203 protein-coding genes, 1 tRNA gene, 6 pseudogenes, 2 riboswitches and 1 other annotated feature (2 of these 213 running past the window's edge) are annotated in these 230,686 nt (G+C 47.9%); of the genes and pseudogenes, 105 read left to right on the plus strand and 105 right to left on the minus strand.

Annotation, left to right across the window (positions count from 1 at the left end; translation table 11 throughout):
* The 3 genes from LHUE1_RS04910 to LHUE1_RS04920 form a co-directional block, all read left to right on the plus strand.
* On the plus strand, positions 1-1,082 hold the 3' portion of the coding sequence (locus tag LHUE1_RS04910; RefSeq protein ID WP_277848305.1) for an MFS transporter. Its footprint begins 340 nt before the window's first position; the window shows 1,082 of its 1,422 coding nt (coding positions 341-1,422); the start codon falls outside the window, past its left edge; its stop codon occupies positions 1,080-1,082.
* Between the two features lie 113 nt (positions 1,083-1,195).
* Positions 1,196-2,386 (plus strand): MFS transporter, encoded by a 1,191-nt coding sequence (locus LHUE1_RS04915; protein WP_277848304.1) that lies wholly within the window; start codon positions 1,196-1,198, stop codon positions 2,384-2,386.
* Between the two features lie 111 nt (positions 2,387-2,497).
* On the plus strand, positions 2,498-3,427 hold the full coding sequence (locus LHUE1_RS04920; RefSeq protein WP_049169574.1) for an aldo/keto reductase: 930 nt from the start codon (positions 2,498-2,500) through the stop codon (positions 3,425-3,427).
* Positions 3,428-3,555: 128 nt separating this feature from the next.
* On the opposite strand, the gene LHUE1_RS04925 is transcribed toward LHUE1_RS04920, so the two are convergent.
* From LHUE1_RS04925 to LHUE1_RS04945, 5 genes are all read right to left on the minus strand, one after another.
* Positions 3,556-3,921 carry a DUF956 family protein gene (locus LHUE1_RS04925; protein ID WP_010490477.1) on the minus strand — a complete coding sequence of 122 codons (366 nt, stop codon included), beginning with the start codon at positions 3,919-3,921 and terminating at the stop codon, positions 3,556-3,558.
* Between the two features lie 420 nt (positions 3,922-4,341).
* On the minus strand, positions 4,342-5,253 hold the full coding sequence (locus tag LHUE1_RS04930) for a PTS system mannose/fructose/sorbose family transporter subunit IID (protein ID WP_010490474.1): 912 nt from the start codon (positions 5,251-5,253) through the stop codon (positions 4,342-4,344).
* 17 nt (positions 5,254-5,270) lie between these two features.
* Complete coding sequence (locus LHUE1_RS04935) at positions 5,271-6,089, minus strand: PTS mannose/fructose/sorbose transporter subunit IIC (RefSeq protein ID WP_025013158.1); 819 nt, start codon at positions 6,087-6,089, stop codon at positions 5,271-5,273.
* Between the two features lie 25 nt (positions 6,090-6,114).
* A complete protein-coding gene (locus LHUE1_RS04940) occupies positions 6,115-7,092 on the minus strand; it encodes a mannose/fructose/sorbose PTS transporter subunit IIA (RefSeq protein ID WP_049169395.1) in 978 nt (325 codons plus the stop codon).
* A 234-nt stretch (positions 7,093-7,326) separates the two neighbouring features.
* Positions 7,327-8,598, minus strand: coding sequence for an MFS transporter (locus LHUE1_RS04945; RefSeq protein ID WP_049169394.1), 1,272 nt, complete (start codon positions 8,596-8,598; stop codon positions 7,327-7,329).
* Positions 8,599-8,698: 100 nt separating this feature from the next.
* Here LHUE1_RS04945 and LHUE1_RS04950 point away from each other — a divergent pair, with 100 nt between their 5' ends.
* Positions 8,699-9,718: a helix-turn-helix domain-containing protein gene (locus LHUE1_RS04950; protein ID WP_049169393.1), complete on the plus strand. Its 1,020-nt coding sequence runs from the start codon at positions 8,699-8,701 to the stop codon at positions 9,716-9,718.
* A gap of 156 nt (positions 9,719-9,874) precedes the next feature.
* Here the strand turns inward: LHUE1_RS04950 and LHUE1_RS04955 are convergent, their stop codons facing one another.
* Both LHUE1_RS04955 and LHUE1_RS04960 read right to left on the minus strand, forming a co-directional pair.
* Positions 9,875-10,723 carry a helix-turn-helix domain-containing protein gene (locus tag LHUE1_RS04955; RefSeq protein WP_049169392.1) on the minus strand — a complete coding sequence of 283 codons (849 nt, stop codon included), beginning with the start codon at positions 10,721-10,723 and terminating at the stop codon, positions 9,875-9,877.
* A complete protein-coding gene (locus tag LHUE1_RS04960) occupies positions 10,720-11,595 on the minus strand; it encodes a helix-turn-helix domain-containing protein (protein WP_049169391.1) in 876 nt (291 codons plus the stop codon). Before LHUE1_RS04960 ends, LHUE1_RS04955 begins: the two co-directional genes overlap by 4 nt.
* Positions 11,596-11,826: 231 nt before the next feature.
* Here LHUE1_RS04960 and LHUE1_RS04965 point away from each other — a divergent pair, with 231 nt between their 5' ends.
* The 3 genes from LHUE1_RS04965 (at position 11,827) to LHUE1_RS04975 (ending at position 15,374) form a co-directional block, all read left to right on the plus strand.
* On the plus strand, positions 11,827-12,507 hold the full coding sequence (locus tag LHUE1_RS04965) for a CPBP family intramembrane glutamic endopeptidase (protein WP_049169390.1): 681 nt from the start codon (positions 11,827-11,829) through the stop codon (positions 12,505-12,507).
* A gap of 235 nt (positions 12,508-12,742) precedes the next feature.
* A riboswitch (Lysine riboswitch) is annotated at positions 12,743-12,916 on the plus strand.
* A 106-nt stretch (positions 12,917-13,022) separates the two neighbouring features.
* The gene (locus tag LHUE1_RS04970; protein ID WP_049169389.1) at positions 13,023-14,624 is read left to right on the plus strand and encodes an ABC transporter permease subunit; all 1,602 of its coding nucleotides are present in this window, start codon (positions 13,023-13,025) and stop codon (positions 14,622-14,624) included.
* 3 nt (positions 14,625-14,627) lie between these two features.
* Positions 14,628-15,374 carry an amino acid ABC transporter ATP-binding protein gene (locus LHUE1_RS04975; protein ID WP_049169388.1) on the plus strand — a complete coding sequence of 249 codons (747 nt, stop codon included), beginning with the start codon at positions 14,628-14,630 and terminating at the stop codon, positions 15,372-15,374.
* A 337-nt stretch (positions 15,375-15,711) separates the two neighbouring features.
* Here the strand turns inward: LHUE1_RS04975 and LHUE1_RS04980 are convergent, their stop codons facing one another.
* The 4 genes from LHUE1_RS04980 to LHUE1_RS04995 form a co-directional block, all read right to left on the minus strand.
* Positions 15,712-15,957, minus strand: coding sequence for a hypothetical protein (locus LHUE1_RS04980; RefSeq protein WP_049169387.1), 246 nt, complete (start codon positions 15,955-15,957; stop codon positions 15,712-15,714).
* A gap of 26 nt (positions 15,958-15,983) precedes the next feature.
* Positions 15,984-17,255, minus strand: coding sequence for an ABC transporter substrate-binding protein (locus LHUE1_RS04985; RefSeq protein ID WP_049169386.1), 1,272 nt, complete (start codon positions 17,253-17,255; stop codon positions 15,984-15,986).
* A gap of 179 nt (positions 17,256-17,434) precedes the next feature.
* Complete coding sequence (locus LHUE1_RS04990; RefSeq protein ID WP_049169385.1) at positions 17,435-18,157, minus strand: DUF975 family protein; 723 nt, start codon at positions 18,155-18,157, stop codon at positions 17,435-17,437.
* 71 nt (positions 18,158-18,228) lie between these two features.
* The gene (locus LHUE1_RS04995) at positions 18,229-18,567 is read right to left on the minus strand and encodes an iron-sulfur cluster biosynthesis family protein (protein ID WP_049169384.1); all 339 of its coding nucleotides are present in this window, start codon (positions 18,565-18,567) and stop codon (positions 18,229-18,231) included.
* Positions 18,568-18,718: 151 nt separating this feature from the next.
* On the opposite strand from LHUE1_RS04995, the gene LHUE1_RS05000 reads away from it, so the two are divergent.
* The 5 genes from LHUE1_RS05000 (at position 18,719) to LHUE1_RS05020 (ending at position 23,215) form a co-directional block, all read left to right on the plus strand.
* Positions 18,719-19,042 carry a hypothetical protein gene (locus LHUE1_RS05000; protein WP_010490443.1) on the plus strand — a complete coding sequence of 108 codons (324 nt, stop codon included), beginning with the start codon at positions 18,719-18,721 and terminating at the stop codon, positions 19,040-19,042.
* Positions 19,043-19,404: 362 nt separating this feature from the next.
* Complete coding sequence (locus LHUE1_RS05005; RefSeq protein ID WP_049169383.1) at positions 19,405-19,875, plus strand: PH domain-containing protein; 471 nt, start codon at positions 19,405-19,407, stop codon at positions 19,873-19,875.
* Entirely contained in the window at positions 19,868-21,391 is a 1,524-nt protein-coding gene (locus LHUE1_RS05010; RefSeq protein ID WP_049169382.1) for a PH domain-containing protein, read from the plus strand. Before LHUE1_RS05005 ends, LHUE1_RS05010 begins: the two co-directional genes overlap by 8 nt.
* A gap of 28 nt (positions 21,392-21,419) precedes the next feature.
* Positions 21,420-22,196 carry an AAA family ATPase gene (locus LHUE1_RS05015; protein ID WP_049169381.1) on the plus strand — a complete coding sequence of 259 codons (777 nt, stop codon included), beginning with the start codon at positions 21,420-21,422 and terminating at the stop codon, positions 22,194-22,196.
* Positions 22,197-22,327: 131 nt separating this feature from the next.
* Positions 22,328-23,215 carry a fructosamine kinase family protein gene (locus LHUE1_RS05020; RefSeq protein WP_049169380.1) on the plus strand — a complete coding sequence of 296 codons (888 nt, stop codon included), beginning with the start codon at positions 22,328-22,330 and terminating at the stop codon, positions 23,213-23,215.
* 168 nt (positions 23,216-23,383) lie between these two features.
* On the opposite strand, the pseudogene LHUE1_RS05025 reads toward LHUE1_RS05020, so the two are convergent.
* From LHUE1_RS05025 to LHUE1_RS14350, 4 genes and pseudogenes are all read right to left on the minus strand, one after another.
* A pseudogene (locus tag LHUE1_RS05025) lies at positions 23,384-23,566 on the minus strand (site-specific integrase); the annotation flags it as partial.
* 224 nt (positions 23,567-23,790) lie between these two features.
* On the minus strand, positions 23,791-24,564 hold the full coding sequence (locus LHUE1_RS05030; protein ID WP_049169379.1) for an ABC transporter permease: 774 nt from the start codon (positions 24,562-24,564) through the stop codon (positions 23,791-23,793).
* Positions 24,557-25,417: an ATP-binding cassette domain-containing protein gene (locus LHUE1_RS05035; protein WP_277848303.1), complete on the minus strand. Its 861-nt coding sequence runs from the start codon at positions 25,415-25,417 to the stop codon at positions 24,557-24,559. Before LHUE1_RS05035 ends, LHUE1_RS05030 begins: the two co-directional genes overlap by 8 nt.
* The gene (locus LHUE1_RS14350) at positions 25,414-25,596 is read right to left on the minus strand and encodes a CPBP family intramembrane glutamic endopeptidase (RefSeq protein WP_356948113.1); all 183 of its coding nucleotides are present in this window, start codon (positions 25,594-25,596) and stop codon (positions 25,414-25,416) included. The genes LHUE1_RS05035 and LHUE1_RS14350 overlap by 4 nt, the downstream gene beginning before the upstream one ends.
* A gap of 125 nt (positions 25,597-25,721) precedes the next feature.
* Between LHUE1_RS14350 and LHUE1_RS05040 the strand changes: the two genes are divergently transcribed.
* The gene (locus LHUE1_RS05040; RefSeq protein WP_277848313.1) at positions 25,722-26,066 is read left to right on the plus strand and encodes a helix-turn-helix domain-containing protein; all 345 of its coding nucleotides are present in this window, start codon (positions 25,722-25,724) and stop codon (positions 26,064-26,066) included.
* 359 nt (positions 26,067-26,425) lie between these two features.
* Here LHUE1_RS05040 and LHUE1_RS05045 read toward each other — a convergent pair whose 3' ends face one another.
* Positions 26,426-27,538 (minus strand): IS110 family RNA-guided transposase, encoded by a 1,113-nt coding sequence (locus LHUE1_RS05045; RefSeq protein ID WP_138132191.1) that lies wholly within the window; start codon positions 27,536-27,538, stop codon positions 26,426-26,428.
* A gap of 328 nt (positions 27,539-27,866) precedes the next feature.
* On the opposite strand from LHUE1_RS05045, the gene LHUE1_RS14355 reads away from it, so the two are divergent.
* Positions 27,867-28,130, plus strand: coding sequence for a hypothetical protein (locus LHUE1_RS14355; protein ID WP_342633171.1), 264 nt, complete (start codon positions 27,867-27,869; stop codon positions 28,128-28,130).
* 517 nt (positions 28,131-28,647) lie between these two features.
* On the opposite strand, the gene LHUE1_RS05050 is transcribed toward LHUE1_RS14355, so the two are convergent.
* The 3 genes from LHUE1_RS05050 to LHUE1_RS05060 all read right to left on the minus strand — a co-directional run bounded on the left by LHUE1_RS05050 (position 28,648) and on the right by LHUE1_RS05060 (position 32,578).
* The gene (locus tag LHUE1_RS05050) at positions 28,648-29,388 is read right to left on the minus strand and encodes an amino acid ABC transporter ATP-binding protein (RefSeq protein ID WP_049169377.1); all 741 of its coding nucleotides are present in this window, start codon (positions 29,386-29,388) and stop codon (positions 28,648-28,650) included.
* The gene (locus tag LHUE1_RS05055; protein WP_191978400.1) at positions 29,385-30,794 is read right to left on the minus strand and encodes an amino acid ABC transporter substrate-binding protein/permease; all 1,410 of its coding nucleotides are present in this window, start codon (positions 30,792-30,794) and stop codon (positions 29,385-29,387) included. The genes LHUE1_RS05050 and LHUE1_RS05055 overlap by 4 nt, the downstream gene beginning before the upstream one ends.
* A 323-nt stretch (positions 30,795-31,117) precedes the next feature.
* The gene (locus tag LHUE1_RS05060; protein WP_049169375.1) at positions 31,118-32,578 is read right to left on the minus strand and encodes an amino acid ABC transporter substrate-binding protein/permease; all 1,461 of its coding nucleotides are present in this window, start codon (positions 32,576-32,578) and stop codon (positions 31,118-31,120) included.
* 205 nt (positions 32,579-32,783) lie between these two features.
* On the opposite strand from LHUE1_RS05060, the gene LHUE1_RS05065 reads away from it, so the two are divergent.
* Complete coding sequence (locus LHUE1_RS05065; RefSeq protein WP_010490427.1) at positions 32,784-33,332, plus strand: GNAT family N-acetyltransferase; 549 nt, start codon at positions 32,784-32,786, stop codon at positions 33,330-33,332.
* A 453-nt stretch (positions 33,333-33,785) separates the two neighbouring features.
* Here the strand turns inward: LHUE1_RS05065 and LHUE1_RS05070 are convergent, their stop codons facing one another.
* A complete protein-coding gene (locus tag LHUE1_RS05070; protein ID WP_049169374.1) occupies positions 33,786-34,409 on the minus strand; it encodes a stage II sporulation protein M in 624 nt (207 codons plus the stop codon).
* A gap of 239 nt (positions 34,410-34,648) precedes the next feature.
* On the opposite strand from LHUE1_RS05070, the gene LHUE1_RS05075 reads away from it, so the two are divergent.
* The 4 genes from LHUE1_RS05075 (at position 34,649) to LHUE1_RS05090 (ending at position 40,374) form a co-directional block, all read left to right on the plus strand.
* Positions 34,649-35,584, plus strand: a complete 936-nt coding sequence (locus tag LHUE1_RS05075) for an AAA family ATPase (RefSeq protein WP_049169373.1) — start codon at positions 34,649-34,651, stop codon at positions 35,582-35,584.
* A 6-nt stretch (positions 35,585-35,590) separates the two neighbouring features.
* Positions 35,591-36,583, plus strand: coding sequence for a DUF58 domain-containing protein (locus LHUE1_RS05080; RefSeq protein WP_217774459.1), 993 nt, complete (start codon positions 35,591-35,593; stop codon positions 36,581-36,583).
* Positions 36,576-38,735 (plus strand): transglutaminase family protein, encoded by a 2,160-nt coding sequence (locus LHUE1_RS05085; RefSeq protein ID WP_049169371.1) that lies wholly within the window; start codon positions 36,576-36,578, stop codon positions 38,733-38,735. The genes LHUE1_RS05080 and LHUE1_RS05085 overlap by 8 nt, the downstream gene beginning before the upstream one ends.
* Before the next feature lie 529 nt (positions 38,736-39,264).
* The gene (locus LHUE1_RS05090) at positions 39,265-40,374 is read left to right on the plus strand and encodes a glycosyltransferase family 4 protein (protein WP_049169370.1); all 1,110 of its coding nucleotides are present in this window, start codon (positions 39,265-39,267) and stop codon (positions 40,372-40,374) included.
* Positions 40,375-40,589: 215 nt separating this feature from the next.
* Here LHUE1_RS05090 and LHUE1_RS05095 read toward each other — a convergent pair whose 3' ends face one another.
* The 5 genes from LHUE1_RS05095 to LHUE1_RS05115 all read right to left on the minus strand — a co-directional run bounded on the left by LHUE1_RS05095 (position 40,590) and on the right by LHUE1_RS05115 (position 46,049).
* A complete protein-coding gene (locus LHUE1_RS05095; RefSeq protein ID WP_277848360.1) occupies positions 40,590-41,984 on the minus strand; it encodes an aspartate ammonia-lyase in 1,395 nt (464 codons plus the stop codon).
* A 140-nt stretch (positions 41,985-42,124) separates the two neighbouring features.
* Positions 42,125-42,715, minus strand: coding sequence for a YdeI/OmpD-associated family protein (locus LHUE1_RS05100; RefSeq protein WP_049169369.1), 591 nt, complete (start codon positions 42,713-42,715; stop codon positions 42,125-42,127).
* A gap of 104 nt (positions 42,716-42,819) precedes the next feature.
* Complete coding sequence (locus tag LHUE1_RS05105) at positions 42,820-43,239, minus strand: YjdF family protein (protein WP_049169368.1); 420 nt, start codon at positions 43,237-43,239, stop codon at positions 42,820-42,822.
* Between the two features lie 296 nt (positions 43,240-43,535).
* Positions 43,536-44,714 (minus strand): NAD(P)-dependent malic enzyme, encoded by a 1,179-nt coding sequence (locus LHUE1_RS05110; RefSeq protein WP_049169367.1) that lies wholly within the window; start codon positions 44,712-44,714, stop codon positions 43,536-43,538.
* 36 nt (positions 44,715-44,750) lie between these two features.
* The gene (locus tag LHUE1_RS05115; RefSeq protein WP_241484803.1) at positions 44,751-46,049 is read right to left on the minus strand and encodes a 2-hydroxycarboxylate transporter family protein; all 1,299 of its coding nucleotides are present in this window, start codon (positions 46,047-46,049) and stop codon (positions 44,751-44,753) included.
* Positions 46,050-46,230: 181 nt separating this feature from the next.
* Here LHUE1_RS05115 and LHUE1_RS05120 point away from each other — a divergent pair, with 181 nt between their 5' ends.
* The 5 genes from LHUE1_RS05120 (at position 46,231) to LHUE1_RS05140 (ending at position 51,558) form a co-directional block, all read left to right on the plus strand.
* Positions 46,231-47,781 carry a Spo0B domain-containing protein gene (locus LHUE1_RS05120; protein ID WP_049169365.1) on the plus strand — a complete coding sequence of 517 codons (1,551 nt, stop codon included), beginning with the start codon at positions 46,231-46,233 and terminating at the stop codon, positions 47,779-47,781.
* A complete protein-coding gene (locus LHUE1_RS05125) occupies positions 47,778-48,461 on the plus strand; it encodes a response regulator (RefSeq protein ID WP_049169364.1) in 684 nt (227 codons plus the stop codon). The genes LHUE1_RS05120 and LHUE1_RS05125 overlap by 4 nt, the downstream gene beginning before the upstream one ends.
* A 201-nt stretch (positions 48,462-48,662) precedes the next feature.
* Positions 48,663-49,499: a sce7726 family protein gene (locus LHUE1_RS05130; RefSeq protein ID WP_049169363.1), complete on the plus strand. Its 837-nt coding sequence runs from the start codon at positions 48,663-48,665 to the stop codon at positions 49,497-49,499.
* Positions 49,500-49,513: 14 nt separating this feature from the next.
* Entirely contained in the window at positions 49,514-50,437 is a 924-nt protein-coding gene (locus LHUE1_RS05135) for a sce7725 family protein (RefSeq protein ID WP_049169362.1), read from the plus strand.
* A 77-nt stretch (positions 50,438-50,514) separates the two neighbouring features.
* On the plus strand, positions 50,515-51,558 hold the full coding sequence (locus LHUE1_RS05140; RefSeq protein WP_049169361.1) for an RES family NAD+ phosphorylase: 1,044 nt from the start codon (positions 50,515-50,517) through the stop codon (positions 51,556-51,558).
* 430 nt (positions 51,559-51,988) lie between these two features.
* On the opposite strand, the gene LHUE1_RS05145 is transcribed toward LHUE1_RS05140, so the two are convergent.
* The gene (locus LHUE1_RS05145; RefSeq protein ID WP_049169396.1) at positions 51,989-52,540 is read right to left on the minus strand and encodes a hypothetical protein; all 552 of its coding nucleotides are present in this window, start codon (positions 52,538-52,540) and stop codon (positions 51,989-51,991) included.
* A 293-nt stretch (positions 52,541-52,833) separates the two neighbouring features.
* Between LHUE1_RS05145 and LHUE1_RS05150 the strand changes: the two genes are divergently transcribed.
* The 3 genes from LHUE1_RS05150 to LHUE1_RS05160 all read left to right on the plus strand — a co-directional run bounded on the left by LHUE1_RS05150 (position 52,834) and on the right by LHUE1_RS05160 (position 55,534).
* Positions 52,834-53,796, plus strand: coding sequence for a D-2-hydroxyacid dehydrogenase (locus tag LHUE1_RS05150; RefSeq protein WP_049169360.1), 963 nt, complete (start codon positions 52,834-52,836; stop codon positions 53,794-53,796).
* Positions 53,797-53,966: 170 nt separating this feature from the next.
* The gene (locus LHUE1_RS05155) at positions 53,967-54,644 is read left to right on the plus strand and encodes a helix-turn-helix domain-containing protein (protein WP_213291479.1); all 678 of its coding nucleotides are present in this window, start codon (positions 53,967-53,969) and stop codon (positions 54,642-54,644) included.
* The gene (locus LHUE1_RS05160) at positions 54,641-55,534 is read left to right on the plus strand and encodes an IS3 family transposase (protein WP_049171184.1); all 894 of its coding nucleotides are present in this window, start codon (positions 54,641-54,643) and stop codon (positions 55,532-55,534) included. Before LHUE1_RS05155 ends, LHUE1_RS05160 begins: the two co-directional genes overlap by 4 nt.
* Positions 55,535-55,619: 85 nt before the next feature.
* On the opposite strand, the gene LHUE1_RS05165 is transcribed toward LHUE1_RS05160, so the two are convergent.
* The 13 genes from LHUE1_RS05165 to LHUE1_RS05225 form a co-directional block, all read right to left on the minus strand.
* Positions 55,620-56,477 (minus strand): NAD(P)-dependent oxidoreductase, encoded by an 858-nt coding sequence (locus LHUE1_RS05165; RefSeq protein ID WP_049172771.1) that lies wholly within the window; start codon positions 56,475-56,477, stop codon positions 55,620-55,622.
* A gap of 239 nt (positions 56,478-56,716) precedes the next feature.
* Entirely contained in the window at positions 56,717-57,115 is a 399-nt protein-coding gene (locus LHUE1_RS05170) for a hypothetical protein (RefSeq protein ID WP_049172769.1), read from the minus strand.
* Between the two features lie 212 nt (positions 57,116-57,327).
* Positions 57,328-58,257, minus strand: coding sequence for a DUF7916 family protein (locus tag LHUE1_RS05175; protein WP_277848289.1), 930 nt, complete (start codon positions 58,255-58,257; stop codon positions 57,328-57,330).
* Positions 58,258-58,317: 60 nt separating this feature from the next.
* The gene (locus tag LHUE1_RS05180) at positions 58,318-59,754 is read right to left on the minus strand and encodes a PTS transporter subunit EIIC (RefSeq protein ID WP_277848290.1); all 1,437 of its coding nucleotides are present in this window, start codon (positions 59,752-59,754) and stop codon (positions 58,318-58,320) included.
* 111 nt (positions 59,755-59,865) lie between these two features.
* A complete protein-coding gene (locus LHUE1_RS05185; RefSeq protein WP_049172763.1) occupies positions 59,866-60,720 on the minus strand; it encodes a PRD domain-containing protein in 855 nt (284 codons plus the stop codon).
* A gap of 421 nt (positions 60,721-61,141) precedes the next feature.
* A complete protein-coding gene (locus LHUE1_RS05190) occupies positions 61,142-61,312 on the minus strand; it encodes a hypothetical protein (protein ID WP_160312081.1) in 171 nt (56 codons plus the stop codon).
* 296 nt (positions 61,313-61,608) lie between these two features.
* Positions 61,609-61,681, minus strand: a tRNA-Lys gene (locus LHUE1_RS05195).
* 625 nt (positions 61,682-62,306) lie between these two features.
* Entirely contained in the window at positions 62,307-64,247 is a 1,941-nt protein-coding gene (locus LHUE1_RS05200) for a helix-turn-helix domain-containing protein (RefSeq protein WP_241484834.1), read from the minus strand.
* A gap of 131 nt (positions 64,248-64,378) precedes the next feature.
* Complete coding sequence (locus LHUE1_RS05205) at positions 64,379-65,551, minus strand: PrsW family glutamic-type intramembrane protease (protein WP_049172723.1); 1,173 nt, start codon at positions 65,549-65,551, stop codon at positions 64,379-64,381.
* Between the two features lie 86 nt (positions 65,552-65,637).
* Positions 65,638-66,381 carry a zinc-ribbon domain-containing protein gene (locus LHUE1_RS05210; protein WP_049172721.1) on the minus strand — a complete coding sequence of 248 codons (744 nt, stop codon included), beginning with the start codon at positions 66,379-66,381 and terminating at the stop codon, positions 65,638-65,640.
* Positions 66,378-67,421, minus strand: coding sequence for a hypothetical protein (locus LHUE1_RS05215; RefSeq protein ID WP_049172720.1), 1,044 nt, complete (start codon positions 67,419-67,421; stop codon positions 66,378-66,380). The genes LHUE1_RS05210 and LHUE1_RS05215 overlap by 4 nt, the downstream gene beginning before the upstream one ends.
* Before the next feature lie 25 nt (positions 67,422-67,446).
* Positions 67,447-68,634, minus strand: a complete 1,188-nt coding sequence (locus tag LHUE1_RS05220) for a hypothetical protein (RefSeq protein WP_277848291.1) — start codon at positions 68,632-68,634, stop codon at positions 67,447-67,449.
* 114 nt (positions 68,635-68,748) lie between these two features.
* Positions 68,749-71,631 carry an LPXTG cell wall anchor domain-containing protein gene (locus LHUE1_RS05225; protein WP_049172716.1) on the minus strand — a complete coding sequence of 961 codons (2,883 nt, stop codon included), beginning with the start codon at positions 71,629-71,631 and terminating at the stop codon, positions 68,749-68,751.
* 302 nt (positions 71,632-71,933) lie between these two features.
* Here LHUE1_RS05225 and LHUE1_RS05230 point away from each other — a divergent pair, with 302 nt between their 5' ends.
* Positions 71,934-73,745 carry a helix-turn-helix transcriptional regulator gene (locus LHUE1_RS05230; RefSeq protein ID WP_277848292.1) on the plus strand — a complete coding sequence of 604 codons (1,812 nt, stop codon included), beginning with the start codon at positions 71,934-71,936 and terminating at the stop codon, positions 73,743-73,745.
* A 137-nt stretch (positions 73,746-73,882) separates the two neighbouring features.
* Here LHUE1_RS05230 and LHUE1_RS05235 read toward each other — a convergent pair whose 3' ends face one another.
* Positions 73,883-74,803: a ribose-phosphate diphosphokinase gene (locus LHUE1_RS05235; RefSeq protein ID WP_047106768.1), complete on the minus strand. Its 921-nt coding sequence runs from the start codon at positions 74,801-74,803 to the stop codon at positions 73,883-73,885.
* A 200-nt stretch (positions 74,804-75,003) separates the two neighbouring features.
* On the opposite strand from LHUE1_RS05235, the gene LHUE1_RS05240 reads away from it, so the two are divergent.
* Positions 75,004-75,933, plus strand: coding sequence for an alpha/beta hydrolase (locus LHUE1_RS05240; RefSeq protein WP_010490385.1), 930 nt, complete (start codon positions 75,004-75,006; stop codon positions 75,931-75,933).
* A gap of 116 nt (positions 75,934-76,049) precedes the next feature.
* Here LHUE1_RS05240 and LHUE1_RS05245 read toward each other — a convergent pair whose 3' ends face one another.
* The 5 genes from LHUE1_RS05245 to LHUE1_RS05265 all read right to left on the minus strand — a co-directional run bounded on the left by LHUE1_RS05245 (position 76,050) and on the right by LHUE1_RS05265 (position 82,643).
* Positions 76,050-77,003, minus strand: a complete 954-nt coding sequence (locus tag LHUE1_RS05245; RefSeq protein ID WP_049172714.1) for an alpha/beta hydrolase — start codon at positions 77,001-77,003, stop codon at positions 76,050-76,052.
* 120 nt (positions 77,004-77,123) lie between these two features.
* Positions 77,124-78,278, minus strand: coding sequence for a mannitol-1-phosphate 5-dehydrogenase (locus LHUE1_RS05250; RefSeq protein ID WP_080978161.1), 1,155 nt, complete (start codon positions 78,276-78,278; stop codon positions 77,124-77,126).
* 3 nt (positions 78,279-78,281) lie between these two features.
* Positions 78,282-78,725: a PTS sugar transporter subunit IIA gene (locus LHUE1_RS05255; RefSeq protein ID WP_047106766.1), complete on the minus strand. Its 444-nt coding sequence runs from the start codon at positions 78,723-78,725 to the stop codon at positions 78,282-78,284.
* A 4-nt stretch (positions 78,726-78,729) separates the two neighbouring features.
* Positions 78,730-80,787 carry a BglG family transcription antiterminator gene (locus LHUE1_RS05260; protein WP_277848293.1) on the minus strand — a complete coding sequence of 686 codons (2,058 nt, stop codon included), beginning with the start codon at positions 80,785-80,787 and terminating at the stop codon, positions 78,730-78,732.
* A gap of 35 nt (positions 80,788-80,822) precedes the next feature.
* Positions 80,823-82,643, minus strand: a complete 1,821-nt coding sequence (locus LHUE1_RS05265; protein WP_049172710.1) for a PTS mannitol transporter subunit IICBA — start codon at positions 82,641-82,643, stop codon at positions 80,823-80,825.
* Positions 82,644-83,027: 384 nt separating this feature from the next.
* Here LHUE1_RS05265 and nagB point away from each other — a divergent pair, with 384 nt between their 5' ends.
* From nagB to LHUE1_RS05310, 9 genes are all read left to right on the plus strand, one after another.
* The gene (gene nagB / locus LHUE1_RS05270) at positions 83,028-83,738 is read left to right on the plus strand and encodes a glucosamine-6-phosphate deaminase (protein ID WP_049172708.1); all 711 of its coding nucleotides are present in this window, start codon (positions 83,028-83,030) and stop codon (positions 83,736-83,738) included.
* Between the two features lie 192 nt (positions 83,739-83,930).
* Positions 83,931-84,716: a Cof-type HAD-IIB family hydrolase gene (locus tag LHUE1_RS05275; protein WP_049172706.1), complete on the plus strand. Its 786-nt coding sequence runs from the start codon at positions 83,931-83,933 to the stop codon at positions 84,714-84,716.
* Positions 84,717-85,040: 324 nt separating this feature from the next.
* Entirely contained in the window at positions 85,041-85,301 is a 261-nt protein-coding gene (locus tag LHUE1_RS05280; RefSeq protein WP_010490365.1) for a hypothetical protein, read from the plus strand.
* A gap of 10 nt (positions 85,302-85,311) precedes the next feature.
* Positions 85,312-85,488 carry a hypothetical protein gene (locus LHUE1_RS05285; RefSeq protein ID WP_047106760.1) on the plus strand — a complete coding sequence of 59 codons (177 nt, stop codon included), beginning with the start codon at positions 85,312-85,314 and terminating at the stop codon, positions 85,486-85,488.
* Between the two features lie 310 nt (positions 85,489-85,798).
* Entirely contained in the window at positions 85,799-86,566 is a 768-nt protein-coding gene (locus tag LHUE1_RS05290; RefSeq protein ID WP_049172703.1) for a spr1630 family ClpXP-sensitive toxin, read from the plus strand.
* A 12-nt stretch (positions 86,567-86,578) separates the two neighbouring features.
* Entirely contained in the window at positions 86,579-87,751 is a 1,173-nt protein-coding gene (locus LHUE1_RS05295) for a spr1629 family repressor/antitoxin (protein WP_049172701.1), read from the plus strand.
* Between the two features lie 902 nt (positions 87,752-88,653).
* Complete coding sequence (locus LHUE1_RS05300; RefSeq protein WP_390882704.1) at positions 88,654-89,679, plus strand: efflux RND transporter periplasmic adaptor subunit; 1,026 nt, start codon at positions 88,654-88,656, stop codon at positions 89,677-89,679.
* Positions 89,672-90,361 carry an ABC transporter ATP-binding protein gene (locus tag LHUE1_RS05305; protein WP_010490356.1) on the plus strand — a complete coding sequence of 230 codons (690 nt, stop codon included), beginning with the start codon at positions 89,672-89,674 and terminating at the stop codon, positions 90,359-90,361. The genes LHUE1_RS05300 and LHUE1_RS05305 overlap by 8 nt, the downstream gene beginning before the upstream one ends.
* Positions 90,348-91,541 carry an ABC transporter permease gene (locus LHUE1_RS05310; RefSeq protein WP_049172696.1) on the plus strand — a complete coding sequence of 398 codons (1,194 nt, stop codon included), beginning with the start codon at positions 90,348-90,350 and terminating at the stop codon, positions 91,539-91,541. The genes LHUE1_RS05305 and LHUE1_RS05310 overlap by 14 nt, the downstream gene beginning before the upstream one ends.
* Positions 91,542-91,650: 109 nt before the next feature.
* Here LHUE1_RS05310 and LHUE1_RS05315 read toward each other — a convergent pair whose 3' ends face one another.
* From LHUE1_RS05315 to LHUE1_RS05325, 3 genes are read right to left on the minus strand one after another with little or no spacing between them, the layout of a single operon-like run.
* A complete protein-coding gene (locus LHUE1_RS05315; RefSeq protein WP_049172694.1) occupies positions 91,651-92,820 on the minus strand; it encodes a pyridoxal phosphate-dependent aminotransferase in 1,170 nt (389 codons plus the stop codon).
* A gap of 52 nt (positions 92,821-92,872) precedes the next feature.
* Positions 92,873-93,655, minus strand: coding sequence for a carbon-nitrogen family hydrolase (locus LHUE1_RS05320; RefSeq protein WP_277848294.1), 783 nt, complete (start codon positions 93,653-93,655; stop codon positions 92,873-92,875).
* Between the two features lie 36 nt (positions 93,656-93,691).
* Positions 93,692-94,531, minus strand: coding sequence for a MetQ/NlpA family ABC transporter substrate-binding protein (locus LHUE1_RS05325; protein ID WP_049172691.1), 840 nt, complete (start codon positions 94,529-94,531; stop codon positions 93,692-93,694).
* 153 nt (positions 94,532-94,684) lie between these two features.
* Positions 94,685-94,903 (minus strand) — a binding site (T-box leader).
* 222 nt (positions 94,904-95,125) lie between these two features.
* On the opposite strand from LHUE1_RS05325, the gene LHUE1_RS05330 reads away from it, so the two are divergent.
* Positions 95,126-96,211 carry an iron-containing alcohol dehydrogenase family protein gene (locus LHUE1_RS05330; RefSeq protein WP_049172689.1) on the plus strand — a complete coding sequence of 362 codons (1,086 nt, stop codon included), beginning with the start codon at positions 95,126-95,128 and terminating at the stop codon, positions 96,209-96,211.
* 71 nt (positions 96,212-96,282) lie between these two features.
* Here LHUE1_RS05330 and LHUE1_RS05335 read toward each other — a convergent pair whose 3' ends face one another.
* From LHUE1_RS05335 to rpmH, 10 genes are all read right to left on the minus strand, one after another.
* Complete coding sequence (locus LHUE1_RS05335) at positions 96,283-96,771, minus strand: threonine/serine exporter family protein (protein WP_010490344.1); 489 nt, start codon at positions 96,769-96,771, stop codon at positions 96,283-96,285.
* 1 nt (position 96,772) lies between these two features.
* Positions 96,773-97,537: a threonine/serine exporter family protein gene (locus tag LHUE1_RS05340; protein WP_049172687.1), complete on the minus strand. Its 765-nt coding sequence runs from the start codon at positions 97,535-97,537 to the stop codon at positions 96,773-96,775.
* Between the two features lie 210 nt (positions 97,538-97,747).
* The gene (locus LHUE1_RS05345; RefSeq protein WP_049172685.1) at positions 97,748-97,954 is read right to left on the minus strand and encodes a hypothetical protein; all 207 of its coding nucleotides are present in this window, start codon (positions 97,952-97,954) and stop codon (positions 97,748-97,750) included.
* 126 nt (positions 97,955-98,080) lie between these two features.
* Positions 98,081-98,302, minus strand: coding sequence for a hypothetical protein (locus tag LHUE1_RS05350; protein WP_049172683.1), 222 nt, complete (start codon positions 98,300-98,302; stop codon positions 98,081-98,083).
* A gap of 231 nt (positions 98,303-98,533) precedes the next feature.
* Positions 98,534-100,435, minus strand: coding sequence for a tRNA uridine-5-carboxymethylaminomethyl(34) synthesis enzyme MnmG (gene mnmG, locus LHUE1_RS05355; protein ID WP_049172681.1), 1,902 nt, complete (start codon positions 100,433-100,435; stop codon positions 98,534-98,536).
* 40 nt (positions 100,436-100,475) lie between these two features.
* Positions 100,476-101,864, minus strand: a complete 1,389-nt coding sequence (mnmE, locus tag LHUE1_RS05360; RefSeq protein ID WP_049172679.1) for a tRNA uridine-5-carboxymethylaminomethyl(34) synthesis GTPase MnmE — start codon at positions 101,862-101,864, stop codon at positions 100,476-100,478.
* Positions 101,865-102,339: 475 nt separating this feature from the next.
* The gene (gene jag / locus LHUE1_RS05365; RefSeq protein WP_049172673.1) at positions 102,340-103,107 is read right to left on the minus strand and encodes an RNA-binding cell elongation regulator Jag/EloR; all 768 of its coding nucleotides are present in this window, start codon (positions 103,105-103,107) and stop codon (positions 102,340-102,342) included.
* 17 nt (positions 103,108-103,124) lie between these two features.
* The gene (gene yidC / locus LHUE1_RS05370) at positions 103,125-103,961 is read right to left on the minus strand and encodes a membrane protein insertase YidC (protein WP_010490329.1); all 837 of its coding nucleotides are present in this window, start codon (positions 103,959-103,961) and stop codon (positions 103,125-103,127) included.
* Between the two features lie 29 nt (positions 103,962-103,990).
* Complete coding sequence (gene rnpA / locus LHUE1_RS05375; RefSeq protein ID WP_010490327.1) at positions 103,991-104,347, minus strand: ribonuclease P protein component; 357 nt, start codon at positions 104,345-104,347, stop codon at positions 103,991-103,993.
* A gap of 452 nt (positions 104,348-104,799) precedes the next feature.
* Positions 104,800-104,940, minus strand: a complete 141-nt coding sequence (gene rpmH / locus LHUE1_RS05380; protein ID WP_003568442.1) for a 50S ribosomal protein L34 — start codon at positions 104,938-104,940, stop codon at positions 104,800-104,802.
* 761 nt (positions 104,941-105,701) lie between these two features.
* On the opposite strand from rpmH, the gene dnaA reads away from it, so the two are divergent.
* The 10 genes from dnaA (at position 105,702) to rpsR (ending at position 117,094) form a co-directional block, all read left to right on the plus strand.
* Positions 105,702-107,051, plus strand: coding sequence for a chromosomal replication initiator protein DnaA (gene dnaA / locus LHUE1_RS05385; protein ID WP_049172401.1), 1,350 nt, complete (start codon positions 105,702-105,704; stop codon positions 107,049-107,051).
* Positions 107,052-107,223: 172 nt separating this feature from the next.
* Positions 107,224-108,363: a DNA polymerase III subunit beta gene (gene dnaN, locus LHUE1_RS05390; RefSeq protein ID WP_049172403.1), complete on the plus strand. Its 1,140-nt coding sequence runs from the start codon at positions 107,224-107,226 to the stop codon at positions 108,361-108,363.
* Positions 108,364-109,083: 720 nt separating this feature from the next.
* Positions 109,084-109,296: a S4 domain-containing protein YaaA gene (gene yaaA / locus LHUE1_RS05395; protein WP_047106738.1), complete on the plus strand. Its 213-nt coding sequence runs from the start codon at positions 109,084-109,086 to the stop codon at positions 109,294-109,296.
* Positions 109,293-110,411 (plus strand): DNA replication/repair protein RecF, encoded by a 1,119-nt coding sequence (gene recF, locus LHUE1_RS05400; protein WP_049171969.1) that lies wholly within the window; start codon positions 109,293-109,295, stop codon positions 110,409-110,411. The genes yaaA and recF overlap by 4 nt, the downstream gene beginning before the upstream one ends.
* Before the next feature lie 41 nt (positions 110,412-110,452).
* Positions 110,453-112,414, plus strand: coding sequence for a DNA topoisomerase (ATP-hydrolyzing) subunit B (gyrB, locus tag LHUE1_RS05405; RefSeq protein ID WP_049171971.1), 1,962 nt, complete (start codon positions 110,453-110,455; stop codon positions 112,412-112,414).
* Between the two features lie 65 nt (positions 112,415-112,479).
* A complete protein-coding gene (gene gyrA, locus LHUE1_RS05410; protein ID WP_049171973.1) occupies positions 112,480-115,110 on the plus strand; it encodes a DNA gyrase subunit A in 2,631 nt (876 codons plus the stop codon).
* Positions 115,111-115,290: 180 nt separating this feature from the next.
* Positions 115,291-115,722 carry a single-stranded DNA-binding protein gene (gene ssb, locus LHUE1_RS05415; protein WP_049171976.1) on the plus strand — a complete coding sequence of 144 codons (432 nt, stop codon included), beginning with the start codon at positions 115,291-115,293 and terminating at the stop codon, positions 115,720-115,722.
* Positions 115,723-115,848: 126 nt separating this feature from the next.
* Positions 115,849-116,145, plus strand: coding sequence for a 30S ribosomal protein S6 (gene rpsF, locus LHUE1_RS05420; RefSeq protein WP_010490297.1), 297 nt, complete (start codon positions 115,849-115,851; stop codon positions 116,143-116,145).
* Between the two features lie 29 nt (positions 116,146-116,174).
* Entirely contained in the window at positions 116,175-116,768 is a 594-nt protein-coding gene (gene ssb / locus LHUE1_RS05425) for a single-stranded DNA-binding protein (RefSeq protein ID WP_049171979.1), read from the plus strand.
* 89 nt (positions 116,769-116,857) lie between these two features.
* Positions 116,858-117,094 carry a 30S ribosomal protein S18 gene (gene rpsR / locus LHUE1_RS05430; RefSeq protein WP_003568467.1) on the plus strand — a complete coding sequence of 79 codons (237 nt, stop codon included), beginning with the start codon at positions 116,858-116,860 and terminating at the stop codon, positions 117,092-117,094.
* A 79-nt stretch (positions 117,095-117,173) separates the two neighbouring features.
* Here the strand turns inward: rpsR and LHUE1_RS05435 are convergent, their stop codons facing one another.
* Entirely contained in the window at positions 117,174-117,680 is a 507-nt protein-coding gene (locus LHUE1_RS05435) for a type 1 glutamine amidotransferase domain-containing protein (protein ID WP_025013654.1), read from the minus strand.
* Between the two features lie 357 nt (positions 117,681-118,037).
* Between LHUE1_RS05435 and LHUE1_RS05440 the strand changes: the two genes are divergently transcribed.
* From LHUE1_RS05440 to LHUE1_RS05495, 12 genes and pseudogenes are all read left to right on the plus strand, one after another.
* Positions 118,038-119,516 (plus strand): cytochrome ubiquinol oxidase subunit I, encoded by a 1,479-nt coding sequence (locus tag LHUE1_RS05440; RefSeq protein ID WP_070651037.1) that lies wholly within the window; start codon positions 118,038-118,040, stop codon positions 119,514-119,516.
* Complete coding sequence (cydB, locus tag LHUE1_RS05445; RefSeq protein WP_010490252.1) at positions 119,509-120,528, plus strand: cytochrome d ubiquinol oxidase subunit II; 1,020 nt, start codon at positions 119,509-119,511, stop codon at positions 120,526-120,528. The genes LHUE1_RS05440 and cydB overlap by 8 nt, the downstream gene beginning before the upstream one ends.
* A 237-nt stretch (positions 120,529-120,765) precedes the next feature.
* Positions 120,766-120,960, plus strand: coding sequence for a hypothetical protein (locus LHUE1_RS05450; protein WP_010490250.1), 195 nt, complete (start codon positions 120,766-120,768; stop codon positions 120,958-120,960).
* Positions 120,961-121,404: 444 nt separating this feature from the next.
* Entirely contained in the window at positions 121,405-121,623 is a 219-nt protein-coding gene (locus LHUE1_RS05455; protein ID WP_049171984.1) for a Blp family class II bacteriocin, read from the plus strand.
* Between the two features lie 182 nt (positions 121,624-121,805).
* A complete protein-coding gene (locus tag LHUE1_RS05460) occupies positions 121,806-122,021 on the plus strand; it encodes a Blp family class II bacteriocin (protein ID WP_049171988.1) in 216 nt (71 codons plus the stop codon).
* Positions 122,022-123,507: 1,486 nt separating this feature from the next.
* Positions 123,508-123,717 (plus strand): leucocin A/sakacin P family class II bacteriocin, encoded by a 210-nt coding sequence (locus LHUE1_RS05465; protein ID WP_053091158.1) that lies wholly within the window; start codon positions 123,508-123,510, stop codon positions 123,715-123,717.
* A gap of 99 nt (positions 123,718-123,816) precedes the next feature.
* Positions 123,817-124,113: a bacteriocin immunity protein gene (locus LHUE1_RS05470; protein WP_049171990.1), complete on the plus strand. Its 297-nt coding sequence runs from the start codon at positions 123,817-123,819 to the stop codon at positions 124,111-124,113.
* A gap of 187 nt (positions 124,114-124,300) precedes the next feature.
* Positions 124,301-124,504 (plus strand): hypothetical protein, encoded by a 204-nt coding sequence (locus LHUE1_RS05475; RefSeq protein WP_049171992.1) that lies wholly within the window; start codon positions 124,301-124,303, stop codon positions 124,502-124,504.
* A gap of 415 nt (positions 124,505-124,919) precedes the next feature.
* Positions 124,920-125,606 carry a rhomboid family intramembrane serine protease gene (locus tag LHUE1_RS05480; RefSeq protein WP_277848295.1) on the plus strand — a complete coding sequence of 229 codons (687 nt, stop codon included), beginning with the start codon at positions 124,920-124,922 and terminating at the stop codon, positions 125,604-125,606.
* 39 nt (positions 125,607-125,645) lie between these two features.
* A pseudogene (locus tag LHUE1_RS05485) lies at positions 125,646-125,897 on the plus strand (cysteine peptidase family C39 domain-containing protein); the annotation flags it as partial.
* Positions 125,898-126,192: 295 nt separating this feature from the next.
* Positions 126,193-127,266, plus strand: coding sequence for an ammonium transporter family protein (locus LHUE1_RS05490; protein WP_049172000.1), 1,074 nt, complete (start codon positions 126,193-126,195; stop codon positions 127,264-127,266).
* A 19-nt stretch (positions 127,267-127,285) separates the two neighbouring features.
* Positions 127,286-128,395: pseudogene (locus LHUE1_RS05495) on the plus strand (NAD(P)/FAD-dependent oxidoreductase).
* A gap of 196 nt (positions 128,396-128,591) precedes the next feature.
* On the opposite strand, the gene LHUE1_RS05500 reads toward LHUE1_RS05495, so the two are convergent.
* The 3 genes from LHUE1_RS05500 to LHUE1_RS05510 all read right to left on the minus strand — a co-directional run bounded on the left by LHUE1_RS05500 (position 128,592) and on the right by LHUE1_RS05510 (position 133,335).
* Positions 128,592-129,848: a cell wall hydrolase P40 gene (locus LHUE1_RS05500; RefSeq protein WP_277848296.1), complete on the minus strand. Its 1,257-nt coding sequence runs from the start codon at positions 129,846-129,848 to the stop codon at positions 128,592-128,594.
* Between the two features lie 202 nt (positions 129,849-130,050).
* Positions 130,051-132,624 (minus strand): ABC transporter permease, encoded by a 2,574-nt coding sequence (locus tag LHUE1_RS05505; RefSeq protein WP_049172016.1) that lies wholly within the window; start codon positions 132,622-132,624, stop codon positions 130,051-130,053.
* 9 nt (positions 132,625-132,633) lie between these two features.
* Positions 132,634-133,335: an ABC transporter ATP-binding protein gene (locus tag LHUE1_RS05510; RefSeq protein WP_049172007.1), complete on the minus strand. Its 702-nt coding sequence runs from the start codon at positions 133,333-133,335 to the stop codon at positions 132,634-132,636.
* Between the two features lie 185 nt (positions 133,336-133,520).
* Between LHUE1_RS05510 and LHUE1_RS05515 the strand changes: the two genes are divergently transcribed.
* The 3 genes from LHUE1_RS05515 to LHUE1_RS05525 are packed head-to-tail and all read left to right on the plus strand — an operon-like array spanning position 133,521 to position 135,232.
* Positions 133,521-134,072: a TetR/AcrR family transcriptional regulator gene (locus tag LHUE1_RS05515; RefSeq protein ID WP_049172009.1), complete on the plus strand. Its 552-nt coding sequence runs from the start codon at positions 133,521-133,523 to the stop codon at positions 134,070-134,072.
* Between the two features lie 24 nt (positions 134,073-134,096).
* Positions 134,097-134,903: an HAD family hydrolase gene (locus tag LHUE1_RS05520; protein ID WP_049172011.1), complete on the plus strand. Its 807-nt coding sequence runs from the start codon at positions 134,097-134,099 to the stop codon at positions 134,901-134,903.
* A gap of 8 nt (positions 134,904-134,911) precedes the next feature.
* On the plus strand, positions 134,912-135,232 hold the full coding sequence (locus tag LHUE1_RS05525; RefSeq protein ID WP_010490230.1) for a hypothetical protein: 321 nt from the start codon (positions 134,912-134,914) through the stop codon (positions 135,230-135,232).
* A gap of 423 nt (positions 135,233-135,655) precedes the next feature.
* Here the strand turns inward: LHUE1_RS05525 and LHUE1_RS05530 are convergent, their stop codons facing one another.
* Positions 135,656-136,429, minus strand: a complete 774-nt coding sequence (locus LHUE1_RS05530; RefSeq protein ID WP_049170024.1) for a sulfite exporter TauE/SafE family protein — start codon at positions 136,427-136,429, stop codon at positions 135,656-135,658.
* Between the two features lie 261 nt (positions 136,430-136,690).
* Positions 136,691-137,329, minus strand: a complete 639-nt coding sequence (locus tag LHUE1_RS05535) for a TetR/AcrR family transcriptional regulator (protein ID WP_049170023.1) — start codon at positions 137,327-137,329, stop codon at positions 136,691-136,693.
* 230 nt (positions 137,330-137,559) lie between these two features.
* Between LHUE1_RS05535 and LHUE1_RS05540 the strand changes: the two genes are divergently transcribed.
* The 12 genes from LHUE1_RS05540 to LHUE1_RS05595 all read left to right on the plus strand — a co-directional run bounded on the left by LHUE1_RS05540 (position 137,560) and on the right by LHUE1_RS05595 (position 155,031).
* A complete protein-coding gene (locus tag LHUE1_RS05540; RefSeq protein ID WP_049170022.1) occupies positions 137,560-138,936 on the plus strand; it encodes an Nramp family divalent metal transporter in 1,377 nt (458 codons plus the stop codon).
* A 140-nt stretch (positions 138,937-139,076) separates the two neighbouring features.
* Entirely contained in the window at positions 139,077-139,688 is a 612-nt protein-coding gene (locus tag LHUE1_RS05545; protein ID WP_049170021.1) for a sugar O-acetyltransferase, read from the plus strand.
* Positions 139,689-140,063: a hypothetical protein gene (locus LHUE1_RS05550; protein WP_249443876.1), complete on the plus strand. Its 375-nt coding sequence runs from the start codon at positions 139,689-139,691 to the stop codon at positions 140,061-140,063. It abuts the gene before it with no gap.
* Positions 140,064-140,419: 356 nt separating this feature from the next.
* Entirely contained in the window at positions 140,420-142,210 is a 1,791-nt protein-coding gene (locus LHUE1_RS05555) for an ABC transporter ATP-binding protein (RefSeq protein ID WP_049170019.1), read from the plus strand.
* Positions 142,197-144,038: an ATP-binding cassette domain-containing protein gene (locus tag LHUE1_RS05560; RefSeq protein WP_277848297.1), complete on the plus strand. Its 1,842-nt coding sequence runs from the start codon at positions 142,197-142,199 to the stop codon at positions 144,036-144,038. Before LHUE1_RS05555 ends, LHUE1_RS05560 begins: the two co-directional genes overlap by 14 nt.
* A gap of 67 nt (positions 144,039-144,105) precedes the next feature.
* The gene (locus LHUE1_RS05565; protein WP_277848298.1) at positions 144,106-145,548 is read left to right on the plus strand and encodes a C69 family dipeptidase; all 1,443 of its coding nucleotides are present in this window, start codon (positions 144,106-144,108) and stop codon (positions 145,546-145,548) included.
* Positions 145,549-145,756: 208 nt separating this feature from the next.
* Entirely contained in the window at positions 145,757-146,389 is a 633-nt protein-coding gene (locus LHUE1_RS05570) for a hypothetical protein (RefSeq protein ID WP_277848301.1), read from the plus strand.
* A gap of 34 nt (positions 146,390-146,423) precedes the next feature.
* On the plus strand, positions 146,424-146,687 hold the full coding sequence (locus LHUE1_RS05575) for a bacteriocin immunity protein (RefSeq protein WP_049170016.1): 264 nt from the start codon (positions 146,424-146,426) through the stop codon (positions 146,685-146,687).
* 237 nt (positions 146,688-146,924) lie between these two features.
* Positions 146,925-147,635 (plus strand): AzlC family ABC transporter permease, encoded by a 711-nt coding sequence (locus LHUE1_RS05580; protein WP_049170014.1) that lies wholly within the window; start codon positions 146,925-146,927, stop codon positions 147,633-147,635.
* The gene (locus LHUE1_RS05585) at positions 147,622-147,951 is read left to right on the plus strand and encodes an AzlD domain-containing protein (RefSeq protein WP_049170013.1); all 330 of its coding nucleotides are present in this window, start codon (positions 147,622-147,624) and stop codon (positions 147,949-147,951) included. The genes LHUE1_RS05580 and LHUE1_RS05585 overlap by 14 nt, the downstream gene beginning before the upstream one ends.
* A gap of 479 nt (positions 147,952-148,430) precedes the next feature.
* Positions 148,431-150,242 (plus strand): beta-glucuronidase, encoded by a 1,812-nt coding sequence (gene uidA, locus LHUE1_RS05590; RefSeq protein ID WP_049171848.1) that lies wholly within the window; start codon positions 148,431-148,433, stop codon positions 150,240-150,242.
* Between the two features lie 442 nt (positions 150,243-150,684).
* Positions 150,685-155,031 (plus strand): glycoside hydrolase, encoded by a 4,347-nt coding sequence (locus tag LHUE1_RS05595; protein ID WP_277848299.1) that lies wholly within the window; start codon positions 150,685-150,687, stop codon positions 155,029-155,031.
* A 428-nt stretch (positions 155,032-155,459) separates the two neighbouring features.
* On the opposite strand, the gene LHUE1_RS05600 is transcribed toward LHUE1_RS05595, so the two are convergent.
* From LHUE1_RS05600 to LHUE1_RS05635, 8 genes are all read right to left on the minus strand, one after another.
* The gene (locus LHUE1_RS05600) at positions 155,460-156,110 is read right to left on the minus strand and encodes a bifunctional 4-hydroxy-2-oxoglutarate aldolase/2-dehydro-3-deoxy-phosphogluconate aldolase (protein WP_049171844.1); all 651 of its coding nucleotides are present in this window, start codon (positions 156,108-156,110) and stop codon (positions 155,460-155,462) included.
* A 78-nt stretch (positions 156,111-156,188) separates the two neighbouring features.
* Positions 156,189-157,160 carry a sugar kinase gene (locus LHUE1_RS05605; RefSeq protein ID WP_049171841.1) on the minus strand — a complete coding sequence of 324 codons (972 nt, stop codon included), beginning with the start codon at positions 157,158-157,160 and terminating at the stop codon, positions 156,189-156,191.
* Between the two features lie 24 nt (positions 157,161-157,184).
* Positions 157,185-158,615 carry a glucuronate isomerase gene (gene uxaC, locus LHUE1_RS05610; RefSeq protein WP_047106694.1) on the minus strand — a complete coding sequence of 477 codons (1,431 nt, stop codon included), beginning with the start codon at positions 158,613-158,615 and terminating at the stop codon, positions 157,185-157,187.
* On the minus strand, positions 158,615-159,700 hold the full coding sequence (gene uxuA, locus LHUE1_RS05615; RefSeq protein WP_049171839.1) for a mannonate dehydratase: 1,086 nt from the start codon (positions 159,698-159,700) through the stop codon (positions 158,615-158,617). The genes uxaC and uxuA overlap by 1 nt, the downstream gene beginning before the upstream one ends.
* A 4-nt stretch (positions 159,701-159,704) precedes the next feature.
* Entirely contained in the window at positions 159,705-161,339 is a 1,635-nt protein-coding gene (locus tag LHUE1_RS05620; RefSeq protein ID WP_049171837.1) for a mannitol dehydrogenase family protein, read from the minus strand.
* A gap of 219 nt (positions 161,340-161,558) precedes the next feature.
* Entirely contained in the window at positions 161,559-163,136 is a 1,578-nt protein-coding gene (locus tag LHUE1_RS05625; protein ID WP_049171836.1) for a glycoside hydrolase family 30 protein, read from the minus strand.
* A gap of 50 nt (positions 163,137-163,186) precedes the next feature.
* Positions 163,187-164,482 (minus strand): MFS transporter, encoded by a 1,296-nt coding sequence (locus LHUE1_RS05630; RefSeq protein ID WP_049171834.1) that lies wholly within the window; start codon positions 164,480-164,482, stop codon positions 163,187-163,189.
* Between the two features lie 548 nt (positions 164,483-165,030).
* Complete coding sequence (locus LHUE1_RS05635; protein ID WP_049171832.1) at positions 165,031-165,801, minus strand: GntR family transcriptional regulator; 771 nt, start codon at positions 165,799-165,801, stop codon at positions 165,031-165,033.
* A gap of 675 nt (positions 165,802-166,476) precedes the next feature.
* On the opposite strand from LHUE1_RS05635, the gene LHUE1_RS05640 reads away from it, so the two are divergent.
* The 6 genes from LHUE1_RS05640 to LHUE1_RS05665 all read left to right on the plus strand — a co-directional run bounded on the left by LHUE1_RS05640 (position 166,477) and on the right by LHUE1_RS05665 (position 174,503).
* Positions 166,477-167,502, plus strand: coding sequence for a zinc-binding alcohol dehydrogenase family protein (locus LHUE1_RS05640; RefSeq protein WP_049171830.1), 1,026 nt, complete (start codon positions 166,477-166,479; stop codon positions 167,500-167,502).
* 39 nt (positions 167,503-167,541) lie between these two features.
* Positions 167,542-168,984: an MFS transporter gene (locus tag LHUE1_RS05645; protein WP_080978143.1), complete on the plus strand. Its 1,443-nt coding sequence runs from the start codon at positions 167,542-167,544 to the stop codon at positions 168,982-168,984.
* A 221-nt stretch (positions 168,985-169,205) separates the two neighbouring features.
* Positions 169,206-169,898 (plus strand): GntR family transcriptional regulator, encoded by a 693-nt coding sequence (locus tag LHUE1_RS05650; protein WP_010490168.1) that lies wholly within the window; start codon positions 169,206-169,208, stop codon positions 169,896-169,898.
* Between the two features lie 67 nt (positions 169,899-169,965).
* Positions 169,966-170,985, plus strand: a complete 1,020-nt coding sequence (locus tag LHUE1_RS05655) for a sugar kinase (protein WP_010490166.1) — start codon at positions 169,966-169,968, stop codon at positions 170,983-170,985.
* Positions 170,986-171,014: 29 nt separating this feature from the next.
* Positions 171,015-173,534, plus strand: a complete 2,520-nt coding sequence (locus tag LHUE1_RS05660; protein WP_049171828.1) for a glycoside hydrolase family 30 protein — start codon at positions 171,015-171,017, stop codon at positions 173,532-173,534.
* Positions 173,535-173,585: 51 nt separating this feature from the next.
* Positions 173,586-174,503: a glycoside hydrolase family 43 protein gene (locus LHUE1_RS05665; RefSeq protein WP_049171826.1), complete on the plus strand. Its 918-nt coding sequence runs from the start codon at positions 173,586-173,588 to the stop codon at positions 174,501-174,503.
* A gap of 221 nt (positions 174,504-174,724) precedes the next feature.
* On the opposite strand, the gene LHUE1_RS05670 is transcribed toward LHUE1_RS05665, so the two are convergent.
* Positions 174,725-174,988: an AbrB/MazE/SpoVT family DNA-binding domain-containing protein gene (locus LHUE1_RS05670; protein ID WP_080978142.1), complete on the minus strand. Its 264-nt coding sequence runs from the start codon at positions 174,986-174,988 to the stop codon at positions 174,725-174,727.
* A 230-nt stretch (positions 174,989-175,218) separates the two neighbouring features.
* Between LHUE1_RS05670 and LHUE1_RS05675 the strand changes: the two are divergent.
* Positions 175,219-175,539: pseudogene (locus tag LHUE1_RS05675) on the plus strand (role in replication).
* A 282-nt stretch (positions 175,540-175,821) separates the two neighbouring features.
* On the opposite strand, the gene LHUE1_RS05680 reads toward LHUE1_RS05675, so the two are convergent.
* Entirely contained in the window at positions 175,822-176,988 is a 1,167-nt protein-coding gene (locus LHUE1_RS05680) for an alpha/beta hydrolase fold domain-containing protein (RefSeq protein ID WP_049171824.1), read from the minus strand.
* A 173-nt stretch (positions 176,989-177,161) separates the two neighbouring features.
* On the opposite strand from LHUE1_RS05680, the gene LHUE1_RS05685 reads away from it, so the two are divergent.
* Entirely contained in the window at positions 177,162-177,698 is a 537-nt protein-coding gene (locus tag LHUE1_RS05685) for a TetR/AcrR family transcriptional regulator (protein ID WP_087911258.1), read from the plus strand.
* Between the two features lie 195 nt (positions 177,699-177,893).
* On the opposite strand, the gene LHUE1_RS05690 is transcribed toward LHUE1_RS05685, so the two are convergent.
* The 16 genes from LHUE1_RS05690 to LHUE1_RS05765 all read right to left on the minus strand — a co-directional run bounded on the left by LHUE1_RS05690 (position 177,894) and on the right by LHUE1_RS05765 (position 196,339).
* Positions 177,894-179,276, minus strand: a complete 1,383-nt coding sequence (locus LHUE1_RS05690) for an MFS transporter (protein ID WP_049171820.1) — start codon at positions 179,274-179,276, stop codon at positions 177,894-177,896.
* A gap of 392 nt (positions 179,277-179,668) precedes the next feature.
* Entirely contained in the window at positions 179,669-183,031 is a 3,363-nt protein-coding gene (locus LHUE1_RS05695) for an MMPL/RND family transporter (RefSeq protein WP_049171818.1), read from the minus strand.
* On the minus strand, positions 183,028-183,630 hold the full coding sequence (locus LHUE1_RS05700; RefSeq protein ID WP_010490157.1) for a TetR/AcrR family transcriptional regulator: 603 nt from the start codon (positions 183,628-183,630) through the stop codon (positions 183,028-183,030). The genes LHUE1_RS05695 and LHUE1_RS05700 overlap by 4 nt, the downstream gene beginning before the upstream one ends.
* A 456-nt stretch (positions 183,631-184,086) precedes the next feature.
* Entirely contained in the window at positions 184,087-184,827 is a 741-nt protein-coding gene (locus tag LHUE1_RS05705) for a sulfite exporter TauE/SafE family protein (RefSeq protein ID WP_049169048.1), read from the minus strand.
* Positions 184,791-186,122 (minus strand): amidohydrolase family protein, encoded by a 1,332-nt coding sequence (locus tag LHUE1_RS05710; protein ID WP_049169049.1) that lies wholly within the window; start codon positions 186,120-186,122, stop codon positions 184,791-184,793. Before LHUE1_RS05710 ends, LHUE1_RS05705 begins: the two co-directional genes overlap by 37 nt.
* Positions 186,123-186,569: a hypothetical protein gene (locus LHUE1_RS05715; RefSeq protein ID WP_049169050.1), complete on the minus strand. Its 447-nt coding sequence runs from the start codon at positions 186,567-186,569 to the stop codon at positions 186,123-186,125.
* Positions 186,569-187,411 (minus strand): DUF3100 domain-containing protein, encoded by an 843-nt coding sequence (locus LHUE1_RS05720; protein WP_049169051.1) that lies wholly within the window; start codon positions 187,409-187,411, stop codon positions 186,569-186,571. The genes LHUE1_RS05715 and LHUE1_RS05720 overlap by 1 nt, the downstream gene beginning before the upstream one ends.
* 519 nt (positions 187,412-187,930) lie before the next feature.
* Positions 187,931-188,695, minus strand: a complete 765-nt coding sequence (locus tag LHUE1_RS05725; RefSeq protein ID WP_306387719.1) for a helix-turn-helix transcriptional regulator — start codon at positions 188,693-188,695, stop codon at positions 187,931-187,933.
* Positions 188,680-189,825 carry a trans-sulfuration enzyme family protein gene (locus tag LHUE1_RS05730; protein ID WP_049170087.1) on the minus strand — a complete coding sequence of 382 codons (1,146 nt, stop codon included), beginning with the start codon at positions 189,823-189,825 and terminating at the stop codon, positions 188,680-188,682. The genes LHUE1_RS05725 and LHUE1_RS05730 overlap by 16 nt, the downstream gene beginning before the upstream one ends.
* A 3-nt stretch (positions 189,826-189,828) precedes the next feature.
* On the minus strand, positions 189,829-190,212 hold the full coding sequence (locus tag LHUE1_RS05735) for a RidA family protein (RefSeq protein ID WP_010490145.1): 384 nt from the start codon (positions 190,210-190,212) through the stop codon (positions 189,829-189,831).
* Entirely contained in the window at positions 190,205-191,587 is a 1,383-nt protein-coding gene (locus LHUE1_RS05740) for an APC family permease (protein ID WP_277848300.1), read from the minus strand. Before LHUE1_RS05740 ends, LHUE1_RS05735 begins: the two co-directional genes overlap by 8 nt.
* Entirely contained in the window at positions 191,584-192,336 is a 753-nt protein-coding gene (locus LHUE1_RS05745; RefSeq protein ID WP_053091149.1) for a gamma-glutamyl-gamma-aminobutyrate hydrolase family protein, read from the minus strand. Before LHUE1_RS05745 ends, LHUE1_RS05740 begins: the two co-directional genes overlap by 4 nt.
* Positions 192,337-192,856: 520 nt before the next feature.
* On the minus strand, positions 192,857-193,519 hold the full coding sequence (locus tag LHUE1_RS05750) for an ABC transporter permease (RefSeq protein WP_049172405.1): 663 nt from the start codon (positions 193,517-193,519) through the stop codon (positions 192,857-192,859).
* Positions 193,519-194,448, minus strand: a complete 930-nt coding sequence (locus LHUE1_RS05755; protein WP_049172407.1) for an osmoprotectant ABC transporter substrate-binding protein — start codon at positions 194,446-194,448, stop codon at positions 193,519-193,521. The genes LHUE1_RS05750 and LHUE1_RS05755 overlap by 1 nt, the downstream gene beginning before the upstream one ends.
* Before the next feature lie 11 nt (positions 194,449-194,459).
* Positions 194,460-195,089 (minus strand): ABC transporter permease, encoded by a 630-nt coding sequence (locus LHUE1_RS05760; RefSeq protein ID WP_049172409.1) that lies wholly within the window; start codon positions 195,087-195,089, stop codon positions 194,460-194,462.
* A gap of 2 nt (positions 195,090-195,091) precedes the next feature.
* Positions 195,092-196,339 carry a betaine/proline/choline family ABC transporter ATP-binding protein gene (locus LHUE1_RS05765; protein WP_049172411.1) on the minus strand — a complete coding sequence of 416 codons (1,248 nt, stop codon included), beginning with the start codon at positions 196,337-196,339 and terminating at the stop codon, positions 195,092-195,094.
* A 320-nt stretch (positions 196,340-196,659) separates the two neighbouring features.
* Between LHUE1_RS05765 and LHUE1_RS05770 the strand changes: the two genes are divergently transcribed.
* Positions 196,660-197,313, plus strand: a complete 654-nt coding sequence (locus LHUE1_RS05770) for a CPBP family intramembrane glutamic endopeptidase (protein WP_049172412.1) — start codon at positions 196,660-196,662, stop codon at positions 197,311-197,313.
* Between the two features lie 289 nt (positions 197,314-197,602).
* The gene (locus LHUE1_RS05775; protein ID WP_049172414.1) at positions 197,603-197,917 is read left to right on the plus strand and encodes a Gar-IM; all 315 of its coding nucleotides are present in this window, start codon (positions 197,603-197,605) and stop codon (positions 197,915-197,917) included.
* A gap of 69 nt (positions 197,918-197,986) precedes the next feature.
* Here the strand turns inward: LHUE1_RS05775 and LHUE1_RS05780 are convergent, their stop codons facing one another.
* Both LHUE1_RS05780 and LHUE1_RS05785 read right to left on the minus strand, forming a co-directional pair.
* Positions 197,987-198,745 (minus strand): LytR/AlgR family response regulator transcription factor, encoded by a 759-nt coding sequence (locus LHUE1_RS05780; RefSeq protein WP_241484829.1) that lies wholly within the window; start codon positions 198,743-198,745, stop codon positions 197,987-197,989.
* Between the two features lie 4 nt (positions 198,746-198,749).
* Positions 198,750-200,057: a GHKL domain-containing protein gene (locus LHUE1_RS05785; protein WP_049172418.1), complete on the minus strand. Its 1,308-nt coding sequence runs from the start codon at positions 200,055-200,057 to the stop codon at positions 198,750-198,752.
* 222 nt (positions 200,058-200,279) lie between these two features.
* On the opposite strand from LHUE1_RS05785, the gene LHUE1_RS05790 reads away from it, so the two are divergent.
* The 7 genes from LHUE1_RS05790 to LHUE1_RS05820 all read left to right on the plus strand — a co-directional run bounded on the left by LHUE1_RS05790 (position 200,280) and on the right by LHUE1_RS05820 (position 207,517).
* Positions 200,280-200,891: a CPBP family intramembrane glutamic endopeptidase gene (locus LHUE1_RS05790; protein ID WP_160312077.1), complete on the plus strand. Its 612-nt coding sequence runs from the start codon at positions 200,280-200,282 to the stop codon at positions 200,889-200,891.
* Positions 200,892-201,521: 630 nt separating this feature from the next.
* Positions 201,522-203,222, plus strand: a complete 1,701-nt coding sequence (locus tag LHUE1_RS05795; protein ID WP_049172426.1) for an MFS transporter — start codon at positions 201,522-201,524, stop codon at positions 203,220-203,222.
* A gap of 144 nt (positions 203,223-203,366) precedes the next feature.
* Positions 203,367-203,891, plus strand: coding sequence for a PadR family transcriptional regulator (locus LHUE1_RS05800; protein WP_049172427.1), 525 nt, complete (start codon positions 203,367-203,369; stop codon positions 203,889-203,891).
* 212 nt (positions 203,892-204,103) lie between these two features.
* Positions 204,104-205,960 (plus strand): heavy metal translocating P-type ATPase, encoded by a 1,857-nt coding sequence (locus LHUE1_RS05805; protein ID WP_049172429.1) that lies wholly within the window; start codon positions 204,104-204,106, stop codon positions 205,958-205,960.
* 19 nt (positions 205,961-205,979) lie between these two features.
* Positions 205,980-206,207: a heavy-metal-associated domain-containing protein gene (locus LHUE1_RS05810; RefSeq protein ID WP_049172431.1), complete on the plus strand. Its 228-nt coding sequence runs from the start codon at positions 205,980-205,982 to the stop codon at positions 206,205-206,207.
* An 11-nt stretch (positions 206,208-206,218) separates the two neighbouring features.
* Entirely contained in the window at positions 206,219-206,800 is a 582-nt protein-coding gene (locus tag LHUE1_RS05815; RefSeq protein ID WP_049172433.1) for a ferritin family protein, read from the plus strand.
* A 60-nt stretch (positions 206,801-206,860) separates the two neighbouring features.
* Complete coding sequence (locus LHUE1_RS05820; protein WP_049172435.1) at positions 206,861-207,517, plus strand: Crp/Fnr family transcriptional regulator; 657 nt, start codon at positions 206,861-206,863, stop codon at positions 207,515-207,517.
* 97 nt (positions 207,518-207,614) lie between these two features.
* Here LHUE1_RS05820 and LHUE1_RS05825 read toward each other — a convergent pair whose 3' ends face one another.
* The 3 genes from LHUE1_RS05825 to LHUE1_RS05835 all read right to left on the minus strand — a co-directional run bounded on the left by LHUE1_RS05825 (position 207,615) and on the right by LHUE1_RS05835 (position 210,597).
* Positions 207,615-208,379, minus strand: a complete 765-nt coding sequence (locus LHUE1_RS05825; protein WP_241484830.1) for a CPBP family intramembrane glutamic endopeptidase — start codon at positions 208,377-208,379, stop codon at positions 207,615-207,617.
* Between the two features lie 434 nt (positions 208,380-208,813).
* Complete coding sequence (locus LHUE1_RS05830; protein WP_049172439.1) at positions 208,814-210,004, minus strand: NAD(P)/FAD-dependent oxidoreductase; 1,191 nt, start codon at positions 210,002-210,004, stop codon at positions 208,814-208,816.
* A gap of 281 nt (positions 210,005-210,285) precedes the next feature.
* Positions 210,286-210,597, minus strand: coding sequence for a DUF4260 family protein (locus LHUE1_RS05835; protein ID WP_049172442.1), 312 nt, complete (start codon positions 210,595-210,597; stop codon positions 210,286-210,288).
* A 193-nt stretch (positions 210,598-210,790) separates the two neighbouring features.
* Here LHUE1_RS05835 and LHUE1_RS05840 point away from each other — a divergent pair, with 193 nt between their 5' ends.
* Positions 210,791-211,372, plus strand: a complete 582-nt coding sequence (locus LHUE1_RS05840) for a TetR/AcrR family transcriptional regulator (protein WP_010490096.1) — start codon at positions 210,791-210,793, stop codon at positions 211,370-211,372.
* A gap of 49 nt (positions 211,373-211,421) precedes the next feature.
* On the opposite strand, the gene LHUE1_RS05845 is transcribed toward LHUE1_RS05840, so the two are convergent.
* Positions 211,422-212,144, minus strand: a complete 723-nt coding sequence (locus LHUE1_RS05845) for a hypothetical protein (RefSeq protein WP_049172443.1) — start codon at positions 212,142-212,144, stop codon at positions 211,422-211,424.
* Between the two features lie 278 nt (positions 212,145-212,422).
* Here LHUE1_RS05845 and LHUE1_RS05850 point away from each other — a divergent pair, with 278 nt between their 5' ends.
* Positions 212,423-213,100, plus strand: a complete 678-nt coding sequence (locus LHUE1_RS05850) for a helix-turn-helix domain-containing protein (protein ID WP_049171182.1) — start codon at positions 212,423-212,425, stop codon at positions 213,098-213,100.
* The gene (locus tag LHUE1_RS05855; RefSeq protein WP_049171184.1) at positions 213,097-213,990 is read left to right on the plus strand and encodes an IS3 family transposase; all 894 of its coding nucleotides are present in this window, start codon (positions 213,097-213,099) and stop codon (positions 213,988-213,990) included. Before LHUE1_RS05850 ends, LHUE1_RS05855 begins: the two co-directional genes overlap by 4 nt.
* Before the next feature lie 63 nt (positions 213,991-214,053).
* Here the strand turns inward: LHUE1_RS05855 and LHUE1_RS05860 are convergent, their stop codons facing one another.
* Positions 214,054-214,401, minus strand: a complete 348-nt coding sequence (locus LHUE1_RS05860) for a hypothetical protein (RefSeq protein WP_049169405.1) — start codon at positions 214,399-214,401, stop codon at positions 214,054-214,056.
* A gap of 277 nt (positions 214,402-214,678) precedes the next feature.
* On the opposite strand from LHUE1_RS05860, the gene LHUE1_RS05865 reads away from it, so the two are divergent.
* Positions 214,679-215,206, plus strand: a complete 528-nt coding sequence (locus tag LHUE1_RS05865) for a hypothetical protein (RefSeq protein WP_049169404.1) — start codon at positions 214,679-214,681, stop codon at positions 215,204-215,206.
* A 49-nt stretch (positions 215,207-215,255) separates the two neighbouring features.
* Positions 215,256-215,732: a hypothetical protein gene (locus LHUE1_RS05870; protein ID WP_049169403.1), complete on the plus strand. Its 477-nt coding sequence runs from the start codon at positions 215,256-215,258 to the stop codon at positions 215,730-215,732.
* Positions 215,733-215,820: 88 nt separating this feature from the next.
* Here the strand turns inward: LHUE1_RS05870 and LHUE1_RS05875 are convergent.
* From LHUE1_RS05875 to lysA, 8 genes and pseudogenes are all read right to left on the minus strand, one after another.
* Positions 215,821-217,263, minus strand: a pseudogene (locus LHUE1_RS05875) (glycoside hydrolase domain-containing protein); the annotation flags it as partial.
* Between the two features lie 63 nt (positions 217,264-217,326).
* Entirely contained in the window at positions 217,327-218,820 is a 1,494-nt protein-coding gene (locus LHUE1_RS05880) for an MFS transporter (protein WP_049169402.1), read from the minus strand.
* 242 nt (positions 218,821-219,062) lie between these two features.
* Positions 219,063-219,332 (minus strand): hypothetical protein, encoded by a 270-nt coding sequence (locus tag LHUE1_RS05885; protein WP_049169401.1) that lies wholly within the window; start codon positions 219,330-219,332, stop codon positions 219,063-219,065.
* A gap of 147 nt (positions 219,333-219,479) precedes the next feature.
* Positions 219,480-220,247 carry a 4-hydroxy-tetrahydrodipicolinate reductase gene (dapB, locus tag LHUE1_RS05890; protein WP_049169400.1) on the minus strand — a complete coding sequence of 256 codons (768 nt, stop codon included), beginning with the start codon at positions 220,245-220,247 and terminating at the stop codon, positions 219,480-219,482.
* Positions 220,244-221,149, minus strand: coding sequence for a 4-hydroxy-tetrahydrodipicolinate synthase (gene dapA, locus LHUE1_RS05895; RefSeq protein ID WP_049169399.1), 906 nt, complete (start codon positions 221,147-221,149; stop codon positions 220,244-220,246). Before dapA ends, dapB begins: the two co-directional genes overlap by 4 nt.
* A 378-nt stretch (positions 221,150-221,527) precedes the next feature.
* Positions 221,528-222,679 (minus strand): N-acetyldiaminopimelate deacetylase, encoded by a 1,152-nt coding sequence (locus tag LHUE1_RS05900; RefSeq protein WP_049169115.1) that lies wholly within the window; start codon positions 222,677-222,679, stop codon positions 221,528-221,530.
* A gap of 6 nt (positions 222,680-222,685) precedes the next feature.
* Positions 222,686-223,390 carry a 2,3,4,5-tetrahydropyridine-2,6-dicarboxylate N-acetyltransferase gene (gene dapD, locus LHUE1_RS05905; RefSeq protein ID WP_049169114.1) on the minus strand — a complete coding sequence of 235 codons (705 nt, stop codon included), beginning with the start codon at positions 223,388-223,390 and terminating at the stop codon, positions 222,686-222,688.
* 9 nt (positions 223,391-223,399) lie between these two features.
* The gene (lysA, locus tag LHUE1_RS05910; RefSeq protein ID WP_049169113.1) at positions 223,400-224,749 is read right to left on the minus strand and encodes a diaminopimelate decarboxylase; all 1,350 of its coding nucleotides are present in this window, start codon (positions 224,747-224,749) and stop codon (positions 223,400-223,402) included.
* Positions 224,750-224,885: 136 nt separating this feature from the next.
* Positions 224,886-225,065, minus strand: a riboswitch (Lysine riboswitch).
* Between the two features lie 505 nt (positions 225,066-225,570).
* Here lysA and LHUE1_RS05915 point away from each other — a divergent pair.
* From LHUE1_RS05915 to LHUE1_RS05945, 7 genes and pseudogenes are all read left to right on the plus strand, one after another.
* A complete protein-coding gene (locus tag LHUE1_RS05915; protein ID WP_049172643.1) occupies positions 225,571-226,950 on the plus strand; it encodes an aspartate kinase in 1,380 nt (459 codons plus the stop codon).
* 1 nt (position 226,951) lies between these two features.
* Positions 226,952-227,959 (plus strand): diaminopimelate epimerase, encoded by a 1,008-nt coding sequence (gene dapF, locus LHUE1_RS05920; protein WP_049172645.1) that lies wholly within the window; start codon positions 226,952-226,954, stop codon positions 227,957-227,959.
* Between the two features lie 3 nt (positions 227,960-227,962).
* Positions 227,963-229,021, plus strand: coding sequence for an aspartate-semialdehyde dehydrogenase (locus LHUE1_RS05925; RefSeq protein WP_049172647.1), 1,059 nt, complete (start codon positions 227,963-227,965; stop codon positions 229,019-229,021).
* A 70-nt stretch (positions 229,022-229,091) separates the two neighbouring features.
* Positions 229,092-229,241: pseudogene (locus LHUE1_RS05930) on the plus strand (transposase zinc-binding domain-containing protein); the annotation flags it as partial.
* Positions 229,242-229,404: 163 nt separating this feature from the next.
* Positions 229,405-229,668: a MoaD/ThiS family protein gene (locus tag LHUE1_RS05935; protein ID WP_010490067.1), complete on the plus strand. Its 264-nt coding sequence runs from the start codon at positions 229,405-229,407 to the stop codon at positions 229,666-229,668.
* 83 nt (positions 229,669-229,751) lie between these two features.
* Positions 229,752-230,492 (plus strand): HesA/MoeB/ThiF family protein, encoded by a 741-nt coding sequence (locus tag LHUE1_RS05940; protein ID WP_049172650.1) that lies wholly within the window; start codon positions 229,752-229,754, stop codon positions 230,490-230,492.
* Positions 230,470-230,686: the 5' portion of an MFS transporter gene (locus tag LHUE1_RS05945; RefSeq protein WP_044112649.1), read on the plus strand. 1,010 nt of this gene lie beyond the right edge of the window; 217 of the gene's 1,227 nt are visible here — the first part of the coding sequence; the start codon lies at positions 230,470-230,472; its stop codon lies off the right edge, out of view. The genes LHUE1_RS05940 and LHUE1_RS05945 overlap by 23 nt, the downstream gene beginning before the upstream one ends.

Raw genomic sequence — 230,686 nt, forward strand, 5'->3', positions numbered from 1 at the left:
GTGCGATGACCTTGGCGAACACTTACGGGATTGTGACGTCAACGTTTGCCCTGGCTGAACGCGGCCGCGCTATGGGCGTTGTCAGCACGTTTGTGGCGCTTGGGGGCGTGGCCGGACCTAGTCTCGGCGGTCTCATTTTGGCGCATTTTAGTTGGCCGATGATTTTTTTGATCAATGTACCGATCGGCGTTGTCGCATTGGGGATCTCGCTGTGGTCAATGGATAACGGCGAACCGCAACCCGGCACGTATGACAAGTGGGGGATGCTGCTGCAGGCCACGGCCATCGCCAGCGGTTTCTGGGGACTGAACTTGGCTCAACAAAGCGGCTTCGGCGATCCAGTTGTGCTTGCTACCTTCGCTTTGGCCATCATCAGTCTGGCGGCATTCCTGATCTTTGAAAATCATCAAGAGACGCCGTTACTGCCAATGAGTATCTTTCGAGTCCGCATTTTCACTTTAGGAGTCCTGACCGTCTTCTTCATTTTCATGGTTCAGTTTTTCAGCACCGTTTTAATGCCCTTCTACCTTGAAGATGCACGTGGCCTCACGCCGGGGGCTGCAGGTACCTTACTATCACTCTATCCATTGATGATGGTGTTCTTTGCACCATTCGGCGGCTGGTTGGCTGACAAGTGGCAGGTGCCGGCCGTTGCGTTGCTGGGCAGCCTGCTTATTGCGGCCGGCAGCATTGTCGGCGCATTTTTAAAATTGGATGCACCACTCATGGTTTATATTATCAGCACCCTTTTGATCGGTATCGGCAGTGGGCTGTTTCAATCTCCCATCGGCGACGTGGTCATGTCAGTGGTGCCAAAAGATCAGCTGGGCATCGCCGGCAGTTTCAACGCGCTGGCCCGTAATCTTGGGATGGTCAGCGGTACCGCGGTGGCAACAACGGTTTTGTTTGGAACGATGAGCCAGCTTGCCGGCAGTCGGGTTACCACTTATCCGACGAATCATCCGGAATACTTTATCGCCGGTCTTCAGATCGCCATGCTGGTTGCTGCAGGACTGGCATTGTTGGGTGCCATTGCTATTGGGTTGACGATCAAGCCGTGGCAAGTGCATGAGAAGAATTGATTGTTGAGTTTTTACAACGCGTTTGTCTCCAATTTCTAACTGCGCCAGTTCACGCTCTTTCGGAAAAGTGCTAGCATTAGACTGCTAGTCACTTTTCGAGGAGGACATGACACATGGAGAAGCATCATTCGACCACCTTGCTTACATGGGGCATTCTTTTGGTGGGGGCTAATTTGCGCTTGCCGATTACCATGATTCCACCGCTGTTGCCGACGATTGAGCATACGCTTGGGTTGCCGGCTTCTATGGCTGGTTTATTAACGACGATTCCGCTGCTGATGTTTGCCTTGGCGTCACCTGTTATCGCCAAAATGGGGAATCGCCGCGGTAACGAGTGGAGTTTGCTTGTTGCGCTCGTGATTTTATTACTCGGCAGTTTGTTGCGGATTATTCCTAGTTTGATCGCTTTAATCGTTGGCACGTTGCTGATCGGCTTTGGGATCTCTGGAGGGAACGTTTTACTACCGGCGATTATCAAAGATCAGTTTCCGCAGTCAATCGGCGCGAAAACCAGCCTGTATACCGTGACCATGGGGCTGGTTGCTTCACTGGGGACTGGCTTGGCTGGCCTCTTGAACCAGCAATTCCATATGAAGCTGACCATGGCGGCTTTTTCACTCGTTGGCGTAGCCGGTTTGGTGATCTGGGCATTGGCGTTGCGCACCTTGCCACCCGTCAAAACCTGGCAAGGCAGTGCCCGCAAAAACGTGGCCGTCTCTCATTCGCTGTTGGCTTGGTGGATTGCTTTATTTTTCGGCCTACAGAGCTTTCTCTATTACTCCCTCCTGACCTGGTTGCCGAGTCTGTGGCAGGCTGTTGGCTTCTCGCAACTAACCGCGGGTAATCTGGCTACGATTTTTCAGTTGAGCGGCATGCCGGCGACATTATCCATTCCATTTATTGCCGAACGGCGCCACGGCCTTGCTTACAGCGTCTGGGGCATTATGCTGGGCTTTGCGCTAGGCGCCTTGGGCATTCTTATTCCCGGCGCTAACTTCGGCTTAAACGTGATTTTCTCCCTGCTGATGGGCGTTGCTTCCGGGGCAGCATTTGCGATCTGCATTGTCTTCTTCCAAAAGAAAACGGCCGATGCATACGAAACTGCCAGTTTATCCGGCTTCGCCCAAAGCTTGGGATACTTATTTGCGTCAGTGGGTCCGATGCTTTATGGCTTTATCCAAACACTCACCGGATCATGGAATCTACTTTTGTGGGTCACAGTGGTCTTAACCCTGATCATGTTTGCGGTTGGGCTGGTCATCAACGCCACACCCAGCATTTTTAGTGCATCAGATCGAAAATAGCGTTTGCACATTAGGCTTACTTTTTCTAAACTGGCATTATGTTAGGCTCATATTAACGCGTTCGCTGGTTAGAATCTGGCTCACGCTCACTCAAGACAAGGAGATTGACAAATGGCACTTACAACAACGATCGGAAAAAGCAATGTCGTTACCGGCAAACTCGGGTTGGGCACCAATAAGGTTGGCGGACATAATCTGTTCCCCAACTTACACGATGAAGACGGGCTAGCCGTTGTGAAAACAGCGTTGGATCATGGCATCGACATGCTTGATACTGCTTATATGTATGGCCTTGGCCAATCCGAAACCTTGATTGGTCAGGCGATTCAAGGCTATGACCGTGCAAAAATTGTTCTGGCGACCAAAGCGGCACAAGACCCCCACCAGGATCTCAAACCCAACAACGATCCCAAGTTTTTGACCCAAGCGATTGATGACGCGTTGCTACGCCTGAAAACCGACTACCTCGATATTTTCTATATTCATTTTCCTGATGAAAAAACCGATAAAGCCGAAGCGGTCAATGCCGTCGCGAATGCCCGCAAAGCCGGGAAAGTTCGCGCTATTGGCGTTTCCAATTTTTCACTCGATCAAATTAAAGAAGCGAATCAGGATCAGCAAGTCGATGTTGTAGAAGACAACTATAGCCTCGTGCATCGTGACGCTGAAACGAAGCTGTTCCCTTACCTCCGGGAACAACACATCAGCTTCGTTCCTTACTTCCCGCTTGCTTCTGGCTTATTAACCGGCAAGTATGGTCCGGATGACGCCGAAAAATTCAGCGGCCGTTTTTCCGCTTCCCAGTTCAAGACGATTCTGGCCGCCTTACGCGAAGTTGACGGCATCGCAGACGCGCATCAAGCAACCATTGCCCAAATCATGCTTGCCTGGTATATGAAGAATCCAGATATTGCCGTGGTCATCCCTGGCGCACGCTTGCCGGAACAAGCCGCTAGCAACGCCGAGGCTTTGAAAGTTCAACTGCGCGATCCGGAATATGGTTCTATTAATGAACTGTTTAAAGAATTTCGGCCTAAGTAACGTTAGCGGTCATGACGGTTGTCAATGCCGCGCTACAAATATTAAGAATGCAAAAAGGCAGCTTGCCACTCCGATTTCCGGAAATGGCGAGCTGCCTTTTCTTGACGCCCTCTGATAGAAGACGCCATTTATTTTTTGCGGGTAAACGCCCGTTTCACGACTTGCCAGAAAGTCAGTGACTTGACAATCCGATCGGCAGGAATGTGCTCACGAATGGCGCGCAAGACCTTCTTGGCATCTTTCGCCGCAAACGTATACGTCCCGTTCTTCTTGGTTTTAATGGCAAAACGAGGAATCCATTTGCCCCTGAAGATGACAGATGCAATGACCCAGTTAACTTCATCCCAAGGAATTTGATAAAAGTCATGCACATTTTTTTCGTTGAAAAATTCGAAGCCCTTATCGCCGATCATGATCTTGCCATAGACCGGCATTCCCATAAAGGCAGTGCCTTCCATCACTAATTCTGATTTGGTGTTGATTGATTGAACCATTTTTTGCCATCCTTTTAGACTGATCTTGTGTGTTGTGGGAGTGTGGCTAAGCGCTCTGTGTAAGAGGCTAAAGCTTAAAGCTTACGCGGTTGCCCGAAACGCCACAAACGCGTTCGCTGGCGCAGAAGTCTGCGTGTAAGGACCTCAGGCGCAATGGCCAAGTTCGGGCCATCACGCCTGAGGCCACTTACACTCCGGCTTCTAACCGCGCCAGCTCACGCTCTTCCATAAACGCGTTCGCGTGGCCAGAAACCTGCACATAAGGACCTTGGTCGTAATGGCCAAAGACCAGCCATCACGCCCAAGGCCACTTATGCTCCGGTTTCTAACCGGCCACGCTCACGCTCTTCCATTATAAATCAAAAGCCCAGACTTTGTGTCTGAGCTTTTGGGCGTTTTGTTCGATTTTGGTAATTTGTCTTACATCAAACCGATGACGTGGAAGACAACCCCGACAACGAACAGGCCAAGGATAATGACGATTGGAGAAACCTTCTTCTTCAGTAACCACATGCAGAATAAGGTTAGCAACAAGCCCATTAGGCCTGGAATCAACTGATCCAAGTTATCTTGTAACGTTGTCACTTTATTCTTTGTTAGTGACAGTCCTTGAGATTGCAATTCCAAAGCCTTTTGGATGCCGGCTTTACCGCTTGGCAATGAACTCCAGTCAATGTAGGCACCCTTTTGGTTCGGAACATCAGAAACAACTGGCGTGAACTTGACGGAAACCCATCGATTGACCAGTGATCCCAGAATGAACATACCTAGGATTGTGGCACCCTTTGTAACTTCCTGTAGCAAACCACCGGAAAGGTCTTCGGTAATCTTGCTCCCGGCTTTGTAACCAAATTCCTGAGTGTACCATAGGAACGCCATACGGATCGCATTCCAAAGTACGAAGTAAAGGATTGGTCCCATTAAGTTGCCGGCCATCGCCAGTGATGCGGCTAACGCACCAATAATTGGCTTAACCGTGAACCAGAACACTGGATCGCCGACACCAGCCAGCGGACCCATCATCCCGACTTTGACACCCTGAATGGCTTTGTCATCAATCGGGGCGCCATTGGCACGTTCTTCTTCCAGTGCCATCGTAACACCCAGAATCGGTGATGCCAGATATGGGTGAGTGTTAAAGAATTCTAGATGCCGTTTTAAAGCAGCTGCGCGGTCTTCTTTGGTGTGATACAAACGTTTCAGCGCAGGGATTAAGGTGTAAGCCCAGCCACCGTTCTGCATACGTTCGTAGTTCCAAGAACCTTGAAGGAAGGTTGACCGCCACCAAACCTTAATTCGGTCGCTTTTTGTGATATGAACTTCTTCAGCCATGTTTGTCAACCTCCTTCTCAATAATTGTCAATAATGTCGCCGACAGGATCACCGGCACCACTATTATTTGAGCTGCCGCCGTTACCTGAACCGCCGCCTTGCTTGGACAGTGCCAAGTAAATCAGTGCTAAGGAAATACCAATAGCACCAAGGCCGATTAAGGTAATTTCTTTGACAGTCGCCAGAACAAAACCAATAGCAAAGAATGGCCATACTTCGCGGGTCGCCATCATGTTAATAACCATGGCATACCCAACGGCAACAACCATGCCCCCGCCAATGCCAAGACCTTTAGTGAGCCAATCAGGCATTTGTTCAAGCAATGCCCGCACTGGGCCAGCACCAACGGCAAGGATCAAGCCGGCTGGAATGGCAATCCGCAAGCCCTGCATGCAGATCGCAACCCATTGCCAGAAATCAATTTTACGGAAACTACCTTCTTCAGCAGCGCGGTCCATGATATGAACAATCGCGGTTGCCAAGGTACGAACCAAAGTGGTCAGCAACAAACCGGCAACGGCCAGCGGAACCGCAATCGCAATCGCTGAGCTAATGCCTTTAGTACCCTGACCGCCAAGAACAAGAATAATAGCTGATGCAACTGATGCCAATGCAGCATCGGGTGCGACGGCCGCGCCAATGTTGGCCCAGCCTAAGGCGATCATCTGCAACTGCCCGCCAAGCATCAAGCAAGGGGTCAAGTCGCCTGTCACAAGTCCGATCAACGTGCACGCAATAACTGGCTGATGGAAGTGGAATTCATCCAAAATACCTTCCATACCAGCAAGGAATGACACGATGAGGACCAGGATGATTTGAATAAAATTCAAAGTCATAAGTCTTCTTCCTCCATTTCAAAAATTACTTCTGCGCATTCAGTTCGTCTTGAGCTTTCTTCAAAATCGCGTTCATATCATCCGGATGATCGGATGGCACTTTACGAACGTCGAATTTGACGCCATCTTTGGCCAGTTCGTGGAAGGTGTCGATATCCTTCTGGTCAAAGGCCAGCACTTTATTAGGCTGAACCTTACCAACTGAATGTGACATTGACCCGATATTAAGCTCCTTAATCGGAACACCGCCCTCAATGGCGCGTAATGCGTCTTCAGGGGTTTCAAATAATAGCAATGCGCGTTGACCGCCAAAATGCTTATCATCTTTGGCCAACTTAATCATCTGATCAATCGGAACAACATGTGCCTTGACGCCAGATGGTGCCGCTTCCTTAATCAGGTTCTTCCGCAGCTCATCTTTTGCCACTGTGTCAGAGACAACAATAATCCGCGTCGGGTTCGTGGTCTTAGTCCAAGTGGTTGCAACCTGACCATGTAACAAACGTGAATCAACCCGGGCCAGAACATACTGGAATGATCCCGGTTGGCCAGCATTGGCTGTACTTGGTGCGGCAGCTTGAGCAGCTGGCTTCTTCACCTTGTCCAGTGATTCTGGCTTAATCTTGATACCGTCACGTCCGGCTTCAAGTAAATGTGCGGCAATGTCTTGTGCAGAATCCATTGACAGCCGCGAGCCATAAGCCTCAATCAGCATCGGCAAATTCAGTCCGGTCACAATCGCCCATTTATCCTTGTGTTCCTCATAAATCGTGTTCGCTTGGTTAAATGGTGATCCGCCCCACAAATCGATCAAAAACAAAACTTCATCGTCTGGGTCGAACTTAGCGATCGCATCTTCGAGGTGCTTGTGCAAGTCATCTGGGCCTTCATCGGGCATGAAGGTCACAGCTTCGACTTTTTCTTGCTCACCGAAGATCATTTGACCGGATTGCTTGATGCCAGCAGCGAATTGGCCATGACTAGCAAGAATGATTCCGACCATTATTACGCCTCCTAAAAATTTGTGGTTGCCTCGAAAATAATATCTGCAAAAAACAAAAATAATCAAAAATACAAGGCTTCCCAATAAGTTAGTATGACTTCCTCCGCGCCGCTATGCAAGCATTTTCACTTAAAATGAAATTTAAAAAAAGAAGCGCATACATTCAGTACGCACTTCTAATTGGTATCTATGGAAATTGGTATATTGGTCGATACCAATTAATTCAAAGCCTGACTAGGCCTTTTCTGACTGGCCTTCGGAATCGGTAAAGACTGGGTCGGCAATGCGCGTGCCTACCAATAAAAGCACTAATAATAACACAGCTGACAGCGCCGCCATGAGCATCCAGCTTGCCGCAGCGCTCACGACATTTGCCAATGTGAAGAACACCACTTGACCGACCGGCATACCTAAAAGGGCCACTAGGTTAACAACTCCTGCCGTTGTCCCCATCTGCTGTTCAGGAACAAGCCGCATCATCACCGTCGACACCCGCGGGTTGATTTTTCCCATGAGATAGGACGTCACGAAGCTGAATCCCATGACGGCAGCAAGCGAGCGGAAAAGGAAGAAACTAAAACTGAGCCCGATCATCGCCGCTGTCAAAAGACTCAGCAGTTTGAACGTACTGAGACGCTGCAGGCCATCCTGCGCAAACAGTGCGCCTAAAATCAGCCCTACCGAGAAGACAATGTTTAACAACGCAACTGTCGTACCAAAATCACGCAGCCACATGCCGGGTTGCTGGACCAGCGAAACCGACATTAAGCCGTCCACCGATGAGCCCAGTGTATTGACAAACATTGCGAAAACAATGACTGCCAAAAGAAAACGGTTGGTTGCCAAAAATTTGAGCACCTTGCCAATATCCTTCAGAATCGGCTGATGCGCATGCGTCACGATTGGCGGCTCTGCCTGTTTAAGGCGACTCTTTTCCCGGGTTATAACCCAAGCTGCGAGTAAAAAAGTCACAGCATTAAGCCCGCCAAACAGCGCATAATTGTGGTTGAGCAAGACAATCAGGCTTGCACCGACCGCCTGAAAAACCATTTGAACCGTCGTACCGGTCGCGCTTTGAAAACTGATCGCCGTGTTCAGTTCTTTAGCGGGAATCAGTCGATGCAACAGTGGCAGCACCAGACCATTCCCATATTGCCCCAGGGTATCAGAAAGTATGTTGATGCCCAGCAACAGCAAAAACAATGGCAAGCTGGCAGGCAGCAGGATCATCCCTGCCAACCCTAGGAAAAGTAACGTTTGGCCAATACGCGTAGCCACCATATGACTGGTTTTGGCCTGGGTTCGATCGGCCAGACTGCCAGTCACCAGCGACAGCATCGTCGGCAAAGTGGTTGCCATCGCTGCCAATGTGACGGCCAGACTTTTAAACGGCATCGTGGCCGCGTAAATGATAAACACGATGTTATACAGGCTATCGCCAATCCCGCTTAACAAACTGGCATTTAAAATGGCGCGATAACCCCGATTATTGAAATATTCATGCATGTTGCTACCTCCCTGCAGCCAAGCATGTCATTTTCGATTCCTACTTGGTTTGTACTTTGAGTGTAAGCAGGCTACACTCAAGGCGAGGTGAAATTCCACTATGGTAGAAAAAATCAATCCCACTGACGGCGCCGTCTTCCGCCAACTCCGGCGCAACCACCATCTGACCTTGGCACAGGTGGCCGATGCACATAATTCCATCGCTTTCATTAGTAAGTTCGAACAAGGCCACTCCAATATCAGCTTTGCCCGCCTGAGTCACCTGCTCTTTCGCATCAACATTTCGGTGGAAGAATTCGTCTTCATTCGCGATCTCCAGGCAGGCGCCGTCCCACCCTCGGCTCACACGCGGTTTGTTTACAACACTTTAGTTCACCGCGACTTCGAAGAGGTCATCGCCAATCAGGACCGGCTTGGCTTTGAAAATCCCACGCTAGCCGACTATCAATATTTGTTGAAACAGGAAAAGGCTTGGCAGAAACGGTACGAGCACGACCACAACCGCCAAACCCAATTTGAACTCATCAGCATCCAGATTTTCCGCCTAACCATGATTGATCGCGTCAAGCCCCCTGACCAGCCATCACCATTCAAAAATGTGACCGACGCCATGGCCCAATTGCAGGAACGCGCCAAGCCGCTGGTCAGCTATCTCTACTCGGTCGAAACCTGGAATTACTTTGAGCTTTATTGGTTCCGCCATCTCATGGTCGCCTTACCTGCTGAAACCATTCAAAACTTGTTGCCAATAGCGATGAAGCGTTCGGAAAAATATCGCGCCTTCAATCAAATCGGCAATCTGCGGATTCAGACGCTCTTCTCCGCCTTCACCGTGTTCATCAACACACGCCACTTAACCGATGCCAAAAAAGTCCTCACCACTGCCGAAAAAATTTTACATGACACCAACGACCTTTCAAACTCGGCTCTCCTCTTATTTTTACGCGGCTGGTACCAAGCCGTCATTGGTCAAACCACAGCCGGATACGAGTTATGCCAACAGGCCATCAGTTTAGAGCATATCTTGGACCAACCGACACAAGAACAGTGGCTGCGGTACTTATTGAAGGTCGTCCGAATCAATATCAAGGATCCACAAGGTGGCGCGTACTTTCTTTGACTGCGAACCTATTATCGTGTCAAAAAAACAGTTTTCCTTCTTAACTCACGACGTTTCACGTGGAACACACCAAAAAACGGATCCACAATCAACTTAATTCCGCTGATCGCGAGTCCGTTACAAACTGCTACTATCCGAACTTTCCAAAAAGCAAAGTCAGGCTTCCTTACCACACCGCTTTGCCTCAGCTAACGCCTCCAAAGCCGGCAGCCAACTTGCTGTCCAGTCCGATGCCGCCACCTCATTCAATATTGCCTTCAGTTGAGCAAGCTCTTGCCAACCGCGCGCTGCCCTGCTTTTATCCGGTGAATAAATCATCACTAAACGCTTAGTGCAGGCAATCTGAAACTCAATCCCCATGTCGCCCACTGTGGCCTGCCGAATTAACGCAAGCGTTTCCTGCGCGTTGTCCAGTTGCCCTGCCGCAATATACCGAAGAGAAGCAGTCAAGAACGCGCGATTGGCCAGATTCAAATGATCCTGTGGTGTGTTCGGTGTTTGCACTTGGTTCGCAATGGCCTTGATCAGTCCTTCCAAATCCTTCATCGCGATGATGCCGGTTAATTGAAGCGCGATCAGCCGCAACAACAGTGACCATTCCGTTGTATGCGTCAACAACGACCACGCCTGTTTACGTTCACGGGCCAACACGGAAAAGCGTTCCGGTGCATGGTTATGCAGCGTCAAATGCAACAGCAACCGTTGATTGGTATTCGCCAGCGGCAACTGGCGTAAGATACCTGCCAGCGCCTGAACATCTGCCTGCTGTGCCGCCACCAGATAACGATGCAAAAATGGTAATGGTGCATCCGAGCGTGAAGGCGTGAACGCATCCCAGTCCAGATTCAATCGATCCAGCAATAGGAAAAAGCGATCGGCGGCCAACTGTGAGGTGCCATTTTCAAATTTTGAAAGGCTTGATACCGAAACAATGTCGCCAGCGGCTTCTTTTAACGTCAGCCGCCGTTCTTTACGCAATCGTTTGAATTGTTCACCGATCGTCATTTTGCCTGCGCCTCCTCCTTCAGGAATCGTCGCCAACTTTTCGTCAACAATTGGGCAAAAAACGGCGAGTCCAATAACGCCAGCGTTGCCAGTAAGTTTTTAACCGCCATTTTGGCCGCCCGATGCTGGCCGCGATGATAGGTCAGCAGGTGCTCTTGATAGCGCAACATGATCCGGGCATAGAGATCATCGGCCGGAATGGGTAAGTTCTTGGCGACGTTGAGCAGCCGCACAGCATCCGTAAACTCCCGACGATGAATCAGCAAGGCGATGCTATTCGTCAAAATCGCCCACAGATACTGGTTCCGGGTTGGATGGCCCTTCACATCCGGCCAGTCCAAAACCAGCTCCATGACCAAACTCATCAGTTGCTCATGATCATAGATCACCAAGGTGGCGGCAAAGAGATCAAGCTCATACAATCCCCAGTACCGAATCCGTTTCAAATACTTGATAACGTCGGCTTTCATCTGTGGTGTTGTCTGAAAACTCGGATCCGTATACCCATTGTGGGCCAGAATATTAATCTGATTCAGTCGGTAAAAAATCAGCCCGGTTTGTCGCCACAAGCGATACTGCTTTTGCGCTAACACCTGCAACGCTGACTTACCGGCAACCGTGGCCCGGTTAACCTGTTGGAAAAAATTCTCCGGATTCAATGCCCGATAGCCTTGTTGCATCAATTCAACATCTTGATCAAAGCGCGTTAACAGTTTTAAAACAACGGCTGCACTGAGCTGGGTCTCCCCCCGTTCAAAGCGTGACAAAGTAGCGGCCGTCGTAATCCCCGCCGCAATTTCTTCCAATGAGTCATTTTCCTCAAGACGCAACGCCCGTAAATAGGCCCCGACTTTGACAGGCTCCTCCGCCATCAGCACCCGCCTCTTTTTATGAGAAGTTTATTAGACAAATTTAACACGTTTTGTCATTTTTTCAAAATCGAAATATTTTTCTGCGCTTTGCATTTGTTAATCTGTATGTTTTTATTTTTAGTCTGTGCCTATTTTTAAACTTGTTAACCATTAACGCTAATTGTTACAATGGGCGCGTATTTATGTAGTCCAGTTTTTATAGCATTCAAAAGTCTAAAAAAGGACAGATAATTGGGGAAAATAATATCCATTGGCGGTTCACTGCTAAAGCACTCTCTTCTCCTCACAGGCATCTTACTGCTTGATATCTTAACTGAATTCCATGATTTTTTTACAATCAGCAAATTGCAGCAAGACCAATATGAAGTTCTAGTGATTGAACTAATATTGAAAGGGGCGTTCATTTGGTTTCTTCATTGGCTATATTTCCGGCAATTGAAACGTTTTAATCCAAATGGCTATGGCCTAAAACCACTTTCGAGAAAGAACATACTCATATTTCTCATTGGGGTTGCGTCTCTCTTCGGGTTGCTGTGTGTTGAATCTCTCACGCCTTTCAACGCGGACAATGCCACGAATCAGGTGCTTGTTAACAAATTCATTCGAACTGCGCCATTATTAGCCAGTGTTGACGCTGTATTAGCGGCACCAATTATTGAGGAATTTATATTGCGCGGCATTTTCTTTAACTATTTTTTCAACAAGAACACTATTATGAGCAAAATTTTCGTTGTCTTGGTCTCTGGCTTCGTGTTTGGTTTGCTTCACGAACCTCATTTCACCGTCAATCTTTTGGTTTACTGCACCATGGGATGGCTATTTGGTTCCGTCTACGCGCTGACTGGGGATTTACGCTATAGCATCGCGCTGCACATCCTTAACAATGTCTTAGCCTTTGTTTCTATGTTTTGACAGCGGTTCAAAAATGCTTCTCGTAAGTATGCCTGCTAATATAAACTTCTTCCACCATAACGTGTTCACTGCCGCAGAAGTCTGTATGTATGGACCTCAGACGCAATAGCCAAAAACCGGCCATCACGCCTATGCCACTTACACACCGCCTTCTAACCGCGCCAATTCACGCTCACATCCAATTGACATCCACCTCCCATTCCGCTACACTCGGTTTTGACATTTAAATACACCACCAAGAAATAGAGGTTGCGGTGGGCAACGAAAACTGGGGAGTGCCGGATCATGTTGAACCAGTCGTAAGTGCCGCCGCCGAAATGTCGGGCCGTGTTCGGACGATCCGCATTGGGCCATGAGCGCATAACTCATGGACTGTCGAAGCAGGTTGCTTCGGGGCGCTATGATTCTGGTTTATGACTAAAATCGATGGAATCGACCTTTATTGCTTGTTCAATAAAGGTCGATTTTTTGGTTCCAGCTCTATTTCCCACTACAAGAAGGGAGAATGTCATTTTATGAAAAAACACTGGGTTGCACGTTTGGGTGTGCTGGGGCTCGTATTGAGTCTGCTGCTTGGCGGTTTTGCTGCTAAGCCAGTCAATGCTGCGAGCGATGACAACACATTCAAAGTCGGTATGGAAGCCGGCTATGCACCGTTCAATTGGACGCAGAACACAGATGCCAATAATGCGGTCAAGATTCAAGGCAGTCATGAATACGCTAATGGTTACGATGTTCAGATTGCGCGGAAAGTCGCCAAAGCACTGCACAAGAAAGTCGTCGTGGTCAAAACCTCTTGGGATGGCCTGCCGCCTGCTTTAACTTCCGGCAAAATCGATGCTATTATCGCCGGGATGTCACCAACACCGGATCGGCGCAAAACGATTGATTTTACCAATCCGTACTACATTTCCAATCTGACCATGGTCGTCCGTAAAGACAGCAAATATGCAAAAGCCAAGAGCATTGCTGATTTTAAAGGCGCCAAAGTGACAGCGCAGCTCAGTACGTATCACTATCAGGCCATTAACCAAATCAAAGGGGTCGTCAAGGAACCGGCCATGAACGATTTCCCGGCAATGCGGGTGGCCTTGGAGTCTGGCACCATTGACGGCTACGTTTCCGAAGTTCCTGAAGGGATCACGGCAGAACGCGCCAACCCGAACCTGATGTATATCCATTTTGCCAAGGGTCAGGGATTTAAAACCGATGCCAGCGACACCAACCTGGCAATCGGGTTGCGGAAAAACGATCCCAATAAAGCTAAAATCAATGAACTGCTCGCTACGATTTCCAAAAAAGATCGGGCACGCCTGATGAATGAGGCGGTCGATAATCAGCCTTCGACCGAAAAGAGCGGCAACTGGTTCATGGCCATTATGAAACAGTATGGGCCGATGCTCTTGCGTGGTACCGGTATGACGTTGTTACTGGCCTTGGTCGGCACTCTTGTTGGCTTCATCATCGGCCTGTTAGTCGGGATTATTCGCACCACGCCAAAACCCAAGAAGTTGGGACAGCGCGGTTTGCGGGCAGTTATCAATTGGCTGCTTTCCTTGTATATCGAAGTCTTCCGTGGCACGCCAATGATTGTTCAGGCAGCGGTCTTGTATTATGGCGCCGCCCAAGCCTGGCACCTGAACATGGATCGCACCACCGCAGCGCTTTTGATTGTTTCGATTAACACTGGCGCCTACATTTCTGAAATTATCCGTGGCGGGATTATTTCCGTTGATGAAGGACAGTTCGAAGCAGCAAGTGCGCTGGGCATGACGCATCTACAAACCATGATGAAAGTTATCCTGCCGCAAGCGGTTCGTAACTCCCTGCCAGCGGTCACGAATGAGTTCATTGTGAATATTAAAGATACTTCGGTGCTGTCGGTTATCTCGGTTTCCGAACTGTTCTTCAGCGGCGAAACCATTGCCGGACAAAGCTTCCAGTTCTTCCACACCTATCTGATCGTCAGCGGCATCTATCTCATCATGACCTTCACCATCAGCCGCCTCTTCCGGCTCATCGAAAAACATCTCGACGGACCCAAAGACTACAACGTGATGAACAATCAAATGCAGGTTGAAACGCCGAAAATCGGCACCGCAAAAGAGGGGGACTAGATCATGGCAAACGAACCATTAATCCAAGTTAAAAATCTCAAAAAGAGTTTTGGGAACCACGAAGTCCTGACTGACATCAACTTTAACGTCCAAGCCGGCGAAGTTGTTTCAATCATCGGTCGCAGTGGCTCCGGCAAGTCAACCCTGCTGCGCAACATCAATCTGTTGGAAACCCCAACTGGCGGCGATATTCTTTTTCACGGCAAAAGCATTCTAGGTGAAGACGTAAAGTTAAGCACCTATCGCGCCAAAGTCGGCATGGTGTTTCAGAGCTTCAACTTGTTCAACAACATGACCGTCTTGCAAAATGTGATGGTGCCGCAGCAAACCGTTTTAAAACGCGACGCTGCTGCCGCCAAAACCCACGCGTTGGAACTGTTGAAACAAGTCGGCATGGATCCCTTCATTGCCGCAAAACCGGATCAGCTCTCCGGCGGGCAGGAACAGCGGGTCGCCATTGCCCGCGCCGAAGCAATGGATCCAGAAGTGCTCCTGTTTGATGAACCGACCAGTGCGCTGGATCCGGAAATGGTTGATGATGTCCTGAACACGATGACGGCCCTAGCCCACACTGGCCTGACCATGATCATCGTCACCCACGAAATGGCCTTCGCTCGCGATGTTTCCGATCGCGTCGTCTTCATGAACAACGGCATCATTGCCGAGTCCGGCACACCGGATCAAATCTTCGGCAATCCGCAACAAACAGCGACAAAGGAATTCCTGAAGCGTTACTTGAACCGGGTTTAACTGAATTAGCCTCATAAACAGATAAAAATGAAGCCGGATCATAATTCACGGCCACAATACAAAAGCGGGCATACTCAACAATAACTGGAGTATGTCCGCTTTTAGTTTTCCTAGGAAATTGGTTTGAATTATTAAAACGTCAGTGCCAAAGCGTAGCAATCGGAGGCCAGATGGGGCTCAGTGGTGAAATCATTGTTGGCGGTTTACCGCCTACAATGAGGCCGATCTTTGAGCCTCAGCCGGTTTTGCTGAGGCTCAAAGTCGTGCCCACCACTCTAGCTTCGCGGTCGCCATCCCTCATCTGGCCGGAGATTGCGGAGTTTGGCACGACAATCTATTATTTTGTCTTCCGCTTCTTTTCCCGATGTTCGCGCCATGTGTCCAGACTCACCACGATGAAGAACAGGAAAAAGCCGCCGACCACGGACTCTGCCGTTAGCAAAAGGTAGCGCAAGGCAAGGTAGCCTTTTCCAGCGGTGACGTCTTGATAGCCGACATAGCCAAACGTCATTAGCACCGCTAAGCCCAGTACCAGCACGTTGTAAATAAGGGTTCGTTTTAAAATCCGTTTGAATGTCGTCATGGACGCGCCTGCTTTCTTTTGGTTAATTAACGATTATCTTTCGAAATGGTTTCGGCTTGCTTTTGCAGCGTGGTTAGCACGGTCTTAGGCTCGGCCTTTTTGGAAACGGTCTGGTCAACGGCATCCAACAGGTTGTTGCGGTAAGTGTTATAGCCGATGAATGGTGTTGACGAGAACGCATCATCATAAGCATCGACCGCGGCCTGGTAGTTCGGGTTGGCTTTTAGATAGGCTTGATAGTCACTTGACTTCGTGGCAGTCGACACAACCGGCACGTACCCGCTGGCTTTAGCCCACTGAGTCTGAATCTTGGTGCTCATCAGAAACTTCATGAACTTAACCGCGCCCTTGATTTGCTCCGCAGAGGCACCCTTGAAAACAGAAATCCCATTGTTTCCCAGAACCGAACTGGATTTGCCATCAAAACTCGGCATCACAGCGGTCCCCCAGTGCATGCTCTTAGGTGCCGTTGATGCAATCTGCTGAATCGTGGCGCTAGAGCCGAAGCCGGCAAAAATTTTGCCTTGAACAAATGGTACATTGAAGTAATTATCTAATCCTGCTGTGACAGCTGTCTTATCCTGCAGCATGCTGGTGATCGCCGTCATCGCTTTGATGCTAGCTGGCGTGTCAATCTTCGCCTTGTATTGCGGCGTAATCAGGCGATTGCCGGCATCATACGCTAATGTCTCAAATTCAAAATCATAACTCTTATTAAACGCGACGCCTGTGATGCCATCACCTTTAAGCTGTTGCCCGATTTTGGTCAATTCTTCCCAAGTTTTCGGCACAGTGAGGTGATATTTTTCCAGGATATCCTTGTTATAAAACATCAACCGCGTCCCAGTGGCAAACGGAATCTGATAATAATTGCCCTGATACTTCAGATTCGTGGCAATGCCGGGATAAATCGACTTCAGCTCAGCAGCGGAAAATTGGGATTTTACCTGCTTATCAATGTTGACCAGCATCCCGTCATGGACGTATTCCGGAATAATCGTATCCGTCACCTGCCCAATCGTCGGTAAGGTTTTGGACTTCGCCGATGCCAGGTACTTCTTCTGCAAGTTGTCATACGAACCCTGCGATGTTGCAACGACCTTGTATTGCTTTTGACTACTGTTAAACGTCTTGATATACCCTTCCAACGCCTTGTTGTAATTACCGGTCATCCGGTGCCAAAAAGTAATCGTCACCGGACCCTTAGAGGTTTTCTGCGCCGAACTGCCACTACTGCATGCAGTCAGCAACAAGACCATCAATGCAGTGGCAACACCAAGTAACCAACGTCTCTTCATCACATGTACCCCCATTATTGTCGTAAACGCATCGTGTCGTTGTGGACAAGACCCGCAAACCGCCGATCCCATCCGGCTTTAAAACTATATACAGTATACCAATACTTACCGCAAGCGGTATCTTTTGCTGAAAAAAAAAGAAAGCCGATTTTGCTTTCTTTTTGCATTTTACTGCGGTATTAAGCTTGTTCTTCCGTTAATTTAAGATAGAAATTCGCCAAAGTCATACTGCGGTACGGGATGACCCAGATGGAAGCCAGCCCCATAGTAATCAACTCTAACAGCCACCAACCCAGAAAGCTCAGCAATAACACAAAGTAATCCCACTTATGGCCAAACATCAACTCTCGGCTGCGGGTCACGGCTTCGGTATAGCCGATCGGTTGGCCGCTATCGATCGCATCCCGATAAATCCATTGCGCCTGTGAATACGCCATCGCCTTAACAATCCCCGGGACAATCAGCAAGAACATCCACAGGAAAATCCAGACCCATTGCAACAGACCAATCAACAAACTGCCCAGAAAATATTCGCCCCGTTCAAAAATCTTGAACATCTGCATCCAACTAAACTGATGATCCGACCGGCCGCGAAGACCATCGATCATCGCAAACATGACGCCAATCATCAGTAACACACCCAACAGGCTCAAAAAGATAACAATTGACTGCCACATCTGCCAGTATTCGTTCACGTGGCCGCCTGTGACTGTGAACGATCCGCTCTGCGCCATCATCCGCCATGTATGCCACGTCCCGCGATGTGCTTCATGAACAGCAGGAAACGGCACAAGTGTCGCGAATGCCATCAATAGTAATGCCGGTAAACTAATGCGCAGATAATAGCTAAAGTTGGGATTCAATTCCGCCTTGGCTTGATTCTTTAGTGATGTCCGGTCCACAGACAACTCCCCCTTAACTGTGATTGCCTCATACAGTTGCTGGGAATATCATAACAGAAAAGCCTGTTTTGTTACACAAACTTGAGCGGGACCTTCGGATTGAGTCGTGGCTTCCCGCGCAAAAGTGTAAACTCATCGCCACTTACGGTTAACTCGGTTTTCGAATCGAAAAACCCGGCCGCATAGCTTTTGATTAAAACCGGTCCGACTGGGGAATCAAGGTGCGCATCAAATACATCCGGCACGTTACGGCGTGGCAATATCAGGAGACTGAATTTAGCTTGCGATGTATCATGATACTGCCGCGAGTATGGCCCGATGCCATCATTCAAATCCAAAACCAACACCCGATCTGCGTGTAAAAGCGGCGCCAGTCGGGCTGCTGCCTGTGCAGATATATTAAGCTCCATATTTCACCCCCACAAGTACAATAATCCTTGTCGCCCACATTATGGAACGGATTGCCACAGGATACAACCAGCTTGTAAAAGTTTAACGAAATGCCTAAAATTGGTGTAATGAACCACGATGCTATTCTGTCAGTTAAGACGAGGTGTGCCAATGAATATCTATTCGGCTTTAAAGTTTATCCAGATCGATCATGCACAAGTCAATCACCTGCAGGTTGTCGTCACCGACCAAAGCGGCAAGCCTGATGCCGGCATGACCGATTTATTAATCGACTGCCTCAACAAGATCGATATTTTCGTTGATCTCAGCACCACCGACCGCGTCAGTGATGTCATTGACGATCTCAACTTACTCACGCCGCTGCCATATGATGTTCTCGAAGAATACCAAAAGATTCTTGAGCAGCCCATCAACGGCATCAACGTTGCGATGAAAAAGCAGTTGATCGAATTCATTTATGCGCCGACTGTTTGAACCAACGGCGCCAACTGCTTCTGCTGTTTCATTTTAACAAGCTCGCCTCTCTGCCAGCAATCTTTGCTGCCGCAGATAGGTGGGCTTTTTTAGTGTGAGCGTGAACCAGCGCGCTTAGAAGTCGGAGTGTAAGCGGCCTTGGGCGTGATGGCCCGGGCTTAGGCCATTGCGCCTGAGGTCCTTACACGCAGGTTTCTGGGCTGGCGAACGCGTTATGGTTAAGCGACAGCCATTTCAAAACGCACGCACTCGCTTCAATCTAACTCGTGTGACAAAAGCACCGTGATAAGTTCATTTTTATGACAACAACAGTTTCGTTTGTCGCCATTTTCTGCTATCCTGACGAAAACGGAGGCGAAAAAATGAACGAAACGGGACATGCTTTGCCAGCCAACATCAAATTTGTCTGGCGCGCCGATATATTCATCTGGTCTTTCATTTTTTTTGTTGTCGGCTTACTTTTGCTCATCGCCAGTTCTTTTTGGCATTGGCCTTCATGGCTAGGTTTTGGTGTCATCGGGTTAACGGTGCTGCAATATATTATCCGGCGGGCCCTCGTGCCTTATCGCTATCGATTCCTGCGTTACAACATCACGCCGACCGCAGTTTTCCTTCAAAAAGGGTTCTTCTTCCGTAAAAATGAAGCGATCCCGATTGCTCGCATTCAAAATGTGACGTTGGAACAGGGACCGCTTCTCCGGTGGCAACAACTGCAACAGGTCAACATCGAAACCGCCAGCACGGCCCATGTCATTGACGGGGTAACGGCATCCGTTGCCAATCAGTTGCGGACCCAGATTTTGAAGCTGGCACAGGAGGCGCGCGATGAATGAACAACCGCACCACCTTGCGCCTGTCGCGTTACTGATACTATGGGTCAAAAATGTCGTCGCTTTATGGCCAATATTTGTCGGTGGCTTATTTTCGATGTTCGGTTCCAAAATGAGTTTTAAAGAACTGCTGTTTTGGCTAGCCTTGATTCTTGGGAGCGTCACCTTAATGCTCGGATGGTCAATCCTGCGTTATTTGCGTTTCACCTATTCAGTAGCACCTGATGGCTTAACCATTCAAAGCGGGGTGTTCATCCGCAAGACCAACCATATTCCGTACGACCGGATTCAAACCGTCCAGCGCCAGCAATGGTTTTTCCTGAAGCCACTTAGGCTGGAACAGGTCTCCATCGAAACTGCCGGAAAAGAAACCAGAAAAGCGGAAGGCCAACTGGCAGCTGTGCCGACAGCCGTTGCCGACACCATCAATCGCTATCGCCAAGGAATTAGCGCAGAACCAACAACATCTTCTGCCGCTGAATCGGTTGATGCTGACGCTACCACCCAGACACGCGTCGTCAACACGGAACCGGTTCCGGACGCTGCCTATAAAATCAATTCCCACGACCTTAATCAATATGCGCTCACATCGCTTGGTTTCATCCCCATCATCACCGGGATCCTTTGGGTGTTGGACAAGGCTCAGGAATACCTACCTGATAGCTGGTATCAGCAAGCCGAACACGCCATCACGGGTTTAGCTATTTATCTTCTGATCGGCTTAAGCATTATCGTTTTAGTGCTGGGATTTGCTGTTTCTTATTTGAACATCCTGCAAAAATATTATCGCTTCACGCTCGTTCGAACCGGTAACGAACTGCGCACCAGCCGCGGCTTTTTCCAAACCAACACAGTCAGCGCCCGTCTCTCGCGCGTGCAGGCAGTCCGGTTTAAACAAAGCATTCTCCGCCAATGGTTTCATCTCACCACCGTTCAGGCGTTGCTGGCTTCAGGTGCAGCTGATGACGAGCAAAATAATGATCTGGTTCTAATGCCGGTGATCCGGCAACGCTCGGCCATGACGGACATGCGCAAGTTCATTAGCTGGTTGCCGACAGCAATACCGGAACTGCAACCGATTCCGGTGCGAAATCGCTGGTACTATGTGCGGAATATGGTACTAGGGAATCTCGCTTTTATTGTCGCACCGATTATTTTAACCAGCGTTTTGTGGCTGCACGTCAGCTGGTGGGTCTGGTTGCTACCGATTGGCGGGCTATGGCTGCTCATCATGGCACTCCAAGGCCAATACGCCGCAACAAACGCTGCTATCGCCATTGCGCCGCCAGATCAACTCGTCATCCAAGTCGGCGAAGTCTGGACCCGGCAGCGCTACTATGTCCGGAAAAAAGACATCCAAGCGATGAGCTTAGCGCAATCCATCTGGATGAAACCGCGCGGCGTTGCGCACTTAAACATTCATGTGCGAAAAGGCAATAGCGATCAAACGATTACGTCCCGCTACATGAAAGCTGACTTAGCTAAGCAAATTTTAAGTTGGTATCAGCCGCTGCCATAGTCTAGGTAAATGAAGTTAGGAGCTTGCCATGCTACTGAATAAAATTCAATATACGCCGCCACTTCAGGCAACATCCTATCCATTCAACCTCCCTTGGCAAGCGCATTTCCGTGAACTAAAGCTGACGCAGCCGGTGACCATTTTGACCGGTGATAACGGCAGCGGCAAATCAACGTTGCTAAACGCGATCGCCGCCAACTACAACGCTATCTTGATGAGCGGCGCGTCCCTCGAAGATGATCCTGAATACGACAATAGCCGGGCATTGGCGCACCAGTTAAAATTAACGTGGACTTATCGCACCAAGTCCGGCTTTTTATTCCGCGCCGACGATTTCATTTCATTCATTCGCGCCACCCGCGGCCGCATCAAATATGCCCAGGATCAGCTTGAACACTTGGCGCCCAAAAGTCTGGAACGTCTGCCGTATCTGAATACACTGGCAGAAGTCCGCCACCTTTATAAAGTCGACTTAGACACCCTATCACACGGCCAAGCCTTTCTCGCCTTATTTCGCGCCCGCTTACACGCGAACGCCCTATATTTGCTAGACGAACCCGAATCTCCATTGACCCCGGAAAATCAACTGAGTTTGCTAGCTTTGATTCATGAAGCGGTAACCGGTGGAGCTCAATTCATCATCAGCACCCACTCGCCTATTCTAATGGCCTACCCTGATGCGCAGCTATTGGCCTTGGGTGACACGCTTGCACCCATTCAATACGACCAGATCGAGCACATCACTTTCCTCCGCAGCTTTTTGGATGACCCGCAACGATTCGTTTATCACCTGTTACATGATTGAATCATTGTCATTAGCGGCAAAAATGTTTTAAGGTGACATTAGAGCATCGTCTGGCGTTGAAAGACCCAATGTTTATCGATCTTTTTCCACCGATGACCGTCGGAGATGCCCGTGAGAGGAGAGATACTTGCATGCTTACATCAGCTTGGACCAAGCAATTACCATTAGATCATATCACCTCGATCACCCCGGTTGGCGGAGGTGATGTCAACAAAGCTTATCGGGTTGATACCTCCGAGAAGCCTTACTTTCTGCTCGTTCAACCTGGCTACCCCGCCAGCTTCTATGCCGGGGAAATCGCCGGCTTAAAAGCCTTTGAAGCCGCACAGGTGTTAGCGCCACGCGTTATCGCCAACGGCAGCATCGAAGGCGATGGCTACCTATTATTGAGCTTCTTGACCAGTGGCCATGGCTCGCAACGTGAACTCGGGCGGCTTGTCGCCCACCTGCATCAGCATCACGAACCCGCCGGCCGCTTCGGCTTCGACTATCCATACGCCGGCACGAGCGTATCATTTTCCAATGATTGGACCGATTCGTGGGCGGACTTGTTCATTCACCAACGTCTCGACAAACTAGCCGCTCACATACTGAAAAAAGGCCTGTGGCAGGCCGACGATCAAGCAACGTTTGACCAAGTTCGCACCATTATCAGCAAGACCCTCAGCCAGCATCACAGCGAAGCATCCTTACTCCATGGTGACTTATGGGGTGGCAACTACATGTTCACGGCAGACGGTCAGCCGGCACTCATTGACCCCGCCGCAGTTTATGGTGACCGCGAACTGGATATCGGTGTCACCACTGTCTTTGGCGGATTCAACCAAGAGTTCTACGCCGGCTACCAAGAAACCTATCCACTTGAACCCGGCTACCCATTTCGACTCGACTTTTACCGGTTGTATTACTTAATGGTGCATCTCGACAAATTCGGCATGGCCTATGCCGGCAGCGTGGCAGCAGTCATGGATCGCATTCTCGACCATGGCGTGCCGGAGAATCAGGAACGAAACGATTAGCATGCCAACATGAATGGGAAAACATTTCGACTAAGCACCCATTATTTTCCGGAAACAACGGCACATTCTGCAACCTTCCTGGGGTATCAACGTTTCTAGCACCATCAATTTTACGGTGGCACAGTTTTGACCCTTTTTAAATTATTTTGGCTCATCGGGCACCCCTTTGGAGAATATCCCGTTGAGTTTTTTTGCGACTTCAAAGTTGGCTGTTGGGGTATAGATGACCATATTTGCCGAGCACGTTTCTGTGTCCTTATGCCCCAAACGTTCTTTGATCTGGAGTGGATTTTCATTGAGTCTGATCAACAGCGACACATGCGAGTGACGGAGACCGTGCACGGTAATTCGCTTAACTTCGATGCGTTCGCTGTATGCGTCCACAATGCGTCCACAATATCAATGAATTGCTGGTCAGAGTATGAATCCCATCACGTGAGAATACCCGCAATTACCAATGAATAAGGGCAATTCAGCGGATGGTGCGAGAACTAGGTCGAGCATTTCTTGATGGTTCAAAGAATCTGCATCATCGATTAGCTGTGGTTCTGAAATCTTTCTGTGATTGATAACAGTTATTTTGAGTCCCACTGTATTCTCACCTTTTTCAAAACGATCACCATTAAGACGCTCAATATCAACACATAGACAATGTTATTGCCAATTTTAGATAATTCGAAATCGCCCACCCAAAGGTATTGCATGACTTGGATGCAGTGATACATTGGAAAGACATGTGCAAATTTCTGGACGAATCCGGGTAATGAGTCTGTGGGAATTGCAATGCCAGATGTAAAAATAAAAATCATGAAAATTCCTGAGGTGACTAAACTAGCAGTCCTGGATGATGTGATAAATAGTGAAATCAAATATCCCAGTGAGAAGAAAATCAATGCAGTTAGGAAGTAAAAAAATATAAACAATAGCGTTTGCCCCACATTCATGCGCCATATCGCATGATATATTGCAAAGCTCATCCCTCCAAAAATCGCAGTTGAAATAATGCTAACGACCAGAAATGCGGCAAATAATGATTGAAAATATTGCCAGTAAGTAACTGGGTACGTCATGTACCTCTTAAGTACACCTTGGCCTTTAATGTCTGAAATAGTAATTGAGATTCCCATCAAACCTGTGTTGGCTAAAAGGAAAACAACATTTATCGGAACTACCGTGTCAATTCCTAGGACATTTTTGCCAAAGATAGTCGGGCTATCACCAAAGGTTCCGCCAAAGACAACAGTTAATGCAATAGGAACAATAATCATAAAGAACATTGACGTATGTTCTCGGAAAAGTGCTTTTAATTCGACTTTTAGAAATGGTGTGTATTTATCAATCCTACTCATTTACGTCATCTCCGGTATACATGAGATAACCATCCTCGAATGTAAGACTGTGTATGCTCACATGGTGGTTATTCAAGATATTTGAGGTTCTTACAGAGCTATCTGTATACAAATAAAAGTTTTTACCTGTTGACCTCGAGATATAATCAATTCCTTGTTCTTTCAGATCCCTCTCGATTGGCCGCAATTGATTGACATCAATTGGTGTATAAACGAACTTTCTCAGCTGGCTTTCAAGTTCTGGAATTAAACCAGACTCAACGATTTTCCCAGCGTGTAGCATATATACAAAGTCACAATAATCGGCCGCTTGATTTAGATAGTGGTCCGAAACTATTACAAGGTGGTTTTTACCATATTGCTTAATCAGGTTCCAAATTTCCTTCCGATTAAAAGTATCTAGTCCAGATGCGGGTTCATCTAGAATGACTATGGGAGCCTCTGTCATCAGAGTCATGGCAATTAAAACTCTGCGTTTAGTACCGCCTGATAAATTGGCAGTACGTGTATCTAAAAATTCGGTTAGATGGTATTGATCAGCCACCTGCCGCTCGGAAATGTTTCTTTGATAGAGCTTCAAAACTAGTTGAAATTCTTCGCGAACTGTGTTTAGCTTCCTCAAATTGTTTTCCTGAAACAAGAAGGCAATTTTTGCAGTATTCGGCTCAACAACGATGCTTCCCGAACTTAGCCGTCTCAATCCAACGATTGATTCCAAAAGAGTCGTCTTACCGCTTCCGTTTGGTCCTGCAATCAGATACAGTCCTTTTCCGTTAAACGACATGTTGGCATCGGAAATAGCCGTCCTTTTCTTGTAAACTTTTTTTGCGTGATCTATCCGCAGTAAGGTCATTCAGCATCACTCCTTGATGATTTTTTGTTAATATTGCTAGACAAATAGTTAAAGATTACGTGCATCATAACCGGCACCCACACGGAATGTGTGATCACTAAAGATGCTCCCAACAGCATCCCAAAGAGTGATTTTACAAAGGCTTCATCATCATCGAAAGATGTTACCAAGGCAAACAAGCAAATTTACAATATTTGCGTAAATTAAAATTATTTTACCATAATCGCATCCGTTTGATTATAATAAAATTAGAAAAAGGGTGAGTATATTGAAAGACTGTGAATTGGGACAACTTTTTTAAGAGATTCGCACGGAGCGGGGCCTTCGCATTTCGGATATATCTGAACCTTTAAACATAAGTACGGTTTCGAAGCTTGAAAACGGGCTCACGGAAATTTCTGCTGAAAATCTCTTCAAACTTCTCCGTAATATCTGCGTTGAACCAACAGAATTTTTAGAACTTCTCGAAAAAAGGAACCGATCTCATATTGATGACGCTGATTTACCTCAGCGTGATTTTGACCAGAAAATTCTACAGTTATCTTTGCAAAAAAAGATCGGAGAATTGCAACGACTCAAGCAGAACTTGATCCAGAAGTTCTTAACCACTCGTAACATTTTGTTCAAATTGCGTTCTGTTATGAAGTGACCCCTGTCAACCCCATCTTTATAAGATTTTCGATATTGTCGTTGGCACTAACAAGCTCCAGAATTCCGTTGTCTCTCGACATTTAACCACTCTGTTATACGGGGATTGGCTACCCCAGGTTAATGGTCCCGTCGAAGGCTTTAGAATCTAATCTATAGTCGTGGATCACAAACTCTTTGTCTCTAGATATGGCCATACCCAGGGCGAGCCTGTGCCAAAATAGAACGCTCGTAAATAGCCAGACCGTTGAATTCTGACGCTTGTTGCTACCAGCGACAATATCGTGACGCTTTAGTCCTTGATACTTCTTGCTGTCATCTTTGTTGTTTGAATCTTCGGGCTCAATTGCGCTTTGGTGATCAGTAGTTGATATTGCCAGTTTCCATACCCCAGATAAATCCAGCGAGTTCTCGGGCGACTGCGGCGATTGCCACGTTATATGATTTTCCTTGAGTAAGCATCCGCGTGAATTTGCGATGAAGATGAGCGCCTGCCTTATCGGCATAGCTAATAACGGCTGATTCTTGTCCTGCTTGGCGTGCTTTTAGGGCTCTTGATTTGTACCCAATGCTGCCCTTGACCAATCCCTGTGTGGCTTCAATGATGGTTGTGCGGACGATACTGTTACCTTGCTTCGAAATCCCCCCTTTGATGGTATGATCGCCGCTTGAATGTTCTGACGGATTTAGCCCAACGTAAGACATAAACGCTTTAGCTGTTTTGAAACGTTTGAAGTCCGCAATCTCGATGTGGATGGTCATGGCTGTTGTGGTTTTAAATCCCTTCATACTTGTCAACGCGTGAATGGGCTTGGTGTAACGTTCACTGTTCGCAAACGTCTCGATGGTCTGGTCGTAGCGGGCAATCTTTTCCTCTAATTCAGATTTCTGCAGCGTCATTTCGTCAAGCACTGACCGTAATACCGGAGACAATGGGACTTTCTTTAGCCAATCCATATAGGCCAGCGTCCACTTGGATGCTGAGCACTTCAATCCTTGACGGAGAAGGAACATGCCGATTTGCTGTTTCACTCTAATGAGGTCCTTTTTCATCATTTTACGTAGTCTAATGAATTCTTTTACCTCGTTATCCGCTTCATCAGGGACATAAACGGCACAATACGTATTAGCTGCAAGATTCTTGGCGATCATTCGCGCGTCCATTGAATCATTTTTGACCATTTTGTTCTTAGCGGAACTATACATCGTTGTCGGTGCCAGAATGATACAGTCAATGCCTAAGTTTTTGAGTGAACGATAGAGTGAATATCCTAAAATACCAGCCTCATACCCGGTCACGAATTTTGTGTCTGATTCCAGTTCTTCAGCTAATCCGTTAATAAATTTTTCGACTAATTTTGGCTCTGAAGCGCACTGGGTCTCAGCTAAGAGCGCACCCGTTGCTTTGTCTAACGCGCATAGACTGTAAGTGGCTTTATGGACATCCATCCCGACGTAAACTATACTTTCCATGTGAGTGACCTCCTATTGTCATGGGGTAATGATTGTATGGTTCGTTTTAACACAACACCATTATCAGTCTAAATCCCCGAGTCGACAATCTAGGGGGTCACTTCATATTATCTATTATTGTCACTGCAGTACAAATTGACACCCAAGGCACCTCCGATCATCTTTCAAAAGAAGATTGGGATGTGGTTATAAATTATTTGATGAATCGATCCTTTTGGAGAGCGAATACTTTGAAAAGCCGTACGAGAAATTACTGATAATTCATTTTACATTAAAACATCAAAATGTCCATCAAAATCTTTTTTACCAGGTACTGTATAATACCGCTGTGATGTTTTACTACCAAGAAGACTACGAACGAACTTTGTTGACTTTGACACAATTACAAGGGCATGAACTTCCTGATGATTACTTTTACATACGAATACAAATCGAGCTCTTACAGAAACAGTGTCAAATCAAACTCGGCAACGACTCAAAAAACCAAAACGAGTTAAAACAGCTCTTGGATGTGTTTTTGATTAGCCCAGCTTTTGGGAAAAATGGAAAGAAGCGTTTGAGATTGATCCCTGATCTGATCAACAGGCTCTAGAGCACATTCTTGCGAAATATGTTGTTCATCTGAAGACGTTTATCACGAGTGGCGTTGGTATGAATGAGCTTAACAAAATCCAACACGATTTGGCAGACTATCAGATTAAATCTTATGCGGGCTTGTTGCAGAACATAAACATGTTTCTAGTAACTAGCTTTAAACAATCTAATTGATGTCTAGACGAGAGGACGCAAAAAGCCTAATCTTAGTGCTCATCGTGGTCGGTTCCGATATGAGTACTCAGATTAGGCATTTGCGGATATAATTCTTGAATTTGTACGTTAAGAGCGGCACATCTGTGGCACATTCCATCAGTGTTTTATATTTTGTTGGCGCGGTGAAACCTTCTTAGAGAAGCGTTACGCTGCGATTCTGTAAGCTAGTCTAGCGAGCACATTATTTCCCGGGAAATCCTCAAAAATTGCCAAACAAAAAACGGTTCAGAAGAGACAAGCTTGTCTCACTGAACCGTTTTTGTCGTGTCACCGGCAAAGCCTTGCCATAACACTGACTTTTAAGCATTCAAGACCTTATTCAAGAAGTTCTTGGTTCGCTCTTCTTTTGGATGCTCAAAGATATCTTCAGGCTTGCCTTGTTCAAGGATGGTGCCGTTATCAAAGAAGACCACCCGATCGGCAACTTCCTTGGCGAAGCCCATTTCGTGAGTCACGATCACCATGGTCATCCCTTGCTTGGCAAGCCGCCGCATGACACCCAGAACGTCACCGACCATTTCCGGATCCAACGCACTGGTTGGTTCGTCAAACAACATGATATCCGGATGCATGGCCAACGCCCGCGCAATCGCGACACGCTGCTGCTGCCCGCCGGAAAGCTGCGCCGGCATCGCATCGGCCTTGTCTGTCAGCCCAACCACTTCAAGCATTTCCTTGGCCTGCTTGACAGCTTCGTCTTTGCTGACAATGCCCAGTTCGGTCGGTGCCAAGGTGATGTTGCCCATCACGGACATGTTCGGGAAAAGATTGAAATGCTGGAACACCATGCCGATCTTTTCACGCACTTTGTTGATATCAGTGCCTTTATGGGCAATATCTTCGCCGTCGACAAGGATCTCGCCACTTGTGACGGTTTCCAAACCATTAATCATGCGCAAGACGGTACTTTTACCGGCACCGGAAGCGCCGATCATGACGACGACTTCATTGTTGGCGACATTCAGGTTGACGCCTTTAACCACATCGTTGTCGCCGAAGCTCTTGTGGACATTTTTCATTTCTACTCGATACTGACTCATGCTTTCACCTTCTTCTGAACCCAGTTACTTAGCCAGGTTAATAGCGTAATAATAATTAAGTAAATCAGTGCTACCATGGTCCAGATCTTAAAGCCTTCCATATTCCGGGCAATGATGATCTTCCCGGTTTGGGTCAGCTCTAACAGACCGATGATCGACAGGATGGAGGTATCCTTCAAGGTAATAATAAACTGGTTGATGAAACTTGGGATCATGATCTTAATGCCCTGTGGCAAGATAACCTTGCGCATGGCTTTCCCAAATGGTAGCCCTAAGCTGCGCGCGGCTTCCATTTGCCCGGGATCAACCGCTTGGATGCCACCTTTAACGAAGGCCGCTGTGTAGGCCCCTTCATTAAGCGTCAACGTCACGATGCCGGCGATGAATGCCGGGACTTTTGACCCGATCAGGCTCGGTACCCCAGTGTAGATGAACAAGGCCAGCACCATTAGTGGTAAGCCACGGAAAATGTAAATAAATGTTGTTGCTGTGCCTTGACATAACTTATTTGGAATAACCCCTAAAAGTCCGACCAGAATCCCGACCAATGTTGCAAAGAAGATCGCGACAATCGTCAGTACCATGGTCTCGCGCAAACCACCCATCAAAGTTGACCAGTTGGCCTTCAACAACCCGATGAACGAGCGGTCAGTCGTCTGACTGTTACCGGCAGCAGTTTTTTGTGACTTTGCACTGCCGTTGCCCAAGTAACGTTCGATGATCTTATCGTATTGACCATTGGCCCGCAGTTTCTTAAGACCGGCATTGAACTTGGTCATCAATGCCTGATTGTTCTTAGAAGTCGCAAAACCATAAGCACCTTCACGCGCCGGTTTACCGACAATCTTTAGCGCCATGCCATTATTAATACCATATTGCATGACCGGCTGATCTTCAAAACAGGCCGCCGAGTTACCGGTCGTCACATCTTGATACATGTTATTGGAGTCATCAAAAGTAACTGTTGTAAAGCCGTACTTTTGCTTGACGCTGTTGGCATAATCCGCCGAGTCCGTACCGGTTTTGATAGCAACCCGCTTGCCGCGTAAATCCTTCAATGACTTGATCGTACTTTTCTTCGCCACGGCCATCACAACGCCGGACTTATAATACGGATCGCTCATCAGAAACTTCTGTTTTCGTTCTGGGGTGATTGACATACCGGCAATCACGCCATCAATTTGCTTGGCTTCAAGTGCCTGAACCGCTGCGTTGAATCCCAACGGCTTGACATCGACCTTGAAACCTTCTTCCTTGGCAATTGCCTTGATGAGATCAAGGTCAATCCCCACATACTTATTATCCTGGTTCGCAAACTCAAACGGTGCAAAGGTCACATCCGTCCCTATCGTATACGTCTTCTGTGCTGCCGCCACCGTCTTGCCGGGGAGTAATGCCCCAAGCATTAAAGGCAAGGCGATCAGCAAACTTAGCAGCCACTTTCGCTTCAACCTAAACACCACGCTTTCTAATGATTACAAGCCCATTAGGCCGTTATTGCATGCGCCAGTTGATGATCAACTGGTTGTGCGCTAAGCCCGCGTCTTGTCTGATCGACACGGGTCTGATTCAACCACGTCTTCGTTCAAGTACGCGGCTAAGCGCAGCTCATCTCCTCGCATTTTGGTCGATTTTAAATCTACTGTTTATGCTAGCGGAATGGAATAGCGACTGTCCAGCGTTGATGTTAGCTTTTCTGACATTTGTCACATTATTTTACGCAAGCGGACTAGACCTTCATGCGCCGTTGGACCCAGTTACTGAGCCAGGTCAGGAGTGTGATAATAATCAAGTAAATGAGCGCGACCATGGTCCAGATTTTGAACCCTTCCATGTTACGCGCAATGATGATTTTCCCGGTTTGGGTCAGTTCCAAGATACCGATAATCGACAGAATCGAGGTGTCTTTTAACGTGATAATGAACTGATTAATGAAACTCGGTACCATAATTCTAATTCCTTGCGGCAGAATCACTTTCCGCATGGCTTTGCCAAACGGAAGTCCTAAACTACGCGCCGCTTCCATTTGACCAGCATCGACTGCCTGGATGCCGCCCTTCACGAAGGCCGCCGTGTACGCCCCTTCATTTAATGTCAGCGTAATGATCCCGGCAACGAATGCCGGAATTTTAGAACCGATCAAACTCGGTATGCCTGTGTAAATGAACAATGCCAACACCAGTAGTGGCAAGCCGCGGAAAATATAAATAAACGTCGTAGCAACTCCCCGGGCGAAGCGATTCGGTAAAACGCCCAGAAGTCCGATCAGAATCCCGACAATCGTTGCAAAGATGATGGCCACTAGGGTCACGACCATCGTTTCCCGCAGCCCATTCATTAAGGTTCCCCAGTTTTCCCGTAACAGGCCAAGAAAACTGCGATCCGTATCTTGGGTTTTGGCGCTGGTTTCCTTTTGGGCCGCTTGTGTTCCGTTGCCTAAGTATTTCGCGACAATTTTGGCATAGGTGCCGTCAGCCTTCACTTTTTTCAGTCCGGCATTGAACCGCTGATCCAACTGGTCGCTGCGCCCTTTTTGCGTGGCAAAGCCATAATAGCTCGCCTTGCTTTCGGGACCGGCAAGCTTCAGCTTCAGGCCGGTTGCAATGGCATATTGCAGCACCGGCTTATCATCAAAACAAGCGACCGAGTTCCCCGTAATCACGTCCTGGTACATATTATTGGAATCATCGAAGGTTACGGTATGAAAACCATACTTGTCTTTTAGGCTCATCGCAAAATCTGCCGCGGCTGTCCCGGTCTTTAAAGCCACCCGCTTGCCCCGCAGATCCTTAAGACTTTTGACGCCGCTATTTTTCGCAACGGCCATCGCCACCGCGGTTTTGTAATAAGGATCGCTCATGGCAAACTTCTGCTTGCGCTCCGGCGTAATCTGCATGCCGGCGATGACCCCGTCAATCTGGTGAGCTTCAAGTGCCTGCACCGCGGCATTAAATCCCAGCGGCTTGATATCCACTTTGAAGCCTTCTGCCTTGGCCACTGCTTGCATGAGATCAATATCGATCCCGACGTAGCGGTTGTTCTTGTCTGCAAACTCAAACGGTGCATAGGTGACATCCGTACCGATCACATATGTTTTTTTCGCCGCCTGCGTTGATACCGGCATGGTCAAGCCAATCGCCAATACCAACGCTGCTACCCCGGCGACGCACCACTTCCAAACCCGTCTCATAAAAACACCATCTTTCTCATTCGAATCCTAATGCAACGCTAAACCATTCAATGTGAAGCAGCCATCACGAGCTGTGGGCAAACCAGTTCGCACCGGCAACATTCACAGGTAACAAGTCTACCGATTTTATGAGAGCTTGTCTACGCGCGCCGAATGCAAGATTGTTTTATACTTAGAGAAACTAAAAAGAAAATGGGATGAAATGATGTTTAGCTACTTAATTGACTACGATCTTAAACTCGCACTGCCCCGCCCGGAAATTGACGGCCCGCTTTTATTTGAACAGATCGAAACCAGCCGTGAGACCTTATCAGCCTATCTGACTTGGGTGGACGCGACGCTCACCGCTGACGACGAGATCAACTTTTTAACAACCGAGCTAAAGTCCTTCGGCGAGCAAAAGTCATTAACCTTGGTCATTCATCAAGCCGACGCCCCTGTTGGTCTGATCACCCTAAACACCATTGACCAACTCGTCCACCACAAAGCCGATATCGGGTACTGGTTAACCACACCGGCACGTGGTAAAGGTGTGATGCACAAATCCGTCAAGGCCATTGCAGACATCGCCTTCCACGACTATCACCTGAACAAACTGATTATCAACGCCGCTGTCACCAATGACGCCAGCAACCACGTCGCCGAAAAAGCCGGCTTCCACCTGGACGGCATCCTGCGCCAAGAAGACCCTAACCCTCGCGGCGGATTCTTCGATGTGAATACATACTCGTTGCTACGCTCAGAATGGTCATAATGTTTCACGAGAAACATTTTGTTGGTCAAGTTGGTTCTCCGTAAAACAAGTAGTTGGGGCATAGTTCACTATGGCAATATAAAAACGAACATACTTTAGCAGTAACTGTATGTTCGTTCTTTGTTCTCCAAGAATAATTCGTTAGAAATGTCGAGATATTAGTGCCAAAGCGGAGCAATCGTAGGCCAGATGGGGCTCAGTGGTGAAATCATTGTTGGCGGTTTACCGCTTACAATGAGGCCGAGCTTTGAGACTCTGCGGGCTTTGCAGAGGCTCAAAGTCGTGCCCACCACGTTCCAGCCCCATCTGGCCGGAGATTGCGGAGTTTGGCACGGCATGGAACCTATTGCCAGAACCTTTTCTGAATCATTTGGAATTTATTAAGCTGTTAATTCTCTTATAGAATTATGGCTCATCTTTTTCTTGCTTAAACAAGTGTCAACCGCAAGCAGGTCAATGTACGATCAACCGTAAAAGCACCGGCGTAATGAAGCCTTCGATAATTGCCGCAAAAGCAATCGCTGGTACCACGATGGCGAAATACTGTACCGCAATGGCTTTGGCATCCAGCGGCGACTTTTCATAGTGGGGATTGGCAAAGAATCGTTTGATCGATTGGCGTAACGCCTTGTTGACCTGCGCCGCCAGCGCCACAGCGACGATCATCGCACTCATTTCAAAGATCCCATGTGGCAAAATGCCCAGCACAAACGCACCAAAAGCACCGCTGATACCGAGTTTGGCCGCATAGATACCAAGAACCAGACCGACCGAAGCACACGTGACCACGTACGAAATCCAATATAAGAATGGAATTGGGATCATGCCCACTAACATCATCGTGAAGGTGACCCGCTCATTGTTCAGCAAAATCGCCCAGAAAGCGTGCCAATTATCAGTCGCTCCAGGAAACTTAGCGGACAACCCGGTCATGAGGCCGCGGACAAAATGCGGATTTGACTTCATGACGATATAACTTAACAGGCCCACCAAGATCGTCATCACGATGAAAATCAGCCAACCGATTAATAGATAATGTCCAATCACATTCAGGTGATACTTCAGTCGTTCTTTCATTTGCTTGCCCCCACTCATTGGATGGTTACCGGCTATGGTCACAGTATACCGCAAGCAAAAATGTGTCGCCATTGAGAAGATTCCGGTGCCAAAATGAAGCCCGCAGTACATCTGCTCGTCAACCGCGTACCAATCGGCGCCCGGTCTGCAACCGATATATTCATATTTTTTTACAACACGGCAGGAAACTTGCTGTTTGGTGCTTTTTCCTGAATAATGGCGGCATGGAGGGGATCACGATGGAAATCAATGAAGCGCAATCAATCTTTTCGGCAGCGCAGCAACAAGTCGCGACCATTGTGGTTGGCAAGCCGATGCCGATCAAGCTGGCCTTTACGGCTTTATTAGCCAACGGCCACGTCTTATTTGAAGATATTCCCGGCGTCGGCAAGACTACCTTAGTACAGGCGATCGCCAAAACGCTGGCAATGCCTTTTTCCCGGATCCAATTCACGCCGGATATGTTGCCTAGCGATGTTCTCGGGACGTCCATTTTCAACCGCGCTACGAATGCATTTGAATTTCAGCGCGGTCCGATTTTTACCAGCATCTTACTGGCTGACGAAATCAATCGCGCTACCCCACGCACTCAGGCGGCTTTATTGGAAGCGATGGGTGAACGCCGCGTCACCACCGACGGACACACTTACCCATTGTCGCCTGATTTCTTTGTCATGGCCACGGAAAACCCGACTGACTATGCGGGAACCTATCCCTTGCCTGAAGCGCAGCTGGATCGGTTTATGTTGCGACTGTCGCTTGGCTATCCCGATGCCGCTGCTGAAAAAAGTTTACTTCTAAGCCCGGACCGGCAAACTATGATTGCCGCCTTGAAACCACGACTTGATCCCGCCACTTTAGCAGCGAGCAAAAAGCTTGTCACAACCATCACCGTGACCGATGCGATTGCCAATTATGTTCTTGCGCTTGTCGAAGCGACCCGGACAGACCAACGGATTCGTTTAGGCATTAGCCCGCGTGGCGGCATTGCGCTGGTAAGTGCCGCGAAAGCCTTCGCTATGCTCAACGGCCGCAGTTATGTGACCCCTGAAGATATTCAGACATTAACAATCCCTGTCTTTGGTCACCGCTTGATCATGAAAGATCCAACTTCTTCGTCAACTGAGATTCTAACTGACATTCTGCAACGCATCACCGCACCAGTCCGGGGGTGATACCACATGCATTGGCGCAATTTTTATATAAATAGTGCACTTGTCGTCTTGCTCAGCCTGCTCGTCGGTTTCGGAATGACGTTTAACTCACCGACCAGCTGGTTTGTGAGTGAATTTGCCTTGATGCTCCTCCTGCTGCTCGCACTGCCACTACTTTGGCCGATGCGTGGACATCTGCGCTTCACGCCTAATCAGACAACAATGATCGCCGAGCGCCCGACCATGCGCCATTTGACGCTAACAAAAGGCAGATGGCTGCCCAACTTATTTTTACTAGATGCTGCCAAAACCAGCACCTGGCATCTGCCGGTTGGTCAACGCACCGCCAAAGTTACCTTGCAGTTACCACGGGGCGTTTATGATCAGCTGCCGTTCACCGTGACTGTCACCGACTTTTTCGGGTGGTTCCGCAAAACCCTTCCCATGCAACTCACAACCCCGATAACAGTTGGACCGGTTCGCCAGCCCGAGACTGCTGCCAAAATTGCCACGGATTTTTCACAAAAAATGGCGGCATCCGACGCTGGCCTACCTAGCGACCGGATTAAAAATTTCCGCGAATATTTCCCGGGTGATAATATCCAACAAATCGCGTGGAAAATTAGCGCCCATGCAGATTCACTGATTGTTCATGATGATGAGTATGAAGGCCAAACCGCTTGGACGCTGTTGCTGGTTGTAACGCCTTCGCTGCCTCTTGAATCAGCCTTGACTCTTTTTGCGAGTTTGCTGGATACCGGCATTTTCAGTGGTGACGGCTACTTGCTGGATCAGCGGCTAACCCGTATTCCCCGCGGCCAACAAGATGCGCTACTAGCGGGTTTTCATCCTGAAGGCGTCGCTAATCCCGCGGCTTTAGTCGACTTGGCATCACCACAACATCATCGCGCCTATCTCGTGCTGACGGCGGATTCAGCTACAGCAACACCGTTTTTGCAAGCACTCTCGCCTGCTGCTGCCACTTTGATTTCCTTGTCAGGAGGTGACGAGCATGCCTAAGTGGTTGCAGCGACTCATCATGGTTTTATTGACATGGTGGCTCCTATTTCTTTTTTTGGAGCCATTTGCCGACATCAATCCGATCGGCCACCCGCGTGCACTGGTGGTTTATGTCATCGGCATTAGCCTTATCCTTTATGTCGCCACGTTCTGGCCGCGATGGTGGCCTTTGTGGGGTGCTATGACAGTCGCTGCCATGATCGGCGGGCTTTGGGCCATTGTGCCGTTAAAACAGCCATTTGGCATCTCTTGGTTTTCCGCCTATCTACAGACTTTTTCCGCGGCGACCTCAAAGTTTTTACGTGTCGGCGGTGTCGATGTGCCAACTGTGCTCAGCATGACGCTGATTATTACTTTAGTAGCATTTCTCCTGCTTTTAACAGTTGTCGTCCGGTTTTATCCCGGCGCCATTGCGATTGTGCTCAGCTATTTACTAGCCGTTCATATTTTTAACGGCAATGATCTCACGGCACAATTCATTCAACTCGCGGTACTCACTGGCTTGATGGCGATGCTGCATCTTTATGGCAATCATTGGTGGCCGCTTTTAATTGGCTGCACACTTATCAGCGGGGTCACGCTCGGCTTGGCATGGCTGTCTTCAGCAACCCCCTTGAATGAACAATTAGCCAACATGTCCGTTCCATTTCGTGACCGTTTAAATCAGCGAGGCTTCTACGCAGGCATTCAAACTTACGTCAACGGCCCCGGCCGAACCGGCTATACGGAAAACAGTCGCGTGTTAGGCGGTCCGGTTTATGACGATCCCACGCCCGTTTTTACGGCTACCAGCGCCGAAGCCAGTTACTATCGCGTGGCGGTTGATGCTGCATACACCGGCACCGGTTGGCAACCTGGCGTCGATCAAAGTCAGACCGTGCCGCTGGATGGCGCCATCATGCGCGATCCAAATGCTTCGGTTGACTATGGTCCTGCCCAAAGTACAACCTTGACCTTCAACGGCAGCAAATCATTTTTACCGCTTCCTTATGGGCAACTGACGTTCACAGGCGGTCAACCCGATCCCACGACTGACTTCCTGCTCAATGCTGCCACCCGCCGCGTCAGCACGACAAATCAAGCTCCTTTTCAACGCTTAGACATTCAGGTGCAGGCAAAACAAATCACGGCCGCACAATTAACCGCTGCAACCAGCAGTCGCCAGCAAGTTGGCAGCCGCTACCTACAATTACCATCAACTCTGCCGAAACGTGTGAAGCAACTGGCCGAAAAAATCACGGCTAAAGCACCGACGCCTTATGAAAAAGTGCTCGCGATCCAAAACTATCTCAAATCCGACCCTCGCTTCACTTACTCCAAAACCGATGCGCAGCGGACACCACCCGGTCACGATTATGTCGATTACTTTCTTTTTGATTCCCCAATCGGCTACTGTGATAATTTCTCCTCGGCAATGGTCGTGCTATGTCGCAGCATCGGCTTGCCTGCTCGATGGGCCAAGGGATTTAATACCGGAACTTTTATTGGCGGATCAGGCCAACACAAACAGTATGTGATCCGTAACAGCAACGCTCACTCATGGCCCGAAGTTTTCTTCAACCATTTAGGTTGGCTGCCATTCGAGCCGACGCCCGGCTTTAATGATCCCGCAACGCCAGAAGAAAATATTCCCTCCTCATCCGCTAACAACAGCGTCGCTAATAGCATGCCGTCATCATCAAGCATGAGCTCGTCCGCCTCTATATCGCGTACACCATCAACTGGTTCGCCATCCGCAACGAAAACGCATTCTCGATCGTCTCTCAGCAACGTCACCTGGCTCGGCATCTTGCTCCTTATCGTCATTTTGTTGCTGACTGCACTTGCATTCTGGCAACTCCCGGCGCTTGTCGCCTGGCTCATTGGCATTGGACTTACGGCAACCAACTTCCCGCGCCGCTATCGGCTATTGCTCTGGAGCTTGCGGCGAATTCAACATCGTCCTGTCAGCCAAACCTTAAGTGCGTATGCCAAAATAATTGATAGACGTTTGGGTGAACAAACTAATATGTCCACACTAACCGACGCTTACGAACAAATGATCTTCGGCAAAATGACTGTCGATGTGCGGCCTTTAATCTTGCCTCTGCAGAAGCTTCGCGGTCAACTTGTCGCTTACACGTCTCGCAGGTTTCACGTGAAACATCGTTAATCTCATGAATCTTTTCACTTGTTCCACGTGAAACCAATCAAAACATGCCAACTTTTCAAAGAATTTGATCAAAACAATCCCGTCAGCTGTTTCGACATTTGTAGCTGCATCATTGTGATTGTTTCCAACACGCTCTAGACGGCATATTTTACCTGTTTCCGTTCAAAAGCAATCGACAAAGCCCCTCACTTCACAAAATAAGTTATGCATTGCTTAAGCGCTTCCTTAATGTTGCGCCGATTTTCACGTGAAACAAAACACGAACGATTAATGCAACTCTCATGGTCCCCCTTTTTCGACGAGCACACCTTGCGCTAACCCCTGATGTATCAACCTTGCAGCGAAAAAACTTGCGCTTACTAATAAAAAGCGCGTATGATAATATAAACAGTTTTGAATATCCTTTAAAAAGCTGTTCTGACCCCGCTACTATTTTTAGTAGTCGTGCCACTTCGACTGGACGCTGCAGTCAGTTCGTAACGTACTCAGAAGAAAGGGGGGAGCCGCTGATCGTTAGCGGCGAACACTTATGAAAGTTATGATCGTTCTTGAAAACATCGTGATGGATGGCGTTAAACGCGCTTCAACGGTTTTAGGTAATGATCTCGTTAAACAGTATGACGTCAGTTTCTACACCTTGGCGGATGCACCTGCCTATTTTGACTTGAACGCGCCTTTGATTATTGCCCGGCGCCCAACCGATCCCAAGTTGCTGAACTTTTTTGGCAGTGATCCTTATACTCATTACCAGGATCAAATCGAGGATCTCATCGCTACGATTCGCGACCAGCATTTCCAAACTGTCATCTTGCCTGCAGGTTTGACCACTAGTTTTGCACCGCTGATTAAACGGGCTTTGCCGGACGTGAATCTGATTGGCTGGATGCACAACAACTATGCTACTTACATGGAAGATTACTACGTCCAGATGCAAGCCGAGTTTGAAGGTGGTCTTCAAGCTGTCGACACACTGGTGACCTTGACCGAAAGTGATTTGAACTCATACAAACGCTTCAATCCGCGAACCGTTAAAATCTACAATCCCCTCACCTTAGTGCCAACTGGTGAGGCGGACCTCGATGCCCACCGGATTGCGTTCACCGGCCGCATCGCCATCGCCCACAAAGGTATCGACTTCCTGTTGGAGGCCGCCGCATCTTTACCTGACGATTGGAAAATCGCCATTGCCGGTGGCGGTACCGATGAAGACATGAAAAACTTTTATGATCTGATCGATTACTTCCATGTGAGCGATAAACTCATTTATCAGGGACCGTTAAAGGACCAAGCGCTTCGAGATCACTATCGCGCCGCCTCCATTTTCGTTTCAACCTCACGTTGGGAAGGCATGCCGCTTGTTATTGGTGAAGCCATGGCCTCTGGACTTCCGGTCGTTGCCATGGAAAACACCGGCTCACGTGAGTACCTCGGCAACAATCAATACGGGCTGCTCACCAAAGCCCAGGATGTTCCTGACTTTGTTGCCAATCTCAAAAAAATGATGGCACAACCAGAGCTGCGTCAGCACTACGCTCATCAAAGCCTAGAACGTGCCAGTCACTTTAGTCCGGAAAACATTGTGTCGCAATGGATGCCAATTATTGAACACCAGCCAACCAGAACCAAGGTTGCCGGCTAATATTTGCCAGAAATTGTCGATGACGACATGAAAAAGACGCTTGCGATAAAAATGCCGTAAGCGTCTTTTTGATTTGTCCGGTAACTAACCGCGACCATTAGTGAACCATGTTCCACGTGAAACGCCAATTCTCACACATAAAGTTCCACATGAAACACAACATAATGATTCGACTGTTTCATGTGGAACAACCAGCTCCCCCAGAACCGTCCACCTCAGCGCTTCTCCCCAGCAGCCTCCTTCTGAACCGGCTCTTCATTGGTCATCACGGCCGGTGAAAAAAGATGGGCAATCAACGTATCAGGTAACTGATGCTGCCGTCTAAGCAGTTCCGGAATCGCCACATGCTTTTCAAGACTGGTTTTGACAAGTTTTGTGGTGGCTTCATAGCCTAAGTATGGGCTTAAAATCGTGGCACTAATCGCGGAATGCTCAACATTTTCAGCGCACTGCCGTTGGTTGACTGTTAAGCCAGTCACACAGTTGGTGGTTAGCGTATCGATGCCGCGCGCCAAGTACCGCTCTCCCTGCAACAAATCGCGGAAAATAATCGGTTCAAAGGCATTCAATTCCAGTTGTCCTGCCTCGGCAGCCATGCTGATCGTTAAGTCCTGTCCAATGACCTGAAAAGCGATTTGATTGACCACTTCAGGAATCACCGGATTAACCTTCCCTGGCATAATCGAGGATCCCGCCTGCTTAGCTGGCAGATGGAGCTCGTTCAACGCAGCCTGGGGACCACTGCTCAATAAGCGCAAATCGTTGGCAAACTTCGACAAATCAGTCGCCAAGCCTTTCATCGCACCGGAAAAAGCAACCAAAACATCGCAATTCTGCGTTGCATCAACCAAGTCTTCCGCTTGCTCAAGATTTAAAGTAATCAAACGATTGACTTGCCGAACAATGTGTTCCCGGTAATACGGCGAAGCATTTAAGCCGGTACCTATCGCAGTTCCGCCTAAGTTGACAACCCGCAAATCATCAGCTGCTCGCGTCAATCGCACCTGATCGCGCTGAAACAAATGCGCATATGCCTGGAAGGTATGACCAAATGTTGTCGGAACCGCATCTTGCAACTGAGTACGCCCAACTTTGACAACATCAGCAAATTCATCAGCTTTAACTAGCAATGATTTCACTAAAAATGTCAAAGCCTGTTGCAACGGTGGCAGTGCTTGCAAAGCCGCCATTTTCCCGGCTGTCGGATAAGTGTCGTTCGTCGACTGGCACTGATTGACGTCATCATTAGGATGCACCCGTTCGGTCGTGTGACGGCTCGCCAGATTGGCAATGACCTCGTTCACATTCATATTCACCGATGTCCCTGCGCTCCCCTGAATAGCCGGGGCAACCAACGCATCGTTGTGTTCCCCCATCAGCAGACTATTGCACGCCGCAATAATTGCCTTAGCTTTCGGCGCCGTCAGCGTCCCAGCCGCAGCATTGACTTGCGCCGCGGCCTTTTTGATGATAATCAAACTCTTGAAAAGTAACGGATCGGTCCGTTCATGACTAATCGGAAAATTCGCCAGTGCGCGGGTGGTGTGGATCCCGTACAAGACATCCTCGTCTACTGCCAACTTGCCAATACAATCTTCCTCGATACGCATTGTGAACTCCCTTTCATATACCAATATTTACGTTATCAGTATATGCGTGTCACAACGCGCGTCAACGTTTGGTGTCAGGTAGTCTGACAAAGGCAGTAAAAAGTATACCAATGTTTTAAAAATTACCATAAATTTCATGGTCAAACATCGGACACAGGCAATCTTCCCCCATCATTCCACTGACCGATCATTCGATGTGCCTGACACGCATTGGCAAACTTAGTCAACCGTTGGCGAAACAGCTTTGGCTGATTGCGTTTAATTTGAATGGTGTCACATCTGACACGTTGATATAGTGCCGGACATGATTGAAAATAAGCCCACGCACCAGGCCGCCTCTTAAGAGCACGAACAATGCTAGCATCGATTTTAAAACTATTGGGATCCATATTTGGCAACATTGCATACCCAGCTGGCGTCATCCGCCCCAAATGGATCATGCGCCGACATCGCTCTTTATTTAGCTCCGACCAAATACTCCCAGTTTGTCTAGGAACAAATCTTTGTGAAGCCGGTTGATCCGGAGCCAATTTTTTGTATGTACTATCAATCCATCCAAAACACATAGCTTCTTCAACAGCATCAACATACCAAAATGTGCCATCCGGTTTGGGCACACCACGTTTAACATCCACCCAACATTCAGTCGCATCTTGATAATGAGTCGCTAGCCATTTTCTAAACTGCTGACGATTAGTAACGGTTAAATGATTAACAATCTTTTTTACCAACTTTTCTGCTTCCCATACTGATTTTTTGGCCAGCGTTAATAATAAAAATTCTACGTAAATAAGACAACTTTACGTAGAATCCGGATTTGATTAAGCGTCAACAGTCAATGACCGCGATGCTTCTCCAAACGTTTGGTCTGTTTCTTCAAACGAACTTCACGAGCATGCTGATCTTTTAACCGCTTTCGTCGTTGCTTTTTCAACCGCAAGTTCTGTTTGTGCTCTAACTTCAAAAGTGTTGATGCTCGGCCTTTTCTGGAGTTCCGAACCTCTTTTCGTGCTTGCCGACTGCGCCTCTTCGGGTTCATCGTCAGTGGCACTTCAGAAAGAACGCTTTCTTGGGCCGCTACCCAGTGCAAGCTGCTCCATCGTTGTTGAATCAAACACAACAACTCATTCGTTGTCGGAGCCTGCGTACCAAATGTGACCTTGGCAACACGATACGTGTCCCCCACTACTTGTTCGAATAGCCCCCGATAAAAGGGCTGTTCAAAATAAACTGTTAGCTTGCCTTGATTCGTCAAACTAACACCTCCTTTAAGTTTTTCACGCAATCCGGACATCCAAGGAGGAAGGATACTGACGACCTAAGCCGCGTCTGGACTACCAACCAGACTGTGTTTTTGATAACGCAGTGTTATTGTCTGACTTTGATGGGGTTGTGTCAAATAGAGGTTTTGCTTTTTAATAAACCGACCTGTGCATGTAAAGATGAGATTAACAGATGATACGATGCATGACTTTATTAATTCCGAATTTATTCAAAAACCTCCTGACAGTCTACAACACCAACCCTGTCAGAAGGTTCACAACAAAACCTCTATCCCTCAACCGTTGCCTTAGCCGCATGCCGCACACTTTCGGCCACGACTTCGGCAACATCCCCGTCAAACGCATTAGGAATAATATTCGTTGTCGACAATTCAGTGTCTGGGATTAAACTCGCAATCCCTTTAGCTGCCGCAATCTGCATCTCAATCGTAATTTTACGTGCCCTAGCATCCAAGGCCCCGCGGAAAATGCCCGGAAATGCCAGCACGTTGTTGATTTGATTCGCAAAATCACTACGCCCTGTCCCTACAATATAGGCACCACCGGCCAAGGCCTGATCCGGGAAAATTTCCGGCTCTGGATTAGCCATTGCAAAAATAATCGGTTTATCAGCCATCGTTTTGATCCATTCTGGTTTCAAAACATGCGGTGCCGATACACCAACGAAGACATCAGCACCTTTTAAGGCATCTTCCAAAGTACCGGTACGATTTTCCCGATTCGTAATTTTGGCAATAGCCGCATGATGTGGTGGCAATTGATCGGCATTCTTTTCCGCCAAAATACCGACCTTATCAACGACCATCATGTGCTTAACGCCAGCGGCCAGGAAGCGACGCGCAACGGATAATCCGGCAGAGCCGCCACCGTTAACAACGACTCTGATATCGCCAATGCTTTTACCAGCAACTTTCAGCGCATTGTATAGCGCGGCAAGCACCACAATGGCGGTCCCATGCTGATCATCATGAAAAACCGGAATATTGAGTTCATCAATCAAGCGGGCTTCAATCTCAAAACATCGGGGTGCACTGATGTCCTCCAGATTAATCCCGCCAAAAGTCGGCGCAATGGCTTTGACGGCCGCAATAATTTCTTCGGTATCCTGCGTATCTAACACAATCGGCACCGCATCCACTTTAGCAAAACGCTTAAATAACGCCGCCTTACCTTCCATTACCGGCATCGCTGCCTCAGCCCCGATATTGCCTAAGCCTAAAACCGCTGAGCCATCACTGACGACGGCAACAGTGTTCTTCTTGGTCGTCAAATCATAGACCAGCGACGAATCCTTGGCAATGGCAGAAGATACCGCGCCGACACCAGGGGTATAGGCAATGCTCAAGTCATCCCGCGTCTCAATCGGTACCTTGGGTGTTACACTCAGTTTGCCACCATATTGTTTGGCCTGAGTCAGTGCTAGTTGATTGAAATCCTTCTTAGCCATGTTCGTTCTCCTCCTCAATTCTGAAAAAACGTCTGTCTAAAACACTATCCGCAAAATAGCGGTCATCGTAATCACCGTGATCGCACCGCCTAATCGCGTCGCAACCTGCGCAAACGGCATCAAATTCATGCGATTAGCCGTACTCAGAATTGCCACGTCGCCAGTGCCGCCCATCCCGCTTTGGCATGCCGTTACAATGGCCGTTTCAACCGGATTCATATTCAAAAACCGAGCCACGAAAAATCCGGTCGCAACTACCGTAAACACAACACTGATCACCACAATAAAATATTGCCAGCTCAGCATGCCCACGACGTCTTTTAGCGGAATGTATAAGAGTCCTAGTCCGGCCATCAACGGAAAAGTAAAATTACTGGAAATAAACTTGTAGAGTTGCTTGGCGCCACGCTGCGTCTCTCCCGGAATGACATTGAGATACTTCAGAATCGCCGCGGCCACAATCATCAAAACCGGTCCGGGAAAACCTGTGACCGACTGCAGCAGCATCCCTAAAATGAATAACGTGCAAGCCGTGAGTACGCCAGCGCCCATCATTTTGAGATCAAGTGGGCCGGTATCATCTTTTAAGGCATCGGCGAGATCGTCTTCTGCGCCATTGAGTCGCACCAATTGCCCCTGTCCAGACAACTCTGGTCGCTTTTCTCCTAGCCGATTCAACAAACCTGAACACATGATCGCAAAGAAGTTACCGATAATCGTAGCCGGGATCAGCTGAGCCACAAGCGCGCCGCTGGTCGTCCCGGTGATCGTACTGTATCCTAAAGACAGCGGTAGAATTCCTTCACCAATTCCACCGGCCAAAACCGGCGTCACAATGAAGAAAAGGGTATGCTTCCACTCCAACCCCAACAACACGCCGACCAAAGTGCCGACACCCATCGCAAGGATCATACCCAGCATCATCGGAACGATCATCCGCATTAAGCCTTGGATCAAGATCTTTCGATTCATCCCCAAAATGCTACCGCAGACCAGACACGCGATATAGAAATAAAGAAAATTCGCTTGTTTCATCAGCATATCGGTCGCTTTTAGCACATTGGGATTCATCGCGTTATAAAAGACTAAAATCGATGGCACAAGTAATGATAAAATCGCTGGTCCGCCAAAATTTTTGACGACCGGGATATTGGCACCAATCGTCCCTAGTAACCACCCCAACGTTAAAATAACTGCAAAACCGCCGAGCATGTTCACCGGCAACTGCTGCATCACTCCCGCAAGGACAATAACAGCTGCCATCACAAGATAAACCGGCAGCGGCACCGAACCGACTTTAAAACCCATCCACTTCCCTTGTGTCCCTGACCCCATCTTAGCTGTCGTGGATTTGTTTGCCATTGTTTTCTCCCCCTTCAACTGCTTATTTATTGACAGCTTAATGTAAGCGCTTTATTTAGGGAAGATTATTTAACTTTTTAAAGCATAAAATCATTTCTTTAAGCCTTCAATAACTCGTTCACAAACTATTTCACCACTTAGGAGTATGAAAAACGTGAAGATAAAAGGATGGCGCCTGTGGGGCTGGCTTTCGCTCATTTTCACCTCAACCCTGTTAGTGACGGTTTTCACGGTCTATGGCTTAACCATGCTAGAAAACCGGCAGCAGTTTGAAACCCGCGAAGGCCAACTGTTACTTGCGATTGGTCGCCAATTAGCCCGGGAACCACGGGTCATAGCGGCACTTGAAGCCGATCATGCGGATCAGGCAACCCGCTCCTACGCTAATACGCTGGCGAAAAACTTCAATCTGGACTTCGTGGTCGTGATGAATATGCAAGGCATCCGCCTCACCCATCCTGATCCCAGCCAGATCAATCATCATTTTCAAGGCGGCGACGAAGTAACGGCTTTACGTGGGCATGAACATGTCTCGGTGCGCCGGGGAACGTTAGGCCGATCACTCCGCGGCTTCGTTCCGGTTTATCGAGATGGTAAAGAGATCGGGGTTGTCGCGTTAGGCATCAAAGTGACCGCGCTGCAAACTCTTATCCACCACTCCCAGATCGGCTTTCGTTTGGCATTGCTTGTCGGCCTGGTCATGGGCATCCTGATTGCTTTCTTGGTCGCCTATTATATTAAGAGGCAACTTCACGACTTAGAGCCGCGGGAAATCGCTCGTTTGCTTGAGGAACGAAATGCCATGCTCGAAGAAACAAAAGATCCGGTCATCGTGATTGATCTCAACCAAAAGATTATGTTGGTCAACAAAGCTGCCAGCAAGCTGCAAAACCACCTTATCCCGCAAAGTGCATTTATCGGCCAACCACTAACCGCACTGATTACACATCCCGAACACGTTAAGCTGACGGTCAAAACCGAACAGTTCTACCAACAAGACGGTCAGGACTACCTTTTCTCGGCCGCCCCGATTATGGTTAAAAAGCAAAAAATTGGTTACGTGATCTTTTTGCGAAATGCGACTGAAGCGATTTTCGTTGCCGACCAGCTGGCCAACACCACAAGCTACGCCAACGCCTTACAAAGTCAATCCCATGAATTCATGAACAAACTGCATGTGATTTACGGCTTGGTCGCTATCGAACAATACGACGAACTGGCGATCTATCTGCAAGATCTACTGAAACCGGAACAGGAATTTGCCAACCGCCTCGCCTTACTCGTGAAAAATCCGCTTATTGCCGGCTTTATGATTGGTGAACGGGAAAAATTCTCGGAACGAAAGACCACCCTCGACTACGAAATTTTCCCGGAACTACCCGCCAATCGCAATGTAGCAGAAACGAAAACGCTGCTAACGCTCAGCCGCTACTTGCATTTTGCCCTTCTTCAGCACGATCTGCCTGACAGCATGCTCATTCAACTGGACTATGCAGACAATCGACTAACCATCACCTACCATCTAGGCACCATAACAAATCGTGATGCACTTTTATCATTCGTTCATCAAGCTTACTTCCAGCAATTGCTTTCTGATTTACACGGCACCATAACATTCAACCAAGATGGCCCGCTAGTATTGAAGTTAGTTGTAGACTATCACGGCGACGACCTTATTCTCAACGAAAAGAGGGAAAACACATGACAAGCATTCTGATTGTTGAAGACGATCCGATGGTGCAATTCATTCACCGTAACTATTTGGAAAAGATCGGTACATTTTCGAATATTTACTCTTCAGACACCATTGCTGAAGCCCGGAATTTATTAGCAACTCGATCCATCCAACTCATTCTTTTAGATATTCGGCTCAAGGATGGTAACGGCATTGACCTTCTAACCGAACTGCGACGTACCAAGCAAACCGTTGACGTCATTTTAATCACCGCAGCCAATGAAGTTGAAATCGTCAACGATGCACTACACTTAGGCGTCATCGACTACCTCATCAAACCATTCACGCTGCAACGCTTCGAAAAGAGCATTCACCGTTTTTACGCCAAGAACCGCATGTTTGACAGCGATCAACTCAATCAAAACCAACTCGACGCCTATCTTGAACCACAATCACATGCATCAGCCCCACTCGAACTAGATAAAGGACTAAGCATGGCTACCCTAAAAATCATCCAAGAGGCTATCGCCCAACTCCCACAACCATTCACGGTGCCTCAATTAACCGCCAAAACCGGGCTTTCCCACGTTTCTGTACGTAAATATTTAAATTTTCTGGAAACCCATCGTTTTCTAAAAAGCGACACCATCTATCGCAAAACCGGGCGGCCGTTTAAAACTTACAAGTTACTAACAACTTTGCCGATTTAATTTCCGCTCTTTGGTACTTTACCTCCTGTTAGAAGTTACTAAGGGTAAACGATCGGCTAGATAATCTTTTCTCGGTCTCCGAGCTTCGCTGCAAAGCAAGCCCACTTTCTTCGTTGTATTTTCTTCCCAGGAATGTGCTCGTCAGTTATAATTTAAGTGTCATAGCCATTGGTATATCCAATTGAAAGGAGAGGAGTCAATATGGAAATCAGCAACAGTAAATTGGGACAGCTCTTCTCTCCTTCAACGTTGCGAAAGCTCATCGATGATCCGACGATGCCATTCATCACCCGGTTAAAACAGACACAAAACGCTCCGATACCTAACAAGAAGCTCTTTGATGAAGCATACGCCCTTATGGCAAAGCAATATCGCAATGAATACTTTTTTAAGAATACACTGCTTAATAAAATCTTATTAGGCAGGCATAGTATTCGTACCTCGACAGCGATCAGAGAACTACCCGTTGCAGGGTCCATCTTGGATTTTTTAATTATTAACGGCGTTGGACAAGTCTACGAGATTAAAACAAAGTTGGATAACTTGAAACGCCTTTCATCGCAGTTATCTAGTTACTACAAGGCATTCAAATACGTCTCAGTGGTCACTGATAACAGCCATGCAGAGGTATTGTACGAGCAACTGCAGGGGACAGACGTGGGCTTAGTTGTTCTAACACCACGTCAAACCCTGAGTACTTTGATTGAGCCAAAAGAACACCTAGCGGATCTTAATCAGGCAGTTATGTTCAAAATATTGCGCAAGTCAGAATACGAAACAGCTCTTTTAGATTATTTTCATGTGCTTCCGGATGTTAGTCAATTTGAATACTATCGGACGTGTTTGAAGTGGTTTGAAGAAATTGATGTGGAAATTTGCCATCAATATTTACTGCGAGCGCTAAAAACAAGGAATAATGTTCGTAAGCACGAAAAAGCATTTAACAATGTCCCCACGAGCATTAAAGAACTGGTATACTTTCAAGATTATAGTCAAGCAGAGTACCAGCAACTGTTCACAATGTTGGATCAGGAATAATGGAGGTAGTTTAAATGTATTATCCATACTTACGTGGGAAACAATTCGAGTTAATTGCTCTGCGTGAGATGCTTAACGAGCATACATTGAAATCTCGTGTAGTGCCAATTATTGAACCGATTAAAGCTAGCAGCACACTAAAGAGTTCGCTTCGGAGCTTTAACGATGAAAATCACGACTTAGCGGTGATTCAAAACCCGCAGGTAACGGCCTACAAGCCATTTGTTGATAACAAGGAAGTTACTTCATTAAAGAAAGAGCGCTCTTTTATTCCGGCTGTTATTGGTACAACAGAGCAAGCGGTTGCTACTTTAAGTGAATACGACAACCCAAAGTCAATGATTATACTCCCAAGCAATGCTCATCCGGCATTGAACTGGCAGAGCCTAGTTTGGAAACAGGCAATCAAAGTTATTGCTCCTGATAATCGTTCGTTACGACGGCACGCTAATGGAGAAGTAGCAGTGCTGGAGGATGCGTTTGACAAAGAATCGCGTAACGCAGACTATGCGGATAGAGGCGAGCAGTTCTTTTCGGATACACATATTTATTACAAGCAGGATGGTTACACTGGATTTAGCGACTACTCTGTGATTGGTTCTGAATATGTTGATAAGGGATTTGCTCCGAGAGCCGTTGCAATTCATATCGTGTATTTCCGGAAAGATGAAGAACTTTGGATCCGACATTTTGTTTCAAAAACAAACGATGACATCAATGATGTTCCCGGAAAGTTCGCCGAAGCACTAGAAGCGTTGATGGAATGGTACCATTCTCCCAATTTCGATCATGACCGCAATGATTCACGAGCATTAAAAGAATTTGAAACGATGTCGAAGCTCAAACAATATTCGGGGTTAGGTGTAGTCAAGAAGCTGTCTATTAAACATCATCTTGAAATTATGGGACGTTATTTAGCAGAGAGGGCCGACGCATGAAATGTTGCCTTAATTGCTTCCGCGACATACAGATTCGCAACTGGATTCAGAGGGTTGGTGAAGAGGGCTGTTGCGATGTGAGTAGTCGTCATCGCGCACAGTTGACTAAAACGATTGATCTTGATCTGCTTGAACGCGATGCAAGCTACATGGAAGGTTTTCAATCCGAGTTCATTGAAATATTTGATTTATATATTCCTAGTGAGAGTCATCATATTCATCATGCTCAGAAATTGTCTGCACAGCTCAGAGACCACTGGGGGATTTTTAATTTAGAAACAAATGAGCTTGAGGTGCTTTTAAAATATTTGGCTCCAACCTATTTCCGCGATAATCCGAAAATGTTGCAAGGGTTGGTAATACCCTTGCATGTGACTAGTGAAGAGTACCAACTTGAACTAGGAATCTTCTCGGGGAAAAGTTGGGCGGAGTTTGAAAACATCATTAGACACGAGAACCGTTATCACAGTGGCATCATGGTTACTAAAAACTTAACTTATTTTTTACAGTTCTTGGTAATTTCAATAGCGGCAGATGAAACATACTACTATCGCGCCCGAAAGATTTCAGAAATAGATCTGCCACAGCTTGATGTTCATGACATAGCAACGATTGGACCTGCACCAGTAGTTAAAGCTGGCGCCGGCCGTTTGAATGCACCCGGCTTTTCATATTTGTACTTGGGTAGCAACGAGACAACAAGTTTAGTCGAAATCAAGACTGCAATTCGAGATCTTGTGGCAATTGGTACTTTTAAGGTGACAACACCGTTACAAGTTGTTGACTTAGATGGATTGGTTGAATTAAGTCCGTTTGGTGGCGTTGATAAAATGGCGTATTTAGTTAATCGCCCTATTCTGTTGGATATCGACAAAGCGATGAGGCGTCCAAGTGGCCGTAATCGTTCTGAAGTGGATTATGTGCCGACACAGTTTATTAGCGACCTGATCAAAACAATGGGTGTTGATGGAATGCGCTATGCTAGTTCGGTTGATCCATTGGCATTTGATTTGGTTTTGTTCAGAACTGATAAAATCAGTTTGGCAGGCAACATCAAAATATACGAAATTGATCAACTAACGCCGCATCGAAAACCGGTGGACACTAAGTACCTTTCCTAGTTATCAATGTCCGAGGATGTATGACCGGTAACAGCCATTATCTTAATTCATGCATTACGGGTACTCAAAAGAACAAACAGTTGTAGCCAACATTCGCGCCATTGCGATAGTTTCGTTCTAATCAGTAACATCTTTCATCAGCCTGGTTGTTTTGCGCTAAATTTTGCGTGCACGCAATTCTGCAAACTCTACCCTCAAGAGTTTAAACGTTATGACAATGATTTATCGCGATTCGGTGACAAAGAAATATTGTTTGCGAATGTTTGAGCCCCCTTGAAGAAAGCCCAACTAAAGTCAGAAATTAAAAATCAGCCATAGCAAAAATCCATTAGTGCCAGCCTGCTTCGCTGGTACTAATGGATTTTCTGCATTCGACAGATTACCGCAATGACGAAAAGCGTTGTCGCTTTAGCTACCACTTCAACATCACTTAATGACTAGTCACCATATTAGTAAAAACCCGTGACGTAATCACCCGATTATCCTCGCTTTTAGGAAGCTGCTTGGAAGGGTTCCGCCAGTGGTAGTGGTCCAACGGTTTCACGCGAATTCGACGGGTTTCCGGATATCGACGATGTAACGAGGCCAACTGATGCGCCCACACCCGTTTTCCTGTATGTAAGTTAATCAACGCATAACCCTCACCGCTTACACCGGACTTCAAAAAGTCGTAGTTGTCATCTTCCTTTGCCTTCACAATCATCACCTGACCATGCCACCCAGCGGCTTGAACATGGTAAAGCAGCGTGTTGGCATCAGTCGTTGTCTGTAACTTTTTAGGAATTCGCTCAATCAAAAAAGGGCCAATACCCGACTTAACAATTTCAAAATTCCCAGGCAACTTAATCAAAAAGCCCTTAGCATCAGCGCCAGGATCGCGTTTGTTTTTAGGACCTTGGTGACGAAGACTGACAAAAGTTACAAGCACAAGCGCCAATACACTGACGATCAGGACAAGTGATACTAGGTGTTTTCTTTTCAAAATGACCACCCAACTTTTCTATAAGCTGCATTGTTTGCGGAAAATTCCACTATTTTTAGCATAATTCTTGCATGCACATTCAGGCAGTCTGGACCAAAAAGTTAAGGTAATTTCATGTTTTTAGTGGAATTTCTGACTGATCATAAGTATCGACGTTTGTTTCACGTGAAACGGTCTAAAGTCGTTCAATTTTCTCTCAGTTTAAATCAGCTTCTTCTATAAAAGTCGTATACTGAAGCCAAGCGTCACGCTAACATTGGACTAATGATCAAACTCAGCGAGGTGTTTGAACGATGAAAATTGTCTTACTCGATGGCTACGCCTTAAACCAAGATTTAGACTGGGGCGCCTTATGCAATCTGGGCGAATGCCATTTTTATGATCGCACGCCGAATGACGATGCAAAAATTTTGGCAAGGATTGGCGATGCAGATATCATTTTGACCCACAAGACGCCTTTGACAGCCGAAACGATTCGCACTGCTCCGCGCCTTCGATACATTGGCGTGATGGGCGATGGCTATGATGTCATTGATACTGAGGCGGCTAGTGAACGGCATATTCCGGTGACAAATGTACCGATTTACGCAACGGATGCTGTTGCCCAATTCACCTTTGCCTTGCTCCTAGAAATAACCAGTCATGTCGGCCTCCACAACCGCCTTGTTCATGAAGGCAAGTGGCCGACCAGTCCCAATTTCACTTTTTGGGCAAAGAAGCTGGTGGAACTTAAAGGAAAGACACTGGGACTCATCGGTTATGGCCGAATTGCCCAGAAAGTCGCGACCATTGCGCATGCCTTTTCGATGAAGGTTATGTTTTATAATCATCGGCCCAAGCCGCATGACCCGAACATTAGCCAACAGGTTAGCCTAGATGAGTTGCTGAAGCAGGCCGATATCATTAGCCTGCATGTTCGCCAGGCGCCAGAAACCTTGAATATGATTCGCCACGAGACGATCGAAAAGATGCGTCCGGGAACGATTATTATTAACACGGCTCGTGGCAAACTCATCAATGAGCAGGATTTGGCCGAGGCGTTAAATAACGGAAAAATAGCTGCAGCCGGTCTTGATGTCGCGCAGCAGGAACCGATCAGTCCGGACAGCCCATTGTTAACCGCTAAAAATTGCTATATCACACCGCACATTGCCTGGGCGCCGTTTGAAACCAGAGAACGGCTGCTTGATATCACCGTTGCGAATCTAAAGGCATTTCTTGAGCACCATCCCCAGAATGTTGTCAATGCAAAGTAGCATATGAGAATCATGTAATAAACCAAAATTTCCTTATAAATCTTCTGAGTCAATCTTTTCTACAACTAAAAAATGGATCGATCACAGCCATCATCGCCGTGTGCGATAATCCCTTTATGGTTGTCAGATGAAATATCATAATTCATCTGATGATCATGGAGGGATTTTCTATGCCCAGATCTAAGTACACAGCTCAAGAAAAGTTACACATATTGGAGGAGTTCAGACATTCGAAGACAAGTATCAGTAGTTTCTCTCGTCAACACGGTCTTGGTGATCGTACATTACAACGTTGGCAGACACTCTATGAACGTGATGGGATTAAGGGATTAGAGGAAGCTCGAAAGAATCAACATTATACCAAAGAGCTAAAGCTTGAAGCAGTGCTTGCTTATCTTAGTGGTGAAGGGTCATTAGCCGAAGTTACGATGCAATTTGGTCTGCGTTCATCAACACAACTGCAACGTTGGATAGCCATGTATAATAGGGATCATCAATCTTTGACGGCTTCACCGTCTAGAAAGCAGGTCCCCACCATGAGTCGTACAACCACCTTCGAAGAACGCATTAAAGTCGTTGAATATGTCACTAAGGGTAAGCACTCCTATACTGAAGCGGCAGCCCATTTTGATGTGTCTTATCAACAGGCACGGTCTTGGGTGATCAAGGCTCGCGAAGGCGGTTATGAGGCGCTGGTAGATAACCGTGGTCACCACAAAGACAAGCGTGATCTAACCGAATTAGACAAGGCCAAACTGCGCATTCGTCAACTAGAAGCTGAACTCAAGGACAAAGAGCTAGTGGAGGCCTTTGTAAAAAAATTACTGGAAATCCAGCACAAGGAGTGATCAAACAACGCCGACAAGCTTACCGTGCCATCGAAGAAGTTAGTCAAGGCCACCACGGCGCTGTCACAAAGTTATTGGACGTTATTGGCGTCAGCCGTCAAGCTTATTACAAAGGCTTAAGGCGGGAGAAAACATTGTGGGAGGTCCACGATCGGCAGCTCAAGGAGCGGACCCAATATTGGTTTGACTTTCATCACCAAGGCATTGGCGCCGGGAATCTCCTGATCAACTTACAACAGGATGAGCTAATTGACTTCCCGGTCACGATCAAACAAGTTCGTCGCGTCATGCGCGAGCTTGGCATTCGATGTCAGATTCGCCAAAAACGGCATAGTCGCGTCAAGCAATCTGAACAGTACCTGCAAGACAATGTGCTCAATCAATGTTTCTACGTGGAACGCCCTAATCAAGTCTGGCTAGCCGACTCAACCGAGTTGAAATACGGTATCAACGGCGAGTACAAGATGCGCCTCAGTGGCGTTCTTGACCTCTATGGTCGCAATCTGTTGGCTTACAATCTAAGCGCAACCGAAACAACCGCCGCTGAGATTCAGGTCTTCCAGCGCGCTTTCACTCGCGCCAGCAACGTCCATCCGCTCATTCATACTGATCGTGGCTCCGCCTATACATCTAAGGCATTCAACCGCTACCTTAGCCAGTTTGAAGTGACACGAAGTATGTCGCGACCGGGAACGCCCTATGACAACGCACCGATGGAGCGCTGGTGGAATGAGTTTAAACTGCGGTGGATGGATCGTCACCCAATGGCAAAAACTTATAAGGAGTTCGTCCAGCTCGTTGAAGATGGGATCCACTATTTCAATCACGACAACCGTTCAGGACAAAGAGACGGCCTTACCCCAGAAGAATACTGGAATAAGGCCATCTAAAAGCTACCAAAATTTTATATTATTTCATCTGTCAACTTGACAGGGCCGACCGCAGTGAATCGATCCACTTTTATATTGTGCAACCTCATTTTTTCGAAGTGTCCGGCAAAGCCGTCTTTTTGTTCGTGATATCAATAAACTGCGCCTCGCCGACGACAGAATCAACGGCTTTTTGAAGCCGCCGCATTGCTGCACTGGCGATTGGTAAGTCGACAAAATCCTTGGTCGCATTGTCCAGCTCGACTTCATCAGCTACGGAATCTTTAAGCGGCCGTGGGTTGCTTTCGTCTAAAGCGCGAATGACGACTGGCTTAAGTGGCCCCATTTGTAATAAGTCCAAGGTCGTGGCGTAGTCAATGCCATACGCATCGGCAAGATCCAGCGTTTCGCGAATCCCTGCTTCTGCCGCCATGATCGCGACATTCGTGATCAGTTTAAGCTTGGCACCATTGCCTTGTTCGCCAACATATTTAACGGTGCCGAATGTTTTCAAGACCGGAAGCACCGCGTCAACCGCTTGCTTGTCTCCAGCCGCGATCAGTACCAAGCCGGCTTCACGAGCATATTTCACGCCGCCAATCATTGGCACGTCAAGAAGTTTGGTGTTTGCCGGCATGACCGACTGAATGGCCGTAATCTTACGCGGATCCAACGTGGACGTCACGATAAGTGTGCTGCCGGGCTGCAGATAATGAACAATTCCGGGCTGCTCAGGGGTACCGATATGCAACGCTGGCACATCATCGGACATGACCGACGTGATCACGACTTTCGACGCGGTTACCGCGTCTTCCAACGATTTTGCCGCCGTCACGTGCTCTCCCGTCAAAGCTGCCATTTTGGTTGGCACTTTATCCCAGATCACCACGTCATAACCGGCTTTTGCCAGATGCGGTACCATGTGACTCCCCATATCGCCAACACCAATAAATGTTATTTTCATGTTTCTTCTTCCTTCCCATTACAAAAGCATGCCGTACTGAAAACGGCATATAAAAAACACGGTCGTTTCTGACTAACTCGGACGTCAAAAAGGCTTTTGTCGACTGATCATGATTAAAATCACCATCAATCCGCGCGTACGTCTTAACCTAGCATGATCACAAAATGATTTCAATAACAAAGCTCGCGGTGTTCCTGACGCTCATCTCCGAACGCGCCTGTTATTGATGCACCCAAAAGTCATTCCGGCGCCGTCCCTGCAACGCGTGTCAAGCTGACCGTCAAGACATTATCGGCAGTCGTGTTGTAATCAGCCAGAATACCCTTCACAATCCCTTTAGAAGGGCCATGAGTTCGCGTGGTCTCCTCGTAATTTCGAATCCACGTGCTGACAGCATCAAAGCCAAACTCAAAGCCTTCAAAAACCTGCATGTACGCCGAGGAACGCGGATTGGTGGTCACAATCGTAATCTTGGTCACGCGTCCGTTGGCGATCTGCATCGTCAGCTTAATCAAGCCATCATCAAAAAACTTAACGGTTCCATCTTTAGCCGTTGCCGGCAACCGATAATCAGCCAGACGCATATTGGCATTGTAAACACGCTGAACATATGCATAACTACCCAGATCTTCGTGCATTTTCTCACGGCCTTTCTGTCATCGCGTCACCCCAGCCTTCGCATTGGAGTGGCCGTTTTGCGTTACCTATAGTGTACAATTTAATGACAAAAAGAAGAATCAAACAGCTCGGCCAGCCGGATACTGTCAAAAATGTTGTCTTAATCCACTTTGAACTTCCGGGCACAAAAGGCAGATGTTGCGTTTTTTCATGATAAAAAGATTCGTCAATCCTAACGATTAATCGACCTTGCCATGCGTTGGATCGTATGCCGTTCCCCGCGAATGGCCTTGCTGACGGCGTACAGGTTGTCAACTGGCGACTCAAACCCCCACGCGGAATCACCAACATGTTGCATGTCCACGCCGCAGATTTTATTGCGAATAGCCATCTCCTGAAGCACACGGCTACCGCTGCCTTCCTGACTCGTCCCAATCGCACTCATGACCAAACCGCCAGCGCGATGAACCACTTGCACCTCCGCCTTCAAAGCAGCCTCATCAAATCCCGGAATCGATCCAACGGCCGGCGCCAAAATAACATCAGCACCTGCATCGATAAATCTTTTCGCGGTTTCTTCACTCATCAGCGGTTCATCGACGCCCGAGGCATGCATTTTTCCGGCAATGATTAAGCCGCTGAAGTACGTTTTGGCCAGGGCAATACTGTGGGCGATCTCCGCATTCGTGACGCCGGTGCCCGGATTGCCCGTCAAGACCATAAACTGGAAGCCCATCTCCTCGGCCTTCTTGATAACCGCCTCACTGGCCGTACAACCGGGCAAAATGGAAATTTGATTCTCCATCATATTTGGATGGTCACCAATCGGCTCAACGTTGATGCCAATTGGCCGCCCAACCAGCTTCTGCAGCCGCGCAATGCTCGCCTTACCATCATGCTTAGGCGCGCTATACAAATCGCGTTCACCGGGATAAAGTCCGAAGATTTTCGGATTGTACACATCGAGCCGATTACACAGAATCATATCCGCCCCAAACGCCGCAGCGATCTCGGCAGTGGTAATACTATCCAAATTCTCCTGCGTCACAATATTTTCGCTAACAATAATACGCCCTTCACTCGCTTTAATACTTTCCTTAAGCTCCTGTCCGTTAAATTGCATCACTTCACTGGTACTGGCACTCAAAAGTCGTTTAACCATTTTTCAATAACCTCCTGTTTAATGACTCCAAATTGACGTGAATGTTCTTCTTACTAAGCATTATACTTCGGCGGCAGCTTCGATTTCGTCTTCATCAAACATCGATTCGTCAATCCCCCAGAACCAATTCAGGACAAACGAAACAGCAGTTGTCAGTAACAACCCCACGACAGCCAGCACAAAATTATTGCCGCCTGCAGGATTAATGAATTGCGGCAGGCTGAGAATTGAGACTGTCACGAGTGAGAAGACTTTGACTTGGCACAGGCTGAAGAATAACCCGCCCACACCTGAGGCAATGGTGGAAGGGATAATGGGTTTTTTCATTTTTAACATCAACCCATATACTGCGGGTTCCGTGATACCCGACGCGGCAATTGAAAATGCCGCCGTTGCGGAGAAAGTTTTTACGCTACGTTTTTTGCCTTTTACCAAAATCGCCAACGCCATGCCGAGTTCAGCAAAATTCCAAACCGCAAAGGCCACCCAAAGGAACGGATCGTAGCCCAGTTGCTTGAGGTTAGCAATGGCAACGGGAAAAAACACCCAGTGACTACCCGTAATAATGAAAAAGCCAATTAACAGACTCAACAAGGTAATGCCGACAACCGGCGCTTGATCATAAATCCAAAGTGAGCCATTGGCGATGACACTAGCAACACCCTGTCCAATTGGCCCGGTCACCAACAACGTTAACGGTGCCATGATCAAAAATACCGGAAACATCTTCAACAATCCGAACTTGTTCATCCAAGGACGATCAACCACTTTTTCCAACAATGATTGAACCCACACCGTGACTAGGATCGGAATTAAACTGGTTGAATAATCCACCGCGGCAACCGGAATACCAAACAAATGAATGGCACTGCCCGCGCTGACCATTTTCACAAAATCAGGTTGCATCATAATCCCAGCCAGCATGAGGCTTAGAATCGTATTTGTTTTAAAGTAGCGGGAAGCACCGTAGGCAACTAGGAAAGGCAGGAAGTAAAACAGCGAATTTCCCATCAAATAGAGAAGCCGATACGTCTGGCTACCTTGTGCCACGATATGACTGACCGTTAATAAATTAAGCAGTGCCAAAAATAACCCTGCCATGGCGAGCCCGCCAATCACGGGAGTTAGTGAATTCGAAATAGCATCAAGAACGCCATTCAATAAACGCTTGAGTGTGAAAGGCTTGCGGTTCTTATCGACCACTTCGACCGAACGAACAGCCGATCCAGCTTCAGAGACACGACTTCCACCAATGAACTCAGCATTAATATACTCAAACACTTTATCTAAGTATCCCGGCATGACAATCTGCACCTTGCCCTCAGAGGCGAACGCCTTCACCACCCCCTCGATTTCATTGAGCTTATCTAACTCGACTTTGGCATCATCTTTGATTCTGATCCGCAACCGCGTGTAACAACGCGCAACACTCCCAACATTGGTGAGTCTGCCAACATTTGCAATAATTTCATTGCCAATCCGTTCATGTTTTTCCATTCTTATCCTCCTAAAGACTGGTATAAAAAAACACCCAGGAAAGGTAAAGGAATCGGGTAAAACCAATTCCAATACATCTTCAGGGTGTTGCCAACTTAATGTCACAAGCCACTATTCGATGATATGAATAATGTGAATTAAAAGAAATAGCTGGTTCGAATCATTAAACCGATAACCAACTTTGTCCGCAATAAACGCAACAATTTTGCCCAAACTTTTACCGGCATAAGGGTACTGCTTTTTCAATTGACGCAAAAGTATCGTGTCAGAACTCTCACTAGAGTCGTTATACTTACCTTCCTGGGTTCGCAATAAGAGATAGTAAAGGTGCGTCGCCATTCTTGATACCGCTAAACTGCTCTCGGAAAATTTTGCTCCATAGTCTTCCCCGAGAATTTCGTTGACGCCAGAAAGAATCGCCATCGCTTCCGCAACCGTCTGAACTGGACCATTCGTTTCTACCAACTCATGCTCAATCAGATGCATCGCAATAAAACCTGCTTCGTCATCTGAAAAAGCAACCTGACTATGCGACTGGATCATATCCACAGCTTCCTGCCCGACCTGAAACTCCTTTTGAAAAAGGCGCTGGACATCGAATAGCATTGGATTACTCACCACCATGCCACTTTTGGCCCGCTGAACTGCAAAATAGATATGGTCTGTTAATGGAACCAGCAAATGACCATCAAACGAAACATTCAGTCGACTCTGTGCAAGATCGATAATGCTATCCGTTAGTTCAAAATACGACTGCGGTATCTCGTTGGCCAACTCTTTAAACGTATCTACCCATTGGACATCCCGGGGCGGTACAGCGCGGAAAATATGATCGTCTTCAGTCGGAAAATATGACTCGCCTCGCTTAAGCCGAAACCCTATTCCCTTCCCCCAAACAATCTGCTGCTTGTCATGACCATCCGCTACAAGCAAAACGTTGTTGTTTAAAACCTGCAAGATTTTCAAATTAGACACCTAACAACTGGCACAATTGTAAGTAAGCGCTTACTTATTTTCCCACTTTAAATGAGCAATTCTTATTTGTCAATATATTGATAGTAAGATAACAGATAGCGACGAGCTTAAACCAGCGTTAATAATGGGTTACACTTTAACGATAGAAGCAATTATGTGCGCTTTATATTCTTTGTTAAAACAATTACCATCGTTCGAAAAATATTAATTTTAATCTCATCGCCACAATTTATAAAAATAAGCGCTAGTTCAGTACAGTGTGCATTTAATCCTCGCCAGCTTTTTTGCAACTTATGCTAAAATTTTCACCATAAGTGGCGCGCCCTTCTTTTAGAATTTTATTGACCTAACAAGTCCAACACTACCGATGGATCAGGTTTTTTTGCGGGTCAACCAAGCTTTCGATAACAACTTATATATAACGCATCGTCAGCGTAACTATTCCAGTTCCTTGCGACCTTTTCCCTTTTCTATATCCTTTTGTTTCTCGCGATTTGTGAGCAACACCTTCATTTGTTCCCGCACCATTTAACAAACTAACTTCAACACCTTTAGGCTGAATCACAGCTCTCTTTCGTGGCATCTATTCACTCCTCCATTTTTAAACTGGTCGAAATCGACCAGTTTAGAACCCGAACATTGATTTTTGATCATCTTGAGACTCATGCAGATTTTCTTACTTTATAAACTTCTTTCTACCCCAAAAAAAAAAAAAATTGGGCTTGCTTGAATATTCGTGCCGGTAAATGATCTAACATTTAGCAAGTATCCAAGCATTTGTTCAAGGCTTACGAAAGCCCTTCCAACCTCGAATGTAAAGAAAAACCGCGACCCACAAGCGTTTATCTGTGCTTGTGAATCGCGGTTAAAATCCTAAAATGGGTGGTCAGGGGATCGAACCCTGGACCCACGGATTAAGAGTCCGTTGCTCTGCCAGCTGAGCTAACCACCCATTGACTTATGTCTGTCGCGCTTCACGACTTAAATATAATATCACGTACCTCTTACTGGCGCAAGTGTTTTGAGAATTTTTTTTGAGAGTTAATTCAGCCTAATATTTTGAAGCGTTACAATGCCAAAATGTTTTCAAGAATGCATCACTACCTGCTTCTTCTATGAATACCGCCATGAAGGAGTTTGCTTAGAATCGCTGACTGTTCAGTCTTAAAACTAACAGCTTTTTAGAATGAACTGAGGTACTAAGACCCGCCTTAATCTTTCCACGCAAACTCATTCGCCTTCCTGAACCTTTTAAAAAAAGCGGTGCAATCCATTCCCCAAAAATGAATTGCACCACTTGATAAATTCGATCTTCGCAAATCAGCAACTACAAAACCAGGTCAGATCGCATCCAAAACGCTTCATCCAAACTTCCCCAAAAAGTTGAACGGAGCCTTTGCGAGACACTAGTTTCAAGAGATGCCATTCGCTTCTTCAGTCGCTTTACTAATCCAGCCATCCCCTTATAGCCAACCCAATAATCTAAGCATACTGGGTAAAGGGTGTTCGGAGAAGCATTCTTGCATATCTGCCTATTTTTTATACATCAATCAAATTTTCACACACAAAACCGTCGACTAATGAGAAAACTTACGCACAAAACTATCGAGGAAGTTTGTCGGCAATTCGTCGTGCCACAATACTTTTAATTTATCGATCGCATCAGGGTGCCCGACGCGTAATGACTGGTCAACGTAATGCATGACCGCTTCTTCACTAACAGACGACGGCGCTGTCACATATCTTCCAATTAACCAAGAACCCATCGCCTGCCAACGCATGGGGCTCGGATTCCCAATTGTCAGCAACCACTTGAACTCACTTAGAAACGAACACCCAACATCATGCGGTTGCTCAGTTACTACCTGCAAAATGGCTCGATTCAGACCATCGAAGATATAATTGACCCCCACTGTTGTCCATGGATGTTTGCCGATCACACGTCTGGCTTTTTGGAACAACATCACAAGTTGTGCCGGCTGCAGCCAGCGCACAAGCTCAGCGGATGCGTGGGTTTCAAGTGACCCCCACTCATTCATCGACAACAAATGGCTAAGAATAATTGACGCTTCCTTCTGCATTTCCACACCGGTTGGCGGCGCTAAGTGAGCCGCAGAACGGAGAATAAACTGCTGGGTATCGAGGATGCTCTTTGGCAACTCAGGTAACTGTCCATTAAAGCGTGCAATCACCTTCTCCGCTTCAATGTCATGCGCCGAACCCATTGGAATGTTCGCAACTTGCTTAAATGTCGCCCGCAAACTGATGGACCCAGGTACACGAGAATGCTTGGCGTCCAACTGATTAGGCAATGAAAGGACTTGTGACGGTACTAATGCCAATTCACCACAAAGTCGCACCCAAGTACCAAATGAAAGCTGTGTTTGCCCACTCTCAAAACGCCGCAAAGCCGTGACGCTCAGAATATTCTTCAAGTCAGCACGAGTCAGACCAAGATATTCACGGCGGGTCTTTAAAATTTCTCCTCCCGTCCTGCTCAAGACAATTTTCTTAGGACGATCCTTCAAAGCCGGATTATGATGCACTGATCCAGCTTGCGTACGTGCAAACATTAACTCAAACCAACGAGCATCTGTTTCAACGTTCCGCTCACGCAAATCTGTGATAATCTGCTGTATCCTGGCAACATTCGCGACGGTCGGCGCTTGTAACCACCGTTTAACTGCCAGCCCATATTGCCAGTTCGGATAAAACTCAATTACCTGTGCTGTGTCATGATACTGTTTAATGATCGGTTTCAGATCAGTCTCTATAACTGTTGCTAAAGCCATATCCCGATTCATGAGCGCTCCCAGCCAAAGCATCAACAGCTGCATAAATGATAGTGCTCGCCAGTCACTTTGCACACGCTTGGCTCGCTGTCGCAACAACAGCAATAACTCGTGACTCGCTGGTCCAACAATAGCTTTATACAGCTCAAGGCCCAACAAATCAAATCGCTCCGGCACAGCCATTCGATCAGCAATCATCTGCTCCTCTTCGGCAGTCAAGCGATAATGAGCATCAGGCCACCATTTGCCAGCCTCAAATAAAATACGAGCCAAAGCAGTCATTTCATTCTGATTTGGATGTGCAAGAAAAAATGCTTTTTCGCGCTGATTGAGAATCCTGAAATCACTCATTTGAATCGGTTCCTGCAACGATAACGGAAAATTAATTGGATCCGAGTCATAAAGCGTCAAAAGATCATATTCATCTATCCCGAGGCGTACCATCAGAGCCAGTGCCTTCCCCGTGCTAATATCCAATTCACCGCGTTCAAATCGCGATATCGTGGCCTCAGACAAGTTGCCACTGACATCCTTCAAGGTCAGGCCACGCCCCACACGGCGATTACGAAAATACTGGCCCAATCTCTTCAGCAACTGCTGATGACTGATCGTCTTCTCGACCATGATTTCTCCCCCAATAACTAACTTTCTCAGCCAGCTTATCGAAGGAAGTAAAACGAAGTAAGGATTCTTGCATATATGCCCCATTAGCATAATAAATAGCAATAATCAGCATTACATATGCGGCTGTCTTAGAAACTAAGTGGTTAAACCAAAACAAGGCACAGGAAATGATTTTCCCGTACCTTGTTTGCATCAATCTATCTGTCCACTGGCCGTTGATATTAGTTCGTTAATCAGCTTTTCTCATCCGGCGCCGTCACCGACGCTTCGTTCACATCCAAAGATTGTTGTAATTTCTTCACTTCTCGCAATCCAGCATGTATCATAACAAAAACGGTCACCCAAGTGATGATGGCGAGGATGATATAGCGAAGGATGCTAATCGTATCGAATGCTGACCAATCCCAGCACATGTGGATCAAGATCACTAAACCAAAAAAGCGCAGAAATTTATAATCCCAAAAAGTGGCGCTTCGCAGGGGTTGATTTCCTTTTGCCAAAACTAGGGCTGCTGTGGCAATCGCACACCATTCAGTGTGGTCAGAAATTGAAGTCGCCGTTCGGAACAGTGCAGCCTCCATGCTAACCAACTGGTTGCTATCTGTGATCATGAATTGAATATTTTCAAAAGCGGCAAACCCAGTTCCCACTGCTGCACCAAGCAATAATCCGTTAAACACATGCGAAATGTTAAGCTTACGAACGAAGTAGGAGGCAACCAACACTTTGGAGGTTTCCTCAACAATTCCTGTAACAAGTACTCCAAATAAGTCAAGCGAAGCTACGGGAAATAGCTTGTCCAAGACCAACACCACAATGAGCGCTAAGGCGCCACCTAAGATTGCAATCTTGGTCACCTGATAAAAGCTGATATTTTTAAAAACATTAGCTTCAAAAAACAGCACCAATGCAGAGGCAGGAACTGCGACTGAAAGCACAACGTCCATCGCAACCTGGTCTCCCATCTTACCATTTAAGCTATTAACCACCGCTAAAAGTAATCCAGCCGCGAGCGTAAATAATAGTACCCGCGAAAATAGCCACGGCTGAACTTGATCGCTCACAACTTTTGCCAAGGATGGTGTGGTTTTTTTCGTGCCGACAATAAAAATTTCTTCTGCCTCCTCGGTGGTGTGTCGTTGAAAGACCTGGCCAAAAAACTGATTCAAACTAACTTTGACTGCGCCTTTTCCGCCGGTCCATTCATTGAGATGCGATGTGGCGGAATCAATGACACCATTAGACTTATTTTTCAAACTCTGCTTGACACCATCGCCAACTGTTGCACTCCCACTCACATCTGCTGTAACAGCAAGCGGTTGGCCACATTTAATACAGAACTTTGATGTTGCATCATTTTTTGCACCACAGTGGGTACAAAAGATAAACGATTGCGTTTCTGTCATATTTTCTCCCTTACCCCCATTTCTTAAATAGTCTCACGGTCGGTAAAGATTGCTTTTGCAGTCTACTCGGTAATGATTTCACCGACCTATCGAGAAAGTACCCAGCCTAAAATGCCACCGAAAATTGCCCCGCCAATGGCTGAGTCAGCATTCGATTGGGCTTGATCTTCATCAGCAGCCTGTTTTTCTTTAGCATCGTAAGCATCTTTTGCTGCTCGAAAATCATCCGTGTCTTGATAGCGCATTGTCTCCTTGGTGCCTGTAAACTCCCATAAATCAATCGGTGTCTTTTGATCTTTCTTCATTGTCACTTCTTTAATATGCCACTGACCGATCACCTTACCTGACAGATCATTTGCAGCTTTAGCCATCTGCTTCTCTTGGTTAATCGGATAAGTCGAGAAGCCACCTGACATAAACGCACCTGAGATATTCGAGAGTTGGTCGCTACCTACCTGTATGGTTACCGTTCTTTTTAGCGCATTAATTTGAACGGAATAGCCGCGCTCTCCAGTAAATCCGTTGCTCAAGACAGCTTGCTTAGCCATGTTTGGTGCATAAACAAAGACATACCCGCACACCACAACTACTAATGCAATCAACACACCAATAATGACGGAACGATGTGACTTCTGGAGTTTAGCTGGTTTTACAATTTTTTCTGTCTCGGCCGGAGCAGCAGATTCTTCGGCTTTTTGGTAACCAGCCGTCTGAGCTTTCAACTTAGCATTTAACGGTTGACCACAGTTCGGGCAGAAATCTGCTTCTTCCGGCACTTTCGCCCCACAATTAGGACAAAACATGATTGCTACATCTCCTTCTGTTTTCATGATGCAACCTTCTGAACGATCCAGCTGCCTTGGGAGGTATCCAATGCTGTATGAGATTGAGTGCTGCTATCAACATGCGTCAACTGCCACTTATTGTCGTCAACCAATGTATATTCCAAATCAAACGCATCAATTTCTGTCTGTGTTTCGCCATATGATGGCGTCAATCCATTGACTCGTGGCATATCTGGATTGACATCGGTTGTTTTAACTTTAGCAAAAATGGTTATTCCCAAAGTCGTCTTATCAATATCATTTGTGCCGTCTTTTTTCACTCTAAGGTACATTTGATTAGACTTACCATTTTGCGTGGTATCAGCGCCTTCTTTGTTATAATACATTTCCTCAAGTTGATACTTAGTTCTGATTTCGTTGTTGGAATTCTGTCCCCTGAACGAATCAAGCAGTTCTGAAGACTGGTTTGGCAACTTAGATTTATCATTGGTACTGATCGCATCCAAAAGCATTGGCAAATCGGTGAATACCTGTTTGCTAATCGCTTTATGGTCAGCCTTCTTCAAGTCATTAAAATCAAGTGAGCCAATAGTATCACCCGTATTAAAATTCGCTCCTGCTGGTGCTATTCCTCGCTTGAATGATGATTCTTCATCAAGCGTCGCCTCCCGTGAGTTTGGCCCAACTTGCCATTCGTTGGATTTAACGATGCCAAGCCAAGGTAATGTTCCCCCCAGCTGGAATGATGCGTATTCTTGCAGTTTCACCGTGTTAACCTTATTAGGATCTAAGTGCACATCAGTATCCTTACCATTTGAGTAAACTTTTAACCAACTTGGCCCTTTAGGCAGCCCATACGTTGCTGTATCACCAAGCGCTTTAGACGACGCCGAAGCTGCTGCTTTCGATGCCTCTTTCGATGCCGACTTTCTTTTTGCTGCCTTGCTTGCCGATTCTGATGGCGTCATTTTAGATGACTTAGAACTGCTTGTAACGGTCGTGTTGCCTATTCCATAGCAACCGGTGGCAAATAGACTAAAGCTGGATAAAATGATCGCTGTGGTAAGAAGTTTTTTCTTTTTCATTTTTCTCTCCTGTTAAGAAGCGTGGCTATTTACTAAGCACCGCTTTTTGCCCTTTAACCTGTGATTTTGTGAGAAGAAAGTCAAATACATTACTGTTACCGCTATTGTCCAGAATATAACCAATGTATTGCGTCTGATAGATTTGCTGGCTGATCGGGAGCTTTAACGTTAACGCTTTTGTCCAAGGAAAATAGCCAAACATTCCTTTTGTCGCTGCTTCAAAGACTTGAGGCGTGAAAACTTTTTTCACATCTTCGGGTGTTACTTGACCCTTTTCAAAGTAATCACTATTAAATCTCTTAGTGACAAGACTCGCCAATGCTTGCTTATCGGGAATGGCTTTATATAACCGCTCATTAAATGAATCTGCGTTAAAGTAGTCAATATTTTTAAAAGAGAATGTTTGTGATATAATTTTATTACCGGAATTATCTGTCTTTTCTTTATATCGAGTAATTCTTTGTTCAATTGGTTTTCGATACTTGGTTTTCTCAATGTTATTTATTAAAGAGTCCCCTATCATTTTCTTTTCAGTTAAATAAGTATTCCCAGATTTTTCGTCTGTTATTAACAAGTGCTTAACGTCTTCCGACAGAATTTCTTTAGAATTATCTGATTTACCCTGTCCGTTTTCTTTCTCTTTTCTTTGTTTTTCGAATGAAGCTTCCGAGACAATCTTGACATCATGAATTGGAGTCTTGTCCTCTTCTCCTCCCAAGCAGGTGTAATATATTGAGCCTCCCCCATCCACGATCTGTCGGACATAAGTAATCCAAAAATCGTTTTGTTGGCCAATTTGATCTTTTTTATGCATGTAATTCCGCACCTCATCAGCGGATACCTTGAAATATTTTTTATCTTGTGCTTTTGCCAAAGCGATCGTATCAGCATCATTCATCTTGCTTAGCTTTCCAAGTGTGATGTTGTTGTCCTGAATTTGATAAGCGGTCAGTTTACCATGACTCAAAACATAGATAGCGTTAACAATGCTGCTTTTAGCTGGTCTATAACCAATTGCTCCGTCAGCCTCAGTTTTTATCCAAATATAAGTACCACTACTTTTAGCTTCTTTTACAAATGAAACTGTTTTCGATGTGTTTCTGGTGGTACTGGCGTTTGTTGAACATCCCGTCAAGGTCAGTGCGACCATGACAATCCCCACTAGACAAAGAGCTGCTGTTTGCCAAAAACCTACTTTTCTAAGATGAACCATTTCTTATCTCCTCCAAAAAAAGATTCCAACTGTCATCGTTTGGCATGTTGGAATCCTAATCTCTTTCAATGACCTAATACTGATATTGATTTATTGACGCCAGATACCCTTAAGTTAGGCATGTCGACCGCGGCGTGCTAATCCGAAGAGTCCCATTATTGAGACGACGGCCAATCCAACCGCACTCAACAAAGTTTCATTGTCGTCACCCGTTTGTGGCATCGTGGTTGTTCCGTGGCGCAATGCCATGCGACTGCCGACTAGCGGCTGCGCTGGCGTAAAGTTTGTCTGCGATTGGATCACCTTTTTGCTGCCAGCTGCTGGTGTCGTGATGACGTTACCGAACGAATCAACCATCTTGCCGTTGACAACCTTCCAACCATTGACCAGATGTCCTGCCTGATCAACGACGGTGTTTCCGCTGATGTGATAACCATTTGTTTGCGCGGCTTTTTCAGCGTCAAGCCGATGCTGTTCGCGAGCAACTTTTTCAGCTAACGTTTCGGCATCTTGAGCGCTCTTTAACGTTGCTTTCGCTGTGGCCAACTGTGCCTTGGCATTGTTGAGGTTCGTGTTTGTTTGCTTTAGAAGCGCCTGGGCATCAGCAGTCGCTTGCTTGTCTTCAGCTAAAACATCTTGACACTTTGCCAATGAAGCAACGGCTTGATCATACGCAGCCTGAGTTGTCTTCAAGTTTGCCTGAGCATCTGCGAGCGCTTGCTTTGCTGCGGCAAGTTTGGCAGGCGCATTAACCAAGTCAGCTAGTGCATCTTTAGCAGCTGTAACTGCGTCCGTCGCCTTTTTTAAACCATCCTGTGCAGTTTTCAGAGCTGCTTCATCTTTAGCTAACTGCGTCTGAGTCGTCGTCAACTTAGCCTTAGCAGCGGCCAAAACGTCATTAGCGGCACTTGCGGCTTTGTTAGCATTAGTGAGCGCTGCTTGTGCTTTTGCCAATGCTGCCAACTTAGCTGTCCGGTTCTGCAAACTGGCTTCATAAACTTTTTGCGCTTCAGCAAGTTGCGTTTGGGCGTCTGCGAGTGTGCTCTTGGCAGCCGTCAGCGTCTTAGTCGCAGCGGCCACGGTTGTAGCAGCTTGAGTCTGAGTCTTAAGCGCATTGTTAAGTTGCGTTTGGGCTGCTGTAACTGCTGCTGCCGCTTGATCGTACGCAGCTTGTTTAGCAGCTTGCGAGGTCTTTGCAGATGCAAGGGCTGTTTGTGCTGTGGTGAGCGAAGCTTTTGCTTGATTAAGGGCTGTCTCAAGGTTCTTGACGTTCGCACTGGTGTTGATGGTGGCGTCATTATCTAGTGCATTCCCTAATACAGCAACATCAATCTTGATGCCTAACGTATCGTGAACAGCTGGAAAACTAACAGTGTACGCCAATGGTCTATGAGAAATAAACTTGTAGCTGAATCCCAGTAACACCTGCATGGTCCGGTCAGCCTCACTACTTGGAGTGACGGTAATATTGGGATCACTGCTGCCTACGCTTCTTTGAAGAAAGCCATGATTAATTAGTTCATCTTTTAACAGTGCCATTGAATACTCTTTTTGAGGTGCTATACCACGTGTGGTTTGAGATTCTATAGTACCCCACGAAACAGTACCATCAGCATTTTTATAAGCCACTAATATAAGACCGAATCCCATTGATCCATCATCCAAATCATTAGACGTTACATCGCCGATCTCCTGAGTCTCACCTGATACAACGTCACTTTTGACAACGCTAGGCAATCCAAGTTGTGTCCGAATAGAATTTAAAATAGCAATGTATAAGTCACCGAAATGCTCTCTTTGTGCATCCGACAATGCTTTAAAGACGTCATCATATTCTTGATTTGTAACAGCGCCGAACCATCGATTCGATTTATTATCAACCAGGATTTGATTCCAATCAGCGTCAGTCGGTTTATAGTCAATGGTAGTTCCCAAAATAACAGCGTCTAGCATATTTGTCAGGTCTGTCGAATTAGTATTTGTTTTAGCTAAATATTTCTGAACAGCTGTCTTCGCAGCATCGTTTACCGAAACCGTAATCCCTTCAGCCGCCAGATTAACATTGCTAGTGTTCTGCGCGGCATCCAAAGCCCTCTGCGCAGCATCAACTTTAGTTTGTGCCGCACTAGCGTTATTCTGCGCGGTTTTGACCGCGTCATTGGCTTGATCAAGCACTGTCTTGTTAGCGGTGAGTTCCTTGTTGGCATTGTCGAGCGCTGTTTGTGCAGCCTCAACAGCGCTGTCTGCTTGACTCTTGTCAGTTTGTGCCTTGTCAGCATTGGTTTGAGCTGTCTTTACACTGTCATTAGCTGCGTCTGTTTTGGCTTGGGCCTCTTCAACTGCCTTTTTGGCCGCCGCCGTATCCAATGCTTTTTGGGCATCATCTACAGTTTTTTGAGCCTTATCGACAGCTGCTTTAGCGGCATCAGCTTTGGCCTGCGCATCATTGACCGTATTGGTGGCGCCACTCACGTTTGACTGGTCGCTGGCCACGGTTGTCTTAGCGGTATCAACTTTGGTTTGCGCTGCAGCCTGATCGGTCGTTGCTTTATTAATATTGTCCTTAGCTTTATCAATGGCGGCAGGTGTGGCAGCATCAACGGCAGTTTGCGCTTTTTGGACGTCGGTTGACGCCTGCGAGACCGTGTTAGCCGCAGAATCATGATTTGCTTTGGCACTATCAACTGCTTTTTGACCGTTGCCGACGTCTTGCTGCGCCTTTTTCTGGGCAGCAGCCGCAGCGTCGGCTTTGGCCTGCGCATCATCCTGTGCTTTCTGGGCTGCTGTTTCGTTCGCAGTAGCATCGTTGACATTCGCCTGTGCATCTTCAACCGGTGTCTTGGTTGCTGTCGTTGTCTTGACGGTTGCTACTGGCCCTTGCGTTTTCGTTTCTGGCTCGGCCGTTGCCGCATGAACCTGACTCGCACCGACACCGGTTGTGGCCAAAGCAGCGGCTGCTGCGGTGGTTACGATTGTTATTTTCGCGTTCTTTTTCATGGATCGAATACCCCCTCTTAGATTCTCCTAAATCGTCATCGGTTGACCCCACCAACTGATGGACACCGTTAGTGTAAAATGGCTTTTTATTGGGAGGAAGCGTTTTTGCATATTTGCCTCTTATTTTTTAAAAATATATTTACCAGCCTGACTGAGCGCTCAAGTTTTGCTTCTAGAGCAACGTTGTCGTTTTAAGTCCAAACTTAGCGGATGACTTCACAATCGGATATAATGAAATTGAAATGTTTTCAAATTACCTAAGCTAAGATGTTTGGACAAAAAATAACGGAGGAGACTTAAAAATGCGGGGGGGGGGAGAAAAACATAACGAACTAAAAAAATTAGGTCAGTTTTTCCACGATTTCCGAATTGGGCGTGAGTTAACCTTAGAAGAAGCCGCGGGTAATTGGTCGGCACCCACCTTGTCAAGATTTGAGAGTGGCCGTATTGACGTGAGCACGCAAAAGGCTGTTGGGTTAATTCATCGAATCGGTATGGAGCCCCAAGACTTTTTGTTATTTCCTGAGGCACCTGGTGACTTCCCGATGCGCTTGCAACCTCTAATCGAAACAAATAACGTTGAGGCCTTGGCTAAGCGTAAACAAAACTTCTTTGCAGCTAATACCAAAGAAAACAGTATGACACGTCTGGCTGCTGTTCTTTTTGCCGCGGGAATTCACTGGCCAGAAAGCGACTATCGTTTTTCCGTAGCAGAGGAACAGATCTTGGCTGACCGTTTGACAATTCCTGAGAACTTAACGCCTTTTGAGTGGGAACTTCAGAGTGCATTGATCGCGCCAGCCAGTCACGAATTGCTCATGCTTCTTTGGCAACGAACAGAGCGAATGAAGCACAACATGCGTAAATTTTATCGAGGAACCATCGGCATGAAGCTTTGGCTCGGCGCATTAATGGATCGGGACTTCGAGTTTTTGAATGCTATTCGTGACGATTTGAATCTGGAACTTAAGCAATACGGGCAATTGCACGACTATACCGACACGCAAGAGGTATGGCATTTTACAAAGCTATTAGAGCAGTGGGCACAAAATCCAACGCCTGAACATGAGCAAATGCTTCACAAAATGATCGCTGCAACAGCGGATGCGGGTGCGTCAAGTCAAGCTAAGTACTTCGACCTGGTTTTTAAGCGTACTTTACAGGGCCACCCATACCATAATGAACGCTTGGTTGATCATGAGGTGCCTATCGTCGTTAAAAAGAATCCTGGCGAAGTCATTCGTAGTCGGCGAACTTATCTTGGCTTGAAACGATCAGATATTGCCCATGAGCGCGACAAATCAACGCTTCGCCGTTTTGAAACGGGCCAGACACAACTGTCTTTTGGCTCGTTGGTTCGATTGTGTGGACAGATGGCCATCTTACCAACAACTTTACTCGGCAGCATGCATGTCACTCTGCAAGGGGCACATCGGATCGTCAATCTTTATAACAGTTGGGATAATATGACAGAGATTCAAGAAAATCATTTACCAGCAAGTGACGGTGCGAAAATAATCGAAAAGCTGAAGACAGCTTCTCAGGATGTCGCGCCGCACTTGTTGGCAACCCAACTTTTTATCCTTCAACGCGCAGGTATGGAGGCAGGGATGTCAGGATTTGATGAGACTTCTCAACGTGCAACGGCACGCGTCTGCTTCCACCGAATGATGAAGTCCAATCACTGGGGCATGCTTGAATACATGACACTTCGTTATATGGTACCGTTACTTTCACTGGATGAATTAACGTTAATGTTTCGACAGGTTCAGCGGATGTTACACAAGCAGCCAAGATTCTTTGGGGTTAGTTTTGCCTTTGAAGCCATGTCTATCGCATTTGTACGCATTACCCAACTTGCACCAAAAGACGAAAACATTCAATTTTTGCACGCATTTAACTGGTTACTGAGCCTTGATTCCTCAGATGCGGCACGGTGGCAAGCCATGGGCAGTCTGTTAACGGCCTTAGATCTACTACAACCAACAAAGGCCACTCAAACTGCGCTGAATCAATTTTTGATGCGATGCAAGATAACAGGACGCGTGACCGTGTTAGCCAAGTTGACCAAACGCTGGGGTGATTTAGTGCCAAAAAACTATTTTGAACGGTGACAAAGGTATAAGAAAGCGTTTCATTAACGGACTAGCAGTCAGAAAACAATCGGCACAAAAAATCGGTTCCAGCAAGACATATGCGTCTTCTGAAACCGATTTTTTAACCTAACAGCAATTACTGCGCTTAACCTTTTTTAAAACAAAACATGAATCGACTGATTACTATTAATCAACTTAATCGCCTTGCCCAGCATTGGCCCGACGGAAACTTGGGCGAGTCCTTCGAATTGGTGCTTGGGGTCGAGCTGAATGGTGTCGGTGATGACGACCTTTTTCAAGCCTAGGTGTTTGATTCGGTCAACCGCGCCACGTGAGAAGACGCCGTGGGTTGCGGCGGCATAAATGTCGAGAGCGCCGGCTTCGCTTAAAGCCTTGTAGGAGTCAACGATCCGATCACCGGTATCGATCAGGTCATCAATGATGATGGCGTGCATGCCTTCAACGTTACCGATGACGCCGATATGATCCTGATCGCGCTTGTCCACGATGGCGATGGGCGTATGTAACTCTTCCGCCAACGCCCGGGCCTGTTTGGTGCCGCTGTGATCTGGAGCAATGACCACAACATTGTCGCCGAGATTCAGCTTCTTGAAGTAGTCTCCGATCAACCGGTGGGCCTTGAGATGGTCAACCGGAATATCAAAGAACCCTTGAATCTGGTCGGCATGCAATTCGACTGCCACAATGCGATCGACGCCATCCATTTCCAACATGTTAGCGACTAATTTGGCAGTGATCGGTTCCCGTGATCGCGCTTTTCGATCAGCACGCGCGTACCCATAATATGAAATGACCACGTTAATATGGTGTGCACTGGCGCGGCGCAAAGCGTCAACCATGATCATGAGCTCCATGAAGTTCTCATTAACCGGATCAGAGACTGACTGGATCACATAAACATCAGCACCACGAACACTTTCCGGCAATTCGATCTGAATCTCACCATCGGCAAAGTGATTAACGCTCGCGGGCGACAGCGGTAATCCGACTTCTTCCGCAATCTTTTCAGCTAATGGACGATTACCATTGAGACTGAACAACTTTAATTCGTGCATCGATTTCTCCCTTGTTCATATTTAACGGTCTGCACCGTCATTATACGAGAAAAAACAAGAAATTGCGACTGGTTATCTAATGAGTTAAAGTGATAGCAGAACATTTGCAGATTCATAAGCAAGGCTTCAGCCAACGTTAGCTTTAGCATTTGCCATGCTTTGATCCAACTGCAAGACTTGGAAATGGAGGGCTCTTTATCATGAAACAAAGCCATTTGATCGGCCTTGCAACCCCGTTGTTATTGTCAGCGGGCACCTTAGCAACTGCTGAGCGTTTTTATCAATATGCATTTCGCCGAATTAATTATATTCCGGACGCACGCAGCTCCATGCAAAAATACGCTCCGTTATATTACAGTCACGTCCATTGGGTTGAAAGTCAGCGCCATATCGAAGCCTGGCACATGACCGCCCCGGACAACCAGCGCCTCGAAGCGCTCTGGTTACCACATCCCGGCAGCAAAAAGGCCGTCATTATCGGCCACGGGTACAAGGGCACCGGTATCACTATGAGTAATTTTGCCCACATGTTTTACGATCTAGGCTTCAACGTTTTGTTGCCGGATGATCGCGGCCATGGCGAGTCAGATGGCGAATACATCAGTTTTGGCTGGTTGGATCGCCTTGACTACCTCGGCTGGCTGCAACGCATTCTCGACCGCTTAGGCAATGACGCGAAGTTACTGCTGTTTGGCACCAGCATGGGCGGCGCAACCGTTTCGTTAGTCGCCAGCGAGCCTAGCCTGCCTAAGCAAGTCAAGGCCGTGATTGAAGATTGCGGCTACACGGATGTCGAAACAGAGTTAGCGTACTTGCTCAAAAAGCAGTTTCACTTGCCACCGATGCCGTTGGTTCCGTTGGCAAGCTTTATCAATTACCGGCGACTGGGATATCCCCTGCGCGTTGTGAATGTTCGCCAGGCATTGACGCACAATCATCTGCCGCTTTTCGTCATTCATGGCGCTAATGATGTTTACGTGCCAACCGAAATGGGCCGTCAGAATTATGCTGCCTCAGCTGGCCCCAAAGCGTTGTGGATCGTTCCCGGCGCTGCGCATGCGGAAAGCTACTGGGTCAATCCGGCGGCGTATCAGGCGCACGTCAAGCGGTTCTTGGATATTTTCTTTTAGAGCCCATTCAATCAATCTGCGCAGCAAAAAACGCTTGGATGCCGTAATCTCATCCAAGCGTTTTTTCGTGGCTATTGGCCAGTAATTCACCGATTCACCGATTCGCTAAACGTTACCTAATCAAATTCGTCTTCCTCGGCTTCATCATGTTGCTTGCTCAGGTCATCAAAAGCCCGCAACATTGCCAGGTTTGTTTCAATGCTTTCCGGCCATTCCCAGTGCTGGACATTGAAGACGTGCTTGAGGTGCGGCCCGGCACTGGCAGGCCATAGCTTGGTCGTGTAGGTGACTTTATTGGCGTCGAAGACTTGCAATAAGGCCTGACTTTGTAAGTAAAAGCTATCATTTTGGCCGCCAATGAGCATGAATGGCGGCAAATCCAAGCCCTTAACCACCTGCGAGAAATTCAAATGGTCCGCTAATGCCTGATCGCCGCCGCTCAGCTTGTCCAGATAAAACGACGCCATCTCACTCATGTCACCGGCCGCTTCCGGCAGCTTACTTGGCTCAGCCACGGGGCAGACCAAAGCAACCATGGTAAAGTTAAAATTAACCCGGCTAACACCGAAGAGTTCTTGCAGCTCCTCGCTTTGCTGAATGCAGGCAACTAAGGACGCTAGATGGCCGCCTGCCGAGTCGCCGGTCAAGAGGACATGGTCAAGGTCAAACCCACGCTGAGGGCCATAATGCGACAACCAGCGCAGACTCGAAAAGATGTCTTGAATCTGGCCGCGAACATCAACATCCGGCAATAGCCGATAACCCATTCCCATCACGGCGTAACCCTGACTCGCCAAGTAACGACAATAGTTTTGGTTGAGGTTCCGATCGCCATAAAACCAGCCGCCGCCATGCACATCAATCACAGTTGGCAATGTCGCATTCCGCCGTTTCGCCGGATAATACAGATTCAGCGTCTGCTGGGGATCAGCCGAATTCTCATAGCGATATTCCGTCTCCCAGTGAACATTTTCGGGAACCCGCTCTTCGGCATACCGCGCTTTGTCCCGTGCACCGGTTTGCGCCCAGACTGCTTGAATCTTCGCCAACATTGCATCTTCATCAGCCATACAAGATTGCCTCCTATTTCTTTTCGTCACCATCGCATTAAAAAGGTTATTCCCATATTAACGCAAAAAGGCTGTCAGTGACGCACCTGACAACCTAATCGTTTATTTTCATTGTAATTTTTAACGGTCCTTCGACTTAACACTGGCTTCGACTTCATCAATCAAAGCAGCATCTTTCAAGCCGGTGACTGCTTTAATCACGTCAACCAGCGGCTGATCTTTTAGCATTGCCTGAAGTTTAACCGCTTCAGCATCGTTTGGTTCAACGTAATGGAACATCATGCCGACAGTATCCATCAAAATGCTGTAATCTAAACCGCGTTCTTTTAATTCACGAATCGGCCGGATGAAGCGTTCGTTGTAACCCAACTTGCGAATCGGCGTGCGGGCAACCCGGGAAATATCATCGGAAATGTAGGGATTCTGGAACCGTTGCAGCACCCGATTTTGATAAGTTTCGAGGTCCTTTTCGTTAAAGTTCTTGAACTCGGCGAGCAACAATGACCGGGTCTCGGCCAGTGCGCCTTTTGCCTGATTGAAGACTTTTGGATCCTTGATCGCTTCGCCAATGGTGGTGTAGCCCAGATACTTGCCGGTGTAAGCCGTGGTGGCGTGACCGGTGTTGACCGAGAAGAGTTTCCGTTCGATGTAAGGTTCCAGATCCGGAACATAATCAACGGTCTTCAGCTTCAGATCCTTATTCTTCATCTGGCTTTCGTCAACAACCCATTCTTTGAAGTCTTCGACACTGACTGCCAGCGGATCGTCATGCTTTTGCTGTGGCACAATACGGTCAACAGCCGCATTCGGGAAGCCAATATACGTATCGGCAAAGGTTTTGCCGGCGTCATCGAGATGTTCATACACGCTCTTTTTAAGCGCCTGGGACCCGCCAATCATGTTTTCACATGCAATCACATCTAGTGGTTCGTGGTTGTTGGCCGCGGCACGGGCCTGCAGCCCTTGCGCAATGAGCGGCGCAATGATTGGCAGAATCTTCGGGCCAATGGCAGTGGTCACCAAATCTGCCTGAGCAATTGCCTTCACAACTGCCTCAGGATCCTTGGCATTGTTCAAGCCGTCAACATTGTCCACATGAATCTTTTTCTCGCCTGGGGCCGCCAGCGTAATTGTATATTCACCCCGCTGATTCAACGCGTTGATAATCGTCTCGTTAACATCGACAAAATTGATCTTGAAGCCATTCGCGGCAAGTGTTTCCCCGATAAACCCGCGACCAATATTACCTGCACCAAAATGTACTGCTTCCATCATAATTTATTCAACTTCCTTCAGTAAATTGACGATTTCTTCCGGCGTTTGCGCGTCGGCTAATTTCTGGACATTCTCCACATCACTGCAATACAGCGCAATCTGCGACAAGAGCTTGAGATGTTCACCGTTCAATCCGGCAATGCCGAACACCACGGTAACCAAATTCTCATCAGCCGGATCTTCTGACCAATCAACACCCCACGGATATTGAACAACCGAGATCCCGGTTTTTTTAATATATTTCATACCTGCTTCCGTACCATGGGGAATCGCAATAAAGTTGCCCATGTATACCGAAACGTCACGATTACGATCAATCATTGAATCAATATAAGCCGGTTCAACATTGCCATTGTCGACCAGGAGTTGGCCGGCCTGACGAATGGCTTCGTCCCTGGTCTTTGCTTCCTGACCAAGCTTGATCGTGTTTACGTCAAGTCCTTTCATCATGTCACCTTCGATCAATTTTTTGGATTTCGTGCATAAAGACTTCTGTCATTACTTGATATAACTGACTATAGTTACCTTTTTCAAAAAGCCGTAAGTCAGCTGGTGAGGCAACTAGCTTGGCGCTAACCGCACTCAAAAGGGTTAATGTTTCCTGTGAAACAGGATTCGGGGTTAGCAATAACAGGATGCGCTGTAACTGGATTGTCCCCATATCCATCGCTGGTAGCGGCAACGAGCTGGCGAGATCAAAGACGCCGATGTACGGGGTGGTGACCCCTTGGCTGCTGGTGTGAATCATCGCCAGCCCAGTGTCCGGAATACCGACAGGGGCCAACTCCAGCCGCTTTAACAAAGCTTCTTTAACTACCGGTGCTTCGGCAACAACAGTCGGTAACCGGCTGAGTATCGCGTCAATCGCAGCCGCAATCGTTGTGACTGGCGCCGTCATGTCAGTTACGGCAAAGTGTTGCAATAAACCATCTGCCGCCATCACCATTGTTTTCAGACTTTCAAACGCCGTGACCGTCTGATCCAGCGACGGTTGGTTCGCCGGTCGCACCTGTTTGGGCGTAGCCTTTTGAACTAACCGGCGAATTTCGGCCATTTCTTCGCGCCCCAGGATCGGGGTAATCACCAGATATTGGTGTTTGAAGCCCGGTAACGGCATGGTCGCCAACACCAAGTCATAATGTTCGAGTTGCTGCTTAGGTAAATCGCTGACTTGAATGATTTTGATCTTGCGAATCTCAGGCACCTGGACCCGTAATTTCCCGGCAATCAAACTGCCGGTCCCGGGACCATCACTCGTGATCAACAACACCGCAACCGGTGCATCGGTTCGCGTATGGTCTAAAACCGAGGCGAAGTACAAAACCAGATAGCCTAACGCATTGCCGGTAAAGGCGCCGCGCCCGAAAACGTCATCAGCCGCTTGCTGGACCGCCTGATAAAGTTCCGGATAGTCATCACGCAAATGGGCAAGCACCGGATTCGTCATCGTGACCCCTGGCAGCCAATCGCCACCGGTTGTCCGCTGAACATGGGCAAGTAGTGAGGAATAAAGCTGCGTATTTCCGGAAAATTTCCCGGGAAATTTTCGCGCCACTTCGCGAATTAATTCTTGAACTTCCAGGTTAATGGTCAAATCAAACGGATCAACCTGTTCTCCAGCCAAGCCGCCACGAATGTTACTGAGTTCAACCGCCAGAAACTGATAGTCGCCGACGCGCACTTTTTCTCGGATGGTGGGATCCATTTCGGCTAGAAACTGGAGTGCCAGTTGTTGATCCTGAAACAGTCGTTCCTGGTCAAAATGGGGTTGGGCCTTCGCATGATGATCTTCGCGCAACCGATGCGTGTTAACGGCAACGGTGAGTAACACTGCTTTGCGTTGATTGTCGCTCAGGTCGGCTAGCGCTTCGATTCGGGATAATGCGGTATTGGCTGCTAGTAGCTCTTCTTGCGGCAACCGTTTGATGAAGTAATCCGTCACCGGATCAAAGGTTTGCCGCGGATCATTTAAGAAACGAAAGAACACATACGGATTAATCTCGGCATTCAAGACGCCGACAAGCACCCGCCGAATATCGCCTTCCTGCCCTTCAATCCAAATGCCGGCAGCTTTTTGGCGATTCAACTTGAGATGATATTCATTGAGTGCCGGTTCCAGAATATCAAGGTCTTGTTTAATGGTGGTCACGCTGACATCCACATCGGTTGCTAAGGCCGTCATGGTTTTGGGTGCGCCCGCATTCAGCATCATTAAGATCAAGGCGCTCTGACGCTGACTGGGATCGAACGTCAGGTCTTGTTGTTGCTGGGCCAACGTCTCCGACAATTTTGCCAGATCCGTTGTCGCGCCTGTTAACCGGTAGGAACTGCCATCACCTTTGTCGAGCCGTAAGTTCAAGGCGGTAATATCATGCTCCAGTTGCGAAAGTTCACGGTAAATGGTCCGGCGGCTGACACCCAGCTGTCGTTGCAGCTCGTCACGGCTCACACCGGCGGGCTGACTCATCATCAGTTTGATCATTTTCTGTTCACGATTCGTTAGTAACATGTTTTTCGCCCCAGACGACCGCAACTCGACCTCGCCTATTTCATTTTATCAATAAGTTTATCATAGTTCGTTGCGTTCAAAAGACCGTCGACGGTATAGACTTGAACATTGGCAAACTGTAATTTAACGCGGCGTGCCGTTTCCTTTGAAGCGATAATTAACACGTTGTCTTTGTCCTCAATCTCGCCGATCGCGACATTGCGTACCTTGACATCCTTGTTGAGTTTCCGCAACTCGGAGCGGAAGGTTGCCTGGGCCATCGTTGCGGAGCCGATGTTTTGATCATGATGCAGGAAGTCAACTTCCGTAATCTTGTCAAAATCAATCTCGTTCAATTCGTCTTCCGGTGTTTCCTGTTGCGCTTTCGGCGCTTCTGCGGTAGCCGTTTCATTTGTACCGCCAACCGCTTCAGCTTTCAGACTGGCAATGATTTCGTCGTACTTTGGACTATTCAGGAAGTTTTCAACCGCAACGTGAGCGGCACCCGGCGTCTGTTTCTTGGCACGATCCGCCAGTTCATCTTGGGTAACAACCAACAGTCCCGGCTTGTCTTGCAAATTACTGATTGCTGTGTTGGTAACTGAAAGATCCAACCCAGCCTTCTTGACTTTATCACGCAGAATCGAAGCACCCATTGCGCTTGAACCCATGCCGGCATCGCAAGCAAAGATGATTTGTTTGATGCCCTTAGCCTGATTCATCACGTCTTTGGCGGCCTCGACATTTTGTCCCTTGGCTTCCGCCTTCATGGATTTCATCTTAGCTTCACTCTCAGCCAGTTCATCGCCGCTCGTGCTCTTATCCCGGCGTAGAATGACTGCAGAGATAAGGAAGGAAACGACTGTGGCACCGGTGACACCGATGAGCAAACCAAGGTAGTTGCCCAAACTCTTAGGTGACATCAGGAATAACGAAATAATGGAACCTGGTGATGGTGAGCTCTTCAAACCAACATTAAAGATGGAGAACAATGTCGTGCCAGTAACACCGCCAGCCATAACTGACAGGAACAACGCTGGCTTCATCAAAACATACGGGAAGTAAATTTCGTGAATACCACCAAAGAAATGAATGATGATGGCAGATGGCGCAGAACCTTTTGCGGCACCTTTACCAAATAAAGCAAAGGCCAGCAAAACGCCGAGCCCTGGGCCTGGATCAGGCTCAAGTAAAAACAGAATCGATTTCCCATGCTCAGCTGCAGCTTGAATACCAAGTGGTGTGAGAATACCTTGATTAATCGCATTGTTCAGGAACAAAATTTTCGCTGGTTCAATAAAGATATTAGCCAACCAAATCAAGCCGTGACGAATAATCCAGTCAACACCAGCAGCCATAACATTTGTCAGGCCTGAAATAATGGGACCCATCAGGAAGAAACCAACAATGGCTAATAACATCCCGATAATGCCGGCACTAAAATTATTGACCAGCATTTCAAAGCCTTGCTTAATCTTTTCCTGGAAGCGGTTATCCCACTTCTTGATGCACCAGCCTCCCAATGGACCCATGATCATCGCACCAATGAACATAGGTACGTCGGTGCCGACGATGACGCCCATCGTTGCAATAGCACCAACGACCCCGCCACGATGACCTGCCACCATCGAACCGCCAGAAAAAGCGATTAACAATGGTAGCAAATAGGTAACCATCGGCGTAATCATCTTTGCTAGGTTCGCATTTGGATACCAACCACCTTTGAGGAAGATGGCAGTAATGAGGCCCCAAGCAATAAAGGCACCGATGTTTGGCAACACCATGCCGGAAAGCTTGGTCCCGAATGATTGCATACCGGCCTTCAGATTGAATTTCTTCTTCTCCGTTACCGGCGTGTTTGCTGATTTAGCTTCCAAAGCAAACACACTCCTTTCCCTTGTTTACGGAGATTATTGTAACCGCTTCATGTAATCGCTGACAAAAGCTACTTTGGCACAGTTGGCTGTGCCAAATATTCACCCCAAGCCTTTTCTATCATTCATTTGCCAAAACAGCGCCAAATAGACGATAACAGTGTTCGTTAACTGTTTCACAGGTTATTTTAATGGGAACGATTGCTGCATATCAGCGACATTCAGCCATGATGCCAACTTCAAAAGACTGCTTTTCATCCATATATAAAAGTCTTGACGAATGAGCAAAGGTTTTTTAAGAAAATCCAAATTTAGGTATAGACCATTGTTGACAAGGTTACTTTTTGATGCTATATTGGACTAGACCAGATAAGGGGGATATCAATTATGGATGTTAAAGTTTTTGATAACGACACAGAAGCAGGTAAATACGCATTTGAACTGATTAAGCAAGGGATGGACAACGGCGCCAAGGTGCTTGGTTTGGCTACCGGCAGCACCCCTGTCACCATGTATCAGGCAATGGTGAACAGTGATGTTGATTTCAGCAACATGACATCGATCAACTTGGATGAATATGTTGGCATGTCACCGGATAACGATCAAAGTTATCGCTACTTCATGCAGAGTCACCTTTTTGACAAGAAGCCGTTTAAGGAAACCTTCGTGCCAAACGGCCTTGCCAAGGATCCTGAAGAAGAAACCAAGCGTTACAACAAAGTCATTGCCGATCACCCAATCGACATTCAGGTTCTGGGGATTGGCCGCAACGGTCACATTGGCTTCAACGAACCGGGTTCACCGTTTGATGCAGAAACACGGAAAGTTCCGTTAACCCAAAACACCATTGACGCCAACGCTCGCTTCTTTGAAAATAAGGACGATGTACCGCGTTACGCTTATTCTATGGGTATCGGTTCCATCATGAAGAGCAAGAAGATCTTGCTTCTGGCCTTTGGTGAAAACAAAGCCGACGCCGTTCAAAAGATGATCGAAGGCCCGGTTACCAACGACGTGCCTGCATCTATTTTGCAGAAGCATCCGAATGTTGTTGTCATCTTGGACAAAGCAGCTGCAAGTAAGTTGAGCAAGAAATAGAACATTGTTAAAACGAACTACTAAAAGCGGGCTAATTGGCCTGCTTTTTTTAATGTGAGCGTGAGTCAGCGCGCTTAGAAGCAGGCGAACGCGTTATGGCATAAGCCCGTTCACACTCTGCAAGCGCTTCTATTTTTACTATGGATTCATGGTAAAATGAAGCCATCACAAACTCGGATATCGGAGGAAATTATGTATAAAGCCGTTGTATTTTTCGATTTAGATCAAACCCTGCTCAACGATGAAAAGCAAGTGCCGCCTGAAAACGTAAAGGCGCTTAAAGCGTTGGAGGCCAATGATGTGCTGCCGGTCATTGCTACTGGCCGCAGCTACTATGAACTAGCCGATATTATGGCCGCTACTGGCATTCGGAGCGCGATTACGGCAAACGGCGGGGATGTTTTCCTTAATGGCGAGCATATTTTTCAAAGCGTCATCGGCGAACCTCAGCTGGTGCGGTTTCTCAATGCAACCGCGGCTCAGGATATTCAGGTGGCCATGTACTCCAGTGAGGCCTCTGCTTTAACCGGCTATGACCAACTCACCACCGATAATTATGCACAAGTGCACCAAACCCCGCCGCCGATCAATCCTAAGTATTATCAGGAGGCCTCACTGTCGCTGTTGCTTATCTTCTTGCCTTGGAATCAGACCGGCGATCAGTTAGGTAAGCAGTTCATTCAGGACTTCCCCGAATTGACCTTCTATCGCAATTCCCACTTTTCCTTTGATGTCGTCAATCATGGCATTTCAAAAGGCAGTGGCATGTCGGTTCTGTTGAATCAGCCAGCCTTGCGCGGTGTGCCTACCTATGCGTTTGGTGACGGCTACAACGACATTCCGCTCCTGCAAGCCGCCAATACTGGCATCGCCATGGGAAACGCCTATCCCAAGGTTGCCGCAATTGCCGATTACCAAACCGATGACTACCGCAAAAATGGCATTCCCAACGCACTTGCCCACTTCAACCTAATTTAACTGATCCGCATACCAAACTCGGGACTCAAAAAGCATTGCGATTATTAAAAATTTGATAGCAACATCGATACCCCTTTGCAAACACGCGTTCTCATCATTTTCTCCAAAATTCATGGCCGAAAATTATTTAATTTTTGCGCCTAAAACGTTGTTACATCAGCATTTTCAGCGACCCCTATAACGTGTTCGCCACGCAAAGTCAAGACCGCAGTAGCGCGAATTTTCTGCTATACTCAAGGCATGCTGCACGTTATTTGGGCGTGATCGTGTCACTGATCAGTAACGCTGCGGCATCGCAAAATCTGCTGATGGAGGGGTCTCGTTATGTTAGAACAATCGACAATGCATCCTGTAGTTTGGATCAACAAACATACTTATATCAGTATCGTTAAAAATGCGGACTATAATTTAGAAGTCTGGGAGATTACCGCCGAAAATCGGCAGCATCGGATGGCGCGGATGAACTACAAATATCATCGTGATAATTTCGCCGGGTTCATCTATCGACTCTTTCCGCAGATTGATCTCATTCAAATTCACAATATTCAAAAGAAGATCAACCCATATTTCGATTTAGAAGTTTAGAGGTGTTCACATGGATAGTCTGGTCGTTCAATTACTAATCATGGTCGTTGTCGCCTTCATCATCACGTTGGCGGTGATCGTAGCCGAATGGCGTACCAAAACATTCAAGACATGGCAAATCAGTGTCCAATCCGTTGTCGCCATCCTGCTATTAGCCATTGGCATTAGCTTGTTGACGGTTCGCTAGTCCTCCATTTGATGTGGCTGCCATCTGGAAGAAGCTTTTGACGTTCTGCTAACCTTTTGCCCCCGTCATAACGCCCGTTGACCGTCAAATGCTTCGTTTTCTAGATAGCGAACCGCAATATGATCAAAAGGTCGATAGCCACAAGTTGGCTCAGCCAGTGAACATTTAAAAATCAGTCCCAACAAATTCTTCTTGTTGGGGCTGATTTTTTTATGGCGAACAAGTTTACTTTAAAAAACAAACGATATTTGCGGTAAAATTTAAATTTATATGCTAGAATTAAGCAAAATTCGCAAGGAGGCGTAAGTACATGGATGACTTCAAGTTGCCTACTTTAATGGCACAACGATTGGTTGACGGTTTAATGGGAGGTTACAAAGAATACCTCGCCGAGCGTAAACAGAAACAGCAGGCATTGACAATCAGTGGTGCTTTTGCTTGGACGCGAAGTAATTTCATTGACTCTAAAATCAGCGAACTGTTTAGCCAAGACGACACCGTTGACAGTCAGATCGACAAAGCCGGGTATGCTTGGGAATATCTTCAGTTTATCCAAGAAAACGATAATGACCGAGCACTCATCATCGTTAAAAACGCGCGGCAAGTAAAGCGAAACTTCAACGGTGCCACTGCGTCGATCGATAAAAATAATTATCTTTATCGATTGGCGGGTATCAATAACACTTGGAGCGCAGCTGGCCTGTTAAGCGGTAAGCCAACTGATCGTGTTGTCCAGTTGGAACTCGCCTTACCAGAAGCAACCACGGATTTTGAACATCTTGCAGAACAGGTGTCATCAAAGTTTTCAAAGTTCTACATTGTCACTTACGAGGTGGATAATGTAAGCAAGATGATTTCAGACATTGAGTTAACAATGCCGAATCAATCTAAGATGACCTTATCGCCAATTCAAAACTTGACTCCCTTGATAAGCCGTAGTCAATTTCAAATCAATTCTGAAGAACTAGAAACCATTCAAGGTGATCAAGTGCCAGATGCAGCGTATGAACAAAACACGTTGTTTGGCTATGAAATTAATACCGATGCAGAGAATGAAAGGGAGGCCGGCGCAGAATAAGCGCCCTTCGTCATGTTTATTGGCTCAAAACTAAAAGCACTGCGGGAATTAAACGGCTATACCCGCAAAGATCTTAGCGTCCAAATCGGGGTAACCGAACAAGCCGTCTGGCAATACGAAACCGAAAATGTTATGCCCAAAATCGAGATCCTTAATGCCCTTCAACAGATTTTCAACGTTGACATGGCCTTTTTAGTGAACGGTAATGCACCGAAACATGTTGTGCATGAAGCAAAGATCGCGTTCCGGACGACAGATCGTTCAAGTCGGAAAAAGACAAAGCTAGAAGCCCGCTATTTAGATTTTGCAGACGGCTTAACTAGCTACTTTGAAAAGTTCGTCAGCGTCAGGCCCGCCGGATTCGATAAACTTCAACAAATGGTACAAACAAAGCTGTCTGGAACGAACAACCTGACAAAGATTCGTGAAGTTGCTAAAATAGCCCGACAGTTTCTAGGCCTTCAGGATAATCATGACTTAATGGCAAAACTTGAACAAGTCGGTATCTATATAGTTGAGAAAGACCTCGGTGTCCATATCGACGCCTATTCAACCATAACCGATAACGGACATGCATGGATTGTACTAGGCTCCATTAAGAAGTCAGCCGTTCGCCGCAATTTTGATCTCGCCCACGAATTAGGTCATTTGCTTCTTCATGGTGCCATTGACTTTGATGAACTAACAGCGGCTGAATATAAGCAAATCGAACATGAAGCTCACACTTTTGCAGCAGAATTCCTTTTACCCATTGAGGATTTCACTGCGGACTTCAAAAAACTTTATCGACGTTCAAATCCTGATTATTATCTTGATTTAAAACGTAAATATCTGGTCTCGATTGTCGCCATGGCGATGCACGCATACGCACTAGGACTTATGAGTTATCAAGAACAACGCTATTTCTTTGGTCAACGTTCAAAAAAGGGTTACAAAATCATGGAACCATTAGATGATCAACTGGTGCCAGTCCGTCCGGGGAAAATTCGTGCTCTTATAACGCTCCTATTTAATCAGCAAGTGCTGACGCTTCGAGATCTTTCGCGTCATCTTCATGTCAGACCGACGTTCATTGCCCAGCTCTTCGCATTGGAACCCGACTTCTTCACAAAGTATCAACCGCAGCACAGCTACGCTAATATGCAGAATGTCATTCCATTTCCTCGTCGTTTTACGAAAAACTAAATTGATTAAAACGATATTGGCGCCTGATGGAGATCCCCATCCATTCCCTTTCACTGACACAAGTATTAACTAAGGAGTCGCACTATGCCTAAGCACCTACGCCAATTTTTATTGACTTACAACGCTGACCTCCGTATGCGTCCTTTAACTTACTGCTTTCTAAATACATGCTTATTCGCTCTTTACTTTATTGCGTTCATGAGCATACTCATCTCTTACGAAGCACTTTGGTCAATCTCTATCGTCATATTCATCTGTTTATTGAATTTCCTCATAAACATCATTTCAGTCGTCTCTCACGCGAATAACGCTGCTTTATCCAGTCTCTTTAAAACCAGACGGCGCTGGCTGATTCAATTTATCGGCACTGCTTTAGTGTCTGTTGCGTTGTTCTCTTTGGGGCTTCTGACTAAACTCTGATCCTTTTCGCTGTTTATACCGTTAACAGTATAGTCTCAAGGACATTTTGCCTTGCCTTTTTATAATTTCTTGAAGGATATCTTTATTTAGTACAACTTTGGTCTCGATCTTTTGAGGCCATTTTTTATTTCGTTTCAGTTTCAACTAATCCAACTGTTTCACGTGAAACTTTTTAACAAAATTAAAAGACCCGAAAAATAAGCCGCCTGTTATCTCAAGTTAACAATTCACCTAATCCCCTAGCCTGTTTCGTCTGACGCATGCCAATACCTACACAAAATCCCCCCTCCAACTTTTAGCTGTCATTTATTTTACAAAGTTCGTTTCTTAATCGGAAAACCAACAAAATTCGGCGAAATCTATGATTGGACGTTAACCCAATCAATCCGTATACTTGCACCAACGGCACGGTAAAAATACGTTTACATGGAGGCGGAAGTTTGAAAAAGCGACAGGCGAAGCACAAAGGTATTTCCCAACGAATGGTGATCATTGGCATCGGAATTTTAGCCATCATTGTTGTAACCATTGTTTTCTTCATGACCCAACACAAGCAACCCCAACAGTCAACGACTTCGAACGCGGTGGCGACTTTTCAGGTTAAGCGCCACGAATTGCGGTTGTCCGGCCAAGCCCAGGCAACACGCACGCAAAAAATCGAAGTTCCTGAAGGCACGGTGCAGAATCAATCGGTCAAAAACGGTGATACCGTGACGGCCGGCCAACAACTGCTAACGGTCTACCACCCTGACGTTCAGGAAAAAATCACGACAGCCAACCAGTCACTCCAAAAACAACAACGCAGCCTCAAACAATTGGATGACAAAATCAACCAACTCAAGTCGTCACTCAATCAATTGGCAGCTGACGATCCGCAAAGATCTGATTTGCAGAGCCAACTGGACGAAGCACAAAGCAGTCGCCAGGATTCGGCCGCGGCTGTTGACGAGGCCAACCAAGATGTTGCTAAACTGCAACAAAATCTCAACACCGTTGTTAAGGCGCCGTTTGCCGGTCGCCTGTTTATTGACTATCAAGCAAACGGCCAGCAGTCGATCACCGAAACCTCATCAGAAATGGAAGCAGTCGGTCAGGTTTCCGAATTTGATTATGCCGATGTTAAAGTTGATCAGTCGGTAACAGTGCAGGCGCTGTCAACCAAAACGAAACAGACAACTTCCATTAACTTTATCAGCAGCGATCCGGCGAAATCCAGCAAGCCGAACCTGGCGAAGTACGATGTCACCGCTAAGTTAGATCACGGCTTTTTAAACGGTCAGTCGGTCAGCATGATCATCCCTCTAAGCGGCCTGCAAATTCCTAAAACCGCGGTACGCCAAGGCGCTGTCTACAAGGTGGTCAACGGCCGCGCAGTGCGGACCAAGATCACTTACACCAAAAAAGACGACATGTATGAAGTCACGGATGGCCTCAGCAGCGGCGACCGCATTTTGGAAAATCCTACCAAGTCAACCAAAGACGGAGCGAAGGTGACCGTTGATGATTGATCTTCAGCATGTTAACAAAAGTTACGGTCAAGGTGCGACTGCTTTTCACGTCCTCAAAGACATCAATCTGCACATTGACGAAGGTGAATTCGTTGCGATCATGGGGCCTTCGGGTTCTGGCAAGTCGACCTTGATCAATATTATCGGCTTTCTCGACACGGCATTTGAAGGTAAGTATTTTTTCCAAGACGAAAATGTCGCCGACTTCAATGCGACTAAAGCCTCACGCATGCGGAATCGTCACGTCGGGTTTGTCTTTCAAAATTTCAGCCTCATTCACAACCTGAATATTTTTGAAAATGTCCTCATCCCTTTAAGCTATGGCGGACACCGGCGATCGGAGGTGCGTGGCAAAATCTCCGAGTTACTTGAGTCAGTCGGCCTCACCGGTATGGAAAATAAATTGCCGCGTAATTTATCCGGTGGGCAGCAACAGCGGGTGGCGATTGCCCGCGCCTTAGCGAATTCGCCGCAATTTCTGATTGCTGACGAACCCACTGGCGCCTTGGACAGTCACACATCCGCAGACATTATGCAACTTTTCAAAGAATTACACCGAAAAGGCGGCACGATTATCATGGTCACGCATGATGAGCATGTCGCCGAACAAAGCGATCGGATGATTAAAATCCTAGACGGCCAGATCATCAGTGATACGGAGGTGGCCCATGCGACTAAGTGAACTCATCAGAATCTCCTTCCGCGCACTGGCGGCTAACAAACGCCGCAGTTTCTTAACGATGATTGGGATTGTCATTGGGATTGCCTCCGTCGTCACGATTCTTTCGTTAGGTAACGGCATCAAAGCGGCAACCGTGAAAAACCTGCAAGCCAATACCCAAGGCCAGCAAACCGCCGAAATCACCTTCAATCCTACGAGTAGCAGCGAGACCGATGCCGGCTTCAAAGAAAGTGACATCACACTGGCAAAGCAAACGGCACCGGATAAAATCAAAAAAGTCGTCATTAAACATGACGAAGAAAATCTCCAAGTCAACGGTCAGCTGGCAAATGCCGATACCATGATGTCTGTCACCTTGGTCAATAAGGCAAAACCCAACATTCAGCTAAACGCTGGTCATGGTTTTAGCCAAGAATCGTTACAGACAGACGGCGAGGATGCGTTAATTTCCAAAAAGCTCGCCAAAAAGGTTTTCCACGGCAATACCGCAGCATTAAACTCCTCCTTGGAACTTGGAACCAAAAACTACAACATTATCGGCGTTTTCAGCCCGCCCAAAACCCCGTATTCCGCGCTGGACGTTGATGTCTTAGTGCCGGAAAAAGCCTATCGTGCGGGCCAGCTTTCTCAGGAAGGCCGAAAACTGGCGATCACGTATAAAACCGGCAGCGATGTTAGTAAGTTGACCAACAATGTTGTTCGCCAGCTGAAAAAATCCGGCAGCGAACGACGCAGCGGCGAGTATTCGTACTTTGATTACGGCGAATTGCTGAAAGGCATCGGCAATGTCATCAGTGCCTTAACGCTATTTGTAAGTGCCATTGCCGGCATCTCCCTTCTGATTGCAGGTGTTGGCGTCATGAACATGATGTATATTTCTGCTTCGGAACGGTCGCAGGAAATCGGCATCCGAATGGCAGTCGGTGCCACACCTGCCGAAATCATGAAACAGTTTCTTTTAGAATCGGTCATGCTGACACTGACAGGCGGTGTGGTCGGATTGATTGTGGGTGCGTTAACCGCTTGGATCATCGCGATGTTCCTACCGTTCAAACCCGTCGTCACGTTGGGCTCCATTATCGGCACCTTTGCCATTTCAAGCATTGTCGGCATCGTGTTTGGCTTATTGCCAGCGAAAAGTGCGGCTAATAAGAATCTGATTGATATTTTGAAGTCATAATGTTTCGTTCCACCTACAAGCGCTAGTGGTCAAATGACTAGCGCTTTTTTGCTGCCTCAAAAAAGCCGCAGCATCCAGTCATTGTGACCGAATGCTGCGGCTTCATTTTTTAGAACAATCCCAGCTTCCCGATACGCTGGGCTGCCTCCTCCAACCGTTGTGGACTGGTAAGTAAGCCAATTCGCACGTAACCTTCTCCATGGTCGCCAAAGCCGTTACCGGCAGCTACGGCCACGTCTGCCCGCTCCAAAAGTAGTTCGGTGAAGGATTCGCTGGTGTAACCGGCAGGCACGGGCATCCACGCGTAAAACGTGCCGGGGGATTTTTTCCCATGCCACCCAATGGCCTCTGTCGCCGAGAACCACGCATCGCGGCGTTGTTGATATAAATCAATCAGTTCGGGCACTGATGTCTGATCGCCAAGCAGTGCTTCGATGCCTGCTTCCTGAATCGCAGGGAAAACCGAGACAAACAGATGATCCTGAATCAGATTAATGGCCTCGATCATATCAGCATTGCCTGCTGCAAAGGCCAAGCGCCAGCCAGCCATGTTATAAGTCTTCGAGAGCGTGTAAAGTTCAATGCCCACATCCTTTGCCCCAGCACTCTGCAAGAAACTTACCGGCCGCTGACCATCAAAGCCGAGCGCGCCATAAGCAAAATCACTGACAATGCCGATGTGATGAGCCTTGGCAAAGGCAACAGTTTGGTCGTAAAACGCCGGAGTTGCCACCGCAGTCGTGGGATTATTCGGATAGTTCAAATAAAGCAGCTTGGCAGCATCGGCCACCGCTGGGTCGATGGCTGCATAATCAGGAAGCCAGTCATGGTCCGCGGTCAGCGTCATCAGGGCTAGTTTCACGCGCGCCAATGTGACGCCTGACAGATAGTCCGGGTATCCCGGATCCGGCAGCAAAATTGTCTCACCGGGGTTCATCAAGGCAAGCGGCAGTTCCACCAAGCCAATTTTGGAGCCGCCCAAAACCGCAATTTCCTTTTCCGGATCCAACTGAACGCCATATTCGCGTTCGTAAAATTCGGCCGCAGCCTGCTTGAAGCTTGGTAAGCCGCGGAAAAGTGAATACTTATGATTACCTGGCTTAGCCACCGCCTGTTGGGCTACCTGCACGATGTTGGCCGGTGTCGGCTGGTCCGGATTCCCCTGGCCTAAATTGATCACGTCATGGCCGGCCGCAATCCGGGCATTGACATGTTTGACGAGGCTGGCAAAAAACTGCTTAGGCAGCGCTTGAAGCACCGCTGATTCTGAAAATATCACTGGTCTGATTCCCCTTTTTAATGAGTTTGCATGGTTAGTGTGCCTGGCGTGCTTAATACAGTTCCGGCCGCCGATCTGTGAAGACTGGAATTTGTTGACGCGCGGCCGCAATCTGAGCCAAGTCGATGGTGACGATGCCGACTTGCGGCTGATCGTCCAGTTGCAACAGGCGCTTGCCGAACGGATCAATCACTTGGCTTTGCCCGCCAAAATCATTGCCAGGATCTTGACCAACCCGATTCACCGCCACCACAAAGGCCTGATTTTCGATGGCGCGAGCGGTCAGTAACGCCGCAAACTGTGGTAAGCGCGGCATCGGCCATTCAGCCGGCAGGAAAAACAGCTGCGTGCCGTCACTCGCCATGCGCCGGAACCACTCCGGGAACCGCAAGTCATAGCAAATCGCCACACTGGCTGGTACTGCAAGCGTAAAGTGGTTAGCCTCGGATCCGGCAGTAATGAACTTTTCTTCATTCATCAGGCGAAAAAGATGCGCCTTCGCATACGACGCCAGCAAGTGGCTCTGAGCGTCCAGTGTCAAACTGCGATTAAAAAAATGCTCATTTTCTGCCGTGGCAACCGAGCCACCCACAATCGTCAGGTGATAGTGGCGGGCAAGATCGCTTAAAAAAGTCTGCGTCCGCAAGCCATCCGGATCGGCAAGCGTCTCTAAATGTTCCAGGTCGTAGCCGGTATTCCACATTTCCGGTAACACGACAACATCCGCCTTTTTTCGGGCTGCCTCGGCCACCGAATCCGCCACCTTTTGATAATTTTGCTCAGGTTGCCCAAAAGCAATGTCGATTTGCGCTAAAGCAAGTGTTAACTGAGTCATCTCAATCCCTCTTTTTTAATCGCGTCCACCTTTGACTTAGAAGGCGGGCACGATGGATCCTTTGAATTCCTTGGCAATATAATCCTTAATGGTTTTGCTCTGATAGTATTTCTTGATTTGCTTGATGACTTTATCATTTTGATGCTTGGTTTGTACAACAAAGTAGTTTGGATAAGGATTGTTCTTGGTTTTCTCATGATAAATCGCGTCTTGATTGATCGTGAGTCCGGAATCAAAAGCAAAATTCGTGTTGATGGCGGCTGCCGTCACGTCTTGTAAGTGCGTTGGCAATTGCGAAGCTTCCAGTTCTTCAATTTTTAGGCCCAGCGGATTCTCGACAACATCTGCTTTCGTCGCCTTTTGGCTAATGCCGGCTTTAAGCTTAATCACGCCAGCGGCTTCAAAAAGCTGCAGCGCCCGCAACTCGTTTGACGGATCGTTCGGCACGGCGATCGAATCGCCCTTTTTGAGTGCCTTCAAGTCTTTAATCTTTTTGGAGTAAACGCCCATTGGAAACGCCACGGTTTTGAAAACCTGCGTAATCTTGAAATTCTTGGATTTAATCTGTTCTTTCAAAAACGGCAACGTCTGGTAACTATTCGCGCCCAAATCGCCGTCGTTTAAGGCCACGTTTGGACTGTTGTAGTCGGTGAATTGCTTTAATTTGATCGTTAAGCCATCTTTTTTAGCCAGCTTTGCGACTTGTTTCATGATTAATTCGTGCGGTCCGGCGGTAACACCGACCGTGATCGTTTTGTCTGACAGCTGATTCGCCGATGTCTTGCTGCTGGCGCTACTGCTGCCACAGGCGGTTAGAACGACCAAAAGGCTTAACGCGAGAACTGCTGCCCAGCTTAACTTCAACCATTTTTTCATGTAAGAATCCTCCTGTTATGGGTTGTTTGACTGATAAAATGATGATTTGCATGAAGGGAGCTGACTGTCGTAAGGCGCTTCCTGGCGCAAGAGCCAAGACTAACGCGTTCGCCAGCCCAGAAAAAAGGCCCTGCCGAATCAATTTAATGATTCAGCAGGGCCGACAATGTCGGGGTACCACCCTGGTTCGTTACTGTGTAACCTTAACGATGCCTGTTGACATCGAGACCGTCTAACGCAGGCCTAGTGCGTACCCGACTTATCGCCGGATCCATTCCGCGGTCATTTTCACCAGACGCCTGCATCGATTTCCACCACCCATCGACTCGCTTAAGCTGCGTTTCTGACTACTCTCCGCTTCATGACGTTTCATCATTTTATCAGTTATTTTTAAAGTTGAAAGCAGTTTATCTGCATCTGGGTTAAATGTCAACTGTTTTGTTTCGCCAGTCGTGCACGGGAACATGCCGCCGTTTACGCTAACTTTTTTCTGAAAATCGAATATTTTTTATTTTTTGGTTGACTTCGCTTATCACAGCGCGTATGTTAACAATTATCACATAAGATGAGATTTACATGAGAGGAGTTTTGTCGATGGAGCTGGAATTTGATTTACGCCCTGGAGCCAATCGGTTTGTCAGTGAGGCCGGCGCGCTTGCCTATTTGGATACCATTTTGAAAGATTTCACCAAACCGGTCGTCATTACCGGCGAAAAGAGTTTTGCGGCGTTTGAAAAAGCCTATCCGGGCACACTGGACTTACCGGTTTATCACTACGACGGATCGGCCAGTGACGAAAATGGCCATGCTTTGGCCGAAGCTATCGGTCAGGCGGATGCTGTCGTGGGAATCGGGGCTGGCCGCTTGATCGACACGGCTAAAGTCGCAGCCGAAACGTTGGGTGCCGAACTGATTAGCATTCCGACGCTGGCCTCCAACTGTGCGCCGTTCACCCCGTTAGCCGCGATCTACCACGCACAGGGACATACGTTTAGTTACGTTGAGTATTTTAAAAAGTCGGCTTATATCACGTTGGTTGACTATAACTTACTGCTCAGCACGCCGCATGATTTTTTTGTTGCCGGGATTGGCGATACGCTGGCGAAGTGGTACGAAATGGACGGCATCACCCGCAACAAGATTGACCAGCTGAATGCTTATGGTCAGCTAAGCCGTGCGTCTGCCAAAACCATTCAGGCAATTCTCTTCAAAAATGCCGAGCAAGCCTTAGCCGATTTGGATGCCGGTCGGGACACACCTGCCTTCGAAGCCGTTGCCGACACAATCATTGGCCTAGCCGGAGAAGTTGGCGGGCTCGGCGGCGTTGATGGCCGAGCAGCGGGCGCCCACGCCGTTCATAACGGACTGTCCTACCTGCCGGAAACCCACGCGATTCTCCACGGCTCAAAAGTGGCTTACGGCATTTTGGTTCAACTCGCCACAACCGGGGATGACGATGAAATTCGCAGCCTGATGCCTTTTTATGAAAAAATCGGCCTACCGTTAAACCTCGAGGATCTGCACGTCACCAAGAACGTGTCCCAGAAGATGCAGCAAGTAGCCGAATTTGCCGCACAACCTGAGGAGACCTTTATTTTAATTGACAAGGATCTAACGCCGCAGCAGATTGTATCCGCTATGAAAAAAGTGGAACAAGTTACTAGCGAAGCTGCTGCTTAACGAACTGGTTAGGAAAAGAATACGCCGCTACCCAACTTTATCGAGTTGAGTAACGGCGTATTTTGTTGAACTCATGCTGATTTTCCACCGCGTGATTTTGTCTGTGCTTCAGGCAGTTTGGCGATCAAGCGAATCAAAAACGGGCGGATGGCTTTGAAAATAACCTCGGCCACCACGAACCCCACCGCCAGTGCCATTGCAATCAAAATAACATTATAGATCTGCTGCGCGGCACTGGCGGCTTTTCCCATGGTAAAACTGCGGGCACCCAGATAGGCGATCCCACCTGGCACCAGCGACACGAGGCTAGGTATGTAAATCGTATTCACCGGCACCCGATGGCGAATGGCAAAATAATTCCCTAACAACCCGATGATCACCGTTGCGGTAAAATTCGGCAGCACCAGACTGTGATCCTGTAAACTGATCAGCCAATAGGCGCACCAGGAAACGCCGCCGGTAATCCCAGCCGGCAACAACGCACGCTTGGGAATATTGGTGATGACACCAAAACCGATGCTCGATAAGATGCTAATAATAAATTCAACGAGTAACCGCACGTTAACGCCCTCCCAACACTTGCGTCAAGACAATCGCAATCACGACACCCGATCCGATTGCGCCGGCGACAAAAATGGCATCCACGGTTCGGACGATACCGCTGATAATCTGCCGCGACAGAATTTCACGAATCGCGTTGGTTATCGCCACCCCTGGCACCAACGGCATCAGCGCACTGATAATAATATTGCCGGCATTATCGCCCCAGCCAATATTCATGAGCAACTCTGCCAAAATCGCCACCACAAACGCCCCGGTCGCCTCTTTGAAATAAGGCGTTGTGGTGCGCCGACCGACAAATTCCGCCCCGAGATAACCAAAGATCCCGACAAAAAATGCCCAGGCCAGATCACCGTTCGTTGCTTTAAACAATAGCATCGGCGCCACCGAGACCCAGCCAGCACCAAGAATGCGCGCCCACCAGGGAAAATTAATGACCTGCCGATCAATCCGGGCCACATCGCGTTTCAAAGCGTCAAACGTAATTTTATGCGCAACGAACTCCCGCGAAAGCTGATTCAGCTCATCGACCTTCTGCAAGTTGAACCCACCTAACGACGACTTGATCAACCGCGTCCGGCTCTCATTTTCCAGACTGACAAACACCGCGGTGATCGTGGCATAACAGGCAACCCGTGCCCCGGCAGCGTGCCCGATATATTCAACCGTCGTCTCGATGCGCGAAGTCTCCGCACCAGCATTAAGCAAAATCTCACCGACCTTGCCGCAAACTTCTAAAATTTCTTCTGTATCCGGTTGGCTCATGCGTCTTGCTCCTTATCGCGTTGCGTTTTACTAATTGTCGGCTTTTTTACCGCCAGTGGCAAGCAACCCGCCATAAAATAGTCATTTAAAAACAGCATATCGTGTTTAACACAAATTTTCATCAGTTATCGTGCTTAACCAATGAAAAAAGTGCCCGCCGCAGCAGACACTTTTTCGGCCGTACGCTTATTGCATACATCAAAATTCACATTAAGGTGTATTAACCCCAAAGAAAATAATAAATAACGATCCATAAACCAATAAAATCATGGCACCGCCAATCAGTGTTGCCAGCAAACTTTTGAGCAACACGGAAAACTTGCTCTTCCATAGAATCGCAATCAGGGACAATGCCAACATGACAAAGATAAGCGATAACAACAAGATCAGTAGCAGCCGCGGCCAAAGAATATCCATTCGGTATACCTCATGCTAATGTATCAGCCATTGATCGCGGTTGATCATCGCTGACCGCTTTTAGAATATCAATATTTTCGCTTCAACACAAAGTCTATGCTTCAATCGCATGTTGGCGGGTACCACTTATGCCGGAACAAAAAACAGAAAAATCAAGACCAGCGCAAGCAAGTAGCAACCCTGCACCACAAGCGCTCCCATCGTCCATCCCCGCATAGCTGCCAAGTCAGGTACTTTTTTCATCGTTGTCCATAAATAGATGGCCGGTAGAATGCCAAACACCGGTACCACAAATGCCAAAAACAACAGAAAAATAAACCACAACGACTGGATCAGGTTTTGCTTCATAAGTTAAAACTCCTTTATTGAGGGAGGGACAGTTTTATCTAAGGTCAGTTTCAAAGCATCTACAGGTTAATGGTTCTTATCATAATATAAATTTATTTATTTGAACAGTTTCAATCCATCAATTTCTTTACTCAATACCATCACGCGCATTCGCCGATTCCTAGCCACCTCGGTTCACGCTCATATCAAAAAAGCCAGCGAACCTTTATTCAGGCCCTCTGGCTTCGCTGCTTATTGCGCTACTTTACTAATACGCCCCTGTTCGATATAAACCGACAAAATGGCCACATCGGCAGGATTAACCCCGCTAATTCGGCTGGCCTGTGCGATGGTTGCCGGTTGGATTTTAACCAGTTTCTGCCGCGCTTCCGTTGCTAAACCATTGATCGCATCGTAATCAATGCGTGTCGGAATCTTTTTCCCCTCAAGCCGCTTCAGCTTGGCAACGCTGGCTTCTTCCTTGGCAATGTAGCCGGCATACTTGATTTGAATTTCAACTTGTTCAATCACCCGATGATCCAGTTCCGGATTATCAGGTAAAAATTGCGCCATGGTTTGGTAATCAATTTCCGGACGCTTCAGGAAATCGCTGGCGAGCACGCCATCTTTCAATGGCGCAAAGTGATGGGCTTCAAGCCACGGGTTGACATCCTTGGGCTTTAACCGCGTTGTCTCAAGTCGCTTCAATTCCGTTGTGATGGCCTGGCGTTTTGCCAAGAAATCGGCGTACCGCTTATCACTAATTAAGCCAAGCTCGTGACCCATTGGCGTGAGCCGCAAGTCAGCATTGTCGTGGCGCAACAACAGGCGATACTCCGCGCGGCTGGTCAGCAATCGATAAGGTTCATTCGTGCCTTTGGTGACCAGATCGTCAATCATGACGCCAATGTAAGCGTCGGACCGCTTCAAGGTGAACGGTCCTTTACCTTGAGCACGCCGGGCCGCATTGATCCCGGCCACGATTCCCTGACCGGCAGCTTCTTCATAACCACTGGTACCATTCATCTGGCCGGCGGTGTAAAGGTTCTCAACGATTTTGGTCTCCAACGTCACCTTCAACTGCCACGGCTCAATCACATCATACTCAATCGCATACCCCGGACGCATAAGCTCGGCCTTTTCCAAGCCCGCCACACTATGCAGCATTTTCAACTGAATCTCTTCAGGCATGGACGTGGAAAAGTCGCCGACATAATACTCGGAAGTATCGCGGCCTTCAGGTTCCAAGAACAATTGATGCCGCGGCTTATCCGCAAAGCGCACGATTTTATCTTCAATAGATGGGCAGTAACGCGGGCCAACGCCTTTGATGACGCCGGAAAACATCGGTGCGCGATCCAGATTTTCGCGGATGATTTGATGGGTCGTTGCGTTGGTGTACGTCATCCAGCAACTTAACTGATCTTTGAGATAGACCGAATCAGGCGTGGTAAAGCTAAAATGATTCGGCGTGGTGTCGCCCGGTTGTTCTTCGGTTTTGCTGAAATCGATCGTGTTGCCATTGACCCGCGGTGGTGTTCCGGTTTTAAAGCGGCGTAATTTAAAGCCAAGATGTTCCAGATTCTCCGACAACTTGATGCTTGGCAAACTGTTGTTAGGGCCGGAACTGTACATCAGCTCGCCGATGATAATCTTGCCGCGGGAGCTAGTGCCAGCTGTGAGCACAACACTTTTAGCCCGATAAATTGCGCCAGTTGCGGCCACGATGCCAACTGCTTTGCCGGCTTCGACCAGCACTTCGGTTGCCAACCCTTGTCGTAAATCCAGGTTAGGCGTGTCTTCGATGACGTGCTTCATGCTGCGATGATAGGCAGCTTTATCCGCCTGCGCCCGCAATGCCCGCACAGCTGGACCCTTACCGGTGTTGAGCATCCGCATCTGAATATAGGTGCGGTCGATATTCTTGCCCATTTCACCGCCCAGTGCATCGATTTCGCGAACCACGATTCCCTTGGCCGGACCGCCGAGACTTGGATTACATGGCATGAACGCCAACATTTCCAGGCTAATCGTCAGCAACAATGTTTTTTGACCCATGCGCGCCGCGGCTAAGGCAGCTTCACAACCGGCATGGCCGGCGCCGACAACCACCACATCATACTTGCCGGCTTCAAACTTCTTTACTTCTGGCATCTGTTTTCCTCCAAGAATCTGTTTCTCATCACATTAAGGATTACTTACCTAGGCAAAATTGACTGAATAACTGGGTAATCAATTCATCCGGGGCACTTTCACCGGTAATCTCCCCAAGTTTGTCCCACGCTGCGGTCATATCAATTTGCACCAAATCGATCGGCATCCCGGCATCGATACCGGCAATGACCGCGTCCAGACTTTTGCTAGCCTGGCGCAGTAAGCCGATTTGCCGAGCATTCGAGACCATAACGGTACCCTGACTGTTTTCAATGCCGCCAAAGAAGAGTTTGGCGATCCGTTCATCAAGTTCGTCCATCCCATCACTGGTAGGAATGGCGGTTTTGATGACCTCATTGGGCTTTACTAATTGGTACAGCGCATCTGTGTCGAGTTGCTTGGGTAAGTCTTGTTTATTCAGGACAATCATGCGTTTTTTGTCCGCGGTCGCCGCAATCAATTCGCGATCTTCGGCAGTCAGAGGTTGACTTTGGTCTAATACCAGTAAAATCAGATCCGCCTGCGTGATGGCTTGCCGCGAACGTTCGACGCCGATTTTTTCGACTTTATCGGTGGTGTCATGAATGCCGGCAGTGTCGACCAACTTCAACGGAACACCGCGCACATTAACGTATTCCTCCAGCACATCCCGCGTGGTACCGGCAACATCGGTCACGATGGCCTTGTCCTCATGCAACATATGATTCAGCAACGAACTTTTACCCACATTCGGGCGACCGACAATCGCTGTCGCCAAGCCTTCGCGTAGCACTTTTCCTTGGCTGGCTGTTGTCAGCAGCTGTTCGATGGCTTTTTTGACGGTTTGTGCTTTTTCAAGCAGCATTTTGGTCGTCATTTCGTCTGTATCATATTCGGGATAATCGATATTGACCTCGACCTGGGCTAACACTTCGAGGATCTCCTGCCGTAGCCGTTTAATTAATGTGTGCAGATTCCCATCAAGCTGATTAACGGCGACCTGCATGGCGCGATCCGTTTTTGCCCGGATCAGATCCATGACCGACTCGGCTTCAGTGAGATCAATCCGGCCATTTAAAAAGGCCCGTTTGGTAAATTCGCCTGGCTCGGCCATGCGGGCCCCTTCGCCAAGCAATAATTGCAAAATGCGATTGGTCGCAACAATGCCGCCGTGACAATTGATTTCAACCACGTCTTCGCGGGTGAACGTCTTTGGCGCCAACATCACACTCACCATCACTTCATCAATCAAGTCGCCGGTTTCCGGATCGACAATGTGGCCATAGTGAATCGTATGACTTTTGACCTGCGTGAGGTCTTTGCCTTTGAAGACTTTGTTGGCAGTTGTGACGGCGGTTTCGCCGCTGAGCCGGACAATGCTGATCGCACCTTCGCCAGGCGGTGTCGAAATCGCTGCGATGGTGTCGTAAGCAGTGATAGATGTGGACATAACGGAAGACTCTCCTTTTTTTGATGGTTTGTGAGTTGGGTAGGTTTGGGATGGTTTGGAGGCATTGGTTGAAGCTATGGGTGGGTCGTTTTGTCCGCGGCTCTCCATAACGCGTTCGCCAGCCCAGAAGCCTGCGTGTAAGGACCTCGGTCGCAATGGCCAAGATCGGGCCATCACGCCCAAGGCCACTTACACTCCGGCTTCTAACCGGGCTGGCTCACGCTCACTTCATAACGCGCTCCCCGGCGCAGAAGCCTGCGTGTAAGGACCTTGGTCGCAATGGCCAAGATCGGGCCATCACGCCCAAGGCCACTTACACTCCGGCTTCTGAACGCGCCGGCTCGCGCTCACAAAAAAAGTGCCGAATCCAGTCTCTTCCCTTGTTTGGGAGAGACTGGATAAAGCACTTTGACTACTTCATCGTTATTAAACTGTGACCATCATACTTAAATCAACGCTGCTTGTCAAAAGTTAGTTACGGTCGTTTTGGTGTGACCACGACGTAACGGCGGGGGTCGACGCCTTCGGAATGGGTGTCGACGTATTGATTGTCGGCTAGGGTCGTGTGAATGGCTTTGCGTTCGAATGATGGCATTGGATCTAAGTAGATCGCCTTGCCGGTTGCCAGAACCTCACGTGCTGTGCGTTCGGCTAAACGTGTAACGGTGGCTTGGCGGCGTTCGCGATAATCGCCAACATCCAGCATGATCGTCCATTTGCTTTTGGCATAATGGTTAAACTCGGTCTGGGCTAAGTATTGAATGGCATTGATAATTTTGCCGTGTTTGCCGATTAACAGCCCTTCCTCATCGGTTTTGAGTTGGAAGTTGACGGTGTTGCCCTGACGTTCGCTGGTGACTTGCGTTTTGATTCCCATGCCGGTGGTGATATCTTCCAGATAGCTTTGCACCATCGCCAGCGCTGTTTGATTGTCGCGCTTTTTAGTGGTGATATCGTTAAACGCACTGGCAATTTTCTTGCCGGCAGTGTCGGTTAATGCCACTGCAAGCTTGCCCGGCCTTGATTTGCCCGCAGGATCATGGTCGGCTTTCGGATCAGGCGCAGGATCGGCTGGTGGCTCCAATGGTTTTAGATTGACAATGGCCGGTTTACGCATGAAGCCTAGGAAGCCGTTCTTGTTTTCCTGAACAACTTGAACGCTGACCGCATCACGTGGTAAGCCAAGTTGCTTCAGCCCGGTTTCGATGGCTTTTTGAATCGTACTGCCTTGAAAGGTTGGCATCTTGCTTCCTCCCGTTGTTATTTACGCCGTTTGGTCGCTTTCTTATACGCCTTTTTGAGTGCCCGTTCTTTTTCCTTTTCCGCCCGCGCTTTTTCTTCACGCTCGCGCCGAATCTTGAATGGGTTTTGAATCAGTAACTGCTGAACCATTGAAAAGGCGTTGGTAACAACCCAGTAAATGGCCAGCGCACTTGGTAAGGTTACTGAGAAAACAAAAATCATCAGCGGCGAAATGATCATCATAATCCAACTGCTTGAGTTGCGGGTTGGCTGAGCCATCATGGATAAAATGCTGGTGCCTAATGTAAATAAGGTAGCCAGAATCTGCATCACCCACCATGGATCGGGTTTGGACAGGTTCATCCATAGGAACGTTCCGGATTGCAGCGATGTTGTTCGCAGAATCGCTTGATACAGCGCAATCAGAAATGGCATCTGAATCACGATTGGCAAACAACCCATCACTGGATTGACGCCCGCAGAAGCATAAAGTTTCTGGGTTTCATCACGCAGCTTGGTCTGAGTTTCCGTGTCCTTAGAACTGTATTTTTGCTGCAGCTCTTTCATCTGCGGAGCGAGTTCCTGTTGCTTGGCCATACTCTTGATGGACAGGTAGCTCAACGGGAAAATCAAAATCCGGATGATCAGGGTGAAGGCGATAATCCCGACACCGGGGTTGCCGCCAAACAGATTTGCCAGCCAGATAACAAATTGGCCGGCCGTGTAAACGACATAACGATCCCAGAATCCGGTACTATGTTCTGACACCGGCGCCGTGCCACAGGCGGTCAGAATGAATACCAGACTCAGCATGCTCACAATGACAAGCAGGCGTTTGATTTGACGATTTTTCACAAATAATCCCTCTCTTAACCTAAGCATGGTCAGATGACCTCGATATCTTCGTTCAGGATGCCCGCCAAGCGCATGACATGAATCAGGTTCTTCTTGGTCTCAGCCATATCAAGCTGGTTAGCGGACTTACGCGCAATGACCAGAAAATCGGTCTGCGGATCAATGTCGGGTTTTAACTCAAGCAAGCTTTGGCGAATATAGCGTTTAATCTGATTTCGCATCACGGCGGTGTGGCCGACTTTTTTGCCTACAGAGATCCCCACCCGAAAATGGGGTTGATCCCGTTTCATGTGATAGATCACAAAATTGCGGTTGGCAACCGAATCGCCGTGGTCAAACACATTTTGAAATTCAGCTTCTTTTTTGATCCGATACGACTTGCGCAATGATGCTCCCTCACAATCTGGTTCTAAGTATACAAGACGAGTTGATGTTTTCCTATATGTATCAGCAGGTGACTGCCGATTTTATATGGTGGATGGGAAATCAGGTGACGAACAAAATGAACGGCAACGACCAACAATCGGGTCATTGCCGTTCATTGGATGGCTGGTGGGGTTTGGTTTCGGGGGATGTGCAGGTGAGCGGTTGGCCGAATGCTCTCGTAGAAACGCGCTCACCGGCGCAGAAGCCTGCACATAAGGACCTCAGCCCTAAATGGCCAAAGACCAGCCTGTTTGCCGATGCTCCCCGAAACGCGCTCACAGGCCCAGAAACCTGCGTGTAAGGACCTTGGTCGCAATGGCAAAGACCGCCATCACGCCCAAGGCCACTTACACTCCGGTTTCTAACCGGGCCTGTTCGCGCTCTTAAAAAAACCACTGACGCGGTCAGTGGCTTAGGCGGATAATACTTTACGTCCTTTAGCGCGACGGCGTGCTAAAACTTTGCGGCCGTTCTTTGTGCTCATTCGCTTCATGAAACCATGAACACGTTCGCGGTGACGTTTCTTTGGTTGGAAAGTACGTTTGGTTGTCATTGACGACACCTCCTATAAAACCCGATTTATCTTTTTAAGATGACTTGCATTATCAGACATCATCCGAGTTTACACGAGGACGCAAGCTGCGTCAAGGTTTTTTCGCTGACATGGTGGATCTTTTTTTGGGCTTTTTGCTGCTCTGACAGTTACTCACTGTTGTTGGTTGACCTGTGGATAAGTTGTGTATCGCAAAAAGCGATCTTAATTGTTATGCACAAATAGCGCACAGCTAATTCGCAGAATCACATGGGTGTTGATATAGTTATCCACAAGCTGTCAGAAGCCTGTTCATATCTTGTGAAACACTTACTGCTACAAGGTTTCGGTTCCACAGACAACATGTGCATAACTGCATTTTTCTGGTTAGTGTGGTGTAGGTGTCCTCAGGGTTGGGGATAATTTGTTCGCACCTTGTTTATTTCGCGAATTTTTGTTTGTGGAAAACTGTGGTTTCTGTGGAAAACTCGGTTCCGCAATGCTAAACTTATTTTTGCAGAACATTTTTCGACCTAACCAAAACCAGCCATTATATTCACTCGTTAGCCGAACTTAATCCTGTCCATCTTGATCGGCCTGTGTTTAAGTCGGCAATTTTAGGTTAAACCACATTTAGCGTTTGCGGATCCACCTGTTGACAACTATAGAAGTTGCCGTGGTTTTTTTATGCGCTGATGCGATGTTCGCGTATCACCACATGTTGGTCATCGGCGGCTTTTTTTGGATGCTGATGACAACCGCTATTTAGAGGAGGGGCGCTTATGCCCAATTTAGAGGAGCTTTGGGCTTACCTGAATGATAAATTCCGTGAAGAGTTGACCCCAGTCGGCTACAGCACATGGATTCAAACAGCCAAACCCGTTAAATTAACCAAAGATAAACTCGAAATCGAAGTTCCGGCATCGTTGCATAAGGCTTACTGGGAGAAAAATCTGGTCACCAAAGTCGTGGAAGGGGTCTACGAGTTTGCCCAGCTTGAAGTCGATCCGGTGATCATGACCAAAGACGAGTTACAGCCGGTCACAACGCATCAGCAACCAACAACTGCCGATGACGATGATCAACAACTGACTTTTAAGGCGAAAACGCATCTCAATCCGAAGTACACGTTTGATCGGTTCGTGATCGGCAAAGGCAACCAAATGGCGCATGCCGCGGCGTTAGCGGTTGCCGAAGCTCCCGGCACGACGTATAATCCGCTGTTTATTTATGGTGGCGTCGGTTTGGGCAAGACGCACTTGATGCAGGCTATCGGTAACCTGGTTTTGGAAAATAATCCAGCCGCTAACATTAAATATGTCACCAGCGAGAATTTTGCCAACGACTTCATTAACTCGATTCAAACCAAGCAGCAGGAGCAATTTCGTCAGGAGTATCGCAATGTTGACCTGTTGTTGGTTGATGATATTCAGTTTTTTGGCGACAAAGAAGCTACGCAGGAAGAATTCTTCCATACGTTCAATACGCTGTACGAAAATATGAAGCAGATCGTGCTCACAAGCGATCGCCTGCCAAACGAAATTCCTAAGCTGCAGGAGCGGCTGGTGTCGCGGTTTAACAAAGGCTTGTCCGTTGACGTGACGCCGCCTGATCTTGAAACCCGCATTGCCATCTTGCGTAACAAAGCCGATGCCGAAGATCTCAGCATTCCCGATGACACGCTTTCCTACATTGCCGGCCAAATCGAAAGTAACGTCCGTGATTTGGAAGGGGCTTTGGTGCGTGTCCAGGCTTTTTCTACTATGAAAAATGAAGATATCACGACCAGCCTGGCCGCCGATGCGTTAAAGGCGCTCAAACTCGATGATCGCAGCGGCCAACTGACCATTGCGCAGATACTGGACGCTGTCGCCAAGTATTTTCAGGTCACCGTGCAGGATCTAAAAGGTAAGAAACGGGTCAAGCAAATTGTGATTCCCCGCCAGATCGCGATGTATCTGGCGCGAGAAATGACCGATAATAGTTTGCCGAAAATCGGCCAGGAAATTGGCGGTAAAGATCACACCACGGTCATTCACGCGCATGAAAAAATTATGTCCACAATGACGACGAATGAAGATCTTAAAGCCCAAGTCGTCGAACTGCGAAATATTCTTAAAAATCGCGGATAATCCACTTGTGGACAACTGCGAAAACCCGCCAAGTTTATCCCTTGCACTTATCCACAGGTGCATAACTTTTCGGCTGTTGTTTCTCAAAGTTTTCCACAGTTTGAACACGGCCTATTACTATTACTTAAAAAGCTTTATATTATATATATAAATAAACGTACGGGAGGCTCTTATGAAATTTACGATTACCCGATCCACATTCTTGAAAACCTTGAATGACGTTGCCCGGGCTATTTCAACCAAAACCACGATTCCGATCCTGACTGGTTTAAAAATCGTCCTCACTGATACGGGGCTGGTACTCACCGGTAGTGATGCCGATATTTCAATCGAATCACGTATCAATATTGCTGATGAGAACAACGATCTTCAAATCGACAGCACCGGAGAAATCGTGTTGCCTGCACGTTTCTTTAGTGAAATCGTCAAGCGGTTGCCGGAAGACAAAATGACCTTGGAAGTCAAAGATAATTTCCAAACCGTCATTACCTCTGGTGCTTCCGAATTTACGATTAACGGCTTGGACGCTAATAACTATCCCCGGTTACCAGAAATTACCGCTGATGAAGCGTTGACCGTCCCAGCTGAAGTGCTGCGCCAGTTGATCAATCAAACAGTTATCGCCGTTTCTAATCAAGAAAGTCGACCGATTTTGACGGGTGTGCATTTCACGATTATGGGCGATCAGTTGGTGGCTGTTGCGACTGATTCGCATCGGTTAGCGCAACGAACCCTGACATTGCCGAGTGCAAGTACCACCAATTACGACATCATTATTCCTGGTAAGAGCCTCACCGAATTGAGTCGGATGCTGAGCGAGGATGTCGAAAAAATCGAAATCCGGATTGCCGAAAATCAGGTTTTGTTCGTTTTCGGTCAAACCGCCTTTTATTCCCGGTTGCTTGAAGGTAATTACCCGGATACCAGTCGTCTGATTCCAACGTCGAGCAACACGCAAGTCGAATTCGACGCGCCGGTCCTGTTGGCATCGATTCAGCGTGCCAGTTTGCTGAGTCACGCAAGCAGCAATAACGTGGTTCGGTTGATGCTCAACATTGCGGATCAAAAAGCCACGATTTACGGCAATTCGCCTGATGTCGGGAATGTCGAAGAAGTCCTCACCTTTAACAAGTTGACCGGCGAGGATCTCGAAATCTCCTTCAATCCTGACTACATGAAGGATGCGCTCCAAGGCTTTGGCCAAACCGCCATCGAAGTTGACTTCACCGCCCCGTTGCGCCCATTCACCTTGGTACCGACGGAAGACAAGGAAAAGTTCATCCAACTGATTACGCCAGTGCGGACGTTCTAAAGCGCGATGGAGCAACTATAAGTACCGAGCATAAAGAGGCTGAGTCATAATTCATAGCCACAATAAAGGACGAACATACTCTGCAGTGATTAGAGGGTATGTTCTTTTTTTTATTTTCCTGAGGTAGTCCGGTGGAATTATTTTAGATATGAGTGCCAAGGCGGAGCAATCGTAGGCCAGAGGGGGCTCAGCTGTGAAATTGTACTAGCCGGGCGATCTTCCCGGCGTAGTACAAGGCCGAGCTTTGAGACTCAGCGGGCTTTGCTGAGGCTCAAAGTCGTGCCCACAGCGTTCCAGCTCCCTCTGGCCGGAGATTGCGGAGTTTGGCACGGCAAGAAACTTATTGCCTAAAATTTTTTAATCGTTCGGAATTTACTAATCTGTGAACGTTCGTACAAAATTATGGTTCATCCTCTTTTTTTCAGCAAAGTTCACCGCCATTACGTCATTTATAAACAAGCCCTCCATAACTAAGCATCCTTAAAAATGGCTTTAGGCTAGTCTAAAAACAGTAGAATTGAAAATTTGGCTGTTTTTGGGCTTTTTAAGGGTTTTTAGTCTAGGGGGGCGTCTTGGTGTTAAATTGGCTCAGAGCCGCTTAAATGCCCGTTTAGAATTGTTTTTTAATGTACAAAAGGGTATAATTGTTATGTGTTCATCTGCGGCAAAGCGCGATTTGATGCGATTTGCCGGTACTTTTCGGATTGGAGGGCGACGACGATGACAACCATCAAAATCACGACCGCATTTTTGACATTGGGTCAGTTTCTGAAAGAAGCCGGTCTCATTGATAGCGGTGGTGCGGCTAAGTGGTATCTAGGCGAGAATCCGGTAACCGTTAACGGTGAAGCCGAAGACCGTCGTGGCCGGAAATTATATCCGGATGATCAGATTGAAGTTGCCGGTCAGACTTATGTGATCGTGAGCGCATGAAGCTGGATCATTTGACGTTAAAGAATTATCGCAATTATGCCACTGTCGATACGGCTTTTTCTCCGGAAATCAATGTCCTGATAGGCGAGAATGCACAAGGCAAGACCAACTTGCTTGAAGCTATTTACGTCTTGGCATTGGCCCGCAGCCACCGAACCAATAGTGACAAAGATTTAATTCGGTTCGGTGGCGATTTTGCGCGGGTTTCCGGACGGATTTCCCGGCAGAGCGGCACCCATCAGTTGGAGCTTGTCATCAGTCATCAAGGCAAACGGGCCCGAATTGATCGGATCGAACAATCGAAACTGTCGCAATACTTAGGACATTTCAATGTCATTTTGTTTGCCCCTGAGGACTTGGCGATCGTTAAGGGAAGCCCGGCTGGCCGGCGTCGATTTATCGACATGGAGTTTGGCCAGATGAGCTCGAAATATCTCTATAACCTGAGCCAATACAAAACGTTCCTCAAGCAGCGCAACGCCTACTTAAAGCAGCTAAAGTACCATCAGGCCAAAGATCTTGTGTATTTGGATGTTTTGACGGATTCGTTAGCTGCCTTTGGGGCCGAGTTGATCACCGCGCGTGCCAAGTTATTGCAAACCATGTCGGGCTATGCTGCGGCGATTCAGCAGGATATTACCAAAGGACGCGAAACGTTGCGCTTTTCGTATCAGACCCAGGTTGATGCGGAGGCGCAACAAAATAGTGAAGCGGCTTATGCGGCGTTGGGTGCGTTGTTTGCAAAACAGCAGGCACGCGAAATCGAACAGGGAACCAGCCTAGTCGGGCCGCATCGCGATGATGTTGCCTTCATTGTGAATGACAAGAATGTTGCCGATTTTGGCAGTCAGGGACAGCAGCGTACCACGGCTTTGGCGGTCAAGTTGGCAGAAATCGATTTAATGAAAGATCAGACTGGCGAGTATCCGGTTTTGTTGCTGGACGACGTTTTGTCTGAACTTGATGCGATGCGCCAGACCCACTTGCTTAAAGCCATTCAGAGCAAAGTCCAGACGTTTCTGACGACCACCAGTCTGGATGGCATTCAAAAAGAAATCATCACGGCACCAGCCATTTTCCGGGTGCAGGATGGGGTTTTGTCTAAACAAGCGTAGGTTTGCTGTATCGGGAAACGTGTTTTTAAGGAGGATAACCAGTGACGGACAAGAAAGAATCGGCCGAAGAGAAGAAAGAAGAGCTGGCAGCAGAATATGATGCCAGTCAAATTCAAGTGCTTTCAGGTCTGGAAGCGGTTCGGAAGCGGCCAGGGATGTATATTGGCTCCACAAGCAGCCAAGGCCTGCATCATTTGGTTTGGGAAATTATCGATAACGGGATTGATGAAGCGTTGGCCGGGTTTGCGACTCAAATCGAAGTCGAAGTCAATCCGGACAATAGCGTTACCGTGACAGATAATGGTCGCGGGATTCCGGTCGATATTCAGGCGAAGACCGGTCGGCCGGCACTGGAGACCGTTTATACGATTTTGCATGCCGGCGGTAAATTCGGCGGTGGCGGGTATAAGGTGTCTGGCGGGTTGCACGGTGTCGGCGCTTCCGTTGTCAACGCCTTGTCGACGAATCTGGACGTGACGGTTAGCCGCGGCGGCAAGCGGTATTACATTGATTTTGTTCGCGGTAAGGTTAATACCCCGATGAAGGTGATCGGCACTGCGCCGGAACATGAACACGGGACCAAAGTTCATTTCCTGCCAGATCCGGATATTTTCACCGAGACAACCACATTTGACGATAAAGTGCTGACCACCCGGATTCGCGAGTTAGCGTTCCTGAACAAGGGCCTCAAGCTGACGTTTACCGATAAGCGCGCAGCCACCCACGAGAAGCTGGTCTTTCACTATGAAGGCGGGCTGAAATCCTACGTCGACTTTTTGACGGAGAAAAAGGAAAACCTGCTGCAAGAGCCGATTTATGTGGAAGGTCAGGATAAGGGCATCACGGTGGAAGTTGCGTTGCAATACACCAACGACTATCACAGCACCTTGCTGACATTCGCCAATAATATTCACACGTATGAAGGCGGGACGCATGAAACCGGGTTTAAAACAGCGCTGACCCGCGTCATCAACGATTATGCCCGGCGTTCTGGCGCACTGAAGGACAGCGATGATCCACTTAGCGGCGACGATGTTCGCGAAGGATTAACGGCAGTTGTCTCGGTCAAACACCCTGATCCGCAGTTTGAAGGCCAGACCAAGACTAAGTTGGGCAACTCGGATGCGCGGACGGTCGTGGACCGGACATTTTCCGATCATTTTAACAAGTTTCTGATGGAACACCCGGCTGATGGCAAGTTGATTATTGATAAAGCCATGCTTGCCAGCAAAGCCCGTCTCGCTGCCAAGCGCGCCCGTGAAGTCACCCGCAAGAAGAGTGGCTTGGAAATCTCCAACTTACCTGGCAAACTGGCGGACAATACCAGTAAGGATCCGGAAATCTCGGAATTGTTCATTGTCGAAGGGGATTCTGCCGGTGGTTCGGCTAAATCCGGTCGTAGCCGTTTGACGCAGGCAATCTTGCCGATTCGCGGGAAGATTCTGAATGTTGAAAAGGCGTCGATGGAACGGATTTTAGCCAATGAAGAAATCCGTACGTTGTTTACCGCGATGGGCACCGGATTCGGTCAGGATTTTGACATCAGCAAAGCGCGGTATCACAAGCTGATTATCATGACCGATGCCGATGTCGATGGGGCGCATATCCGCACCTTGTTGCTGACGTTGATTTATCGCTACATGCGGCCAGTGCTTGATGCCGGCTACGTTTATATCGCGCAGCCGCCGTTGTATCGCTTGCGGCAGGGCAAGATGATGCGCTACATCGATTCCGATGAAGAGCTGCAAGACATTCTGGGGCAACTGCCGCCAAGTCCGAAGCCGGATATTCAGCGGTACAAAGGACTGGGCGAAATGGATGCCAGTCAGCTCTGGGAGACGACCATGGATCCGGATACGCGGCGCCTGTTACGGGTATCGCCAAAAGACGCGGAAGAAGCCGATGGCATTTTTGAAATGCTGATGGGCGACCATGTTGAACCGCGGCGGAAATTCATTGAAGAAAACGCGGTCTTCGTTGACCCGAACAATATTGATGTGTAATTGACCGATTGACGGATAGCAAACCGGTCGGATATGAGAACTTTTGAGAGGAGACTTTTCGCTTAATGGATGATCGCCAAGAAAGCCGGATTACGAATGTGAATCTCGGCGAAACAATGCGTAAATCATTCCTTGAATACGCGATGAGTGTCATTGTGGCGCGGGCCTTGCCTGACGTCCGCGATGGCCTCAAGCCGGTTCAACGACGGATTCTGTATGGCATGAATGAACTCGGAGTGACGCCGGATAAGCCGTATAAGAAGAGTGCGCGGATTGTCGGGGATGTCATGGGGAAATACCATCCGCATGGTGACAGTTCGATTTATGAAGGACTCGTGCGGATGGCGCAGGATTTCAGCTACCGATATATGCTGGTTGATGGCCACGGAAATTTTGGGTCGGTCGACGGTGACGGTGCCGCTGCGATGCGGTATACCGAAGCCCGAATGAGTAAAATCGCCGTTGAAATGTTGCGCGATATCAATAAAGACACGATTGATTTTCAGGACAACTATGATGGTACCGAAAAAGAGCCGGTTGTTTTGCCGGCACGGTTCCCGAACTTACTGGTGAACGGCGCTACCGGGATTGCGGTGGGGATGACCACCAATATTCCCCCGCATAATCTGTCTGAAACCATTTCCGCTTTGCACGTGCTGATGGACAATCCGGACGCGACTACGGCGGACTTAATGCAGGCGCTGCCGGGACCTGATTTTCCGACAGGCGGCGTAGTCATGGGCAAGTCGGGCATTCGCCATGCGTATGAAACCGGCCGTGGAACCATCGTGCTGCGCGGGAAAGTTGATGTTCAGACCGAAAAATCCGGCCGCGAACGAATCGTCATCACCGAGATTCCGTATATGGTCAATAAGGCTAAAATGGTGGAACGGATTGCCGATCTGGTTCACGAAAAGAAGATCGATGGTATTGTCACGTTGCGGGATGAATCTGACCGTGACGGGATGCGGATCGTCATTGATGTCCGGCGGGATGCCAGTGCTTCGGTGATCCTGAACAATCTGTACAAGCTAACACCGTTGCAGACCGGTTTTTCATTTAACATGGTCGCAATTGTCAACGGTGCGCCGAAGCTGTTGAGCTTAAAACAGATTCTGCAATATTACCTGGATCATCAGGAAAATGTCATTCGGCGGCGGACACAATATGAACTGAAGAAAGCCAAGGCGCGCGAGCATATTCTCGAAGGCTTGCGGATTGCGCTTGATCATATTGACGAAATCATCACGATCATCCGCAGTTCCGAAACCGGAGACAAGGCCAAAGTCATCTTGATGGACAAGTTCAATTTGTCCGATAAACAAAGCCAAGCCATTTTGGACATGCGGCTGGTTCGCCTGACCGGTCTGGAACGCGATAAGGTTGAAAATGAATATAAAGATGTTGAAGCAGCAATTGCGGATTACACCGATATTCTTGCCAAACCTGAACGAGTTCACCAGATCATTTATGATGAATTGCTGGATATTCAAAAGAAATTCGGCGACAAGCGGCGGACAGAGCTGTTGGTCGGCGAAGTGCTGAGCCTTGAAGACGAAGATCTGATTGAACAGGAAGATGTCGTGATCACGTTGAGCCATAACGGGTACGTCAAACGCCTGGCAACCAGCGAGTTTAAGGCGCAAAATCGTGGCGGCCGCGGGATTCAAGGTATGAACGTTCATGATGACGACTTTGTTGAACGTCTGATCTCCACCTCAACTCATGACGTGCTGCTATTCTTCACCAACAAAGGGAAGGTCTATCGTAGTAAAGGCTACGAAATTCCGGAATACAGCCGGACGGCAAAAGGCATTCCGATCATCAACCTGCTTGGTGTCGGCGCTGGCGAAAAGATTCAAACCGTCATCAACGTCCACGAAGGTCAAAAAGATGACCGGTACCTGTTCTTCGTCACGCAAAAGGGTGTCGTTAAACGCACGCCAGTCAAAGAATTTGCCAATATTCGCAGCAATGGCCTGATCGCGTTGAATCTGAAGGATCACGACGAACTCAATAATGTCATTTTGACATCAGGTCAGGATAATATCCTGATCGGCACGCATCTGGGTTACAGCGTGGCCTTCAAGGAACAGGATGTGCGCTCGATGGGTCGATCAGCAACAGGGGTCCGCGGCATTCGCTTGCGTGACCATGATTACGTTGTCGGCTCCGACATTCTCAAACCGGATTCCGAAGTCTTCGTGATTTCCGAAAAGGGTTATGGGAAGCGCACTGCCGCGAAGGAATACCCGATCAAGGGCCGTGGCGGTAAAGGTATCAAGACCGCCAACATTACTGAAAAGAACGGCCCACTTGCCGGTGTGACAACGGTTAACGGGACTGAGGATATTCTGGTCATGACCGATTCCGGTGTCATGATTCGCTTCAATATCCAAAGCGTCTCGCAGACAGGCCGCGCAACCCTGGGTGTCCGGTTAATTCGGGTAGACGATGATGCCAAGGTCGCAACGATGGCTAAGGTTGAACCAGAAACCGATGATCCGGAAGATGGCAACAAGCCAGACCAGCCAACCGATCCGCAAGCCGGACCGACTGATCCTGATTCAAAGCAGCAGCCAGCTGACGGACAATACGCAGGTAATGCCGATGAGCAGGTCAACAAACTGCTGGATCGCGCTGAGACTGATCAGCCTGCATCTGATGCTAATGACGAAGACGAGGACGAGGACTAAAAGTGCCTGAGTCATTATGAGGAATACCGTTCAATCCTGCCCAGATGATGGGTGGATTGAGCGGTATTTTTTTGCGTTGCCATTTTTCCACAAAATGAGGACACGTACCATCAAGCGCGAAACTTTTTGCGTAATGTATAGCCGACAGCGAAAATAGCGCGATGAGATGGAGGATGGCATATGCTAAATTGTGTGAGTTTGACGGGTCGGCTGACGAAGGAACCAGAGGTGTTTAAAACAGCAGCTGATTTGGAGCTGGTTCGCTTTACGCTGGCTGTGGATCGGGTTTTTAAGAACAAAACCGGACAACGCGAAACGGATTTTATCGAGTGCGTGATTTTTGGCAAACGGGCGTTGACGTTTGCCAGCTCAACAACGAAGGGGTCGCTCATCGGCGTTGCCGGGCGCATCAGTAACAACCATTTTGAAAATAAACAAGGTGAACAGCGGTGGCGGACGTCGGTGGTGGTTGATAATTTTGCGTGGTTGGAGTCGCGGGCGATGACCGAAAGTCGGCGGACCGGCACCTTGCAGGCAACCGGCACTGATGGGATGCCAGCAGGTGATCCGTCAGCCTCACCGGAGCTGGCTACGGATGATTTACCATTTTAGCAGTAGTATTCGGAGCGAATCTATGCTACAATTTTACCTTGTGAGTATCCGGCTATTTTTGTAGCCTTATTACTCCTTGCTCCGGCAAACGACCGGGGCCTAAAGTCCATAAGGAGGTGAATCGTCATGGCTGAAACCAAGTATGAAGTAACTTACATCATTCGTCCTGATTTAGACGATGCTGCAAAGACTGATTTGGTTGAACGTTTTGACAATATTTTGAAGGAAAATGGTGCCAGCATCATTGATTCCAAGGATTGGCAAAAGCGTAAGCTCGCATATGAGATCAACAAGTATAACGAAGGTCTCTATCATATCGTGAACTTGTCCGCAGAAGATGACAAAGCGATCAATGAATTTGACCGTCTTGCCAAGATCAATAATGATATTCTGCGTCACATGATCGTGAAGCGAGAAGACTAATTGTAACTTTTTGAAAGGGGCGCTACGGCATGCTTAACAGTGTTGCATTGACAGGTCGTTTAACCAGAGATGTTGACTTGCGCTATACGCAAAGCGGTACAGCTGTCGGTTCATTCACTTTGGCCGTTGATCGCCAGTTCCGCAGTGCAAACGGTGAACGGGAAACCGACTTTATCAATTGTGTGATCTGGCGTAAGTCAGCGGAGAATTTCGCAAACTTCACCAAGAAAGGCTCACTGGTCGGGATTGAAGGACACATTCAGACGCGTTCTTACGATAATGCGCAAGGGCAGAAAGTCTATGTGACCGAAGTCGTCGTTGAGAACTTTGCATTGCTGGAATCACGGGCAACGACACAACAACGGCCGTCCGAATCTGCGAATCCCGCTGGCCAAGGCAACCAGAATTATGGCGGTGGGCAGCAGTTTGGTAATAACCAGCAGCCGCAAAACCCACCTAGCTTTGGTTCCCAAAGCGCCCCGAACAATGCACCATCATCGAATCCGGGCCAAAACCCGGCAGCAGGTCAAAGCCAAGGCAACAATGGCAATGCTGCTAATCCCGATCCTTTTGCCAATAATGGTAAACCGATCGATATTTCCGATGATGATCTGCCATTCTAATGTGTGACTAAGGTCATGCTTAGCGAAGACATTGGTTCGTAAGGAAGCAATGTCGACTTGGAATCTTTGATAGAGAAGGAGGAATTCTCATGGCACAACAACGCCGTGGTGGCCGTCGTCGTCGTAAAGTCGACTTCATCGCCGCTAACCACATCGAATACATCGATTATAAAGACACGAACTTGTTGGATCGGTTTATCTCAGAACGAGGCAAGATTTTGCCACGTCGGGTAACCGGCACCAGCGCTAAGAACCAACGTAAGCTGACGATCGCAATCAAGCGAGCGCGGATTATGGGTCTTCTGCCGTTTGTTTCGGAAGACTAATATCGGTATTTAAAAAGGATGTTTCTGCCAATCGCGGCAGAAACATCCTTTTTTTGTGCTCGTCAGTCAGCACCGTTAATTACTTTAATTGCGCCAACATTGCCTTATTGAATTCCGGCAAGTCATCAGGTGTCCGGCTTGTCACTAAGTTATGGTCAACGACGACCGGTTCATTTTTAACGATGGCCCCTGCATAGTAAAGATCCGGGCGAACGGTTGTGTAGGCGGTCATGGTGCGGCCCTTGGTCAAGCCTGTCTGGATGAAGAATTGCGGTCCGTGGCAGATCGCAAAGACTGGCTTGTCGGCCAACAGGAAGGCTTTGACGAAATTAACAAAGCGATCATCAGCTCGAAGTTCATCTGGCGAAAAACCGCCTGGAAGCAGTAAGCCGTCAAAATCATCCGGTTTGACATCGGTAATCGTGGTGTCGATCGTTGCCGTTGCGCCATGTTTACCGGTAATTTGCTTCCCAGCTTGCGTTTCAATCAAAGTGACGTCATGGCCCTGATCCTTTAACGCTTTGACGGGTGAGGTTAATTCCGCATCCTCGAAGTTATCGGTAACCAGAACAGCAATTTTTGCCATTTTAAAAGCCCCTTTCAGCATGTATTACTATTCTAGTTTAACGGTTTAAAAGTGTTGATGCAAAGGATTAAAATCCTAATTTTGTGTGAACTATCCAGGATTATGGATGAACAACTCTATAAGTTTCAAGAAAATGAGCGGCCGTATCAGAGTCATATTAACAGCAGTCCCTCGTTATTTTGGCAAACAAACAGAGGCGTGCTAACCCGCTGACTAGTAACTTATGTTAACGTTAGCTAATGCGAACAAAATCACAAGCTTATCGTTATATCAAATTTTGATTTTGTTTTACAATGACGATGATCAGAAGAGCAAAATGAACTTATATCAGGGGTTTGATTATCAGAGGTGATCAAAATGGGGCTCACATTAGCCGCGATCCCGTTGGCTGTCACGAACTTATCGCGAATGCAGTTTGCGGTGACCGCCATTACGCACTTTCTATTTGTGACAACCACCATCGGGATGTTGCTGACGACCATGATTTTTGAATTTTTATATGCCTATGGTCGTGGCGACACTGAAAAATACGGCCGTTTAACGCTATTCTTTAGCCGTATCTTTTTCTTTAGTTTTGGGACCGGCGTTGTCACCGGGTTGATTATGGAATTTCAATTCGGCATGAACTGGTCGGCCTTTACCCGCTTGATGGGCGATGTTTCTGGTGTACCGTTAGCCATTGAAAGTATGATTTCGTTCTTCATTGAATCAACTATCATCGGTTTGTGGCGGTTTACTTGGGGTAAATTGCCAAAACGCGCCCACGCTTGGCTAGGCGTTGGGATGTTGGGAGCATCACTGTTTTCCGTCGTTTGGATTATTGCGATTAATGCCTTTATGCAAAATCCTTATGGCTTCCACTTGGAAAATGGCCGTGCCCGTTTGGACAGTTTGATTACGTTGTTACAGAATCCACAGTACCGGCCGGAATTTTTACACGTTTTATTTGCAATTCTGATCACCGGCGGGTTTGTGACAGCCGGCATCTCGGCCTGGCAGATTCTGCATAAGCGTGATACTGCGGCGTTCAAAATTGCCGTTCAAATCGGTTTACTGATTGCGTTGCCAGCGGCCTTCCTACAGCCTGCACAAGGTGACGATCAGGGTGCCGCAACCGCCGCACTGCAGCCGATGAAGTTCACGGCAATTGAAGGACGCTATGATTTGGAAGGGAGTGCCACAACCGGTGCGCCTTGGGCAATGGCTGCGCTGATCAATGAAAAGGATCACACGACCAAAGCCATTTCGATTCCGAACATGGGCACGTATTTTGGTAAAAACACGTTTACCGGTGCGATGCCTGGCATGAATCAAGTGGCCAAAATGTATCATGCAAAGTTTGATAAGACCGTTGCCAAATCCTATGACGGCCAGATGAATTACTATCCGCCAGTAACGCTGCTGTTCTGGACGATGCATCTGATGGTTTATGCAGGCTACTTCTTCACTATGTTTGCGCTGTTTGCAACCATTATGCTGCACCGGCGTGAGTCGACAATTGAGGAGCATCCAAAGACGCTGCGGACGTTGGGCTGGACGTTATGGCTTCCGTACCTGACGTTTACTTCAGGCTGGATTGTTGCTGAAGTCGGTCGCTATCCGTTTGTTGTCTACGGCTTGCTGACACAGTATGATGCGGTTTCGCCAAGTTTAACGGCGACGGAGGCGGGAACGAGTCTCGCCTTGTTCTTCATTGCTGACGTCTTCTTGGTAAGCACCATGATTTATATCTCGCATCGTACCGTCACCCGTGGCTTGCCACAGATTACCGGCGATTATCCGGAAGACCGGACCATTCCAGATCCGTTTGCAAAGGAGGCGTTCAGCCATGCCTAGTCTTTCCAATTTGCAAGTCATTTTCCTCGGCATCATTTCTACCGAGCTGATGTTGTTCTTCGTCCTTGATGGCGCCGATTTTGGTGCTGGAATGGCAACGTTCTTTGTGGGCGATGATTTGTCACGGCGGCAACAGATTATGAAAGTAACCGGACCGGTGTGGGGCGGCAATGAAACCTGGGCCGTTACTGCATTTGCCGTCATGTTTGCCGCATATCCTGGCTGGTATTCGGCGTTGACCTCCGGCTATTATCCATTGATTTTCCTGATGCTGTTCTTCTTGATTTTTCGCGGCGTCGCGTTTGATTATCGCAATCAATGGCATAGCCGACACTATAATCAGTTCTGGGACTGGGCGTTGTTTATCGGCAGTCTGATGCCACCGTTCCTGCTCGGCATCGTCTTTAGCTCCACGGTCAGCGGCGTGCCGATTCGTAATGGGTTTGTCTATGCCAGCATGGGCGACATTCTGACACCGTTCAGCATCTTAGGCGGTATTTTAGCGGTCTTGCTGAGTCTGAATGTCGGCTTGACCCGAGTGATCAAAAAAGTCAGTGCCAATGTCGCTGAACAATTAACCGTGGCCCTGAAACGCACAACTTGGGCACTTTATGCGGCGGTTGTCCTATTTGCCGTCCTGTTGCCGTTCTATACCCGGTTCTTCACCAATCGGCCAGTCATCGTCTCGTTACTGCTGATCTTGTTGGTCGCGTTCCTTGGGGTTGAGACTTGGTCCATTGCTAACCACCATCCGCGTGTGACGTTCTGGCTCAGTGTCGGCACGATGGCCAGCTTCATTTACACCATTTTCCTCGGCGTCTTTCCAACGCTGATTGTCGGTCGGGCGCGAGGCACCTCAGTCACCGCCTTAACCGCAACCAGCGGCCCGGTTTCACTACTTTGGACTGCATGGCTGTTTGGCTTCACGATCATCTTGATGGTCGGCTTACAGGCAACCGCCTATCACCTGATCAATAAGTATTACAACGCACCGGCATCGCCAATGATTTAGGCTATAACGCGTTCACCGGTGCAGGAGCCTGCATATAAGGACGCCCAAGGTCACTTATACTCCGGCTCCTAAACGCGCCGGTTCACGCTCGGCATAACGCGTTTGCTGGCGCAGGAGCCTGTGTATAAGAACCTTGGTCGCAATGGTCAAAGCCCGACCATCTCATCTCGCCCAAGGCCACTTATACTCCGGCTCCTGAACGCGCCAGCTCACGCTCAGCAAAAGGGAGTGTGTACTATGAAAAAAATCTGGATCAATATTTTCTGGGGCCTGCTAGTCGTTGGCTTCTGGCTCTACCAAGTCTTCTGGCCGGTATTCTGGAACCCGATCAGTAAGTTTTACGGCAATGTCGCTTTGTACACCATTGCGCTCATCGCTTTGGGATTCGCGATTCGGGCAACCTTAAAGGGATATGGCCGGCAGAAGGCTTGAGAAAAGTTTCGTACGAAGGACACTTGAAACTTCCACAGTGATTGTGTGGGGCTTCGGGTGTCTTTTTTACGTATAAGTTGCGCGACGCATAGTGAGTTATCATCAGTCGACGTGAGCTGCTTGTTCATATGTACTAGTTAAGTTTTTGAGGTTGAATGATTTCGGCCAAAAGTAAAATCTAAGATGTTGCCTTAATACAAGTGCTGATGTCGTAAAAAGGTTCATTTGAGTCAAAAATATTGAGTAAAACGACGTTAATTGGCCAAAAGTCGACGTTTATTTTTTTTATGACAAAAAATTTGAATCTGTAGTTATACTAAAAAAGTAAAGTCGACTTTGCAAAAACAAGTACAGTTTTTCCATGAAAGTTTTTGATGATCTTTATAGTATTGTCAATTATTTTCGTGAGAGCCACATGTCATTCAGTTAAAAAGGAGCATATACATGAATAACTTAGATATTTTGAGTACAAATGAGTTGCAGTCAATTGTTGGTGGGGATGCAGGGAAATGCCTTGCCGGAACCGTTGGCGGCGGTGTTGGGGGTATCCTAACAGGAGCAGGGTTAGGTGCAAAAACTAAAAATGTGTATGTTATTGGAGGATTAGGCATTTTAGGGGGTATTGGGGGCGCTATCGCCGGTGCTTCGCAAACTTGTTTTTAAGCTTCTTTTTTGGATCTGTACCGGATTAGCCAATGTCCTTGTTAGATTGTTGGTCGGTGATACATTCGGGCGGGCCATGTTGAATGTGTTAACAATAATTCCGCTTTTTTGGATAATTGTTACGCTCGCAGAAATGATGGTGAAGTATTTTTCTGTGAAGAGTTTTGCAACGGAGGATGAACATGAACGAAATAAGAAAGTTAAGTGAACTTGAAATGCAAAAAATTGTTGGAGGTCGTGATGTCGGTAAGTGCTTTTTGGGGCTTGTTGGCGGTGGAACTATTGGTGGTTTGAACGGAGCATCGGCTTTAAGTGGATTTGGTCCAGCAGGCATCACTCTCGGTGGTCTTTACGGGACACTCGGTGGTATTCTAAGTGGATATTCCGTAGGCTGCTAATTCCCAATGGCTAATACGTATCCTGTTTTGATAAGCCTCAATTGTCTTAGACGTTAAAATAAATTGATGTCTAAAACTGGTCAAAAGATACTCTAGTATTCTTGCAAAAGCAGCCTTCTCATGCACCGAACTGAGGAGACTGTTTTTTGACGTATAAGGAATTATAAATTTTTGCCGGATTTAAAATCGAAGTGCAACATCGGTTGAAGTAGACCAATCCATTGGGAATAGTTTAACAAAACAGGCCATAAAGACCTATCCTTGAAGCGTCAAAACAACAAGAAATGTGATATCTTCACGACTCAATACAAGTTTAACAGCACTCGACATTACACTCAATTCACCGCTGAAGATCGTCGGCGTCATTGAGGGGCTTTATCGTACGAAAGCCTTTTCTACTAGAAGGATTGTCGATCGTCATCACCGATCGCCGAGTACCATCAGTCGGGAACTTGATCGTGGTAAGATCCGTCAACTAAGGTTGAACTACCTGTCTTACGAGGTATACTTCGCTGATACTTTGCAGATTCTACATAAGCAGCGTTGCTAACACGACTACTAGAAGGGGCGCTGGCACTTCTTCGTCACTGGCTCACGACCAAAGTCAAAAAGACCAAGCTTCGCCTGCAAAGAATCGATGGTTACTGTCATCTAATTAAGCGTCTCTACCTCTCCCGTGCCTGTCCTTCAACGCCGACCGTTTATCGTTACCTCGACCGCGGGCTCTTGCTCTTGGACAAGACGGCTAACCCGAGAAGCTCCACCACCATATCAAACACATAAGTTGTCACCATGAACGCGGGAACAAACGCCTTGCAGGAACTTCCATCGAACAGCGGCCGCAAGCGGTGAATGAACGTAAAACCTTTGGGATTGGGAAGGCGATCTGATGAAAGGTAAACGGCGTCCTCAACGAACCGGCGCTACTCACCCTAGCAGAGCGTAAGAGCCGCTGTGAGTTGATCTACAAACTTCCTGATTCCACGCCCAAACCTGCCTCAATGTCTTACAACAGATCATTGACACGAAGAGAGCCAGCTGGTTCCATTCGATTAACTTTTTGTCCGCTGATCATACTGTAGCCCAATGGGGAGATTCGAAGAAGCTCAACCGCACTACTTAGTCTAGGTCAATTAATTTGCAATCAACACACATTAACTTAGTTATTGAGTCGCTTATGGCTAAACAGCGCTCCGGATAGTTCATGTGAAGCTTAGTGTGTTCTGTAATCCCAAACTCATCATTTGCTAATTTTTAAACATCAATTTTTAACATAATAAACTAATTGTTTTTGTCGGTATGTAAGAAGCAATGTTTTAATAATAAATAAAATGCTAATTATTATACACTCCAATTATTAAACTGAAGTACAGCAAAAAAACATTGACATGATCACGTGCCATTTGTTAATTTGTCTTTAGAAAAACGTTTTCCACTTAAAAAGCTTTTTGTTCTCACTATCGCAACTGATATGAGGAGGAAAAGTATGTTCAAAGAAACAATCGTACCTTTGTCAGATGCTGAAATTTCTAAGATCACCGGGGGTGGAGGCGGTAAATACTATGGTAATGGTGTTTATTGCACCAAGAAAAAGTGCTACGTAAACTGGGGAGAAGCTATCAACAGCATCGGAAACAATATGGCAGCAAACTGGTTTACTGGCGGTCAAGCGGGTTGGAATTCTGGCATCAAGTAATATTGGTACAAAGAGGCCAGCGCTAATACGCTCATTCTGAAAAGCTCAAAGTTCTGTGATTGCATAGATCTAAAAGCGCAACGTTCATGGGGTGAAATTATGGGTATTTTAAAATGGTACTCTGGCGGTAATGATCGGGCCAAACAGGCAACGGATATCATTGATCAACTGCTTCTTGACTTGAAGAACAATCCACAAAGCGCGTCTCTTCAGCAAGTACTGAGGAATTATCGTGAAGCCCTAATTCAAAAACAAGCCGCTGTCCCACTTATTTTAAGTCGGATGAATCTGGAAATTTCTAATGTCTTAATAAGAGACAGGATTACATTGACCAAGCTGCAGTCTGACAAAATTGGACAACTTTCTTCACTGTCAAATATCAGATATGGCTATTGAATATGACATTAGAAACTACAATGGTGACTTTTTGTCCTGTTCAAAACCGCAATGTATTCCTAGCCATCTGATGAACGGTATTAGCAGATACTTGTGACGGATACTAATCAGGAACGGCACCGCTTTCACTCTATTAAGCGCATTCATTTATGCACTAACAGAGAAGACTCATGGAGGAAACAACTACATGAACACAACGAACGCTATTCACGCCATGAAGCTAGATGCAAGCACCCTCGAAAAGATCAAAGGCGGCACTAACGAAGACTTTCTGAATGCTGCACAAGCATCTGAAAAGTCAAATTTGGTTCGCGTGCCACCAATTGAACGTCCGAAGCATGGCAAAAGATATCCGATTCCTATTGTTAAACCGATTCTGCAGGATATCTAACTCTACTGATATCTACCATTACTAGAAAACGGAGGTTTCATATGTATAAAGCTAAGCTGAATAATCTTGGAAACGCCGAGGTCCTTGCTAACAATGAACTTCAGGTAACTATCGGGGGTGGTAGCCGAGTTCCCGTTACCGGAGGCGGGGGTGCCGGCTTTACGTTTAAAATCTCGGATCTCCCTGGCCCGAAAGGACCAACCTATCACTCAGGTCCTAGAAAATCTCGTCGTGCTGGACGTCATTACGCAATAAACTAAGACCTGCTTGTCGATAAGTTGTAGTTTAAGAGAAAATAAAGTCTACGTGTTTCAAAAAGGCGGATCTGACCAAATCCGCCTTTTTGCCAACTTGTGATCAAATTGTTTGTCACTAACATTGCAACAGTGCCTAAAAGAGAGAGAGGTTTAAACATATGCTTTTGAAGTTGAAGAAGGCTAATCTACTTGCAATATTTTTTGCAGCCAAAGGAATTCTCTTTATTTGCTGCATGCTTCTATTCTTCTATTGGCTATTTCTTATTTTGACGAATACATTCTTAATTCCATCTTCTAACTTTGTTGGAAATATTCCCTCAATTCTACGAGGAGAGCTGTGGTACATCGTAACAGGCTCTATTTATCACGCAGAATTGAACCATCTATTGATAAACATTCTTCCGATTATTATTTTGGGACCTTTCATAGAATGGAAGATCGGAAGCATGGCTCTTGTAACCAGCTTTTTTGTCTCTAGTTGGATTGCGACCCTCCTATTTTGTTTTGTGTTTGGGGGATACATTCAAACATCTTTCGGAATCGGCCTCTATATTTATACGTTTAACGGTGCGTCACTGTCGGTATATGCCCTATTTCCGTTGGTTGTATTAGCATTTTTCATAAAAAAGCCAGCTTTTTCTTTAATTTCAAAAATTATTTTATTTGGATTCTTTTGGTATTTCATTTTCGGACTTATTCCTAACGTAAGTGCTTCAGACGTTGAGATCTTGACACAAATTGCGCATTTATGTGGTGTCCTTGCCGGTCTCCTTTGCACATTCATAATTTTGATCTTAAGAAATTGGAAAAAGATACCGTTCCTTAGACCCAAAACGATCAGCTAACCAACTGACACTGCTGCTTTAAAAATTAAGGGAAGCTCTATGGTTAACATTAAATATGGATTTGCCAGCCGTTATAACCGCTACTACTCACCACAGATTGATGAACGTGACTGTGGTGTTGCCGCGCTCAATATGATACTGAGATATAACAAGTCAGACTATTCGCTCACCCGATTAAGACAATTAGCGAAAACCGACCAGGAAGGAACGACAGCATTAGGCATTGTTCGAGCCGCGGAAAGCTTAGACTTTGAGACCAGTCCAATAAAAACGGACATGAGTTTGTTTAATTAATGTATCCCGGTTTTTAGAAATGGGCATTATGACGACACTTTTTCCAGGGTGTTGTCTTTTTTTGCCAAAAATATCAGTTGACACCACTAACCAACAAATGATAAGGTAACAGTCGCTTCTTAATCGTAATGGTTACGTTTTAGAAAGCGAGGTAGGTAGCTTCAAAAATAGCCACACATACTGACCGCATGTCTATAGGTAGAAGCGATCATTCACAACTGAATAGCAAAGGGTCACTAACGCTGGCTCAGCCTGATGCCCAGGCTGACGAAAGTTTACAAGGGGGTCATTTATGTTTGCACTTGTCTGTTTCCTGATCATGCTGCCGATGATCTTTAGCGTACCGCTGTTATACGTGGGTATGTTACCTCGCTCCCGGCAGCAGCCCGCACTTTTAACCATGAGCGTTGCGTTGATGATGGCGATCGGCTGCTGGTTGGTGTTTGGGAATTACCTGGCGTTTGGCACCAATCTGTTACAGGTTAACCGTTTTGCGGATTTGCTGGGTGGCTTGGTGCAGATGGATTTTTACTTATATGCGATCGCCATGTTGATCGGGACCGTTGTTGGCTTTAAGCATAGTCGTTACTTGGTGATTTTTGTGCCGGTTTGGACGGCGTTGGTTTATTGCCCGCTGGCGCACTGGCTATGGTCGGATGGCGGTTGGTTGCAGCGACTGGGTGCACTGGATTTTTCCGGCGGTATTGTCGTGCATCTGACGGCGGGGCTGACCAGTCTTGTCTTGGCAAAATCGTTGACCCGCAGTCGTGAGGCGGTTGTGGCGAATGATTTTCGTACGGATTACGCCGCAACGATCATGATACTGGTGGGCTGGTTAGGCTTTAATTTAGCGCCGGTGGGTGGCCTGAATGCCCAGGCTTTGCAGGTGCTGATCAAAACGCTCATTACGGTTTTGGCGGCGATTGCCGGCTGGTGCTGGTTGACGTATTGGCGAACGCAATCGGTGAGCTTAGGTGACTTACTGAATGGCATTTTATGCGGATTAGTGACGAGTACGGCTTTGGTCGGCTATGTCGGCGCAGGCACCATGTCCGTAGTCGCCGTTGTTTCCGGCGGGTTATGTCAAACAGCGGTCGTGAAAATGCAACATGCTAAAAGATTCTACGATGCGGTTGATTCTTTTGCGATTAATGCTGTTGGCGGATTGACTGGCGTTATCGGGCTGATGGTGGCGCGATTGGTGACGCGCCAGGATGGTGTCCGTTTCGCTGGCGTGGAGCTGTTGGCGGTCTTGGTGACGGTTGGGTTGACCGTTGTCGGCACCTTTTTGGCTCAGGCTGCGGCGCATGTGAGTGAAACCGGACTGAATCGATTAACGGTGCGTGACAGTAAGCGTCTGGATTGATGTAAGGAGAAATAAATAGATGAATCAAATTACGATTATTGGTGGCGGGGCAGCCGGAATTGGCGTCGGCGTCATTTTGAAACAATTAGGTTGTCAGCAATTTCAGATTTTGGAGCAAGGTGAGATTGGCGAAAGTTTTCGCAACTGGCCAAAAGAAACCCGTTTTATCACGCCATCATTTACCAGCAATGGTTTCGGTATGCCGGACTTAAATGCCGTTACCATGGAAACGTCGCCGGCATATACGCTGGGGACGGAACATCTTAGTGGACCCTAGTTTGCCGATTATTTGAAGCTGGTGGCAGAGACTTATACGTTACCGATTGCTGAACATACACGTGTTGGCGCCATTACGGCCAATGCAGACAGCTATACCATTGAGACCGATCATGGTGTCGTTGAAAGTAAATATCTGATTATGGCGGTCGGGCAATTTGCTTTTCCGAAGTTAACCGATCACCCTGAAAATGTCATTCACTATCAGCAGGTGCATTCCTGGCAGGATTTGCCAGGGGAAACCCAAATTGTCATCGGTGGCAATGAAAGCGGCGTGGATGCTGCGATCAATCTGGCCACGCTTGGGCATAAAGTTTTGATGATCACGGAATCGACCGGCTTAAACGCTGCTTCACCTGATCCCAGCATCCGCCTGGCTCCATACACTCGGCGTCGGTTCTTGGATTTGCCGCCAGCAGTTGCGGATCGGATCACCTTACAACAAAATGCGACTTTAAAAACGGTGACCAGCGATTCCCCATCACAGTATCAGTTGTGGTTCACCGACGGCCGCACCATCACGACGCCATACAAACCGATCTTGTGCACGGGATTCAACCCGGGCCCGCTAAAATTATGGCCGGAACTTTTCGAAAGTGCTGATGGCGAAATCAAGTTAAGTGACGTTGATGAATCGACCCGCGCCAAAAACGTGTTTGTTGTCGGTCCGGACGTTCGCCACCAAGACGCGATCTTCTGCTACATTTACAAGTTTCGCCAACGGTTTGGTGTCATCGTGAATGAAATAGCCGCACGGGAAAAATGGGACATTGGCGATTTTGTAACGGTGAGTCGTGCCAACAGTTTCTATCTTGACGATTGCGACACATGCGATGTGGCGTGCGATTGCTAGGATTTAACGCACCTGCCGCGTCGTTGCATTGCCTGTTGCGCTGAAGACGCGGCAATGCAATGACCACAACAACCATAAAAAGAAGCCTCCGGACCTATGCACTTGCATAGATTCGAAGGCTTCTTTTGGTTCCCGCGGTATTTTTAGGTTGGTATCCGAAAATGGGATCCCAAGACGTGATTAAGGGTGGGTAAAATTACTGGTGGATATAAGTGTAGCTGCTTGCACCAGAGATGGTCTGGGTGTTCGGGCCGGTTGGTGAGCTGAAGCCCATGCCGCCTTGGGAAATGGTGACGCTGTCGCCGGAAACGGATTGAACGTAAGCAACGTGACCATATTGACCATCAGCAGTCCATTGCCCGCCAACGGATTGGCCAGCAGCGAAGACAATGATTGAGCCGGCTGCCGGTGTGTGGTTAACCGTGAAGCCTGCAGCTGCAGCGGAAGCGCCCCATTCAGCGCCGTTGCCCCAGCCATTGCCTGCCCATGAAGCAACAGACTTAACATACCAGGTGCACTGACCCCAAGGATAAGTGTTGGCTGAACTACTGTAATCAGCATGGCTGCCGCTACCTGAATTGGTGTTGTTGCTGATGACGGATGATGTGGCACCACTGTTGGAAGAAGTGCTGGTTGTGGAGAGGGTGCTTTGGCTTGAAGCAGCCTTAGTTGTTGAACTGCTGCTGTCGGCACTCTTGCTTGATGCAGAACCGGTCGATGCAGCGACCGTCTTCAAAGCAGCTTGGGTTGCCGCAGCGGTCTTTTCCTGTTCTTGGGCGAACTGGCTCTGCAATGCAACCAATTCGTCACGGTGATCATTGATTTGCTTGTTCAAGGCATCCTGCTTGTCGCTAGCTGTCTTTTGCAAGGTAACCAACTGAGACTTCTGGGTTTCAAGCGATGACTTGGTTGAAACCAACGTCTGACGCGCTGTTTCCTGTTGGTTCTTCAATGCTGCCAGTTTATCCTTGGCAACAGTCACAGCGTCCAGCGCTTCCTTGCTGGCTTGGCTGAGTTTGCCAACGGTCATGGTGCGGGCGATCAGGTCTGAAAGACTTTGTGAGTTCAACACGAAGTCAATGTAGACATTACCGCTAACCGAGCTGCCAGCCTTCTTTTGAAGGGAAATCAACTGATCCTTCAAATTGTTCTTCCGTGCCGTCACGTTCTTTTGGGCAGCCGTGATTTGGCCGCTCAATGATTTGATCTGGGCATCTGTTGCACTGATCTTGGCTGTGGCATCACTGATTTGCGAATTCTTATCATCAATCTGCTTGTTAAGATTGATGACTTCAGTGTTGGCTGCTTCGATTTGCTTTAATAATTCGTTGGTTTCGCTTTTGTTAGAAGCGATGCTGGCACTCGTGTCAGCGAAAACCGGTGTAACGGCGCTGGCAGTACCTGCTAAGGTAACTGCGGCAACCAATGTAATCATAGCTTTATTGAATTTCATTTTGACCTCACCCTTAATTAATTAACTAAAGGCTACTTTACTGTGTCAATGTTACGTCACCATTACAGAACTGTTAGGAGTTGTTCTCAATCTTCATCTGGCGGTCAAATTTACGTGATTTTAGGTTTTTATTCGGCAGTTTTGGTGAATTTTGGATGAAAAAAAGCAGCCGCGCGCTGCGACTGCATGACAAAATTGTAAGTTATTCGTTGGATTTAAGCGCTTCGACCATGTCAACCCGCTGAAGGCGCCGGTGGGTGAGCCAAGTGACAATGGCAGTAAAGCCGATCATCAGCAGCGTGGCCGTGAGGTAGCCGGTGAAACTGATAGTCAATGGGAAAACGACGTCGGCAGTTTCTGCCTGTTGCAAAATGTACGCCGTCAAAAGATTGCCTAACCCATAACCGAAGAGAATGCCGACAATCGTCTGCACGATGCTTTCACGACTGATATACATAGTGACTTCACGATCGAAGAATCCCAGCACCTTAATTGTGGACAATTCCCGAATGCGTTCGGAAACGTTGATATTGTTCAGGTTGTACAGGACCACGAAGGATAAAACGGCACTTAAGAGAATGAAGATCAGGACAATCGGATCCAGCATGCCGCTCATGTTGCTAAGCGTCTTTTTCGCTGTGGTGGTAAAGCTGATGCCGATAATGGCATGGTGATTCAGAAGACGCTTGGCTAATCGATCGTTTTGCTTCGTGGTCTGCGGGCGTAAGCGAACGAGCAAAGCGTTGGGATCTGTGTGCTGACCGGCAAGTTGCCGATAGCTGGTGTTTGAGAGATAGGCAAAATGACCGACATAGTTTTTGGCGATGCCTTTAATCTTAAAGCTATGTTTCTTGCCATCCGTTGTGGTGATTTTTAAGCGATCGCCAGTGCCGACTTTAAGTGATTTGGCCACTTTGCTGGTAATAACGATGCCGGAACGCGGCAACGTCAACTTTTGGTTGGTTTTGGTTGAGCGGAGGCTGACGTATGGTTCAAGGGAGCTGCCGCTTGATGGAGCAAAGAGGTTAACATCGCTGATTTGGTGGCCATTGACGCTGAGCTTGGCCACAGCGCTGCTGACAGTGCCGGCGCTGCGATAGGCATTGCTTTTCTTCAAGACGGTGCGCGCTGCTGTAGGAGTTTTACCATCCGCCAAGCGAGCGATGGCTTGGTAATGAACCACATCATTGTATTGCAAGGTGCCCGTGGCAGTGATGGAATCCTTGATGCCGAAGCCGGTAAGAATTAAGGCGGTTCCGCCGGCGATGCCAAGAATGGTCATGATGAGCCGTGATTTATACCGGAAAAGGTTGCGGTAGCTGACTTTTTGATTAAAAGAAAGTCGCGACCATAATGGCGTGATCCGTTCAAGTAAAATGCGTTTAGCGGATTTAGGTGCCCGCGGACGCATCAAGGCTGCCGGTTTTTCGGTTAATTCGTTGCGGACAACGATGATGGCGGCGCCCAACGTGGCAATTAAGGCGAGTACGATCGACAAGGCAATGAGTGGCCATTGCAGCGTCACGACTTGTTTGAGTGGGATGTAGTTTTTATACAAACTCAAGACGATCCGCGGAATGCTGAGATTGCCGGCAAAAACGCCGATGACTCCGCCGAATAAACCGGCAAGTGCCGCATAAGCAAGATAATTCCGGGCAATGGCCCATTTGCCGTAACCAAGTGCTTTAAACGTGCCGATTTGCGCGCGGGCTTCTTCGACCATGCGGCTGACGGTTGTAAAGGTGATGAGGGCGGCCACAAGGAAAAAGAACACCGGGAACACATTAGCGATTGCGGCAATTCGATCCGCTGATCCGCCGTAGTCACCGAATCCTGGCAGGTCGCTCCGCGTTTGCCAAGTGAGGCTGGTGGTCAGTTGTTTCTGCGCCCGCGTGCTGGCTTGTTTTTTCAGCGTCGCTTGTTGCTTCTGAACCGCCGCCTGCGCGGTCGTGGCAGCGGCACTGGCTGGCATACCTGCTGCGGTGGCCTGGGCAGTGGCCTTCTTGGTGGCGGCCTGCACAATTTTGGCTTCGATCATGGTTTGCAAATCTTTTTGTGCCTGGTCTTTGACGCGGCGTTTGACTTGTTTCATTTTGGCGGCAACCGCATCTTTGTAAGAAGAACTGAATGTGTCGCGCTTTTGCAGTCCCGGGAAGCGGATGTTCAATTGCGAGGCAACCGGCATGTTCATTTGTTGATCAGGAATATAGGCAAAATACCGTACCGTGCCATCCCCGATATTGGCGGATCCGCGGCTGGTGTCTTCAATGTAGGCCGGCGAGTCCGCGAAGCCGGTGATCGTGTAGGTTCGCCGGTTGAGACCGCTGTTGCGGGCGAATGTGTAATGTTGCCCGAGTTTGTAGCCGCTTTTTTTGGCGACTGAATCTAGCACGATTTCGTTATGGTGGGTCGGCAAGTGGCCGCTGGTCAGGTGGAGGCGGTTGATCGTGGCCGTTTTTTGGTAGCCGTACAAGGCGACGACATCGCTGGCCTTGCCACCAATTGCGTATTTGAACTTGACGGCTTCTGCCTGAGTGCCGCTAACCGATTGTGCTGCCTTGACCTGGGCTTTGGTGACGCCAGTGGTTGCCAGGAGCTGGCTGTCAGCGAGATGATCGGCTTTAACGGTCGTGTTCAAGGAGTCCTTGAGCGCTGGACCGGTCGCTTTGACCCCGACAAATAAAAGAACGCCAAGCATAATGATGATGACAATCGCGATGAATCGGCCCAATGAATCACGAATGTTTCGCCAAAGATTTTTCGTTAATGGTTTCAAACTGATCACCTACCACTCAATATCTGCGACTGGCGTTGGTGCGGCTTCGTCATGAATGCTGCGGACCTGCGCATCATTGATTTCGATAACCCGATCAGCCATTTTGGCAATCGCAGCGTTGTGAGTGATGATCAAAACGGTTTTATGATCTTTGCGGCTGGCATCCTGTAATAGTTGTAGCACTTGCTTACCGGTCTTGTAATCCAGCGCGCCAGTTGGTTCGTCACACAGCAGCAGCTTCGGATTCTTCGCCAAGGCGCGGGCAATCGCCACCCGCTGCTGCTCGCCGCCGGAAAGCTGCGAAGGAAAATTGTCCAGCCGCGCGCCTAAACCAACTTGCTGCAACACGGTGGTCGGATCCAACGCATCTTTCACAATGGACCCAGCCAGCTCAACGTTTTCCTTAGTCGTCAGGTTCGGGATTAGATTGTAAAACTGAAAAACAAAACCGACATTGTGCCGCCGAAAAGCCGTGAGTTGCTTATCGGAAAACGTCGCAATGTCAGTCCCGTCAATCCAGACCTCCCCTTCTGTGGGCGAATCCATCCCGCCTAAAATATTCAGCAGCGTCGACTTGCCCGCGCCGCTGGGGCCGAGGATAACCGTCAGCTTACCTTGATCCGCGGTAAAATTGATATCCTGATTGGCGGTAATGGTGGTTTCCCCCATTTTGTAACGTTTAGATTCATGTTTGACTTCGATATATGCCAATATTAAAAAACCTCCTACGATCGCATTGAGCTGAGCATGTGCCGCTGGTCTGCCCATAAATTCAACACGTTGTTCATTGAATGACATTATGTTAGATTAAAAGTATTCGTTCAAGCACAGAAACGGAAAATCTGTTTTGAAATGAACACTTTGTTGAAATCATGTTGGTTTAGAGGTGAACGTTGATGTCAGGGACACGGGACAATCGCCGGGTTCAGTATACGGTGAGTCGGTTTAAGACCGCCTTACTGCAGATTTTGGAAACCAAGGCGCTGGATGACGTGACCGTAACGGAGATTTGTCGGCAGGCGGATCTGAATCGCGGAACCTTTTACTTGCACTTCCAGTCGCCCTTGGCTTTATTCGAACAAATTGAAACCGATTTACTCAATGAAATCCAACCGTATCTCAGTGTTAAAATAGACGATATGACCAGGATGTTAGTGCCGATTCTCAAGGTCATTATGCAACATCCGCAAGCCGCAACGATTCTTTTAACCACACCGGATAGTTCGGTTTTACAAAAAATCGTGCGGCCGATTCAGGCACAAACGCAGTCACGTTATCAAACTTGGTACGGCGAGACCGATAAAGATCATCTCGATTATTATTATACGTTTTTCATTAATGGGGCCGTGGGTGTATTAACCATGTGGCTGAAGCATGGCATGCAAGAGCCGCCGGAGCAAATTGCGAAGGTGATCGAGAACGTGGTTACCAAAGGGGCGCCGCACTAACTAATTCGTTTATGGGAGAAAAAGATGCGAAATGTAAAATTAATTGCCAGTGATATGGACCAGACGCTGTTAACCAGCAAAGGCGTCTTACCACCGCACTTTGATCGTTACTTACACCGGCTTCATCAGGCAGGCATCGAATTCGTCGCTGCCAGTGGCCGACCGTTATATACGCTGCAGGAAACTTTTCCACACTTCAGCCAGCACATCTCGCTGGTTTGCGATAATGGCGGTTTAGTGGCAACGCATGGCCATATCATCGGAAAAAGTTTGATTTCCGCGGCCAAGTATCGCGAGATTGTGTCATTCATTCTTGAAAAAACCGATGGCGTTCCGGTGCTATGTGCCTTGGATGCCGCGTATATCAATGCGGTTGATGCCAAATATGCACCGGCGCTGTTGCCGTTTTACCACAAGCTCAAAAAGGTGCCGAATTTGCTGGATATGTCGCTAGAAGTCGATAAGGTCACGATTTATTTTCCTAATGCGGATAGTCGCAAAAATGCCGATCGTTATTTTCGGCCAGTGTTTGGTCAGGATTATACGGTTCAGGTGAGTGGCGAAACTTGGTTGGATATTCAAAATCTCGGCGTGAATAAAGGCCGCGGGATGCGGATTTTGAGTCGGCATTTTGATATTCCGACTGCTCAGATGATGGCGTTTGGTGATTATGATAATGATATTCCGATGCTGGAGACAGTTGGTTACAGTTATATTATGGCGAATGCGACGCAGGGTATGGCACAGCATGCCAAATATCGTACCCGTAGCAATGATGAATATGGCGTTTTACATGTGATGGATCAAGTCTTGCAGGCGCAGGAAGGCTAGGCGAGCGCATGGCGGCAATCGGGATGCGTGTGGTGATTGGCGGTTATGGGTTTGTGATGCTGCTGGTTGCCTGGCAGGCGTGGCAAGCCAAACAAGGTAACCCGCTTTTCAATCAACTAACGGCGCTGGCTGCGGTCTTGGTGCTGACAGCGGCGGTGATTCCGGATAAGGTCAACGCGGTCATCGTTTTGTTGATCGGGTTGCTGGGTTTGTCCGCAGTGGCGTGGCTTAATGGGATAGCAATGTACGGCAAGCCGCACGTAAGCCATCACTTGGTAAGATTATTGGTACATTTGGTTTTGTTTGGGTTAGCGGTTTGGTTGTTATAACTGAATCATTCAGTATGGTATGCGTAAGAAAAGTTTTCGAAACTGAGCCGTAATTTTGTAAGAACGTTCAAAAAAGCTCAGGCAATAAGTTCTGGGTCGTGCCAAACTCCGCAATCTCCGGCCAGCTGGGGCTGGAACGTGGTGGGCGCGACTTTGAGCCTCAGCAAACCCGGCTGAGTCTCAAAGCTCGGCCTTGGTCTAAAACGGGAAAACCGCCCGTTTAAGACCAATTTCACCACTGAGCCCCATCTGGCCTACGATTGCTCCGCTTTGGCACTACTATACTTAAGCAATTTGAACGAATTATCCTCGTGGAAACAAAAATGAACGCACTTCCGAAATTTGGGATGCGTTCATTTTTATTTCGGAGTCATAAATTATGAACCGGCTTCGAGAAGCTTTTGTTGATAATGTCAAATTTCATTAGAAATAGGCTTGGGCGAACAGCTTGGCGGCCAACAGGAAAGCCAAAACGGCAATGATAACGCGTAGTAACTGCACTGGCAGTCGCCGGGCGATGATGGGGCCAATGTAGCCACCAATGAAAAGGCCGATGCCGAGGGGGATGACCATGAGCCATTCGATTTTGGTCGTGAAAGCGTATATGACGGTGGCGATGCCATTAGCCGCAAAGCCGGTTAGATTTTTCATTGAATTGGACACAATGAAGGGCTGGTCCACGGTCAGGGTCAACGTTGCCAACATCACGACGCCGGCAGCAGCACCGAAGTAACCGGCATAGGCTCCGGTCACGAAGATAACGATGGTCTGCAGCGCTTCTTGGCGAAATGTCAGACGGCGCGCCGGTTCATTCGGGTCATGTTCCTGCGTGGGCAGTTTGCCGCTGAACAACAATAACAGGCCCGCGGCAATAATAAAGAACGGCACAATTTTTTCAAAAGTCGATGCAGGTGCAATCAGCAACAAGGCGCTGCCGAAAATGCTGCCGAGTGAAACCAACAGGATGAGCCGCCACAGAAATTTGCCGCGTCCATGCAGTTCAGGCAGGGATGAAACTGCTGAGCCGACACCGGTGAATACCAAGGCGGCGGTGTTGGTCACATTGGCAATCACCGGTGGCACCCCGATGGCCAACAACGCCGGGTAAGAAACCAACGAAGCCAGCCCAGCCAGCGTGGCCGTCAGGCCAGCACCGATGCCGGCAATGAGTAGGAAAGCGAAAATCGCGAGAGTCATGAAGTCAATCTCCTCTAAAAGAATGAGCGTGAGCCGGCGCGGTTAGAAACCGGAGTGTAAGAGGTCTTGGGCGTGATGGGCCCGGGCTTAAGCCATTGCGACCAAGGTCCTTACACGCAGGTTTCTGCACCGGGGAGCGCGTTAAAGTGAACCTGAGCAAAACCACATAGTTTTATTTTATACGCAAACTGCCAACCGTTGAGAGTCATAACCCACACAACTACCGGAACAGAAGGCTACACCATGTTTGCATGCTACCAACTACTTTGGCGTCAAAGCCTTAATCGTTGCGGTAATGCTGTGGTTCACGGTGTCGGCGTCTAGCGGCTGATTGAAGTATAAAAATCCAAGAATCAAGCCGCTGGTAGTCGACCAGATAGCTCTTAAAATATCTTCAAACGGCCAGTCAACCAGCACGCCCCGTTGTTTCAGGACGGTTAAATCATGCGTCATCGTCTGCCAATATTGGGCTGTGAAGTTGCCAATGACCTGTTCACGAACCTGCGTGTCATTTAACAATTCCGATAGAACGATTTTGATAATTTGCGCATTCGCCTGCAAAAAAGTAATGCGATCTTTGATTAAAACGGTTAGAAAAGTTTCCAATGACACATAATCCTGATTCAACCGGGATTTAATGAAGTCATCCAGTTCGGCCGGGAACATCTGGTCGAGTACCGGTGTGATAATGGCGTTCAATAGGCCGCGTTTGTTGGTGAAGCGGCTGTAAATATTACCTTCGGCGACCCCGGCCCGCGCGGCGATTTCCTTCGTACTGGTTGCGGCGTACCCCTTCTCGGCAAACACATCAATGGCGGCGATGATAATCAGTTTCTGTTTAGCCGTGAAATCATTAAATAATTGCGCTTGATGCAACATGTCATCAGTTGAATTGGCCATGTACCAGGATCCCTTCTTAAATTGGATTAAGTGAAAACTTAAAGCCGGCAGTGTGGTTTTATTATAGCACGCGATGAGCGCCGTCAATAGGGGCTTTAGGCAATAAGTTAAGTTAGCCTAACCTTTTTCTTGACCTCGCTTGGGAAGGGTGTATATTTATCTCGGACGATGTTGAGTGATAGCTCAATCGAGACCCAAATTTCAAACCAATGGAAAGAGGGCTTTATATCATGGAAAAAGAAAATAAAAACTCAAAACGTGAGCGGATCATTCATTTTGAAGACACGCCGAGTAAAAGTCTAGATGAAGTTAACGGCAGTGTTGAAGTGCCGCACAATGCCGGTTTTTGGCGGACACTAGCCGCTTATACCGGACCGGGTATTCTGGTTGCCGTGGGGTACATGGATCCCGGTAACTGGATCACCAGTATTGCCGGCGGGGCTTCATTCAAGTACTCACTGCTTTCAGTTATTTTGATTTCCAGTTTGATCGCGATGTTGCTGCAGGCAATGGCGGCAAGGCTGGGAATCGTGACCGGTAAGGACCTGGCGCAGATGACGCGTGAGCATACCGGACGTGTCATGGGCGGTTTTCTTTGGGTTGTTACCGAATTAGCAATTATGGCAACAGATGTAGCCGAGATTATCGGGTCGGCCATTGCGCTAAAACTGCTTTTCAAGATGCCGCTGATTGTCGGCATTATCATTACTACGACAGATGTTTTAATTCTGTTACTACTCATGCGCCTCGGCTTTCGAAAAATCGAAGCGGTGGTTGCTACTTTAGTCCTCGTCATTCTGCTGGTTTTCGCCTATGAAGTCATTTTGGCCCAACCCAACGTGCCGGAAATGTTAAAAGGCTACGTGCCACACGCTGATATTGTTACTAATAAATCCATGTTGTACCTTTCACTAGGGATCGTGGGTGCGACGGTCATGCCGCATGATCTTTTCCTTGGATCATCGATTTCCCAGACGCGTAAAATTGATCGCAGCAAGCCAGACGATGTCAAACGGGCGATTAAGTTTTCAACGATTGATTCCAACTTGCAACTGACGATGGCGTTTATCGTCAACTCATTACTGTTAATTCTTGGAGCGGCGCTTTTCTTCGGCACCAATAGCTCATTAGGCCGCTTTGTAGATCTTTTCAATGCCTTAAGCAATTCACAGATTGTCGGCGCCATTGCCAGCCCGATGCTTTCCATGTTGTTTGCGATCGCATTGCTGGCATCCGGTCAAAGTTCAACGATCACCGGGACGCTAGCCGGCCAGATTATTATGGAAGGTTTCATCCATCTGAAAATGCCGCTCTGGGCACAGCGCATTCTGACGCGGCTCATGTCCGTCACGCCGGTCTTGATTTTCGCCATTTATTATCACGGCAACGAAGCCAAGATTGAGGGACTGCTGACGTTTTCGCAGGTTTTCCTAAGCGTCGCGCTACCGTTCGCTGTCATCCCGTTGGTGCGCTACACCAGCGACAAAAAGATCATGGGCGAATTTGCCAACCACGCCTGGGTCAAGTGGCTGGCGTGGCTCATCAGTGCGGTGCTCATTATCTTAAACCTTTACTTGATTGCTCAGACATTGGGCTTTGTTAAATAAATAAGAACGGCATGCAAAAAGGCCACTGGGCGGAGTTTCGTCCAGTGGACTTTTTGAGTAAACTAGAAAGCGCATTATGGTGAGTACCGAGACTGTGATACGATTTAGCGAGAGAACAAGTAAAAAAGGAGGATAATCGCATGACAATCCAAGAAAAAATGCACAACGGCGCACTGTATCAGCCAATGGATGCGGATTTGCAAAAAGAACAACTGGCTGACATTGACGAAGTGGCCATTTATAATCGCATTCCGGCGCCCCATCAGGAAGAACGCTTCTCCCAGCTTAAAAAGATGTTTGCGGAAATCGGTGAAAGAAGTTACGTTGAAGCGCCGTTCTATTCTAACTTTGGTGGCGCCCATGTTCATTTTGGCAGTGGTATTTATGCCAACTTCAATTTAACGTTGGTTGATGATACGCATATTTATGTGGGCGATCGAACCATGTTTGGTCCTAACGTAACCTTGGTGACCGCCACGCATCCGATTGATCCGAGCCTGCGTGAACAAGGTTACCAATACAATAAACCGATTCATGTCGGTCGGAATTGCTGGTTTGGCGCAAATGTCACGGTCATGCCTGGCGTGACGGTCGGCGATAACAGTGTCATTGGCGCTGGCAGTTTAGTTACGCATGATATTCCGGCTAATGTCGTGGCATTCGGCTCACCGTGTCGGGTTGTTCGTGAGATTACGGATGACGATCGAAAGACGTATGATCATGGGAAGCCGATTGACATTGAGTCGCTTTAAATGGCAGCACGAACCTTTAGGGGGCTGGACATGACTTTTACATTTGACGGTTTAGTGAAGGAGTCAGCCGAACACGCTGGGCTTAAAAGAAACCAATTCGACAGACAAGATATCGAAGACTATGTGGTTTATAACATCTCAAATATCCAGTCAAGTTTAGAAAATTTGCAGGCTTTTCATACGCTCTCGTCACTGAGCGTTCTCTTTGAAGAATTCGGCGTTCCATTGAGAATCTCGGTGATGATGAAAGACAATAAGACTAAAGTTGATTATGTGACAATAAGGTTGTCTAAAGCTGAATACGATGAGGCTTCGCAGAAAGTTAAGTCAATGGTTGAACGCGCATTGAAGCGAAAAGCGGACGGGGAAAAGTAGTGCTTCTGCAAAAGCAGTGTTTCGCTGAGTAGACGTTCATGATTCTGCTTTCATCAACATGCTCTCTTTAAGGTTGTTTTTGGTATAACGCATTAGCATGAGTCTCATCAACTAATGGTCAAACATGGCAGGTATAGGTCATGAAAACATTCCTCCACTAACTCTTTTTTTGAGTAGTAGAAATGAGTTTTCATGATCTTTTTTCTAGTGTATTTCCATTTCAGGGAGGTTGACATGTCATTGCTCTAGGAGTATTTTCTCATTAATATCAAATTGTTCTAATTTATTTAACATAAAACGCAGATCGTAACAAGCATACCCTTTAGACGCGTATTTCTGATTAAGGAATGACCGCTATGAGTCAAAGAAGCAACTGGTTCTACATATTCTCCAAATTTGCCGCTAAATATCGACTCAAATTTGTCGTGATCTTATTGGGGCTTTGTTTAGTTGAGAGCGTGTATGTTGCGGGGATATCGTTGTTGCCTTCGCTCGCAGTTGTTCTTATCCAAGCGAAAGACCTGAAGCTAGCTATGGTGATTTTGACCATCTTGCTCGCCGGGGTCGGTGTGTATGTTATCAGAATCTTTGATTTATTTTTGCAGCAACGCCTGACTTTGCTGACATTTGATTTTCGGTTTGATTACGTGCCGGTTTTCTCTGAGCATATTTTTGGTTGGCGGCAAAGTTTGATTGACTCGGTAGATGGAAAAGCGGTTATTGATCAAGCTTACGAAGCGATTTACAACGGGCAAAATGTTGGGATTGGGGCGATCATCGCACAGACGGTCACCCTGATTCGAACGGGTTGCCAAATTATCGTGCTGCTTGGCATGATGGGAATTTTGAGTATTTGGCCAGCTGCCATTGTCTTGGGGCTGAATCTTTTACAATATGCCTTTCAGCGCATCGGCAATCAATGGTATTTCAACCATAAAGGTGAACAAAATCAGATCACCAGTTATCAAAGTTATTTTGTGCGGACGCTGATGAAACGCTCAACGGGTAAAGATATTCGCCTATTTGCGATGTTTGATCTTTTTCATCAGCATTTTATAGCATTGATTCAAAAGTTGGTGACCTGGCAACGCCATTACTCAAATCTTTCGCTGATCATTAATCTGGGACAGCGACTCGTTAACGTTATCGGCTTAGCGTTGTCGCTGTTAATCTTGATTGCACTTCAGAACGTCTCAATTGCCAGTCTGCTCTTTGCGATCAGCGCCATCCAAACACTCAACCTGAACTTTGGTAATTTTAGGGATGCCTATGTGACAGTTGGGAAGAATTTGGTTTTTGTTGACAATTTTCGAAAATTTATGGCCTTCTCTTACCGCCAAGACAGCGGCGCAAAAGAGCGGAAGGTTAGTGAGTCAGGTAAAATTGAAGTTCAGCATCTTGCTTATCAGGTGAATGGAACCGAGCTTGTGCATGACATCAATTTTTTCGTCGAGCCAGGAGAGAAAGTTGCGATTGTCGGTGAGAATGGCGCGGGCAAGTCAACACTGGTCAAATTACTTTGCGGCTTATATACGCCAAGTTCAGGATCAGTGGCGATTGATGGCCAAGACATCGCGACCTGGGCGCCAGCAGCCATGCGCCAGCGAGTGGCGGTCGAATTTCAGGATGACGTGATCCTCCATTTTACGATTGCAGAAAATGTGGCTTGTACAACGCCGCAACAGATTGATACAGCGCGTGTTAAGGCAGTATTGGCTGAAGTTGGATTGGGAGATTTTGTCGCCGGTTTGCCTAGTGGGATTCAGACATTCATTGGCAATGAGTTGAGTGAAAATGGTATTCAACTTTCCGGTGGGCAAAAGGACAAAATACTTTTTGCCAGAGTTCTTTATCGTCAGGCGGATATTAATATCCTCGATGAGCCAACTTCGGCGCTTGATCCGATTAGTGAAAAGCAGTTTTATGCATTGGTTGACGCGAAGCTGTATCAGAAAACAACGATCATCGTGACGCATCGGCTGGGGGCTTTGGCAACTGAGAATGTCAAGATTCTGGTCATGAAAGATGGCACCGTTATCGCTTCTGGAAGTCACCGCTGGCTTTTAACAAATTGTGACTATTATCGCAAACTTTGGTTGGCACAGAGGTCATTGTATGTTGGGAGTGACGGCCATGAAGCATCGTAAAACAGAAATTCGGCACGGGATCGGAACAGTTCGCTTTATTTATCGTTTCGGGAAAAGTTTATTCGGCTTAACGTTGCTGATAAGTATCTTGAATGCGGTCGCGCCACTGATTGTGATCTTGGGCAACACGCAGATATTAAATCAAATTTTATCCAATCAGCGACAGTCAATTATGCAGATCGTTTTGTACTTTTATAGTGCGGCAGCAATGGCTTATGTCGGGGCGGCCATTTTACAGCGATTTTTGGACATTGCCTCGGTTCGCGCAAATGAGCGGTTGAAGACGGCGATTTATGAAGCGTGGGAAAAGGTTGATTTTCAGCAGCTTGAGACGCAAGGATATTTTTCAAAGATGATGAAAAGTGAGGCGTCGTTTCGGTACTCTGGCTGCATTCCGGCTTTCTTTACCCAATTTCAAAATCTCGTTCAGAGCTTGGTGACGATAGCGGCTGGTTTGGGACTGATCGGGTGGATTGTCATGGTCGGGGCCACCAAGAGCGGCAAGTTGGCAATTGTCATTGTCATGTCTTTGTTACTGATCATGTTGGGTGAGTATGGACTAATCCTGATCTATCAAAAGTTGACACACTCGAACATCAAACTTTTTAAGTATTTAATGAACTTGGAACGTAAGATGAACTATTTTCTGATGAATATCGTCAATTCGTATGAGAATATCAAGGCCATTAAAATGTGGGGCTTGCGCGGCCCGATTCAAAATCGGTATCGAACCACGTGGAAAAGTGAAAAAAGTGTCAATCATAAGCTGATTATCAACGATAGCCTATCGCAAATTGTAACGGCCATCATGGCTTCTTTTGCAACACTCGTGTTGTTCATCCTGGTTGTCTTTAAAATAAAGGAAGGCTTGTTACCGATTGGCCAGTTGAATACTTTGTTTGGCAGTGTTGTGCAGATGACGAGTGCCGTTAGCGTGATGATTGCGACTTGGCAGCAATTTCTTCGTTTCCAGAATCAAGTGCAGTATGCCAGCGACATTTTACCGCCAGAAAAGCCTGCCGCCTCATCTGGCAGGGTCACACTCCCGCTACAGACGAAGAATGTGATTGAATTTGTTCATGTATCGTTTGCTTATGCTGATGGTCCGGAGGTGTTGCATGATATTTCCCTAAAGCTTGATTTGCAGGGCGTGACAGCGTTAGTTGGTGTGAACGGGAGCGGCAAGAGCACCTTGGTCAAATTGTTGTTGGGGTTGTATCGGCCAACGAAGGGGAAAATTCTGTTCAATGGTCAGGATATTTCTAAGTTTACTCAAGCAGACTACTTGGCGTTGTTTAAAGTTGTGTTTCAGGATTACGCTATTTTTGATTTTTCGATTGCCCAGAACATTTCGGCGAGTGTCGACCAAGATCAGGGGCGCTTGCGTGACGTCATGATGAACAATGGTATTGCCGAGTGGGTCGACCGCTTGCCGAATCGCGAGAAAACGGCGATTGGCACCTATAGTCAGGAAGATTTTCAACCCAGTGGCGGTCAGCGACAGCAAATTGCCGTTGCCAGAGCGCAGTACAAACATGGCATTTACCAGATTCTGGATGAACCTTCAGCTGCCATGGATCCAATTAAAGAACTAAGATTGTTTTCAAAAATCAAGCAAGTGTCTCAAGATACGCCGTCACTTTTTATCACCCACAGAATCGGCGCGGTGACATTGGCCAACAAAATCATTCTGATGCGTGATGGGCGGATTGATGGCATTGGCACGAAAAGTTCACTACTTCGCCAATCAGCCTATTTTCGGGAATTGTGGCATAGTCAAGCTGATATGTATGCATTTGATGCTAACTTGGATGCAGCTGGGGAGTAAAGCAACTTTTTGAAAATCCGCACCCCAACCAGTGCTATCATAAAAATAATTGAAAGGAAGCGGGTCTATGAATCAGTTTGTGAATCATTCGAGTTGTACCGCGTTGCTGGTTGGTAAGAAGGCGTCGGTTGACGGGTCGACCATGATTGCCCGGAATGAGGATGCGGCTGGCGGGATTAATCCTAAACGTTTTATTGTCGTGAAGCCGGATGAGCAGCCGCAACGGTATGTGTCAACGTTTAATGGGTTTCAGTTGGATTTGCCGCAGTCACCATTGCAGTATACCTGCACGCCGGTGGCCGACACGAGCGATGGCACATGGGGCGAGGCTGGAATCAATAGCGACAATGTGGCGATGAGTGCGACCGAGACCGAATTTACGAATACCACGATGCTGGGACTGGATCCGCTTGAGCCGGACGGTATTGGCGAAGAAGCCATGCTGACGGTGGTGCTGCCGTACATTCACAGCGCACGTGAAGGCGTGCAGCGTCTGGGTGACTTGGTGACCAAGTATGGCACTTGTGAGAGTAACGGCATTGCCTTTTCCGATGCGAACGAGATTTGGTATTTTGAAACGGTTGGCGGCCATCATTGGGCGGCTGAACGCATTCCCGACGACAGTTACGTTCTCGCGCCGAACCAGACCGGGATTCAGGAAATTGATTTTAATGCGCCGGAACATTTTCAGTACAGTGCCGATCTGAAAGACTTTGCTGATCGCTATCACTTGAATAAGGCCAAGGAAGGCTTTAATTTTCGCGACATTTTCGGTGAAGATACCCAGGCGGATCACTATTACAATACGCCGCGCGTCTGGTATGCCCAGAAAATGCTGAATCCGGAAGTTGAGCAAGACCCCGAAAGCCGGACGATGCCGTTTAGTCGGGTGCCTAGTCACCTGATTTCGGTTGAAGATGTGGCGCTGGTGCTGAGTAGTCACTATCAAGCCACCGAGTTTGATCCGTATGGGCAGACAGGCACGCCGGAAACCCGCAAGCGTTACCGACCGATCGGGATGAATCGGAATCAGGAGATGCATATTTTGCAGATTCGGCCGGACATGCCAAAAGCGCACGCGGCGATTCATTGGCTGGCGGAAGGGGTCAACATTTTCAACACGCCGGTACCGTTCTTCGCCAACTGCACGACTACACCGGACAACTTCCAGTACACGCCGACCGATAAAAGTTCGACGGCCAGCTTTTATTGGCTGAACAAGCTGATTGCGATGGTTGCCGATCCGTTATTCGCTGAACATAATTGGGATGCCGAAGTGGCTGTTTCGGAAAGCCGCAAGTTTGGTTTCGCAGCAGGGCGCGCGGCAGTGGCGAAAGGCGACGAAGGATTTTCTGATGTGAAGCCGGAGGATCTGCCAGCTTGGCACGACGAATTGAATGCCGAAACCGCCGCAACGATTACGAACGATTTGCAATACTTACTGTATCGGTTGGTTTGCATTCGGGCAGAGAAAATGACGCCGACGTTTGAAAAAGGTGGCGAGCTATAAAAAACGGCTGACTTTTGCCGTGAATGCGTGTCAAATACCGTCACACAGCTTAACACGCTCACCAAAAATACCGCCCAATCGCACCGATGAGTTCTCATCAATGCGGTTGGGCGTTTATAATGGTCGAGAAGATGTTTCAGAAAAGGCAACGAAGCAGAAAGAAGGTCAGCTCATTAAAAATACAAAAACAGAACGCTGGATCGGTTTGATTGTCGGACTTGTGCTGAATGCTGCCGGAAACGGACTTTGCATTGTCGGCGCAATGGGCAGCGGACTGTGGACGGCAGCGGCGATTAACCTCAACGATTGGCAAGGCTGGAACATCGGTGCCGTGCTGTTCACGTTTGGCGTGCTTAACGCCTTGACCAACTTAATCCTCATCCACCATTGGGATTGGCCGCGCTTGATTAGCGAAATCATTTACACGCTGTTTTTCAGTTATTTTGTCAATGTCTTTACCTGGGTGTTCACATGGCTCGGCCTTGGAAGCTGGTCGGTTCTGGCCCGAATTTTTGTTTCCTGCTTCGGGGTTTTCTGCTTTTGCGTGGCGATTTCACTTTATCAGCGCGCCAACATTATCATGCATCCCAACGATGACACCACCAACATTTTGCGGTTTATGTATTTCAAAGGCAATGCCACGGCGTCACAGATTACCAATTTCATCCCACCCATCATTGTGGCCGTCATTGCCTGGATCGCGACGGGTAAACTGCTGGGGATTAACGTTGCAACGTTGTTCTCGTTTTTGGGCAATGGTATCATCATTGCGTGGGCCGACGAGCATGTTTGGCCGCAGTTGAAACATAACTTTAAGGTAACGCCTGATGGGCAGTCGTGAAGAAGGATTTTCGTTAGTTAGGAAGGTATCCGAAATGAAAAGAAAAGAATCAGTTTTAAGCCAACTGCCAGCGCTCATCGCAGATCCAACCACCACTGGGCCGGAGTTGGAAATTTTGAAACATGCGGAGGAACGGAGACAAAAAGGCAACAACGAGGAAGGAATTGCCTACGAAATTAGAACCGGACTGCAACCCTTAGCGATTGGCCAAAAGTTATCGCCCAAGGTTGTCGACTTTCTGACCCAGGTTGCGGCGCAATATCTTGGCATGGGTAATCGAGGCAATATCATTTTTTAGTAAATGGTTCTTCAGGATAGTTACACTTTTTGCCGCTTGCGGCATATGCCGATTATTTTCTCATAGGTAAACCTCAACACCCGATCATGCTGGTAAATACTTTTTCAGCGTGATCGGGTGTTTATGTTGAGCCCCCGATTTTTGCGATCGGGCGCAGCATTTTCCATTAGATTTCGGTTGCAACCTTCTTAGTAAATAGTACACTAACATTAATATACTAATGACGGAGGGACCGGAATGAACGATGAGCTGACGATTCGAAGTGGCATCCATGATGTCATGCCAACGGTGTTTGGCTATATTACGGTGGGGATGGCTTATGGGATTGTGGCAAAAACCGGCCACTTGTCGCTGCTGATGATCGGGCTCATGTCGCTGATCGTGTATGCCGGATCGGCGCAATTCGTATTGGTAAGCATGTTGGCTGCCGGCAGCCCGATTGGCGCCATGGTGATTTCGACTGCTTTGATTAACGCGCGGATGAGTTTGATGTCCATGACCGTGGCACCTTATTTAAAAGATGAATCGATGACCCAGAATGTGCTGATCGGCACTTTGCTGACAGATGAAAGTTTTGCGCTGTCGATGAATAAACTCAATTACACCAACCACCATTTGAACGCACCATGGTTCCATACGGTCAATGTCGGGGCTTACTTAGTCTGGTTTGTCGCTAGTCTTTTAGGTGCCGTCATCGGCGGGATGATTCCCAATCCGGACAACTTCGGCTTGGACTTTGCCGTTGTCGCGATGTTCATCGGGCTGCTTTACCTACAGATGATTACGGATCGGTCAAAACCGTTCCTGCGGCATTTGAGTGTCGCCGGAGTGGTCGCCGTCGCCATGGTACTGCTGGTGCGTTATTTACCCGGCACAACGGCGATCATTATCGCAACGGTGATTGGCTGTTTATTTGGAATGGAGGTGGAACGTCATGCAAAATCCTGACACATTGATCGCAATCCTGAGCTGTGGACTAGCAACGTGGCTCTTACGCGTGGTGCCGATCGTTTTGGTCAAACGCATGACAATCCCCAAGTGGCTACTGCACTTCTTGAGTTTTGTTCCGGTAGCCATCCTCTCAGCCATTTTTGTAGAAAACCTCCTCGTCATCCACGTCGGTCACTGGCCTAGCGTCAACTGGCCCAATTTATTAGCGTCCCTGCCAGCAATTGGTGTTGCAATCATCACTAAAAGTTTATTCGCTGTCGTTGTCGCCGGGGTGGTTTCTATGGCTGTTTTGCGGTTGCTAGGGTGGACTTAAGCAACAAAGGTCGGTACTGAGATGTCTTTTAAAGCTGTTGAACAAAGGCGAATGAATAGTTCGCTTTTTATTTTCGAAAGAATGATTCGTTAAAATTGTTAAGATCCAGTGCCAAAGCGGAGCAATCGGAGGCCAGATGGGGCTCAGTGGTGAAATTGTACTAGCCGGGCGATCTTCCCGGCGTAGTACAAGGCCGAGCTTAGAGACTCTGCCGGTTTTGCAGAGGCTCTAAGTCGTGTCCACCACGTTCCAGCCCCATCTGGCCGGAGATTGCGTAGTTTGGCACGGCGTGGAATATTTTAGTAAAAACAAATTTGTTTCTCCTCTTGAAATTCACAGACACCCTCATTAACTCATATATCAGAATTTTAAGACACAAACAAAATAGCCATTGACAAGTTTTACTAAAATAAGTACACTACAAGGTGAAAGCGATTTCAGAAAACGCACTCGTAAAACTTGAAATGGAGGCTTTTTGCATGGAGACATCGTTGTTGTACCCAGTGACAAATGATCAGCGCACTGATCAGAAACTGGATGGACTATGGCAATTTAAGTTTGATGAAACGAAACAAGGCGTGAAAGATGGCTGGGAGACCGGCTTTCACGATGGCGTTTCGATGCCGGTACCGGCTAGTTTCAATGACTTCTTTACCGATAAAGAGAGTCGCGAATATACCGGGGATTTCTGGTATAGCCGCAAGTTTTTCGTTCCGTCTGCGGCTAAAGGCAAGGCGCTGTTTCTACGGTTTGATGCCGTTACCCACCGCGCAACGATTTTTGTGAACGGCAAAGAAATCCGGTCGCATGAAGGCGGCTTCTTGCCATTTACCGCGGACATCAGCAGCGCCGTTCACTACGGTGCCGAGAACACCGTGGTCGTCAAAGGCAACAACGAATTGTCCCGCGAAGCCTTACCAGCCGGCGACACGATCACGTTGCGGAATGGGAAGAAAATGGTTCGGCCATTCTTCGACTTTTATAATTACTCCGGCTTGAACCGGTCCGTTCATTTGCTGACGTTGCCACAGGAGCGGGTGTTGGATTACACCACCACGTTTGAATTAAATGGCCAAGACGCTACCGTGAACTATACGGTGACAACCAACGGGGATGCCCCTGTAACGGTTAGTCTGGCCGATGCTGACGGCCAGGTTGTGGCAACGGCCCAAGGCAAGGAAGGCGCTCTGCAGGTTAAGAACGCCCATCTCTGGCAGGTACGCAACGCTTATCTCTACACCTTGACCATTCAAGTTGGCGATGACGCGCAGACGCCGGTTGATACTTATACCGATCGCATCGGGATTCGGACGATCAAGATTTCCGGTACCAATATTCTGGTCAACGACAAGCCCATCTACCTGAAAGGCTTCGGCCGTCACGAAGATTCGCCATTTGCCGGCCGTGCTTTTGACCTGAACGTTGAAAAGAAGGACTTTGCCTTGATGAAGTGGATCGGCGCGAACTCCTTCCGTACCTCGCATTATCCATATGACGAGCAAGTCTACAAGATTGCTGATGAAGAAGGGTTCTTGCTAACGGATGAAGTGCCGGCGGTTGGTTTCAAAATGGCTGCGGCAGCCTTTCTTGGCGGCTTGAACCAGTCCTTCTTTAAAGGGCCATGGCTCAAGAAGTTGCACGAACGCCATATTGATCAGATCCGTGATTTGATCAAGCGCGATAAGAACCACCCATCCGTTTTGGCATGGAGCCTCTTCAACGAACCCGATACAATTGATGAAAATGCGGTTCCTTACTTCAAACAAATTTTCGACGAGTCCAAGGATCTTGACCCACAAAGTCGGCCGCGGACCTTTACCTTGAGCGAAGACGACACCATCGAAACGTCCAAAGTGCTCGACTTCCCAGACTTTTACATGCTCAATCGGTATCCTGGCTGGTATCATTTTGGCGGCTACCAGATTTCCGATGGGGAAGCCGGTCTGCGTGATGAAATGGACAAGTGGCAAAAGGCCGGCGTCACGAAGCCGGTTGTCTTCACCGAGTTCGGTGCCGACACCGAAGCTGGCTTGCACAAGCTGCCAAGCGTGATGTGGACCGAAGAATATCAAGTTGAAGTCCTGAAAATGTTCAGCCGCGTCTTTGATGACTATGACTTTATCAAAGGCGAACAAGTCTGGAACCTTGCTGACTTCCAGACCGTTGAGGGTAACATGCGGGTCAATGGTAACAAGAAAGGGATCTTCACCCGCGACCGCCAGCCAAAAGAAGCTGCCTTCTTCTACCACGATCGCTGGAACAAGCTGCCGCTGGATTATAAAGCCAAGTAACTTGATCTCCGCGTCAAACTAAAGGTTCATTTAGCGATGCTGCACCCATCTGGCGCTATCTGATGGGTGTTGTTTCGCATGACCAATGCCAAACGACTGTTTCTGAGAAAGAAGCAGTTGCTTGGTATTTTTTTGTCTTGAAAAGCTTATCATTCAGCTGACAAAAATTTTTTGGTGGTTAAAAACGCTTCATGACAGGCGATGCATCGCTTTGAGACAAGCAAATTTGAAATAAATTTATAAAAATTGTTGTCATCAATACTTCAACATGTATACTAATATATGAGTTCTTTTAGTAAGCGCATTCAGTAAGCGATTTAACGCATGACCATTCAAGGGGGCTTGCCTACTTTTCTGACAGTGAACCGTAGACGACATCGTAACGCGAAAACCGGCGCTTAATCGCGCTAGGTCACGTTCAAAATGGGAGGAAAACGAGCAAATGAAAGCAAAGATAATTGGCTGGCGGCCCAAAGGCTTTAACAAAAAATGGCTTTGGGCCAGCATTGCAACGGCTGTCGCGGCAGCATCCATGGTTTTGTTTTTGATGATACCGTCGGCGACCCGCGCGGCAACACAGAATCCGGAAGATCCTGTTACCGTTAAGCTGGACGGGAACGATATTGCCAGCAACAACACCAATGGGCTCACGTTTAAAGGCTTCGGGGTTCTCAGCGGCAATGGTACCAGCGCCTTGCTGATGGATTATAAGTCAGAGCATCCTGACGTTTATGCGAAAATGATGAAAACCCTGTTCGGCGGCAGTCAGCCCCTTATGACCAACGTCAAACTGGAAATGGGGAATGATCGCAACAACTCCACCGGTTCGGAGCCTGCTACCCAACGAACTGAATCGGAAAGCGCCAATGTGACTCGCGATCAAGGTTTTCAGCTGGCCGCTGACGCTAAGAAACTCAATCCGAATCTCAAGGTAACGATTCTGCGATGGAACGCACCGGGTTGGGCCAAAACCAACGACCAGATTTACACCTGGTACAAAAATTCGATTTTGGCGGCTTACCGTAAATACGGCTACATGGTCGATTACGTCAACCCTGGATTAAACGAACACGCACCGGATCTGACCTGGGCGAAGGAATACGCTAATCGGGTCAAAACCGACACGACTGGCTTCAAGAACGATACCGAACGCAAACTTTATAACAATATCAAAGTCGTGATTTCAGATGAAGTCGGCGTCGGAAGCTTCGGTAAAAAGATGGTGTCGGATTCATCGCTGCGCAACGCTATCACAGCGGCCGGCTATCACTATTCAACTGAAGACGACAGTGCCAAAAGCTTTACAACGCTGGCTGACAAGTACAACAAAGAAGTCTGGAATAGTGAAGCCCAGGCAACTTTTGGCAATTCCGATTATCGGCCTAACTCAGGCACCGGCATCGGCGGTAACGGGAGTTCGCTAGAAATGGCCAACACCATTGTCAAAGGCTTTACCGATTCACGGCGGACGAACTTCATTTATCAGCCGGCCATTGCATCCTTTTATGAAGGCGGGCAATATTCTTCGAAGAGTGTGCTGCAGGCAACCGATCCGTGGTCAGGTTGGACGAACAACGATGTCGCGCTTGACGTACTGGCACAGTTCAGCAAGTTTGCCAAACTCGGCTGGGAAAATAGCGACAATACCTCCGGCGTTTGGCGGGCAGTTTCCCAAGCCAGTGCTTCGACGGCCACCGGATCTAATCCTGTCAACGGCCGCAATGGCTTAGCCAATTACTTAACCCTTGCTTCACCGGACAAGAAAAACTTTTCGACGGTCATTGTCAACGACAGCAAGTACACGAAGCATTACCAGATTTCAGCGACCAATATGGGCTATAAAGGCAACCCGTCGCTGGAAGAATGGGAAACCCGTGCGGCTGATTCGAGTGCCACCGATGCCTATAACAGCAATTACCTCAAGCACGTGGGCGATGCCAGCGCCGATAGCAAAGGGGTTTACACGGTCACCGTGAAGCCGTGGTCAATGATGACCGTCACCACGCTGGATAAAGCAAAAGATAATGATCTGAAGCAAGACGCTGCTACCCCATCGGATAAAGAGCGTACCGTGCTGGATACCGATACAAACGGCAAAGGCCATGACACTTCAGATAACACCCTTTATGCCGACAACTACGAATATGCCGGGAAAAAGGTGGCAACCTTGAACGCGGATGGAACCAGCAATACGTCGCAAACTGAAGATTTCATCAGTTCGCGTGGTGGCAACTCCGGCTTTTACCCGCTCTACACGTTCAACCGCAACGGCACACTTGAAGGTTATCAATCGAGCAACGCCAAGTCCGGCAGCTATGTTCTCCGTCAGCAACTGGATTCAACCGTTGTGGCGCCTGGTGGAGCGTGGAATGACGGAGATGCGCTTGCCTGGATCGGCGACAATCGCTGGATGAACTACAAAGCCAGCACCGATGTTTCGTTTGAAGATAAAGGTACTTATGGCAGCGCCAATTACGCTTCAATCGGTGTCCGCCAGCAAGCTGATTCCGGGCCGGCAGCTTATCTGAAGTTCTGGCAGGACGGTGGCTGGTCGCTGCACATCGGTAGTCAAACTATTAGCGGAAATGTTGCGACCGGCCAAGGCGGCACCAAGATCTCCGATTTTGATACCGCCAATACCGCATGGCACAACATTGCGGTTCAAGCAGCCGGCGATACGATCACGGCTTCTATTGATGGTCATGAAGTCGCATCCGGCAAGGTTACGACGCAACTTTCCGGCCGTGTCACATTAGGCAGTGGCTATTACCACACCGACTTTGATAATCTGAAAGTTGAAAAGGTTAAGGGCTACACGCCGTATTATTCACAACAACTCGACGACCTGGAAATGTATGACACGTCAGCTAAACCGCAAAAAGAATTGGTTTATAACAATCAATGGACCCACGAAAACGGTCAAGGCATGTACGTGCGTGATCGGACAATTTCCAAGAGCACCGGCGCTGGCGCAACGCTAACGTACACGTTCAATGGTACCGGCTTGGACATCTGCGGCAGCAACGATGGCTCGGCTAAGTTGGATGTGACCGTAGACGGCAAACAGGTGGCCACCAATGCGGCTACTAATAAAACTGGCAACCTTGAGCAGGCGTACACGCTGCGCAATCTAAAGGATGGCCAACACACCGTAACGTTTACCGTCAAAAGCGGTACGTTAGCTGTGGACTATGTCGGCGTGGTGCCTGGCGAAAACAGTGTTGATTTTAGCGCCTTGCAGACCGCTTATGACAAGGATAAAGACACGACCAACGCCAGCAACAAGTACACGACTGCCAGCTGGAACGCTTTCCAGACAGCCTTATCCGCTGCCAAGAACGTTTTGGCCAACAGCAGCGCAACGCAGTCAGATGTTGACACCGCTTTGAAGAATCTGAACACGGCATACGACGGGTTGGCACTCAGCCTAGACAAGTCCGCGTTACAGAAGGCCTATGACAAGGCAAAAGACGTCACCAATTCGAACAACAAATACACGGATGCCAGTTGGTCGGCACTCCAGACAGCCTTGACCGCGGCCCAGAAGGTCTTGTCAAACACCGATGCAACATCGGCAGACATCGACACCGCGCTGAAAAACCTGAATACGGCTTATGCCGGCTTGACCCCAAGTCCGACAACCAACCCAGACAAGGCAAAGTTACAAGCAGCCTATGACAAGGACAAAGCGGTCGCGAATACCGACAACAAGTACACCGCTGACAGCTGGAAGACCTTCCAGACAGCTGTGGCAGGCGCACAAACGGTTTTGGCCAACAACGATGCAACCCAGACAGACGTTGACGCCGCTTTGCAAAAACTGAACGACGCCTATAACAGTTTGGCACCAACTAATGGCGAAAAAACCGATAAGTCGGCACTTCAGACAGCCTACGACAAAGACAAAACCGTCACCAACACGGACAATAAGTACACTGACGATAGCTGGAAAACGTTCCAGTCCGCATTGGAAAATGCCCAGAAAGTGTTAGCGGACAACAAAGCAGTCCAAACCGATGTCGATGCTGCTTTGCAGAAGCTAAATGATGCCTATGATGGCTTAACGGTCAATCCAGACACCAAGCCGGACAAATCGGCCTTACAAGCAGCCGTCGATGCAGCCAAAGCCCTTAGCGATGCAGCCGTCACTGGCGAGCATGAAGGCAACTACCCGGCTGATGCCGTCACAACCTTGAAGGACGCGATCACCGCAGCCCAAAAGGTTCTCACCGACGCGTCTGCTTCCAAAGACGATGTGACCAACGCGTTTTCAACCCTCAACCAAGCCGTTGCGACCTTCAAAAAGGCAGCCATCACCGTTAACCGTGATCCGTTAACGCAACTGGCCAAGGCAACGCAAGCGCTCAAAGAAGCCGACTACACGAGTGATAGTTGGACCACGTTCCAGCAAGCCTTCACCGCTGCCCAGAAGTTGTTGGCAGGCAAACCAAGTCAGCAAGAATTAAACGCTGCAGTGACCGCACTTCAAGCCGCGAAAAACAACCTCGTGGCAGCAGGTGGTCAACTGCCATCAACAGGCGGCAGCGACTCATCAAGCGCCAGCCAGGCACCTTCCTCATCATCAAGCAGCGCGACATCAAGTTCCACCGCAACTGATCAAACCAGTCCGGTAAGTGAATTTACTTCTAGCTCGAACAAGAACAAATATCCAAACACAGGCGAATCACAACTGTCGCTGGTAGTAACAGTAGCAGCACTTGCTTTGCTTATTGGCATTGGCGGTCTTGCTTGGTTCCTGCATGAGAAAGGTAAGGCGAAACAGGAGTAGAATGAAACATTAAGAACGTAGCTGGAGTTGTAACAGCAATTTCATAGTATTTTAAAATGCCCCGCAGTCTGGATGCTTTCTGACTGTGGGGCATTTTTGGTATGTCACTTTCAAGGAGATTTGTAATTCGCAATTTCCATTTTGATCTTCTTGGCTTGATGTGTTGCTATATACCTTGTATATTCACTTAAGGAAGTATATAGCAACACCGCAGTGCCGGACGGAAACTACTATGATTCACAGCCATCCAGCATAGCAAAAATTGACAACAGCATTTCCCTTAACAACCGTCCTTCCCTCCAAGTCAGGCCGGTTATCACTTTTTTAAAATAGAAAAAACATGCTTGTCCAAGAGCAATCGCTTCTTGGCAAGCATGTTTCATTTTCAGGACTTATTCATTTGTTGCGCAAAGCGGATGACTCACAGACTACTTACCAGCCTTAATTTCATCCAACTTTGCCCGATATTTCTTGGCGGTTGCGGTGACACCTGCGTAGTCGCCGGTTTTGGCGGCTGCGGTGAGGTTGCTGCCGGCACCGACTAAGGTAACGCCGGCGTCGAACCAGGTTTCGAGGTTGTCGAGCGAAACGCCGCCGGTTGGCATGATGGCCAGCTGCGGGAATGGGCCGTGGAGTGCTTTGACCATGGCTGGGCCGGCAACGCTGCCAGGGAAAACTTTGACCAAGTCGACACCGGCTTCGAGTGCGGTTTGGATCTCGGTTGGGGTGAAGCAGCCCGGGGTGTAAGGAATCGAGTAGAGGTTACAGATTTTGGCAACGTCAGCGTTAAAGCTTGGGCTGACGATGAACTTGGCTCCGGCAATGATGGCCAGACGGGCTGTGGCCGGATCAAGAACAGTTCCGGCACCGATCAGAACATCGTCACGGTCGGCGTACTTTTCGCTGAGTTCGTCCAGTGCCTTGTCTGCGTGTGGCACCGTGAAGGTCAATTCAATTCCGGTCACGCCACCAGCAATTACGGCGTCAACGGTTTTAACAGCTTCATCGGCATCGTTGCCGCGAACAACCGCGACACAGCCGGTGTTCACTAACCGATTCAGGTAGTCATATTTTTGCATGTTTGTTTACTCCTTAAACGTGTTTGGTAACGAAGAAAGTCTTGTGCGTCTTGAAGCATGGAAAAAGTAAAAGCGCTTTTATTCGTGCCCTGTTTCATTAAGACTTGTTTTCATAAACTTGTCAAGTTGTGATCGCGTCGGGTAGCCGGTGTTGTCGCCGGCGGACTGGATGGCCAAGGCACCAATGGCATTGCCGCGGCTGGCTGCTTCGGCAGGGGAGCGGCCTTCTAGCAGCGCACTGATGACGCCAAGGGCAAAACCGTCACCAGCGCCGACCGTATCGACAATGTGCGCCGCCGGAAAACTCGGCAGCAGTTGGTCCGGCACGTCGCGGCCTAACAGGTAAGCGCCTTGTTTACCGACTTTAACGATAACCAGCTGCGTCTGCGGGCTTTGATCGAGGTAGAAGTGGGCGATGGTCTCAGGATCATCGCTACCGACCAGGATTTTACCTTCCGCCGCACCCGGCAACACAATGGTGGCACTTTTGGCTAACTCATTGATGGTGCTCGCCATGGTTTGCTGATCAGGCCACAATGCCGGCCGCAGATTGGGGTCGAACGTGATCATGATGTGGTTGGTGATGAGCCGCTTCATCAAGCGTTTCGTCGCCGCCAACGTTGAAGCCGAAGCCGCCGGGAAAATACCGGTAATGTGCGCCAGCTTGACGCCTGCCAAATCAACGCGGTCAATGGCGTCCGGGTCAAAATGGGCGGCTGCCGATCCGGCCCGAAGATAATAAGTGTTCGGATCACCGTGCGTGACGCGCGCTTTGAACTCAATGCCGGTCGGATAGCGCGAGGTCGTGGTGACATTGTCTGACCCAATCCCGGCCGCCGTGAGTTGCTGGCGAATGAAAATACCATTCGGATCTTCGCCAAGATGCGTGATATATTCAACTGAATGGCCCAGTCGGCTTAAGCCAACCGCCACATTCAATTCGGCGCCGGCCAGATACTTGGTAAAATGTTTGGCCGCTGCCAACGGAACATCGGCTTCTTCAGCGGCGAAAACGACGAGCGGTTCACCGATTGTCAGGCATTCATTCACGTGTGATCGTACTCCTTTAGACGTTCAGTCTTTGTTGTCGTAGAAACCAAAGTAGTTGCGGGCGTTACCGTAGCTGATATTCTTGACGATGCGGCCAAGGGCTTCCAGGTCGTAAGGAACGCGGCCTTGTTCAACCAACTCACCGTAGAAGTTGCACAATACCCGCCGGAAGTATTCATGCCGTGGGTACGACAAGAAGCTGCGGGAATCCGTCAGCATTCCGACAAAGTTTGGCAACAGACTTTGTTGGGCAAAGGTTTGCAACTGCTTGTGCATGCCTTCAGCCGTGTCATTGAACCACCAAGCAGCGCCCAGTTGCAGGTGCTGTTTGTCACCTTGGCCAACGAAGCTTTGCAGCATGGTGATCAATGGTAACCAGTCATTTGGATTGAGTGAATAGAATATGACCTTTGGTAACGGACCGCGTGCATCCATTGCCTGGAAAAGATCCCGAATTTCACCGACTAGATCCGGCTGGCTGCCCATCGCGTCAAACCCGGTATCCGGGCCGATCTTTTTGAGATTTGGCAGACTCAGACTGCGCGCAACATTTGCATGGAATTGCATTGTCCAGTTGAATTCGCGGTTCAAGTCCATCAACATTTCGACTAAGCCGGTGATGTATTGATCATTTTCTTCATCACTGACAGGGCGATTTTCGATACCCTTTTTGATGATGGCATCGAGGGCTTCCTGACTTGCCGGACGGTAGTGGAAGCTGTTGAGGCCGTGGTCGGAAAGGTGGCCGCCGTGTTGGGCGAAGAAGGTGAAGCGTTGTTTCATGGCTTTCTTCAAGGAAGCAAAGTCAGTGATCTCAACGCCGGCTGCCTTGCCGAGGGTCTGCAAGTATTCACCATAGGAGTTTGCACAGATTGCCATGAGCTTATCTGGACGCATGGCTGGCAGGACTTTGAAGCCATTAGTATCTTCGTCTTTAGCGATGAGTTCGTGATAGTGCAGATCACTTGCCGGGTCGTCGGTGGTGCAGACAACTTCGACGTGACTGCGCCGGATCAACGCGCGCGGCGTGAATTCCGGGGTTGCCAGTTTTGCATTGGCCAGATCCCAGACTTGTTTGGCTGTGTCGCGGCTCAAAACCAGGTCGCTGCCAAAGAAGCGGCGTAATTCAAGGTGGGTCCACTCAAACACTGGGTTGCCCCAGGCATTTTCCATGGTTTCGCACCAAGCGACGAACTTCTTGTAATCATCGCCATCGCCGGTGATCAGTTCTTCCGGAACCCCGTTGGCCCGTTCAAGCCGCCACTTGTAGTGATCGCCGTAGGTACCTTCGTTTAACCAAATACGGGTAATGTTCTTGAAGTTACGGTTTTCGTAGATTTCTTCCGGGTTGAGGTGACAGTGAAAATCGATAATGGGCAAGTCAGCAGCATATTGATGAAACAACTGCTTCGCCGGCTCGTTGGTTAACAGAAAATCATCGTCTAAAAAGGCCATTATTTTGCACTCCCTTTTTCCAGTGCTTCCCAGAGGCCATGCAGATACATGATACCTAAGGCGCGGTCATACAAGCCGTAACCCGGGCGACCATTTTCACCCCAGATGTTGCGACCGTGGTCTGGCCGGATGTAGCCATCGTAGTCTAAGTCGTGCAAGGCCTTCATGATTTCGTACATATCCAGTGAACCGTCTTTGGACAGGTGATCGGATTCGTGGAAGTCACCTTCCTTGTTCATGAACTTGATGTTACGAGCATGGATGAACGGTGCCCGATCTTTCTTGACGAATTCGCGGATGATTGCCGGTACATCGTTGTCAGGATTTTCGCCTAATGAACCGGTGCAGATAGTGAAGCCATTGTAACGGGATTCGTGCATGCCTTCAATGACGCGCATGTCTTCGGCGTTCTTGTAGACGCGTGGCAGACCGAACAGTTCGCGCGGCGGATCGTCGGGATGCATCGCCATACGTACATCATACTTCTCGCAGGTTGGGATGATGGCATCGAGGAAGTACTTCATGTTTTCGCGCAATTTAGCAGCGTCAACATCGGCGTAAGCTTTGAACAGGCGCTCGATTTCTGCCAGACGTTCCGGTTCCCAGCCAGGAAGGACATAGCCTTCGGAGTTGTTGCGAACGGAGTCGATGATATCATGCGGATCGTCTTTCAGATATTGATGCTGGAAGGCCATGACATTGCTGCCGTCTTTCAGCTGATAGTGAAGGTTGGTCCGCAACCAGTCGAAGATCGGCATGAAGTTGTAGCAAATGACTTTGATGCCGTATTCGGATAGGTTTTTAATGGTTTCTTTGTAGTTTTCGATGTACTTGTCGCGCGATGGCAGGCCGATCTTGATGTCATCGTGAATGTTAACGGATTCGATGACTTCCAGCTTTAAGCCGGCATCCTCGACCTGTTTCTTCAAAGCGGCAATTTTTTCCTTAGGCCAGACATCGCCGACCGGAACATCGAATAAAGCGCCAACGACTTGGTCAGTGCCAGGGATTTGGCGGATTTGTTGCAAGGTGATTGGGTCATCTTTTTCGCCGAACCAGCGAAAACCCATTTTTAAATCAGACATAAAATCAAAGCTCCTTTTCGTGATCTTGACGGAATTGTTCAAGTGTCTTGGCAACGGCGCCAGGGCCGGCGATCAGTTTCTTGAAGTCGGCTTCGACTTGGTCAGCCAAACCGATTTGATACAGGTCATGGCCGAAGATCTGGGCGTTGCTCAAAATTGGCTTGAGGGCGGCGTGAACGTCGGCATCGCTGCCAAGCTTGATGTCAGCAACATATGGCTGCAATTGATCCAGCAGCGGGTCGCGGCTTGGCGTGAAGGCATTGCCTTTGTCGTCCAGTGCCATCAGGTAACGGCACCAGCCGGCGAGGATCAATGGAATGGCTTTAAGTTGCTTGACGCTGTCAGGACCCTTGTCTAAATAGTGTTGAATGGTGACGCCATAACGGATTGGCAACTTCTGTGACGTGTCGCTGGCAATACGTTGCGGCGTATCCGGAATGTTCTTGTTAGGCAAGCGCTTGGTGATCAGCTGATCCAGGAATTTCTTCGGATTGATAATCTTTGGATCCTTAACTACCGGAAGATCTTCTTTGTAGCCAAGATACTTGATCAATGTAAGTAGATCAGGATTTTCGACTTCAGAAGCAATGGAGGTGTAACCCAGCAGATTGCCGTAGATAGCCAGTGCCGTGTGCAGTGGGTTGAGGCAGGCGGTGACTTTCATCTGATCGGCATCGTTAACGGTGTCGCGATCCGTGAGAATGACACCAGCGTTTTCCAATGCCGGGCGACCATTCGGGAAGCTGTCTTCGATGACCAGATAGTGCGTTTCTTCGGTGTTACCGAATGGCGCAATGTTGGTGTGCTTCGGGGTATGGACGATGGTGGTATCCTCAAAGCCTTCTGCCTTCAGCTTGTCAGCGACATTTTGGGCAGGGTTCGGGGTGATCCGGTCAATCATGGACCAAGGGAAGCTGACGCGTTTTGGATCGGTCAGATAGTCGATGAAGCCTTGGGTGACCGTACCGTTCTTAGCCCAGCCTTTAGCGATGGTCAAAATACCGTCTTCATAACGTTTGCCGTTTTCGGAGAAGTTGTCGGTGCTGACCATGGCAATTGGCTTGGCGCCTGCTTCATAACGGGCTAACAGCAAGCGAGCGATAGCGCCCATGTTGGTAACGGCATCATCTGGCTTGCCGGCGATATCGGCTTCGGCTGCTGGGGTCAGCTTGCCGTTGATATCGGTGAGTTGATAGCCTTTTTCGGTAATGGACATGGTAACCAGTTGCAGCGATGGTTGGGTGAAAATGTCTTTCAACCGTTCCCAGCCGTCTGGATTGCTCTTGTTGTAGTAGATGGCCTCGGCAACACTGGCAATCAGCGTCTTATCAAGGGTGCCATCTGGCTGCATGACAACCTGCAAAACCCGATCGTTGTAGGGCTTGTAGATGTCAGCTGGAACGTCGCCATCATAGGTTTCAGCAACAATGACCCCGGACTTAAGCTTGCCGGTGTTCAGTAAGTCTTGCGCAATTTTCGCATGGAAGCAGCGGAAGAGGTTCCCGCCACCGAAGTGTACCCAGACCGGATTGGCTTGGGTCGCTTGTTTCATTTGTTCTTGATCGAATTGCGGAACAGCGATGCCGGCTGCCTTGAATTCATCAGCCTTTGCTTGATAATCGTCGGTTAACTTAACCACAATAATGAACCTCCTCATATACTAATATATCAGAACTACACCCTCAATATAGCACGACTTGGGTAAAATGGAAAGCGCTATCAGTCATCTTTTGACATTTCGTAAAAATAAAATCTAGCCAGGGAATTTGGATGCTTTGAAAAATGCTCTCACCTACGCAGAGGGTGGGATCGCGCTATAAAAAAGGTCGGAATCGAATTAAGATTCCGACCTTTTGGCCTATTTCTTGTTTGCGTTGACGCCTTTGCCCGGAGCCCAGTCGTCCATGAGGTTGGCTGGGTATGGGTTGAGTTTGAAGGCTTCGTCTTCGCGCGGCTTGCTTTCGTTGACCGGTCCGAAGGCTTTGTGCAGGGTTACGGTACCCCATGCCGGGACGGTGACGTGTTGCCAAGCGTAGGCGCCGTCACGGTTAATGGTGACTTCGGCGTCTAGTGGCTTGCCAGACGGATTGTAGATATGTGCGGCAATGGAGCCATCCGGTGCCAGGAACGCAACGGAGCCGAGGCCGCCGGTGTAACCGTCTTGGGTGTAGTTGGTGGAACCGATGACGATGGAGCCTGGTGCGACATCCTGGTTAAAGTTGCGCAGCATGTAATATTCGAGGTTGCGCTGCACTTTACCGGTTTTATGATCAATGGTGACAACACCGCGACGACCGGTTGCGCCAACCTGATTGGGTAGGCCACGTTCGTCCAAAGCGATGTTCCAAAGGTCGATCATGTTAAGGCCTTGGCGCACGAGCCAGTTGCCGATGAGGCCCATCATAATATGGGAAGCATCTTCCGGCGTTTCTTCGATCATGCAACGCCGTTCGGTCATCGCCAAGTGCCAGTTAGGATTCAAGCGGCTGCCCTTGAACAGATTCGTGTAAGGGCCGTCATAGGTATGGAAGGCAAAACCGTCAAATGCTGCAGCTTCATCAGGCGTGATGAGTTCGCTAAGCGGCTTGTCGATGACATCCAACACATTCAGACTGCCATCCCAGAAGTACATCTTGGTATCCGGGAATGTTTTATCCAACGCTGGCCGTAAGTACTTGTAACCGAATTGGGCCAATTGCGGAATGGTCCAGATCATGGCTGGCCAAGCCGGTGCGTTGGATGGTTCGTTTTGAATACTCAAAGCATAAATCGGAATACCATACTTGCGATATTCTTCGAGGTAACGAACGAAGTACTGCGCGTAGACACCTTCAAAAGTATCCTTAACCGCATAACCGTTGTTGGTGTATTCACCAAACCGCAAGTGACCACCCATGTTGAGCTGACCGGTACTCTTCATCCATGCCGGTGCTGACCACGGGGAAGCCATGATTTTAACGGCCGGATTGATAGCGAGAATTTCCTGAAGAACCGGAATCAGATACTTCAAGTCTTTGGTTGCATCAGGGGCACCTGGTTCGCCTTCACCAACCGAGAACTTGGCTAAGGAAGCATCGTGTTCACCGAATGGCACATCGTCATAGGTGTAAAAAGGCTGGCTGGCAGGTTCGCAGGAACCAAGTGGCACACGAATCGTGGAAAAGTGACCTTCCTCAGGATCAAACAGTTCATGTAACAACGCACTGCGCTGTTCCTTGCTTTGCTTCCAAATTAAAGAGGCAGCAGCATCGGTGATCGCAGCGCCGGCACCGATCCATTCCTGATGTTGATCAGCAGGGTCGATGACGATTTTAGCACCGTTGCCAGGTTGGGCAGTCGGTTGCGGCGTTGGTAGATGGTCACGTTTTTGGCTTAAGTCACCTGCAGTAGCAGTCCAGAATTCGGTTGGGTATAAGCCAGAATCTTTTGTGGTCATGTTAATAAACATCCTTTCTTGCGTCTATCGCTAACAATAACTTCTATTCATTACCGAACACGTTTGATGGCAGCAATCAGAATCCCACCGAGGATTTCCATAGCAACCGCGAACATGAAGACGGCCTGATAACCGAAGCCTTCAACAATTGCTGAAGCAACCATGGCGCCAAGCATCTGGCCTAAAGTATTAGCCAGGTTGATTAAGCCAAGGTCCTTACCGGCAGTATCGGAAGATGGCAGAACATCCATGTTCAACGCACCATCGACTGAGTTGTACAAGCCATTACCAAATGCAGCGATAACAGCGTAAGCAAACATTGCCCAAGCTTCTTTGACGAACAGTGGGAACAAAGCAGCAATTGCCAACGCGAACGTCGCGATAACAACTGGGCCTTTAACCCGCTTCATTTTATCAGCAAGTGGTCCGCCGACTAAAGCAAAGAAGACACCGATGAACAGCATGATGGACGAGAAGATTGAAATGGAACCGCCGGCCTCTTTGGTGCTCTGACCAATGTAGTCGGTAAAGATGAATAGCAGGAAAGTCGTCACAATCGTTGAACCAACAACCATCAGGAATTTACCGGATAATGCCAGGTAGAAATCACGCGCATCATGCGTCGGGAAGAAGAAGTACTTCTTGAGCGAATCTTTGTCAAGTTTGATCTTTGGTTCGTCAAGGTTGCTCTTTTCGTTAATGAGCAGAACGTGAATAACCGCCAAGATAACGGTGGTTGCTGCCATGACGTAAATACCAAATTTAACATTGCCAAGGAACTGGGCAGCTAATAGTGCGAAGCCTTGTTGCGCAATGGTAAAGCCGACACCGTAGAAGGTCGACACGGTACCACGCCATTTAGGTGCCACACGATCCGATATTTGCGGATAAATCGCGGCCGCAATGGCATTTTCAGCCGCCGCCGCAATAATCCAAATGAAGATGATCGCGGTAATCGACGTTAGATTAGCAATAACGACTAACGAAATCGCGATGACCAAGGTACCAAGAACAATGTAGGGCTTCCGTTTCCCGAAACGCGTCCGGGTGACATCGGAGAAGGCCCCGAAAAGCAAGTTGGCAATCGCACCGGTAATGGATGCGACCGTTGCCAAAATGCCGACCGCCCAAACCTTATGTGCGGCATCAATCTGACTGAACAGCTGTGGAATTAAAACGCTTCGGGTCGAGCCAATTGGCCCATACCAGCAAAGCGGTGCTAGGAACATCGCAGTCGCAACACCGAATGGTAATTTTGGCTGCTGCGAATCTTGAACCTTCGCATTGGTGACAACCCCAACCGTCGTCTTAACGGCTTTAGGGTCTTTATCAAGTTTGTCTGCCATTTTTTTCACTCCCATGAAATTAAATAATTGGCTTAAATCGTTGAATCCTATGAATCAAAAAACATAATGGCGTCAAGCTTATGCCTTCTGCCGCGCATCCCTTCTTTCTTTGTATGTTATGTGGTCGTTGGCTGCCTCGGTGTTTTGCAGAATAAGGGGTTTGTGAGGAAACTTACGATCGTGTGGGGAGATACTTGCCAGAATATCAATTCGTCACGGAGGTTAGCCCTAATCGTTCATCGCCTAGTGGCCTAAAAGCCGGAATGATAGGCACTCTAGAATGATTGATATATTAGTATATCCTTACAAACGTCATGTTAGCGCTTACTAAAAGCGCTGTCAACCTTTTACTAAAATATTAATATGCAAGAGCTCGAAAAGCCCGGTGTGACAAGGAAAAAAGACTCTAAAATCGCAAGTCGATGCTTGGCGTTTTTAGAGTCTTTCCGTTTTTTGCGTTGCCTGAGGAACGAATTTGTGCAAAAAGCGACAAGAATTTTTGAGCCTTTTGCAAAAGAACCGACGTCAGACAACTGGAGAATCTTGGATTAAACTTCGCGGTCGTGAGAAAGTCTGAAATTATAGAAGCTTTCTTTGACCGGGGCGATCTTAATGTCCTGACCGGCAGTCCAGTTTGAGAAGTATTTGGGATACTTGCGATGGATGGCTGACATATCTTCGGCAAACTTGGAGATATGGAGGTAAACATTGTGCGCCGCAGCGTCAGCATCGCCGGACTCAATCGAATTCAGAATTTTAAAATGTTCCTCCAATGTTGAGTCAATCCGCAATTCCGATAACACCTTTAAGTGGCGAATGCGGTCTTGGTCGGCGGCAATGTATGCCAGCGCCTGCTCGATATAAGTCATCGAAGCTGCATCGTAAATCAGATGATGAAACTGATTATCCAGATCAAAAGCACGGATGTAGTTCTTATGATCCAGCTGTTGCCGCTGATTATAAATCGTTTGGTTTAGCGAAAAGACAAGTTCGGAGCGATCCGGCAAACTGCAAACTTTTCGTACCGCTGCTTGTTCTAAAAGATTACGCAAATAAAACGACTCGTAGACCTTATCAAAGTTGATCAGTGAGACGTACGAACCGCGTTGGGGAAAGACATTCACCAACCCGTTTTCGGCAAGGCGGGAGCAGGCTCTTTGGATCGGCGTACGACTGATACCCAGTTCTTTTGATAACTCGATGGGGCTGATACTCGCTCCTGGCGGCAATTCGATGGCAACGATTTTACTAAAAAGGGTTTGATACGCGTAGTCGTTTGCAAAAATGCGATGTTCATTTGAGTTGTTTGGTAAATCCATTTTGATCACGTCCTGAAGGTTGAAAGTTGAGGGAGGTTAAAATTCTGCAAAACGCTTTTGGCACCGGAGCTAGCCTGAGCGCACCTATTTAAAATTGTACAACTTAGTCAGATTTTGTAAGGCTGTTTTGATTCGATCTCGTCGAGAAAATTTTACGAATGTTCGGAAAATTTTGTTGAATATAAACGGACTCGTCCAGCTAAAACACAAGGAATATTTTAACAGGGCGAAAGTCGCCACAATGCCCTTTCTGCCATGTTACAACAAAATAATCAGCAAATGGGAAAACGGAGAACACAAGTAAAGGTATCGTTAAAATAATTCCTTCACAATGTTAACTGTATCCCTTATGCCTAGTGCATTGGTTCATTAATCGACTTAAGAATACCACATAAAAGTTGTTGTGTAGGCGTTTAGTTTAGTAAAAATGAATAGTGAACGGTTATCGAAATTGAAAGTTAATTATATTTGACAGCGCTTACTCCTGGTGCTATGTTTTCCTTGTCACAATACTAGCATGCTAGTTCATTAGTATTCCAGAAGTCGGAGATGTGTTGAATCTGAAAAGGGGGGGTGCCATGAATAGCGGGAAATCGAAGGGTTTTATCAACAAAAAACGATGAAGACATCAAAACTATTGGTGCAAAAAAATTTTGAAAGAATGGAGTCTTTAACATGTTAGCAGCACGAGTTTACGGTAAAGAAGATATTCGCGTCGAAGAGGTTCCTAAGCCGTCAATCAAGTCTTCGAAGGATGTTTTGATTAAGGTAAAGGCAGTTGGTATTTGTGGCAGTGACAATCACATTTACCATGGGGAAAATCCATTTGCGACATTGCCGCGGGTGATGGGACACGAATTTGTCGGCGAGGTTGTTGAAACTGGGGAGGCTGTGTCCAGCGTTGCGGTAGGCGATCACGCGGTCATCGAACCGATCAATTATCCTGAAGGCGGCAAAGATTACGCTGTTCGTCAGGGAATGCCCAATGTTTCAGCACAGTTGAAGGTTTTGGGTGTTCACGTTGATGGCGGCATGCAGGAATACATTAGCGTGCCAGAGCGACAGGTATACAAAATTGACAAGAACATTCCCTGGACAACTGCTGTGCTCGTAGAACCTTACACCATCGCCGGCAACTCAACAACGCGAGGACAGGTTGGCTTAGGAAAGACGCTGGTTGTTCAAGGAGCAGGTACGATCGGCCAGCTAATCTTGCGGGTGGCTAAGGCAAAAGGCGCAACAGTGTTAATTAGCGATGTCATTGATTCGAAACTTGAATTTGCCAAGCAAAATGGTGCCGACAGAATTGTGAATGCCAACAAAGAAGATTTAGTGGACGCCGTTCGTGACTGGACGAACGGTGAAATGGCCAATGTCGTCATCGATGCAGTTGGCGCGCCTAAGACCTTTGAAACCTGCTTTGATTTAGTTTCGGTTGCCGGAGCAATTGTGCCATTGGGTATGTCCCCGGAACCTGCGCATATTGCTCAAAAGCCGATCATGCAAAAACAACTGACCATTTACGGTTCAAGATTACAGGCCTATCAGTTTGCGCCAATTATCAAAGCCATTGAGAATGGGCAAATTGGCAATGATGGCGTTGTGACCCAAGAATTCAACATCAAAGACGTCCAAAAAGCTTTTGACCTCATGAATCAACATCCAGAGAAAGCGCGAAAAATCATTTTGACCTTTGATTGAGTAGATAACTTTTTGACCTTATGAAAGTAGGTTTTAACAATGGAAAAAAAGCGTGATTTCGAAGTCGATACAAAGGAATTAGTCAAAGTGACGGCAAGCGGCTGGATGGGAACGGCCATGGAGTTCATGGATTTTCAGCTTTATTCACTAGCTGCGGCAATTGTCTTTAGCGATATCTTTTTCCCCGAGATGACACCGGCCATGGGTTTGGTCATGGCGATGGGGACTTATGGCGCGGGGTATGTTGCGCGGTTGTTAGGCGCGTATGTTTTTGGCCGAATGGGTGACAAAATTGGTCGGCGAACGGTTCTTTTCGTGACAATTATGCTCATGGGGCTGGCTTCTACCGCAATTGGGTTTTTACCAACGTATCAACAAGTGGGGATTTTAGCGCCTATTGGGTTGGTTATTTTACGAATCGTGCAAGGCTTTGGCGCGGGTGCTGAGATTTCCGGAGCCGGCGTGATGGTCGCCGAATTTGCCAAGAAAAGCAATCGCGGTTTAGTCGGTAGTTTTGTTTGCCTGGGTACATCGACTGGTACCTTGTTGGCCAACCTGATCTGGACCATCATCTTAACGAAATTAGATCAGAAGAGCTTAATGGCATGGGGCTGGCGAATTCCGTTTTATGCTTCGTTCGTCATCATGATCGTGGCGGTTCTGATCCGAATCTTCATTAAGGAAAGTCCGGTTATGGCGGAGAAAAAGAAGCTATTAACCGAACAACGGCAAAAAGAATTAGAGAATCAGAAGGCAAATGGTGATGTCCCGACAGTCCAGAAGAAACATTTCAAACTTAGTAAGAGTTTGTTGGTTGCGCTAGGATTGCGGTTTGGTCAGGCTGGGAACAGTGGTATTATGCAGACATACTTGGCTGGGTTTATGGTCACTTTTCTCAGTATTCAAAAAACAGTTACGACAAATGCCAATATTATTGCTTCCTTAGTTTCCTTTGTGACCATTCCCATTGTGGGCTGGCTGGGTGACAAAATTGGTCGCCGGCGGATGTATTTGATCTTGTCCGGCGCGATGGCCCTCTATGCAATTCCGATGCTTTTAATGATTGAAACGAAGAATACGGTGCTTCTGACACTTGCCATGGTGATTGGCTTGAATGTCGGGGTTCAGGGGATTTTTGCTTTGGAAAATGTCATGTTACCAGAATTGTTTGGGTCCAAAAATCGGATGACTTTGATGGCTTTAGCAAAAGAAATTGCCGGAGTCATTGCAACTGGCTTTGGTCCCCTCATTGCTGCAAGTTTAGTTTCTGCAGCTATTGGCAGTTGGTGGCCGGTTGCCATTATGATCGTTGTCTTTTCCTTGTTCACTTTTGTAAGCGCTTATCTTTCTGTTGATACTAACGGGCGCGACTTGAACGACTTAGACGATGCGATGGACGATATTTCGCTTAAGTCTGAGAATTTGCACAACCGGGCAACCTCGGAACTTGTCGATGCCCACACAGGGGTTAAGAAACATTGATTCATAAATAAACATGACAAACCCTAAAAAATTAGGTTAAATGAAGTTAAGCCATTGACATTAACGTAACTGATATATTAGTATGGCCTCATAGGGCATGACAGCGCTTACGCATTTTTTAAAAGTTAAAGTACTTAGTTTCCGAAGCAACATCTTTTTAGAATGGCTGGGGATGTTATACAATCAAGTAACAAAGTGAAAAAGAAGGAAGGGTGACGCCCATGCAAATTTCGAATTATCAAGATGAGGCGTACAATGCCATCAAACAGATGATTCTCAGCATGCAGCTGACCCCCGGGGAAAAAGTCGACAAGAATGACTTGAGCGCACAACTCAAAATCGGTGCGACCCCGATCCGGGAGGCCATTATCCGCTTGCGACGTGAAGGGCTATTTGATGTCATTCCGCAGAGCGGTACTTATGTATCAAAGATTAATCTGGAAGAAATGTACCAAGGCCGATTCGCCCGGGTCAATTTGGAAAGAACGATTGTGGCAGATGCCGTCAATATCATGACGCCAGAACAGATCGCCAAGTTAGAGCAGCAGGTTGCGCTTCAAGGCGTTTATGAAAACTCACGAGATTATGAGCATTTCTTTGATCTCGACCACGATTTTCACGAGATCTTCTATATGGCAGATCATAAACAATATGTCTGGACGTGGGTACAGCAGATGAATCTACAATTCAACCGCTATCGGTATTTGCGTTTAGAAGCGAGCGGCTTGCAGTGGCACAACATCGTGACGGAACATCAGGCGATTGTCGATGCCGTCAAAGCCAAGGATGCCGAACTCGCGAGTCATTTAGTTGCTGATCATTTGTTGGCGATTGATGACGATGTCAAAACCGTTCTGAACGCTTATCCGGATTATTTTGAAGGACAAGCGACCCCGAATCACCAGCCTAACTAATGCTATCTCATAACGAACATTGCCTTCTGTAAGCGCAATCGTGCCCTCACGAAAGGAAGGCTTACAGATGACAAAAGTATTAACATTCGGCGAGATGATGCTGCGACTAAAACCGTACGATCATCAACGCATTCTTCAAGCGTCCGGTTTCGAGGCCAATTATGGCGGCTCCGAGGCTAATGTGGCGGTTTCTTTGGCATTGCTTGGCGATCAGGCACAGTATGTCACCAAGCTGCCGGATAACGCATTAGGCGACACGGCGCGCAACACCATTCGCGGGCTCGGTGTCGATACGCACAAAATTTTACGGGGCGGACCGCGCTTGGGAATCTATTTCTTTGAAAAAGGGGCCAGTGTGCGCAATACGAATGTCGTGTACGATCGTGCCGGCAGTTCCTTTGCGACCGCTGAAGCCGACGAATTTGATTGGGCCAGTCTGCTTAAAGACGTGGCCTATTTTTATTTCTCCGGGATCACGCCGGCTATCAGTCCAGCCATGAAAACGGCGATTGAATCAGCTGTGAAGTATTGCGCTGCCCACGATATTACCGTTGTTTGTGACATGAATTATCGGGGCAAAATGTGGACGCCAGCTGAAGCTCAAGATTTCTTTGGCAAGGTGATGCCATATATCACGATTGTTTTGGCGAATGACGAAGACTTTGAAGCGACGCTGGGAATCAAGGCATTTGATGGCAATATGGAAACCGGGATTGATCAGATTGATAGTTTCAAAGCCGGCATGTTGCAGGTCATGAAGCAATGGCCGAATGTCAAAACCGTTGCCAGTGTTGTCCGGAATATTCATTCGGTTGAAGACAGCTGGTGGACCGGCTTGCTGGCCGAAAATGGCAAGACTTACCAAGGCCCGACTTTCCATATGCATGTCATGGAAGGGGTTGCGTCCGGCGATGCTTTTGGTGCGGGCCTGATGCATGCCACGCTGCATGACTTCGATCCGCAAGCCAAAATCAACTATGCGATTTCTGCCAGTGTTCTCAAACTGACCATCAGTGGTGATCTGAACTTGATTACCGATGCCGATGTCCGCGCCGTCATGGCGACCGGCAGCGGCGTTGATCGTTAGGCCAGGGAACAGGAAGCGAGGAAGCGCGAATGCATACTTTAACAATTGATGGTGACCAGCTGCAGTTGGATCAAAATGAAGCGAATACGATCAAAGGATTCGGTCTCTTAAGCTGCAACAATACCTCACGCTTGTTGATGGATTATAAATGGGAACAGCCAAAAGTTTATCAACAGGTTTTACAACATTTATTTGGCGGCGAGCACCCACTGATGCGCATGTTGAAGGTGGAGCTTGGCAGTGATTCGAATACCTCATGCGGGACGGAACCGGCACCGCAACGCGCAGCTGACGAACCGGCCAACGTCGCCCGCGGCATGGGGTTCCAGTTGATTGCTGATGCCAAAAAGATCCAGCCCGATTTGAAGACCTGCATGTTGCGGTGGGCAGAGCCCGGATTTTTGCGGCCAACCTGGCAACAAGTGAAGTCCGATGATCCTGATCAGAAGGTGCCAAGTGCGTCTTTTGAAGGGATGTATCAATATTACAAGCAAACCGTGATCGCGGCGTGGCAGGCTTATGGTTATGTGTTTGATTACATCGATCCGGATCGTAACGAGACCAAACACCCGATGTATCGGTATCTCAAGTGGTTTGCACACCGCCTGCAAAATGACCAGGATGATTTTCCTGAAGGCTTTCCATTGGTGGACTACCATGCAATTAAGTTGATCACTTCTGACCAGAATTACGGCACCGACATGGGGACAGAATTGCTTAAAGATCCCGAGTTACAGGCCGTGATTCCGGCGGTTGGCTACCATTACAATACCGATGACGGGCCAGATCATCCCTTCACCCAAATTGCTGATCAGCTCCACAAGGAAGTCTGGTATAGCGAAGGCGTGGCTCCGGTCACATTCGGAACATTGCGGGTGCAAGACACGACCGGCATCGGCATTGGCGGTTTTATCAGTGCCTTGGACGTTGCAAATCGACTAGTCAAAAGCTACGCGCGGTCCCGGCGCAGTCTGTATATTTTCCAACCAGCGATTGGCGGCCTGTATCCAGGCGCGAAGTATCCAGGCAAGCAGTTGCTGGAAATGGATACGCCGTGGTCTGGGTACTTCCAGCAGGATACGGTCGGATTGGTAGTCATGCATCATTTTACCGATTTTGCCTTGACCGGCTGGCGTGATCAGACTGCTGATAAGAACTGGCGGTACGTACCGAGTGCGACTGTGAGTGAGGTGGCTGGAACCGAGAATCTGAGTCAAGCCTTTGGTGCGGCCAGCGCCATGACCCTCGTGGCACCTGACCGCGCGGACTATACGGTTATTTTGGTCAACGATACGAATGCTCCTCAGCACTATCAGGTGAGTGTGAAGGATCTGCCGGCCGCTAACAAGCCAGTTCATGTTTGGCAGACTTGGGCTGATGAAAATGGCAAGATCCACGACCGCGAACAGGTGGCAACCCTGACGCCAAAAGACGGGGTTGTAACGGTCACGATCGCACCTCGGGCCATTGTTAGTGCAACTACGGCGGACTTTCAGCCGCAAGCGCAGTTGACGAGTCCGGCTGTGAGTCAGGATCAGCCACTGCAACAGGATCCTGAAAAACATGTGTTGTTCCATGATGACTATACGTATGCGGACATGCCGGAAGATTATCTCAAACGGCGTGGTGGCACACCGCGGTATACAACTGACATGGACGGTGCTTTTGAAGTGGTGGAACATGCCGGGAAGCCAGTGCTCCAGCAACAGATCACGGAGCAGTCACGGGCCTTGGCTTGGGAAACGCAAACTGACCCGAACTTTACGGTTGGCGATATTCGTTGGCTGAATTATGCGGCGGCGTTGACGTTCACATTTGATACCACGACCCAGCAAAATACGGTAAGTGCCAATTATGTCGGCTTAGGTGTCCGCAGTGTAGATGACTTTGAAGGTAGCTTATTCTCCGCACCGTATGCCGCCACGATCACTGTTGGTGGTAAGTTGCGGTTCTACGTGCGCGGTGACTTGCAAAACACATTGGACGTACCGGTTTTTGATGCCGCTGCCAGTCACGAATTGGTGGTGCAGGCAACGGATCGGCACATTACCGTACAAGTCGATGGCAAAACGTATGTGACTTATGATGATCCAAGCAGCCAGCCAGGATTAGCCGGGCAGGTGAAAGTCGGTACCGGTTATTTCAAGACCGTGATTCACAGTCTGACAGTGACGAGTACGTCAGCGACCGCGGTTTTGGGACATCGATGCGATGATCTGGATGCCAGCTTGGCATTTAGTGACGAGCATTGGGCACGCATTGCAGCCCGGTTCCCGCACGCCTGGGAACGGTCGCAATCGACTGGCGAGCAAGGCGCCACGCTTGATTTTGACACTGACGGGACGGGTTTTGTCCTCTTTGGTACCCAAGATCAACCAAGTCGTCTGCGGATTACGGTAGATGGCCGTGCTCAGGAAGTCGTACCGCTGACAGCATTGGCCAAACAGCCTAATGCGATGGTGACGGATTTGGCAGCGGGACAACATCACGTTACCGTGACGGTTATTGATGGCAGCTATACCTTTGACGGCGTGGCCCCGATCTTGTAAGCGACAAGGTTTGCGACGACTGACGGTACGTTTCAGAGGAAGGTGAGTCAGGTGACCCAGCCAGCTTATGGGTATTTAATGAGCTATTTTACAGGTGAACAGTACCAAAATGGGGAGCAAATTTACTTTGCGCTGAGTCGGGATGGCCTGCATTTTACGGCGTTGCATGACAATACGCCGGTCGTCACCAACCAACTCGGGACACATGGCGCCCGCGATCCGTTTCTGTTTCGGACGCAAGCCGGCGATTACGTGTTGCTGGCAACGGATTTGCGGATGTATGGACACACAGAACCAGGTGCCTGGACCCGCGCCGAGGTTGCCGGCAGTGATCAATTGCTCGTCTGGCATTCCAAGGATTTAGTCACTTGGGATCAAGGGGAGAGCGTTACGTTAGGGCCCCATTTTGGCTGTGTCTGGGCGCCGGAGGCCATCTTTGACCCTGATCATGGGGATGATCGACTGTTCTGGTCGGCGACGGATACCACGGAGAATCCTAAAAGATTGCGCATCTATTCAGCCCACACCAAAGATTTTCAGCATTTTACAACGCCGGAAATTTATCTTAGCGATGCGACTTATGATGTGATTGATCTCGATGTGGTTGCGGCGGATGGTGGTTTCTATCGCTTCTGGAAACTGAATCAACGCGGGCAAGTCGTGATGGATCGCGTGGCGCATTTGGACAATGCTGCTGGTCATCCGATTGCGTCGACTTATCTGGCCAATATGCAGCGTGTGGAAGGACCGCAAGCCTACCAGTTGCCGGATGGTCAGTGGTGTTTGTTGTTGGATCAAGTTAACAACGACGTCCGGGCGTATGTGCCAGCCCTGACCGAAGATCTTGCCAGCGGTCAATTCACGCAGCCATCTGCGGGAACCTATCAGTTGCCAGACCGGCCGCGCCATGGGTCGGTGCTGCCGATTGATCAGGCGGCTTATGCGCGGTTGATTAAACGTTGGCAGTGAAAATGATTTAGTGAGTCAGAAAAACGATCTAGGGTCATGTGCGAGTCACCATGACAATGAAATAGCCGTATCCCGGTTTTGGGTACGGCTATTTTTTAGATGGACTGTTCATTTCAGAGATAAATTGGATTTGTTGATTGACACTGTACTTTGACTGTTCGTGCTTCTGTTGCCTGATTTCATCTTACTGGTTTAAGATGCTCTAATGGTATTTTCTACGACTAATCATTCTCGTGCATCCAGTCATGGAAGGCGGGGGATTTTTCTGGATCATAATGGCCACGTTTATCGAGGTTGACGACTTCAGTGGGTGTATTCTTGAACAAATCTGTCCACTCATCAGCAGTCGGCAATGCGCGGATAACAATTTTATCATCAACGATTGTAGCGACAAGCTCACTATTTTCGTCAAGATGTAACTGGTTACGCATTTCAATCGGAATGACAATCTGACCCTCAGACGACATTTTGACTTTGGCTGTCATTGACACGGCCTCCTTGATAAAAGGTAAATGTTTTTTCTTCATACAGCTTATGTCATTATTCTGACATGCTTACTTCTTAATTGCTAGTATGTGACTGACTCGGAAAAGATTTTTAGGCCAGTATCATTGCCTGCGTGCACAACAGGGATTAAAATGAGGCCGTAAAAATAACGATATAGGACATGCCGTCAGCTTTCATTCCAAGACACAAAGGCAGCGAGGTGAAGATCATGAAAGTTTTATATAAAGGCCAGCCAGCCGAAGTTTGGGAAATCAGCAGAACTAACGAATAACCTGATTGGGTGAAGTTAGCATTTGAAGAGAATTATCTTTATTGGATGGACAATCACCTACGTGTTTTGATGAGCGGCCTGAACCCGTCTATGGGAACCAACTTAAAGTTCGGGGCAGTTGGCACGGTTGGCGGCGGCTTTGCCGGTTATGACATGTATGTGCTGGGTTATCCGGGTGACTATTTGGACGTGACCAATCATCGGGTTGTTTCTAAGAAAAAGTTCCTGAAGCAATATCAGATGCTGGAAGATGTGTGAAGGTAACCGTTGAAACTTTTGGGCATTGAAAAGAACGCAAATAGTTACTAAATTTGGTAAATCTACGTCTTTTCTTTTTGGTATGGGACGACGTTTTTACAGCACACGATTAAATGACTTGTTGATATTTATCACCCGCCGCCTCCGCGAACGACTTTACGACATTTGAACGAGATGATGTCGAGCTGATTCTGTTCTGAGGGTCACTATAATTTAGCTAATTGTATTTATTTGGAATCGTACAAGTTGCAATCTTTTTTTGAGGAGTAAAAAGTGCAACCTCTAATATTTGGATACAAAAGACCTTATATTTGCCCATGCCCGTTGTCCCTCTGGAATTTGAGGTGTTGAAATATAAAAAATATGATACATGCCGCTGAACTCGAGAAATTTAACATGAACTTTGGCAGCCCTTGCTTTTTTAACGATTGTTTTGCTGTCACTCAACAGCAGTTCGTTACTACCAGTTTGAATTAACATTGGTGGGAAATCTTTAAAATTGCCAAACACAGGGGAGATGTATGGGTTTTTTAGATTGTGTTTGCCAGCATATGTGATCGGTATTGGATGTCTTGGGGACTTCTTGGATGAGGCCGAGCCGAAAAGCGGATCCTTGGTTGTGTTGGTACGGTATGATTTGCCAGATGCCGTAAGATCTGCCCACGGAGAAGCGAGAACAAGTGCTGCGGGAAGTGGATCTTTATGATCTCGGAGATATAATGTGAGCGCGAGTGATAGACCGGCACCTGAAGAGTCACCGGCTATGATAATGTTCTTTGCCTGGTAGCCATGTTTCAGAAGATATTGATAACCAGTAAGAGCATCGTTTAACGCTGCTGGAAATGGATGTTTTGGTGCAGTTCGGTAGTCTAGAGAAAAAACATTGGCTTGATTATCTGCGTTTGAATAGTTAACTGCAGCTTTGTTATACGTGTTGCTGAATTGAGCTAAATAACCGCCACCGTGAATTTGGTAAATAACTTTCGTATGTTTGCCTTTATTAGCTGATAGCATATAACCACGAGCCTTGCCCAAATTAATCGTTTTATTGGTGTAGCCTGCTGGCGACTGCCAATCCTTGGCACGATATGGCTTTGATTCAGTTTCTATTTTCTTAACGAACAGCGAAATACCGTGCTTTGCTTCGTACATATGATTAGCCATTTTTAAGGAATTATTGACGAGGTTACCATATAGAGAGACAGTTAAGTTTGGCCGAGTGAGAGTGATAGTGATTAAGGAGACGCCAAAGAATAGCAGTGTAGCTGTCAGTTGCAGCCAAAATGGTTTGAGTTTTTTAAATCGTTTCAAATAAATGATTCCCGCAAAAAGAACGATGGTGACCGAATAAGCTAGCCAATTAGAATCGAGAAAAAGAGCCGATAAGATTGCTAGGATGAACAAGATACCGGTTAATAAGTAAAAGCAAATAGATGTTAATTTTCTCATCGTGAAAATCTCCTAACTATGAACGTGCGGTTGACGGTTTTTAGGTCAACCGGCTGTTTCTTAATACTTACGGCTTTAGTCTAATGAAGGAGCTTCAAAGATATAAGTATCAAAAGGTGAACAATTGTAACTTTAATTAATAGCGTAGTAATGCCCATTTTGGAGATGATACGATGATTAAATATAAGGACACGGAAAAGAGAATCTGGCAAGCTTTCTTTCAGCTTCTGGAAGTGGAAAAGTTCGAGAAAATAACCATTAACGAAATTTGCAAGCAATCTAAAATCAGCAGAACAACTTTCTATCGTCATTATGTTGATAAATATAGATTGCTTAGCACAATAAATCATTACTTTTCTACGTCGCTGGGTTACTTTTTAAAGCATCGAGTACATCAAGAAAACATCACGGCATCTTTAGTCGATATTGCAAAATTTTTGTCAGTAAATTCCGAGGTGATTTTAGTTTTATTGACAATTCATACACCAGAAAGCGATTTACAAGAGCTATTTAAAAAAGTCTTGCATATTGAGTTCGCTGATTATGTTACGCGACAACATAAGAGTTCAGTTTTTCCCTCAAATTACTTGATTGAAATTTATGTTGCTATTTCGATGGTCTTCTTGTCATATTCATTACGGAATGGGTTAGACGTTGACGTCATTAGGTCTATTGATGACATCCAGAAACATATTTTTGCAACACTCTGAAAAGACCAGCTGTTGGAGAAGAGTTGTGAAGACCGAACTTTGAACCCAAAAAATATGTGACGACATATACTGCTTGAGAAAAGAGATATAGTTGTGGCATGTACGCAGAAAAGAGACTCACCGCACTTTGTAATTCTCAGACAAAGTGCAATGAGTCTCTGATTTGATAGGAAATGACATCTTTATCGCGTGCGGTTATGCGGCTTGTTGATGCCTGTCACCTAACCGCCACTGGATAACGAAGGTTAATGCCGCCAATCCAGCTAGTAGGAAGAAGTCAATTTGGCTGCCGGTCGCCTCGGCACCAGTGGGGGCGAGGCGTTGTTGCAGCGTGATAATGGCAGACAGACTGGCTGTGCCTAGCGAGCCGGCGTATTGCTGCAGGGTGTTGAACAGAGAGTTGATGTCGGCTTTTGCTGGGCCGTCTACCATAGTGCTGGCATCGGACATGGTGTTGCCGAAGCCGAGATTGAAGCCCACCCGAAAAATTAGATAGAACCCGACGATCAACGCCATGCCTAATTGATGCGTGAAAAGACCTAGCAGCATGGCACCAACGACCATGGCCGCATCACTGATCAACAATAACCGATGGGCACCGAAGCGATCATACAAGGCGCCGCCAATTGGTGAAACTGCCGCGCCGAGCAGGGAACCGGGCAATAATAGTAGCCCGGCGACAGAGGCATTGGTATGCAGCACATTTTCTGCAAAAATCGGAATGACAAAAGCAATGCCGATGTTGCCGAATTGCAGAATGAAGAAATTGATGGCGCGGGCGCGAATACCGGCGTGTTTGAGTAATGAAAAATTGAGTAATGGCGTAGATGTACGGCGTAAATGCGCGCCCATGCCAATGATGGCTACAGCTAATGCGGCGCCGTAGATCCAGAAAGCAACGGTGATGCCTGCTGCCGTGAATTGGTCAAGCAGTTCAATGAGCGAAAACAAGCCTACCGCCAACAGCAAGAAGCCCATGAAGTCGAAGCGCTCGTCCGTGGCGCGCGCTTTGACGCGAATAGTGGCTTCACCCATGGACCAGACTAATAAAATGACAGGCAATACCAGCCAAAAGATCATCCGCCATGATGCATAGTAGGTTAACAAACCGCCATATGTCGGCCCTAACGCTGGTGCCAGTGACGTGACAACGCTGGCCATGCCGACGTAAAGGCCGAGATGTGCCTGTGGGATTAAGGTCAGGATCAGATGGAACATCAACGGCGTCGAAACCCCAGTTGCCAGTGCCTGTAGGAGTCGCCCAGCAAAAAGGGTCGGAAAATTCGGTGCCCAGATACACAGCACTGTTCCGGCCAGTGCGCACAAAACGGCGCCACGAAACAGGGAACGCGTGTTAAAGCGGCGTAATAAAAAAGCGGTGGTGCTCATGACTAACGTGACCATCAATAGGTAGCCAGAAGTGAGCCATTGCACCGTGGATAAGGACACATGTAACGTTTTAATCAATGTTGGAAACGTTACATTCATCGACGTTTCAACCAGAATACCGACAAATGTCAGCAGTCCAGCTGATAAAATAGCGAGCTGCGTGCGATGCGAAACCGGTGAAGTCGTCATGTGCGTGCCTTCGTTTCTATAATTTAGTCTGAACCAGACTCAGGCCACTGCTGACGATAGCAGATTCCTCAGCGACACGCAAACGCAAGCGCTTTCATGTGGAAAAGATTACACACTGTTAGCAGGGTGTTAGTCGCTAAAGGCCACGAATACAATTAAGGCCGGTACACGCTATAAAAAAGCCCCATCATCATTAGCAGATGTTTCGCTAATAACAATGGGACTCATGTTGATTTTAAATTGCGTTGTCGATGGTCAAGGACTGACCAACACTATCTATACCGAAGATAAACCCGGCATTGCTCATCGCGGTGACGAAGCTTATCGATGAGTCACGACTCCGGATTGTTCGTATCTGACGGCTTGCTTTTTGAGGAGGCCGATGCTGATACTTACTTTGACCGCTGCCGTGAAGTTTTAGACATCGAGGCTTGTGAGTCTGCTTTTGGCATCGCCGCTAAATGGACACGCGGTGCAGCATGCGACGATGGTTGCGGATGCTTAGGCGTCGAATTCGCGGCTGCAGTGGTCACAACCGGCGCTTTAGGTGTTGGCTTGGTTGGGCCATCTGGATCGGGTGCATCTGAATCAGGAGCCGGTCCGGGGCCTTGCGGGTGGTTGTTTTTGTGCATCTGTTTGTCGGTCAGACTGATAACACTGGACATGACCAGTGGCAGCAGGAAGACCAATAAGATCAGTCCGATGATGACGGCCAGCGCTACCTGAATCAAGGTGGTAATGCCGGACGGGATCATGGCCGCAAAAGTGCCGCTTAAGATAACCGCAGCTGAGATGACAACGGCGCCGATAACGGTGGCGGCTTTGGCAATGCGTTGGGTCATGGTGCCGCCTTCCAACGCGTTGTCACGGTAACGAACCATCAGGAAGATACTGTAGTCAACGCCGAGGGCAACGAGCATGATGAAGGAGAAGAATGGGGTGTTCCACGTTAACATGGCGCGCCCAAGTACATAGGTTGAAAACAATCTAGTCAATCCCAATGATGTGATATAGGCCATCAACAGGGTGGTAATGATGCTGATTGGCTGAATCACGGAGCGCGTGACGACGATCAACGCGATACCGATTCCGATAATCATGATGGCAGCGGTTCGTTCGAAGTCGCCGTTTGCCAAGTCCTGGAGGTCAGCGGTTTGCGACGTTTGGCCGCCAATTGCCACAGTCGCATCATCAAGCGGCGTGTGTTTCAACTTGGCGGTGAGATCCGCTTTGATCGCTTTAATTTGTTGGGCGGCCGCATCGGTACTTGGATCGCCTTTTAACACCACGGTAAACTTCGTGATTTTGTTGTTATCAGCCATGTAAGTCGCTAATGCTGGCTTAAAGGTTTTACTTTTCAAGGTGGCGTTTGGAATATAGAACTTTTTGCCTAAATACGATCGCTGTAGCTCAGTCAGATATTGCTTCATGCTGGTGCTGCCGTCCGCAATCGTGCCGAGGGCTTGATTGGCGGAAGTGAGGCCGCTTTGCATGGAACTGACTTGCTGGGAAATCGCTTTGATTTTCGTGTTCAAGGTCTGGACACCGGTGTTAACCTGATCGGCACCGCTCGCAATTTGCGAAGCACCATTATTCAGCGTGCCATTTTGGCTGGCGAGTTGGGAAGAACCCGAGCTAAGTTGGTTGACGCCGGAAACCAGTGTCGGTACCTGGCTGTTCAGCGAATTGATGCCGCTGTTCAGTTGATTGGTACCGCTGGTGAGTGTTCCGATGCCGTTGTTCATGGCAGTGGTGCCGGCGTTTAAGGTCTTAATGCCATCACCTAAGGCACTTGTGCCATCGGTCAATTGCTGCACTCCACTGGAAAAGGCGTTGATTTTGTCCAGAATTGGCTGGGTGAGCTGACTGGCATCCGGCAATTGATTGATGAGTGTGATGATTTGTTGGGCAGTTCCGGTTAACGTCTGAATCTGATTATTCAACGTGTCCATGCCGCTGGTGAGTTCGCCTGACTTGCTGCTGAGCTGATTCATCCCGCTGGCAAGCACGGTGCTGTTGCTATTGAGCTCGTTCATACCTTTGGCTAGCTGGGTGGAACCGGTGCTCAAGGTGTTGACGCCAGAAGTTAGCGTTGGTAGCTGGCTACTTAACTGGCCGAGGCCATTATTCAGCGAGGTGACACCGGATGTGTACTGACTAATGCCGCTGCTGAGGCTGGTGGCGCCAGAGGACAAGGTTGTGGTGCCGTCTGCCAAGGTTTGCACCTGCTGGGTACTGCCTGCGACATTGGCGTTTTTGATTTGGGTGTTGGCGTCATTAAGTCCAGCCTGCACCTGCTTCAGGCCCTTGACACTTTGCGTTAAGCCGCTGTTGATCGTTTTGAGTTGGTCGTTGAGATACAGTGACTTGATTTTACTGCCACCTGGCTGGGTGACCGACGCCACGGTTTTGACACCTTTTTCCTTCTGCAGGTAGGTGGTGACGTCATCGATCGTGCCCAAAACGGTCTGGCTATTCAGCGGGTGCTTACTTTGAATATAAATCGTGGTCGGCGAGGCCATGCCTTTTGAGTAATGATCCTGAATCAGGCGATAACCGACCTTGGACTGCAACGTTTCCGGCAGTTCGTCGGCGTTGTTGAAGTTCAGCGTCTGGTTGGCATTCAGTAAAAATGGCACGGCGATGATGCCGATAACGCCAAGCGTGATGAGCGGGCGGGCGATGCCAACTTTGGAAAGACCATGCCACAGGCGGCTGGTGCTGTGGCCATCCAGATTCTTGCTGGGCCAGAAGAGCTTTTCGCCCATGGTCGCCATGAAGAACATGTTCAGAGTTAAGAGTACCGTCAAAAGAATGAGCACCCCAATAGCAACCCCAACCGCGGAACGATAGAACTTGAAGTTGGCTAGACCGAGAACCGAAAAGCCGATCAGAACCGACAGTCCGGAATAAAGAATCGTGCGGCCGCCGAAACGTCGCGCAATGCCGGCTGCCTTGGTCCTTGGGATGCCTTGGGACAACGCGGCTTTAAAGTCGTCATATAGCAAAATGTTGTAATCTGTCCCGATCCCGAATAAGACAACCACAAGGAAGACTTGCGTGAAATTGGAAATCGGAAAATTGGCCTTATCGGCAAGCGTCATGATGATGTTCAACGATGTCAGAAAGGAAATCGCAACGGTTAGCAGCGATACCAGCGGCACAATCGGTGAACGGAAAACGATGATCAGCACAATAAAGATGAAAATCGCGGCAATGATTTCCGTTTTCTGGATGCCTTTTTCTGTGACCGTGGCAAAGTCATCGTTGAGCACATCGCTGCCGGTGACATATGTTTTGACGTTCGCGGTTTTGATTTGCTGCTCGAGATTTTTGGTTTGGGGCCGTACCTGACCCTTGGCTTTGACGTCAACCAACGCCATCTGAGTGGTGCCATCTTTGGCATCAAGCTGCTTTTTGGTTTCGGCGTTGTCAGATGACTGGGTGACGTTGACAATTTTAACGGCCTTAGAATCTTTGAGGCCCTTGAGCGTTTTGGTGATCGCTTTTTTCTGGATTGCCGTCAGCTTTTTGTCGCCATTGCTAAAAACGAGGGCGAAGGAGCGGACTTTCTGGTTATGGTTGGCCCTTTTCTCAATGTTGGCCGCAACCTGGCTTTCTTCGTTTTTGGGCAGTGATAAAGCGCCTTTATCGCGGACAATTCCCGAGACGTCAGGCATGGTCACGAGGGTCACCAAAATAACGACAAGCCAGAAAATCAGGGCAGGGATGTGACGATTGCGAAGATTTTTCAATTAAAGACCCTTCTTTCACTGGTGAGACCGTTCCAGACCTGATTTTTCAAATCGGCGGCCAATGCTTTTTGGTTGGAAACGTGGCCTTCGATTTGCTGCTGCGCCCAGACGATATCAATCATACTGACGATGCTGCCGTATAGAATGGCGAGTTGGGTGCGGACATCGGCTTTGACAATCACCCCGCGGTCCTGGCCATCCATGAGCATGTTGTTAATGAGTGTAATCACGCGCCCGCGGGCGGCCCGGCTTTCGGCATTGAGTGCTTCATTGAAGACGTTTTGCTGAATAAAATGCAACTCTGTCGGGTACTGCTCCATGGATGCGGTTGCTGCGTCAAACAAGCGGCCGAACATGGTCTCTGGGTCATCGGGATCACAGTCAGCGGCTTCGGCTAGCGAGTTGTGGAAGAAATTCATAATATCCGTAAAGGCGGTGTTGAGAATATCTTCTTTGCTTTTAAAATGCCGATAAATTGTGCCAACCGCGACTTTTGCCGCTTTGGCGATCGACGGCAGGTTGGTTTCGGCGTAACCGCGTTCGGCGAATAACTTCACAGCCTGCTCGATAATCGGACTTGGTACAGGAATAGATGCCATGATAACCTCCTTGTGGAATGAACGTTCATTCGCATATGTTAGTGTTTATGAATATTCTTGTCAAGGAGGTATGAAAATAATATTCCGCTGTTAGTTATCTGGTTATCTAGGAAGACAAAAATTGTGCTATAACTCATCACGCCAAACAAAACAGACGAAATGATTAACGCTAATGCGAAAATTATTTCGTCTGTTTCACTCAGATATTTTGTTAAGTTTTTAAAAACCAGTGCCAAGGCAGAGCAATCGTAGGCCAGATGGGGCTCAGTGGTGAAATTGTACTAGCTGGGCGGTCTTCCCAGCGTAGTACAAGGCCGAGCTTTGAGACTCAGCCGGTTTTGCTGAGGCTCAAAGTCGTGCCCACCACGTTCCAGCCCCAGCTGGCCGGAGATTGCGGAGTTTGGCACGACAAGAAACGCATAGTCTGAATTTATGCAGTCTTCAACATTTCTTGATTTATGGCCAAAGCTTAATGCAACCAAGGATAATCGAAAAAATTGCGGTGCCGTTTTTCAATAAACGGCCATCGATTTTGGGGCCGAGGCGGCTGCCGATGATGACGCCGAGGCCGTGGGTGACGAGGATGATGGCGAGTAGTGGCAGGGTGTTCATGAGCTGGATCTGACTGAGGTAGCCGACCGCGGCGGGTAAGCTGATGAAGACTGAGTTGAGTAGGGCAATGCCGACTGCCGCGTGTGGTTCACAGCCGAGTAGCACGAGTAGCGGCATGACCAGCACTGGGCCGCCTGCTCCGGAAAGTGCGCAGATTAAGCCGGTGACGATGCCTAAAATGACAAGTAAAACCGGGTGATTCAGATGATCGACGCCGGGTTTTGGCGGATAGCGTTGTTGAATCAGAATAGCGATGCCGGATAGCAAAACGACTAGGTAGAGTAACAGCTGAACCCAGCTGGTCGGCAATAGCAGGTTTAGTCGGACACCAAGAATAGCGCCGACAAAACTGCCGCCGCTGAGCAGATAGGCGATGCGCCGATCCATCAATCCCTGCCGTTGATAATGGCGTGATCCGAGCCAGCCGGAGATAATGAACGCAAGAAAACTAAACGCCAGACCCTCCGTAGTGCTGTAGCCGAGTCCTGCCGTGTATAAGATTGGAAGTAAAAAACCAGCCACGCCGGTCATGCCGACGAGGCCGCCGATTATGATGTTGCCAATTGCGATGATGATGAATGCCATAATGTTGGGTAGCGCCGTGCACACACGGCTTTGATCCTTTCTACATCTAATGTTAACACTTTTCGTTTTCGCATCAGCCACTTGCCGGCCACCATGGAATCAGCCACATCATTGGCGTTAACACTTTCTAATAACGTGTTGTTCCAATTACCGGTTGGCCATAAGTGCGGACTGTCGATGTCCAGGCCGATAATGTCTGCTTGATACCCCGGAGCGATGCGCCCAAGCTGCCCAGGCATATTCAAAGCGGCCGCACCACCGTCTAAGACCAGCGACATAATGGTGGTTGCCGGCATGATGTTGGCAATGTGCTGTGGCACGCCATAATGCAGCGTCATGATCGCCCGGAAAATTTTCATTTCCTGCCACAGACTCAAGCCGCCATGCGCCGCGCCATCGGTTCCCAGACCAATGGAGACGCCAGCCTTCAACAGTTCAGGCGTTGGCGGCACCCCTTTGCCAGAGTTGCTGAATGGGCTGTGATTGAGCTTAACGTGATACTTTTCGATCAAGGCCTTTTCGGCGTCGTCTAGAAAAAGGCTATGCGCACCTAGAAAATGATCGCTCAAGGCACCGCGTTTGGCAAGGTAAACATAAGGTCGTTCACCGCAACGGGTCAGAATGCCAGCCACTTCTTGAGGGTATTCGTTCATATGGGCTTCGAGAAAAGTGTGGCGATCGGCGGCGCGTTGAGCGGCCAGATCCACGAGTTCGTCGGAACAATTATTCAACGCCCGCAGCGAATAATAAACCTGTAAATGATGGCGGCCGTGAAACTGGTCATAAAGTGCATCAGTGTGGGCAATGGCGGTTTTGGCATCCATGTTAATCGAAGCCGGCAGCCTCGGATCGTCCATGGTTGAATAGGCAAGGGCGCCGCGCAATCCGCTTTGCGCATAAACAGTTCCGGCGGCGGCCATGTGATAACCGCCAGCGTCCACAAATCCGGTCGTGCCGCTGGTGATCATTTCCAGTGCCGCCAGTTGTGCGTTCAGCGTCATGGTCTCGGGAGTCGTATCAGCTTCAAACGGCAGCATAATCTTTTTCCAGATAATGCCTTTGGTGTCCAGCACGCGGCCGCGGAGTAATTGCTGGCCGGTATGTAAATGACTGTCGATCAAGCCGGGCATGAATAAACGATGGGTACCGTCAATGACGTCATCAGCTTCGGCCGGAAAACTGCCATGGTCGCCTACCTGCGCAATTTTACCGTTTTTAATGAAAATATCCTGATGCGGCTTGATCTCACCGGGCGCGGTCATGGTCAACGTATCTTGGATCAGTGTGCTGGCCAATTAAATCACCCCTGTCAGTTTCAACGTGAGGGTGTCCCACAAAAGCGAGCCGACAAACGTCCCGGTCATCACGGCAACCCCGACGATGATGTACTTCCAGCCTTGATGAATGAAAGTGCCGAGCTTATCGGAAATTGCAATCCCGGCAAACGAGCCGACCACGGTGAACGGCGCGGCGAAGGCGATGACTTTGGTTGAGCTGATGACCACCGCTGCGATCGGTGAAAACGGTGCAGCGACCAACAATCCTAAAACTGAACAATAAGCGATAATGGGTAATTTGAACGGCATGATTTTGGCTAAGACAACGGCGACGAGGGTGATGGCGATGAGAATGACCACGCCGGGGAGACTTTTGGCGATGCTGACGCCGGAACCGATCCAGTTAGCTAGCAAGGTACCGACACCGCAGACACTGAGGAGAAACAACCATTCACGTAATCGCATTACTTAATCCGTCCTTTCACTGCAGCAGGCGTTTTGGCACGGCGGCCGGCGAACATTTTATCCAAAATCGTGTAAAGCTTATCTGTCAGCGGAATCGCCAGGAACATGGTGATGTAAATACCAGTGATGCCGGCGATGGTATTGGCGGCTGACGCCATGGCGGTGATGGTGTTGGCGTCGTGAGGGAATAGCTGGGCGAGGCTGGCGCTAGCCGAGGCCATGAAGATGCCGGCCCCGACGCCAGTGGACATGCCCAGCGCCTTGGGATCAAACCAGCCGGTCATGCCGAGCACCGTGGCCATGATGCCAAAATAAATCGTGCCGAGAATGCCACCGACGATATAAATCGCCATACTGCCGCTGGCTTCGTCAGAATCCGAACCATAAGCCGAATTGATCAAGGCGAGGTGATACTCGCGATTAAGCGAACTCGTAGCGCCGATCGACTCGCGCCGCAACCCGAGCAGCATGGCCAAAGGGAGGCCGAAGAAAATACCGAGCAGATTGCCGAAACCATGTACTAACAAGGCAGGGCCGGCGTGCAGAATCATATCCATATTCGCACCAGCCGTAATGCCAAGATTGACCACAAACGGGCAGATCCCAACGATGACCAGTTTCGATGCGGCTTTGACGTGTTTGTTGTCAAACCAGTGCATCACTTGCGGACCACTTAACATGCCGAGAATAATGGCGTAGAAAACCGGAAATAAAATGATCATCCCAGGACCGACTTTGAGTTTCACGGTTCCGATATATTCAGCGATCGCGGTGAATAAAGCAGCGACAAGATAACTTTTCCATTCGACTTTAATACGTGCGCGTAAGCTAGGGTAAGTCATGGGGTCCTCCTTGTGAAATGAATAGACCTAGTTTAGCGCAATTATTTGGGTAAATAAAGGACGATTAGATTAAAATACGGTCTAATGTTCGTGTTTGTCTTTTGCAAACTGATATATCTGCGGTGAAAATAAAATAAATGACACTATTGACGAACTTGTAAATTGTGATAAGTGTAGTTACCTTAGATGTTTTTTGCCGTGCCAAACTCCGCAATCTCCGGCCAGATGAGGGCTGGCGACCGCGAAGCTAGAGTGGTGGGCACGACTTTGAGCCTCTGCAAAAACCGCAGAGTCTCAAAGCTCGGCCTTGTACTACGCCGGGAAGATCGCCCGGCTAGTACAATCTCACCACTGAGCCCCATCTGGCCTACGATTGCTCCGCCTTGGCACTGACATTTTTAATTTAAGCCGACTAACTAATTTCCAATACAGAAAAACGCGACCGAATTTTCTACTGGTGAAAATTCGGTCGCGCATTCTTTTTTAATCATCACTCAGCCACTAACTAATCCAAACTCATCACTCATACGATGTGCTTTTATCAGCCTGTTTGATGATCTGCAAATACTTATAGATGCTGACGGTGGACATGTTGAGGTATGCCGCGGTTTTGGCGACGGCGTCTTTGAGTTCGAAGAAGTGTTGCTCGTAAAGGCGGCGCACGATGGCGATTTTTTCCTTGCGGGTCAGGTCGGCGATTGGCGGGTTGGGGGTTCCCGTTTGTTCGATGACCACTTGCCGAATGGCGCCTTCTGGTTGAATGAACAGGTTTTCCGTTGGGGGAGTCGATTCAAGCAGGTCCGCGGCAGGGGCTAGTTCCGGTTGGAAGGCCTGAAGGAGTTCTTCGCTTAATTTTTCAAGCGTCGCCAGTTGTTGGAAGCGGCTGACGTCCGTGTTGATGCAGATCATGCCGATCAGCTCGCCGGCTTGGTTCTTGATGAAAAAACTGGCGGAGTTGACTTTTTTGCCATTCATCAACGTGCTTTGATAGTGCACGACGTAATCCTGGTGCTGATACAGTTTATCGTGTAAGACTTTTGCGATGAAGTCGGTAGCCGGTGAATCCATGGTGCGTCCGGAGATGCTATTTGCCAAGAAAACAATCGAAGAATCATAGCCATCGGTCGCGGGATTAATGGCGTGCATCACGATTTCTGTCGTGGGACCGAGCACATGCGCAAGAAATTTTAAAAATGGACGGTAAGAATCGGGGGTGATCGAAATCCTTCCTTTCTTGATAACCGCAGCAGTCCCAGGATTCGTCGGGGTTAGATTTTGGCTAATGCCTGGGTCAGGTCAGCGATTAGGTCTTCAGTATCTTCAATGCCGCAAGATAGGCGCAGCAAGCTGTCGGTCACGCCTTGAGCAGCGCGTTCCTCGGCGGTTAAACAGGCGTGCGACATGGTGGCTGGGTGGGACAAAATGGATTCCACCCCGCCCAGACTGACAGCAAAAATCGGCAATTGCAGCGCCTCGATAAACGTGTTCAACCGCGCTTTGTCGGCGCCGGCAATTTCAAACGACAGCACCGCGCCGCCGTTTTCTGCTTGTTGCATGTGGACGGCATGACCGGGATGCTCCGGCAAGCCCGGGAAGTAAACTTGCTTGATTTTGGGATGGGCCTGTAAAAATGCTGCGATACTTTGGGCATTTTGCGTTGATTGCTGCATGCGCAAGCCCATGGTTTTCATACCGCGCAAAACCAGCCATGCGTCTTCAACGCCGAGAATGCTGCCGAATTCTTTTTGAAACAGTGACAGTTCTTCGGCAATGGCCTGATTGTTTGTCAAAACGGCGCCGGCGACCACGTCACTGTGACCGTTGATGAACTTGGTCAGACTTTCGATGACGATATCGCAGCCCAGTGCCAGTGGCTTCTGGTAAAGCGGCGTCATGAACGTGTTATCGGCCACTGTCAGGATACCATGTGCCTTGGCCAGCGTCACGATGGGCTGAATGTCAGTGACTTTCAGCAGCGGGTTCGACGGCGTTTCCACGTAGATCATTTTGGTTTTGGGTGTCAGTGCCTGTTCAATATTAGCAAGTTGATCGTAGGCTGTAAACACGACATCAATGCCATACTTAGGCAGGATTTTGGTCGCAAACGCGCCGGTGCCGCCGTAGACTTCGACCGGGAAAATAATCTGATCACCGGCATTGAGCAACATGATAGTGTTGGCAATGGCGGCCATACCCGAGCTGAAGACAAAGCTGAATTGTGCCCCGGTCATTTTGGCTAAGCCTTCCTGCAAGGCGTCAATGGTCGGGTTGCCAAACCGCGTGTACATGTAGTCGCGACTGGTTCCCAATGCCGGGCTGTTGAACGTAGACGCTTGGTACTTAGGAATCGAAGACGCACCGGTATGGCTGTCGATGACCGGGTAGCCATGTAAAAGATCCGTATTGATACCCACTTTTTAATCCTCCGGGACTTCCGCCACCATGTCGACTTCCAGTAATGCCTGCGCTGGTAATTCGCTAACCAAAACCGCGGTGCGCGCTGGGTAGCCGTCATGGAAGTAAGTCCGATAAACCTGATCAAAACTCGCCAGTAACTTGAGATCATTGATATACACGGTGGTTTTGGCCACATGATCAAAAGACGTCCCGTTATCAACCAGTACGTGATTCAAATTGGTCATCACTTGTTTGGTTTGGGCAATGATGCCTTCCGGAACGGCCTTGGATTCCGGACTGAGCGGCAGTTGGCCAGAGGTGAAAAGGACCGAACCGATCTGGGTCGCGGCGGCGTAACTGCCAAGGGGAGCGGGGATGTGGGTGCTGGTCAAACGCTTAATCATATTCATACCTCTTTTTCTTAGTTTGATAGTTGAAGAGCATCATCCCAAACGGAATCACGACATAACCGAGGATCATGGCGACAATCGCAAAATAATTCGGGGCATGCTGGTTGTTGGCATCGAGGATGGTAAATTGACCGATCCAATCGAATTTGATGAGCAATAAAACAGTCAGGATCAGTGACACCGCCGGGCAAACCATGTCAGTGAGCACATTTGGGCGCGCCGGATTGATGAGTCGGCGATCACCACGGCCACGGAAGAATTTCATGACGCACAGCGGAATAATCAGAAACTGAACGAAGCGGGAGATGGAGCTGAGAATGATGATACTCGTCATGTCATAACGGAAAGCCATCGGTAGCAACACCGCCAAAGCGATCGTCAAAAGAAACGCCGGCAGCGGGAAGTTTTTCGCGGTCCGCCCGGCTAACCAGCTTGGCAGTTGCCCTTGTTTGGCAATGGCTTCCAACACCCGCGGACTGTGGAAAGAAGCCGCAACGTTGATGCCTAACATTGAAATCAGCGCTCCATATAACACAATGTTTTGAATCAGCGGGTTATTGAAAACCGCCACTAAGGCCACGACTTCTTTGGTGGCCATCATCGCCTGCGGATTTACCATCATGGCAATCCAGACGACACCGATATAGACAACCGCAATCACCGAAATAGCCAGGGGAATAGCAATCGGCAGGTTCTTTTCCGGCTTGTACATATCATCTGCCCCACTGGCAACGCTTTCAAAACCAGTGAAAGCATAAAACGCGGCAATAACCCCCATGACCAGGGTGCTCAGGGTTGCGCTGCTGCCTGCGCTGGTCAACCGGTCAATCTGGGCAAAATGATTCACGCCGGTTGTGGCAATAACGCCAACGCCGAAAATGATGAAAACCAACAAGGCGGCTAACTTACCGATCGTTGACAGATTGTTGACAAGCTCGAAGAATTTTGGCCCGAAACAGTTAATCACTAGCAGTGCCAGCATTAGCAAAATCAAGCTAATTGTGACTAGCATCAAATCGTTTTGATCAAAACCGAAAATACGCAAGACGGTTTTGACAACCGCGGTGGCCATAACGCCCCAGGCAATGCAGGTGGCGATGTAACGCGTGATGCCGACGTAGAAGCCGACGTGTTCGCCAAACGCTGCCTTGGCATAAATATAAGCCGCGCCGCTATGTGCGACATACTTGGCTGCTGCGGCAAAGGTCACTGCCAGGATCGCCGCAAAGAAAGCCGCGATGCCATAGAGAATTAACGCTTTGGAGCCAGAAGACTGCACCACGGCACCTGGTGAAAGAAAAATACCGGAGCCGATAATGGAATTGATGGCCAATAAAACGATTGACCAGAAACCGATTTTCTTTTTCATAGGCTCGTGCTACTTGCCGCGGTAGCTTGCGTTTGTTGAATGAAGTGACTGAATAGGGCGTTCATGAGCGGTTGGCTGTGCGTGAGCATTTCCGGATGCCACTGCACGCCCATCATGATGTGATCGCCATCCGCTTCGATCGCTTCCGGCACATTGTCCGAAGCGGTCGCGACAACGTGAAAACCTTCGCCAATCGTTGCCATGATCTGATGATGAAACGAGTTCACCCGTACCGTTGCCTGCTTTAAAATCGTAAACAGGCGGCTGTGCTGGTCGATGCGCACGGCATGCGTGACCTGCGCTGAATTCGTTGCCTGCCAGTGCCTGATCGTCGGCGCATCGCGATAACTGAGATCCTGATAAAGCGTGCCGCCGTGATAGACATTCAGAATCTGGGTGCCGCGACAAATCCCTAATATCGGCAGCTGGCGTTGTTTCGCTGACCGAATCAGATTTAAATCAAACGCATCCCGTCTTAGTGACGTGTCACCTAACTTGTCCAGGGGATCATGATTGTAGCTGCTCGGGTCAACATCATGGCCGCCGGATAAGATCAGCCCATCCAAGGCCGCGACTTGTCGGTCAATGTCAGCAGGATCATCGAGTAACGGTAAAATGACCGGAATGCCGCCATTTTCGGAAACTGCGGTGATGTAGTCCTCGTTCACATAATCACGTTTGTAGCCGGGGAACATGCCTCCTTGGTCAACAAGGACGCCTGCTGAAATGCCGATAAGTGGTTTCTTCATATTATTCACCTCCGATTTTGAGTATAACATAACTTCTAATAAGTACAATATTTTATAAAAATAACTAAAGGTATTTTATATTAGTGGAGGTAATCGCTTTAATTAAGCAATCTTATAATAACGCTGATTTTGTATTGAAAACGAGTGTGGGCGCGGGATTTTTATAAATAACATTAGCGCTGTTCTGAACATTGTGAATTTGGGCAATGAGTTCTGGGCCGTGCCAAACTTCGCAATCTCCGGCGGTTTGGGGCTGGCGACGCGAAGCTAGAGCGGAGGGCACGACTTTGAACCCGCAAAAACCGCGGTTTCAAAGCTCGGCCTTGGCCTAAAACGGGAAAATCGCCCGTTTAAGACCAATTTCACAGCTGAGCCCCCTCTGGCCTACGATTGCTCCGCTTTGGCACTAGTAGATTATTAATCCTAACAAATTACTCTTGAGAAACAAAAAGGCGAGTGAATCTCCGTATATGAAGATTCACTCGTCCCATTTAGTAACTATGAACTGTTAGACCTACTTTTATGAAGCAGCCTTTCCTTTCGGCTCGAGTCGGCGTTCCAAGAAGCCGAGGACGAGGTCGGAGATGATGGCCATTAGCGCTGTCGGCAACGCGCCGGCGAGGATGATGGCTCCGCCGTTGGTGGCGTTGGTGCCGCGGATGATGATGTCGCCCAGGCCGCCAGCTCCGACGAAGGCGCCGATTGCGGTGATCCCGATGGCGACGACCAAAGCGTTACGAATCCCGGCCATGATGACCGACATGCTTAAGGGGATTTCGACCATATACAGTGACTGCCAGCGGGTCATGCCCATGCCTTTAGCCGCGTCCATCAGGTTCTTATCGACATTTTGCATGCCGGTGTAAGTGTTCTTGATGATTGGCAGCAGCGAGTATAAGAAGACCGTGACAATGACGGTGTTTACGCCAAGTCCGAGTCCCAGCATGATGATCGAAAGCATCGCTAGGCTGGGGATGGTCTGAATGACGTTGGCGGTGCCGATGACTGTGTTACTCAAGGTGCGATGGCGCGCAATTGCCAGCCCAACTGGAATGCCGATCACCGCTGCGATGAGCACCCCATAGATCGAAATCAGAAAATGGCGGGCGAACTGACTCAGCACGTAGGAACCATTGTTGGCAAGGTAATACCAGAATTGCTGCCAAGTATCCATGTTAGCCATTAGTCGTCACTTCCTTTGAAATAGTTGTGTTTGGCAAGAAACTTTTGCGCGACCACATTTGGTTCAAGTAACTGGTCGTCGACTTGATAGTTGAGTTCCTGCATGGTTTTCAGGTTGATCTTGCCGTCTAAGCGATGCAGTAACGGTTTTAGTTTAGGGTATTTCTTCAAAAGGCTATTATTAACGACCAATGAGCACTGATAAGGCGGGAAGAAGTTTTTGTCGTCCTTCAGTACTTTCAGATTGTAACTGCGAATCCGTCCATCAGTGGAATAGCCAAGAACTGTCTGCATTCGGTTTGCTTCAACGGCATCGTAAACCAGACCAATCTGCATCGGATAAACCCGCTTAAAGTCAAAGCCATATGCTTTAGTAAAATCGCTATAGCCATCGCCTTTCCGGTTCATCCAGCTGGAGTCAACGCCGGCATTATATTGCGGTGCGACTTTCTTCAAATCAGAAACGGTGTTGAGATTGTCTTCTTTGGCTTCTTTTTGCGTCACCATAAAGGCATAGGTGTCAGAAAAGCCGTAAGATGGATACCAGGTCTGATCGTAGCGCTTTTTGAACTCGCGCTTGACGATGGCGGTGGCCTTAGCTGAGTTCTTGACCGGGTTCATGCCTAATGTGCCGGTAATCTCGGTGCCGGTGTAACGCGTAGCACTAATATCGGCATCGTTGCGGACCATGGCTTGATGCACCACGGTTCCGGAGCCGAGGTTATTGACCAACGTGGTTTTGTAACCTAGCTCGTGATTGATCAGTTCGGCAATGATATTGGCCATGATCTGCGACTCGGTACTGGTTTGCGAGGCGATCCGCACCGTCCCGTCATTACCGGAGCCGCCTAAGCCAGGAAAGCCGCAGCCGCTCAACAAGAGAACCGGAATCAGCAAAAGTGACAGGAATAATTTTTTGAACTGTTTCATCTTGCCACCTCCTAAGCGCGTTCACTGACAGGTGTCAGGTGGTATTCCAACCGCCCAAGCAACCAGTCAACGACCAGTGCCAAAATGGTAACAGGAATCGTGCCGCCGATAATCAGATCCGGCTGGAAGAGATTCAAACCGTTGAAGATCAGATCCCCAAGGCCACCAGCCCCGATGTACGAAGCCAAGGTTGCCCAGGCAATGACATAAATAGCTGACAAGCGAATGCCCGCCATGATCACCGGCATCGCCAAAGGCACTTCGACTTGCCGAATCGATTGCATCGCCGTCATGCCCATACCTTTAGCCGCGTCTATTAACACCGGATCGACATCTTCCATACCGATATACGTATTCCGCAGAATCGGTAACAACGAGTAAATGAACAGTGCAACGATAGCTGGCACTTTCCCGATCCCGAATAAAGGAATCATCAAGGCCAACAACGCCAATGATGGCACCGTCTGCAGCATGCTGGCAATACCGATCACGACTTTAGCGGTCTTAGGAAAACGCGTCAGCAAAATACCCAGCGGAACGGCGGCGATCACCCCAAGACCTAACGCAATTGCCGAGATGTAAAGCTGTTCCCAGGTTTTGGTGATCAGTTCACTGCCATGTGCGTTTAAAAAAGCAAACATGGTCACACCTCCTTAGGTGCGTCTCGGTCATCTGCCGCTGCCGAATCGGTTGCCGGTTCATGATTGGTAGGCGTTGCCGACTCTTTGGCGCTATCGCTGGCTTGATCGTCTTCATTTTCGCCCCAGATGGTGTCGTAAACGACATCAACTAATGAAGCACGGGTGACAATACCGACCAATTTCTGATCGTTATCAACCACCGGCACATACTTGAAACCGCGCTTTAAAATGCGATCAGCGGTATCGCGCAGCAAAGCGTTCTTATTCACATAGAAGATACTCGACTTGGTAATGTCGCCAACGCTAGTAGCACTTTGATACCGGGTTTCCAGCGATTCCAAATCAATGAAGCCTTTCAGATGATTTTCATCATCCGTCACCAACAGCGTATCAACGCGACGTTTACGCATCAGGGAAATCGCTTCAGCTAGTGACTTGCCTGGCGTGATCGCTGCAGGATTCTTCAGCATGATCTGCTCAACGGTGGTCACATCAGCCCGCGCTTGAACCAATCGATCCTGGCCGACCAGGTTCTCAACGAATTTGTTCGCTGGATGCGTCAACAGTTCGGTTGGCGTCGCATTTTGAATGATATGCCCGTGGTCCATCACCACAATTTTGGTTGCGAGCTTGAGCGCTTCATCCATATCATGCGTGACAAAAACCACGGTCTTACCAAGCTTCTCCTGCAGATTCTTAATCAGTTCCTGCAAAGCCTCACGGGTAATCGGATCCAAAGCGCCATAAGGTTCATCCATTAAAATCAGATCCTGATTCGCAGCAAGCGCCCGGATAACGCCGATTCGCTGTTGCTGGCCACCGGAAAGCTCGGATGGATAACGATCCAGATAATCCTCCGGCAATTCAACAAGATCTACCAGCTCCTTAGCTTTCTCGCGTCGCTTTTCTTCCGGCCACTTCAATAACTTCGGGACAATGGTGATGTTTTCATAAATGGTCATATGCGGCATGAGGCCAATGTTTTGGATAACATAGCCGATTTGACGCCGCAATTTGACGGCATCGATTTTGTGAATGTCCTTGCCGTTAAACAGGATTTGGCCGCCGCTGGGTTCCAGCATGCGGTTAATCATGCGCATCGTGGTTGTCTTCCCGGAACCCGACGTCCCGATAAGACAAACAAACTCACCCTTATGAATCTCAAGGTTGATATGTTCGACCGCGACATTCCCGCCTCGATAAACTTTTTCAACGTCCTTGAACTGGACCATTGGTTGTTCTTCTGGCATGACGCGTCCTCCTTTATTTGATGATTCCATAATAACACATGAAGTTAATTGTATTTTAATCGAAGACCGGTTGTGGGGAGTGAGTTTTGCGCGGGTTGGGTTGGTGGGTGATTTGTAAGTTAACTGGGTGTATGAGGTATTCCTTAAAGAGGAAAGTTGATGAAAGGACTAAAAGCTTAGTTGTTTGTTAGGAAATGGAAGTTTATGATTGAGAGAATACTTTTATGGTTATGTTAAATCGAATGTCAGTTTCTGACTTAGTTTAAAGGCTTCTGCGTTTAGAGTGTCTGAGTTATAAACTGGGAACAGGAGTCATTGTTTTGGAAAAAGCTAAGTCCATACTTTGGGGAATTATCTTATTCATACCCATACTTTATCTCGCTGATGGGGTTTCGCTTGTTGGTACCTTTACGACGAATATCACACTGACCTGGATCTTTGTCTTTGGTAGTGCAGCAATCTCCATAACGTTGTTGACGCTGCTAGATCGAAAAATACAAAACAGACCTTCATCGCAAAAACAACAATCATCGTATTTGAAATATCTGCTGTTGCCGATTATTTGGGCAATCTTCATTGTTGTGGTCAATCTTGTCTTGAATAATCTTGCCTTTCTACCGCATTCAAGTGAGAATGTCTTACAGTCAGAAACAGCTCAATTGCTGAAAGGATCATTAAGATGGCCGATGATGTTGGCAGTTTGTCTATTTGGTCCCATATGTGAAGAGCTAGCTTTTAGAGGTGTTATAGAACACTATCTGTCGAAGTTTTTCAGCTATTGGGTGGCGGTTGTCGTGACGGCGCTTATTTTTGTTTTACTTCACGCGGAGGCTATTATTCCATCGCTATCTTTGTTCATCTTCGCTGTAGGACTAAGTGTACTCAACAAAAATTCGGGAACGTTGAGGACAAGTATCATAGCGCATATCACCTACAATGTGCTGGTCACAATACTAGTGATGATTCAGTTGTAGCAAATTTTTCGTGATACGAACTTTGACGGTTGGGTGGCGGAAGAAGTCCTGATTTGATTAGAACGGCCGCTACGATAATAGTGCAAATCGATACGTTTAAAATTCGGCAGTCCGATTTGTTGGAGAACGGTATATAGTTATCTCTTGTCAGGCGCGCTTACAGAAACTGCATCTTAATTTTTTACTGACAATAGCGTTACGACCAGAGACCTAAGCGAGGTATTGTCAGAAATGGTTTGGATAGCGCAGGCGCTTCTGGGCGTTAACAATAGTATTGGATGTGATAAAAATGTTTAAGCACAACAAGAAGCCCGATGATAAGGAAAAAGTACTAAGTGCCTATTATGATTTTGTGCTTGATCCAAATATCACTGATCGTGAGCGAAAGATTGGGCTCTTAGCCAAAGATGATATCGAGCGAGGAAGATATTTCGTTGCCGTTTTGAATCAAACGCTAATTAGTTTTCAAAGGGAAGCGATGCGAACAGGTTTGACGAAGGATGCTTCTAAATTCTATGATTTTTTGGAGCCAATTCTGAACAGAAACGTCCCCTTTGGAACCAACCGTGGTGCTTATGGGACGCTTAGTGGCTACCTTGATTGAGCTTTTCATTTAATACAAGCATTTCCCCTCCTTCATGGATGGCGACAATGCTTTTTTTGAACCGCATTTTTACTTACTGTGATGATGGTTAAGCATCTTTTTTAAAAGCTTCTGTTTTCGAAAACTGACGTCCAGTTTGGCATCGTTGTCCATATATAAGTAATGGTTGTTGGTATCCAATTGCTTAATATGATCCGGGTTGACCAAGACGCTTTTGTGGACGCGGAATAATGTTGGGTACAAAGAGGCGATATGGTTAAGATTGTCATGAAATGTTGCGGTCTCGTTAAGTGCATGCACCTCTAAGTTACCGGGATTACCAGTAGCCGTTTGAATATAGATTAGTTCGTCCAATGGCACAGCGAACATCTGTCCGTTGACTGAGTAATTGAATTGGTTGTGAGACCGGATTTTACGATCTTCGACCCGGTCAAGGACTTGTTGAATATCACGTCGAAGTTGGTTAGAGGTTTCAGCTATCGGAGCATTTTTATCGATTAAGTCTAAGGGTGCGATTTTATGAGTTAAGATTGAAAGTGCTGCCTCAGTGTGGTTGGTTACAAAGATTATATCCGTGAAGAGTGATGCGTTCCTTATCGCTGTCGCCACGTCAACCCCACTAAGGTCTGAGTTGTCGATTTCTATATCTAACAGGTAAAGACTGTCTTCTTCGGCAGCGGGTTTGATTGTCTGAAGTAGCGTCTTTGGAGATGCGGTGGCAAGCTTGATTGTTGCTGAGAGTTCCTCAATCATAATAAAATTCTTTAGCTCATGCGTTAGAGTTTTTAAATAAGCAGGATTATCCTCTAGTATATAAATGTTGAGCAAAATATTATTCCCCCACAAAGAGACTAATTTCTAAATGATTTTGACGTTTCTTCTTTCGTACGTTGAGGTCCGGGTATTTCTGAACAAGTTCATTGATAATCGCCATACCCTGCCCGTGATTTGGGCCCTTAGTGGTGAAACCAGAACCGTCTAGTACCTTTAAATCAAAGTTAGTTGGCACATTATTGACGACAGTTAGTTCAATACCAGTCGAAGGCTTATACAGTAGCAAGACTTCGAATTGGTGCTCCTTTAGCTTGACGGTCTCATCGAGCGCATTATCAATCAAAATTCCTAGGATACGGACAACAGTTAGTCCTAAATCAGCTCTGACGTCGGGGATCCGCTTATCAGTGCGAATTAACATTTCAACACCTTTATTGGCAGCCTCGTTCCACTTTAAATATAGGAGACTTTTGAGAGGGATGCTTTCAACAGCAGCAAGCATGTCATTACTTATCTCGGCGGTGCTAAGCGAGTTCTGAGCCTGTTTGATGATGGCCTGTGTACTACTGGAAGAAGAGGACTCCTTATCAGTTTCGTTTAGCGATACCTGCAAGGTTAAGAGAAGGTTCTTATAGTCATGGAGAATTTTGTTTGTTTGCTTTCGCTGTTCATCAATGGTGGCTGAATATTGCCTTCGAGCCATTTCTGCCTGCTTAAGCCAAGTGAGTTCCATGTTATATTTGAATGCTTTCAGCAAAGAGAATATTGAGAATGCGTTAATACCTATGGACAGAAGAAAGACGCAGAGAACGAACATTTCAACTGGGGTTGGGATGGTCAGGAAGTTCAGAACAACCTCAAGCACATATAGCAAAAGACAAATAGTTCCCGTTGAGATGATTATACTTTTAGCAATACCATGGTTTTGTTGCATGAACTCTCGTACAGTTAAAAGGACATGCATCTTAGTTAATAATAACCATGTTACTAAAAAGCAGTATAACGTCACACTAATAAATATCCCGGTCCAGCCAATGACATCTACCATCTGGGGAGCAAAGACTTCAGCTACTCCGACAAATATTGTTTGAATATTGACGTTAACAAGATTGAGATCCATAAACAAAAAAATCCACAGCATATCTGCAGGCTTATCGGTATATGCCATGAAGGCAATATATAGTATGCCAAATAGTATTTCGCCAGAGGTTGAAAAAAGCGTAGAGAGCGTCATGCCCAAAGCAGACCAGAAGAAGATGTAGCCCGGTTTTAGCCGAGCATAGAAGATCAGTGAAAGAACGGAAATGCCCGCAATATAGATTGGTAAAAAAGTAAAAAAATATTCAAATCCGGGAACAGGTGTCAAAATAGTCCTCCTCAAATGGATTACATACCTAATTAAATATACGATGCCTAGTTTACAAAGTCTAACGAGGTTTTCAAAGAGGAAGAGAGACGAGTGACGTTAATAGCGGATTTCGATACGTTAATATTTTTGTCGCTCAGCTTTTGTTAGTTCTGATAAGCTCATCTAGACAGATTGAATGAGGCAGAGTTTTTTGAACAGGTAAAAAACATGAGAGGCGTTGTGAATCAAGTGCAAAAACAAATTTCTGAAGATTATAAGCACACACTTTTTTTACCAATAATATTTGGGCTTCTTGTACCACCTTTCATCATTGCTATGGCAAATGAAAACGAAATCGGATTTATATCCTTTATCGGAATGACGATTTTGTGGGCGTATGTTCTTTTTACATATGGATATCTTCGGTGTTTGGGTGTCTTTAAAGTATCAGTTGATCGGGCGGTCAAAGGTTTATTGGTTGCGATGGTCATATTGCTTTTCCAGATGCTGATTATGTTCCTTACAAAAGCTCAAGGTGGGGTTGGTCAGTTTAGAGGCTTACATTTGAATATTTTGCTACCCGTTGCTTGTTTAATTGGTCCAGCATGGGAGGAGACCATTTTTCGATACGCGATAAACATCAAATTTTTTAAAGGTGGCTTTAAGGGAGTTTGTGTTTCTTCCGCTTTATTCGCTGTTGCTCATGGGTCTACGAGGCTGGTTGATCTCTTAGTATACTTTGGCATGGGATTTTTGCTTTGCTTAGCTAATCGGGGGCGTGAGGATATCTTTGCTTCGGTTTTAGCTCATAGCATTATTAATGTGGTTGCTGTATTGGCATTTGTAGAATAAGGAGTTTAGACTTGACGACTCTTGCTCTTGGCCTTCGAGATTTATTACTACAAAAATAAGAAAACTGACACTTCCGCTTTTGGCGGTTGAACCTGAGTGCGGGCTTGTCAAACGTTCACTTTATTGAGCTCGATAGACTTGCAGGTAGATATTGAAACGAGTTGTGAATACCTTAAATCCCATTACTAGATGACAGTACATATGTGGAAGACAACAATTACCAAGTTTGATTCAGTCACGATAACTCAACTAAAAGAATGCGAGATGTTTAAACACTTGAAAAAAACTTCTAGAACCAGAGTGGCTATCATGCTCATAATTTTGGTAGCAGCTTTATCAACGCATGACAGCCCAGTCCTATTTAAAATCTTCGTGCTTATTTTTTTCGTCGTTATGACCTTCAACATTGTTTCCTTGTTGAGAAGGAGAAAGTCGTTGCGTAAATGAACTAGGCTATTTTCGGGTGCTGATAGATCAATAGATGATTTGAAACCCAAAACAGATGCTGACCGCTTTGCCAAAAACTTAATGATGGTGAGGCGTTTTTTTCGTGCACCACAAAACATTGACACGACTATTTAACATAGTTACTATTAACAATGTTAATAGTAACTATGTTAGGAGACGCTTATGAAAAAAACCGTATCAGTCGTCATTGCAACTTGCATTGGAATTTTCCTGTGCATGCTAGATACGACAATAATGAATATCGCTCTGCCGGCTATTCAAATAGGACTAAATGTCAACTTGTCGGATCTTTCCTGGGCATTGAACATTTATACAATTTTGTTTGCCACACTGACCATACCGTTAAGCAAGCTGGCTGAAAGAGTTGGTATTAACCGGTTCTACTTAATAGGACTGGTAACATTTGCCCTGGGTTCACTTGTATCGGCGTTCGCAACTAATATTGTTTTACTTGATGTTGGCAGAGCCATTCAAAGTGTCGGCGCCGCTACGGTATTTCCATTGTCAATGACAATCGGCATTTCGACAGTTGACACGTCAAATAGGCCAAAGGTGATTGCTGCTTTGGGTGTCACTCAAGGACTAGCGGCAGCTTTGGGCCCAGTTATCGGCGGAATCGTGACACAGTTTCTGTCATGGAGATGGATATTCTTAATCAACATTCCCTTAATGATCCTTGTGTTGCTGCTAGTGACTTTTAATCTGTCAATGAATCAGGAAAGAAATGCAAAGCCGATTGATTTACAGGGATGCATATTGAGCATGATCACGCTCTTCTCCCTTACGCTTTTATTGATAAAAGGCCGTGAATGGGGCTGGACATCTTTTTCGGTTATTTGTTTGGTAATTTCATTTTTAGCGGGATGTATCGCATTTGTTTTCACTGAACACTTTTCCAAGAATCCAATGGTTCCGCTAGATCTGTTTAAAAGTCGGCAATTTGTCGGTGCGTCGGTAGCGATTGTCTTAAGCAATTTGTTTTTAGTTGGTGTGACAGTGATCTTGCCGACTTACTTTACAAATATTCAGCAAAAAACTGAGCTGACTGCGGCACTGATTATTACTCCGATAACAGTTATGATATTCATATTCTCCACTGTTGCTGCGCTAATCATTGACAAAGTGGGTGCGAGAATCGTCGTCCTTTTGGGGTTTGTATTAATGGCAGTCGGATATGCCATGTTCTTTACTGTCAATTTATATAACTCCTTAGAGGTCTTTGTTGCCTGCACGATCCTAGGAACGGGCTATGGGATCATTGCCGGACCTATTACAGTTTTGGCAGCCGCAGATTTCACTGGCGAAAAGCTAAATTCTTCGCAAAGTGTTGCCGGAGTTCTAAGACAAGTGGGGGTGGTGCTGGCTGTGGCCATCTTTGTAACCAATTTATACGCTGGGCTGGCTTCGGCGAAAGTTAGCTCTGTGCAATTTGCCAGTGGCCGAATTCAACGCTTAACAATTCCGCAAAAGCAGAAAAGCATGATGCTTAAAACGACTAAAGATGCCATTAGCACAGGTAAAACACATCAGAGATTTCCAGTCGATCACTTTTCAAAAATAGAACGAAGAGCGATGATTCATACAAACTACGTCGCCGCGGTTTCTCGAATAATCAGCCCATCAAATTCCGAAAAAGTTCAAATAATGAGACAGGTCAAGAAAAAGGTAGATTTAGTGCTTATAAAACAAAATCACAATATCAATGCAGCCATCGGTGATATTCAAACAAAATCGGAAAGCTACTTCACTAATGCATTTAAGCTTCTGTACAGAAACACACTCCCGTTTCTATTTTTTGCAATCCTAGCATCGTTTATTTTCCCTGCGTTTAAACGGGAAAAGGTTAGAAATGTGCGCCACTGACGATCAGTCGTTAATAAGCGTTTTTGGATGTTGCCGTGTGGTTGTCTATTACAAATAGCTTCGGTAACTTTTAAATTGGAACTTCATTATGTTACTATTGTCAATAATTACATAAACAATATCAACATAAAGGAGCGAACCAGATTGCAAGGAAAAGACGTTGTTTTAGGGTTATTGAATCAACGCGATATGTCTGGGTACGAGATAAAGGAAGTATTTGAAACACAGCTGAAGTTCTTCTTCGATGGCACTTTTGGGATGATTTACCCCATCCTCAGAAAACTGGAAAAGGATGGATTGATTCAAAAAAAGCATGTGGTTCAAGATCTTAAGCCGAATAAAAATATTTACAGCATCACAGAGCTAGGGAAGAAAGAGTTTATGACCTACCTCAACTCAAAAACGGTTGAGGAAACCTTCAAATCAGACTTTTTGATGCGTATGTACTTTGGGCAGGATCTTGATCGAGATAAAGTCATTTCATTTGTTGAGCAAGAAATCACGCGAAAAAAGACGAATCTCTCGGAACTGACGGATAACTATGAGCGCTGGACGGATAATGGCATGAACTCTTTCCAAGAAATCACCTTTATGTACGGGATAGCTTATTATAAAAGTGAAATCGAAGTGCTCGATAAGGCGTTAGAGCAGTTGAAAAATCAGAATTAAACGTCGGAAGCAGCATGAGATCAGTTACTTAGTATTTAACTTGAGGCGGTGTCAGCCTTTCCTAAATGATTAGGAAGCTGGTACCGGCTTTTTTCAATCGCATAAAAAATCCCGCCGCCTTTCTCCGAAAATTGATCACGGTCAAGGCGGCTTTTTGAATGCCTCGGTACACTGAACTCGACACTAAGGTTCACGTTCAGGAGGGAAAGACGATGCATTTTATTCAGACACATAAACAAGAAGCGATGATTAGCGGCGGGGTGCTGACGGCGCTGGGGCTGGTTTTCAGTCAGGCGTGGTTGTTGGTGCTGGCGAGTTTGGTGGCTGGGCTGCCGATTGCGGTGAATGCCTGGGAAGCGTTGCGATATAAGCAGATTAGCATTGAGCTGCTGGTGACGATTGCGTTGGTGGGCGCGGTGCTGATTGGCGAACCGGTCGAAAGTGCCGTGGTCAGTTTTCTGTTTCTTTTTGGCGACTGGCTGGAGCAGCGCAGTCTGGCGAAGACGCGATCGGCGATTCAGGGTTTGGCTGCGGCGGCACCCAAAACAGCACGCCGGGTTGATGGCTCAACCGTTCCGGTGGGTCAGTTAGCGGTTGGCGATCAGGTGCGCGTTTTGGCAGGTGAGACCGTGCCAGCAGACGGAAAAGTGATCGGCGGACACGCGAACATTGTTGAAGCGGCGATTACCGGTGAGCCGGATGCGAAAAGAAAACAGGCTGGCGCGACCGTGTATTCCGGAACGCAGATTAGCGATGGAACCGTTGATATTGAAGTTGAAAAAACCGGCTACAATACGGTTTATCAACAGATTATCGATTTGATTGAAGATGCCCAAGATGCTCAGTCACCGGTCGCGACCTTCATCCAGAAGTTTGCACGCTGGTACACGCCGCTGGTATTGGTGATCGCATTGATAGTCGGTTTGGTGAGCCGGGATGTACGGCTGGCCATCACGATTCTTGTACTTGGTTGCCCTGGTGCGCTGGTGATCGGTGCGCCTGTCAGCAATGTTGTCGGACTAGGTTTTGGCGCCAAGCATGGCATTTTGATCAAAGGCGGCGATGTTGCGACCAAGTTGGATCAGATTGACACGGTGATGTTTGATAAGACCGGCACGCTGACTCAAGGCAAAATCAGTGTCGTAACCGCGCAATACTGGGCGGCTGATAGGGCGAATGTGGCGGAGATGGTTGCAGCGGTCGAAGCAGCGACCGCGCATCCGTTGGGGCAAGCGTTGGTGGCCTATCTTCAGCCGCAGACAACCAAGACAGTTGAAGACGTCAGGGTGACTCGCGGCGTTGGTGTGCAAGCACAAGTAGCTGGGCATACTGTCAGTGTCGGCAATCAAAAGATTTTGAAACAGCCGCAAACACTGGAACAACAGGAAGCCATCCAGGCGATTGTGAGCGGCGGCGCTTCACTGGTTTTAGCAACGATTGATGACAAGCTGGTTGCCGCGTATGGCTTGCGGGATCAACTGCGTTCGGATACCGCAACGATGCTGGCGGACTTAACCGCAAGTGGCAAAAAGACGATCGTTCTGTCAGGCGACTCGCAGGCAGCCGTTGAACACATGATGACAGATTTACCGCTGAGTCAGACACACGGCGGGTTACTTCCGGCCGATAAAGTCAGCGCTATCAAAGCCGCACAGGCCCGTGGTGAAAAAGTGATGTTTGTCGGTGACGGGATCAATGATGGTCCGGCGTTGGCACAGGCGGACGTGGGCGTCGCGATGGGTTCCGGGATGGATGTGGCGATCGATACCGCGGATGTCATTTTGACCAGCAGTCGGCTCACTAATCTTGGCGTTCTTTTCAATTTAGCCAAGCGAATGAATAACAATATCAAACAAAACTTGGTGATTGCCATCGGAACGGTGGCGTTGCTGCTGAGCGGTTTGCTGGTAGGCTTAGTCGATATGGCGAGTGGGATGCTGTTTCACGAGATCTCGATTCTCCTCGTCATTGCGAATGCTTTGCGGTTGCGGCACACCCCAAGAAAATGGCAAAACTTGACGGCGATCAAGGCGCATCAGCCGCAAACTGTGAATAATGAAGGTAAATAAACAAGAAAGGATTTTTAAAATGACAAAATTAGTTTATCAATTAGACGGATTGACCTGCCCGAGTTGCTTGCAGAAGATTGAAGGGGCAGTTGGCCAACAAGCTGGCGTTAAGAGTGTTAAGGCACTTTTTAATAGTAGTAAAGTTAAGGCACAGATTGATCCAGCGGTTACGAACGCCGATACCCTGAAGAAGACAATCACGGATTTAGGGTACACCGTTGTCAATGTTCGTAGTCAGGAAGCGTAGGAGGTTGGATGATGAGTGTCACAACAGGGATGCAGACAGTTAGTGCCGAGCAAGTCAAGGCTCGTCAAGCAGCAGCGGCAAAGCAAGCCGATCATGATCACCATGTCCCGACTGCCGGGGCGATGAGCGGGCATGTTTTGGCAAATTTACAGGTTTTAGCACGCAAGCTGGAACAATTCCGCTTGACGCTGAATGGCTCGAGCAGCGAGACTGACAGACAGCTGTTAACCGAATTGCTAGAGCAAGCCCGGCAGCATTTTGCAGTGTTGGCGAGCGACTTGGCAGCACAGGGCGAAGATTTTCCGACCACAACAGCAGAGTTCAATGAATATACCATGTTGAAGGAAGATCCGGCGTTGCGGTTTTGGACCAACGACATGAAGCTGGATGCGGTTGTGAATGATCTTGATACTTGCCAGCTGTTCGTCAGTCGCGCGATTCCACTTGCCAATAAGGAGAATAAACTCGTGTTGGCGGCGGATATGTTACAATTGCAGCACTGGCATGAACAGAGTATCCTTCGCCTGCAGACGCGACTTGGTCGGGCAGTGACAGCCGGCCGGGAGCTGCTTGACGAGGATGAAGACGACTGATCGGTGATTCAGGAACGGTGCACAGATTGATTTTTCCTAAGCGCAGGAGGTGACAACACATTGCATAGTTGTACGGCAGTTGTGCCGTTGTTTAAAAAACTCGATGACAAGGCGCGTGCAGCCATTGACGCCTTAACCCATGAGCGGCAGGTTGAAAAAGGAACGGTTTTGATCAGTCCGGATACAGACGCCCGTTTATTGGTGGTCGCTCAGGGCAAGCTCAAAACCTACCAGTTGGCGACCAACGGCAAAGAGCAATTGTTGCGCGTTGATGGCCCCGGTGATTATGAAGGCGAGGCTGGCTTACTCAACATCGCTAGTCCAAACGTTTACACCGAGGCGCTAACGACCGCCACAGTCTGCACCATTAGCGCGTCGGATTTTCAACAACTGCTCATGAAACAACCGCAGATCAGTCTGCAGCTGCTCACGGAAAACACTCGCAAAATGCAGGCATTGGAAAAGCAGGCGGGCTATCTTGGCAATGATTCCATCAATGTGCGCCTCACCCATTATCTGCTCGATCTGCGCACCGCGGCTGGAAAAGACACCGTAACCGTGCCAATGGCGTGGACGCAATTAGCCGATTACCTCGGAACGACGCCAGAAACGGTTTCCCGTACTTTGAAACTTTTGGCAAATGAAAAGTTGATTCGGCGTACGGGTAAACAGGTGACGATTTTGAATGCTGAGGATATGGAAGATTTTGTTTGGTAAATGCGTCAAGTTGAGCGTGAGTTCATGCAAAAAGCCAGTGAGAGATTCGCTGGCTTTTTTGCGTGGTGTCAATGTTGGTAAAACTTTCTGAATAGTGTTAATTTTCGGAAATGGTCAAGCCTGTACGTTGCTTTTTTAAAATGATAATAGCCAACAAGATAACCAGCAACAAATGAACAATAGCCGATACAGTACTGGCCTCGAGACCGAAAGTCCCACCAGTCAGTGGCTGGAATGTTGTCGTAGGCAATGATTTTAGAATAAAACTCTCACCAGATAAACCGGAGACAGAAACGCCAAATATAGGGCCTTCCGCGAAGTTCCAGATGGCGTGAAAAGCGCCGCAAAGCCAGATACTGCCAGTCAACAACCGAAACTGTGACATTGCTATGGCAAATAAGAACAAGCCAATGGCCGCAGGAAGGTTGAAGCCGGGATTGGCCATATGTAGGAGCGTAAAAAGAATCGCGTTGAGCAAAACAGCCATTATGACCTTATTTTGCTTAAGCCAATAGCCCATGACGTAGCCGCGGCAAAGCAGTTCTTCAAACATGGATTGGATTGCGTAACCAATAAAGAAAAGAACCAGCCAAAGCAGGTTTGATCCTTGGAAGATAACCAGGACTTGATACCCACCAAATAAAGTGATGATGCCCCAAATGAGACTGAACATCATGAATCCAAAAAGTAAGCCAAGTGAATAGTTTCTGGCAGCGTGGTCTTTTGCAAACGGTAAGATGTCGCGATCACCACGGTAATAAATGACCATGCCAATAATACCGATGGCCTCACCGAACAAGAAAAGCAAATCAAAGGATTGCGGAATATTGGCTTCGTCCTTTAAGGTGCCGAATAACCCCATTAAAAAAGGAATAATGTCAGATAAGAGTGACCAAGCAAAGGCAATGACGAAAACAAGGGCAATCGTCGTGAGTGACTTAGGTAGTTTTTTGAGCTGATTAATCGTGCTCGCCTCCGAATAAAATTTGGCTTGAAGATGTCAAGGTCGACAAATAAGCTTCTTTTAGGATAGCCTTAGTTTTCTTATAGGGCAAATGGGCAGCATGCGACTCAAAAGTAGTCAACTATCTTTTTGTACCAAAAAACAGCCAGCAAATAACATTTGCTGACTGCCCTTCACATGCTACCGCTTATTGCGGGTGGTAAATCCCGCGGCGAACGCATGAACCACATCTCTAAAGAAAGATTATCGGCTGACAATACCTTTGTCAACTTAATAAAATGAGTTCGCAGATCCTTTTACGGTTCGGACGCCGATCACTTTTTCCTAAACCACTAAAGCGGCCAGCGCCCTTGTTTCAACATCGTTGCCAAATTGGCGTCTTCAAGTAAGGACTTGTCCGTGATGACGCGCTTGAGCATTTTAGCGATGAAGCCGGTGTACTTGTGACCCTTGCCAATTTGGGCGATACCATCTTGGCTGCCGAGTGATGCCACAGTGCCCTTAGGCTTGTAAACGAAGTCCGTCAACGGCTGACCGTTTAACGCTGCGGCAACGTTCTTACCGGCTTGATCGCCTTCCTGTGTGGAAATTTGTGCAGTGGTTGGATAAGGCCGGCCGGAATCGCCTGCCATTACCGCAGACACATCACCGATAATAAAGACCTCAGGATGGTCGTCTAAGTTCAGGTGATTGGAAACTACCACGCGGTTACGGCGCTGCTTGAAGCCGGAATCCGCAATCACATCGCTGCCGGAAACGCCGACCGTCCAGATAATTGTGTTCCCTTCGACTTTCTTTTCCTGGTCGCCATCAGCATAAACCACGGCATTCGGCTCGATCTTCGTAATCTTGGAGCCAGTCATCATCGTTACCCCATGACTCTTGAGGTAATCCATTGCATAATTGGCTAATTTTTCATCGAACATCGGCAAAATGCGCGTTGCCATTTCCATGGAGATGATTTTAATTGGCGGCGTATCGTACTTTTTAGCCAGCGCTGGCATACTGTGCGTCAATTCGCCCAGTAATTCAACGCCGGTGAACCCTGCGCCAGCAACAATAACCGTCAAGTCTTTAGGATCTTGTGACTGCTTGTAATTGGCGACGTGCTGCTCAATCGTCTTGGTGATCGTTTCCGCGGAGGTTACATTGTCCAGCGGCAAGGCGTTTTCCGCGGCACCCGGCAACCCAAAGTCCTCAGACCGGAAGCCAAGCGCAATGATGAGATAATCGTAACGTAACGGCGCATGGTTAGCCAAAATCACCATCTTGGTCGACACATCAACCTTGCTGACTTTCGCCTGAAGAAACTGAACATCCTTTGGAAGAACCTGTTGAATATTAAACGTGATTTTCGATGCAGGCACAGTACCTGCCGCCACTTCATGAAGCTGCGTGCGCTCTTCGTGTTCGGCGTTTTGGTCAACCACTGTGATCGTCGTTCCCTTTGGTGCGAGCTTACTTAACGTTTTAACGGCCCGAATGCCCGCATATCCGGCACCTAAAATGACAACATCTGCCATTGATTCACCACATCCTCATCTACAAAATTATTTCAACGTACGGTCAATTGGCCACAACCTTATTGTAACAATCTTATTACCATTCACAAACTTTGGGCTCATATATTTGCGAAAAGTGGGTGAGAAATTTGGTTGTATCTTGTTCGCTTCCGAGTTTGCCCATGAATATTAATGCAAGGTGTTTCAAGAGGAGACTTGCAGAAGGATATCTTAATCTCAATGAAGAAGGAATTGGTTAAGAAAGCTTGACTATGTGATCTTTTCAAAAAGGTCAATTCATTTCAGTAACGCAACCCAAAACCGAGTGTTCGATCACCTAAAATGTGCGCTGACCAGATCAACGCTGCGGCCAGTAAGCCATACCAAGCACCAAGGAGCGCCAGTCCGCCGAGAATAATCGGCCCAATTAACGTATGGCCAATATCGTAGCAGACATTGCCAGTCTTTTCGTTGGCGAGAAAGCCTAAAGCACTTATGTCGGGAATTAGGAAGCCGACAACAAATAATAGCCAGCTGAAATTGAACTGGACAAAGTAAAAATAAATGATGAGTGCAAATCCTAGTGCTGATTCTGTTCTTGGAAGCCACTTCATGAAGGGTCACTCCTTGAAATTATTCATGTGAGCGCCACGATCAAGCAGAGATAGAGAACGAGGCATGACTCGTATGTGACACATGTGTGACTTAAACGTACTTTGAGTATACTGGGGTCAACGACAAGCAACAAGCGTTTGGCGACAAGTGCTACAAATTGGTGGTATTTGTGTCAGTTAGGAGATTGCAAATATGAACGGGAAGCAACGGATGGCGCTGCAATCGAAGCAGTGGTTGGTGGATGCCTTGGTCACATTAATGCAACGTGGTGAGGCGGTGACAGATATTTCAATCACGGAGATTGTGCAAACTGCAGATCTTTCACGCAAAACCTTTTATCGAGCGTTTAAAACCAAGGATGATTTAATCGATTATTTATGCCGCCAGTTGACAGACGATTATTTTGAAAGTCTGAAACAGGCCACCCGCGGACAAACGCCGATTAGTTTTGAAACGACCATGCAGCACTTTTTCACGTTTTGGTGGCAACAAAAAGACCTTGTCCGTTTATTGATTCGACAAGGTCTGTTCGATCATTTGAATGGTGTTTGGCAACGTGATGCCGTTGACAAGTATCGCCAGTTTCCGGCGCCGTGGCATGCGGCAGGGACCGATCGAGAGGTGAATTATATCATGGCATTTGCACTCGGTGGATTTACCAATGTCTTACGCTTATGGTTGGCACAAGATCAGCCTGAACCGCCGGAACAAGTGCAAAGGGTGGCACTGGCGGGTTTTGGCCAGTTGGCGCAGAGCATTGGTCATTCAAACTAATACGCTAAGTTAGCGATCTTTTTAGATAGGTACAGCTCTCTCAAAAAGATTATAAGTAAAAGTTGATGGGTGCTGTCAAATTGACCTGATCAAGCGCGAGGGTGCCGTTAATGCTTTTTCCTTGTGGAACATCAATCAGCAGGCGAATCGTTTTCGTTTCGTTTGGTTTGATGACGGGTGGGGTGGAAAGCATTTTGACCGCGACTTGGTGCTGATCATTGGACGCCGAGAAATGTTTTTCGGAAAAGCTCAAAGGAACAGCATAGTGGGCGTTATGAATGGTCAAGGCGATTCCGGTTTGGTTCTTAGGAATATCTGGCAGGTACTTCGTTTGGATGGTGAATAGGCGTAGACGTTTAGCGCCAACATAGGTAACTTTGCTGCCGACTATCACCGGTTTTCGATAAATGGCCGGGTGAGCAATTGGATATGATTCGGGAACGTTGATCACCTGTTTGGATGTGTGGCGATTGCGCGATGTTTTCAAAATAAGCTTTGTTGAACTCGACTGTAATCGTTTGAGGCTGACCACCCCACTGGCAGATTTTTTCTCGGCCAATGTCTGATTGTTGAGGTCCTTTAAGCTGTAATCAGTGCGAGCCGGTAAGTGGAATTTTAGGTTCAGGGACTGATGGACGTTGCTAATTTTGATCTGTTTAGCCACTGGTGCTTTGTTCCCGGCAGTCGTGCTTTGCGCAGATGCTGTCTGTGCGGGGATCAGTATGTAGATCAATGAGAGCGTCAATAATGAAAACCATCCGAGTCTTTTCATCGTTCATCTTTCCTTTTTATGAGTTTGGCGAAGCTATTCTATTGGGGCTTCGTGGCAGATACCATCTTTAGAATAGCATAGGCATGGACTTGTGAGGAATAAGGACCAGTGAAAAAGCCATGCGATCGTTAGTGGGCAATGCAAGATCGTATGGCTTTGACTTGGCTGACACTGAAAGTAGGTGATGCTGGTAGAGAAAAATGTTGAAGTGCGATAATCCCTTTATGGTTGTCAGATGAAATATCATAATTCATCTGATGATCATGGAGGGATTTTCTATGCCCAGATCTAAGCATACAGCTCAAGAAAAGTTACACATATTGGAGGAGTTCAGACATTCGAAGACAAGTATCAGTAGTTTCTCTCGTCAACACGGTCTTGGTGATCGTACATTACAACGTTGGCAGACACTCTATGAACGTGATGGGATTAAGGGATTAGAGGAAGCTCGAAAGAATCAACATTATACCAAAGAGCTAAAGCTTGAAGCAGTGCTTGCTTATCTTAGTGGTGAAGGGTCATTAGCCGAAGTTACGATGCAATTTGGTCTGCGTTCATCAACACAACTGCAACGTTGGATAGCCATGTATAATAGGGATCATCAATCTTTGACGGCTTCACCGTCTAGAAAGCAGGTCCCCACCATGAGTCGTACAACCACCTTCGAAGAACGCATTAAAGTCGTTGAATATGTCACTAAGGGTAAGCACTCCTATACTGAAGCGGCAGCCCATTTTGATGTGTCTTATCAACAGGCACGGTCTTGGGTGATCAAGGCTCGCGAAGGCGGTTATGAGGCGCTGGTAGATAACCGTGGTCACCACAAAGACAAGCGTGATCTAACCGAATTAGACAAGGCCAAACTGCGCATTCGTCAACTAGAAGCTGAACTCAAGGACAAAGAGCTAGTGGAGGCCTTTGTAAAAAAATTACTGGAAATCCAGCACAAGGAGTGATCAAACAACGCCGACAAGCTTACCGTGCCATCGAAGAAGTTAGTCAAGGCCACCACGGCGCTGTCACAAAGTTATTGGACGTTATTGGCGTCAGCCGTCAAGCTTATTACAAAGGCTTAAGGCGGGAGAAAACATTGTGGGAGGTCCACGATCGGCAGCTCAAGGAGCGGACCCAATATTGGTTTGACTTTCATCACCAAGGCATTGGCGCCGGGAATCTCCTGATCAACTTACAACAGGATGAGCTAATTGACTTCCCGGTCACGATCAAACAAGTTCGTCGCGTCATGCGCGAGCTTGGCATTCGATGTCAGATTCGCCAAAAACGGCATAGTCGCGTCAAGCAATCTGAACAGTACCTGCAAGACAATGTGCTCAATCAATGTTTCTACGTGGAACGCCCTAATCAAGTCTGGCTAGCCGACTCAACCGAGTTGAAATACGGTATCAACGGCGAGTACAAGATGCGCCTCAGTGGCGTTCTTGACCTCTATGGTCGCAATCTGTTGGCTTACAATCTAAGCGCAACCGAAACAACCGCCGCTGAGATTCAGGTCTTCCAGCGCGCTTTCACTCGCGCCAGCAACGTCCATCCGCTCATTCATACTGATCGTGGCTCCGCCTATACATCTAAGGCATTCAACCGCTACCTTAGCCAGTTTGAAGTGACACGAAGTATGTCGCGACCGGGAACGCCCTATGACAACGCACCGATGGAGCGCTGGTGGAATGAGTTTAAACTGCGGTGGATGGATCGTCACCCAATGGCAAAAACTTATAAGGAGTTCGTCCAGCTCGTTGAAGATGGGATCCACTATTTCAATCACGACAACCGTTCAGGACAAAGAGACGGCCTTACCCCAGAAGAATACTGGAATAAGGCCATCTAAAAGCTACCAAAATTTTATATTATTTCATCTGTCAACTTGACAGGGCCGACCGCAAAGACTGAGTTACTTTTTCCGTTTTGTATTTCTTTTATTTTGGTTATAGGCATCCTCAAGCTTTTGAACGGCACGGTTATATTCAGAATCGAGTAGCCGGATAGCAATGAAGTCAACCTTAGATTTATTATCTGAAAGCGGTATCTGCATGACTTGAATTCTTAGTGGCAGATTTGATTGTTCGAAGAATCCGGCTATTGCAGACAGAAATACGGTTGCGTGCATGAGATTGTCATAGGATGAAAGATTGTTAATGGTAAAGACGACAAAGTTCTCAATTTTTTCCTTTTCTAGAAGATCTGACACGTGAAATCCCTTGGCGAAGATGTTGATGGTTCTATCAAATTGTGTTGTCATAGCAAACCTCCGCAATGATGGTGTTAACCAATGTTTAAAATCAAAAAACATAAATTAATTTTTATTTTTTTGAGTGTACCGGTTTTTCATTTATGTGTCAATAAGTTTTGGAAACGTTTTTTGAGGTGAAAGCGATTGAAGTTCATGTTGGAATATCGCTATACTTATACTTTGAGATTTTTCGGAATTTTGAGAAAGCATATTGCTGTCCATGATACCATTCAGCAATTGACTTGCTCGCATGAGAAGCGGCTTTAACGCTGAAAGGATGGCTAAAATGGAACTGACGTACTTGATTCCCCACATTTTTGCAATGGTGGTACTTACATTGACGCTCAGGTTTAAAAATTCTGCTTTAAAAAAAGAGCGGCAACACAGAGAAATCAGTTTTGAAAATTCAAATCTCGATCAGGAATTACAAGCCAAAGTTCTGAAACAAGAGGCAGTTCTAAATCAGCGACACTTCATCACTGAAATACTAATAAACGCGCAATTCGCAGGCGTTTACATCGCCGCTTTTTGCTTTTCGGCCGGAGTTCTTTATGCAGAGGAGAGCACTGGCGTTTATCTTTTTCCGAGCATTGGTGTTTTCTGCTTGTTTGCTAATATCCTGTTTGTTGTAGAAGAGCAAGCTTTTCGGCTTTATAAAAAACGACAACTTAAAAAGTATCTCGCAGTTGATCGAGGTGTAAAGATCATAGAAAATCACGGGGCAAGACGGTACTATGTTTACCTTGCTTTATTGATTTTAGAAGGATTCATTAATCTTGGATTATTCTATGCAATGGCAGTCTGGCTATATTAAAAAATGTACCACGGTAATCTGAACTGGGTACATTGGGGAGAAGAAAACGATGGATATTTACATGCCTTACATCTTAGCCGCGTTTCTTTGGGTGGCAACGACCATTTACAGTCGAATAATTAAAGGAAGGTTTCGAAAAAACTTAGAGAAGCGTTTGAAAATGAGCCGTTCTGAGATTATGCGCAGAGAGGCGATAGATCGAAAGTTTATCGATAATGCAATCGGGAAAATTTTCAACCGTATTCTAGCCGGTGTGACAATCAGCTATATCTTCATTTTTTCTTTTTCGCTGGGGGCTATTACGGTCTTGCCGGCTAGCACCAAGGATGCTTATTTAATAGTCTCGATTTTTCTACTGTTGTTCGCTATTTATACATCCGCAACATCATTTTTTCTCCAGCGCGTCGGCAAGACGAACAAGAATAAGTTGCCAGAGGTTTCATTTGTGAAGAGGCTGGCAGGTGTTGTGATTCGAGACTTCGGGAGTTTCCTGATCTTTTTGATTTTTGAAATGAATTCATTTTAAAAAAATAAGGTTAAGCGTACAAATAAGCAGCACGGAACTTTCCGTACTGCTTACGCGTTAAAAAGCTAGCATTTTTCTAAGTGATTTTCTAAGTGAATAGGAGCACTCTAACAGCGTTAAATAAACCACCCAACGCTGTGACAGCCCCCGATTCTGGTAATGTTGAGGTCACAATTAGACCTACTACGACAATAGTCGCAACCTTTTCAAGATCAACAGCGAAGGTGGGGTTAGGCTCGGTCACTGGTTGATAGACAGGATCATAGTCATTTTGAGGCACCTGATCTTTATGAATGTAGGTCTCCAATGTCAAAGTAAATTGATTTTCCACAGAAGAACTTGTACTTGTGTTTTCTACAGAACTCTCAATTGCAACTTTAAATCCGACCATCCCATCGCGAATAGCTAGACCAGCTTTAATGGCACCGTTCCCGATCATCGGGGCGAGCTTGTTAAAGGTTCCAGCTAAATCACCAACATTATATGAAGACATGGCGCTTTCAAACTGTTCTAAGATGTCGGTAGATTCATTAATGATTTTAGCATCTTGGATTGTCAGAACGCCTGTTTTATTATCGACTACGGTTGCTGACCATTTGTCCTCCAAAGTGACATAGTAGTCGGCTAACGGGGTCGTAATATGTTGTGTAGGGGAGGAGACCGTCCAATTGATGGTGCCAAATAAATTATGATAGTCAGGGAAAATGCTCAAAAGTCGGTTCGCTACGTACGCCTTTTGTGTTGCTGGTGTTGCTTCTGTGACAGCTGAAACACCCTGGTCTCGACCGGAACTCGCATCTTGATCAATATCAATGCCATAAATTGGATATTCGACAAATTGGTCGAACGCCCAGTTGTCTGGCATCTTAAATCCTAAATTGCCACTCCATCCGTATGACATATTGGCAACAAAGCTGTAGTTTATACCAGTTTTCTCAGCGTGAAGACAAACATTTCGAGTCCCATAAATGCCAGCTTTGTAAATTGACCGATTCAAAACGTTCTGCACAGCATTGATGTACGGAATAACCGTCCCATCAATGTCGCCTTCCTGAAAATCAACGTCCACCGCAAAGTAGATGACAGTGTCGGCAGGTAGGCCTAGGCTAAGCGCTGTACTGATTGCTGTTTGTCCGTCTTTTTGACCTTCGGCGGCAGTGAAGTAACTTTCAACGTAGCCACCATCTTCGTAGATCGGGAAGAACTTTAAACCGCCATCCAGAATTGTTTTGACTTCTGTTGACGTAAGATTCTTTGGTTTGAAATCAGCACCGACTGTTCCTGTGAGATACCGGCCAACGATGCTGAATCCATAGTCGCGGAAATGTTGCACATCAGTTGCCGTCAGTTGGGTTGCTGTATCGAGCGCGATTGAATCGCGGCCTGTGTCACCGTTACTGGTAACGAGCCCTTTGATGACTGTGTAGTCTGCAACACCGGAGTCTTCGTTTGGATACTTCATGAATTTGCGAAATTTGATAATGCTTGTCGCTACATCGGATCCAAAGTTTTCACCAAAATCGCCATCATATTTTATCTTCTGCCAAGCGACCAGTTAGTGGTTACTTGTTAACTTGGCAAAAATGCTCGCGACTTACGCAATCTCATCAAGCTTGCGATGCCGCGCCTGCAGATAGAGACCGCCTAGCAAGATGATTGCGGAAGCGGCGACTGATAGGAAAAACATGTTCTGGTAGGCTTGTTGGGCGATGGCATAGAAGTTTTGCAGCAGCTGATTTTTATGCGTGCTGGCGGCGAGTCCCTGTAGGCCGCGGTAGAAGCTTTCAATTGAAGCGGTGCCGCCTTTTAACGCTAGTTTGCTGAAGCCGGTTTGAATGAGCGTGGCGTAAATCGTTGGGGCAATTGTCAGGCCGATTTGGCGGCTGACGGAAAGGGTGCCGAGTGCGACGCCGTTGTCTTTTTGGCTGGCGATTTCAGACATGAGGACGGAGAATGGCGCGCCCATCAGCATGCCGAAGCCGATACCGGCGACTGTTGAGGCGATGATGAACCACAGTGTTGTGGGGCTGAGGAAGGCTACCATTGCAAAGCCGATTGTTGAAAGCGTCCCGGATACAATGATGGATTTGATGGCGCCGAGTTTGCCGACTAACATCCCGCCGACCCCAGCGCCAACAATTGAACCTAGACCAATGCCACTCATCCAGACACCACTGTTGTTGGCTGAAATGCCGTATCGCTGCTCAACGAAGCTGGGGATGAAGACAAAGACGGCAATCAAAGCGCCGGATAAGAGGCCCATAAATAGCGTCAGTAAGAATCCCGGACTTTTAATGAGTTTGTAGGGCAGGAAAGGATCGACGTTGCCGCGAATGCCTTTTTCAATCCGCGTGAAGCCGAAGAAAAAGGCGAGACTTAGTAGGAACAGGCCCCAGACTTGTGGCGTTAGGACGCTGGCCAGCAGTTGATCACTGCTTAAATTGGTAATGGCCAGCATCATGCTGAAAATACCCAAGGTTAAGAATACGAGCCCTTTCAGATCCAGACCTTTGATAGCTGCGGCTTTAGTTTCGGGAATGGCGATGAAGCCGCTGATTAAGATGAAGACGGCGATCGGCAGGTTGATGAGGAATAGCCAGTGCCATTGACCGGTGATGTTTAAGATCAGGCTGCCGAGATTGGGTCCGACCACCGAGGCGATCCCATTGACGGCACCCAGCGCACCGAGCAAGGCGCCTTGTTGCGGTTTGGGGTAAGTTGCCAGGATATGGCTAGACGCAATGATGAAAATTCCGCCACCGCCAATGGACTGCACGAGTCGCGCACCTAGGAAGAAGATAAAGCTCGGGCTTAGCGCAACGAGCAATGACCCGATGGCAAAAATCAGAATTTCAATCAAAAATAATTTGCGGCGGCCGAATTTATCGGCTAGCTTACCGATAATCGGCGTTGCAATGGCCATGCCCAAGGTATACAGGGTAATCGCCCATGTTCCTTGAACTTCATTGACGTGAAAAGAATAATTGATCGTTGACAGCGCGCTGGAAATGATGCCGTTGTCTAGCGCCGACATGAAAACGCCAATGATAAAGATGCTTAAAGCGAAGACACTGTTCTTTTTGGTCATTGGTGTGTGACCTCCCATAATGTTGATAACGTGACGTTTGATTTTGAGTGATGGTGACACCGTGTCACTTTCAGAAATGAGCATAACGTTAAAGTGACACGGTGTAAACTTTTTGTTCTCGATTATGGAATGGAGGCAAATTAAAAGCAGCACAGCCAATGTGATGGCGTGCTGCTTGGGAGCGTGGGTGTGCCTTTAAAATCAGTTCGAAGTCCCGAAAGCAGGTTGTCCCAATTGTTAGATTATATTTCTTTCCCTCGTGATGGCTCTTCGGAAGCAATTCCAATGTTTTTCTTCATGGCAGCGAAATTAATTTTTCGGATGGTTTCTGTGTGCCATGGGTTCATTCGCTGAGGCTCATATCTCAATGTACCGTCTTCGGTAACGAATAAAAGATATTCCTGACCTTCAGTAACACCTGCTTCAGCGGGTATCGGCAAACTGAGCAGGTTACCGGTGCGTTTAACAGTGAATGAACCGAGTGTTTGACTTTGATGCTGTTTTGTACTCATTGGCCTGTCCTCCTGTAAGTATGAGTATATCGATTCAACTTGGTAAAGGCACGCAAAAAGAATGGGCAGACAAAGTAGTTTTACTTATAGTCAAAAACGCGTCGATCGATTATTTTTCGTAAATCGATCAACGCGTTTTCTATTTTTTTATAAAAAGTTTTCCAACCCAACCACCAACTGATCCGCTTCCTGCACCTTGCGAATGGCGACGGCAACGCCTTGCATGAAGCTTTGGCGGTCGAAGGAGTCTTGGCGAATGGTGAGGGCTTCACCCGGGCCACCGAAGAGAACTTCTTCGTGGGCGATGTAGCCGGGGAGGCGGACGGCGTGGACAGGGACGTCATCGATGCGTTGGCCGCGGGCGTCGTTGTCGATGGTGGACAATGGCTTTTGGGTACGTCCGGCGGCGATTTTGTGCGCAGTGGCGATGGCGGTGCCTGAGGGGGCGTCGGCTTTGTCTTGGTGGTGCATTTCAATGATTTCGGCATCAGGGAAGTAGGCGGCGGCTTCTTGGGCAAACTTCATCAATAAAACGGCAGAGAGACCAAAGTTTGGTGCGATCAGGCCGCCGAGGTGTTTCGCTTTGGCTAGCTTGATGAGGCGATCCTGATCAGCCGGCGCCATCCCGCTTGTGCCAATGACCGGATGGATGCCGGCATTAATCGCGGCTTCGGTGTTAGCGGCGACTGCGCCGGGATTGGTGAAGTCGACCCAGACATCGGCGACGCTAGCGTTGAGTTGATCGTAACGGTTGAGGACTTTGACTTCAGCCGGCAATCCGTAATTTTGTGGGTTATTGATGGTTATTTTAGGGTCAAAAACGGCACTTAATGCGAAATCTGAATGTGACTGGATCATTTTGACGGTTTTTTGACCCATGGCACCGCGAAAACCGGCGACAAGAACGTGAATCATGCGAGCACCTCCGCTTCAATGGCTGATAGTTCCGGAACGCCTAAAAGATGGGCGAGTTCCTGTTGTTGTTTGGCAGTTAATGGCAGTATTGGCAGACGCGGGCTGCCGACGTTGAAGCCTAATGCGTTGAGCGCAGCCTTGGTCGGGGCAGGCGATGGAAAATGGAATAAGGCAGCCATTTTCGGCAATAGTTGCCGTTGCAGCGCAGCCACCGTCGTGATGTCGCCGCGATCCAATGCCGCATACATTTCCCGAATGCTGTGTGCGTAAAGATGGGAAGCAACCGAGATCACGCCCATACCGCCGAGCGTTTTAATCGTCAGCGCCTGAGCATCTTCGCCGGTCCAGACACTAAACGCATCGTGCTTGGTTCGATCAATGATGTCACTCAGGGCGGCGAGGCTGCCGCATTGCTTGATGCCTTGGATCATGGGGTTTTGCGCCAACGTTGCCACGGTTTCCGGCAGCATCTCCACGCCGGTTCGACCGGGGATGTTGTAAATGATGATCGGCTTTTGAGCGTTGGCCGCGACTGCCGTGTAGTGAGCGATCATGCCGTTTTGATCAGGCTTGTTGTAGTAAGGCACAACCACCAGTGTTGCATCAATCCCGGCAATCCCGCCGACTTCATGGGTAAAATCAACGGTTTCCCGCGTATTGTTCGACCCTGAATTGGCAGTGACCAGTGCCCGGCCGTGAACCATGTCGACAAACCGCGTGTACAAGGTGATTTTCTCGTCATGACTGAGCGTCGGCCCTTCACCCGTAGTAGCGCCGACGACAAAGCCATCGGTGCCTTCTGCAATCAGATGATCAACCAACCGTTGCATGACTGCGTAGTCAATTTCATCGCGATCATTAAACGGTGTCACAATCGCGGTGATCAATTCTGCTTTTTGCATTCAAAAACCTCCAATTAAAGTGAGCGTGAGCCAGCGCGGGTAGAAGCCGGAGTGTAAGTGGCCTTGGGCGTGATGGCGGTCTTTGCCATTGCGACCAAGGTCCTTACACGCAGGCTTCTGCGCTGGCGAGCGCGTTAAAGTGAGCGTGAGCCGGCGCGGTTAGGGGTCGGAGTGTAAGCGGCCTTGGGCGTGATGGCCCGGTCTTAGGCCATTGCGACCAAGGTCCTTACACGCAGACCCCTGCGCCGGGGAACGCGTTATGGTTGAGCGTGAGCCGGTGCTTTTTACGGGTAAGCTCCTGCGCCAAATGCTCCGGAACGCATATGGTGAAAGCCGTCTCGGCGCATCAAGCATGAGTCAATATCGATAGCTACTGATTCAATTATTTTCCGCCATCCGGTGTTCCAGAAAATGCACAACTGCTGTGACACCTGGTGCTAACGCAGCTTCGTCTGGCGAAAAGTCGGCGGCATGTAGTTGGGAATCCGGATCGTTGACGCCCAGCCAGAACATGGTGCCGGGAATTTTATTCAATAGATAGCCGAAATCTTCCCCGGTCATCACGGGTCCGGTGGGTGCAAACGTGACGGCTGGATCGGATTGCATGTATTGAATGAAATCTTTGGTCAGCTGCGGGTTATTTTCGACCGGATAATAGCCACCTTGATTCAAATCAACGTTGACGTTGCAGTTGAAGCTGGCGGCGATTCCCCGACCGATATCGCGGATACGTTGCTGTAAGAAATCGATTTGTTTCTGGGTGAATCCGCGTAAAGTACCTTCCAAGTGGGCGCGTCCGGCAATCACATTGCGGATCGTCCCGGCGCGCATCAGGCCAAACGTGATGACCGCGCTGTCGGTGGGGCTGACGTTACGGGCGACGACGGTTTGAATCTGGTTGATAAAACTGGCGGCGGTTACGATCATATCGTTGGCATTTTGCGGCAAGGCTGCGTGGCCGCTTTTCCCGATGAGATCGACATTGATTTCAGTTGTCCCGGCAAAAAGGGTGCCAAGCCGCGTGCTAATAGTACCAGCCGGCAAGTCGGGGCGATCATGCAGCCCATAAAACTCGTCGATGTGCCAATCACCGGTGAAAGTGCCCATGTCGTAGGCCAATTTACCGCCATTTTTGCTTTCTTCGGCCGGTTGAAAGAAGAAAATCAAATTATCTTTTGGCTGGTGATGGGCAAAATAATCCAGAATTCCTAGCGCGACTGTCATGTGGATGTCATGGCCGCAAGCATGGGCGATGCCGGGATGCTGCGAGCTAAACGGTAAGCCGGTTTGTTCCGTTACCGGCAAAGCGTCAATGTCGGTCCGGTAGCCGATGGTTCGCTGCGGGTTTTGTCCGTGAACTTTGACCAGTAAGGCAGTCGGCAATTTAGGCAGTGTCCGAATGGTGAGGTGGGTTTGCGGAAAACTTTGCACCGTTTTAAGTAGGAAGGCATGCGTTTCTTTTTCCTGCAAGGCTAGCTCGGGGATTTGATGGAGCTGGCGGCGAATGGCAATCAATTCAGCTTCCTTCATTAAAGGTCACAGCTTTCTGAGTTCGTCGAGCAGGACGGTTTTGGCTTCGGTTTGATCGTTAACCTGCTTGATGACTTTGGCGGGAACGCCAGCAACCACCGTGTGTGCCGGCACATCGTTAATGACGACGGCCCCGGCGGCGATAACTGCACCTTCGCCGACCGACACACCTTCAAGAACCACGGCATTGGCGCCGATCATGACGTGATCACCGATTGTGACAGGCTTCGCTGACGGCGGTTCTACCACGCCGGCCAAAACGGTACCGGCACCAATATGGCAATGCTTGCCGACAATCGCTCGACCGCCCAGCACCGCACCCATGTCGATCATGGTGCCATCGCCGATTTCAGCGCCGATATTGATAATGGCGCCCATCATGATCACCGCATTGTTGCCGATCAGAACCTGGTCGCGGATGATGGCGCCGGGTTCGATCCGGGCATTTTCCGCTTTGATATCCAGCAAAGGAACGCCGGTGTTGCGGCCCGCGGCTTCGACATAGTAATCATCAAGCTTGGCCTTTTTCAGAATTGGCTGGATAATCGCCCAGTCGCCGATGACCGTTCCGGTGTGCTCCCCAACGAATGCGTGAACACTTTTTGGAAAGTGCAAATCAGCTAACTCGCCTTTGAGATAGACCTTAACGGGTGTTGTTTTCTGACTGTTGGCAATGGTTGAAATGATCTTTTGGGTGTCTAATTGTGCCATGATGGCCTCCTATTTGGTTGCGGTAGTAGCGTTGTTGGCGGTGGTTGCGGGTGCTGACGAGCTCGGTGCGGCGTAGTGGTGATCGTGCTGAATCAAGTCAGCGTAAGTTTCGCGCGTGACGACCAGCTGAGCTTGGCCATTTTCAACGAAAACGACGGCCGGCCGCGGGTTGCGGTTGTAGTTGGATGCCATGGAGTAGCCATAAGCGCCGGTGTCGAAAACGGCAACGACATCACCTGGCTGCGTGGCGGGCAATGGGGCATCGTCGATTAAAATATCCCCGGATTCGCAGTACTTGCCGACGAGATGGACATGCTCGGTTGGCTTGGCGGTCGGGTGATCGGCAACCACCGCAGTGTATTGCGCCTGATAAAGGGCGGGCCGAATGTTGTCGCCCATGCCGCCGTCAACTGCAACATATGGCCGCAGCCCAGGTACGTCTTTACGGCTGCCGACCGTGTAAAGGCTGTAGCCGGCGGGGCCGACAATCGACCGCCCCGGTTCAATCCAGACTGCCGGAAGCTGCCAATCAAGCTGGCTGCTTTGCGTCTTGAGGGTGCTCAGAATGGCTTTGACAAACGCTTCTGGCGGCAACGGATCATCCTGACTGGTGTAAGCAATCCCGAAACCACCGCCGACATTGAGCACTTGCGGGGTGAAACCGAATTGCCGGTGCCAATTGTCAAGGACAGCCAGCAGCTTTTGGGTGACGGCTTCAAATCCGGCTACTTCAAAAATCTGCGAACCGATATGGGCGTGGATGCCGAGCAGATTCAGATGTTCGTCGGCTAAAATCTGCTTGGCTGCTTCATCTGCCTGTCCGCTTTCAAGATCAAAGCCGAATTTACTATCGGTTTGACCAGTTTGATCATAAGCATGGGTGTGGGCACTAATCCCAGGAGCGACCCGAATCAAAACATCTTGTTGGCCAACTGCTGCGTTCAAGAGCTCATCAAGCAGATCCAATTCATGAAAATTGTCCACGATGATCGTGCCGACGCCGGCATCCAGTGCTTGTTGCAGCTCAGCTTTGCTTTTGTTATTGCCATGAAAGCTGACTTTTGCCATGGGAAAATCGGCGGCCTTAGCCGTGTACAATTCTCCGCCGGAAACCACATCGACGTGAATGTCTTCAGCCTTCGCGATATCGTACATCGCAATGGTCGCAAACGCCTTGGAAGCATAACTGACAGCATAACGGACGTTGGCAGCCTCAAAAACTTGTTTAAACGCGCGAATCTGGTGGCGAATCGCTTCGACATCATACACGTAAAGCGGCGTTTGAAACGTGTGCGCCAGCTGACTGGCCGCAACGCCGCCGATGGTTAATTGACCTTCTTGATTTGTAGCAAAATTCATATCAGGCATCCTCCTTGAGCGTTCACTGGGCCGGTTTCTGGCCCAGTGAACGCGTTACGGCAGGGCAATGGCAAACGAAAAGGGATCCTTTTGTTTGGCCACGCGTCAAACAAAAAGATCCCAACTTGCAATCTACTTGAATGATAGCGCCCCGCTTAGGTTTCTAAGCGACAGTACAGGATTTATTCAACCCTGGCCCAACAGGCTTGCCGATCCCGGCGCCCCCATTTCGGCAACCGCCCCTTTCACCAAACGTCACCGCGAAGGATCTCGCTCGATTCGGATACTCATGTTGGTTGCAACCTCTATCTGTTTATCACCAGACTATAATAAAAAAACGAAAGCGTCAAGAGCGTGAACTGGGCCGGTTAGAAACCGGAGTGTAAGTGGCCTCAGGCGTGATGGCCCGAACTTGGCCATTGCGCCTGAGGTCCTTACACGCAGGTTTCTGGCCCAGTGAACGCGTTAACGAGAGCAGCAGAGAAAACCAGTGAGCGTTAGCCATTGCGCTCAAACTCTTTACATACAGGCACGTTCCTGCACCAACTAACTTTTCGTCACCTGATACCCAAAACTCACTCGCCACCTGTTTGAGCAAAAAAATTAGAAACAAATTTCAACACTTTGTTTCTATGCAATGCCGGTAGAACATGCCGATTTTCCGCCGCCGCTGGGGGTTGTGTTTCTGCGAGAGTCTGCTAAAGTACAAAATAAAATGACAGAGTTCTCATTTGCAGAAACGAGTTGGCGAAACGCGATGTCTGTGAGCGAATAGCTGCGAGTTGCTTGCGATAGAGAACCCATTAGGGAGGCAGTTTATCGTGCGGGTCGTAAAGTTTGGCGGGTCATCATTAGCAAATGGGTCGCAGTTTGCCAAAGTTGTGGCAATCATGAAAGCAAATCCTGCGCGGCAGGTGATGGTGACTAGCGCGCCTGGTAAACGGCATCCCGGTGACGTTAAAGTGACAGACTTGTTGATTCAGTATGCCCAAGCGGTCTTGCGCCATGAAAATGCAACTGCAGTCGTTACCGAAATTGTTGCGCGTTATCACGCAATCGCCGATGATTTCGGACTTGATCCCCAAGTCATGCAGCAAATCAGAAAAGAACTATACCAATTACCGAAAAAGGCATTTGCCAATCGCGATTATCTTCTGGCCGGATTCAAGGCTCGCGGCGAAAAGTTGAATGCGTTTCTGATGACCGCCGTTTTGAATCATGAAGGTATTGAAGCTACTTATGGCGAGCCGAAAGACTTGGGCATCGTGGTGACCGATGATCCGAATGATGCGGAAGTTTCACGTGAAACTTACACGCATTTGGAAACTTTTAGTCGACCGCTGGGTGTGCTGGTGGTGCCTGGGTTCTATGGGTATACCAGTAAAGGTGCCGTTGCCACTTTTTCGCGCGGCGGTTCCGATATCACCGGAGCCATTCTCGCCAACGGTTTTCACGCCGACTTATATGAAAACTTTACCGATGTGGATGGGGTTGCCGCAGCTGATCCGCGTGTGGTGGCAAATCCCCAGATGATTCAGGAAATGACTTATCGGGAAATGCGGGAGCTTTCATATGGTGGGTTTGGCGTTTTTCATGATGAAGCAATTTTGCCAGCCATTGCGGGACAGATTCCCATTAATTTGAAGAACACTAATCATCCCGATGCTCCTGGGACCATGATTGTTCCCGAACAGCATTTTGTTCCGAAGCACGCCATTACCGGCATCGTGAGTTCGCAACACTTCGGCGCCATTTACCTGCATCGTTATCTATTGAATAAGGAAGTCGGTTTTACACTGAAGTTGCTGCAGGTTTTGGAGCGACACGGCATCAGCTACGAGCATATGCCAAGCGGGATTGACGATCTGACGATTATTCTGGATGATCGACAGCTGAACGAGGCCAAGCGGAAGGCTGTGTGCGATGAGATCCAAGCGGCGGTCCATCCCGATGTTTTGAAGTGGATCGATGATTACGCGATTATCATGGTTGTCGGCGAAGGAATGGCGCAGCGGACTGGCTTGATTCAGACGATTTTGCAGCCGTTAGCGAGTGCCGGTGTTCACGTGTCGATGATCAACGAAGGCGCCTCGCAGATTTCACTGATGCTAGGCACCTCGCGGGAGTCAGCCAATCGCGCGGTCAAGGCAATTTACAACGCCTTTTTCATTCCGATTAATCAGCGTCTGGAGGTACACTAACATGGTGACATTGCAAAAAGTTCACGGTTCCGAAAATAGTTTCTTTTTATTGGATGAAACGCAACTGACCCAGCCGTTGACGAAGACGCAGCTGGCGACATTGACGCAACGGCTAACCGACAGTCAGACCGGTTTGCTAGGCGGTGCGGACGGCGTTTTGGCGATTACGGATGCACCCGGAACAGCGGGGGAAATGACCGTCGTTAATACAGACGGCAGCTTTGCCAAGCTTTGTGGCAACGGGTTGCGGACAGTGGCGCGATATTTAAGTGAAAAAACCGGCCAAACATCGTTCCGGGTCCACACTGACTTTGCGGATTTGGCGGTCGCCAAGCAGAAGCCATTAGCAACCGGCGTACCGGCGTATTCGGTTGAAATTTCCCCGGTTAGTTTTGTGCCACAGGCTTTGCCGTTTGCTAATTTAGGCACGGATCGCATTGTTGACACCGTTTTGCCGGCCATTCATCCGCATCTGAAGTTCACCGCGGTTGCCGTGCCCAATCCGCACTTGATTGCGTTTGTGTCCAAAGACGAGTTGGCTGGTCCGGATCTTGAACGGATTGGCAAGCAATTGAACGGGGAAAATCCTTATTTTCCGGAAGGGGTTAACGTCACATTTGCCGAAATCTTAGGGCAGGATACGCTGTTTGCCCGGACCTATGAGCGCGGCGTCGGGTTTACCAATGCTTGCGGTACCGGCATGTCAGCAACGACCCTGGCGTTTATCTTGACCCATCCCAACCAAGCAGCGTTGGATCGCGTCAATACCGTGTATAGTCCAGGAGGAATGGTCAAAACGGTGGTTCACCGCGACCACGACCATTATTGGATTGAATTAATCGGCAATGCGACAGTCACCGCCACGATTACGTTGCCAGAAACAGCATTGATCGACGGCGATTTGCAGCAGGCGGTTATTGCGCCGACGAGCGAGCAGGCGGCTTATGAACGATTCGTTGCCGCATTACCGCATCGCGCATTGGCAGACACATTGACAGAAGGAGTTTAAATCATGAGTGGTTATCACGTAGCAGTTGTGGGTGCAACCGGAGCTGTTGGAACCCGGATGTTGAAAATGGTCGCAGAAAGCAAACTACCAATTGCATCCGTTTTGGCACTTGCCAGTAAGCATTCAGAAGGCAAAAAGGTACCGTTTCGCGATGGGACATTAACCGTTCACGAAACAACCGATGATTCATTTAAAGGCATTGACATTGCGCTGTTTTCCGCTGGTGGGTCGGTTTCCAAACGGTTCGCCCCGGCAGCCGTTAAAGCCGGCGCCGTGGTAGTCGACAATACCAGTGCTTTTCGGATGGAACCGGACATTCCATTGGTTGTGCCAGAAGTAAATCCCGAGGCACTGCGCCATCATCAAGGTATCATCGCCAACCCTAATTGTTCAACAATTCAGATGGTCACAGCGCTGGAGCCAATTCGTAAAGCATTTGGTTTGAAACAGGTTGTCGTTTCGACCTATCAGGCAGTTTCCGGTGCCGGACAGTCGGCCATGAATGAATTGTTCGATGAAACCCGGGCAGCACTGGATGACCAGCCGCTGGAACCGAAGATTTTACCGACTGCTGGCGATAAGAAGCACTATCCGATCGCCTTCAACGCCTTGCCGCAGATTGATGTTTTCGAACCAGACGGCTACAGCCATGAAGAATGGAAAATGATTCACGAAACCAAGAAAATCATGGCCGGCGATATGAACAGCGATGCGATTAAAGTCACTGCCACCTGCGTCCGCATTCCGGTTCCCATCGCCCACTCAGAAGAAGTTTACTTCGAAGTGGAAGATAGCAATGCTACCGCTGACGCCATTCGCGCGAAGTTAGCAGCGGCGCCCGGCGTTGTCGTTCAAGATGATCCGAGCCAGCAACTTTACCCGCAAGCCAGAAACGCCGTTGGCAGTAAAGAGGTCTTTGTCGGGCGTATTCGCGCCGATGCAGAAAATCCACGCTTCTTCCACATGTGGGATGTTTCCGATAATCTTCTCAAGGGTGCCGCATGGAATTCCATGCAAATTGCGGAGACGATGGATGCGATGGGCTTGATTCAGCCGAAGTAAAAAATATGTTAGGACCGATACCATGTATGGTCGCTGTTTGGCGGCGGGGTGGTGTCGGTTTTTTTAACGTATAAAGGATTATAAACTTTTGAAGAACCATGGACGAAGAATTCGGCCAGTGGTAAAAAAAGAGGTTGCCAAATTTGAATCTTGCGGAGATATTCAAAAAGGTTATCGTTTATTTGTTTGTGAAGGCTGTCGTGACACTAAATGGGTCGCTTTTGCAAAGTAAAAGCGACCCAAAAGCGCTCTGTGCTTCTGAACTTAAAATGATAATCAAATTAGCATAAGGCAGCAATTAAACGTTATTTTTTAAAATTTGGATTGCATTTTGTTTAGGCTTGCCTTAACTTTGACTTATCAAAAGTAAAGGAAGTGATTTTATGGTCAATGTTAAACTTCGTGGTATTGCAGAAGGTCGCCTTGGGAAGGGATCCATCTTGTCCTCTGGCTCTACTGTGAGCGAGATCGTTAAAGATGTTGCATTCAAAGATGACGACCTGAAACATAACTTGTTTGATGAGAGAACCAATAAGCCACGGCTTCTTTGCCGCGTCTTGATTAACGGAAAATTGGCAACCGTTGATCAACCAGTCAATCCTAATGACGAGGTTATGCTTGCCTCTGTTATGACCTGCGATGGCTAAACGGAAATAAGAATGGCCACCTACAATCAGGTGGCCATTTTTATTTTATAAATATCACATATTTTAAACTTTAGGAGAATAATATGGAATTTAACAATTCACGGTACAATAGACAATTACTCATGCCTCAGGTTGGGGAGCATGGCCAACAATTAATAAACAACTTTAGCGTTGTTAGCGTTGGCGCTGGTGGTGTGAAGTCGCCGCTTCTGTATTATCTAGCAGCTGCTGGCATCGGCAAAATTAAAATTATTGATTTTGATAGGGTAGAGTTAAGCAACCTGAATAGACAGATTCTATATACAACTGAGGACATTGGTGAATATAAAGCCGTAGCCGCTGCCAAGAAGTTAAGATTGCTCAACTCGGACATTGAAATAGAATACTCAGTCGAAAAGGTAACTCCCGACAACATAGATGATCTGTTGGGTGGATTTGATGTGATCCTAGAAGGCGGAGATGGTCCTGAGCAACGATTGATGGTGAATCAGTATGCTGTTGATTATAAAGTTCCAATGGTTCATGTCTCCGCTCAATATGGATATGGTTATGCGTTTACAAGACTAACTGACGATGATCCATGCTTACAATGTGCATTCCCAGATTTGCCCGAAAGCAGAAAAGGTCCTGTAGCTGTTTGGGGCATTGGAACAGGGATTGCCGGGATTATGGGTGCTAATGAAGTCTTAAAGATTGCTTTGAAGGAAGGAGAGCTAGCGCGAGGCTATTTAATGTCCTGCTCAAACTTTCAAAATGATTATTATAAACTTCCTATACCAAAAAATCCGAGGTGTCCAGCCTGTGGTAAGAAAACAAAAGCCTAGAAACAATATACAGTTTGCTGCTTTGCTTTCTTCAGGAATTGATTCCTTTGGGACTGGATCATTCGTTAGTGTCTCAACGGTTTTTTTCTCTACGTACAGTCACGTATCTCCGAGTATTATTGGGATAGGGCTAACCTTATCTGCGATAACAGGGATGATATCATCGCTGCCAGTGGGTTATTTAGCAGATAAAT

The sequence above is a fragment of the Lacticaseibacillus huelsenbergensis genome (assembly GCF_029726355.1).
GTDB classification, from domain to species: domain Bacteria; phylum Bacillota; class Bacilli; order Lactobacillales; family Lactobacillaceae; genus Lacticaseibacillus; species Lacticaseibacillus casei.

Coding starts and splice junctions, on each gene's coding strand:
- LHUE1_RS05640 (WP_049171830.1), top strand. CDS start 166,477: ATGTTAGCAGCACGAGTTTACGGTAAAGAAGATATTCGCGTCGAAGAG.
- uidA (WP_049171848.1), top strand. CDS start 148,431: ATGGAGACATCGTTGTTGTACCCAGTGACAAATGATCAGCGCACTGAT.
- LHUE1_RS05720 (WP_049169051.1), bottom strand. CDS start 187,411: ATGACTTACCCTAGCTTACGCGCACGTATTAAAGTCGAATGGAAAAGT.
- LHUE1_RS05585 (WP_049170013.1), top strand. CDS start 147,622: ATGCAAAATCCTGACACATTGATCGCAATCCTGAGCTGTGGACTAGCA.
- LHUE1_RS05215 (WP_049172720.1), bottom strand. CDS start 67,421: ATGAAAAAGAAAAAACTTCTTACCACAGCGATCATTTTATCCAGCTTT.
- LHUE1_RS05940 (WP_049172650.1), top strand. CDS start 229,752: ATGGAATTTAACAATTCACGGTACAATAGACAATTACTCATGCCTCAG.
- mnmE (WP_049172679.1), bottom strand. CDS start 101,864: ATGTCCACATCTATCACTGCTTACGACACCATCGCAGCGATTTCGACA.
- LHUE1_RS05155 (WP_213291479.1), top strand. CDS start 53,967: ATGCCCAGATCTAAGTACACAGCTCAAGAAAAGTTACACATATTGGAG.
- LHUE1_RS04940 (WP_049169395.1), bottom strand. CDS start 7,092: ATGGTCGGAATCATTCTTGCTAGTCATGGCCAATTCGCTGCTGGCATC.
- LHUE1_RS05840 (WP_010490096.1), top strand. CDS start 210,791: ATGAACGGGAAGCAACGGATGGCGCTGCAATCGAAGCAGTGGTTGGTG.
- LHUE1_RS05320 (WP_277848294.1), bottom strand. CDS start 93,655: ATGACTCAGTTAACACTTGCTTTAGCGCAAATCGACATTGCTTTTGGG.
- LHUE1_RS05925 (WP_049172647.1), top strand. CDS start 227,963: ATGAGTGGTTATCACGTAGCAGTTGTGGGTGCAACCGGAGCTGTTGGA.
- LHUE1_RS04995 (WP_049169384.1), bottom strand. CDS start 18,567: ATGGAGCTTAATATATCTGCACAGGCAGCAGCCCGACTGGCGCCGCTT.
- LHUE1_RS05870 (WP_049169403.1), top strand. CDS start 215,256: ATGGATATTTACATGCCTTACATCTTAGCCGCGTTTCTTTGGGTGGCA.
- LHUE1_RS05230 (WP_277848292.1), top strand. CDS start 71,934: ATGCGGGGGGGGGGAGAAAAACATAACGAACTAAAAAAATTAGGTCAG.
- LHUE1_RS05050 (WP_049169377.1), bottom strand. CDS start 29,388: ATGAGTCAGTATCGAGTAGAAATGAAAAATGTCCACAAGAGCTTCGGC.
- LHUE1_RS04960 (WP_049169391.1), bottom strand. CDS start 11,595: ATGGCGGAGGAGCCTGTCAAAGTCGGGGCCTATTTACGGGCGTTGCGT.
- LHUE1_RS05260 (WP_277848293.1), bottom strand. CDS start 80,787: ATGTTACTAACGAATCGTGAACAGAAAATGATCAAACTGATGATGAGT.
- LHUE1_RS05555 (WP_049170019.1), top strand. CDS start 140,420: ATGAGTCAAAGAAGCAACTGGTTCTACATATTCTCCAAATTTGCCGCT.
- rpsR (WP_003568467.1), top strand. CDS start 116,858: ATGGCACAACAACGCCGTGGTGGCCGTCGTCGTCGTAAAGTCGACTTC.
- LHUE1_RS05520 (WP_049172011.1), top strand. CDS start 134,097: ATGCGAAATGTAAAATTAATTGCCAGTGATATGGACCAGACGCTGTTA.
- LHUE1_RS05535 (WP_049170023.1), bottom strand. CDS start 137,329: ATGGCCAATTCAACTGATGACATGTTGCATCAAGCGCAATTATTTAAT.
- LHUE1_RS05805 (WP_049172429.1), top strand. CDS start 204,104: ATGCATTTTATTCAGACACATAAACAAGAAGCGATGATTAGCGGCGGG.
- LHUE1_RS05600 (WP_049171844.1), bottom strand. CDS start 156,110: ATGCAAAAATATGACTACCTGAATCGGTTAGTGAACACCGGCTGTGTC.
- yaaA (WP_047106738.1), top strand. CDS start 109,084: ATGACAACCATCAAAATCACGACCGCATTTTTGACATTGGGTCAGTTT.
- LHUE1_RS05095 (WP_277848360.1), bottom strand. CDS start 41,984: ATGCGTATCGAGGAAGATTGTATTGGCAAGTTGGCAGTAGACGAGGAT.
- LHUE1_RS05030 (WP_049169379.1), bottom strand. CDS start 24,564: ATGAGTAGGATTGATAAATACACACCATTTCTAAAAGTCGAATTAAAA.
- LHUE1_RS05275 (WP_049172706.1), top strand. CDS start 83,931: ATGTATAAAGCCGTTGTATTTTTCGATTTAGATCAAACCCTGCTCAAC.
- LHUE1_RS05865 (WP_049169404.1), top strand. CDS start 214,679: ATGGAACTGACGTACTTGATTCCCCACATTTTTGCAATGGTGGTACTT.
- LHUE1_RS05860 (WP_049169405.1), bottom strand. CDS start 214,401: ATGACAACACAATTTGATAGAACCATCAACATCTTCGCCAAGGGATTT.
- LHUE1_RS05680 (WP_049171824.1), bottom strand. CDS start 176,988: ATGAGAAAATTAACATCTATTTGCTTTTACTTATTAACCGGTATCTTG.
- LHUE1_RS05290 (WP_049172703.1), top strand. CDS start 85,799: ATGGATGACTTCAAGTTGCCTACTTTAATGGCACAACGATTGGTTGAC.
- LHUE1_RS05565 (WP_277848298.1), top strand. CDS start 144,106: ATGAATCAGTTTGTGAATCATTCGAGTTGTACCGCGTTGCTGGTTGGT.
- LHUE1_RS05775 (WP_049172414.1), top strand. CDS start 197,603: ATGTTTAAGCACAACAAGAAGCCCGATGATAAGGAAAAAGTACTAAGT.
- LHUE1_RS05005 (WP_049169383.1), top strand. CDS start 19,405: ATGAACGAAACGGGACATGCTTTGCCAGCCAACATCAAATTTGTCTGG.
- LHUE1_RS05010 (WP_049169382.1), top strand. CDS start 19,868: ATGAATGAACAACCGCACCACCTTGCGCCTGTCGCGTTACTGATACTA.
- LHUE1_RS05070 (WP_049169374.1), bottom strand. CDS start 34,409: ATGAAAGAACGACTGAAGTATCACCTGAATGTGATTGGACATTATCTA.
- LHUE1_RS05795 (WP_049172426.1), top strand. CDS start 201,522: ATGAAAAAAACCGTATCAGTCGTCATTGCAACTTGCATTGGAATTTTC.
- LHUE1_RS05490 (WP_049172000.1), top strand. CDS start 126,193: ATGTTTGCACTTGTCTGTTTCCTGATCATGCTGCCGATGATCTTTAGC.
- LHUE1_RS05250 (WP_080978161.1), bottom strand. CDS start 78,278: ATGATGGAAGCAGTACATTTTGGTGCAGGTAATATTGGTCGCGGGTTT.
- LHUE1_RS04915 (WP_277848304.1), top strand. CDS start 1,196: ATGGAGAAGCATCATTCGACCACCTTGCTTACATGGGGCATTCTTTTG.
- LHUE1_RS05670 (WP_080978142.1), bottom strand. CDS start 174,988: ATGACAGCCAAAGTCAAAATGTCGTCTGAGGGTCAGATTGTCATTCCG.
- LHUE1_RS05285 (WP_047106760.1), top strand. CDS start 85,312: ATGGATAGTCTGGTCGTTCAATTACTAATCATGGTCGTTGTCGCCTTC.
- LHUE1_RS05760 (WP_049172409.1), bottom strand. CDS start 195,089: ATGTTTGCTTTTTTAAACGCACATGGCAGTGAACTGATCACCAAAACC.
- LHUE1_RS05525 (WP_010490230.1), top strand. CDS start 134,912: ATGGCGGCAATCGGGATGCGTGTGGTGATTGGCGGTTATGGGTTTGTG.
- LHUE1_RS05205 (WP_049172723.1), bottom strand. CDS start 65,551: ATGACAGAAACGCAATCGTTTATCTTTTGTACCCACTGTGGTGCAAAA.
- LHUE1_RS05835 (WP_049172442.1), bottom strand. CDS start 210,597: ATGAAGTGGCTTCCAAGAACAGAATCAGCACTAGGATTTGCACTCATC.
- LHUE1_RS04950 (WP_049169393.1), top strand. CDS start 8,699: ATGGTAGAAAAAATCAATCCCACTGACGGCGCCGTCTTCCGCCAACTC.
- LHUE1_RS05460 (WP_049171988.1), top strand. CDS start 121,806: ATGAACGAAATAAGAAAGTTAAGTGAACTTGAAATGCAAAAAATTGTT.
- uxuA (WP_049171839.1), bottom strand. CDS start 159,700: ATGTCTGATTTAAAAATGGGTTTTCGCTGGTTCGGCGAAAAAGATGAC.
- jag (WP_049172673.1), bottom strand. CDS start 103,107: ATGCCAACCTTTCAAGGCAGTACGATTCAAAAAGCCATCGAAACCGGG.
- LHUE1_RS05225 (WP_049172716.1), bottom strand. CDS start 71,631: ATGAAAAAGAACGCGAAAATAACAATCGTAACCACCGCAGCAGCCGCT.
- LHUE1_RS05115 (WP_241484803.1), bottom strand. CDS start 46,049: ATGGGGTCAGGGACACAAGGGAAGTGGATGGGTTTTAAAGTCGGTTCG.
- rpsF (WP_010490297.1), top strand. CDS start 115,849: ATGGCTGAAACCAAGTATGAAGTAACTTACATCATTCGTCCTGATTTA.
- LHUE1_RS05635 (WP_049171832.1), bottom strand. CDS start 165,801: ATGGATTTACCAAACAACTCAAATGAACATCGCATTTTTGCAAACGAC.
- LHUE1_RS05735 (WP_010490145.1), bottom strand. CDS start 190,212: ATGATTAAGCGTTTGACCAGCACCCACATCCCCGCTCCCCTTGGCAGT.
- LHUE1_RS05020 (WP_049169380.1), top strand. CDS start 22,328: ATGCTTACATCAGCTTGGACCAAGCAATTACCATTAGATCATATCACC.
- LHUE1_RS05330 (WP_049172689.1), top strand. CDS start 95,126: ATGGAGCTGGAATTTGATTTACGCCCTGGAGCCAATCGGTTTGTCAGT.
- LHUE1_RS05310 (WP_049172696.1), top strand. CDS start 90,348: ATGCGACTAAGTGAACTCATCAGAATCTCCTTCCGCGCACTGGCGGCT.
- LHUE1_RS05150 (WP_049169360.1), top strand. CDS start 52,834: ATGAAAATTGTCTTACTCGATGGCTACGCCTTAAACCAAGATTTAGAC.
- LHUE1_RS04985 (WP_049169386.1), bottom strand. CDS start 17,255: ATGAAGAGACGTTGGTTACTTGGTGTTGCCACTGCATTGATGGTCTTG.
- LHUE1_RS05830 (WP_049172439.1), bottom strand. CDS start 210,004: ATGGCAGATGTTGTCATTTTAGGTGCCGGATATGCGGGCATTCGGGCC.
- LHUE1_RS05845 (WP_049172443.1), bottom strand. CDS start 212,144: ATGAAAAGACTCGGATGGTTTTCATTATTGACGCTCTCATTGATCTAC.
- LHUE1_RS05440 (WP_070651037.1), top strand. CDS start 118,038: ATGGGGCTCACATTAGCCGCGATCCCGTTGGCTGTCACGAACTTATCG.
- LHUE1_RS05660 (WP_049171828.1), top strand. CDS start 171,015: ATGCATACTTTAACAATTGATGGTGACCAGCTGCAGTTGGATCAAAAT.
- LHUE1_RS05175 (WP_277848289.1), bottom strand. CDS start 58,257: ATGGTTAAACGACTTTTGAGTGCCAGTACCAGTGAAGTGATGCAATTT.
- LHUE1_RS05220 (WP_277848291.1), bottom strand. CDS start 68,634: ATGGTTCATCTTAGAAAAGTAGGTTTTTGGCAAACAGCAGCTCTTTGT.
- LHUE1_RS05035 (WP_277848303.1), bottom strand. CDS start 25,417: ATGACCTTACTGCGGATAGATCACGCAAAAAAAGTTTACAAGAAAAGG.
- dapB (WP_049169400.1), bottom strand. CDS start 220,247: ATGATTCACGTTCTTGTCGCCGGTTTTCGCGGTGCCATGGGTCAAAAA.
- LHUE1_RS05540 (WP_049170022.1), top strand. CDS start 137,560: ATGGAAAAAGAAAATAAAAACTCAAAACGTGAGCGGATCATTCATTTT.
- LHUE1_RS05885 (WP_049169401.1), bottom strand. CDS start 219,332: ATGAGTACAAAACAGCATCAAAGTCAAACACTCGGTTCATTCACTGTT.
- rpmH (WP_003568442.1), bottom strand. CDS start 104,940: ATGACAACCAAACGTACTTTCCAACCAAAGAAACGTCACCGCGAACGT.
- LHUE1_RS05740 (WP_277848300.1), bottom strand. CDS start 191,587: ATGAAAAAGAAAATCGGTTTCTGGTCAATCGTTTTATTGGCCATCAAT.
- LHUE1_RS05560 (WP_277848297.1), top strand. CDS start 142,197: ATGAAGCATCGTAAAACAGAAATTCGGCACGGGATCGGAACAGTTCGC.
- LHUE1_RS05300 (WP_390882704.1), top strand. CDS start 88,654: ATGGTGATCATTGGCATCGGAATTTTAGCCATCATTGTTGTAACCATT.
- LHUE1_RS05625 (WP_049171836.1), bottom strand. CDS start 163,136: ATGACCACAAAAGATTCTGGCTTATACCCAACCGAATTCTGGACTGCT.
- LHUE1_RS05045 (WP_138132191.1), bottom strand. CDS start 27,538: ATGGAAAGTATAGTTTACGTCGGGATGGATGTCCATAAAGCCACTTAC.
- dapA (WP_049169399.1), bottom strand. CDS start 221,149: ATGCAAAAAGCAGAATTGATCACCGCGATTGTGACACCGTTTAATGAT.
- LHUE1_RS05750 (WP_049172405.1), bottom strand. CDS start 193,519: ATGGCTAACATGGATACTTGGCAGCAATTCTGGTATTACCTTGCCAAC.
- ssb (WP_049171976.1), top strand. CDS start 115,291: ATGCTAAATTGTGTGAGTTTGACGGGTCGGCTGACGAAGGAACCAGAG.
- LHUE1_RS05085 (WP_049169371.1), top strand. CDS start 36,576: ATGCCTAAGTGGTTGCAGCGACTCATCATGGTTTTATTGACATGGTGG.
- LHUE1_RS05700 (WP_010490157.1), bottom strand. CDS start 183,630: ATGGCATCTATTCCTGTACCAAGTCCGATTATCGAGCAGGCTGTGAAG.
- LHUE1_RS05170 (WP_049172769.1), bottom strand. CDS start 57,115: ATGCACGAAGATCTGGGTAGTTATGCATATGTTCAGCGTGTTTACAAT.
- LHUE1_RS05125 (WP_049169364.1), top strand. CDS start 47,778: ATGACAAGCATTCTGATTGTTGAAGACGATCCGATGGTGCAATTCATT.
- dnaA (WP_049172401.1), top strand. CDS start 105,702: ATGCCCAATTTAGAGGAGCTTTGGGCTTACCTGAATGATAAATTCCGT.
- LHUE1_RS05715 (WP_049169050.1), bottom strand. CDS start 186,569: ATGCGATTACGTGAATGGTTGTTTCTCCTCAGTGTCTGCGGTGTCGGT.
- nagB (WP_049172708.1), top strand. CDS start 83,028: ATGGATGTTAAAGTTTTTGATAACGACACAGAAGCAGGTAAATACGCA.
- uxaC (WP_047106694.1), bottom strand. CDS start 158,615: ATGGCCTTTTTAGACGATGATTTTCTGTTAACCAACGAGCCGGCGAAG.
- LHUE1_RS04980 (WP_049169387.1), bottom strand. CDS start 15,957: ATGACGACATTCAAACGGATTTTAAAACGAACCCTTATTTACAACGTG.
- LHUE1_RS05580 (WP_049170014.1), top strand. CDS start 146,925: ATGAACGATGAGCTGACGATTCGAAGTGGCATCCATGATGTCATGCCA.
- LHUE1_RS05235 (WP_047106768.1), bottom strand. CDS start 74,803: ATGCACGAATTAAAGTTGTTCAGTCTCAATGGTAATCGTCCATTAGCT.
- LHUE1_RS05245 (WP_049172714.1), bottom strand. CDS start 77,003: ATGGCTGATGAAGATGCAATGTTGGCGAAGATTCAAGCAGTCTGGGCG.
- LHUE1_RS05690 (WP_049171820.1), bottom strand. CDS start 179,276: ATGACGACTTCACCGGTTTCGCATCGCACGCAGCTCGCTATTTTATCA.
- LHUE1_RS05135 (WP_049169362.1), top strand. CDS start 49,514: ATGTATTATCCATACTTACGTGGGAAACAATTCGAGTTAATTGCTCTG.
- LHUE1_RS05345 (WP_049172685.1), bottom strand. CDS start 97,954: ATGGATATTCTTTGGCCGCGGCTGCTACTGATCTTGTTGTTATCGCTT.
- LHUE1_RS05480 (WP_277848295.1), top strand. CDS start 124,920: ATGCTTTTGAAGTTGAAGAAGGCTAATCTACTTGCAATATTTTTTGCA.
- recF (WP_049171969.1), top strand. CDS start 109,293: ATGAAGCTGGATCATTTGACGTTAAAGAATTATCGCAATTATGCCACT.
- LHUE1_RS05000 (WP_010490443.1), top strand. CDS start 18,719: ATGAATATCTATTCGGCTTTAAAGTTTATCCAGATCGATCATGCACAA.
- LHUE1_RS05190 (WP_160312081.1), bottom strand. CDS start 61,312: ATGCCACGAAAGAGAGCTGTGATTCAGCCTAAAGGTGTTGAAGTTAGT.
- LHUE1_RS05130 (WP_049169363.1), top strand. CDS start 48,663: ATGGAAATCAGCAACAGTAAATTGGGACAGCTCTTCTCTCCTTCAACG.
- LHUE1_RS04925 (WP_010490477.1), bottom strand. CDS start 3,921: ATGGTTCAATCAATCAACACCAAATCAGAATTAGTGATGGAAGGCACT.
- dapD (WP_049169114.1), bottom strand. CDS start 223,390: ATGGCACAATTAGACACCCAAAAGATCATTTCAACCATTGCCAACAGT.
- LHUE1_RS05935 (WP_010490067.1), top strand. CDS start 229,405: ATGGTCAATGTTAAACTTCGTGGTATTGCAGAAGGTCGCCTTGGGAAG.
- mnmG (WP_049172681.1), bottom strand. CDS start 100,435: ATGCCAGAAGTAAAGAAGTTTGAAGCCGGCAAGTATGATGTGGTGGTT.
- LHUE1_RS05055 (WP_191978400.1), bottom strand. CDS start 30,794: ATGCTTGGGGCATTACTCCCCGGCAAGACGGTGGCGGCAGCACAGAAG.
- LHUE1_RS05550 (WP_249443876.1), top strand. CDS start 139,689: ATGGCAGCACGAACCTTTAGGGGGCTGGACATGACTTTTACATTTGAC.
- LHUE1_RS05165 (WP_049172771.1), bottom strand. CDS start 56,477: ATGAAAATAACATTTATTGGTGTTGGCGATATGGGGAGTCACATGGTA.
- LHUE1_RS05655 (WP_010490166.1), top strand. CDS start 169,966: ATGACAAAAGTATTAACATTCGGCGAGATGATGCTGCGACTAAAACCG.
- LHUE1_RS05240 (WP_010490385.1), top strand. CDS start 75,004: ATGAAACAAAGCCATTTGATCGGCCTTGCAACCCCGTTGTTATTGTCA.
- LHUE1_RS04970 (WP_049169389.1), top strand. CDS start 13,023: ATGAAAAAACACTGGGTTGCACGTTTGGGTGTGCTGGGGCTCGTATTG.
- LHUE1_RS05110 (WP_049169367.1), bottom strand. CDS start 44,714: ATGGCTAAGAAGGATTTCAATCAACTAGCACTGACTCAGGCCAAACAA.
- LHUE1_RS05815 (WP_049172433.1), top strand. CDS start 206,219: ATGAGTGTCACAACAGGGATGCAGACAGTTAGTGCCGAGCAAGTCAAG.
- ssb (WP_049171979.1), top strand. CDS start 116,175: ATGCTTAACAGTGTTGCATTGACAGGTCGTTTAACCAGAGATGTTGAC.
- LHUE1_RS05500 (WP_277848296.1), bottom strand. CDS start 129,848: ATGAAATTCAATAAAGCTATGATTACATTGGTTGCCGCAGTTACCTTA.
- LHUE1_RS05455 (WP_049171984.1), top strand. CDS start 121,405: ATGAATAACTTAGATATTTTGAGTACAAATGAGTTGCAGTCAATTGTT.
- LHUE1_RS05685 (WP_087911258.1), top strand. CDS start 177,162: ATGATTAAATATAAGGACACGGAAAAGAGAATCTGGCAAGCTTTCTTT.
- LHUE1_RS05465 (WP_053091158.1), top strand. CDS start 123,508: ATGTTCAAAGAAACAATCGTACCTTTGTCAGATGCTGAAATTTCTAAG.
- LHUE1_RS05650 (WP_010490168.1), top strand. CDS start 169,206: ATGCAAATTTCGAATTATCAAGATGAGGCGTACAATGCCATCAAACAG.
- LHUE1_RS05450 (WP_010490250.1), top strand. CDS start 120,766: ATGAAAAAAATCTGGATCAATATTTTCTGGGGCCTGCTAGTCGTTGGC.
- LHUE1_RS05180 (WP_277848290.1), bottom strand. CDS start 59,754: ATGGAAAAACATGAACGGATTGGCAATGAAATTATTGCAAATGTTGGC.
- LHUE1_RS05090 (WP_049169370.1), top strand. CDS start 39,265: ATGAAAGTTATGATCGTTCTTGAAAACATCGTGATGGATGGCGTTAAA.
- LHUE1_RS05575 (WP_049170016.1), top strand. CDS start 146,424: ATGAAAAGAAAAGAATCAGTTTTAAGCCAACTGCCAGCGCTCATCGCA.
- LHUE1_RS05255 (WP_047106766.1), bottom strand. CDS start 78,725: ATGAAAGGACTTGACGTAAACACGATCAAGCTTGGTCAGGAAGCAAAG.
- LHUE1_RS05810 (WP_049172431.1), top strand. CDS start 205,980: ATGACAAAATTAGTTTATCAATTAGACGGATTGACCTGCCCGAGTTGC.
- LHUE1_RS04920 (WP_049169574.1), top strand. CDS start 2,498: ATGGCACTTACAACAACGATCGGAAAAAGCAATGTCGTTACCGGCAAA.
- LHUE1_RS05350 (WP_049172683.1), bottom strand. CDS start 98,302: ATGAAGCAAAACCTGATCCAGTCGTTGTGGTTTATTTTTCTGTTGTTT.
- LHUE1_RS05765 (WP_049172411.1), bottom strand. CDS start 196,339: ATGCCAGAAGAACAACCAATGGTCCAGTTCAAGGACGTTGAAAAAGTT.
- LHUE1_RS05015 (WP_049169381.1), top strand. CDS start 21,420: ATGCTACTGAATAAAATTCAATATACGCCGCCACTTCAGGCAACATCC.
- LHUE1_RS05075 (WP_049169373.1), top strand. CDS start 34,649: ATGGAAATCAATGAAGCGCAATCAATCTTTTCGGCAGCGCAGCAACAA.
- LHUE1_RS05060 (WP_049169375.1), bottom strand. CDS start 32,578: ATGAGACGGGTTTGGAAGTGGTGCGTCGCCGGGGTAGCAGCGTTGGTA.
- LHUE1_RS05745 (WP_053091149.1), bottom strand. CDS start 192,336: ATGAAGAAACCACTTATCGGCATTTCAGCAGGCGTCCTTGTTGACCAA.
- LHUE1_RS05515 (WP_049172009.1), top strand. CDS start 133,521: ATGTCAGGGACACGGGACAATCGCCGGGTTCAGTATACGGTGAGTCGG.
- gyrA (WP_049171973.1), top strand. CDS start 112,480: ATGGATGATCGCCAAGAAAGCCGGATTACGAATGTGAATCTCGGCGAA.
- LHUE1_RS05900 (WP_049169115.1), bottom strand. CDS start 222,679: ATGAAGGAAGCTGAATTGATTGCCATTCGCCGCCAGCTCCATCAAATC.
- lysA (WP_049169113.1), bottom strand. CDS start 224,749: ATGAATTTTGCTACAAATCAAGAAGGTCAATTAACCATCGGCGGCGTT.
- LHUE1_RS04955 (WP_049169392.1), bottom strand. CDS start 10,723: ATGACGATCGGTGAACAATTCAAACGATTGCGTAAAGAACGGCGGCTG.
- LHUE1_RS05065 (WP_010490427.1), top strand. CDS start 32,784: ATGTTTAGCTACTTAATTGACTACGATCTTAAACTCGCACTGCCCCGC.
- dapF (WP_049172645.1), top strand. CDS start 226,952: ATGGTGACATTGCAAAAAGTTCACGGTTCCGAAAATAGTTTCTTTTTA.
- LHUE1_RS05755 (WP_049172407.1), bottom strand. CDS start 194,448: ATGAAACAGTTCAAAAAATTATTCCTGTCACTTTTGCTGATTCCGGTT.
- LHUE1_RS05470 (WP_049171990.1), top strand. CDS start 123,817: ATGGGTATTTTAAAATGGTACTCTGGCGGTAATGATCGGGCCAAACAG.
- LHUE1_RS04975 (WP_049169388.1), top strand. CDS start 14,628: ATGGCAAACGAACCATTAATCCAAGTTAAAAATCTCAAAAAGAGTTTT.
- LHUE1_RS05435 (WP_025013654.1), bottom strand. CDS start 117,680: ATGGCAAAAATTGCTGTTCTGGTTACCGATAACTTCGAGGATGCGGAA.
- LHUE1_RS05325 (WP_049172691.1), bottom strand. CDS start 94,531: ATGAAAAAATGGTTGAAGTTAAGCTGGGCAGCAGTTCTCGCGTTAAGC.
- LHUE1_RS05825 (WP_241484830.1), bottom strand. CDS start 208,379: ATGGGGTTATTCGGCACCTTAAAGGACGAAGCCAATATTCCGCAATCC.
- LHUE1_RS05645 (WP_080978143.1), top strand. CDS start 167,542: ATGGAAAAAAAGCGTGATTTCGAAGTCGATACAAAGGAATTAGTCAAA.
- LHUE1_RS05850 (WP_049171182.1), top strand. CDS start 212,423: ATGCCCAGATCTAAGCATACAGCTCAAGAAAAGTTACACATATTGGAG.
- LHUE1_RS05630 (WP_049171834.1), bottom strand. CDS start 164,482: ATGGCAGACAAACTTGATAAAGACCCTAAAGCCGTTAAGACGACGGTT.
- LHUE1_RS04945 (WP_049169394.1), bottom strand. CDS start 8,598: ATGCATGAATATTTCAATAATCGGGGTTATCGCGCCATTTTAAATGCC.
- LHUE1_RS05280 (WP_010490365.1), top strand. CDS start 85,041: ATGTTAGAACAATCGACAATGCATCCTGTAGTTTGGATCAACAAACAT.
- LHUE1_RS05880 (WP_049169402.1), bottom strand. CDS start 218,820: ATGACCAAAAAGAACAGTGTCTTCGCTTTAAGCATCTTTATCATTGGC.
- LHUE1_RS05210 (WP_049172721.1), bottom strand. CDS start 66,381: ATGAAAACAGAAGGAGATGTAGCAATCATGTTTTGTCCTAATTGTGGG.
- LHUE1_RS05295 (WP_049172701.1), top strand. CDS start 86,579: ATGTTTATTGGCTCAAAACTAAAAGCACTGCGGGAATTAAACGGCTAT.
- LHUE1_RS05595 (WP_277848299.1), top strand. CDS start 150,685: ATGAAAGCAAAGATAATTGGCTGGCGGCCCAAAGGCTTTAACAAAAAA.
- LHUE1_RS05305 (WP_010490356.1), top strand. CDS start 89,672: ATGATTGATCTTCAGCATGTTAACAAAAGTTACGGTCAAGGTGCGACT.
- LHUE1_RS04930 (WP_010490474.1), bottom strand. CDS start 5,253: ATGGCTGAAGAAGTTCATATCACAAAAAGCGACCGAATTAAGGTTTGG.
- LHUE1_RS05545 (WP_049170021.1), top strand. CDS start 139,077: ATGACAATCCAAGAAAAAATGCACAACGGCGCACTGTATCAGCCAATG.
- LHUE1_RS05530 (WP_049170024.1), bottom strand. CDS start 136,429: ATGACTCTCGCGATTTTCGCTTTCCTACTCATTGCCGGCATCGGTGCT.
- LHUE1_RS05080 (WP_217774459.1), top strand. CDS start 35,591: ATGCATTGGCGCAATTTTTATATAAATAGTGCACTTGTCGTCTTGCTC.
- LHUE1_RS05705 (WP_049169048.1), bottom strand. CDS start 184,827: ATGGCATTCATCATCATCGCAATTGGCAACATCATAATCGGCGGCCTC.
- LHUE1_RS05340 (WP_049172687.1), bottom strand. CDS start 97,537: ATGAGCCAACCGGATACAGAAGAAATTTTAGAAGTTTGCGGCAAGGTC.
- cydB (WP_010490252.1), top strand. CDS start 119,509: ATGCCTAGTCTTTCCAATTTGCAAGTCATTTTCCTCGGCATCATTTCT.
- LHUE1_RS04935 (WP_025013158.1), bottom strand. CDS start 6,089: ATGACTTTGAATTTTATTCAAATCATCCTGGTCCTCATCGTGTCATTC.
- LHUE1_RS05475 (WP_049171992.1), top strand. CDS start 124,301: ATGAACACAACGAACGCTATTCACGCCATGAAGCTAGATGCAAGCACC.
- dnaN (WP_049172403.1), top strand. CDS start 107,224: ATGAAATTTACGATTACCCGATCCACATTCTTGAAAACCTTGAATGAC.